The sequence below is a fragment of the Mycobacterium sp. IDUB_19 genome, from assembly GCF_055419445.1.
This window is the reverse complement of the sequence record NZ_JBVAXR010000004.1, coordinates 2608-208204: the sequence shown is the minus strand read 5'-3', so window position 1 is coordinate 208204 and position 205597 is coordinate 2608. Positions and strand designations below refer to the sequence as shown.

General features: G+C 66.9%; 189 protein-coding genes and 3 pseudogenes. 129 read left to right on the top strand and 63 right to left on the bottom strand.

The window, feature by feature from the left end:
* A partial coding sequence (locus tag ACZY0B_RS06020; RefSeq protein WP_463763113.1) for a glycosyltransferase family 4 protein occupies nucleotides 1-340 on the top strand: 340 nt, incomplete at its 5' end.
* Nucleotides 340-1368, top strand: a complete 1029-nt coding sequence (locus tag ACZY0B_RS06015) for an NUDIX hydrolase (protein ID WP_463763112.1) — start codon at nucleotides 340-342, stop codon at nucleotides 1366-1368. The genes ACZY0B_RS06020 and ACZY0B_RS06015, both read left to right, overlap by 1 nt.
* 1 nt (nucleotide 1369) lies before the next feature.
* Here ACZY0B_RS06015 and ACZY0B_RS06010 read toward each other — a convergent pair whose 3' ends face one another.
* Nucleotides 1370-2569 (bottom strand): PE-PPE domain-containing protein, encoded by a 1200-nt coding sequence (locus ACZY0B_RS06010; RefSeq protein WP_463763111.1) that lies wholly within the window; start codon nucleotides 2567-2569, stop codon nucleotides 1370-1372.
* A gap of 15 nt (nucleotides 2570-2584) precedes the next feature.
* A complete protein-coding gene (locus ACZY0B_RS06005; RefSeq protein ID WP_463763110.1) occupies nucleotides 2585-3712 on the bottom strand; it encodes a PPE family protein in 1128 nt (375 codons plus the stop codon).
* A 181-nt stretch (nucleotides 3713-3893) separates the two neighbouring features.
* On the opposite strand from ACZY0B_RS06005, the gene pdxS reads away from it, so the two are divergent.
* The 3 genes from pdxS to pdxT are packed head-to-tail and all read left to right on the top strand — an operon-like array spanning nucleotide 3894 to nucleotide 6244.
* On the top strand, nucleotides 3894-4805 hold the full coding sequence (pdxS, locus tag ACZY0B_RS06000; protein ID WP_463763109.1) for a pyridoxal 5'-phosphate synthase lyase subunit PdxS: 912 nt from the start codon (nucleotides 3894-3896) through the stop codon (nucleotides 4803-4805).
* Between the two features lie 9 nt (nucleotides 4806-4814).
* Entirely contained in the window at nucleotides 4815-5651 is an 837-nt protein-coding gene (gene tesB, locus ACZY0B_RS05995) for an acyl-CoA thioesterase II (protein ID WP_463763108.1), read from the top strand.
* Complete coding sequence (gene pdxT / locus ACZY0B_RS05990; protein WP_463763107.1) at nucleotides 5648-6244, top strand: pyridoxal 5'-phosphate synthase glutaminase subunit PdxT; 597 nt, start codon at nucleotides 5648-5650, stop codon at nucleotides 6242-6244. Before tesB ends, pdxT begins: the two co-directional genes overlap by 4 nt.
* Here pdxT and ACZY0B_RS05985 read toward each other — a convergent pair.
* The gene (locus tag ACZY0B_RS05985; RefSeq protein ID WP_463763106.1) at nucleotides 6241-6396 is read right to left on the bottom strand and encodes a hypothetical protein; all 156 of its coding nucleotides are present in this window, start codon (nucleotides 6394-6396) and stop codon (nucleotides 6241-6243) included. The genes pdxT and ACZY0B_RS05985 overlap by 4 nt on opposite strands.
* A gap of 277 nt (nucleotides 6397-6673) precedes the next feature.
* Here ACZY0B_RS05985 and ACZY0B_RS05980 point away from each other — a divergent pair, with 277 nt between their 5' ends.
* A complete protein-coding gene (locus ACZY0B_RS05980) occupies nucleotides 6674-7429 on the top strand; it encodes a YebC/PmpR family DNA-binding transcriptional regulator (protein ID WP_463763105.1) in 756 nt (251 codons plus the stop codon).
* A 5-nt stretch (nucleotides 7430-7434) separates the two neighbouring features.
* Here ACZY0B_RS05980 and ACZY0B_RS05975 read toward each other — a convergent pair whose 3' ends face one another.
* The 5 genes from ACZY0B_RS05975 to ACZY0B_RS05955 are packed head-to-tail and all read right to left on the bottom strand — an operon-like array spanning nucleotide 7435 to nucleotide 11031.
* Nucleotides 7435-9015 carry a polyamine aminopropyltransferase gene (locus ACZY0B_RS05975; protein ID WP_463763104.1) on the bottom strand — a complete coding sequence of 527 codons (1581 nt, stop codon included), beginning with the start codon at nucleotides 9013-9015 and terminating at the stop codon, nucleotides 7435-7437.
* On the bottom strand, nucleotides 9012-9467 hold the full coding sequence (locus tag ACZY0B_RS05970; RefSeq protein WP_463763103.1) for a DUF350 domain-containing protein: 456 nt from the start codon (nucleotides 9465-9467) through the stop codon (nucleotides 9012-9014). The genes ACZY0B_RS05975 and ACZY0B_RS05970 overlap by 4 nt, the downstream gene beginning before the upstream one ends.
* 14 nt (nucleotides 9468-9481) lie before the next feature.
* Nucleotides 9482-9913: a DUF4247 domain-containing protein gene (locus tag ACZY0B_RS05965; RefSeq protein ID WP_463763102.1), complete on the bottom strand. Its 432-nt coding sequence runs from the start codon at nucleotides 9911-9913 to the stop codon at nucleotides 9482-9484.
* A complete protein-coding gene (locus ACZY0B_RS05960; protein ID WP_463763101.1) occupies nucleotides 9910-10413 on the bottom strand; it encodes a DUF2617 family protein in 504 nt (167 codons plus the stop codon). Before ACZY0B_RS05960 ends, ACZY0B_RS05965 begins: the two co-directional genes overlap by 4 nt.
* 9 nt (nucleotides 10414-10422) lie before the next feature.
* Nucleotides 10423-11031, bottom strand: coding sequence for a DUF4178 domain-containing protein (locus ACZY0B_RS05955; RefSeq protein ID WP_463763100.1), 609 nt, complete (start codon nucleotides 11029-11031; stop codon nucleotides 10423-10425).
* 201 nt (nucleotides 11032-11232) lie between these two features.
* Between ACZY0B_RS05955 and ruvC the strand changes: the two genes are divergently transcribed.
* The 5 genes from ruvC to ACZY0B_RS05930 all read left to right on the top strand — a co-directional run bounded on the left by ruvC (nucleotide 11233) and on the right by ACZY0B_RS05930 (nucleotide 14756).
* Entirely contained in the window at nucleotides 11233-11814 is a 582-nt protein-coding gene (gene ruvC / locus ACZY0B_RS05950; RefSeq protein ID WP_463763099.1) for a crossover junction endodeoxyribonuclease RuvC, read from the top strand.
* The gene (ruvA, locus tag ACZY0B_RS05945) at nucleotides 11811-12425 is read left to right on the top strand and encodes a Holliday junction branch migration protein RuvA (RefSeq protein WP_463763098.1); all 615 of its coding nucleotides are present in this window, start codon (nucleotides 11811-11813) and stop codon (nucleotides 12423-12425) included. Before ruvC ends, ruvA begins: the two co-directional genes overlap by 4 nt.
* On the top strand, nucleotides 12422-13480 hold the full coding sequence (gene ruvB, locus ACZY0B_RS05940; RefSeq protein ID WP_463763097.1) for a Holliday junction branch migration DNA helicase RuvB: 1059 nt from the start codon (nucleotides 12422-12424) through the stop codon (nucleotides 13478-13480). Before ruvA ends, ruvB begins: the two co-directional genes overlap by 4 nt.
* 64 nt (nucleotides 13481-13544) lie before the next feature.
* On the top strand, nucleotides 13545-13931 hold the full coding sequence (locus tag ACZY0B_RS05935; protein WP_463763096.1) for a DUF1304 domain-containing protein: 387 nt from the start codon (nucleotides 13545-13547) through the stop codon (nucleotides 13929-13931).
* A 114-nt stretch (nucleotides 13932-14045) separates the two neighbouring features.
* A complete protein-coding gene (locus tag ACZY0B_RS05930; protein ID WP_463763095.1) occupies nucleotides 14046-14756 on the top strand; it encodes a hypothetical protein in 711 nt (236 codons plus the stop codon).
* 63 nt (nucleotides 14757-14819) lie between these two features.
* On the opposite strand, the gene car is transcribed toward ACZY0B_RS05930, so the two are convergent.
* Both car and gabT read right to left on the bottom strand, forming a co-directional pair.
* The gene (gene car, locus ACZY0B_RS05925; protein ID WP_463763094.1) at nucleotides 14820-18368 is read right to left on the bottom strand and encodes a carboxylic acid reductase; all 3549 of its coding nucleotides are present in this window, start codon (nucleotides 18366-18368) and stop codon (nucleotides 14820-14822) included.
* Nucleotides 18369-18520: 152 nt separating this feature from the next.
* On the bottom strand, nucleotides 18521-19861 hold the full coding sequence (gene gabT, locus ACZY0B_RS05920; protein WP_463763093.1) for a 4-aminobutyrate--2-oxoglutarate transaminase: 1341 nt from the start codon (nucleotides 19859-19861) through the stop codon (nucleotides 18521-18523).
* A gap of 254 nt (nucleotides 19862-20115) precedes the next feature.
* Between gabT and yajC the strand changes: the two genes are divergently transcribed.
* From yajC to ACZY0B_RS05890, 6 genes are all read left to right on the top strand, one after another.
* Complete coding sequence (yajC, locus tag ACZY0B_RS05915) at nucleotides 20116-20463, top strand: preprotein translocase subunit YajC (protein WP_463763092.1); 348 nt, start codon at nucleotides 20116-20118, stop codon at nucleotides 20461-20463.
* A gap of 87 nt (nucleotides 20464-20550) precedes the next feature.
* Nucleotides 20551-22365 carry a protein translocase subunit SecD gene (gene secD / locus ACZY0B_RS05910; protein WP_463763091.1) on the top strand — a complete coding sequence of 605 codons (1815 nt, stop codon included), beginning with the start codon at nucleotides 20551-20553 and terminating at the stop codon, nucleotides 22363-22365.
* 4 nt (nucleotides 22366-22369) lie between these two features.
* Nucleotides 22370-23674 carry a protein translocase subunit SecF gene (gene secF / locus ACZY0B_RS05905; protein WP_463763090.1) on the top strand — a complete coding sequence of 435 codons (1305 nt, stop codon included), beginning with the start codon at nucleotides 22370-22372 and terminating at the stop codon, nucleotides 23672-23674.
* Nucleotides 23675-23718: 44 nt separating this feature from the next.
* A complete protein-coding gene (locus ACZY0B_RS05900) occupies nucleotides 23719-25383 on the top strand; it encodes an ABC transporter substrate-binding protein (RefSeq protein ID WP_463763174.1) in 1665 nt (554 codons plus the stop codon).
* On the top strand, nucleotides 25365-25922 hold the full coding sequence (locus tag ACZY0B_RS05895; RefSeq protein ID WP_463763089.1) for an adenine phosphoribosyltransferase: 558 nt from the start codon (nucleotides 25365-25367) through the stop codon (nucleotides 25920-25922). Before ACZY0B_RS05900 ends, ACZY0B_RS05895 begins: the two co-directional genes overlap by 19 nt.
* A 119-nt stretch (nucleotides 25923-26041) precedes the next feature.
* A complete protein-coding gene (locus ACZY0B_RS05890) occupies nucleotides 26042-28408 on the top strand; it encodes a RelA/SpoT family protein (RefSeq protein WP_463763088.1) in 2367 nt (788 codons plus the stop codon).
* A gap of 9 nt (nucleotides 28409-28417) precedes the next feature.
* Here the strand turns inward: ACZY0B_RS05890 and ACZY0B_RS05885 are convergent, their stop codons facing one another.
* Both ACZY0B_RS05885 and ACZY0B_RS05880 read right to left on the bottom strand, forming a co-directional pair.
* Nucleotides 28418-30166, bottom strand: a complete 1749-nt coding sequence (locus ACZY0B_RS05885; protein WP_463763087.1) for a protein kinase domain-containing protein — start codon at nucleotides 30164-30166, stop codon at nucleotides 28418-28420.
* A gap of 77 nt (nucleotides 30167-30243) precedes the next feature.
* Nucleotides 30244-31140 (bottom strand): peptidylprolyl isomerase, encoded by an 897-nt coding sequence (locus ACZY0B_RS05880; RefSeq protein WP_463763086.1) that lies wholly within the window; start codon nucleotides 31138-31140, stop codon nucleotides 30244-30246.
* A gap of 104 nt (nucleotides 31141-31244) precedes the next feature.
* Here ACZY0B_RS05880 and ACZY0B_RS05875 point away from each other — a divergent pair, with 104 nt between their 5' ends.
* A complete protein-coding gene (locus tag ACZY0B_RS05875; protein ID WP_463763085.1) occupies nucleotides 31245-31919 on the top strand; it encodes an MBL fold metallo-hydrolase in 675 nt (224 codons plus the stop codon).
* Nucleotides 31916-33190 carry a histidine--tRNA ligase gene (gene hisS, locus ACZY0B_RS05870; protein ID WP_463763084.1) on the top strand — a complete coding sequence of 425 codons (1275 nt, stop codon included), beginning with the start codon at nucleotides 31916-31918 and terminating at the stop codon, nucleotides 33188-33190. Before ACZY0B_RS05875 ends, hisS begins: the two co-directional genes overlap by 4 nt.
* 55 nt (nucleotides 33191-33245) lie before the next feature.
* Here the strand turns inward: hisS and ACZY0B_RS05865 are convergent, their stop codons facing one another.
* The 3 genes from ACZY0B_RS05865 to ACZY0B_RS05855 are packed head-to-tail and all read right to left on the bottom strand — an operon-like array spanning nucleotide 33246 to nucleotide 35349.
* The gene (locus tag ACZY0B_RS05865; protein ID WP_463763083.1) at nucleotides 33246-34379 is read right to left on the bottom strand and encodes an NADH:flavin oxidoreductase; all 1134 of its coding nucleotides are present in this window, start codon (nucleotides 34377-34379) and stop codon (nucleotides 33246-33248) included.
* Nucleotides 34380-34414: 35 nt separating this feature from the next.
* Nucleotides 34415-34867, bottom strand: coding sequence for a hypothetical protein (locus ACZY0B_RS05860; RefSeq protein WP_463763082.1), 453 nt, complete (start codon nucleotides 34865-34867; stop codon nucleotides 34415-34417).
* On the bottom strand, nucleotides 34864-35349 hold the full coding sequence (locus tag ACZY0B_RS05855) for a peroxiredoxin family protein (protein ID WP_463763081.1): 486 nt from the start codon (nucleotides 35347-35349) through the stop codon (nucleotides 34864-34866). The genes ACZY0B_RS05860 and ACZY0B_RS05855 overlap by 4 nt, the downstream gene beginning before the upstream one ends.
* A gap of 93 nt (nucleotides 35350-35442) precedes the next feature.
* Between ACZY0B_RS05855 and ACZY0B_RS05850 the strand changes: the two genes are divergently transcribed.
* From ACZY0B_RS05850 to ACZY0B_RS05835, 4 genes are all read left to right on the top strand, one after another.
* Nucleotides 35443-36099: a TetR/AcrR family transcriptional regulator gene (locus ACZY0B_RS05850; protein WP_463763080.1), complete on the top strand. Its 657-nt coding sequence runs from the start codon at nucleotides 35443-35445 to the stop codon at nucleotides 36097-36099.
* 120 nt (nucleotides 36100-36219) lie between these two features.
* A complete protein-coding gene (locus tag ACZY0B_RS05845) occupies nucleotides 36220-36468 on the top strand; it encodes a hypothetical protein (RefSeq protein WP_463763079.1) in 249 nt (82 codons plus the stop codon).
* Nucleotides 36469-36542: 74 nt separating this feature from the next.
* Nucleotides 36543-37901: an HNH endonuclease signature motif containing protein gene (locus ACZY0B_RS05840; RefSeq protein WP_463763078.1), complete on the top strand. Its 1359-nt coding sequence runs from the start codon at nucleotides 36543-36545 to the stop codon at nucleotides 37899-37901.
* 520 nt (nucleotides 37902-38421) lie between these two features.
* Nucleotides 38422-38754, top strand: a complete 333-nt coding sequence (locus ACZY0B_RS05835) for a WhiB family transcriptional regulator (protein WP_463763173.1) — start codon at nucleotides 38422-38424, stop codon at nucleotides 38752-38754.
* A gap of 68 nt (nucleotides 38755-38822) precedes the next feature.
* On the opposite strand, the gene helR is transcribed toward ACZY0B_RS05835, so the two are convergent.
* Entirely contained in the window at nucleotides 38823-41018 is a 2196-nt protein-coding gene (gene helR / locus ACZY0B_RS05830) for an RNA polymerase recycling motor ATPase HelR (protein WP_463763077.1), read from the bottom strand.
* 75 nt (nucleotides 41019-41093) lie between these two features.
* On the opposite strand from helR, the gene ACZY0B_RS05825 reads away from it, so the two are divergent.
* The gene (locus tag ACZY0B_RS05825) at nucleotides 41094-42119 is read left to right on the top strand and encodes an Rv2578c family radical SAM protein (RefSeq protein ID WP_463763076.1); all 1026 of its coding nucleotides are present in this window, start codon (nucleotides 41094-41096) and stop codon (nucleotides 42117-42119) included.
* Between the two features lie 16 nt (nucleotides 42120-42135).
* Here the strand turns inward: ACZY0B_RS05825 and ACZY0B_RS05820 are convergent, their stop codons facing one another.
* The gene (locus ACZY0B_RS05820; protein ID WP_463763075.1) at nucleotides 42136-42981 is read right to left on the bottom strand and encodes a patatin-like phospholipase family protein; all 846 of its coding nucleotides are present in this window, start codon (nucleotides 42979-42981) and stop codon (nucleotides 42136-42138) included.
* A 63-nt stretch (nucleotides 42982-43044) separates the two neighbouring features.
* Between ACZY0B_RS05820 and ACZY0B_RS05815 the strand changes: the two genes are divergently transcribed.
* Nucleotides 43045-43485: a hypothetical protein gene (locus ACZY0B_RS05815; protein ID WP_463763074.1), complete on the top strand. Its 441-nt coding sequence runs from the start codon at nucleotides 43045-43047 to the stop codon at nucleotides 43483-43485.
* 24 nt (nucleotides 43486-43509) lie between these two features.
* Here ACZY0B_RS05815 and ypfJ read toward each other — a convergent pair whose 3' ends face one another.
* Genes ypfJ through ACZY0B_RS05800 form a run of 3 tightly spaced genes read right to left on the bottom strand, consistent with a single transcriptional unit; the run spans nucleotide 43510 to nucleotide 45812 of the window.
* Nucleotides 43510-44391, bottom strand: a complete 882-nt coding sequence (gene ypfJ, locus ACZY0B_RS05810; RefSeq protein WP_463763073.1) for a KPN_02809 family neutral zinc metallopeptidase — start codon at nucleotides 44389-44391, stop codon at nucleotides 43510-43512.
* Between the two features lie 19 nt (nucleotides 44392-44410).
* Nucleotides 44411-44914, bottom strand: a complete 504-nt coding sequence (locus ACZY0B_RS05805) for an SRPBCC family protein (RefSeq protein ID WP_463763072.1) — start codon at nucleotides 44912-44914, stop codon at nucleotides 44411-44413.
* A gap of 10 nt (nucleotides 44915-44924) precedes the next feature.
* Nucleotides 44925-45812: an oxidoreductase gene (locus tag ACZY0B_RS05800; protein ID WP_463763172.1), complete on the bottom strand. Its 888-nt coding sequence runs from the start codon at nucleotides 45810-45812 to the stop codon at nucleotides 44925-44927.
* Nucleotides 45813-45872: 60 nt separating this feature from the next.
* On the opposite strand from ACZY0B_RS05800, the gene aspS reads away from it, so the two are divergent.
* The 3 genes from aspS to ACZY0B_RS05785 are packed head-to-tail and all read left to right on the top strand — an operon-like array spanning nucleotide 45873 to nucleotide 49206.
* The gene (gene aspS / locus ACZY0B_RS05795; RefSeq protein WP_463763071.1) at nucleotides 45873-47648 is read left to right on the top strand and encodes an aspartate--tRNA ligase; all 1776 of its coding nucleotides are present in this window, start codon (nucleotides 45873-45875) and stop codon (nucleotides 47646-47648) included.
* Nucleotides 47645-48079, top strand: a complete 435-nt coding sequence (locus ACZY0B_RS05790; protein WP_463763070.1) for a nitroreductase family deazaflavin-dependent oxidoreductase — start codon at nucleotides 47645-47647, stop codon at nucleotides 48077-48079. Before aspS ends, ACZY0B_RS05790 begins: the two co-directional genes overlap by 4 nt.
* A 47-nt stretch (nucleotides 48080-48126) precedes the next feature.
* Entirely contained in the window at nucleotides 48127-49206 is a 1080-nt protein-coding gene (locus ACZY0B_RS05785; RefSeq protein WP_463763069.1) for an FUSC family protein, read from the top strand.
* A 5-nt stretch (nucleotides 49207-49211) separates the two neighbouring features.
* Here the strand turns inward: ACZY0B_RS05785 and ACZY0B_RS05780 are convergent, their stop codons facing one another.
* Complete coding sequence (locus ACZY0B_RS05780; protein WP_463763068.1) at nucleotides 49212-49601, bottom strand: MmcQ/YjbR family DNA-binding protein; 390 nt, start codon at nucleotides 49599-49601, stop codon at nucleotides 49212-49214.
* 72 nt (nucleotides 49602-49673) lie between these two features.
* Here ACZY0B_RS05780 and ACZY0B_RS05775 point away from each other — a divergent pair, with 72 nt between their 5' ends.
* Nucleotides 49674-50624, top strand: coding sequence for a transglutaminase family protein (locus ACZY0B_RS05775; protein WP_463763067.1), 951 nt, complete (start codon nucleotides 49674-49676; stop codon nucleotides 50622-50624).
* The gene (locus ACZY0B_RS05770) at nucleotides 50617-51675 is read left to right on the top strand and encodes a zinc-binding metallopeptidase family protein (protein WP_463763066.1); all 1059 of its coding nucleotides are present in this window, start codon (nucleotides 50617-50619) and stop codon (nucleotides 51673-51675) included. The genes ACZY0B_RS05775 and ACZY0B_RS05770 overlap by 8 nt, the downstream gene beginning before the upstream one ends.
* 1 nt (nucleotide 51676) lies before the next feature.
* Here the strand turns inward: ACZY0B_RS05770 and ACZY0B_RS05765 are convergent, their stop codons facing one another.
* From ACZY0B_RS05765 to ACZY0B_RS05750, 4 genes are all read right to left on the bottom strand, one after another.
* Nucleotides 51677-54322: a circularly permuted type 2 ATP-grasp protein gene (locus tag ACZY0B_RS05765; protein WP_463763065.1), complete on the bottom strand. Its 2646-nt coding sequence runs from the start codon at nucleotides 54320-54322 to the stop codon at nucleotides 51677-51679.
* Nucleotides 54323-54348: 26 nt separating this feature from the next.
* Nucleotides 54349-57669 carry a transglutaminase family protein gene (locus ACZY0B_RS05760; protein ID WP_463763064.1) on the bottom strand — a complete coding sequence of 1107 codons (3321 nt, stop codon included), beginning with the start codon at nucleotides 57667-57669 and terminating at the stop codon, nucleotides 54349-54351.
* A gap of 67 nt (nucleotides 57670-57736) precedes the next feature.
* Nucleotides 57737-58801, bottom strand: coding sequence for a hypothetical protein (locus tag ACZY0B_RS05755; protein WP_463763063.1), 1065 nt, complete (start codon nucleotides 58799-58801; stop codon nucleotides 57737-57739).
* A gap of 163 nt (nucleotides 58802-58964) precedes the next feature.
* A complete protein-coding gene (locus ACZY0B_RS05750; protein WP_463763062.1) occupies nucleotides 58965-60008 on the bottom strand; it encodes a DUF2189 domain-containing protein in 1044 nt (347 codons plus the stop codon).
* A 157-nt stretch (nucleotides 60009-60165) separates the two neighbouring features.
* On the opposite strand from ACZY0B_RS05750, the gene ACZY0B_RS05745 reads away from it, so the two are divergent.
* Nucleotides 60166-61521, top strand: coding sequence for a replication-associated recombination protein A (locus ACZY0B_RS05745; RefSeq protein WP_463763061.1), 1356 nt, complete (start codon nucleotides 60166-60168; stop codon nucleotides 61519-61521).
* A gap of 993 nt (nucleotides 61522-62514) precedes the next feature.
* Here the strand turns inward: ACZY0B_RS05745 and ACZY0B_RS05740 are convergent.
* Nucleotides 62515-63138, bottom strand: a complete 624-nt coding sequence (locus tag ACZY0B_RS05740; RefSeq protein WP_463763060.1) for a hypothetical protein — start codon at nucleotides 63136-63138, stop codon at nucleotides 62515-62517.
* 164 nt (nucleotides 63139-63302) lie between these two features.
* Here ACZY0B_RS05740 and ACZY0B_RS05735 point away from each other — a divergent pair, with 164 nt between their 5' ends.
* The 10 genes from ACZY0B_RS05735 (at nucleotide 63303) to aroQ (ending at nucleotide 73004) form a co-directional block, all read left to right on the top strand.
* The gene (locus tag ACZY0B_RS05735) at nucleotides 63303-63704 is read left to right on the top strand and encodes a secondary thiamine-phosphate synthase enzyme YjbQ (protein ID WP_463763059.1); all 402 of its coding nucleotides are present in this window, start codon (nucleotides 63303-63305) and stop codon (nucleotides 63702-63704) included.
* A 170-nt stretch (nucleotides 63705-63874) separates the two neighbouring features.
* A complete protein-coding gene (alaS, locus tag ACZY0B_RS05730; protein ID WP_463763058.1) occupies nucleotides 63875-66589 on the top strand; it encodes an alanine--tRNA ligase in 2715 nt (904 codons plus the stop codon).
* A complete protein-coding gene (gene ruvX, locus ACZY0B_RS05725) occupies nucleotides 66590-67135 on the top strand; it encodes a Holliday junction resolvase RuvX (protein WP_463763057.1) in 546 nt (181 codons plus the stop codon). It begins immediately after the preceding gene.
* Entirely contained in the window at nucleotides 67128-68375 is a 1248-nt protein-coding gene (gene mltG / locus ACZY0B_RS05720; protein WP_463763056.1) for an endolytic transglycosylase MltG, read from the top strand. Before ruvX ends, mltG begins: the two co-directional genes overlap by 8 nt.
* Nucleotides 68350-69180, top strand: coding sequence for a shikimate dehydrogenase (locus ACZY0B_RS05715; RefSeq protein WP_463763055.1), 831 nt, complete (start codon nucleotides 68350-68352; stop codon nucleotides 69178-69180). Before mltG ends, ACZY0B_RS05715 begins: the two co-directional genes overlap by 26 nt.
* Nucleotides 69181-69190: 10 nt before the next feature.
* Complete coding sequence (locus tag ACZY0B_RS05710; protein WP_463763054.1) at nucleotides 69191-69631, top strand: prepilin peptidase; 441 nt, start codon at nucleotides 69191-69193, stop codon at nucleotides 69629-69631.
* Between the two features lie 68 nt (nucleotides 69632-69699).
* Entirely contained in the window at nucleotides 69700-70911 is a 1212-nt protein-coding gene (aroC, locus tag ACZY0B_RS05705) for a chorismate synthase (RefSeq protein WP_463763053.1), read from the top strand.
* A gap of 7 nt (nucleotides 70912-70918) precedes the next feature.
* Nucleotides 70919-71482: a shikimate kinase gene (locus ACZY0B_RS05700; RefSeq protein WP_463763052.1), complete on the top strand. Its 564-nt coding sequence runs from the start codon at nucleotides 70919-70921 to the stop codon at nucleotides 71480-71482.
* Entirely contained in the window at nucleotides 71479-72567 is a 1089-nt protein-coding gene (gene aroB / locus ACZY0B_RS05695) for a 3-dehydroquinate synthase (protein ID WP_463763051.1), read from the top strand. Before ACZY0B_RS05700 ends, aroB begins: the two co-directional genes overlap by 4 nt.
* Nucleotides 72564-73004 (top strand): type II 3-dehydroquinate dehydratase, encoded by a 441-nt coding sequence (gene aroQ / locus ACZY0B_RS05690; protein ID WP_463763050.1) that lies wholly within the window; start codon nucleotides 72564-72566, stop codon nucleotides 73002-73004. Before aroB ends, aroQ begins: the two co-directional genes overlap by 4 nt.
* Before the next feature lie 3 nt (nucleotides 73005-73007).
* On the opposite strand, the gene ACZY0B_RS05685 is transcribed toward aroQ, so the two are convergent.
* Nucleotides 73008-73751, bottom strand: a complete 744-nt coding sequence (locus ACZY0B_RS05685) for a B-4DMT family transporter (RefSeq protein WP_463763049.1) — start codon at nucleotides 73749-73751, stop codon at nucleotides 73008-73010.
* 33 nt (nucleotides 73752-73784) lie between these two features.
* Between ACZY0B_RS05685 and ACZY0B_RS05680 the strand changes: the two genes are divergently transcribed.
* The 11 genes from ACZY0B_RS05680 (at nucleotide 73785) to ACZY0B_RS05630 (ending at nucleotide 86419) form a co-directional block, all read left to right on the top strand.
* On the top strand, nucleotides 73785-74903 hold the full coding sequence (locus tag ACZY0B_RS05680; protein ID WP_463763048.1) for a M24 family metallopeptidase: 1119 nt from the start codon (nucleotides 73785-73787) through the stop codon (nucleotides 74901-74903).
* Nucleotides 74904-75021: 118 nt separating this feature from the next.
* Nucleotides 75022-75585 carry an elongation factor P gene (efp, locus tag ACZY0B_RS05675; protein WP_463763047.1) on the top strand — a complete coding sequence of 188 codons (564 nt, stop codon included), beginning with the start codon at nucleotides 75022-75024 and terminating at the stop codon, nucleotides 75583-75585.
* A gap of 2 nt (nucleotides 75586-75587) precedes the next feature.
* The gene (nusB, locus tag ACZY0B_RS05670; protein ID WP_463763046.1) at nucleotides 75588-76112 is read left to right on the top strand and encodes a transcription antitermination factor NusB; all 525 of its coding nucleotides are present in this window, start codon (nucleotides 75588-75590) and stop codon (nucleotides 76110-76112) included.
* Nucleotides 76109-76495, top strand: coding sequence for an antitermination protein NusB (locus tag ACZY0B_RS05665; protein ID WP_463763045.1), 387 nt, complete (start codon nucleotides 76109-76111; stop codon nucleotides 76493-76495). The genes nusB and ACZY0B_RS05665 overlap by 4 nt, the downstream gene beginning before the upstream one ends.
* 139 nt (nucleotides 76496-76634) lie before the next feature.
* Nucleotides 76635-79481, top strand: coding sequence for an aminotransferase class I/II-fold pyridoxal phosphate-dependent enzyme (locus ACZY0B_RS05660; protein ID WP_463763044.1), 2847 nt, complete (start codon nucleotides 76635-76637; stop codon nucleotides 79479-79481).
* 239 nt (nucleotides 79482-79720) lie between these two features.
* Nucleotides 79721-80470 (top strand): GntR family transcriptional regulator, encoded by a 750-nt coding sequence (locus ACZY0B_RS05655; RefSeq protein ID WP_463763043.1) that lies wholly within the window; start codon nucleotides 79721-79723, stop codon nucleotides 80468-80470.
* Nucleotides 80467-80697, top strand: coding sequence for a 4Fe-4S dicluster domain-containing protein (locus tag ACZY0B_RS05650; protein WP_463763042.1), 231 nt, complete (start codon nucleotides 80467-80469; stop codon nucleotides 80695-80697). The genes ACZY0B_RS05655 and ACZY0B_RS05650 overlap by 4 nt, the downstream gene beginning before the upstream one ends.
* Before the next feature lie 25 nt (nucleotides 80698-80722).
* Nucleotides 80723-82111: an ABC transporter substrate-binding protein gene (locus tag ACZY0B_RS05645; protein WP_463763041.1), complete on the top strand. Its 1389-nt coding sequence runs from the start codon at nucleotides 80723-80725 to the stop codon at nucleotides 82109-82111.
* 62 nt (nucleotides 82112-82173) lie between these two features.
* Entirely contained in the window at nucleotides 82174-82980 is an 807-nt protein-coding gene (locus ACZY0B_RS05640; protein WP_463763171.1) for an ABC transporter permease, read from the top strand.
* Nucleotides 82977-83720: an ABC transporter ATP-binding protein gene (locus ACZY0B_RS05635; protein ID WP_463763040.1), complete on the top strand. Its 744-nt coding sequence runs from the start codon at nucleotides 82977-82979 to the stop codon at nucleotides 83718-83720. The genes ACZY0B_RS05640 and ACZY0B_RS05635 overlap by 4 nt, the downstream gene beginning before the upstream one ends.
* Nucleotides 83717-86419, top strand: coding sequence for a fumarate reductase/succinate dehydrogenase flavoprotein subunit (locus ACZY0B_RS05630; protein ID WP_463763039.1), 2703 nt, complete (start codon nucleotides 83717-83719; stop codon nucleotides 86417-86419). The genes ACZY0B_RS05635 and ACZY0B_RS05630 overlap by 4 nt, the downstream gene beginning before the upstream one ends.
* A gap of 109 nt (nucleotides 86420-86528) precedes the next feature.
* Here ACZY0B_RS05630 and ACZY0B_RS05625 read toward each other — a convergent pair whose 3' ends face one another.
* From ACZY0B_RS05625 to ACZY0B_RS05615, 3 genes are read right to left on the bottom strand one after another with little or no spacing between them, the layout of a single operon-like run.
* Complete coding sequence (locus ACZY0B_RS05625; protein WP_463763038.1) at nucleotides 86529-87080, bottom strand: GNAT family N-acetyltransferase; 552 nt, start codon at nucleotides 87078-87080, stop codon at nucleotides 86529-86531.
* A 4-nt stretch (nucleotides 87081-87084) separates the two neighbouring features.
* On the bottom strand, nucleotides 87085-88290 hold the full coding sequence (locus ACZY0B_RS05620) for a serine hydrolase domain-containing protein (protein ID WP_463763037.1): 1206 nt from the start codon (nucleotides 88288-88290) through the stop codon (nucleotides 87085-87087).
* A 57-nt stretch (nucleotides 88291-88347) separates the two neighbouring features.
* Nucleotides 88348-89142 carry a DUF6065 family protein gene (locus ACZY0B_RS05615; protein WP_463763036.1) on the bottom strand — a complete coding sequence of 265 codons (795 nt, stop codon included), beginning with the start codon at nucleotides 89140-89142 and terminating at the stop codon, nucleotides 88348-88350.
* Nucleotides 89143-89346: 204 nt separating this feature from the next.
* On the opposite strand from ACZY0B_RS05615, the gene ACZY0B_RS05610 reads away from it, so the two are divergent.
* From ACZY0B_RS05610 to metK, 13 genes are all read left to right on the top strand, one after another.
* Nucleotides 89347-89775: a cellulose-binding domain-containing protein gene (locus tag ACZY0B_RS05610; protein ID WP_463763035.1), complete on the top strand. Its 429-nt coding sequence runs from the start codon at nucleotides 89347-89349 to the stop codon at nucleotides 89773-89775.
* Nucleotides 89776-89957: 182 nt separating this feature from the next.
* Nucleotides 89958-90533, top strand: coding sequence for a bifunctional pyr operon transcriptional regulator/uracil phosphoribosyltransferase PyrR (gene pyrR / locus ACZY0B_RS05605; protein WP_463763034.1), 576 nt, complete (start codon nucleotides 89958-89960; stop codon nucleotides 90531-90533).
* Nucleotides 90534-90540: 7 nt separating this feature from the next.
* The gene (locus ACZY0B_RS05600; protein WP_463763033.1) at nucleotides 90541-91512 is read left to right on the top strand and encodes an aspartate carbamoyltransferase catalytic subunit; all 972 of its coding nucleotides are present in this window, start codon (nucleotides 90541-90543) and stop codon (nucleotides 91510-91512) included.
* The gene (locus tag ACZY0B_RS05595) at nucleotides 91509-92801 is read left to right on the top strand and encodes a dihydroorotase (RefSeq protein WP_463763032.1); all 1293 of its coding nucleotides are present in this window, start codon (nucleotides 91509-91511) and stop codon (nucleotides 92799-92801) included. The genes ACZY0B_RS05600 and ACZY0B_RS05595 overlap by 4 nt, the downstream gene beginning before the upstream one ends.
* On the top strand, nucleotides 92798-93295 hold the full coding sequence (locus tag ACZY0B_RS05590) for a PH-like domain-containing protein (RefSeq protein WP_463763031.1): 498 nt from the start codon (nucleotides 92798-92800) through the stop codon (nucleotides 93293-93295). The genes ACZY0B_RS05595 and ACZY0B_RS05590 overlap by 4 nt, the downstream gene beginning before the upstream one ends.
* Nucleotides 93292-94428: a glutamine-hydrolyzing carbamoyl-phosphate synthase small subunit gene (gene carA / locus ACZY0B_RS05585; protein WP_463763030.1), complete on the top strand. Its 1137-nt coding sequence runs from the start codon at nucleotides 93292-93294 to the stop codon at nucleotides 94426-94428. Before ACZY0B_RS05590 ends, carA begins: the two co-directional genes overlap by 4 nt.
* Complete coding sequence (carB, locus tag ACZY0B_RS05580) at nucleotides 94428-97793, top strand: carbamoyl-phosphate synthase large subunit (protein WP_463763029.1); 3366 nt, start codon at nucleotides 94428-94430, stop codon at nucleotides 97791-97793. Before carA ends, carB begins: the two co-directional genes overlap by 1 nt.
* Nucleotides 97790-98617 (top strand): orotidine-5'-phosphate decarboxylase, encoded by an 828-nt coding sequence (pyrF, locus tag ACZY0B_RS05575; RefSeq protein ID WP_463763028.1) that lies wholly within the window; start codon nucleotides 97790-97792, stop codon nucleotides 98615-98617. Before carB ends, pyrF begins: the two co-directional genes overlap by 4 nt.
* Nucleotides 98618-99070: 453 nt before the next feature.
* The gene (gene mihF, locus ACZY0B_RS05570; protein WP_463763027.1) at nucleotides 99071-99388 is read left to right on the top strand and encodes an integration host factor, actinobacterial type; all 318 of its coding nucleotides are present in this window, start codon (nucleotides 99071-99073) and stop codon (nucleotides 99386-99388) included.
* A gap of 58 nt (nucleotides 99389-99446) precedes the next feature.
* Complete coding sequence (gene gmk / locus ACZY0B_RS05565; protein ID WP_463763026.1) at nucleotides 99447-100073, top strand: guanylate kinase; 627 nt, start codon at nucleotides 99447-99449, stop codon at nucleotides 100071-100073.
* A gap of 77 nt (nucleotides 100074-100150) precedes the next feature.
* On the top strand, nucleotides 100151-100474 hold the full coding sequence (rpoZ, locus tag ACZY0B_RS05560; protein WP_463763025.1) for a DNA-directed RNA polymerase subunit omega: 324 nt from the start codon (nucleotides 100151-100153) through the stop codon (nucleotides 100472-100474).
* Nucleotides 100475-100526: 52 nt separating this feature from the next.
* Complete coding sequence (coaBC, locus tag ACZY0B_RS05555; protein WP_463763024.1) at nucleotides 100527-101777, top strand: bifunctional phosphopantothenoylcysteine decarboxylase/phosphopantothenate--cysteine ligase CoaBC; 1251 nt, start codon at nucleotides 100527-100529, stop codon at nucleotides 101775-101777.
* Between the two features lie 94 nt (nucleotides 101778-101871).
* On the top strand, nucleotides 101872-103083 hold the full coding sequence (gene metK, locus ACZY0B_RS05550) for a methionine adenosyltransferase (RefSeq protein WP_463763023.1): 1212 nt from the start codon (nucleotides 101872-101874) through the stop codon (nucleotides 103081-103083).
* Here metK and ACZY0B_RS05545 read toward each other — a convergent pair.
* From ACZY0B_RS05545 to ACZY0B_RS05530, 4 genes are read right to left on the bottom strand one after another with little or no spacing between them, the layout of a single operon-like run.
* Nucleotides 103067-103678, bottom strand: coding sequence for a pyridoxamine 5'-phosphate oxidase family protein (locus ACZY0B_RS05545; protein WP_463763022.1), 612 nt, complete (start codon nucleotides 103676-103678; stop codon nucleotides 103067-103069). The genes metK and ACZY0B_RS05545 overlap by 17 nt on opposite strands.
* A 9-nt stretch (nucleotides 103679-103687) precedes the next feature.
* Nucleotides 103688-105175: a flavin-containing monooxygenase gene (locus tag ACZY0B_RS05540; protein WP_463763170.1), complete on the bottom strand. Its 1488-nt coding sequence runs from the start codon at nucleotides 105173-105175 to the stop codon at nucleotides 103688-103690.
* A gap of 28 nt (nucleotides 105176-105203) precedes the next feature.
* Nucleotides 105204-106169, bottom strand: a complete 966-nt coding sequence (locus ACZY0B_RS05535; protein WP_463763021.1) for an alpha/beta hydrolase — start codon at nucleotides 106167-106169, stop codon at nucleotides 105204-105206.
* Nucleotides 106170-106191: 22 nt separating this feature from the next.
* Nucleotides 106192-107151: an alpha/beta hydrolase gene (locus ACZY0B_RS05530; RefSeq protein ID WP_463763020.1), complete on the bottom strand. Its 960-nt coding sequence runs from the start codon at nucleotides 107149-107151 to the stop codon at nucleotides 106192-106194.
* Here ACZY0B_RS05530 and ACZY0B_RS05525 point away from each other — a divergent pair.
* From ACZY0B_RS05525 to ACZY0B_RS05515, 3 genes are all read left to right on the top strand, one after another.
* On the top strand, nucleotides 107150-107893 hold the full coding sequence (locus ACZY0B_RS05525) for a lysoplasmalogenase (RefSeq protein WP_463763019.1): 744 nt from the start codon (nucleotides 107150-107152) through the stop codon (nucleotides 107891-107893). The two genes, ACZY0B_RS05530 and ACZY0B_RS05525, sit on opposite strands and share 2 nt — an antisense overlap.
* Before the next feature lie 143 nt (nucleotides 107894-108036).
* The gene (locus ACZY0B_RS05520; protein ID WP_463763169.1) at nucleotides 108037-109992 is read left to right on the top strand and encodes a primosomal protein N'; all 1956 of its coding nucleotides are present in this window, start codon (nucleotides 108037-108039) and stop codon (nucleotides 109990-109992) included.
* 171 nt (nucleotides 109993-110163) lie between these two features.
* Nucleotides 110164-110646 carry a MarR family winged helix-turn-helix transcriptional regulator gene (locus tag ACZY0B_RS05515; RefSeq protein ID WP_463763018.1) on the top strand — a complete coding sequence of 161 codons (483 nt, stop codon included), beginning with the start codon at nucleotides 110164-110166 and terminating at the stop codon, nucleotides 110644-110646.
* Between the two features lie 15 nt (nucleotides 110647-110661).
* Here ACZY0B_RS05515 and ACZY0B_RS05510 read toward each other — a convergent pair whose 3' ends face one another.
* Complete coding sequence (locus ACZY0B_RS05510; protein ID WP_463763168.1) at nucleotides 110662-111483, bottom strand: class I SAM-dependent methyltransferase; 822 nt, start codon at nucleotides 111481-111483, stop codon at nucleotides 110662-110664.
* 206 nt (nucleotides 111484-111689) lie between these two features.
* Between ACZY0B_RS05510 and fmt the strand changes: the two genes are divergently transcribed.
* The 4 genes from fmt to ribD are packed head-to-tail and all read left to right on the top strand — an operon-like array spanning nucleotide 111690 to nucleotide 115751.
* Nucleotides 111690-112622 carry a methionyl-tRNA formyltransferase gene (gene fmt, locus ACZY0B_RS05505; protein ID WP_463763017.1) on the top strand — a complete coding sequence of 311 codons (933 nt, stop codon included), beginning with the start codon at nucleotides 111690-111692 and terminating at the stop codon, nucleotides 112620-112622.
* Nucleotides 112619-114013, top strand: a complete 1395-nt coding sequence (locus tag ACZY0B_RS05500) for an RsmB/NOP family class I SAM-dependent RNA methyltransferase (protein ID WP_463763016.1) — start codon at nucleotides 112619-112621, stop codon at nucleotides 114011-114013. Before fmt ends, ACZY0B_RS05500 begins: the two co-directional genes overlap by 4 nt.
* Before the next feature lie 17 nt (nucleotides 114014-114030).
* Nucleotides 114031-114729 (top strand): ribulose-phosphate 3-epimerase, encoded by a 699-nt coding sequence (gene rpe, locus ACZY0B_RS05495; protein ID WP_463763167.1) that lies wholly within the window; start codon nucleotides 114031-114033, stop codon nucleotides 114727-114729.
* 32 nt (nucleotides 114730-114761) lie between these two features.
* Nucleotides 114762-115751, top strand: coding sequence for a bifunctional diaminohydroxyphosphoribosylaminopyrimidine deaminase/5-amino-6-(5-phosphoribosylamino)uracil reductase RibD (ribD, locus tag ACZY0B_RS05490; RefSeq protein WP_463763166.1), 990 nt, complete (start codon nucleotides 114762-114764; stop codon nucleotides 115749-115751).
* On the opposite strand, the gene ACZY0B_RS05485 is transcribed toward ribD, so the two are convergent.
* Nucleotides 115748-117295 (bottom strand): MFS transporter, encoded by a 1548-nt coding sequence (locus tag ACZY0B_RS05485; RefSeq protein WP_463763165.1) that lies wholly within the window; start codon nucleotides 117293-117295, stop codon nucleotides 115748-115750. The genes ribD and ACZY0B_RS05485 overlap by 4 nt on opposite strands.
* 5 nt (nucleotides 117296-117300) lie before the next feature.
* On the bottom strand, nucleotides 117301-118005 hold the full coding sequence (locus ACZY0B_RS05480) for an LppX_LprAFG lipoprotein (protein ID WP_463763015.1): 705 nt from the start codon (nucleotides 118003-118005) through the stop codon (nucleotides 117301-117303).
* Between the two features lie 131 nt (nucleotides 118006-118136).
* On the opposite strand from ACZY0B_RS05480, the gene ACZY0B_RS05475 reads away from it, so the two are divergent.
* The 7 genes from ACZY0B_RS05475 to ACZY0B_RS05445 all read left to right on the top strand — a co-directional run bounded on the left by ACZY0B_RS05475 (nucleotide 118137) and on the right by ACZY0B_RS05445 (nucleotide 123124).
* Nucleotides 118137-118745, top strand: a complete 609-nt coding sequence (locus ACZY0B_RS05475) for a riboflavin synthase (RefSeq protein ID WP_463763014.1) — start codon at nucleotides 118137-118139, stop codon at nucleotides 118743-118745.
* On the top strand, nucleotides 118742-119017 hold the full coding sequence (locus tag ACZY0B_RS05470) for a hypothetical protein (protein WP_463763013.1): 276 nt from the start codon (nucleotides 118742-118744) through the stop codon (nucleotides 119015-119017). Before ACZY0B_RS05475 ends, ACZY0B_RS05470 begins: the two co-directional genes overlap by 4 nt.
* A gap of 304 nt (nucleotides 119018-119321) precedes the next feature.
* Nucleotides 119322-119684: a hypothetical protein gene (locus tag ACZY0B_RS05465; protein WP_463763012.1), complete on the top strand. Its 363-nt coding sequence runs from the start codon at nucleotides 119322-119324 to the stop codon at nucleotides 119682-119684.
* Nucleotides 119685-120130: 446 nt separating this feature from the next.
* Entirely contained in the window at nucleotides 120131-121408 is a 1278-nt protein-coding gene (locus ACZY0B_RS05460; RefSeq protein ID WP_463763011.1) for a bifunctional 3,4-dihydroxy-2-butanone-4-phosphate synthase/GTP cyclohydrolase II, read from the top strand.
* Nucleotides 121409-121457: 49 nt separating this feature from the next.
* Nucleotides 121458-121937 carry a 6,7-dimethyl-8-ribityllumazine synthase gene (ribH, locus tag ACZY0B_RS05455; RefSeq protein ID WP_463763010.1) on the top strand — a complete coding sequence of 160 codons (480 nt, stop codon included), beginning with the start codon at nucleotides 121458-121460 and terminating at the stop codon, nucleotides 121935-121937.
* Between the two features lie 5 nt (nucleotides 121938-121942).
* Entirely contained in the window at nucleotides 121943-122404 is a 462-nt protein-coding gene (locus ACZY0B_RS05450) for a PH domain-containing protein (RefSeq protein ID WP_463763164.1), read from the top strand.
* Between the two features lie 36 nt (nucleotides 122405-122440).
* Nucleotides 122441-123124 carry a hypothetical protein gene (locus ACZY0B_RS05445; protein ID WP_463763009.1) on the top strand — a complete coding sequence of 228 codons (684 nt, stop codon included), beginning with the start codon at nucleotides 122441-122443 and terminating at the stop codon, nucleotides 123122-123124.
* 6 nt (nucleotides 123125-123130) lie between these two features.
* On the opposite strand, the gene ACZY0B_RS05440 is transcribed toward ACZY0B_RS05445, so the two are convergent.
* Nucleotides 123131-123469: a hemophore-related protein gene (locus tag ACZY0B_RS05440; protein ID WP_463763008.1), complete on the bottom strand. Its 339-nt coding sequence runs from the start codon at nucleotides 123467-123469 to the stop codon at nucleotides 123131-123133.
* Between the two features lie 501 nt (nucleotides 123470-123970).
* Here ACZY0B_RS05440 and uvrC point away from each other — a divergent pair.
* The 5 genes from uvrC to ACZY0B_RS05415 all read left to right on the top strand — a co-directional run bounded on the left by uvrC (nucleotide 123971) and on the right by ACZY0B_RS05415 (nucleotide 130417).
* The gene (uvrC, locus tag ACZY0B_RS05435; RefSeq protein WP_463763007.1) at nucleotides 123971-125926 is read left to right on the top strand and encodes an excinuclease ABC subunit UvrC; all 1956 of its coding nucleotides are present in this window, start codon (nucleotides 123971-123973) and stop codon (nucleotides 125924-125926) included.
* The gene (gene rapZ, locus ACZY0B_RS05430; protein WP_463763006.1) at nucleotides 125923-126867 is read left to right on the top strand and encodes an RNase adapter RapZ; all 945 of its coding nucleotides are present in this window, start codon (nucleotides 125923-125925) and stop codon (nucleotides 126865-126867) included. The genes uvrC and rapZ overlap by 4 nt, the downstream gene beginning before the upstream one ends.
* Entirely contained in the window at nucleotides 126864-127937 is a 1074-nt protein-coding gene (locus ACZY0B_RS05425) for a YvcK family protein (RefSeq protein WP_463763005.1), read from the top strand. The genes rapZ and ACZY0B_RS05425 overlap by 4 nt, the downstream gene beginning before the upstream one ends.
* Complete coding sequence (gene whiA / locus ACZY0B_RS05420) at nucleotides 127934-128911, top strand: DNA-binding protein WhiA (RefSeq protein ID WP_463763163.1); 978 nt, start codon at nucleotides 127934-127936, stop codon at nucleotides 128909-128911. The genes ACZY0B_RS05425 and whiA overlap by 4 nt, the downstream gene beginning before the upstream one ends.
* 117 nt (nucleotides 128912-129028) lie before the next feature.
* Complete coding sequence (locus ACZY0B_RS05415; protein ID WP_463763004.1) at nucleotides 129029-130417, top strand: WS/DGAT/MGAT family O-acyltransferase; 1389 nt, start codon at nucleotides 129029-129031, stop codon at nucleotides 130415-130417.
* A 4-nt stretch (nucleotides 130418-130421) separates the two neighbouring features.
* On the opposite strand, the gene ACZY0B_RS05410 is transcribed toward ACZY0B_RS05415, so the two are convergent.
* From ACZY0B_RS05410 to ACZY0B_RS05400, 3 genes are read right to left on the bottom strand one after another with little or no spacing between them, the layout of a single operon-like run.
* The gene (locus ACZY0B_RS05410) at nucleotides 130422-131687 is read right to left on the bottom strand and encodes an alpha/beta hydrolase fold domain-containing protein (protein ID WP_463763003.1); all 1266 of its coding nucleotides are present in this window, start codon (nucleotides 131685-131687) and stop codon (nucleotides 130422-130424) included.
* Entirely contained in the window at nucleotides 131684-133315 is a 1632-nt protein-coding gene (fadD12, locus tag ACZY0B_RS05405; RefSeq protein ID WP_463763002.1) for an acyl-CoA ligase FadD12, read from the bottom strand. The genes ACZY0B_RS05410 and fadD12 overlap by 4 nt, the downstream gene beginning before the upstream one ends.
* Before the next feature lie 3 nt (nucleotides 133316-133318).
* Complete coding sequence (locus ACZY0B_RS05400; RefSeq protein WP_463763162.1) at nucleotides 133319-134059, bottom strand: 1-acyl-sn-glycerol-3-phosphate acyltransferase; 741 nt, start codon at nucleotides 134057-134059, stop codon at nucleotides 133319-133321.
* 440 nt (nucleotides 134060-134499) lie between these two features.
* Between ACZY0B_RS05400 and ACZY0B_RS05395 the strand changes: the two genes are divergently transcribed.
* From ACZY0B_RS05395 to ppc, 6 genes are all read left to right on the top strand, one after another.
* On the top strand, nucleotides 134500-134997 hold the full coding sequence (locus ACZY0B_RS05395; protein ID WP_463763001.1) for a hypothetical protein: 498 nt from the start codon (nucleotides 134500-134502) through the stop codon (nucleotides 134995-134997).
* A 217-nt stretch (nucleotides 134998-135214) separates the two neighbouring features.
* Entirely contained in the window at nucleotides 135215-136234 is a 1020-nt protein-coding gene (gap, locus tag ACZY0B_RS05390) for a type I glyceraldehyde-3-phosphate dehydrogenase (protein ID WP_463763000.1), read from the top strand.
* 2 nt (nucleotides 136235-136236) lie between these two features.
* Complete coding sequence (locus tag ACZY0B_RS05385) at nucleotides 136237-137475, top strand: phosphoglycerate kinase (RefSeq protein ID WP_463762999.1); 1239 nt, start codon at nucleotides 136237-136239, stop codon at nucleotides 137473-137475.
* Nucleotides 137472-138257, top strand: a complete 786-nt coding sequence (gene tpiA, locus ACZY0B_RS05380; protein ID WP_463762998.1) for a triose-phosphate isomerase — start codon at nucleotides 137472-137474, stop codon at nucleotides 138255-138257. The genes ACZY0B_RS05385 and tpiA overlap by 4 nt, the downstream gene beginning before the upstream one ends.
* 53 nt (nucleotides 138258-138310) lie before the next feature.
* On the top strand, nucleotides 138311-138544 hold the full coding sequence (gene secG / locus ACZY0B_RS05375) for a preprotein translocase subunit SecG (protein WP_463762997.1): 234 nt from the start codon (nucleotides 138311-138313) through the stop codon (nucleotides 138542-138544).
* A gap of 73 nt (nucleotides 138545-138617) precedes the next feature.
* A complete protein-coding gene (ppc, locus tag ACZY0B_RS05370; protein ID WP_463762996.1) occupies nucleotides 138618-141425 on the top strand; it encodes a phosphoenolpyruvate carboxylase in 2808 nt (935 codons plus the stop codon).
* Here ppc and ACZY0B_RS05365 read toward each other — a convergent pair.
* The 7 genes from ACZY0B_RS05365 to tkt all read right to left on the bottom strand — a co-directional run bounded on the left by ACZY0B_RS05365 (nucleotide 141409) and on the right by tkt (nucleotide 149706).
* Complete coding sequence (locus ACZY0B_RS05365) at nucleotides 141409-142707, bottom strand: cytochrome P450 family protein (RefSeq protein ID WP_463762995.1); 1299 nt, start codon at nucleotides 142705-142707, stop codon at nucleotides 141409-141411. The two genes, ppc and ACZY0B_RS05365, sit on opposite strands and share 17 nt — an antisense overlap.
* Nucleotides 142708-142710: 3 nt before the next feature.
* Nucleotides 142711-143109 (bottom strand): ATPase, encoded by a 399-nt coding sequence (locus tag ACZY0B_RS05360; protein ID WP_463763161.1) that lies wholly within the window; start codon nucleotides 143107-143109, stop codon nucleotides 142711-142713.
* A 175-nt stretch (nucleotides 143110-143284) separates the two neighbouring features.
* Entirely contained in the window at nucleotides 143285-144034 is a 750-nt protein-coding gene (pgl, locus tag ACZY0B_RS05355) for a 6-phosphogluconolactonase (protein ID WP_463762994.1), read from the bottom strand.
* Entirely contained in the window at nucleotides 144031-144942 is a 912-nt protein-coding gene (gene opcA, locus ACZY0B_RS05350) for a glucose-6-phosphate dehydrogenase assembly protein OpcA (RefSeq protein WP_463762993.1), read from the bottom strand. Before opcA ends, pgl begins: the two co-directional genes overlap by 4 nt.
* Entirely contained in the window at nucleotides 144939-146483 is a 1545-nt protein-coding gene (gene zwf / locus ACZY0B_RS05345) for a glucose-6-phosphate dehydrogenase (RefSeq protein ID WP_463762992.1), read from the bottom strand. The genes opcA and zwf overlap by 4 nt, the downstream gene beginning before the upstream one ends.
* A complete protein-coding gene (gene tal, locus ACZY0B_RS05340; protein ID WP_463762991.1) occupies nucleotides 146480-147601 on the bottom strand; it encodes a transaldolase in 1122 nt (373 codons plus the stop codon). The genes zwf and tal overlap by 4 nt, the downstream gene beginning before the upstream one ends.
* 14 nt (nucleotides 147602-147615) lie before the next feature.
* Nucleotides 147616-149706 (bottom strand): transketolase, encoded by a 2091-nt coding sequence (tkt, locus tag ACZY0B_RS05335; RefSeq protein WP_463762990.1) that lies wholly within the window; start codon nucleotides 149704-149706, stop codon nucleotides 147616-147618.
* A 254-nt stretch (nucleotides 149707-149960) separates the two neighbouring features.
* Here tkt and ACZY0B_RS05330 point away from each other — a divergent pair, with 254 nt between their 5' ends.
* The gene (locus tag ACZY0B_RS05330) at nucleotides 149961-150875 is read left to right on the top strand and encodes a heme o synthase (RefSeq protein ID WP_463762989.1); all 915 of its coding nucleotides are present in this window, start codon (nucleotides 149961-149963) and stop codon (nucleotides 150873-150875) included.
* A 193-nt stretch (nucleotides 150876-151068) separates the two neighbouring features.
* On the top strand, nucleotides 151069-151470 hold the full coding sequence (locus tag ACZY0B_RS05325) for a hypothetical protein (RefSeq protein ID WP_463762988.1): 402 nt from the start codon (nucleotides 151069-151071) through the stop codon (nucleotides 151468-151470).
* A gap of 14 nt (nucleotides 151471-151484) precedes the next feature.
* On the opposite strand, the gene ACZY0B_RS05320 is transcribed toward ACZY0B_RS05325, so the two are convergent.
* The gene (locus tag ACZY0B_RS05320; protein ID WP_463762987.1) at nucleotides 151485-152462 is read right to left on the bottom strand and encodes a quinone oxidoreductase family protein; all 978 of its coding nucleotides are present in this window, start codon (nucleotides 152460-152462) and stop codon (nucleotides 151485-151487) included.
* Between the two features lie 19 nt (nucleotides 152463-152481).
* Between ACZY0B_RS05320 and ACZY0B_RS05315 the strand changes: the two genes are divergently transcribed.
* Nucleotides 152482-153309, top strand: coding sequence for a hypothetical protein (locus ACZY0B_RS05315; RefSeq protein ID WP_463762986.1), 828 nt, complete (start codon nucleotides 152482-152484; stop codon nucleotides 153307-153309).
* On the opposite strand, the gene ACZY0B_RS05310 is transcribed toward ACZY0B_RS05315, so the two are convergent.
* From ACZY0B_RS05310 to mptB, 4 genes are all read right to left on the bottom strand, one after another.
* Entirely contained in the window at nucleotides 153259-154212 is a 954-nt protein-coding gene (locus ACZY0B_RS05310) for a COX15/CtaA family protein (RefSeq protein WP_463762985.1), read from the bottom strand. The genes ACZY0B_RS05315 and ACZY0B_RS05310 overlap by 51 nt on opposite strands.
* 87 nt (nucleotides 154213-154299) lie before the next feature.
* Nucleotides 154300-155085 carry an ABC transporter permease gene (locus tag ACZY0B_RS05305; protein WP_463762984.1) on the bottom strand — a complete coding sequence of 262 codons (786 nt, stop codon included), beginning with the start codon at nucleotides 155083-155085 and terminating at the stop codon, nucleotides 154300-154302.
* Nucleotides 155082-156032, bottom strand: a complete 951-nt coding sequence (locus ACZY0B_RS05300) for an ABC transporter ATP-binding protein (RefSeq protein ID WP_463762983.1) — start codon at nucleotides 156030-156032, stop codon at nucleotides 155082-155084. The genes ACZY0B_RS05305 and ACZY0B_RS05300 overlap by 4 nt, the downstream gene beginning before the upstream one ends.
* On the bottom strand, nucleotides 156029-157729 hold the full coding sequence (mptB, locus tag ACZY0B_RS05295) for a polyprenol phosphomannose-dependent alpha 1,6 mannosyltransferase MptB (protein WP_463762982.1): 1701 nt from the start codon (nucleotides 157727-157729) through the stop codon (nucleotides 156029-156031). Before mptB ends, ACZY0B_RS05300 begins: the two co-directional genes overlap by 4 nt.
* A 27-nt stretch (nucleotides 157730-157756) precedes the next feature.
* Here mptB and ACZY0B_RS05290 point away from each other — a divergent pair, with 27 nt between their 5' ends.
* The 7 genes and pseudogenes from ACZY0B_RS05290 (at nucleotide 157757) to ACZY0B_RS05260 (ending at nucleotide 164106) form a co-directional block, all read left to right on the top strand.
* Nucleotides 157757-158578: a helix-turn-helix transcriptional regulator gene (locus ACZY0B_RS05290; protein WP_463762981.1), complete on the top strand. Its 822-nt coding sequence runs from the start codon at nucleotides 157757-157759 to the stop codon at nucleotides 158576-158578.
* Between the two features lie 56 nt (nucleotides 158579-158634).
* Nucleotides 158635-160089 (top strand): Fe-S cluster assembly protein SufB, encoded by a 1455-nt coding sequence (gene sufB, locus ACZY0B_RS05285; RefSeq protein WP_463762980.1) that lies wholly within the window; start codon nucleotides 158635-158637, stop codon nucleotides 160087-160089.
* On the top strand, nucleotides 160090-161268 hold the full coding sequence (sufD, locus tag ACZY0B_RS05280) for a Fe-S cluster assembly protein SufD (protein ID WP_463762979.1): 1179 nt from the start codon (nucleotides 160090-160092) through the stop codon (nucleotides 161266-161268). It abuts the gene before it with no gap.
* Nucleotides 161268-162041 (top strand): Fe-S cluster assembly ATPase SufC, encoded by a 774-nt coding sequence (gene sufC / locus ACZY0B_RS05275; protein WP_463762978.1) that lies wholly within the window; start codon nucleotides 161268-161270, stop codon nucleotides 162039-162041. Before sufD ends, sufC begins: the two co-directional genes overlap by 1 nt.
* A gap of 2 nt (nucleotides 162042-162043) precedes the next feature.
* Nucleotides 162044-163297 carry a cysteine desulfurase gene (locus tag ACZY0B_RS05270; protein WP_463762977.1) on the top strand — a complete coding sequence of 418 codons (1254 nt, stop codon included), beginning with the start codon at nucleotides 162044-162046 and terminating at the stop codon, nucleotides 163295-163297.
* Between the two features lie 18 nt (nucleotides 163298-163315).
* A pseudogene (gene sufU, locus ACZY0B_RS05265) lies at nucleotides 163316-163820 on the top strand (Fe-S cluster assembly sulfur transfer protein SufU).
* A complete protein-coding gene (locus ACZY0B_RS05260; protein WP_463762976.1) occupies nucleotides 163759-164106 on the top strand; it encodes a metal-sulfur cluster assembly factor in 348 nt (115 codons plus the stop codon). Before sufU ends, ACZY0B_RS05260 begins: the two are co-directional and overlap by 62 nt.
* 19 nt (nucleotides 164107-164125) lie before the next feature.
* On the opposite strand, the gene ACZY0B_RS05255 is transcribed toward ACZY0B_RS05260, so the two are convergent.
* Nucleotides 164126-164713: a DUF5666 domain-containing protein gene (locus ACZY0B_RS05255; protein WP_463762975.1), complete on the bottom strand. Its 588-nt coding sequence runs from the start codon at nucleotides 164711-164713 to the stop codon at nucleotides 164126-164128.
* Here ACZY0B_RS05255 and ACZY0B_RS05250 point away from each other — a divergent pair.
* Both ACZY0B_RS05250 and ACZY0B_RS05245 read left to right on the top strand, forming a co-directional pair.
* On the top strand, nucleotides 164688-164912 hold the full coding sequence (locus ACZY0B_RS05250) for a hypothetical protein (protein ID WP_463762974.1): 225 nt from the start codon (nucleotides 164688-164690) through the stop codon (nucleotides 164910-164912). The two genes, ACZY0B_RS05255 and ACZY0B_RS05250, sit on opposite strands and share 26 nt — an antisense overlap.
* A 184-nt stretch (nucleotides 164913-165096) precedes the next feature.
* A complete protein-coding gene (locus ACZY0B_RS05245) occupies nucleotides 165097-166068 on the top strand; it encodes a YihY/virulence factor BrkB family protein (protein ID WP_463762973.1) in 972 nt (323 codons plus the stop codon).
* 10 nt (nucleotides 166069-166078) lie between these two features.
* On the opposite strand, the gene ACZY0B_RS05240 is transcribed toward ACZY0B_RS05245, so the two are convergent.
* A complete protein-coding gene (locus ACZY0B_RS05240; protein WP_463762972.1) occupies nucleotides 166079-167908 on the bottom strand; it encodes an acyl-CoA dehydrogenase in 1830 nt (609 codons plus the stop codon).
* A gap of 278 nt (nucleotides 167909-168186) precedes the next feature.
* Between ACZY0B_RS05240 and trxA the strand changes: the two genes are divergently transcribed.
* The 4 genes from trxA to ACZY0B_RS05220 all read left to right on the top strand — a co-directional run bounded on the left by trxA (nucleotide 168187) and on the right by ACZY0B_RS05220 (nucleotide 171340).
* Nucleotides 168187-168537 (top strand): thioredoxin, encoded by a 351-nt coding sequence (trxA, locus tag ACZY0B_RS05235; protein ID WP_463762971.1) that lies wholly within the window; start codon nucleotides 168187-168189, stop codon nucleotides 168535-168537.
* A gap of 49 nt (nucleotides 168538-168586) precedes the next feature.
* Complete coding sequence (locus ACZY0B_RS05230) at nucleotides 168587-169396, top strand: enoyl-CoA hydratase (protein ID WP_463762970.1); 810 nt, start codon at nucleotides 168587-168589, stop codon at nucleotides 169394-169396.
* Nucleotides 169397-169417: 21 nt separating this feature from the next.
* A complete protein-coding gene (locus ACZY0B_RS05225) occupies nucleotides 169418-171046 on the top strand; it encodes an ABC-F family ATP-binding cassette domain-containing protein (protein ID WP_463762969.1) in 1629 nt (542 codons plus the stop codon).
* 102 nt (nucleotides 171047-171148) lie between these two features.
* On the top strand, nucleotides 171149-171340 hold the full coding sequence (locus ACZY0B_RS05220; RefSeq protein ID WP_463762968.1) for a helix-turn-helix domain-containing protein: 192 nt from the start codon (nucleotides 171149-171151) through the stop codon (nucleotides 171338-171340).
* A 53-nt stretch (nucleotides 171341-171393) separates the two neighbouring features.
* On the opposite strand, the gene ACZY0B_RS05215 is transcribed toward ACZY0B_RS05220, so the two are convergent.
* Together ACZY0B_RS05215 and ACZY0B_RS05210 are read right to left on the bottom strand one after the other, a co-directional pair.
* The gene (locus tag ACZY0B_RS05215) at nucleotides 171394-171981 is read right to left on the bottom strand and encodes a TetR/AcrR family transcriptional regulator (protein ID WP_463762967.1); all 588 of its coding nucleotides are present in this window, start codon (nucleotides 171979-171981) and stop codon (nucleotides 171394-171396) included.
* A gap of 67 nt (nucleotides 171982-172048) precedes the next feature.
* On the bottom strand, nucleotides 172049-174871 hold the full coding sequence (locus tag ACZY0B_RS05210; RefSeq protein ID WP_463762966.1) for an aconitate hydratase: 2823 nt from the start codon (nucleotides 174869-174871) through the stop codon (nucleotides 172049-172051).
* A 191-nt stretch (nucleotides 174872-175062) separates the two neighbouring features.
* Here ACZY0B_RS05210 and ACZY0B_RS05205 point away from each other — a divergent pair, with 191 nt between their 5' ends.
* The 6 genes from ACZY0B_RS05205 (at nucleotide 175063) to ACZY0B_RS05180 (ending at nucleotide 181367) form a co-directional block, all read left to right on the top strand.
* Nucleotides 175063-175647, top strand: coding sequence for an Rv1476 family membrane protein (locus ACZY0B_RS05205; RefSeq protein WP_463762965.1), 585 nt, complete (start codon nucleotides 175063-175065; stop codon nucleotides 175645-175647).
* Nucleotides 175648-175887: 240 nt separating this feature from the next.
* Complete coding sequence (gene ripA / locus ACZY0B_RS05200) at nucleotides 175888-177327, top strand: NlpC/P60 family peptidoglycan endopeptidase RipA (protein ID WP_463762964.1); 1440 nt, start codon at nucleotides 175888-175890, stop codon at nucleotides 177325-177327.
* Nucleotides 177328-177336: 9 nt separating this feature from the next.
* Nucleotides 177337-178062 carry an NlpC/P60 family peptidoglycan endopeptidase RipB gene (gene ripB, locus ACZY0B_RS05195; RefSeq protein WP_463762963.1) on the top strand — a complete coding sequence of 242 codons (726 nt, stop codon included), beginning with the start codon at nucleotides 177337-177339 and terminating at the stop codon, nucleotides 178060-178062.
* A 173-nt stretch (nucleotides 178063-178235) separates the two neighbouring features.
* On the top strand, nucleotides 178236-179363 hold the full coding sequence (gene moxR1 / locus ACZY0B_RS05190) for a chaperone MoxR1 (RefSeq protein ID WP_463762962.1): 1128 nt from the start codon (nucleotides 178236-178238) through the stop codon (nucleotides 179361-179363).
* The gene (locus ACZY0B_RS05185; protein WP_463762961.1) at nucleotides 179360-180313 is read left to right on the top strand and encodes a DUF58 domain-containing protein; all 954 of its coding nucleotides are present in this window, start codon (nucleotides 179360-179362) and stop codon (nucleotides 180311-180313) included. Before moxR1 ends, ACZY0B_RS05185 begins: the two co-directional genes overlap by 4 nt.
* A 46-nt stretch (nucleotides 180314-180359) precedes the next feature.
* Nucleotides 180360-181367 carry a VWA domain-containing protein gene (locus ACZY0B_RS05180; RefSeq protein ID WP_463762960.1) on the top strand — a complete coding sequence of 336 codons (1008 nt, stop codon included), beginning with the start codon at nucleotides 180360-180362 and terminating at the stop codon, nucleotides 181365-181367.
* 61 nt (nucleotides 181368-181428) lie between these two features.
* On the opposite strand, the gene ACZY0B_RS05175 is transcribed toward ACZY0B_RS05180, so the two are convergent.
* Nucleotides 181429-182268, bottom strand: a complete 840-nt coding sequence (locus tag ACZY0B_RS05175) for a hypothetical protein (RefSeq protein ID WP_463762959.1) — start codon at nucleotides 182266-182268, stop codon at nucleotides 181429-181431.
* A gap of 87 nt (nucleotides 182269-182355) precedes the next feature.
* Here ACZY0B_RS05175 and fabG1 point away from each other — a divergent pair, with 87 nt between their 5' ends.
* The 3 genes and pseudogenes from fabG1 (at nucleotide 182356) to ACZY0B_RS05160 (ending at nucleotide 185046) form a co-directional block, all read left to right on the top strand.
* The gene (gene fabG1, locus ACZY0B_RS05170) at nucleotides 182356-183111 is read left to right on the top strand and encodes a 3-oxoacyl-ACP reductase FabG1 (protein WP_463762958.1); all 756 of its coding nucleotides are present in this window, start codon (nucleotides 182356-182358) and stop codon (nucleotides 183109-183111) included.
* Between the two features lie 50 nt (nucleotides 183112-183161).
* Nucleotides 183162-183971, top strand: a complete 810-nt coding sequence (gene inhA, locus ACZY0B_RS05165; RefSeq protein ID WP_463762957.1) for an NADH-dependent enoyl-ACP reductase InhA — start codon at nucleotides 183162-183164, stop codon at nucleotides 183969-183971.
* A 6-nt stretch (nucleotides 183972-183977) separates the two neighbouring features.
* Nucleotides 183978-185046 (top strand): annotated as a pseudogene (locus tag ACZY0B_RS05160) (ferrochelatase).
* Here ACZY0B_RS05160 and ACZY0B_RS05155 read toward each other — a convergent pair.
* Complete coding sequence (locus ACZY0B_RS05155) at nucleotides 185012-185956, bottom strand: hypothetical protein (RefSeq protein WP_463762956.1); 945 nt, start codon at nucleotides 185954-185956, stop codon at nucleotides 185012-185014. The pseudogene ACZY0B_RS05160 and the gene ACZY0B_RS05155 overlap by 35 nt on opposite strands.
* Before the next feature lie 57 nt (nucleotides 185957-186013).
* Here ACZY0B_RS05155 and ACZY0B_RS05150 point away from each other — a divergent pair, with 57 nt between their 5' ends.
* From ACZY0B_RS05150 to ACZY0B_RS05140, 3 genes are read left to right on the top strand one after another with little or no spacing between them, the layout of a single operon-like run.
* The gene (locus ACZY0B_RS05150) at nucleotides 186014-186445 is read left to right on the top strand and encodes an NfeD family protein (protein ID WP_463762955.1); all 432 of its coding nucleotides are present in this window, start codon (nucleotides 186014-186016) and stop codon (nucleotides 186443-186445) included.
* A gap of 48 nt (nucleotides 186446-186493) precedes the next feature.
* A complete protein-coding gene (locus tag ACZY0B_RS05145; protein WP_463762954.1) occupies nucleotides 186494-187639 on the top strand; it encodes an SPFH domain-containing protein in 1146 nt (381 codons plus the stop codon).
* Between the two features lie 9 nt (nucleotides 187640-187648).
* A complete protein-coding gene (locus ACZY0B_RS05140) occupies nucleotides 187649-188005 on the top strand; it encodes a DoxX family protein (RefSeq protein WP_463762953.1) in 357 nt (118 codons plus the stop codon).
* Here ACZY0B_RS05140 and ACZY0B_RS05135 read toward each other — a convergent pair.
* The 4 genes from ACZY0B_RS05135 to ACZY0B_RS05120 are packed head-to-tail and all read right to left on the bottom strand — an operon-like array spanning nucleotide 188002 to nucleotide 190702.
* Complete coding sequence (locus tag ACZY0B_RS05135; RefSeq protein ID WP_463762952.1) at nucleotides 188002-188487, bottom strand: nitroreductase family deazaflavin-dependent oxidoreductase; 486 nt, start codon at nucleotides 188485-188487, stop codon at nucleotides 188002-188004. The two genes, ACZY0B_RS05140 and ACZY0B_RS05135, sit on opposite strands and share 4 nt — an antisense overlap.
* A gap of 23 nt (nucleotides 188488-188510) precedes the next feature.
* Complete coding sequence (locus ACZY0B_RS05130) at nucleotides 188511-188843, bottom strand: hypothetical protein (protein WP_463762951.1); 333 nt, start codon at nucleotides 188841-188843, stop codon at nucleotides 188511-188513.
* Nucleotides 188844-188892: 49 nt separating this feature from the next.
* A complete protein-coding gene (locus tag ACZY0B_RS05125; protein WP_463762950.1) occupies nucleotides 188893-189894 on the bottom strand; it encodes a S1 family peptidase in 1002 nt (333 codons plus the stop codon).
* A gap of 49 nt (nucleotides 189895-189943) precedes the next feature.
* Complete coding sequence (locus ACZY0B_RS05120; protein ID WP_463762949.1) at nucleotides 189944-190702, bottom strand: TVP38/TMEM64 family protein; 759 nt, start codon at nucleotides 190700-190702, stop codon at nucleotides 189944-189946.
* A gap of 192 nt (nucleotides 190703-190894) precedes the next feature.
* Between ACZY0B_RS05120 and mutA the strand changes: the two genes are divergently transcribed.
* The 11 genes and pseudogenes from mutA to ACZY0B_RS05065 form a co-directional block, all read left to right on the top strand.
* Nucleotides 190895-192766 carry a methylmalonyl-CoA mutase small subunit gene (gene mutA / locus ACZY0B_RS05115; RefSeq protein ID WP_463762948.1) on the top strand — a complete coding sequence of 624 codons (1872 nt, stop codon included), beginning with the start codon at nucleotides 190895-190897 and terminating at the stop codon, nucleotides 192764-192766.
* Nucleotides 192767-192770: 4 nt separating this feature from the next.
* Nucleotides 192771-195023 carry a methylmalonyl-CoA mutase gene (gene scpA / locus ACZY0B_RS05110; RefSeq protein ID WP_463762947.1) on the top strand — a complete coding sequence of 751 codons (2253 nt, stop codon included), beginning with the start codon at nucleotides 192771-192773 and terminating at the stop codon, nucleotides 195021-195023.
* A gap of 39 nt (nucleotides 195024-195062) precedes the next feature.
* Nucleotides 195063-196076, top strand: coding sequence for a methylmalonyl Co-A mutase-associated GTPase MeaB (meaB, locus tag ACZY0B_RS05105; protein WP_463763160.1), 1014 nt, complete (start codon nucleotides 195063-195065; stop codon nucleotides 196074-196076).
* A gap of 63 nt (nucleotides 196077-196139) precedes the next feature.
* Nucleotides 196140-197426 (top strand): esterase/beta-lactamase LipL, encoded by a 1287-nt coding sequence (gene lipL / locus ACZY0B_RS05100; RefSeq protein WP_463762946.1) that lies wholly within the window; start codon nucleotides 196140-196142, stop codon nucleotides 197424-197426.
* A gap of 286 nt (nucleotides 197427-197712) precedes the next feature.
* Nucleotides 197713-198681 (top strand): sulfotransferase family protein, encoded by a 969-nt coding sequence (locus ACZY0B_RS05095; protein ID WP_463762945.1) that lies wholly within the window; start codon nucleotides 197713-197715, stop codon nucleotides 198679-198681.
* Nucleotides 198682-198855: 174 nt separating this feature from the next.
* Nucleotides 198856-199977, top strand: a complete 1122-nt coding sequence (locus ACZY0B_RS05090) for an NAD-dependent epimerase/dehydratase family protein (protein WP_463762944.1) — start codon at nucleotides 198856-198858, stop codon at nucleotides 199975-199977.
* Nucleotides 199978-200136: 159 nt separating this feature from the next.
* Complete coding sequence (locus ACZY0B_RS05085; protein WP_463762943.1) at nucleotides 200137-201237, top strand: class I SAM-dependent methyltransferase; 1101 nt, start codon at nucleotides 200137-200139, stop codon at nucleotides 201235-201237.
* Nucleotides 201238-201519: 282 nt separating this feature from the next.
* Nucleotides 201520-202326, top strand: a complete 807-nt coding sequence (locus ACZY0B_RS05080; protein WP_463762942.1) for a TylF/MycF/NovP-related O-methyltransferase — start codon at nucleotides 201520-201522, stop codon at nucleotides 202324-202326.
* Nucleotides 202327-202357: 31 nt separating this feature from the next.
* A complete protein-coding gene (locus tag ACZY0B_RS05075) occupies nucleotides 202358-203626 on the top strand; it encodes a glycosyltransferase (RefSeq protein ID WP_463762941.1) in 1269 nt (422 codons plus the stop codon).
* Between the two features lie 323 nt (nucleotides 203627-203949).
* Nucleotides 203950-205227: a glycosyltransferase gene (locus tag ACZY0B_RS05070; protein ID WP_463762940.1), complete on the top strand. Its 1278-nt coding sequence runs from the start codon at nucleotides 203950-203952 to the stop codon at nucleotides 205225-205227.
* A 280-nt stretch (nucleotides 205228-205507) separates the two neighbouring features.
* A pseudogene (locus ACZY0B_RS05065) lies at nucleotides 205508-205597 on the top strand (macrocin O-methyltransferase); the annotation flags it as partial.

Sequence of the window (205597 nt, the reverse complement as noted above, 5' to 3'; positions counted from 1 at the left end):
TGCCGACGTCTACTGCGCGCCCAACATCGGCGGCGAGAGTTTCGGCATCGTCCTGGTCGAGGCAATGGCCGCCGGCACGCCGGTGGTGGCCAGCGACCTGGACGCCTTCCGTCGCGTGCTGTGCGACGGAGAGGCCGGGCGCCTGGTGCCGGTCGGCGATGCCGCCGGACTGGCCGATGGGCTGATCGAGATGCTGGAAAACGACGTACTGCGCGAACGGTACGTGGCTGTCGCGTCCGAAGCCGTTGCGCGCTACGACTGGTCGGTGGTGGCCAGTCAGATCATGCGGGTATACGAGACGGTCGCCGGCTCGGGCGCCAAGATTCAGGTGGCCAGCTGATGACCTGGCTGCTTGCGGTCCTCATAGTGCTGCTCATTGTGCTTGCGCTGACCGGTATTTGGGCGATCCGGACGGCCCATCGGCTGGACCGGCTCAACGTCCGTTACGACCTGTCCTGGCAGGCTCTCGACGGCGCGCTGGCGCGGCGCGCGGTGGTCGCACGCGCGGTCGCGATCGACGCCTACGGCCGCTCCGCCGAGGGCCGACGACTTTCTGCGTTGGCCGATGCCGCCGAGCGGGCGCCCCGCTCGGCGCGGGAGAACGCCGAAAACGAGTTGTCGGCCGCGCTGGCGATGGTCGACTCGGCGGCGCTGCCGGCCGGCCTCATCGCCGAGTTGGCCGACGCCGAGGCCCGGCTGATGCTGGCCCGCCGATTTCACAACGATGCGGTCCGCGACACCCTCGCGCTGGCCGAGCGGCGCCCGGTGCGTGCCCTTCGCCTCGGTGGAACAGCGTCGCTGCCAACCTATTTCGAGATCGTCGAGCGGCCGCACGCGCTGGCCTACACCGGCCACGGGGTGCCCAAACACCGCACCTCGGCGCGGGTGGTGTTGGTCGACGACAGCGGCGCGGTGCTGTTGCTGTGCGGCTCGGACCCGGCGGTCGCCGACGCGCCTCGGTGGTGGTTCACCGTGGGCGGTGAGGTGCGCCCGGGCGAACGGTTGGCCGAGGCCGCCGCGCGAGAGTTAGCCGAGGAGACCGGTTTACAGGTCGCGTCGGCCGACATGGTCGGACCGATCTGGCGGCGCGACGAGGTGTTCGAGTTCAACGGCGCGCTGATCGACAGCGAGGAGTTCTTCTTCGTGCGCCGCACGCAACGCTTCGAGCCGTCCTGCACCGGCCGGACCGAACTGGAACGCCGCTACATCCACTGCCACCGCTGGTGCGACGCCAACGCCATCGCCGAACTGGTGGCCGCGGGCCAGACCGTATACCCGCGTCAGCTGTCCGAACTGCTTGCCGACGCGATCGCGATGGCCGACAGCGATGCACCCGGCCGACTGCCCCAGCTGCAGTCCATCCGTTGAGCTAGAACCCGCTCGCGACGCCGTTGGAGACCAGCGGAGGCAATCCGGCGATCAGCGGAGACGTGATTCCGGCCGTGGCGCCCTGGCCGACGTAACCCGCAACGCTGAGCGGGTTGAGGCCGGGAAGCAGCCCGGGCGCATAGCCCAGGTCGACGATCGGCTTGAGGAACGGTTGGAGCAAGTCGGCCAACGGGTTCCCCAGGATGGGCAGCATCCGCAGCGGATCCAGCAGCGGCAATTGCGCGGTGGACATGAAATGGAAGGTCACGTTGCCTATTTGCTGTTGGATCGCGGCGGCTACTTGTGCGGCGGGAAGGTAGGGAACCGTGGAGTGCAGATCAAGGAAGCCGAAAAGGGCGTTGAGGTCCGACGGAAGCCACAACGGGTGCACCGGGAAGTCGGCGATGGCGTCGTATTGCAGCGTGAAAATGGAAGTCGCGTACTGCGTCACGAGCGGTGTTGCGAAGTGGAACGTACCGAAGCCCGGGATGAAGTGCGTCAGGATGCCGCCCATCGGATTGTTCGGATCGGCGAGCAACATGAAGTTCAGCAGGTCCTGACTCGGCCGTAGGGCCGCCGGCAGGGCTTGCAGATAGCGCATTTCCAGGCTGGCGATGGTGGCGCTTTGCGAATATCCCACGACGAGAACGTGATTGCCGGCGGCCGTTTGCGTCAGGATCGCGCTGTTCAGCGTCGCGAAGCCCTGGTAAACCGAGTTGCCGAAGAATTCACTGTTGACGCCGGTCACCGGCCAAAACTGTTCCGGCGTTTGCAGACTCACCAGGGTGTACCCGGAATAGTTCTGGGCGAGATACGCCTGCTCGATCGACGTCAGGTACTTGAGGTCCGGCGACGGGTCCCCGGTGCCGCCCATGATCAGCGCGATGTTGTTGGACGTCGAGGACTGCATGGCGGCGGCGTTGGTGGTCTCGGTTTCGGCATACGCGTTCTTCGCGGTGATCAGCGTCTGCACGAACTGGTTGTGAAACAGTTCCGCTTGCGCGCTGAGCGCCTGATACTGCTGGGCCTGCGCGTCCAGCAGGGCCGCCGCTCGCGCCGATACCGAATCCGTGGCCGGCGCTAGCACTCCCGTCGTCGGGGCCGCCGCGGCCGCGTTCGTCGCCTCTAAAGCCGAACCGATCCCTTGCAACTCGTCGGCGGCCGTCACCATCGCGTCGGGGTTGGTGATCACGAACGTCATCTGCGTTCCGCCTGGCTAGTCCGGCACCGGGCGGGGTATCACACCTTGGCGGGCTGCGGTGACGGCCGGGGTGAGGGCACCGATCAATCGCCCGGGCATGTTCATCGAGGGCAGGTACGGCGTTGTGGCCACCCCCGCCGAGACTGGGCTCACCCCGGCACTGAGCGCCCCGGCAATTGCCGGGGCTGGGACAGCCGCCGGGGCCGAACCTGCCCAGGTTGCCGGGACCGACAGCGCCCCGATCGACCCGGCCCGGCCCACACCCGCGGTGACCACGCTGCCGGCGAGTTGCGCCGTGCTCGCGCCACCGATGCCCGGGCTAACCGCCGATGCCAGCAGCGGATTGATCGCAGGGAGGCTGCCGGCGCCGCTCAGCAACGGATTGGCACCGGACATCAGCTGGCCCATCACCATGTTCATGGGCTCCATCGCGAATTGGGCGGGCGTCGAGAGCATCTGCAGCTGCGACATCGGGTTCATCAGCTCCCGGGTCAGCGACTGGGTCAGCGAGTTGAACAGCTGCTGGAAGATCGAGGTGAACGTCGGGGCGGGCAGGCTGGTCAGGGTCAGCGGCGGGTCGCTGAATGGTGTCGATGCGGCCTCGACCGCGGTGGTGCTGGCGTCGTAGCCCGTCATCGCCGCCACGTCCTGGGCCCACATCTCGGTGTACTGGGCCTCGGTCGCCGCGATCGCCGCGGTGTTTTGACCCAGGATGTTGGTCGCGATCAGCGTCATCAGCAGTGCCCGGTTGGCCGCAACGACCTCGGGGGGCACCGTCGCGGTGAACGCCGCCTCGAACGCACCCGCCGACAACCGGGCCTGGTTGGCCACCAGCTCTGCCTTCGCCGATGTCGCGGTCAACCACTGCACATACGGGGCGGCCGCCGTCGCCATCGTCATCGACGCCGGACCCTGCCATGCCCCGCCGGTCAGCGTCGACACCGTCGACTGGAAGGCACTTGCCGCCGATGCCAACTGGGCGGCCAACCCGTCCCAGGCCGCCGCCGCTGCCCACATCGTCCCCGAGCGCGGTCCGGCGTACATGCGCGCGGAATTGATCTCCGGTGGCAATAGCGCGAAATCCGGCAACATCCGGAACCTCTTCTCGGCCACCGCCACGGCGGGTGTGACCAGGGTTGCCACCCAAGGATTCGCACCTGAAGCAACGGTCTGCGCAAACAGCTGACGCAATATTAAGCACAATGCGACGGTCGTCGCACCCCCGTATTGGACAGACGTCGAACCGCCCCCCGAATCGGTCGGGAAACCCGTTTGTCCGCCCCACTAGAGTGGAAGCGCGATGGTTCAAGGAGAGAAGGGGCTAGTGGACAGCGGCGCACAGTCGGGCCAGGCCAACCAGACCGGAACGGCGCGCGTCAAGCGCGGCATGGCCGAGATGCTCAAGGGCGGCGTCATCATGGACGTGGTCACCCCCGAGCAGGCCCGGATCGCGGAGGGCGCCGGCGCCGTCGCGGTGATGGCGCTGGAGCGAGTGCCCGCCGACATCCGTGCTCAGGGCGGGGTGTCGCGGATGAGCGACCCCGACATGATCGAGGGCATCATCTCCGCGGTCACGATCCCGGTGATGGCCAAGGCGCGCATCGGGCACTTCGTCGAGGCGCAGATTCTGCAAAGCCTCGGTGTGGATTACGTCGACGAATCCGAGGTGCTCACCCCCGCCGACTACACCCACCACATCGACAAGTGGAAGTTCACCGTGCCGTTCGTGTGCGGGGCGACCAATCTCGGCGAGGCGCTGCGGCGCATCAGCGAGGGCGCGGCCATGATCCGCTCCAAGGGCGAAGCCGGCACGGGTGACGTGTCCAACGCGACCACACACATGCGGGCCATCGGCGGTGAGATCCGTCGCCTGACGTCGTTGGCGCAAGACGAATTGTTCGTTGCGGCAAAGGAATTGCAAGCGCCCTACGACCTCGTCGTGGAGGTGGCCCGGGCGGGCAAGCTGCCGGTCACGCTGTTCACCGCCGGCGGGATCGCGACACCCGCGGATGCGGCGATGATGATGCAGCTCGGTGCCGAGGGTGTGTTCGTGGGCTCGGGGATTTTCAAGTCCGGCGATCCCGCCCAGCGCGCCGCCGCGATCGTCAAGGCCACCACGTTCTACGACGATCCGGATGTGCTGGCCAAGGTTTCCCGTGGCCTGGGCGAGGCGATGGTGGGCATCAACGTCGAACAGCTCGCGGAGCCGCATCGGCTGGCCGAGCGCGGCTGGTAATAATCACTCGTGGCGATCGAAGAGATCCTTGATCTCGAGCAACTCGAGGTCAACATCTACCGCGGCAGCGTCTTCAGTCCGGAATCGGGATTTCTGCAGCGCACCTTCGGGGGCCATGTCGCCGGCCAGTCCCTGGTGTCGGCGGTACGCACCGTCGACCCGCGCTATCAGGTGCACTCGCTGCATGGGTACTTCCTGCGACCCGGGGATGCTTTAGCGCGCACGGTTTTCATCGTCGAGCGCACCCGCGACGGCGGTTCGTTTGCCACCCGACGGGTCAACGCCATCCAGCACGGGGAAATCATCTTCAGCATGGGGGCGTCCTTCCAGACCGATCAGGAAGGCATCCACCATCAGGACGCGATGCCGGCCGCGCCGCCACCCGACGGGCTACCCGGGCTGGACTCGATCAAGGTGTTCGACGATGCCGGGTTCAAGCAGTTCGAGGAGTGGGACGTCTGCATCGTGCCGCGTGAGCGCCTAAAGCTGTTGCCCGGCAAGGCCTCTCAGCAACAGGTGTGGTTCCGCCATCGGGATCCGCTGCCGGACGACCCGGTGCTGCACATCTGCGCGCTGGCCTACATGAGCGATCTCACCTTGCTGGGGTCGGCGCAGGTCACCCACCTCGACGTGCGTCAGCATCTACAGGTGTCCTCGCTGGACCACGCGATGTGGTTCATGCGGGCGTTCCGGGCCGACGAGTGGCTGCTCTACGACCAGTCCTCGCCGTCGGCCAGCGGCGGTCGCTCGCTGTGCCAAGGAAAGATCTTCACCCAGTCCGGCGAGATGGTCGCGGCGGTCATGCAGGAGGGGCTGACCCGCTTCAAGCGCGGATACCAGCCGTGAGCCGCCCGCGGATCGGCGTGCTGGCGCTGCAAGGCGACACCCGCGAGCACCTGGCGGCGCTGCGCGATGCCGGAGCCGAGTCGATGCCGGTGCGCCGCCGCAGCGAGCTCGAGGCGATCGACGGCCTGGTCATTCCGGGTGGGGAGTCGACCACGATGAGCCACCTGCTGGCAGACCTCGACCTGCTCGCGCCGCTACAGGCGCGGCTGGCCGACGGGCTTCCGGCCTACGGCGCCTGCGCCGGCATGATCATGCTGGCCAGTGAGATCCTCGATGCGGGCGCCAACGGACGCCAGGCGCTGCCGCTACGCGCGATCGATATGACGGTGCGGCGCAACGCTTTTGGACGCCAGGTCGATTCGTTCGAAGGCGACGTCGAGTTCGAGGGCCTGGACGGCCCGGTGCGGGCGGTGTTCATCCGGGCGCCGTGGGTCGAGCGAGTCGGCGACGGCGTGCAGGTGCTGGCCAGAGCCGCGGGACATGTCGTCGCGGTCCGGCAGGGGCCCAAGCTGGCGACGGCCTTTCACCCGGAGATGACCGGGGACCGGCGCATCCACCAGCTGTTCGTCGACATCGTCAAAGGCCGCGACTAGCGGGTGCTCTCATCCGGGACATCGCGGTGGGACTGGTGCAAACCCGGCGCGTCCGGATCGTCATCCTGGTGGTCGAGTTGTTCCTGCAGCCGGCGCTGCTCCTCCGTCGACTTCGTCGCGTCCTCGGGCTCTTTCGGTAGGTTCTGATCCACCCACTCAGGTTCTCCCAAATCGCGCGTGCCGAAACGCCCGAGTGTTGCGTTCGAGCGCGCGTCGAGGACGTTCAGTGTGCATCGTGGGCGGTGATTTCCCGGAATTCCCGCCGTGACCGCACACTCGAAGCCGTCAGTGCACACACAACCGTCACGCCCGGCATCGCCTGTGACGCCTGGGGGTCCTGATCCGGATGGGGAGTCGCCGGGTAACCGGCCCGAATCGTCCACGTAGAATCGTCTGGCCAAGAACCAAGAGGAATGAGGTAGGACGGCGATGAGCGGCCATTCCAAGTGGGCCACCACGAAGCACCAGAAGGCCGTCAAAGACGCGCGCCGTGGCAAGGAGTTTGCCCGGCTCATCAAGAACATCGAGGTCGCCGCCCGTACCGGCGGTGGCGACCCGGGGGGCAATCCGACACTGTACGACGCCATCCAGAAGGCGAAGAAGACCTCGGTGCCCAACGACAACATCGAGCGCGCCCGCAAGCGCGGCGCCGGCGAGGAAGCCGGCGGCGCCGACTGGCAGACGATCATGTACGAGGGCTACGCGCCTAACGGCGTGGCGGTGCTGATCGAGTGCCTCACCGACAACCGCAACCGCGCCGCCAGCGAGGTGCGGGTGGCGATGACGCGCAACGGCGGCACCATGGCCGATCCGGGTTCGGTCTCCTACCTGTTCACCCGCAAGGGCGTGGTGACGCTGGAGAAGAACGGCCTGAGCGAGGACGACGTCCTGGCGGCGGTGCTGGAGGCCGGCGCCGAGGATGTCAGCGATCTCGGTGACAGCTTCGAAGTCGTCTCCGAGCCAACCGATCTGGTCGGGGTGCGTACCGCCTTGCAGGAGGCCGGAATTGACTACGAATCGGCCGAGGCGAGTTTTCAGCCGTCGGTCAGCGTGCCGGTCGACGTCGAGGCCGCCCGCAAGGTGTTCAGGCTCGTCGACGCGCTGGACGACAGCGACGACGTGCAGAACGTCTGGACCAACGTCGACTTGTCGGATGAGGTGCTGGCCGCTCTCGACGAGGAGTGAGCCGGTTAGTCGTACCCGTGGCGCATGTCCTCGACGATGCGCGGGTTGTCCAGCGTTGACGGTTCGAGTGGACGCGGCGCGATGTCGTCGGAGAACACCGTCGCGGCTTGCAGCACCTGTGGGCTGAGGTAGCGCAGCGGCGGCGCGTCGGTGGGCATGGTGGGGATCGGTGCGACGTCGCCGGGACGGGCCAGCGCGAAACCCCAGTCACCGAAAGTCGGTACATGCACGTGATAGGGCGTGACCGCATACCCCGCGGAGTGCATGCTCGACACCGTGCGCCAGAACGCGGTCGGCGTGGAGAACGGGCTGCCCGCCTGGACTACGACCAGCCCATCGGGGGAAAGTGCATGTGCCACAAGGGTATAGAACTCGGTTGAATACAGCCGGCCGAGCACTGGTGTATCGGGGTCGGGCAGGTCGACGATGACCGCGTCGAAGCCGCCGGCGGGCCGCAGCTCGGGATGCGATGCCCGAAGCCAGCGCATGGCGTCGTCGATCACGACCGAGACCCGCGGGTTGTCCAGCGCGCCGGCATTGGCGTCGCGCAGGGTGGTGCGGGCGATCTCGATCACCGCGGGATCGAGCTCCACCTGCACGATCTTATCGATCCCTTTCTGGCGCAACAGTTCTCGTGCAGCCAGCCCGTCACCGCCGCCCAGTACCAGGACCGAGTGTGCACCCTTGCCGAGCGCGGGATAGACCAGGCTCTCGGTGTAGCGGTATTCGTCCCGGGTGGAGAACTGCAAACCGCCGTCCAGATACAGCCGGGTGTCGTTGTCGCGGCGAGTGACCACGATCTCCTGGTAGACGGTGTGCCGGTAGGCGATGATCGGGTCGGCGTAAAGCCTTTGGCGGCTCGTCGTTTCGATGTCGTGCGCATGCACCACCAGCACGACGAGCAACCCGAGCGCCGCGGCGAGCGCGCATAGCGCCGTCACCAGTTGCGCGGTGGAGATGACGCGCCGAAGCAAGAACATCGCCACAATGGCCGCCGCGACGAGGTTGATGACGCCGGTCACCGCCGCGCCGCGGATCATCCCCAGATGCGGCAGCAGGGCGAACGGCCAGACCAATCCGCCGACCAACGCCCCGAGGTAGTCGGCCGCGTTGAGGTTGGCCAGCGTGCGGCCGGTGTCGGTCGCACCGGACGTGCGGCCGCGCTGCAACAGCGTCATCAGCAACGGGACCTCGGCGCCGACCAGGCCACCGATCAGCGCGGTGCTCACCGCCAGCACCCACGTCGACCCGATCGAGCCGTCCAGGAAGGCGAACACCGCGTACAGCGTCGCCGCGGACAGCCCGCCGATGATGCCGAGCAGTGCCTCGACGGCGACGAAGATGATGCCCGCGTGCCTCAGCAGCGGTTTGACCAGTAGCGCGCCCATGCCCAGCGCCGCGATGTAGCCCGCGACGATCAGTGAGGTGGCGACGATGCCGCCGCCGTTGAGGCTCGCCGACAGCGTCAGCAGCGCCAGTTCGTAGATGATGCCGCACGCCGCGCACGCCGCGACGGCGGCGAGCAGCACGGCTCGCCAGCGTGTCGACGGTTGCGCGGTCTTCACCGCTTCCTGCGTGGTCGTCATGACACCGCGGCGGCCGCCACTCCTCCTACGGCCAGCAGCATCAGGGCCACCGCGAACGACCCCGGATGCAGCTCGGGGTCGTCGACGTGCTCGTGGAAGCCGCCCGGGATCACCAGGTGCAGTGTCAGCAGTGCGATGGCCAGCAGGACCACGCCCAGGAGCCCGTACACCCCCACGCCGACGAGGCCCTGAGCCAACTGGCTGTAGCTGTTGACGATGGCGCTGACGATGACCGTGGTGAGCGCGACATACATTGCGCTGGCGACCACGACCGCGTTGGGGCGGCGGTCGACGAACACCAGCTGGCGCAGCTTGCCCGGGGTCAGCACATCGACCATGTAGAACCCGATGACCAGGACGGCCATCCCGACGACGAAGTACAACAGCGTCGCGACGACGCCTTTCAGGACGGGGTCGAGGTCCACGTTTCCGATATCGAAGGCGAGGTACATGGTTGTCTCCTTTGTTATTTCGTTCCGCCCGGCCCGCCGGCTGAACCGCCGGCGCCGCTCGACGGGGACCCGGGACCGAACCCGGGGCCTAAGTAGACGAACGAGCCGTGGCTGTATCCGGCGTCGAGGCTTTCGACGCGAATGCTGCACGGGTGGTTGCCATCTGGGCCGACGATCACGATGTTGTTGCTATAGCGCAGGTACTCGTTGTCGTCGTTGTCCGCGCGCGCCTCGGGTTCCTGATAGTCGGCGATCGTGTCGGCCACCTGGTCGGGTGATCCGTTGCACAGGTATCGCGCTCCGTTGGCATCGCGGGAGTACTCGCGATAGTTACTCGCGATATACGACCCAATATCCTTCTGCAGCAACATTATTCCGATTATCAAGGACACCACGGACGCCGCGGCCAGGCCGCCGGCAAGCCAGAACAGGTGTTTGCGGCTCACGGACGCCACCGGCTCGCCGTGTGGACTACCGTCCCGCCGGACGCCGCCGGGTACAGGTGCCACGTCTGCCAGCGCCAGCCGGTGCCGTCGGGTTCGGCGGCCAACACGGTCAGTGCGGCGTCATCGCCGGGGAATGTGCCGCCAAGCCAACCGGTTTCGGCTCGGCACCGCTCGCGCAGGTCGCGGGCCAGTCGGCGAAACGCCGCCTCGTCGTGGGTGTCGGTGTGCGATTCCAGCGAGTAACCCGAGGCTTCGGCGTGCTCGGGCAGCATGCCGGTGTCGCTGCCCGCGGTGCAGGACACCCGCTCGGAGAACCTGCTGTCGGCGTGCTCGATCGTGACGAGATGTGAGGCGCCGAGCACCCCGAGCCGCAGCGCGCTGCCGTCGGGATGGCGGAGCAAATGGCTGGCCAGCAGCGGCGGCGCGGGCGCGTTGAGCGCGAGCCGCAGCCTGCTTCCGGACACGTCGGCCGGAGCTACGGCGAGTTGATACAGCGGCACCGCGCGGTCCTACGCGGACGCCGGCGGCGCCGGGTAGACGGTGAGCTCGCCCGGCAGCACCGGCTTGCCCGTCGAGATCTCCCAGGGCGTGCCGGGTGCCCAGCGCTCGAAGGAGAGCAACACGGATTCGTCGGCATTTGCGCAGTCGACGAACTCCATCTCGCCGCCGGCCGGCAGGCCCGTCGTGCCTTCGGTGGTGTACGAGGCCCGACCGCGCTCCGACTCGTGAAACGCCGTTCCGTCGACCACATACTGGTCGCCGGGCTGCAACGTGAGGTCCTTGCGAGTCACCCACATGACCAGCTCGAGGCGCCCGTCGTCCTCCTCGACGGCGAACCAGGTCGGCTGGTCGCCGCCTTCCAGCAGGTGCTCCCACCACACGAACGGTCCCTCGCGATACGTGACCGATCCGCGGACCACGTAGTCGACACCGCCATAGCTGACGATGGCGCCCGGGCCCAGTTGCCGCGGTCCGAACTGCGGCATCGCGTCCGAGGACAGCGGATCGGGCCGCCTGCCCGGCCTAGCCCCGGCCTTGGGGCGCCGCCAGGCCACGACAAGCACCACGATGGACGCGATGAACAGCACCGCGGCCAGCACCACCAGCACTGTTCCCACGCAAACCCTCCCGTCGCCGCAACGGTCGGAGCGAACGTTGGCTTAAGTTAACAGCTTTTGCCGGTCCGGAGCCCTAAAGTGCCCGACCAAAATCCGGCGGGGCGCCGCGTGTCCTGTCCGTAGCGGTCACGCCCGACCGCTACGCTATCGAACAGCTGTTCGGGCCACAGTATTTTCAAGAAGTGGAAGTTGGAGCATGCTATGCGCGTGATGGGCGTCGACCCCGGACTGACCCGATGTGGGCTTTCGGTGGTCGAAGGCGGACGCGGCCGAAACATCGTCGCGCTGGATGTCGATGTGGTCCGTACCCCGTCGGATGCCGCGCTGCCCAAACGACTGCTGGCCATCAGCGACGCCGTCGAGCACTGGCTGGACACCCATCATCCGGACGTGATCGCGATTGAACGGGTGTTCGCCCAGCACAATGTGTCGACCGTGATGGGCACCGCGCAGGCCGGTGGCGTGATCGCGCTGGCGGCGGCCAAACGGGATATCGACGTGCACTTCCACACTCCCAGCGAGGTCAAGGCCGCGGTCACCGGCAACGGCACCGCCGACAAGGCTCAGGTCACCGCGATGGTCACCAGAATTCTTGCGCTGCAAGCCAAACCGACCCCGGCTGACGCGGCCGACGCGCTGGCGCTGGCCATCTGCCATTGCTGGAGAGCGCCGATGCTGTCCCGGATGGCGGCGGCCGAGGCGATGGCTGCCCAGCAGCGTCAGGCCTATCGAGCCAAGTTGGCGGCCAAGGCCAAGGCCGCCAAAGCGGGAGCGGGCCGATGATCGCGTCGGTGCGCGGTGAGGTGCTCGAGGTGGCACTCGATCATGTAGTGATCGAAGCCGCCGGCGTCGGCTACCGGGTGAACGCGACCCCGTCGACGTTGGCGACGCTGCGGCAGGGGAGCGAGGCCCGCCTGATCACCGCGCTGATCGTCCGCGAGGATTCGCAGACCCTGTACGGGTTTGTCGATGGCGAGAACCGCGACCTGTTCCTGACGCTGCTGTCGGTGTCGGGCGTTGGGCCGCGGCTGGCGATGGCGACCCTGGCCGTGCACGACGCCGCGGCGCTGCGCCAAGCGCTGGCCGACGGCGACGTCGTCGCGCTGACCCGGGTGCCCGGCATCGGCAAGCGCGGCGCCGAGCGCATGGTGCTGGAGTTGCGCGACAAGATCTATCCGGCCGGTGCGCCCGCGACAGCGCCGGCGGGCCCGGGTGTCAATGGCCACGCGGTGCGGAGCCCGGTGGTCGAGGCACTGGTCGGGTTGGGCTTCGCGGCCAAGCAGGCCGAGGAGGCCACCGACAAGGTGCTGGCGGCCGGCCGCGAAAATGGCGAGCAGGCAACGACTTCCGGCGCACTGCGGGCCGCGCTGTCACTGCTGGGTAAGTCCAAATGAGTGACGAGTATTCCGAAGACTATCCGGATCGCGACCTGTCCCCGGCGCTGACCGTCGGGGAGGGCGACATCGATGTCAGCCTGCGGCCCCGCTCGCTGCGGGAGTTCATCGGCCAGGCCCGGGTCCGCGAACAGCTGCAGCTGGTTCTCGAGGGCGCCAAAAACCGTGGCGGCACACCGGATCACATCCTGCTGTCCGGTCCGCCGGGCCTGGGTAAGACGTCGCTGGCGATGATCATCGCCGCTGAACTCGGGTCCGCGCTGCGGGTGACCTCGGGGCCGGCGCTGGAGCGCGCGGGTGATCTGGCCGCGATGCTGTCCAACCTGGTCGAGCACGATGTGCTGTTCATCGACGAGATTCACCGCATCGCCCGTCCGGCCGAGGAGATGCTCTACCTCGCGATGGAAGACTTCCGGGTCGACGTCGTCGTGGGCAAAGGCCCTGGGGCAACATCGATTCCGTTGGAGGTAGCGCCGTTCACCCTGGTCGGTGCGACCACCCGGTCCGGTGCGTTGACCGGGCCACTGCGTGACCGCTTCGGGTTTACCGCGCACATGGATTTCTACGAGCCGGCCGACTTGGAGCGCGTGCTGGCTCGGTCGGCCGGGATCCTGGGCATCGAGCTGGGTACCGATGCCGGCGCGGAGATCGCCCGTCGCTCGCGCGGCACGCCCCGGATCGCCAACCGCCTACTGCGCCGGGTGCGGGACTTCGCCGAGGTGCGGGCCGACGGCGTGATCACCCGCGACGTCGCCAAGTCCGCGTTGGAGGTCTACGACGTCGACGAACTGGGGCTCGACCGGCTGGACCGGGCCGTGCTGTCGGCGCTGACCCGCAGCTTCGGCGGGGGCCCGGTCGGGGTTTCGACGCTCGCGGTGGCGGTCGGGGAGGAGGCGACCACCGTCGAGGAGGTGTGTGAGCCGTTCCTGGTTCGCGCCGGCATGGTCGCTAGGACGCCGCGGGGCCGGGTGGCCACCGCGCAGGCCTGGACTCATCTGGGTATGACACCGCCGGCCGGGGTCACCGGCTTGGCCCAACCGGGGTTGTTCGAGTAGTGGCGATCGCGAGCGCGGCGGAGCCGGGCGAAGCAGGTCGTCACCAACAGATATAGGAGGCGCCATGATCACCGCCGGACTGGTATTCGCCGCGCTCGCGGCGTTATTGCACGTCTACATCTTCACGATGGAGTCGTTGACCTGGACCTCACCTCGTACCCGCGCCACCTTCGGTACGTCGGCCGAGGAGGCCGATACGACCAAGCTGCTCGCCTTCAACCAGGGCTTTTACAACCTCTTCCTGGCGATTGTCGCCGGCGTTGGGATCGCTGAGGTCGCGATGGGACACCGTGCGGTGGGGGCCGCGCTCGTCTTCGCCGGGATCGGATCGATGGCCGCGGCCGCGGTCGTCCTGGTGGTGTCGGCATCGGACAAGGCCCGGGCCGCGGTGACGCAGGGCACATTCCCGTTGATCTCCATCGTGCTGCTGGTCCTCGGCCTCGCCTCGTAACAGCAGACACACCGGCAGCACTGGTCACGGCCTCGGGGCCGCCAGAGGTTACAACCGCGAACCGCAGGGTATCCACGCGGTGCTGAAGTAGCCCGGCGTCTATAGGGGGATGTAATGAACTACGAACAAGATGGCCACCCAGGCAGGTTGTGGATGCCACGCTCCCGCGGTGCGGTATGCGGGTTGGTCCTGGTCATCCTGGGTGCTTGGGGAGCATTGATACCGTTCGTCGGTCCGCATTTCAATTTCGCCTATACGCCCGACAAGGACTGGGCATGGAGCACCGCTCGGGGTTGGCTCGAGGTGTTGCCAGGCGGCGTCACCGCGCTGGGCGGTCTGCTGTTGATATTTTCCGGAAATCGGATCACCGCGATTGTGGGTGGCTGGCTGGCGGTCGTGGCCGGCGCCTGGTTCGTGATCGGTGGTGACGTCGCTCCACTGCTGGGAATCGGGTCTGCCGGGGACCCGATTGCGGTGACCGAGCGCAAGCGGGCCGCACTGGAGATCTCGTACTTCTCCGGTCTGGGGGCACTGATCGTCTTCGTCAGCGGCATTGCGCTCGCGCGCCTTGCGGTGCGACTGGCCAGCGATATCGAAGCCCTCGCGCGGGTGCGGTCGGCGACGCCGGTGGCCAGCGAGCCCGGCTACATGTCGGGGCTGGAAGAGCCGCACCGTGAGGTGGAGCCGGACGCCCTGACCACCCCGCGGGCAGACCACTACGAGTCGCCCGAGGAACCGAACACCGGCGGTTGGCGCAAGCACCGGGCAGACGCCGCTCCCGCAAAGGGCGCGTCATACCTGCGCTGGCCGCATCCTCAGCGCTAACGCAGCACGCTAAAGCCGATCGCCAGCCCGTATATCGAGCTGGCGATCGGCTTTGCGATGTCGTTAAAGCAGGCCGAGCAGCTGCAGGTCGCTGATGTACTTGTTGATGATCGGCGCGCTGATGTGCGGAATGTCCTTATCCGCGCCAACTTTGGCGTCCTGGACTGCCGCACGGAACAAATCGGTCGGTGCCATCGATCCGTGGATCGGGTGCTCCGGCTTCTGGTAATTGTGCAGCAGCGGCAAAAGCGATGCGTTGCGCTGCTTTTCGGGCAGCCCGCGCAGGCTGGTCTCGAACCGCTGCAGCCACTCGCCGTACTCGTCTACGCGGCGGATAGCGCAGCCGTCCTCGATCAGCCAGTCGACGAACTCGTCCATGCCGATGCCGTCGTCGTATGGGTTCATCACGTGGAAGGTGCGGAACCCGTCAGCGCTTTGCGCACCCAGCGTCGAGACCGCTTCGGCGATGAACTCCACCGGCAGCCCGTCGTAGTGCGCACGCTGGCGGTTGCCGTCGGCGTCGCACTCGTAGAACGAGGCGGGCGCGATGCCGGTGGCCACCAGGCTCAGCATCATCCGGGTGAACATGTCCGGCACGTTGAGCTGACCGGCGTAGGTGGTGTCGGCCAGGATCATGTCGCAGCGGAACACCGCGACCTGCAGACCACACAGGTCGTTGGCCTCGCGCAGCAGCACCTCACCGGCCCACTTGCTGTTGCCGTAACCGTTGGCATAGCTGTCGTTGATCTGCCGAGTGGCGCTGATCTCGCGGATGTCGGCGTCTTCGACGAACGCACCCGGCTTGATCTGGTCGCCCACCCCGATCGTGGACACGTAGGTGTACGGCTTCTTCTTTCCGGTCAGCGCGATGCGGATCAGCTCGGCGGTGCCCACGGCATTGGGACCGAACAGCTCGCTGTACGGCAGCACGTGGTTGACCAGGGCGGCGGGGTCGACGATCAAATCGACGGTGTCGGCCAGCCGCTGCCAGGTCTGCTCGTCCAGGCCCAGGTTGGCCTCGCCCTTGTCGCCTACGATGACCTCGAGGTGGTCGGCAGCCAGCTGCTGGTAGTGGGCCAGCAGCTTGGGGTCACCTTCAGGAGAGCCAACGCCGAAGGTCGCATCCAGCCGGGCCCGCGCGGCCGCGTCATCCTTGGCGCGGACCAGGGCGATCACCTTGCCGTCGACCAGGTCCATGCGCTCCAGCCACTCCAGGGCCAGGTAGCGGCCGAGGAAGCCGGTGGCGCCGGTCAGCAGGACCGTGCGCACCTCGGTGGCTGCGGAGGGCAGCCCCGGTGCCGCCGCCAACGTTGGCGCATCGATGAACTTGTCCAGCGTGAGGTCACTGGCGTGTACCTCGACGGCTTGCCCAGGTTCGAAGCGACCGTGCACGGCGGCGAAGGTGGGCCGCTTGGTGCCCTGGCGCTCACTTTCGATGTAGGCCGCGATGGCGGCCAGGTCATTGGCCGGGCTGACGATCACACCCACCGGCACGTCGATGTCGAAGATCTCGTGCAGTAGGTTGCCGAATGTCAACGCCGACAACGAGTCTCCACCAAGGTCGGTGAAGTGTGCGTCGGAGAGCAGGTCGGCTTCAACAGGGAGAGCACTGCCCAGCAGCGCGCCGGCGGCCCGGCCGACCGTTTGCAGCACCGGGGCCTGGGCCCCGCTGCGGCGCAGTTCGCTCAGCTCGTTGGACTGGTTGGCTGCCAGGTCGGCGTAGAGCTGTTCCAGCCGCTCGCCGTAGTGCTGCTTCAGCTTCGGCCAAGCCAGCTTGCGGATGCCGGTCAGCAGACCGTTCTCCAGCGTGAAAGGCGTTGTCTCGATGAGGAAGTCGCGCGGCACCTCGTAGGACTGCAGTCCGGCTTCCTTCGCGACATCCTGCAGGGAATCGGCGATCAACGGCTTCAGTGCATCAATGTCATTGTCGGCCAACGCTTCTTCGGTCGGCACCACGACGCCCAACAGGTAGGGGTGCGCGCTGTTGCCGTAAACGTAGATCTGCCGGATCAGCGGGCTGTTGCCGAACACCGCCTCCAGCTTGGCGACGGTGACGAACTCGCCCTGCGCCAGCTTGAGCACGTTGTTGCGGCGGTCGACGTAGACCAGCTTGCCGGGCGCCACCTCGGCGACGACGTCTCCGGTCCGGTAGTAGCCTTGCGCGTCGAACACGCCGGCAGTGACCTCGGGCCGCTTGTAGTAGCCGGGGAACATGTTCTCGGTCTTGAGTAGCAACTCACCGCGCGGGTGCGGCCGGTCGGTGGCGAAGTAGCCCAGATCCGGGACGTCGGCCAGCTTGTAGTCGACGACCGGCGGCTGCTGGATCTCGCCGTCGAACAGCACCATCCCGGCCTCGGTGGAGCCGTAGCCGTCGAGCAGGTGCATTTCGATCAGGGATTCGACCCAGGCCTTGAGCTCCGGGGAGGTCGGCGCCGAGCCCGTCATCGCGAAGATGAACCGGCCGCCCAGCAGGTGCTGGCGCTGCTCGTCGAGCACCTCGGTTTCGATGGCCGCACGGTCGGCGGAAGCGCCGGCGTCGGCGACACGACGATCGACCTGGCGCTGGTATTCGCCGTAGAGGGTCTCCCAGATACGCGGCACGAAGTTCATTTCGGTGGGCCGCACCAGCTCGAGGTCCTGCAGCAGGGTCGACAGGTCGCTCTTGGCGGCGAAGTAGGCCGTGCCGCCATTGCCCAGCGTGCCATACAGGATGCCGCGCCCCATGACGTGGCTCATCGGCATGAAGTTGAGCGTGATCGACGCCGCAGTCGGCCCGAACCAGTTGCGGGCCGAGCGGCGCCACATCTTGCCGACATTGCCGGCCAGATACATTGCGCCCTTGGGGGCGCCGGTGCTGCCGGAGGTGTAGATCAGCAGGGCCAGGGGGTTGTCGGTTCCGTCTGGCTCCGAAACCGGCAGCGCTGGAAGCGCTTTGCCGCGCTCGATGATCTCGGCGAGGGGCTCGACAACGACCGCGGTGTCCGCCAGCCGCTGACGGGCGGCTTCGACTGCCTCGCGCTGATCGTCGACCTCGGGGTGGTAGTCGAAGACCACCAGCTTGGCTGGGGTGTGGCCGGCCAGGATCAGCTCGACGGCGTCGGGCAGCTGGTTCACGCTCGCCGCGATCACGGCGGGCTCGGTTTCGGCCACGATCGGCTGCAGCTGCGTGAGCGCCGCGCTGGTCTGTAGCGGAACCGACACGGCGCCGATCTGAGCCAGCGCGACGTCGATCGTGGTGAAGTCGACGCTGTTGAAGCCCAGCACGGCGACGCGGTCGCCCGCTTGCATCGAATCGGCGGTCAGCGCGCGTGCCAGCGCGCCGACGCGCTCGCCCAGCTGACGGTAGGTGATGGTCTCGAATCGGGGGAGCAGCTCTGCTGAGGTGCGCCCGGTCTTCGGGTCTTTGACGAACTCCACGACGCGCTGGCCAAGGGCCGGGCGGTCGGCGTAACCATCGAGCACGGTCTGGATGATCTGCGGAAGACGCAGTCCAGGCTGCTCGAGGGCCTCGGCGACGGCCGGGTCGTGCTTGGCGGCGGCGAACTGTGGGTCGTTGGCGGTGAGTTCCTCCACGCGGCGTGTGAGCCGCTGGTCCTGAATGGGAGTCGACATGACACTTCTCCTTGAAACAACTGAGAAATATGAGGTGTGATCGCGCGACGCTGCGCTAACCCTTAGAACGTTAGCGAAACTAACGGTATTCCTCAACGGGCGATGCTTGGGAGTTTGCTGTGAATTGCGCCACCGGGGGTTATGGAGCAGATCTACAGGTCGGCCAGCAGCAGGCGCAGCACGTCGAGCCCTTCGGTGAGCAGCTCGTCGCTGATGGTCAGCGGAGGCAGCAGCCGGATGATGTTGCCGAACATGCCGCAGGTCAGCACGATGACTCCGGCGGCGTGGGCCGCCGTGGCCAGCTTGTCGGTCAGTTCGGGATCGGGGTCCGCGGTACCGGACTTCACCAGCTCGATGGCGATCATCGCGCCGCGTCCGCGCACGTCGCCGATCCGGTCGTCGCCGGCCTGCATCCGCAGCAGGATGTCCGTGGTCAGCCGTTCGATCTGTTGGGCCCGCTCGATCAGGCCGTCGCTCTCGATGGTCGCGATGCTGGCCAGCGCCGCCGCGCAGGCCACCGGGTTGCCGCCGAACGTACCGCCCAGGCCGCTGACATGCGGGGCGTCCATGATCTCGGCTCGCCCGGTCACCGCCGACAGCGGAAGTCCGCCGGCGATGCCCTTCGCGGTGCAGATCAGATCCGGCTCGATGCCTTCGTGCTCGCAGGCGAACATCGCTCCGGTGCGCGCGAAGCCGCTTTGCACCTCGTCGGCGATGAACACCACGTTGTTCGTGCGGCACCAATCCACCAGCGCGGGCAGGAATCCTTCGGCCGGGACGATGAATCCGCCTTCGCCGGCGATGGGCTCGATGATGACCGCGGCCAGGTTGTCGGCGCCGACCTGCTTCTCGAAGACGCTGATGGCGCGCTTGGCGGCCAGTTCACCGTCGGTGGCCAGCTCCTTGTCGAGCAGGCCGTCGCGGTACGGGTAGGACATCGGCGCCCGGTAGATCTCCGGCGCGAACGGGCCGAAGCCGCTCTTGTACGGCATCGACTTCGCCGTCAGCGCCATCGTCATGTTGGTGCGGCCGTGGTAGGCGTGGTCGAACGCCACGACGGCGGGCTTGCGGGTATAGGAGCGCGCGGCCTTGATGGCGTTCTCGACGGCCTCGGCGCCGGAGTTGAACAGCACCGAGCGCTTCTCGCCCGAGCCGGGAGTAATCCGGTTCAACTCCTCGGCGACGGCGACGTACTCCTCGTACGGGTTCACCATGAAGCAGGTGTGGGTGAAGTCGGCCACCTGCTCACGCACCGCGTCGACGACACGGGGCGCGGAGTTGCCGATCGTCGTCACGGCGATGCCGGAGCCCAGGTCGATCAGGCGGTTGCCGTCGACGTCCTCGACGATCCCGCCCGCCGCACGCGCGACGAACACCGGCATGGTGATGCCCACGCCCGCGGACACCGCGGCGGCCCGCCGCTTGTTCAGCTCCAGCGACACCGGACCAGGGATTTCGGTAACCAGCTGGCGGGTCTGCTCAAGGCTGGTCACTGCATCCTCCTCCCGGCGGCGCGCGGGTCACGTCGCGCTGAAAGCCTATCGGTTCCAGCGGTCTTGGCGCCCGCCGAGGAGTTCGCTCGAGCCTGCGTCGTGGCGGTCCACGCAGGTGCCGATCGGTTGCGACCTGACGCCTGCCAGACTGGACGGGCACACTGGACCCCGTTACGCGCTGCGTGACGTCCCGGTCGGCCGGCACCGACCGTTGGAAAACCCAGCAATACCGACACGAAAGACAGGCACGTCCGATGGAAAGTTTGGTTCTGTTCCTGCCGTTCCTGCTCATCATGGGCGGGTTCATGTACCTGGCGTCGCGGCGCCAGAAGAAGGCGATGCAAGCCACCATCGACCTGCACGAGTCCTTGCAGCCGGGCGACCGCGTGCACACGACTTCCGGCCTGCAGGCCACGGTCGTCGCCTTCAACGACGACACCGTCGACCTCGAGATCGCCCCCGGCATCGTGACCACCTGGATGAAGCTGGCCATCCGCGACCGGATCGTGGCCGAGGACGACTTCGACGAAGACGACGACCTGGAAGAATCCGAGGATCCCCATGGCCCTGCCGACGAGAGCCGACTGACCAAAGATCAATGACCGCCCCGGTCCGATGAGCGGTTTGCGCGACGCGGACACGTAGGCTCTGTCGAGGATAAAACCGATTTTCAAGGAGATGTAAGGAAAGTGGCATCGTCTTCGGCGCCGGTGCACCCTGCCCGCTACCTATCGGTTTTCTTGTTGCTGCTGGTTGGCGCCTATTTGATGGTATTCCTCACCGGTGACAAGCGGGCCGCCACGAAGCTCGGCATCGATCTGCAGGGTGGCACCCGCGTGACGTTGACCGCGCGTACCCCGGACGGCTCGCGCCCGAGCCGGGAAGCGCTGGCGCAGGCGCAGCAGATCATCAGTGCGCGCGTCAACGGCCTGGGCGTCTCCGGTTCGGAGGTCGTGGTCGACGGTGACAACCTGGTCATCACGGTGCCCGGCAACGACGGCAACGAGGCCCGCAACCTGGGACAAACCGCTCGGCTCTACATCCGGCCGGTGCTCAACTCGATGCCGTCCCAAGTTGCCGAAGCCAAACCCCCGGCCCAGCCGCCCGCCGGTAGCCTGCCCGGCGGTCCGGGCGCCCCCGGAGCTCCGGCGCCCGGCACCGAACCCGCGCCCGGCCAGCCGGCACCTCCGCCTGCCGGTCAGCCCGCGCCTGCACCGTCCGGACGGCCGGCGCCACAACCGCGTCCCTATCCACAGGACCCGCCGCCGACTCCCAGCCCCGCACCGAGCCCGGCGCCCGCGCCCGGCAACGCACCGGCACCCGGAGCGCCGGCCGCCGAGGCGCCGCCGCCTGAGGCACCAGCGCCGCCCGATCCGCGCAAGGATCTGGCCGAGCGTATCCAGGCGATGAAGGATTTTCGGCAGAGCGCCAACCCTTACATTCAGATGGTTGCCATGCGCTGGATTGCCGCCCACTGCGACAAAGAGGACATTCTCGCCGGCAACGACGACCCGACGCTGCCCCTGATCACCTGCTCCACCGACCACAAGACCGCTTACCAGCTGGGGCCGTCGATCATCAGTGGTGATCAGATCCAGGACGCCAGCTCGACCATGAACCAGCGCGGCATCGGCTACGTCGTCGACGTTCAGTTCAAGCCCGCGGCGGCGAACACCTGGGCTGACTTCACCGCCGCCCACGTCGGTACCCAGACCGCATTCACCCTGGACTCGCAGGTCGTCAGCGCCCCGATGATTCAGGAAGCGATCCCCGGCGGCCGGACTCAAATCACCGGTGGCGACCCACCATTCACTGCCTCGACCGCGGGCCAGCTGGCCAACGTCCTGAAATACGGCTCACTGCCGCTGTCCTTCGAATCCTCAGAAGCCCAAACCGTCTCGGCCACACTGGGATTGACCTCGCTGCGCGCGGGGCTGATCGCGGGTTCGATCGGCTTGGTGCTGGTGCTGCTGTATTCGCTGCTGTACTACCGGGTCCTGGGACTGTTGACGGCGCTATCTCTGACTGCTTCCGGTGCAATGATTTTCGCGATATTGGTGATCCTGGGCCGACAGATCAACTACACCCTGGACCTGGCCGGCATCGCGGGTCTGATCATCGGTATCGGCACCACCGCCGACTCGTTCGTGGTGTTCTTCGAACGCATCAAAGACGAGATCCGCGAAGGCCGTTCGTTCCGGTCGGCGGTGCCGCGAGGCTGGGCGCGGGCCCGCAAGACGATCGTCTCGGGTAACGCCGTCACCTTCCTGGCCGCCGCGGTGCTGTACGCCTTGGCGATCGGCCAGGTGCGCGGATTCGCCTTCACCCTGGGCCTGACCACAGTCCTCGACATCGTGGTGGTGTTCCTGGTGACCTGGCCGCTGGTCTACCTGGCCTCCAAATCTCCGACACTGGCAAAGCCCGCATACAACGGCCTGGGAGCTGTCCAGCAGGTCGCCCGCGAACGCCGGGCTTCGTCAAACGTGCAGACGGGACGGGGATAGCGCGATGACCTCCAAAGGCAAGGCCGGCTCCGAGGCGAAGGACGCGAAGGCAGACTCCGAAACCAAGAGTGGCGCGGCCGAAATCACCGAAGCCGGCGACGGCGCTACGGAGCTGACGTCGGACTCCAGCGCGCAGCTCCCGCGTCACAGCCTCATCGCTCGGCTCTACACCGGAACGGGCGCCTTCGAGGTGGTCGGGCGACGCCGGCTCTGGTACGGCATCAGCGGCGCGATCGTCGCCATCGCGATCCTGTCCATCGTCCTGCGGGGCTTTACTTTCGGGATCGATTTCAAGGGCGGCACCACGGTCTCGTTCCCGCGCGGCAACGTAACGACCTCGCAGGTGCAGGACGTGTTCAAGAAGACTCTGGGCCGCGATGCCGAATCGGTGGTCACCGTTGGCAACGGTGCTTCGGCGACGGTGCAGATCAGTTCCGAAACGCTGTCCAACGACCAGACCTCGAAGCTGCGCAACGCGCTGTTCGACGCGTTTGCGCCCAAGGGTCCCGACGGCAAGCCCACCAAGGCGGCCATCAGCGACTCGGCGGTATCGGAGACCTGGGGCGATCAGATCACCAACAAGGCGCTGATCGCGCTGGCCGTGTTCCTGGTGCTGGTCAGCCTCTACATCATGGTGCGCTACGAGCGTTACATGGCCATCTCCGCGCTGACGACCATGGTTTTCGACCTGACCGTCACCGCAGGCGTGTACTCGCTGGTGGGCTTCGAGGTCAGCCCCGCCACCGTCATCGGCCTGCTGACGATCCTCGGTTTCTCCCTCTACGACACCGTCATCGTGTTCGACAAGGTCGAGGAGAACACCCACGGCTTTCAGCACACCACTCGTCGAACCTTCGCCGAGCAAGCCAACCTGGCGATCAACCAGACCTTTATGCGCTCGATCAACACCAGCCTGATCTCGGTCCTGCCGATTCTGGCGCTGATGGTGGTAGCGGTGTGGCTGCTGGGCGTCGGCACCCTGAAGGACCTGGCGCTGGTGCAGCTGGTGGGAATCCTGGTCGGCACCTATTCGTCGATCTTCTTCGCCACCCCGCTGCTGGTCACGCTGCGGGAGCGAACGGAGCTGGTGCGATCGCACACCCGTCGCGTCGTCAGACGGCGTAAACCCGGCCCGCAGGCGCGGGCGGACAGCTCCGGCGAGGAAGAGTCTGACACCGCACAGGAGACCAAGAAGGCCGCGGCGGCGTCCACCGAGTCGGCGCCGAGCAAGCCGGCGCCGGGTGCTCGGCCCGTGCGGCCCACCGGTACCCGGCGGCCGAGCGGCAAGCGAAACGCCGGCCGGCGGTAGCCGACATGGCCACCTGGCGTCCGCGGACCGTGGGCGCCGTTGGCATGCGGACCAGGCGAGGCCTCACGAAGGCCGCGACCACTGCCCTGGCCGTGCCGCTCGCGTGCGCGTTCGCGCTGACCGGGTGCTCGGGTAGCGCCGCCTCGCAGATCGCCTACGTCGTCGACGGCCCGCTGAGCAGCTACAACGTCAACACCACCGTCGGTTTCGCGTCGGCCGGTGCGCAGGCGTTCGCCCGCACGCTGACCGGGTTCGGCTATCACGGCCCCGACGGACAGGTCGTCGCCGATCACGACTTCGGCACTGTCTCGGTGGTGGGCGGTTCGCCGTTGGTGCTCGACTACCAGATCGCCGACAACGCCGTCTACTCCGACGGCAAGCCGGTGACGTGTGACGACCTGGTGCTCGCCTGGGCGGCTCAGTCGGGCCGGTTCCCCGGCTTCGACGCCGCCACCCAGGCCGGCTATGTCGACATCGCCAACATCGAATGCATACCGGGGCAGAAGAAGGCGCGGGTGTCGTTCGTCCCGGACCGAGGCGTCGTCGACTTCATGCAGCTGTTCACCGCGACGACGATGCTGCCGTCGCACGTGATCGCCGACCAGCTCAACATCGACGTGACCGCGACGCTGCTCAGCAACAACGCGCCCTCGGTCGCAAGGATCGCGCAGCTGTGGAACACCACGTGGGACCTCAAGCCCGGTCTCAAACACGACGACATCGTTAAACGCTTCCCGTCGTCGGGGCCGTACAAGATCGAATCTGTGCTGGACGACGGCGCCGTGGTGCTGGTCGCCAACGACCGGTGGTGGGGCCCGAAGGCGATCACCAAGCGGATCACGGTGTCGCCGCAAGCGGCCGACATCCAGGACCGGGTCAACAACCGCAGCGTCGACGTGGTGGATGTCGCGGCCGGATCATCGGGAGCGCTGGCCACCCCGGACAACTACGAGCGCACCGATGCGGCGTCGGCGGGCATCGAGCAGCTGATCTTCGCGCCGCAGGGGCCGCTCGCGCAGACCAAGGGCCGCCGCGCGTTCGCGTTGTGCACGCCCCGTGACGTGATCGCGCACGACGCCGGGGTCCCGATCGCCAACTCGCGCCTGTCTCCGGTCGCCGAGGACGCCGTCGCGCAGGCCGACGGTGCCGCGGAGGCCGGCCCGTTCAACAAGGCGGATCCCGTCGCCGCCCGGGACGCGCTGGGTGGTGCGCCGCTGCCGGTGCGGATCGGTTACCAGGGCCCCAACGCCCGACTGGCGGTCACCGTCGGGACCATCACCAAATCGTGTGCGGCGGCCGGAATCGGCGTGTCCAACGTCACGCTGGACACGTCCGGACCCCAGGCGCTCAAGGACGGAAAGATCGACGTCCTGCTGGCCAGCACCGGCGGAGCCAGCGGCAGCGGATCCACCGGATCGTCGGCGATGGACGCCTACGACTTGCATAGCGGCAACGGCAACAACCTGTCGGGGTATGCGAATCCGCAGGTCGACGGCATAATCGGCGCGCTCGCGGTATCCGGCGACCCGGCCGAGCGCGTCCGGCTGCTTGCTGAGGGCGCGCCGGTACTCTGGGGAGATGTGCCGACATTGCCCCTCTACCGGCAGCAGCGCACCTTGCTGATGTCGAAGAAGATGTACGCAGTCAGTGCGAACCCAACTCGCTGGGGCGCGGGTTGGAACATGGACCGATGGGCTTTGATGCAGTGACGAGTATTCAAGAGGGTGCGGCGCTGGCCGACCTCATCGCGTCGTTGACCCGCGAGGTGGCCGACTTTCCGCAGCCCGGAGTCCAGTTCAAAGACCTCACCCCGCTGTTCGCCGACCGGACGGCGATGCGCGCGGTGATCGACGCGCTGGCCGGCATCGCCTCCGGCGTCGACCTGGTGGCCGGTATCGAGTCCCGAGGCTCGTTGGTGGCCGCGGCCGTCGCCGCCCGGCTCGGAACGGGCGTGCTGTCCATCCGCAAGGAGGGCAAGCTGCCGCCGCCGGTGCTTCGCGAGAAATACACCCGCGAGTACGGTCCCGCCGCGATAGAGATCCCCGCCGACGGTCTCGAGCTGCGCGGCACCCGCGTCATAGTCATCGACGACGTGCTGGCTACCGGGGGCACTCTCGGAGCGGCCAACCGCTTGCTGGAGCGTGCAGGAGCCGAGGTGACCGGTGCGGCCGTGATCGTGGAACTCACCGCGCTGGACGGGCGTGCGGCGATAGCACCTTTGTCGGTAGACAGCTTGAGCCGCGTTTAGCCCCCGCGACGATGCGGGCCGAATCGACCCGAGGTGGGGGTACCCCCAGCCGCGAATCGGCCCGAGGAGGAGTGGGGTAATCAGACTTAGGGATATCCTCGAGGTCGGAGGTGACCAACGTGGCGGATGAGCAAAGCACGGCGCAAGCCGTTGTGCCGCCCATAGAGTCGCCGGCATCGCTGACCGTTGACCCGCCGGAGCCACCGGCCGAAACCCTGAAGACGTCCAGCAGCGCGTCCCGTCGAGTACGGGCCCGGCTGGCCCGGCGGATGACGGCCCAGCGCAGCGCGGTCAATCCCGTGCTCGAGCCGCTGGTGGCGGTGCACCGGGAGATCTATCCCAAGGCGAACCTTTCGATGCTCAACCGGGCGTTCGAGGTCGCCGACCAACGCCACGCCAGTCAATTGCGCCATTCCGGTGATCCCTACATCACCCACCCGCTGGCCGTCGCCAACATTCTCGCCGAATTGGGGATGGACACAACGACTTTGGTGGCCGCGCTGCTGCACGACACCGTCGAGGACACCGGCTACACGCTCGAGGCATTGAGCGAGGAATTCGGTGAAGAGGTAGGCCATCTGGTCGACGGCGTGACCAAGCTGGACCGTGTCGAGCTGGGCAACGCCGCCGAAGGCGAGACCATCCGCAAGATGATCACCGCGATGGCGCGGGACCCGCGGGTGCTGGTGATCAAGGTGGCCGACCGGCTGCACAACATGCGGACGATGCGCTTCCTGCCGCCGGAAAAGCAGGCCCGCAAATCACGTGAGACGCTGGAAGTCATTGCGCCTCTGGCACATCGGCTGGGTATGGCCAGCGTCAAGTGGGAGCTCGAAGACCTGTCGTTCGCGATCCTGCACCCCAAGAAGTACGAGGAGATCGTTCGGCTGGTCGCTGGGCGGGCGCCGTCTCGGGACACCTACCTGGCCAAGGTCCGTGCCGAAATCATCGCCTCACTCAACGCGTCGAAAGTCAAAGCGACCGTGGAGGGTCGTCCCAAGCACTACTGGTCGATCTATCAGAAGATGATCGTCAAGGGGCGCGACTTCGACGACATTCACGATCTGGTTGGCATTCGCATCCTCTGCGACGAGATCCGGGATTGCTATGCCGCTGTGGGCGTGGTGCATTCACTGTGGCAGCCGATGGCGGGGCGATTCAAGGATTACATCGCCCAGCCCAGATACGGTGTCTACCAGTCGCTGCACACCACGGTGGTCGGGCCGGAGGGCAAGCCGCTGGAGGTGCAGATCCGCACCCGCGACATGCACCGCACCGCCGAATACGGGATCGCCGCGCACTGGCGCTACAAGGAAGCCAAGGGCCGCAATGGTGTTCCGCACCAGAACGCCGCCGCCGAGATCGACGACATGGCCTGGATGCGCCAGCTTCTCGACTGGCAACGTGAGGCCGCCGACCCGGGTGAGTTCCTGGAATCGTTGCGTTACGACCTTGCCGTGCAAGAGATTTTCGTGTTCACGCCCAAGGGCGACGTCATCACCCTGCCGAACGGGTCGACGCCGGTGGACTTCGCCTACGCGGTGCACACCGAGGTCGGGCACCGATGCATCGGCGCCCGGGTCAACGGGCGACTGGTCGCGCTGGAGCGCAAGCTGGAAAACGGTGAAGTCGTCGAGGTTTTCACCTCGAAAGCACCCAATGCCGGGCCGTCGCGGGACTGGCAGCAGTTCGTGGTGTCGCCGCGGGCCAAGGCGAAGATCCGGCAGTGGTTCGCCAAGGAGCGCCGCGAGGAGGCGCTGGAGGCCGGCAAAGAGGCGATGGCCCGCGAGGTACGCCGCGGAGGACTTCCGTTGCAGCGCTTGGTCAATGGCGAAACCCTGGGGGCGGTCGCCCGCGAACTGCACTACACCGACGTGTCGGCGTTGTACACCGCGATCGGTGAGGGCCACGTGTCGGCACGGCACGTCGTGCAACGGCTGCTGGCCGAGCTCGGCGGTATCGACCAAGCCGAAGACGACCTCTCCGAGCGGTCCACGCCGACAACGATGCTGCGCCGCCCGCGCAGCACCGACGACGTCGGCGTCTCGGTCCCCGGGGCCCCCGGCGTGCTGAGCAAGCTGGCCAAATGCTGCACACCGGTGCCCGGTGACCAGATCATGGGCTTCGTCACCCGCGGCGGCGGCGTCAGCGTGCACCGTACCGACTGCACCAACGCCGCGTCCCTGCAGCAGCAGGCCGAGCGCATCATCGAGGTGCTCTGGGCCCCGTCGCCGTCATCGGTGTTCCTGGTGGCGATTCAGGTCGAGGCGCTCGACCGGCACCGGCTGCTGTCGGATGTCACGCGGGTGCTGGCCGACGAAAAGGTGAACATCCTCTCGGCGTCGGTCACCACCTCAGGTGACCGGGTTGCCATCAGCCGCTTCACTTTTGAGATGGGTGACCCCAAGCATCTCGGACATCTACTCAATGTCGTGCGTAATGTCGAAGGCGTTTTCGACGTCTACCGCGTGACCTCCGCGGCCTAGCACTCGCGTTTAGTCGAGCCGTACCGAGGTGATCGTGATCGGGCTGGACGGCAGGCCGCTGTCGCCGTTGCCGAGAACACCCGCCTTGACGATCTTGTCGATCGTTGCCAGGCCCGCCTCGTCGACCGTGCCGAATATCGTCGACGACGGGTCCGACACGGTGTCCTTGTAATACATGTTGAATTGGCTGCCGTTCGGGTTGGGCCCGGAGAAGGGAGCCATGCCCAGGGTTCCGCGCGGATACAGCACGGGCTGTTTGAGCGCAGGATCATTCGGGCCGTATTGACTGGCGGGGTATTCGTCGGCGAACTCGTAGCCGGGGCCGCCACTTCCCTCGCTGTCCGGGCCGCCGCACTGCAGCAGGCCGAAATCGCTCTGGATGATCAGCTGGCCGCACTGGGTGCCGTTGAAGAATTGCTGCTTGACCAGGTTGATGAAACTGTTCACCGTGCACGGGGTCTTGGCGTTGTCCAGCTCGAGGCCGATGTCGCCGACGTTGGTGGAGATTCTCGCTCTGATCACGGGCGGATCGGTGGACGCCTTGCCATCGGCAGGCGGATTGACGGGCTTGGCTGACGGGTCCCGCGCTGCCGGGTACTGGCAGTTGGCGCCGAGGTCGGGTGGCGGATCGAAGGCCGGTAATGCCGGAACCGGCGCGCCCGGCCCGGCGCCCGGTCGGGGCACCTTGGTATGCACCGGGGACCGCATCGCCGTGCTGGTCGCGCTCGTCGACGATGCGCTGCTGCTGTGATTGATCAGGACAATCACCAGCGCTACCACCGCGGCCAGCGTCACGACCGATCCGCCGACGATGCCCATGATCAACCGCCGGGAATTCGCCGGCCTGGGCTGCTGCTGGTCTTGCGACGGGACGGGTCCGGGCCGGGCTGCCGGCGCTTGCGGTGCTGGCGCGGCGGGCGCGCTCCACGACGCGGTGTCGCTGGGGCTGGTCAGTGCCGCTCGGGCGGCCTGCGCCAGTTCGATCGCCGATTGGTAGCGCTGCTCGACGTCCTTCGCCATCCCCCGGGCGACCACGTCGTCGAGGGCCGGCGGTACGCCGGGCACGGTGAACGAGGCGCGTGGCGGTGGGGTGTTCAGATGCGCGTTGAGCTGTTCTTCAAAGGTGTCGCCGGGGTAAGGCAGGCGTCCGGTCAGGCATTCGTAGAGGACGCAGGCCAACGCGTAGACGTCGGCGCGGTGATCGGTCATTCCCCGGAAGCGCTCGGGCGCCATGTAGGCCATGGTGCCCATCGTGTGGCCGGTGTGAGTCAGGGCGGTGTCGGCGGCGGTGCGGGCGAGGCCGAAGTCGATCAGGTAGATGAAGTCGCGGTTGGACACCAAGATGTTGGACGGCTTGATGTCGCGGTGGATCAGTCCGACTTCGTGGGCTGTATCCAGTGCTGCCGCAACCTGTTCGACCACCGCGACGGCGCGCTCGGGGTCAAGGCGTCCACCGTTTTCGGCGATGTAGTGCATCAGGTCGCGGCCCTCGACCAGCCGCATGTCGACGTAGAGTCGGCCGTCGATCTCGCCGTAGCTGTGGATGGGCACCATATGCGGGTCGGTCAGGCTTGCGGCGATGCGTGCCTCGCGGCGGAAGCGTTGTTGAAATTCGGTGTCTTCGGCCAGATGCGCGGGCAACACCTTGAGCGCAACCAACCGGTCGGTGACGGTGTCGTGGGCACGGTAGACCTGCCCCATACCGCCGCGCCCCAACAGACCCTGCAGCTCGTAATGTCCGAATGACTCCGTCCCCACGCACCGACCTTAAGGTGTCGGCCATCCGGGCGCGGAATTCTGACGAATCCATGGCGATTCGCGTTGGGCCGCCGGGTTTAGTCGAGAAGTAGCGACTTGATCGTGACTTCGCTCGCCGGTGGTCCGTCTTCGCCGCCGCCGTTGACGCCGGCCTTGGCGATCTTGTCCAGCACCGCCAGCCCGTCGGGCTGAATCGTGCCGAAGACGGTGTACTGGGGCGGCAGCTGAGAGTCCTTGTAGACCAGGAAGAACTGGCTGCCGTTGGTGCCCGGTCCGGCGTTGGCCATGGCGAGGGTTCCGCGCGGATAGAGAACCGCTTCCCGCAGCTTCGGGTCGTTCGGCGGGTACTGATCGGTCGGATACTCGTTGCCGAATTGGTAGCCCGGGCCACCGGTGCCGTCGCCCTTGGGATCACCGCATTGCAGGACGCCCAGCGTCTCCGAGGTGGTCAACCGGTGGCACTTGGTGTTGTCGAAGTACTTCTGGCCGATCAGGCTCGCGAAACTGTTGACCGTGCAAGGTGATTCGTTGTTCGCCAGCATCAGGCCGATGTTGCCCTGGCTGGTCGCCATGCTGGCGCTCACTTGAGCCGGATCGGTCGGCACCTTGCCGGTCCGCGGCGGCTTGACCGGTTTGGCGGCCGGTTCCTGCGGTGTCGCGGGGTACTGGCAGTTGGCGCCGACGGTGTCCGACGGCTTGAACGCCGGCATCGGCGGAGCCGGCGGAACCTGCCCGGTCTGCGGAGCCGTCGTGCTCGCCGCGGCGGAGTCGCTGGGGCTCGCCGCCGAGTTGGTCTTGTGCTCGGCATTCCGGTGGATCACGGTGACCACCACCGCGGCGACGACGGCGACCACGGCGAGGGCGCCACCGGCGATGAGCAGGATGCGGCGCAGGCGGGCTTGCTTCGCGCGCCGCTCCAGCTGCCGCTCGAGTTTGCGCTTGGCGTTGGCACGTCGCTGTTCGTTGGTCGGCACGGCCGGTATGCCTCCATGGTTGTGAGCGGGGGCGGGGTAGCCAGCTCAGGCTAATGTGGACGCGGCCAGCGGTGTCAAGCGGCCCCCGTGGGAAACTGGGAAGCGTGTTGATCACCGGATTTCCCGCCGGCATGTTGCAGTGCAACTGTTACGTGCTGGCCGAGCGACCCGGAACGGACGCCGTCATCGTGGATCCGGGGCAGCGGGTGATGGGTCCGTTGCGGCGCATCCTCGACCAGAATCGGCTGACGCCCGCCGCGGTGCTGCTCACCCACGGGCACATCGACCACATGTGGTCTGCTCAGAAGGTGTCCGACACCTACGGCTGCCCGACCTACATTCATCCCGAAGACCGCTTCATGCTGAAAGACCCGATCTACGGCCTGGGCCCGCGGATGGCGCAGATGATGGCGGGTGCGTTCTTCCGCGAACCCAAGCAGGTGGTCGAGCTGGACCGCGACGGCGACAAGATCGACCTGGGCAGCGTGACCGTCAACGTCGATCACACACCCGGGCACACCCGCGGATCGGTGGTTTTCCGGGTTGCCCAAGCCTCCCGGGCCGATGCCGACGTGGTGTTCACCGGCGACACGCTGTTCGAGCGCTCGGTGGGTCGCACCGACCTGTTCGGTGGCAGCGGCCGGGATTTGCTGACCTCGATCATCGACAAGCTCTTGGTGCTCGACGACAACACCGTCGTGCTGCCCGGCCACGGCAACTCCACCACGATCGGAGCCGAGCGGCGATTCAACCCGTTCCTCGAAGGCCTGACCGAATGACGGAGTCATTTACTGCGTTTTCCGGGCCCAAGGGCGTGCCGGACTACGTTCCGCCGGACTCGGCAGCGTTCGTCGCGGTGCGTGACGGGTTGCTCAGCGCTGCCCGCCGGGCCGGTTACGGCGATATCGAAATACCCATCTTCGAGGACACCGGGCTGTTCGCCCGCGGCGTCGGTGAATCCACCGACGTGGTTTCCAAGGAGATGTACACCTTCGCCGACCGCGGTGACCGCTCGGTGACACTGCGGCCGGAGGGCACCGCCGGGGTGGTACGCGCGGTGATCGAACACGGCCTGGACCGTGGCGCGCTGCCGGTCAAATTGTGTTACGCCGGACCGTTTTTCCGCTACGAGCGACCGCAGGCCGGCCGCTATCGCCAGCTGCAGCAGGTCGGCGTGGAGGCGATCGGCGTCGACGATCCCGCGCTGGACGCCGAAGTGATCGCCATCGCCGACGGCGGGTTCCGGTCGCTGGGCCTGGACGGTTTCCGGCTGGAAATCACCTCGCTGGGTGACGACAGCTGCCGGCCGCAGTACCGGGAACTGTTGCAGGAGTACTTGTTCGGGCTTGACCTGGACGAGGAGACGCGCAGGCGCGCCGAGATCAACCCGCTGCGGGTGCTCGACGACAAACGGCCCGAGGTCAAGGCGATGACGGCCGACGCCCCGGTGCTGCTCGACCACCTTTCCGATGCGGCCAAGCAGCACTTCGACACGGTGCTGGCCCATCTGGACGCGCTGGGCGTGCCGTACGTCATCAACCCGCGGATGGTGCGTGGGCTGGACTACTACACCAAGACCACCTTCGAGTTCGTGCATGACGGTCTGGGCGCCCAGTCGGGCATCGGTGGCGGTGGCCGCTACGACGGGCTGATGCGCCGGCTCGGCGGACAAGACCTGTCCGGCATCGGATTTGGGCTCGGTGTGGATCGGACCCTGCTGGCGTTGCGGGCCGAGGGCCGCAGTGTGGGGGAGACCACGCGCTGCGAGGTCTTCGGTGTGCCGTTGAGCGAACCGGCCAAGCTGCGGTTGGCGGTGCTGGGCGGTCAATTGCGTGCTGCCGGTGTCCGGGTGGATCTGGCCTATGGCGACCGCGGGCTCAAGGGCGCGATGCGCGCCGCCGACCGGTCCGGTGCCCGCATCGCGCTGGTCGCCGGCGATCGCGACATCGACTCCGGCACGATCGGTGTGAAGGATCTCGCGACCGGTGAGCAGGTTTCGGTGCCGATTGATTCGGTTGTCACCGAGGTGCTTTCGCGTTTCGGACGGTGAGGCCAACGGGATCGGTCAGCTCGTAGTCTCCGAAAGTGGCTCCCGGAACGGGAGGTCATCTCACGCCGCGCACTCCTTCGTCGTCTACGCCGACGACTTCCCAGTCTTTGACGTTGGCGATGGGCCCGAATACATCCGTGGGCACGTCGGGCGATAACGGTTGGCCGGATCGCACTCGATGGGGCCAGTCCCGATTGGCCAGCGCTGGTTTGGCCAGGGCGACAACATCGGCGGCGCCGGAATCGATGATGGCGGCGGCGTCCCGGGGATCGTCCAGATGGCCGTTGGCGATTATCGACAGCCTGCTGTATTGCTTCGCGAGCTGCGCGAGTGATTTGCCGGTTTCGGCGAATGCTGGTGCCAGCGCCCGATATTCGGTGGTGTGGATGTAGTCGATGCCGGTGTCGGCCAGGGTGCCGAAGATGGTGGCCGCGTCGTCCTCTTTGCCGGCCCATCGATGGTGATTGTCGGAAACCTTCCCCTGCGAGATCCGGATACCGACGGCGATGTCGCCGCCGACGGCCGACGCGACGTCATGGCAGACCTCGGCCGCCAGGCGCACCCGATTGGCGATGCTGCCGCCGTACTCGTCGCTGCGGGTATTCAGGTAGTCAGTGAGAAATTCATCGAGCAGGTAGCCGTTTGCGCCGTGGATCTCGACGCCGTCGAACCCGGCGTCGCGCGCCTGCCGTGCCGCATTGACGAAGGCGCCGCGGACTTGGCTGATGTGCTCGGTGGTCATCGCTTGGGGAATTTGGAATGGGCCAGAACCGCCGTACATGGGCAGTTGCTCGCCTTTCGGGCGTATCGCGGCCGGGCCCCAGGTGGTCGTTGTGTGCGGGTTGGCTTGCGACTGGCTGCCGGCGTGCATGAGTTGGGCGAAGTATTTAGCCCCACAGTCGTGGACGCCGTCGACGATCCGCTGCCAGGCCGCCGCGTGAGCGGAGTTCGCGATGCCGGGTTGGAAGAGGTATCCCCGACTGGTCTGGTCGTCGATATAGAGCCCCTCGGTGATCAACAGAGCGAAGCCGCCCTTGGCGAATGCGCGGTAGTAAGAAGCCATCCGGTCGGTGGGCAGACCGTCGGCCGTCGCGCTCACTCGTGTCATCGGCGCAAGGGCGACGCGATTGGCGAGGCCGGCGTTGCCGATGGTCGCCGCGTTGAACAGGGTCTGATCGGGCGGGTGCATTTGGTTGATCATTCCTTTGCTGTCTCGGCCTGCCGTCAGGATTGCCGCTTGTTGTCGCGATGAAGTTGAAAGAGATTCACTGCGGCCAACAACATAAAGAACACCGGAATAAATGGAGCCTTTATTTTTAGGGGAAGGACATTTGCCGGCACGTCCGGGTGCAGGTGTACATAGGTGGCACCCGCCATGTTGGCAATCAGGCCTGCTGAGGCGGCGGACACGATCGGGCTAAAGAGATTCGAGGTTTTCCGGGTGCAGCAGGAAGCCGAAAGCAGACTGAGGCCGATAGATATTTCTCCGGCCATGCCGAGTGGGATGCTGAATCGCGGCAGGCGACTTTTGGTGATCTGTACCTCGAACCACGTACGAAATGGGTCGAAGAACTTCAAGAAGCCAAACAAGAATATCGTCGAACCCAGAAACATTGAATTATATTTCACGATCTTGTTATCAGCAGTCGGCTTCATGGACGTCTGGGCGTCGCTCACCGCGCGTCCGGGTGCTCGGTCAGATGGCGGATGAAGCCGATCACATCGTCGGGGACGAGCCGGCCGATGGCGCCGCTCGAGTACACGGCGAGCCGAACCGTCCCGTCCGGCGCCAAGATGAAGCCGGTCGATTGCAGGTAGTGCGGGTCGTCGTTGATGTAGGCGCCCGTCACCGCAGCGATCTTGTCGGCGTCCGCGCTGTGGCCGACCGGGAAGCGCAGCTTGCGCTTGGAGGCCAGTGCCGCAGAGGTCTCCGCATCATCGACAGACAAGGCGACGACCTTGACGCCCAGCTCCGTCAGCGTGTCGAAAGCGCGAGAGAACGCCGCCAGCTGAGCGTTGCAGTACGGGCACCAGGACCCGCGGTATATCAAGACGACGCCGTAGGAGCCGGCGAGATCGCCGGGCAGCGAGATCGTGCCGCCACCGACAGCGGGAACCTCGAGCGCCGGGAAATGCTGACCGTAGTTCAGGCGGGACATGTCATCCTCTCGGAGGGTTAGGCAGGCTACCTGGCCAAATTGTGCTGAACCCAAAGTGGACTATCAAGTCCAATTCGCTCTAGGCTTTCACACATGTCCTCAAATGAGCGCCCCGGTGCTACGCGGCTGACGACTCGTGGTGCGGTGACCAGAGCCCGCATCGTCGCTGCGGCGGCAGCACTCGTCCACCGGCAGGGGGTCGCCGGAACGAGTCTGGACGACGTGATGGCGGCGACCGGCACGAGCAAGTCGCAGCTGTATCACTACTTCGCCAACAAGGACGATCTCATCTGCGAGGTCGTGAAGACCCAACTCGGCCAAGTCATCGCGGCCCAGCAACCCAATCTGGGCGAGGTCTCTTCGTGGGAGGGCCTGCAGCGGTGGTGTGATCACGTCGTGGCCATGACCCGTGCGACGCAAGGTGTCGGGGGTTGTCCGCTGGGATCGCTAGTCGGCGAGCTTGCCGAACGCTCCGATTCGGCGCGCCGCGAGCTTGCGCAGAGCTTCGCCGAGTGGCAGTCGTACCTATCCACGGGCTTGTCGATCATGCGCGACAGTGGCGAACTCTCCGCAGATGCCGATCCCGCCGAGCTCGCAGTGGCCGTGATGAGTGCGCTGCAAGGCGGACTGCTGATGGCGCAGACCATGCGCAGCGCCCGGCCTGTCGAACTTGCCGTGAACATGGCGCTCGGGCACATCGCCGCCTACCGGCGCGGCCCGACCAAATTCAGCGAATCCCCGAATAGCTAACTGCTCTTATTGTACGGTTGTCCCGGATTGCTCGTGGTAGTTGGCGTCGCAGCCTCGAAGGCTGCCGGCGAGGGGAGCGTCGTGGAACATGTTGAACCGCAAGGCAGTACGATCCCTCCGGTGCTGAAATCGTTCCGCGACTTCTCCAGCGTCGACGTGGAGTGCACGACCCTGGGTGCCTCGGCCTCGCTGGGGTCGCTGTCGGTGCCGTCGGGCTGGCCCTCATCCACCGCGAAGGCCGCAGACACGCCGAGCGCCGCAGCCGATAAGCCGCCGGGACTCACTTACCAGGACGGCCTGATGGGCGTCGTGACGGGGCGGGGTCCCGTCCCCCCTCGACCCGAAACGCCGCTGGACGACGAAGCGTGAACCTCGCAGCGTAATCACTTGCGCCACATGCGTTTCAGCGATTTCCTGTCGGTGGGTAGCGGTACCATTCGAACATGAGTTCGAGAAGCAGTGAAGCGATTCAGGAAGTCTTCGACGCGCTCGACACCGACATGGTCCGCGCTTGCGAATTGTCGTTCGACGCGTTGACCAACCCCGAGCGCTTGGCACTGCTGGAAAGACTGGAAATTATTGCGCGACGACTACCGGTGCCGGGCCACGCGTTGATCAATCAGGTTGCCCGGGAGTCCACGCCGGATGAAATCGGCGGCAAGCTTCCTCGTGTGTTAGCCGACCGGCTGCACATCACCCGCGGAGAAGCGGCGCGGCGGTTCAGCGAGGCCGAGTCTCTGGGTGCGCGCCAAGCGATTACCGGAGAACCATTGCCGCCACGGTTGCCCGCCACCGCTGCCGCGCAGCGGGAGGGGGCTATCGGGACCGGGCACGTGACGGTGATTCGCCAGTTCTTCGAGCAACTACCCCAGTGGGTTGACGTGGAGACGCAGGATTGTGCCGAGCAACAGCTGGCGCAGCACGCCGTCGGGTTTCGCCCCGATCAGGTGCGCAAGCTGGCGGACCGGCTCGCGTGCTGCCTCAACCCGGATGGGAACTTCAGTGATATCGATCGCGCTCGGCGACGCGGATTGGCCCTGGGTCAGCAGGACATCAACGGCATGTCCCGGCTCAGCGGCTGGCTGACGCCGGAAGCGCGTGCCACCTTGGAGGCTGTACTGGCCAAACTGGCTGCCCCGGGCATGTGCAATCCCGACGATCAAATACCGACGATCGACGGTGCGCCACCGGAGGAGGCGGTGCAACGCGACAACCGTACGCCCAGCCAACGCAGCCACGACGGGCTCAACGCCGCTCTGCGCGCCGTATTGGCGTCGGGAAAGCTAGGGCAGCACAACGGCTTACCGGCATCGATCATCGTTACCACCACGCTCAAAGACCTCGAGGCCGCCGCGGGCAAGGGCCTCACGGGCGGTGGCACGCTGCTGCCAATGTCCGACGTGGTGCGCCTGGCCCGCCACGCGCACCACTACTTAGTGATCTTCGACAGGGGCACAGCCGTGGGGCTGTACCACACCAAACGCCTGGCCTCCCCGGGGCAGCGAATCGTGTTGTACGCCAACGATCGTGGATGTTCGGCGCCCGGCTGCGAGGTACCGGGCTACCTCTGCGAAGTGCACCACATCGTTGACTACGCGACATGTCAGACCACGAATGTCGACAACCTCACCTTTGCGTGCGGACCCCACCATCGGCTCATCAAGCCCGGCGGCTGGAGCACCCGAAAACGCCAAAACGGCGACGTGGAATGGATTCCGCCGCCGCGGCTGGACTACGGGCAGTCGCGAAGCAACAGCTTCCATCACCCCGAAGAGCTGCTGACCGGCGATTCAGACCCTTGAGATAGGCTGGCGAGCGTCCGCGGCAACGGGTCGCGGTTTAGGACGCCGAGGCGTTGCGTGGCGCGCGTGAGGGCGACGTAGAGTTCGGCCGCGCCGCGCGGGCCGTTCGTCCTCTCCGCCCTGGGTCGCTAGCCCGGTACGCGTTCGGCACGTCAAATCACCTGCACCACTTTGGTTTCTGTGCTTTTCTGACGCGATTCTTGTCGTGGGCCGCATATCATTCGAACACCGCTAGGCGCCGCAAGCCGGCGGCGGGGCTGCGCTGCCCGATCTCGCGCGGGGGCCAGCACAGATGGTTCAAAACCCTGTGACGCTTGTGACAATAGGCCCTAGTTTTACCTAAGGCCATTTCGTACTGTCGTACCGATCTGTCCTTCGCAGAAACGGGGCTTGGGCATCGGCTAACCCGGCGCACATGCGCGCGGGCCCGGCACTAACAGATGAGTTTTCACCACCCCGTTTTCGCCTCGCGCGGGCCGGAGCGAAAGGGGGGCAAGTGTCAGCTACTCAGACCGGCGCACTGCGCATCGCCACCAGCACTTCAGTCCACAGCTCTGTCGACGGTGCGCAGGCCGAGGTCGGCGCCGCGTGGGTGTCCAAAGCCCGCTGTCGCGCCACCGACCCAGACGAATTGTTCGTGCGCGGCGCCGCCCAGCAAAAAGTCGCGGTGATCTGCCGACACTGCCCGGTGATCCGCGAGTGCGCCGCCGATGCGCTCGACAACCACGTCGAATTCGGTGTCTGGGGCGGGATGACCGAACGCCAGCGACGTGCCCTCCTCAAGCAGCACCCCGAGGTGGTGTCTTGGGCCGACTTATTCGCCGCCCAGCGCAAGCACCGCAGCGCGGGTTAGTGCGGGCAGCCGAGAACCAACAGCGTCCATCGCGCCGAGGACCTGCTAACCGACGACGCGGATCCGTTCTAGACCTGAGCGCGTGTCTCGAATTCGGCCAGGCCGGCGAGCGCCTGCGGCAACGGGTCGCGGTGTAGGACGCCGAGGCGTTGCGTGGCGCGGGTGAGGGCGACGTAGAGTTCGGCCGCGCCGCGCGGGCCGTCGGCGAGGATCCGCTGGGGTTCGACGACCAGCACGGCGTCGAACTCCAAGCCCTTGGTCGCCGACACCGGCACCGTGCCCGGCACGCCGGGTGGGCCGATCACGACACTGGTGCCCTCACGACCGGCTTCGTCACGAATGAAATCCTCGATCGCACCGGCTAATTCGTCGTCGGTGACCCGTCTGGACCACGGCTGCACGCCGCAGGCGCGCACCGACTCCGGCGGCTGGACTCCGGGCGCGAACTCCTCGAGCAGCGCAGCTGCGACAGTCATGATCTCCTCCGGGGTGCGGTAGTTCACCGACAACTTCCGGTAGTCCCATCGGCCGGACACGTACGGCTGCAGCATCGTCCGCCACGATGTGGCTCCGGCCATCGACCGGCGTTGGGCGAGATCGCCGACCACCGTGAAGGATCGGCCGGGGCAGCGTCGCATCAACACCCGCCAGTCCATTTCGGACAGTTCCTGGGCCTCGTCGACGACGATGTGCCGGTAGGTCCAATCCCGGTCCGCGGCAGCACGTTCGGCGAGTTCGCGAGTGTCGCGCTCAACGAACCGCTCGGCCAGGTCCTCGGCGTAAATCATGTGCTGGGCCCGCAACTGCTCCTCGTCGTCCATCGAGTCCTCGCTGCGCATCTCGAGCAGGTCCAACACGCCGGCGGCGTACTCGGCCTCGTAATTGCGCTCCCGCTCGGCGCTGGCCTCGGCGGACTCGGCCGTCTTGTCGCGGCCCAGCAGATCGACCAGCTCGTCGAGCAGCGGCACGTCCGACACCGTCCAGGCCTCGCCGTCGACGCGCAACAGCGTCTGGGGAGCACCCACGGCATGCAACCACTCGGGGGACAGGTACAGCGCAGCCAACAGCTCCTGCGGTGTCAAGATCGGCCAGAGCCGGTCGAGCGCGGCGGAGAACTGTTCGTTGTCGGCGAGCTCGGAGAGCAGATTCGCGCGCAGCTGCTCCCACGCGTCGCGGTCCTTACGGGTCAGCCAGCCGCGGCCGATCCGGGCTATCGCCCGCTCGGTCAGCGCCCAGGTGAGGATGTCGGTGAACACCGCGCGGGCCTGGTTGTGCGGCAACCCGCTGCCGCGCGCTTCCTCCCGCGCCCACCCGGCGATCTCGGCGTCGATCCGCATCGTGACGTCGGCCAGCTCGATGTCCAGCGGGCGCTCGGGCAGCCGCTGCCGGTCGGCGATCGCGGCAGCCAGCACGTCGAGGATTTTCAGCGAGCCCTTGAATACCGCACATTCCGGGGTGTCCTCGGCGGTGATGTGCATCCCGGGCACCAGATCGCCCGGCGTCATGAACACCACGCTGGACTCGCCCAGCGATGGCAGTACGCGGTCGACGTGGTTGAGGAATGCCGAATTCGGTCCCACCACAAGGACTCCGTGGCGTTCGATGCGCTCACGCTGGGTGTACAGCAAGTACGCGACTCGGTGCAGCGCCACGACCGTCTTGCCCGTTCCGGGGCCACCCTCGATCACCAGCACGCCCGGGTGATCGAGCCGGATGATCTCGTCCTGCTCGGCCTGGATGGTCGCCACGATGTCGCGCATTCCGTCGCCGCGCGGCGCGTTGACCGCCGCCAGCAGAGCCGCGTCGCCTTGGGCATCGACACCGGGACGGCCGAACACCTCATCGGTGAAGTCGACGATGCGCCGCCCGCGGGTGTGGAACTGGCGACGCCGATGCATGTCCTCGGAGCTCGCGGCGGTGGCGACATAAAAGGCGCGCGCGGCCGGTGCCCGCCAGTCGAGCAACAGCGGTTGGTACTCGTTGTCGGCATCGAACAGGCCGATCCGGCCGATGTAGGACCGTTCGCCGGAAATGCCGTCCAAGCGCCCGAAGCACAGCCCGTAATCCGCCACGTCCAGCCGCTTGACCTCTCTGGCCGCCGCACGCACCTCGGCATCGCGATCCGACAGGCTCTCGCCATCACCCAGCAATGCCGTGCGGAATCGGTCCTTTGCCCGCGCTCGTTCGGCGTCCAGTCGCGTGTAGAGCCCGGTCACGTAGCCCTGCTCGGACTGCAATTCGTCTTCGTACCCTGGGTTCGACAAACGCCCCTCCGCCATTTCTGTTCTAGGCCATCGTAGGAGCTTGACATTGTATCGAACAATTGTTCGAATAGCGGTATGCGGTGGGCGAGCCAGGCCGTCGCTGTCAACGGCGAACCGGTTGACGACGGAGCACTACCAGGGCTGCAGCGGATTGGCCTGGTCCGCAGCGTGCGCGCCCCGCAGTTCGACGGGATCACCTTTCACGAGGTGTTGTGCAAATCGGCGCTCAACAAAATTCCGGACGCGGTCGCACTGCCGTTCCGCTACACCGTCAACGGCTACCGCGGCTGCTCCCATGCCTGCCGCTATTGTTTCGCGCGGCCCAGCCACGAATACCTGGACTTCGACAGCGGCACCGACTTCGACACCCAAGTCGTGGTCAAGACCAACGTCGCGGAGGTATTACGCCGCGAGCTGCACCGGGCGTCGTGGCGGCACGAAACCGTGGCGCTGGGCACCAACACCGATCCCTACCAGCGCGCCGAGGGGCGCTACGCCCTGATGCCGGGCATTGTCGGCGCGCTGACCGAATCCGGCACGCCGCTGTCCATCCTGACCAAGGGCACCCTGCTGCGACGGGATCTGCCGTTGATCGCCGCTGCGGCCCAACAGGTTCCGGTGTCGGTCGCGGTGTCGCTGGCGGTCGGGGATGCGGAGCTGCACCGGGACGTCGAGCCGGGCACGCCGACGCCCCAGGCGCGGCTGGGTCTGATCGCCGCGATCCGCGACGCCGGGCTGGACTGCCATGTGATGGTGGCGCCCGTGCTGCCGCATCTCACCGATTCCGCCGAGCACCTCGACGAGCTGCTCGGCCAGATCGCGGCCGCCGGAGCCAACAGCGTGACCGTTTTCGGCCTGCATCTGCGGCGTTCGACTCGCGGCTGGTTTATGTCCTGGCTGACCCGTTCGCATCCCGAACTCGTCGGCCGTTACCGCGAGTTGTACCGGCGCGGAGCGTATTTGCCGCCGGACTATCGCGAGATGCTGCGGGCACGGGCTGCCCCGTTGATTGCCAAACACCAGCTGACCGGTGACCAGCGGGCGTTCGCACAACCGCCCAGGGCGCTGGCCCCGGAGCCCGCCCAGCCCACGCTGTTCTGAGCTAAGCGAGTTTGTCCTAGTGGCTGTGCGGCTCGAGCAATGCGGCCTGGCCGGTGGACGGCGGATGCGCCGCCAGCCACTCGCGGGTGGCCGCGTGCGATCGCTCGATAAGCGCTGCGGCGTGCGAGAAGTCCGCTCCTGAGGTGGCGACCGGGCATAGCGGCCGGATGACGCGCAGGTCGACCGCCTGCTCGAAGCGCTCGATGTCGACGGCCAGACGCTGGTTGACGGCCAGAGTCATGGCGTGCAGTGCCATATTTACCGCGGTTTTCGGCGATGCCGGCAGATCGCACGAGTAGCCGGTCGGCAATACCCAGACCCGGTCGGCCCCGAGAGCGACGGCATGGGAAATCGGAGTGTTGTTCACGACGCCGCCGTCCATCAGATCGCGCCCGTTGATTCGCACTGGCGGGAATACGCCCGGGATGGCGGCACTGGCGGCGATCGCGTCGGCGGCGTTTCCGGACGACAGCAGAACGTCAATGCCCGAGATCACGTCGGTGGCCACCACATGCAGGGGAATCGGTGCATCCTCGAGCCGGGTGAACTCCAATTTTTCGGCCAGTATGCGTCGTAAACCGGTGTTGGGTACCAGGTGCGAGCGGCGGCCAAGCATGCCCAGCGCCCCGGCGACCGGGTGGGTGGGGAATACGTCCTTTCGCGCCAACGAAATCCACAGGTCGGCCAGTCCGCGAATTCCGGGGAGGCCGGGTCGTGACGCCATCCACCCGCCATTGACCGCACCGACCGACGTGCCGACGATCAGGTCGGGCCGTTCACCGATGTCGGCCAAGCCGAGCAGCATCCCCACATGGACCGCACCGAGGCTGGCGCCGCCGGACAACACGAATGCTGTGGGCACAGATGCATACTAAGGATTTTCGCCGAAAGTGCCATGGGTAACGAATCCGGTAGCGTTTTCGATATGACGAACGTGCAAAGAATGGCGAGCGCGGTCTCGGCGGTAATGCTGACAACAGCCGCAGGAGTGCTGCTCACGCCCGCGACCGGCTATGCGGACCCGGCCGGCCACCAGGTGACCTACACCGTGTCGAGTGCCAACAATCTGACCGCCACCGTCTCGTACGTGAGTGCGGATCCACCCAGCCAGGCCGCCTACAACGCGGACTCCTCGAAGTTCATGACCAACCTGCAGGCCCCGCTCAGCGCCGGGCAACCGGTCGTCTACACGGTCACGCTGGCCAACCCGAACCAGTGGGCGAGCGTCACCGCCAGCGGCATGCTGCACTGGCCGGATTCCGGCAATGGTCCCGCCTCGTTCCACTGCGAGATCGCGGTGGACGGCCAGGTCGTCGTGCACCAGGACGCCACCACCACCGTCACTTGCGCGGCCCGGCCCGGTTAATCGGCTCGGTCATCTAGCCGGGGCTTAGCCGAGATTCGTTGAGGCGAAGGTGTCGCACTGGTGCGGGTCGCCGGTCTGATAGCCGACGGTGAACCACTTCTGGCGTTGTTCGGCGGATCCGTGTGTCCACGACTCGGGGTTGACGCGTCCGGTCGTCTCTTTCTGGATCCGGTCGTCGCCGACGGATGCGGCGGCCGAAAGGGCGTCTTGAATGTCCTTGTCGCTCAACGGCTGTAGGTATGGCACCCCGGTGCTCTCCTGTTTGACCGTCGACGCGTAGTGCGCCCAGATGCCGGCGTAGCAGTCGGCCTGCAATTCGGTGCGCACGCCATTCCCGCCGGCGCCCTGTGCGCCTTGCTGAGAGCGGCCCAGGATGCCCTGCAATTGCTGGACGTGATGGCCGTATTCGTGGGCTACCACGTACTCCTGCGCGAAAGGCCCACCGCTGGAACCGAATTTATCGACCAGCTCCTGGAAGAATTCGGTGTCGAAATACGCGGTCTGATCCACCGGGCAGTAGAACGGTCCCACCGCTGTGGTGGCGGGGCCGCAGCCGGTGTCCACCGAACCGGTGAACAGGCGCACATGCGGGCGGGTGTAATTCGGCATCAACTGATGCCACACCGCGTCCACGGAGTTGCCGGTGGCGACCACGCGGCACTGCACGTACTTGTTGGCATCGGCTCCGGTCTTGCACTGGCTCAGGTCGAAACCGGGCGCCGAGTAGCCGCCCGTGTTCGGCTGCTGCTGGCTGATCACGCTGCTCGGATCGACGCCAAAGAACAACGCCGCGATCAGGATCAGCAACCCGACGCCGCCACCCCCGAAGGCCAACCCCATGCCGCCCCCGCCGCCGGATGACGACGCGGTGCTGGTGTCGATCTGCATACCCTCGTTGAAGGTCATGATTCAGCTTTGCACACACCTAACGCTGTTGCGTAGCAGCGAATCGGTTATCGGTGTAGCGGCGCAGGTTGCTCAGAAACCGGCGCAGCGCCAGGTTCAACAGCGGCCCGGTAAAGACCATCGCCAGTCGCGCGGGCCCCGCAGGTTTCTGCGCCATCGTCCAGGTCAGCCGGCAGCCACCGGGGATGACCTCGACGAGGTAGTCCTCGGCGAAGGCCGCGACGGCCTTGTTGGAGCACTCGTTGAACCGGAATGTCATGCGGGTGAACGGTTCCCAGACCAGGTACTCCTCGTCGCCGACGATGCCGCCGCGCATCTCGACGACGCGGGTGGTGCCGACACCGCGCGGCTCGGGACTGGTCCAGGTCACCTTGGTGATCACCGAGGCCCAGCGCGGCCAGGCTTCGGCGTCGGCAAGCACTTCGAAAACCTGCTCGGGCGTGATGGCCAGGTCGACACTGTTGCGGAACCGGAATGGCGCGTTGTCGATGAAGTCGAGGTCCACGCGCTCGCAGGGATGCATGTCGGTAAATCTAGCCGGGGCCGTCGCTGGCCGCGGCCAGCAGTGGCACCAGCACATCGCTGATCGGCGTCGCCAGGTTGTGCGCGCGTGCCTTGCGGATGATCACCCCGTTGCGGATGTCCCATTCCATCGGCCGGTGGTACTCCCGGTCGGCCAGGATCGAGGTCCCCATGTCTTCGGGTGCCTGACGGAACAGGTCGGCCAGCTCGTCGACCACACTGTCCGGCAGCTGGGCGCCCTCGGCCCGCGCAACCGCAAGGCATTCGGCGACATAGCGACGGGACAACGCGGCGACGTCGTCGCGGCGAAACATTCCAGACCGCCGTCCCGACAGCGCCATGAACCCGGCCAGCGCATTGGTGAGCAGCTTGCGCCACCCCGCGGTGATCAGGTCGGGGTCGCAGTCCACCCGGCAGCCGGCGCCGCGCAGCAGCTCGGCCACCGTGGCAGCCGAGGGCCCGCTGGGCAGCACCAGCGCTGCTTCACCCCGCAGCCGCACCCACCCTTGCGGCTGGGTTTCGGCGGAATACCAGACGATGCCCGGGACCACGGGCGACGACGGGCACAGCGGCTGGACCTGCTCGACCTGCTCGACGCCGTTCTGCAGCACCGTCACGATGGTGTGCTCGCCGCACAGCTTGGACAGCCAGCCCGCCGCGTCGTCGTTCTGGGTGGCCTTGACCGCCAGGATCACCAAGTCGACGGGGCCGGACACCTCGGCGGGATCGGTGTGCACCGGTCCGGGCACCACGATCGGGTCCCGGCCGTCGGGACGCAGTTCGATGGTGTCGCGCGCGCTGCGACCGCAGACCAGCACCGAATGCCCGGCCTGGTACAGCAGCGCGGCAACCGTCGTACCGACGGCGCCGGGACCGACGAGCGCGATGTTTGTGGCGATAAAGGCGAAGTTACACCGACCCTTAGACTGGTCAGTCGTCCAAGGTGAAGAGGAGTATTTGTGCTGCGCAGCCACAACGCTGGTTCGCTCCGGGATCGCGACGCCGGCCAGCAGGTGACGCTGGTCGGTTGGGTGGCCCGCCGCCGCGACCACGGCGGCGTCATCTTCATCGACCTGCGGGACGCCTCCGGCATCGCACAGGTGGTCTTCCGCGCCGCAGACGTGCTGGAGCAGGCGCATCGGTTGCGCGCCGAATTCTGCGTCGCGGTGCAAGGCGTCGTCGAGATCCGCCCGGAAGGCAACGCCAACGCCGAGATACCCACCGGCGATGTCGAGCTGAACGTCACGTCACTGACCGTGCTCGGCGAAAGTGCGCCCCTGCCATTCCAGCTGGACGAGCCGGCGGGGGAGGAGTTGCGGCTGAAGTACCGCTATCTCGACCTGCGCCGCGACGGTCCGGCTGCGGCAATTCGGTTGCGCTCCAAGGTGAATGCCGCCGCCCGTTCGGTGCTGTCGCGTCACGACTTCGTCGAGATCGAGACGCCGACGATCACCCGCTCGACGCCGGAGGGCGCGCGCGACTTTTTGGTGCCCTCCCGGCTGCACCCCGGGTCGTTCTACGCCCTGCCGCAGAGCCCGCAGCTGTTCAAACAGTTGCTGATGGTGGCCGGCATGGAGCGCTACTACCAGATCGCCCGCTGCTACCGCGACGAGGATTTCCGCGCCGACCGGCAACCGGAGTTCACCCAGCTCGACATGGAGATGAGCTTCGTCGACGTCGAGGACATCATCGCGATTTCCGAGGAGATCCTGACCGCGCTGTGGGCGCTGATCGGCTATCAGCTTCCGACGCCGATCCCGCGGATCAGTTATGCCGAGGCCATGCAGCGGTTCGGCTCCGACAAGCCCGACATGCGTTTCGGGCTGGAACTCGTAGAGTGCACAGAGTTCTTCTCCGACACCACATTCCGTGTCTTCCAGGCGCCGTATGTCGGCGCGGTGGTGATGCCCGGCGGTGCGGCACAGCCGCGGCGCACCCTGGACGGCTGGCAGGAGTGGGCCAAACAGCGCGGCCACCGCGGGCTGGCCTATGTGCTGGTCGCCGACGACGGCGAGCTGAGCGGTCCGGTGGCCAAGAACTTGAGCGACACCGAACGCGGCGGCCTGGCCGCCCACGTCGGGGCCAACCCCGGCGACTGCATCTTCTTCTCGGCTGGACCGGCGAAGTCGTCGCGCGCCCTGCTGGGCGCCGCCCGCGGCGAGATCGCCGACCGGCTGGGCCTGATCGACCCGGACGCCTGGGCATTCGTCTGGGTGGTCGACCCGCCGCTGTTCGAGCCCGCCGAAGACGCGACCGCCGCCGGTGACGTGGCCGTGGGCTCCGGCGCCTGGACCGCGGTGCATCACGCGTTCACCTCGCCCAAGCCGGAGTACGAGGGCGCCCTCGGCTCCGATCCCGGTCGCGTGCTGGCCGATGCCTACGACATCGTCTGCAACGGCAACGAGATCGGCGGCGGCTCGATCCGTATCCACCGCCGCGACGTCCAGGAACAGGTGTTCGCGGTGATGGGCCTGGACAAGGCCGAGGCCGAGGAGAAGTTCGGATTCCTGTTGGAGGCGTTCACGTTTGGCGCGCCGCCGCACGGCGGGATCGCGTTCGGCTGGGACCGGATCAACGCGCTGCTGTCCGGGGTGGACTCCATCCGCGAGGTGATCGCCTTCCCGAAGACCGGCGGCGGCGTCGACCCGCTGACCGATGCGCCCGCGCCGATCACCGCGCAGCAGCGCAAGGAATCCGGAATAGATGCCAAACCCAAGCAGGTTGACCAAGCATGACCGAAGCGTTCCCTGACACCGAAACCGTCAAGTCGTTCAACACCGCCATCGCCGACGAGTTCCGCGCCAACGGCGGCAAGGTCGGCGGCCAGTTCGAAGGTGCCGATCTGTTGCTGCTCACCACGACGGGCGCCAAATCCGGACAGCAGCGGGTATCGCCGTTGGCGTATTTCAACATCGACGGCAAGCTGATCATCATCGGCTCGTACGCCGGCGCGCCCAAGGACCCGGCCTGGGTGCACAATCTGCGGGCCAACCCGCAGGCGCACATCGAGGTCGGCACCGACGCCTTCGATGTCACGGCACACGAACTGCCGGTTGCGGAGCGCGACCAGCTGTTCGACAAAGTGACCGCCGCGGCGCCGGGCTTCGCCGAATATCAGTCGAAGACCAGCCGGGTCATTCCGCTGTTCGAGTTGCAGCGCGCCTAACCCCTCTCGCATTGCCGCGGCCGCTGGAGCTGCGGTAGATAAGCGGGATGAGCACTTCGCTGCTGACGCGGCCGTTCGCGAGTAAAGCCGCCGTCGTCGGGGGTTTCAAACGGGTCCGTGGCGTGTGGTTCTACCTCGTGCAGACCTCGGTCGCGGCGGGGCTGTCCTGGTACATCGCCCACGACCTGCTCGCGCACCCGCAACCGTTCTTCGCCCCGATCGCCGCGGCGGTGTCGCTGTCGACCAGCAACGTGCTGCGCGCGCAACGCGCCATCCAGATGATGATCGGGGTGACCCTGGGCATCGGGACGGGAACCCTGGTGCAGGGGTTGCTCGGGCCCGGGGCCGGCTCCATCGCGATCGCCGCGCTGATCGCGCTGTTGGCCGCGGTTTTCATCGGTCAGGGCTATATCGGCCAGGGGATGATGTTCGCCAACCAGACCGCGGTCTCGTCGATTCTGGTACTCGCCCTCTATCGCAGCGGTGTCGGTTGGGAACGCATCGACGACGCGCTGATCGGTGGCGTGCTGGCGATCGTCGTTGCTGTGCTGCTATTCCCGGCCAACCCGCTCGACGTGCTGCGCAGTGCGCGCATCGAGGTGCTGCGGACCCTGCACTCGGTGCTGGTCCGCACCGGCGAACTCGCCCGCGGCCGTGAAGTTCCCGACCGCGACTGGCCGTTGCCGGCCGTCGACAGGGTGCACGAACAGCTGGGCGGACTGATCCAGGCGCGGACCACGGCGCGTCAGGTGGTGCGAGTTGCGCCGCGCCGGTGGGGACTTCGCGCGGCCGTTCTGGGCGCGGATCACCAGGCCGTGCATCTGGCCCTGCTCGCCGGCTCCGTGCTGCAGCTCGCCCGCGCCGTCGTGCCCGCCTCCCTTTCTGGCCCGGACGGCTGCGGCGATCGGCTTCCGCAATCGGCCGAGACGGTGCTGGCCGACCTCGTGGCGGCGACGGCACTCGCCGACTCGGATCCCACGACCGCGACCGCCCATGTCGACGCCGCCCGCCGGCACGCGGCGACGCTGTTGTCGAACGCCCGCGAACGAACCGAAGTGGTGCTGGCCGACGTCTTCCAGGGATGTGTGGACGACCTGCAGCGGGTGATCGACTTGCACCAGCGGTAAGCGGCTCAGAACGAGCCGGTCAGGAACTCCTGCACCAGCTTCTTGGGCGCCTGCGTCAGCCAGGCCTCGGTGATCAGCTCCTCGAGACCGCGCACGTCGATCTCGGCCAGCTTGACCAGCACCGCCGGATAGCCGTTGAAGTGCGCGGTGGTGAAGTAGATCCTCGGCTCGTCGGCGACCAACGCGAACTTGACGCCCTCGTCGGACACCCGGACGCCGAGGATGTCGCCCTCGGGCGCCTCCGACCCACTCGCTGCCAGCGCTTCCCGGTCCGATAGGCGCAGCGGTCGCTCCCACGCCAGCAGCTTCTTGCCGACCCGCCAGTCATGCGGTGACTGCTCGGAGGTGAGTGGCAGCTCACCTACGATCCGGGCGACGTCGTCCCAGGTGGCCACAGATCGATTGTGCTCCCGCTATGGTGCGGTTGGTGCCGTATTGGCCAGCGGTTGCCCAACACCCATCCGGAGATGTCAGGAGGTCACTCGGTGTCTTCTGCATCCGAGGTCCCCGCCACCCGCCGCCATCGCGTCACCCATCGCACCGAGTACCGCTACTCGGACACCGTGACCAGCTCCTATGGCCGCGGTTTTCTCACGCCGCGGGACTCGCAGCGGCAGCAATGCGTCGCGCACCGGCTGACGATCGACCCGGCCCCCGCCGACAGCTCCACCAGCACCGACAGCTACGGCAACATCAGCTCCTATTTCCACGTCACCGAACCGCATCGCATCCTGACGGTCACCAGCGACTCGATCGTCGACGTGTATCCGGCGCCCCCCGAGCGCTACACCACCGGGCCGGCGATCGGACCGTGGGAGGCGGCCCGCCCGGCCGGGCGCAGGGGAGCATTGGCGACGGAGTTCGCCCTGGACTTGAATCCGCCGGAGATCACCGACGAAGTCCGCCACTATGCGGCGCCCAGCTTCGTACCGGGGCGTCCGCTGATCGAGGTACTACGCGACCTCGCGTCGCGGATTTTCGCCGACTTCACCTACCGCTCGGGATCGACAACGATTTCCACCGGGGTCAATGAGGTTCTGGCGGCCCAGGAAGGGGTATGTCAAGACTTCGCCAGGCTGGCGATTGCCTGCCTGCGCGCCAATGGGTTGGCGGCCAGCTACGTGTCCGGTTATCTGGCCACCGACCCGCCACCCGGAAAGGAACGGATGATCGGCATCGACGCCACCCACGCCTGGGCCGCGGTATGGACTCCGCAGGAGCCAGGCCAATTCGAGTGGCTGGGGCTGGATCCCACCAACGACCAGATGGTCGACCAGCGTTACATCATCGTGGGGCGGGGCCGTGACTACGCGGACGTGCCGCCGTTGCGCGGCATCATCTACACCGACTCGAAGCGCAGCGTGATCGATGTCGCCGTCGACGTCGTGCCGTTCGAAGGTGACGAACTGGATGCGTGATTTCAATTGTCCCAAGTGCGGCCAGCGGCTGGTGTTCGAGAACTCCACCTGCCTGAATTGCGGAAGCGCGCTGGGGTTTTCACTCGATCAGATGGCCCTGTTGGTGATCGCCGCCGAGGGTGATTCAACAGATCACGCCGGCTTCGTGGACGCCGCCGAGTACCAACTGTGCGCCAATCTGCGAGTCGCCGAATGCAATTGGCTGGTACCCGTCAACAATCCCCGGCTGCTCTGCACGTCGTGCGCGCTGACCACCGAACGGCCCAACGACGCCGACACCGCCGGCTTGGCGGAGTTCGCCCGGGCCGAGGCGGCCCAGCGGCGGCTGATCGTCGAGCTGCACGAGCTGAAGCTGCCGATCATCGGGCGCGTTACCGATCCCGATTACGGGCTGGCGTTCCGGCTGCTGTCCAGCGCGCGTGAGCAGGTGCTGACCGGTCACGAGAACGGGGTCATCACATTGGATTTGGCCGAGGGCGACGATGTCCATCGTGAGCAACTCCGGGTGGAGATGGACGAGCCGTACCGGACCCTGCTCGGGCATTTCCGGCACGAGATCGGGCACTACTACTTCTACCGGTTGATCGCTCCGTCGCAGGACTACGTCAAGCGGTTCAACGAGCTGTTCGGTGATCCCGACGCCGACTACCAGGAGGCGCTGGATCGGCACTACAGCCAGGGCGCTCCGGAGGGCTGGCAGGAAAAATATGTGTCGTCGTATGCCACCATGCACCCGGCCGAGGATTGGGCCGAGACGTTCGCCCACTACCTGCACATCCGCGACACCCTGGACACCTCGGCCTGGTGTGGTTTCGCATCCGCCTCGGCGACCTTCGACCGACCGCCGTTGGGTCCCAGCGCTTTTCCAAACATCATCGATATCTGGATACCGCTGTCGTGGTCGTTGAACATGGTGAACCGGTCGATGGGCCACGACGACCTGTATCCGTTCGTGCTGCCGGTCGCGGTGCTGGAGAAGATGCAGTTCATCCACGACGTCATCGACGAGGTGGTGTCGGCGGCGCAGGGGCCCGCCGCCGTCGCCGGCTGAGCTAGGCCGGCATCACCCGTCGTTCGTCGGGGCCCCACAGCGGCTGCATGCCGCCGGGCAGGGTCAACTGCGTCTCGGTGATGACCTTGGCCAAATCGCGCAGCTCGGTGTGGATCGCGGCGAGTAGCTCGGCCAGCTCGGTGCGGCGCCCGTCGGCGTTCGCCCCCTGCAGCTCGGCTGGATGCGAGCGGCGCAACAGGGTGCCGATCTCTTCGACCATCCGTTCCGGACGTGACGATCCCGACGCGCTGGGCAGGTCCTTGAGGTTGGCCCGCAGCCGCTCCAGCTGATAGAGCAACGACCGCGGGTTGTTCGCGTCGAACAGCATCAGCTCGGTCACCGCGGCGACACTGATTTGGCCGACGGTGCGCCGCCGGTAGATGACCGACGATTCGCAAGCCACCAGTGCCGACTCGATGACGGCCTGCTCGGCCGTCGCGTCGCGGACTTTCGTGAGGGTGGCTTTCAGCAGCGCGGTCAGCCACAGGCCGCGTTCGATGCGTTTGCCGATGTCCATCATCGACCAGCCCACGTCGCGCACCATCGACTCGCTGGCCACCCCCGCAAGGGTCAGCATCGCGGCCAAGGTGCGCGCGTGCGCCGACGCGAGCAGCGTGTCGGCCTCACCCAGTGATTGCGGCGGTTCGGAGCGGTGCGCAAGCGCGCGCTCCACGTTGGCCAGTACCACCCAGGTGTCGTTGGACATCTGGTCGCGCACCGCCCTGGCCGCCAGGGCGAGGCCTTCCACCGCCTGGAAGAGGGATCCCGCCCGGCCCGGGTCGAAAGTCAGTGCCCACAGCGTCGACGGGACGATTGCGATCATCTCGGCGGGGTCGTTGTCGGCTCCGGTGTCGCTCCCGGTGATGCTGCCCAGCGCGGCCATCAGCACCGGCACGACCGCGCTTTCCTCGGTGTCCTGCTGATGCCGGTAGATGTGGAAACGGTCGCGGGCGGCCATCAGCAGCCGGGCCGTACTTTCCGCACGCTCGCCGTAGCGGCCGATCCAGAACAGGTCGGACAGCACACGCGGCGAGCTGACGCCCCAGGTGCCCGCGGCGGTCTTCACCGGCGTCACCTCGGTCGGCGGGGTAATGGTCTCGGCCCGCGCACGCTCCGTCGGGCGCACCCAAACATCTTTCGCGGCAACAGTTTTCAGCGAATACGCCGCAGCACCCGGTGCCAGGACGTAGCCGACACCGCCGATCATCGGGGCGTACCCGCTGCGTTGGGCAACGGTGAACAACCGCATGCCGACACCGGCCGAGGACAGCACACCGGCGTGGTCGGTCGGCGCCGAGGAGAACTGCGGCAGCTCCTGACCGGCCCACTGCCACGGCATGTGCTCGATCCGTGCGGCCAGTTCGGCCAGCCGGGCCGACGAAAGTGTCGGTCCGACAAGGGTTTCCCCGCCGACTGTGGACTTGATCAACAGCGACGAGAGGTTGGCCAGCAGATGCGAGCGTTCCTTGGCGATACCGCCCCAGTACACCGGCGCGGTGTTGAGCACCGGGGCTTCGCCGAGCAGTCGCTCGGCCAACTCGGGTAGAAAGCGCAGCAGCCCAGGGCTTTCCAAGATCCCGCTGCCGAGCGTGTTGACGACGGTCACCGTCCCGCGGCGCTGCGCCTCCACCAAACCGACCACCCCGAGCCGGGAGTCGGCGCGCAGATCCAGCGGGTCGGTGTAGAGCGCGTCGACGCGGCGAAGAACGACGTCGACACGTTTCAGGGTCCCCAGCGAGCGCATCCACACCTTGCCGTCGCGAACCACCAGGTCGGCGCTTTCCACCAACGGAAAACCCAGCAGCGTAGCCAGATACGCCTGATCGAACGCGGTCTCCGAGAAGATGCCGGGGCTGAGAATCACCACGACCGGGTCCTGCGCGTCGTCGGGTGCGGCGTCGATCAGCGCCAGCCGCAGCGCCTGCGCGAACGGCGTGTTGGGCCGCGGTGCGATCCGCTCGTAGAGATCGGGCACCGCGTGCGCGACAACGCGTCGGTCGGCCAGCGCGTACCCGGCGCCCGAGGGCGCCTGCGTCCAGTCCGCGTTGACCTCGAAGCCGCCGTTCGGCAACCGGCTGAGATCGCACGCGTGCATGAAAAGCTGGTGATGGCCCGGCACTTCGATGCCGCTGGCCGCGCGCACGTAACCGGGATGAGCGAACACCAGTTCCGGTGGCAGCATGCCGTCGGTGAGCAAGCTGCGCGGCCCGTACAGGTCGGCGAGCACGGCATCGAGCAGGCGCGAGCGCTGCACCAGCCCGGCTTCCAGTAGCTCCCAGTCGGCCGCAGACAGCACGATCGGCAGGGTGTCCAGGCTCCACGGCCGGGGTTCCAGGGCACGCCCGCTGGCGGGGTCGACCTCGGTGTAGGTGATCCCGTCGTTGTCGATCAGGGTGTGCACCACCGAGCGCAGCTGATTCAGCCCCGTTCGGCCGCGCTCGGCCACCGTGTCGGCCAGCTCGGTCCAGGCCGGCCGCACCGCGCCGTGTTCGTCGAGGAATTCGTCGTAGCCGGCCCCGAGTGGACCGCTGGGGCGCAGATCGAACAGTGCTTCCTGGGTGCGCGCGGTCCGGTAACCGGCCAGCAGTCGATCGGCGTCGTAGCGGTCGCCGGAGGTCCCAGTAACCGCCGAGTGATCGAGTGCCATTGCGATGCCAGTTCTAGACGACGCCATTACCGCTGCACGGTACGCACGCGCCGCAGGTCGAGAATGCCCGGCGCGCCGATATCGGTGAAGATCCTGGCCTGTTTCTCCCGGATGTCGGCCAAGTCGAGTGGGCCCGGTGTGAATCCGGTTGCCTCAAATCGGCGAGCGCGGCGTGCCTCGGCGGTTACCGCGTTGACGGGTGGCTCCTCGTAGGCCATCCCGCCGGGATGAGCGACGTGGTAGGTGCACCCGCCGCGCGAGGTACCCGAGGTGAGATCGATCAGCTCGAACTGCAACGGGACGTCGGTGGTGATCGTCGGATGCAGCGCGCTGGGCGGCTTCCAGGCCTTGTACCGCACTCCGCCGACATGGATGTCGGGATTGTCGGTGGCCAGCAACGGCACCGGATAGCCGTTGCAGGTCACGACGTAGCGGTGCCGGTCGGCACCGATGATGCGGATCTGGATCCGCTCGACCGACGAGTCGACGTAGCGGGCGGTGCCCGTCGCGGTGGATTCCTCGCCGAGGGTGTTCCATGGCTCGATCGCTCCGCGCAGCTCGATCTCCACACCGTCGAAGACGGCGGTGCCGATGCGCGGGAAGCGGAACTCGGTGAACGGATCCAGCCAGCTGGTCTCGAACGCGATGCCGTGCGCGCGCAGATCCGCGGCCACGTCGGCAATGTCGTGAATCAAGAAGTGCGGCAACAGGTATCGTCCGTGCAAGTTGGCGCCGTGCCGGATCAGCGGGGCCCGCAGCGGTTCGTCCCAGAACCAGGCCACCAGCGAGCGCACCAGCAGCGACTGCACCATCGCCATGCGCAGGTGTGGCGGCATCTCGAAGCCGCGCAACTCCAGCAGGCCGAGCCTGCCGCGCGGGCTGTCCGGGCTGTAGAGCTTGTCGATACAGAACTCGGCGCGATGGGTGTTTCCGGTGATGTCGGTGAGCAGATGCCGCAGTGCGCGGTCGGCGATCCACGGTTTGGGGGCGCGAGCCGCTCCCAGCCGGGCGATTTCGGCGAACGCGATCTCGAGTTCGTACAGCGCCTCGGCGCGACCCTCGTCAACCCGTGGCGCCTGCGACGTGGTGCCGACGAATCGTCCGGCGAAAAGATAAGACAGCGACGGGTGGCGCTGCCAGTAGGTCAGCAGCGAGACCAACAGATCCGGGCGGCGCAGCAGCGGCGAGTCCGCCGGCGTCACCCCGCCCAGCGTGATGTGGTTGCCGCCGCCGGTGCCGCCGTGGGTGCCGTCGACGTCGAATGACTCCGTCGACAGCCGAGCCAGCCGGGCCTGCGCGTACAGGGTTTCGAGCTGTTGTCGTTGTTCGTCGAAACTGGCGGTGGGTGCGATGTTGACTTCAATGACGCCGGGGTCGGGGGTGATTGTCGTGGACTGCAGCCGCGGGTCCGGCGGTGGTCCGTAGCCCTCGATCACCACCGCGCTGCCGGTTTTGGCGGCCGCGGCCTCGATGCGGGCGATCAGGTCGACGAAGTGTTCCAGCGCCTCGGTGGGCGGGAGGAAGAGGTACAGCAGCCCGTCGCGGACCTCGGCGACCATCGCGGTCACCGGCGCCGACTCGGAGTCGACGGTCTCCGCGCTGGTCGACTCCGTCGACAGCGCGTCACCGACGGTGAGGGGGTCGACGTCAAATGATGGCCGCGGCGCCTCCCAGCTGATCGAATCCAGCGGCAGCCGCAGCCCCGCGGGTGAATCTCCCTCGAGCAGTACGACGCGGCCACGGCGCAGTTGCCAGTTCGCGCTGGCCCAGCCGAGTTCGTCGTCGCGGCGGTGCAGCGGCACCACGAATGCCGCTGGGGCCTCGGTGGTTTCGTCGAGGCGGCTCAGCAACGCGGCGCGGGCGGCGGCGTCGTCGGCGGCGAGGTCGTCGGTGGGTTCGACCGCGTCGCCTTTGGGCATGCGGACTTTGGCGGCAAGCCGGGCCAACGGGTCGTCGTAGGCCGGGCGCACCTGGGACAGCGGCAATCCCAGGCCTTCAGCGATTCCCGCGAGCACCTCGTAGGCGGTGTCGTTGTCCGCCGTCGCACTCATCGGCTCGGGCGTCCACGGGTCGGCCAGCAGCGCGTCGTCGGTCCACAGCGGTTGTCCATCGGTGCGCCAGTAGAGCGCAATCTGCCAGCGCGGCAACGGCTCTCCCGGATACCAGCGGCCCTGTCCGCGATGGATGAGACCCTGCGGGGCCCACGCCGATTTCAGCCGGGCGGCCAGATCGGATGCGCGCTGCCGTTTGTGCGGCCCGTCGGCGGCAGTGGTCCACTCCTCGTCGACCTGGTTGTCCACCGACACGAATGTGGGTTCACCGCCGACCGTCAGCCGGACGTCGCCGGTGGCCAGGCGTTCGTCGACGCGGCGGCCGAGAGTGCAGATCGTGGTCCAGGCCGCGTCCGTGTAGGGCAGCGTGACGCGCGGGTCCTCGTGGATGCGGGTGACGGTGTTGGAGAACTCCAGGGTGGTCGTACACGGCCCGGTGTGGCCGCTGATGGGTGCCGCGCTGGAGGGATGTGGCGTGGCTGACAGCGGGATGTGGCCCTCGCCGGCAAACAGTCCGGATGTCGGATCGAGCCCGATCCAGCCCGCGCCGGGGACGTACACCTCGGTCCACGCGTGCAGGTCGGTGAAATCGGCGGCGGGCCCCGACGGCCCGTCGAGCGCCTCGACGTCGGAGGCCAACTGCACGAGATATCCGGACACGAAGCGGGCGGCCAGGCCGAACTGGCGCAGGATCGACACCAGCAGCCACGCCGAATCACGGCACGAGCCGACGCCGGTCCGCAGCGTGAAATCCGGTGTCTGGACGCCGGGTTCCATGCGCAGGCTGTAGGCCACGTCGGCGTTGACCGCATGGTTGAGCGCGACCAGGAAGTCGATGGTGCGGGTGCCGTCGGGAACCGAGAAGTTATGCACCCACGCCCGCGTGAGCTGGCCGGGGCCCGAGCCTTCGGCTTCTTCGTCGACCGGGCGCAGATAGGGCTTGAGATCCTCGGCGAGCGCCTTGGGGTAGATGAACCCCGAAGCGGCAGGCCATGTTTCGGCCCAGTCCTCGATGAAAAAGTCGAACGGGTTGATCACCTTGAGGTCGGCGATGAGCCCGACGGTGATGGTTAACTGGCGCATCGGGTTCGGAAACACAAGCCGGGCAAGGAAATTGCCGAACGCGTCTTGCTGCCAGTTGATGAAGTGGTCGGCGGGCTCGATGCGCAGCGAGTAGGCCTCGATGGGTGTGCGCGAGTGGGGCGCCGGGCGCAGCCGCACCACGTGCGGGAAAACCTGGACCCCCCGGTCAAAGGTGTAGCTGGTGCGATGCTCCAGCGCAACTTTGATGCTCATAACCGCTGATCTCATCACACGGGCAGCGGCGCCGCAGCGCGCCGCTAGTCAGCGGGAGCCGGGCGGGCTACGTGGGCAGCGGCCCCGGTGGCGGTCCGGCCGGCGGTCCCGGCTGGTAACCGGGCTGTGCCAGCGGCACAACCTGACCGCCCGAAAGCTTGCGGTAGGCGTAGGTCAGGATGAGCGCCACGAGGGGGACCGCGACCAACAGGCCGACGCCGCACACCAGCGCCCCGACGAAGACCGTCGCCATCGATACGAGCCACACCAGCAGCGCATTGGCGAAATTCGACCCGACCAGCGAGAAGCCCGACGAGAACCCCTTGATGGCGGACTGTGAGCGATCGATCACGAACAGGATGATGAACTGGGTGAAGATCCCCACGATGATGCCAGGAACGAAGCACGCGGCATAGCCGATCGAGGTGAGAATGCTGATCAAGAATGCGGCAAGAAACGCCATGCCGAGGTTGCGTGGCTTGAAGAAGGAACCGATGCTCACCGGCCGGCCGTCCGCAATATCCAGGCATCCCGACAGGAACCCGGCTTGGGCGTATGCGGTCACAACGAAGGAGACGAGGTAGCCGAGCCCCACGACGGCCATTCCGGCGGGACTGAGATTCATGGAGAAGCCGTAGTCGTAGCCCTCGAAGCTTGACGTGGTCGTGCCCATGTTTTGGCCCACGATGTTCACGGCGGAGGCCGCGGCGAACAGCAGACCGTAGACAAGCGTGGGAATGACCAACGTGACGGCGTTCTTGGTGAATGTGTTCCAGGCCCAGCTGAATGCGTCAGCCACGCTGAATTGCGGCGCCGGCGGGCCGCCGTAGCCCGGCTGCGGTGGGTACCCCGGCTGCGGTGGGTACCCCGGCGGTGGGCCATAGCCCGGCGGTGCGCCATAGCCAGGTGGCGGAGGAGGGGCTGCGCCGTAACCCGGAGGCGGTGCGCTCCCCGGGGGCGGTGCGCCGTAACCCGGAGGCGGTGCGCTCCCAGGCGGTGGGCCGTAACCCGGAGGGGGTGCGCCGTAACCCGGGGGGCCTTGAGGCGGCGGTGGCGGCGGGTAGCCCGCAGGGTTCTGGTTGCCGGCGTTGGGGTCGGCCGGTTCGCCTGGGTGTTCTGGGGGCTGGCTCATTTGCCGTCCTAATTTGCCGTCGGAGTAGCTTGCCGGGCACGCGCGCAGAACTTGGCAATCCGGAACTTAGCAAATAAGCCGCCGCGGGGCGAGGCTCGACCTTCGCGTGCCGCGCGATCGACGCTCCCAGGGCGTGCGCCGTTAGGCCCGGGGAGCCGGCTGACTAGGCGAACTGCTGTCCGGGCGGGGGCCCGACGGGAGGAGGTCCCGGCTGGTAACCGGGCAGCTCCAGTGGAACGACCTGACCACCGGAAAGCTTGCGGTAGGCGTAGACGTGGATGAGCAGGGAGACCGGGAGGCCCACGACGATACCTACCCCGCACGCGAACTCGCCGACCACAATCGCCGCGTACTGCACCAGCCACGCCAGCAGTGCCGGGCCAATGTTGGCTCTGGTGGTCGCGATGCTGGCCTTGATGGCGTCGACGGGTGAAAGCGATCGGTCGATGACGAATGGCAGGGCAAACAGGGTGAGGAAGCCGAAGATGATGCCTGGGATGATGCACAGGATCGATCCGATGACGGCGCCGAGTGCGACCAACAACGCGGTGATGAACACCGCGCCGAGATTGCGCGCCTTGAAGAACGTGCCGATGCTCACCGGTTTTCCGTCGGCGATGTCGAGAATTCCGGACAACAGCCCGGCGTTCATGTAGATCGCGGTGATGAATATCAGCAGGTAGCCGACGACCATGATCGCGATCGATGCCGGGCCGTAGGAGATGTCGAAGGCAGTGCTGGTTTCGCCATAGCTGTTGGTGTACGTGCTGCTCGTGCTCTCGCCGAAGACCGCGGGCAAGACCCCGGCGATAACCGCGAAAACGGCGAGCACCAAGCCGTAGACCAAGGTGGGAACGATCAGGGCGACGGCGTTCTGGGTGAATTTGCCCCACGCCCACTTCGCCGCCTCACCGACGTCAAACCGCGGCGTGCTCGGGTCACCCGCGGGGCCGCCGAAGCCGGGCTGCGGCGGGTAGCCGGCCGGGGGTGCGCCGTAGCCGGCGGGAGCTGGCGGAGGAGCTCCGTAGCCGGGCGGAGGTCCGGGCGGGCTGTAGCCACCGGGCGGCGGGCCATAGCCGGGGGGCGGCGGTGGCGGCGCGCCATATCCGGGCGCGGCGTGCCGTGGCGGCGCCGAGTAGTCCGGAGGATTCTGGTTGCCGGCGTTGGGGTCGGCCGGTTCGCCTGGGTGTTCTGGGGGCTGGCTCATTTGCCGTCCTAATTTGCTGTCGGAATAGCTTTGCTGGCACACGCGCTGAACTAGGCAATGCGGAACTTAGCAAATATGCGGCGACGGGGCGAGGATTGGCCTTTGCTTGTTTACGGGTCGTCGCAGCCAATGCGCGTACCTGTCCGGTCTGCGTGGTATGCCTGAAACCGTGTCCGACGGTCTGTTTGACCTGCCCGGCGAATCGCGGACGGCCAACGACGCCCTGGGCGCCTCGGCCGGCGCACCACTGGCGGTCCGGATGCGGCCGGCATCGCTGGACGAAGTCGTCGGACAGGACCACTTGCTGGCCGCCGGATCGCCGCTGCGCCGCCTCGTCGAGGGCTCGGGGGTGGCCTCGGCCATCCTGTACGGCCCGCCGGGAAGCGGTAAGACCACGTTGGCCGCGCTGGTCTCGCAAGCGACCGGCCGCCGGTTCGAAGCCCTGTCGGCGTTGTCGGCCGGTGTCAAAGACGTCCGGGCGGTTATAGATAGCGCGCGCAGGGCGCTGCTTTCCGGCGAGCAGACGGTGCTGTTCATCGATGAGGTGCACCGGTTCTCCAAAACCCAGCAGGACGCGTTGCTCTCCGCGGTGGAGAACCGGGTGGTGCTGCTGGTCGCGGCGACCACCGAGAATCCGTCGTTTTCGGTCGTGGCGCCGCTGCTGTCACGATCGCTGATCCTGCAGCTGCGCCCGCTGACGGCCGACGACATCCGCGCCGTGGTGCAGCGCGCCATCGACGATCCGCGGGGCCTGGGCGGTCAGATCGGCGTCCAGCCCGAGGCTATCGACCTGATGGTGCAATTGGCCGCGGGCGACGCCCGCCGCGCGCTGACCGCGCTGGAGGTCGCCGCCGAAGCCGTCGAGGCGGGTGGCGAGCTGACCGTGGCGGCCGTCGAGCAATCGCTGGACAGAGCCGCCGTGCGCTACGACCGCGACGGCGATCAGCACTACGACGTCATCAGCGCGTTCATCAAATCGGTGCGTGGCTCCGACGCCGACGCGGCGCTGCACTATCTGGCCCGCATGCTCGTCGCAGGGGAGGATCCGCGGTTCATCGCGCGCCGGCTGATGATCCTGGCCAGCGAGGACATCGGCATGGCCGACCCGACGGCGTTGCAGATAGCGGTGGCCGCCGCGCAGACGGTGGCGCTGATCGGCTTGCCCGAGGCGCAGTTGACGTTGGCGCACGCCACCATTCACCTGGCCACCGCGCCGAAGTCGAACGCGGTGACCACCGCGCTGGCGGCGGCGATGAACGACATCAAGGCGGGCAAGGCGGGTCTGGTGCCGGCCCATCTGCGTGACGGCCACTACTCGGGCGCCGCGGCACTGGGCCACGCGCAGGGCTACAAATACGCCCACGACCACCCGGATGGCGTTGTCGCGCAACAATATCCGCCGGACGAGCTGGTGGACGTCGACTACTACCGGCCCACCGGGCGCGGCGCCGAACGCGAGATCGCCGGGCGGCTGGACCGGCTGCGCGCGATCATCCGCCGCAAGCGCGGCTGATGCGGGCCCGCACGGATCGGCAAATTCGCCATCGCCCACAGCGGTAGCTGATAAGCAATCCGGCTTGGTTTCTCCTTCTTACGCCAAGCCGGGGCCCGGGCCGGATTCCGGCGATGTACAAGATAGAAGCAATGGACCGGCAGTCTTTCCCGAATATTTAGATCAGCCTACAATTGAAGGTTGTCTTGCAGCATTAGTAAATGCAATCTATCCAACATGGGAAGGAGTTTAACGAATAAAATGCCTGGTCTGAAATGATCACTTAGCAGAAGAGGTGGTGGAGTAGTCGATGAATAAAATCTGGCTCGTTCCGATAATGGTACCCGGCGCGATCTTGATTTTCCCGCCAGCGAGGGCCAATGCCGGTTTGTGCGATTATCCAGCAGTCCTCACCGGAGCAAACGTTTTCGTCACCCAGGGGGCTTACTGTGATTGGCCTACTGAAATCAATGGATCACATTTGCACTGTGAGGCAGGCGGCGTGGGTGTTGACGTTGGCGCGGCTATTGCCGGGGGTTCCACTCTCGGCCTTGGCGGCTTGGGCGCCGGCGGTGTCAGTTGCACATGGCGGTGCCCCGACAACAGCATGGCACCGGCACCAAATCCCCCTGGCGCGTGGAAATGGTATATGGTCCCTGTTCCGAATGCGTGCAAAGATCATATGGAACCGGCTGGATTTGCGAGTGCACCCGTTCTTCCCGGTGAAGGTGTGCCAGTTCCGGCACCACCTCCCGCAGCGGTAGGAGGACCGGTATCACCGCCATTAGGACCGGAAACAGAGCTTCCTTAATCCATAGGAAAGAAGCTGGACAATGCCGCGGCGTCCTCGGAGGCCAGGCCCTCGAATCGCTCGCCCGCAAGGGTGAGACGATGACCACGCCAGCCATCGCGACGTATGCGTAACGGCCAAATCGACAAGGCCCGAACAGAACTCGGGCACCCGCTGTAGATCGACTAATTCCGTCCGCCCACTCGGCGATAGCGCGGGAGGGCTCAGACCAACTCGGGAACCCGCAGCCGTGCGATCGCCAGCTCGAACTCGGCTACGTCGACGATCTCGGCACCCAAGTCGCGCGCCCGCCGGCTGCGCAACTCGCTGGCCTCCTCGCTGTTCCGGGCCATCGCCTCCTGGCTGTCGAACGTCGAGCACGACACCGCTCGCCGGCCGGCCGGGTGGTCGATCATCAGGCTGGAGCTGGAGAACCCCTCGAGTCTCTCCATTTCCGGAAGTACCGCCGTCCGATAGAAGTCCAGGGATCGCTCGAGCTGGTCGGGCACCACCTTGAGCCAGGTGGCTCGCACAAACGCACCCTCGGGCGACCGGTGCCGGCGGTGCAGCGACGCGATGTGCCACTCTTCGACGCTGGCGCTGCCGTCGAACATCAACGCGATGTGGTCACGGATGATGGCCACCCGCTCGGCGCTGGAGCGCATCGACGCGATGGATTCCCAGGCGCTGGTGGCGATGCAGCGGCCGGATTGCCGGTCGACCAACAGCGACATGCCGACATATCCGTCAATCTCGCGCATTTCTGACATGACGACATCGCGAACATGCGCGATTCCGATGTCGACCGACAAGGGTTGCCCCTCGATGGTGAAAGAGCGTGCGTACACGACGGCTCCCAACTTGTTCGGGGCAGCGCCCCCGGTGGCGCCACCGGTCCCACCAAATACCTTCCTCCTCCCGATTACCGGTGGCAATGGGTTCATGGCGCCGCGTGTGGCCGCGCTCACAAACGATTGGCTGGTCAGCGCGGCTGCCCCGTACTCTTGAGCGGATGCATACCGACGTACTCGACGTGGACACCACCAGTCGTCGCATCGTGGATCTGACCGACGCGGTGCGCAGGTTCTGCTTCTCCTGCGGGGATGGCCTGTGCAACGTGTTCGTCCCGCATGCGACGGCCGGGGTCGCGATCATCGAGACCGGTGCCGGTTCCGACGGCGACCTGGTCGACACGCTGGAACGGTTGTTGCCGCGCGACGACCGCTACCGGCACGCGCACGGTTCGGCCGGCCACGGCGCCGACCACGTGTTGCCGGCGATCGTCGCGCCGTCGGTGACCGTGCCGGTCGCGGCCGGCGAGCCGCAGCTGGGCACCTGGCAAAGCGTCGTTTTGGTCGACCTCAACCGGGACAACCCGCGGCGGTCGGTGCGGCTGAGCTTTTTGGCGGGTTAGCTGCCAGGTAACCGACGGCGCCGGGGCCGGTACTGTGAGCGGTCGAAACGCGTCGTTGGACAGCCTCTCGATACCCCGGCGAATAGGCTGGAATTCGACCTCAACGCAAGACGCGCGGTATCCCGGAAAGTCCAGGAGAACGCAAGGCATATAGGAAGAAGCGGAAAAGAGTGCAGACACACGAGATCAGGAAGCGATTTCTTGATCACTTCGTGAAGGCGGGTCACACCGAGGTGCCGAGCGCATCGGTGATCCTCGACGACCCCAACCTACTGTTCGTCAACGCCGGCATGGTCCAGTTCGTGCCGTTCTTCCTGGGCGCGCGCACGCCGCCGTACCCGACGGCCACCAGCATCCAGAAGTGCATCCGTACGCCTGATATCGACGAGGTGGGCATCACCACCCGGCACAACACCTTCTTCCAGATGGCCGGCAACTTTTCGTTCGGCGACTACTTCAAGCGCGAGGCCATCGAGCTGGCCTGGTCCTTGCTGACCGATTCGATCGCCGACGGCGGCTACGGCATGGACCCCGAAAAGATTTGGACGACGGTCTTTTTCGACGACGACGAGGCCGTGGCGCTGTGGCAGGAAATCGCCGGGCTGCCGGCCGAGCGGATCCAGCGCCGCGGCATGGCCGACAACTATTGGTCGATGGGCATCCCCGGGCCGTGCGGCCCGTCTTCGGAGATCTACTACGACCGTGGACCGGAATTCGGCGTCGAGGGCGGCCCGATCGCCAACGAGGACCGCTACATCGAGATCTGGAACCTCGTGTTCATGCAGAACGAGCGCGGCGAGGGAACCAGCAAGGAAGACTTCGAGATCCTCGGGCCGTTGCCGCGCAAGAACATTGACACCGGCATGGGTGTGGAGCGGGTCGCGTTCATCCTGCAGGGCGTTCACAACGTGTACGAAACCGACCTGATGCGGCCGGTCATCGACGTGGTGGCCGCGCGCGCACCGCGCGGCTATGACGCCGGGAACCACGACGACGATGTCCGCTACCGCGTCATCGCCGACCACAGCCGCACCGCCGCGATCCTGATCGGCGACGGGGTGAGCCCGGGCAACGACGGCCGCGGTTACGTGCTGCGCCGACTGCTGCGCCGGGTGATCCGCTCGGCCAAGCTGCTGGGCATCGAAGGCCCGATCGTTGGCGACCTGATGGCCACCGTGCGCGACGCGATGGGCCCCTCGTACCCCGAACTCGTCGCCGATTTCGACCGGATCCGCCGCATTGCCGTCGCCGAGGAAACCGCGTTCAACCGCACGCTGGCGTCGGGCTCGAAGTTGTTCGACGAGGTGGCCGGAACCACCAAAGCGGCTGGCGCCAAAGCAGTTTCCGGCTCGGACGCCTTCACCCTGCACGACACCTACGGCTTTCCGATCGAGCTCACGCTCGAGATGGCCTCCGAGGCCGGCCTGCAGGTCGACGAACTCGGCTTCCGGGAACTCATGGCCGAACAACGCCGGCGAGCCAAGGCCGACGCGGCCGCGCGCAAACACGCGCACGCCGACTTGACCGCTTACCGCGAGTTGGTCGATGCCGGCCCCACCGAGTTCACCGGCTTCGACGAGTTGAGCTCCGAAGCAAGAATTCTGGGCATCTTCGTCGACGGCAAGCGGGTTCCGGTGGTCGCACACGGCTTGCACGGGGACGCAATCGCGGCGGATCGCGTCGAACTCATTCTGGACCGCACACCGCTGTACGCCGAGTCGGGTGGCCAGATCGCCGACGAGGGCACCATCAGCGGAACGGGTGCCGGCGAGAGCGCGCGGGCCGCCGTCACCGACGTGCAGAAGATCGGCAAAACCCTTTGGGTGCATCGGGTTAACGTCGAGTCCGGCGAGTTCGTCGAGGGCGACACCGTGATCGCGGCGGTGGATGCCGACTGGCGCAAGGGGGCCACCCAGGGCCACTCGGGTACCCACATGGTGCACGCCGCACTGCGACAAGTGCTGGGCCCCAACGCTGTTCAAGCCGGATCGCTGAACCGCCCCGGCTACCTGCGCTTCGACTTCAACTGGCAGGGTGCGCTGAGTGACGACCAGCGCAGCCAGATCGAAGAGGTGACTAACGAGGCCGTACAGGCCGACTTCGAGGTGCACACCTTCAACGAGACGCTGGATAAGGCCAAGGCGATGGGCGCGATGGCGCTCTTCGGCGAGGCCTATCCCGACGAAGTGCGCGTGGTGGAGATCGGCGGGCCGTTTTCGCTGGAGCTGTGCGGTGGAACCCACGTGCACAACTCGGCGCAGATCGGTCCGGTGACCATTCTCGGCGAATCGTCGATCGGTTCCGGGGTGCGCCGGGTGGAGGCCTACGTCGGGCTGGAGTCGTTCCGCCACCTGGCCAAGGAACGGGCGCTGATGGCCGGGCTGGCGTCGTCGCTGAAGGTGCCGTCGGAAGAGGTGCCCGCCCGGGTGGCCAATCTCGTCGAACGGCTCAAGGCCGCCGAGAAGGAACTCGAGCGCGCCCGGCTGGCCGGTGCGCGGGCCGCGGCGGTGAATGCGGCAGCAGGCGCGGAGCGGATCGGTAACGTCCGTGTGGTGGCGCAGCGGATGTCTGGCGGGATGACGGCGGGCGATCTGCGTTCCCTGGTCGGCGACATTCGCGGCAAGCTGGGCAGCGATCCCGCGGTGGTCGCGCTGATAGCGGAGGGTGAGAGCGAGACGGTGCCGTACGCCGTCGCCGCCAATCCGGCCGCGCAAGATCTCGGGCTGCGCGCCAACGACCTGGTTAAACAGCTCGCCATGGCCGTTGACGGCCGCGGCGGCGGCAAGCCCGACCTGGCGCAGGGCTCGGGAAAGAACCCGACCGGCATCGACGCGGCGCTTGAGGCGGTGCGCTCCCAGATCGCCGCGATAGCGCGGGTCGGTTGAGTGGAATTGGCACAGCATCGCTTGCCCGACCGGCCCGGCGACCCTAACCAGGGCAATCCGGGTCGGGGCCGCAGGCCAGGGAGAAGCCTCGGTGTCGACGTGGGCAGTGTGCGCATCGGCGTGGCTGCCAGCGATCCCGACGGCATCCTGGCCACCCCGGTGGAAACGGTGCGACGGGACCGCTCCGGCAAGCACGTGCGCCGGCTGGCCGAGCTCGTCACCGAACTGGAAGCCGTCGAGGTGATCGTCGGATTGCCCCGGACGCTGGCCGACCGCACCGGCCCGTCGGCGCTCGACGCGATCGAGGTGGCCGAGGCGCTGGCCCAGCGGGTGGCGCCCACGCCGGTGCGGCTCGCCGACGAACGACTGACCACCGTCAGCGCGCAGCGTGCACTGCGTGCGGCGGGAGTGCGGGCCAAGGAGCAGCGGGCCGTGATCGACCAGGCGGCGGCCGTGGCGATCCTGCAGAGCTGGCTCGATCAGCGCCGGGCCACTGTGGCTGAGTCCGGGGCCCAGACTGCGGCGGGGGATGTCATCGATGGTTGATAGCGCACGGGGCGAACGGGCCGAGCCGGCCGCGGTCGGTCCACCCCGGCATGGGATGAGCCGGATGGCCCGGATCCGGGCCGAGCGTGGGCGCCGGCGGCGCCGTTTCACCGGTCGCATCGCGTTGGGCGTACTCGTCGTGATCGTGGTGGCCGCGGTCTTCGTCGGCTCCAAAATGTGGCACACGATGTTCGGCACCGGCGACGACTACAGCGGAGACGGCAAGCGCGACATCGTCATTCAGATTCAAGCCGGCGACTCGACCACCATGGTCGGCCAGACATTGCAGAACCAGGGCGTGATCGCCACCGTCCGGGCATTCGTCAACGCCGCGCACGGCAACACCGCGATCAACTCGATCCAGCCGGGCTTCTACCGGGTGCGCACCGAAATCCCGGCGGCTTCTGCGGTCGCGCGATTGGTCGATCCCGGTAACCGGGTGGGCAAACTGGTCATCCCCGAAGGACGTCAGCTCGACGACACCACCGACATGAAGACCAACGTGGTGACACCGGGAATCCTGACGCTGATCTCCCGCGCCACCTGTGTGGATCTCGACGGTAACCGGCGCTGTGTGTCGGCCGACGACCTGCGCGCCGCTGCGAGCAACACCCCGCCCAACGTGTTGTCCGTGCCGGCCTGGGCCGTTCAGCCCGTCACCGAGCTGGGCAGTGATCATCGCCGGCTCGAGGGCCTGATCGCGCCGGGGACCTTCAACGTCGATCCCTCGGCCCCGGCCCAGGACATTCTGGCGAACCTGATCAGCGCCGGATCCGTGGTGTACACGCAGTCCGCGCTGATGGAGACCGCCCAGGCCATGAAGCTGTCGCCCTACGACATCCTGGTGGTGGCCTCGCTGGTGCAGCAGGAATCCAACTCGCAGGACTTCGCGAAGGTGGCGCAGGTCATCTACAACCGCCTGAACGCACACCACACGCTGGAGTTCGACTCGACGGTGAACTATCCGCTGGACCGGCGCGAGGTGGCCACCAGCGACGCCGACCGGGCCTTGAAGACGCCGTGGAACACTTACGTCTCCCAGGGCCTGCCCGCCACGGCGATCTGCTCGCCCGGCATCGACGCGCTGCATGCCGCCGAGCATCCCGAGCCGGGTGACTGGTTGTACTTCGTCACCATCGACGCCCAGGGAACCACGCTGTTCACCAGGGATTACAAGCAGCATTTGGCGAATATCGAGCTGGCTAAGCACAACGGTGTCCTCGACAGCACGCCCCGCTAGCGCGGGCCGCAGAAAGGCGGCCGTCCTCGGCTCGCCGATCGCTCATTCCAAGTCCCCGCAACTGCACTTGGCCGCCTACCGAGCGCTGGGTCTGGACGGCTGGACGTATGAGCGCATCGAGTGCGGCGCGGAGGAGCTGCCGGGCGTGGTCGGCGGGTTCGGGCCGGAATGGGTGGGCGTGTCGGTGACGGCGCCGGGCAAGTTCGCCGCGCTGCGGTTCGCCGACGAGCGCACCGAACGCGCGGAACAGGTGGGATCGGCCAACACGCTGGTGCGCACGCCCGGCGGCTGGCGGGCCGACAACACCGACATCGACGGCGTCAGCGGCGCGGTCGGCGCGGCCTCGGGATGGGCGCTGGTGTGTGGATCGGGTGGCACCGCGCCCGCGGCCGTCGCGGGCTTGGCCCAACTCGGGGTCAGCGGCATCACCGTCGTGGCGCGTAACCCGGAGAAGGCGGCCCGGCTGGTGGAGCTGGGCACCCGAATCGGCGTGCCGACGCGGTTCTGCGGCCTGGACGGCGGCGAGCTGGGCGACGAGGTGGCGGCGGCCGAGGTGCTGGTCAGCACCATCCCGGCCGATGTGGCGTCGCAATACACCGACGTTTTCGCGACGATTCCGGTGCTGCTGGACGCCGTCTACGATCCTTGGCCCACACCGCTGGCCGCCGCGGTGGCCGCGGCGGGCGGGCGCGTGATCAACGGAGTGCAGATGCTGCTGCACCAGGCCTGCGCGCAGGTCGAGCAGTTCACCGGGCTGCCCGCGCCGCGCGAGGCGATGACTTGCGCTCTGGCCGCCCTGGACTAGCGTCCCCGGCGTGCGGGCAACGGCGGCGGCTGTGGTGGTCGTCTGGTTGGCGGCGCTGAGCTGCTACGACATCCTGCAACGGCGGCTGCCCAACCTGCTGACGCTGCCCGGGGCCGCGGCGATCCTGGTGGCCGCCTGGTGCGTCGGGCGCGGCTTGCCGGCGTTGGCCGGGGCAGCCGCGTTGACGGGTCTGTATCTGCTGGTACATCTGGTGGCGCCGGCCGGAATGGGAGCCGGTGATGTGAAGCTGGCCATCGGCCTCGGCGCTCTGACCGGCTGCTTCGGCGTCGCGGTGTGGTTTACCGCGGCTTTGGCCGCGCCGCTGCTGACCGCGCTGGCGGGTATGGCCACCCGGCTCTTCCGTGGCGCCGGTGCCGGTGCCACGGTGCCGCACGGTCCCTCGATGTGTCTGGCCACCGCGGGCGTGGCCGGTTTGGCCCTGCTGCCGTGAGCGGGCGTCGATTTCGAGGCAGCGCTCGGATTTAAGTCCGCGCACGCCCCCATGGGAGAATGGGACCCGTGTTGCGTTGGATCACCGCCGGGGAGTCCCATGGCCGCGCGCTGGTAGCCGTGGTCGAAGGCATGGTCGCCGGGGTGGAGGTCACCTCCACCGAAATCGGCGACCAATTGGCCCGTCGCCGCCTGGGCTACGGCCGCGGCGCCCGCATGCAGTTCGAACGTGACGCGGTGACCGTGCTGGCCGGGGTGCGCCACGGCGTGACCCTGGGCGGCCCCATCGCGATCGAGATCGGCAACACGGAGTGGCCGAAATGGGAAACCGTGATGGCCACCGACCCCGTCGACCCCGCCGAACTGGCCGACATCGCCCGCAACGCGCCGCTCACCCGGCCGCGTCCCGGGCACGCCGACTACGCCGGCATGCTCAAGTACGGCTTCGACGACGCCCGCCCGGTGCTGGAGCGCGCCAGCGCCCGAGAGACCGCCGCCCGCGTCGCGGCGGGGACCGTCGCGCGCGCGTTTCTGCGTCAGGCACTCGGTGTCGAGGTGATCTCCCACGTCATCGCGATCGGTCCCTCGGAGCCCTACGACGGTCCGCCGCCGGGGCCCGACGACCTGACCGCGATCGACGCCAGCCCGGTGCGGGCCTTCGACAAGGACGCCGAGCAGGCGATGATCACCGAGATCGAGGCCGCCAAGAAGGACGGCGACACCCTGGGCGGCGTGGTGGAAGTCGTGGCGCTGGGCCTGCCGATCGGGCTGGGTTCGTTCACCAGCGGTGACAACCGCCTGGACAGCCAGCTGGCCGCCGCCGTCATGGGCATCCAGGCGATCAAGGGCGTGGAGATCGGCGACGGCTTCCAGACCGCCCGCCGCCGCGGCAGCCAGGCCCACGACGAGATGTACCCCGGCGCCGACGGCGTGGTCCGCTCCACCAACCGGGCCGGCGGCCTGGAAGGCGGCATGACCAACGGCCAGGCGCTGCGGGTGCGGGCGGCGATGAAGCCGATCTCGACCGTGCCACGGGCACTGGCCACCGTCGACATGGCCACCGGCGACGAGGCCGTCGCCATCCACCAACGCTCCGACGTGTGCGCGGTGCCGGCCGCCGGTGTTGTGGTCGAGACCATGGTGGCCCTGGTGCTGGCCCGGGCCGCGCTGGACAAGTTCGGCGGCGATTCGCTGACCGAAACCCGGCGCAACATCGAGGCCTACCGGCGCGCGGTCGCCGAGCACGAAACGCCGGCCGCCCGCGCCAAGGCATCGGGGTAGGCGCACCGTGACACCCAGAGCGGTACTCGTCGGATTGCCCGGCTCGGGCAAGTCGACCGTCGGGCGCCGGCTGTCCAAGGCGATGGGCGTCGGCTACGTCGACACCGACGTGCTGATCGAGCAGCAGACCGGGCGCAGCATCGCCGACATCTTCGCCACCGACGGGGAGCAGGAATTCCGCCGCATCGAAGAAGAAGTGGTGCGCGCCGCGCTGGCCGACCAGAACGGTGTCGTGTCGCTCGGCGGCGGCGCGGTCACCAGCCCGGGGGTGTGCGATGCGCTCGCCGGCCACACCGTCATCTACTTGGAGATCGGCGCCCGAGAGGGCGTGCGGCGCACCGGCGGCACCTCCGTACGACCCCTGCTGGCCGGTGGAAACCGTGCCGAGAAATACCGGGCCCTGATAACGCAACGAGTTCCGCTGTACCGGCGCGTCGCGACGCTGCGGGTCGACACGAACCGTCGAAACCCCGGGGCAGTGGTGCGCTACATCATGTCCCGGCTGCCCCTGCAAAACACCCAACAGCCGGTCACTCCCGGCGCTCCCGGTTCCAGCAAGGCCACCACATGACAGAACCCACCCCACCGGTCACCGTGCAGGTGGCCGTCGACCCGCCGTACCCGGTAGTGATCGGCACCGGGCTGCTGGCCGAGCTGGGCGAGCTGCTCGGCGGCCGGCACCGGGTCGCGATCCTGCACCAACCGGTACTGGCGCAGACCGCCGAGGCGATTCGCAGCCACCTGGCCGACCAAGGCGTCGACGCGCACCGCATCGAGATCCCGGACGCCGAGGCAGGAAAAGACCTGCCGGTCGTCGGATTCATCTGGGAAGTGTTGGGCCGCATCGGAATTGGCCGCAAGGACGCCCTGGTCAGCCTCGGCGGCGGAGCGGCGACGGATGTCGCGGGTTTCGCGGCGGCCACCTGGTTGCGCGGCGTGTCGATCGTGCATGTGCCGACGACGTTGCTGGGCATGGTCGACGCCGCGGTGGGCGGCAAAACCGGCATCAATACCGACGCCGGCAAGAACCTGGTCGGCGCCTTTCATCAGCCGCTGGCCGTACTGGTCGACCTGACCACCCTGGAAACGTTGCCGCACAACGAAATCGTGGCCGGCATGGCCGAAGTGGTAAAAGCCGGGTTCATCGCCGACCCGGTGATCCTGGACCTGATCGAGGCCGACCCGCAGGCCGCGTTGGACCCGAAGGGTGACGTGCTGCCGGAGCTGATCCGTCGCGCGATCGCCGTCAAGGCCGAGGTGGTCGCCGCCGACGAAAAGGAATCCGAGCTGCGCGAAATCCTGAACTACGGCCACACTTTGGCGCACGCCATCGAACGCCGGGAGCGCTACCAGTGGCGGCACGGCGCCGCGGTATCGGTGGGGCTGGTGTTCGCGGCCGAGCTCGCCCGGCTTACCGGACGGCTCGACGACGACACCGCCGCGCGGCATCGCGCCATCCTGACCTCGCTGGGCCTGCCGGTCAGCTACGACCCTGATGCATTGCCGCAGCTGCTGGAATTCATGGCCGGCGACAAGAAAACCCGCGCCGGTGTGCTGCGGTTCGTGGTTCTCGACGGGCTGGCCAAGCCGGGCCGGCTGGTGGGACCGGACCCGGGTCTGCTGGTGACGGCCTACGCGGGAGTCTGTGCACCATGAGCATCACGGTCAACGTCATCAACGGCCCCAACCTGGGCCGCCTGGGCCAGCGCGAGCCCGACGTCTACGGGGACACCACGCACGATCAGCTGGCCGCGCTCATCGAACGTGAGGCCGCCGGACTCGGACTCAAAGCCGTTGTGCGGCAAAGTGATAGCGAAGCCGAATTGCTGGACTGGATCCATCTGGCCGCCGATGCGGGGGAGCCGGTGATCCTCAATGCCGGTGGCCTGACCCATACCTCGGTGGCCCTGCGCGATGCGTGCGCCGAACTGCGCGCACCGCTGATCGAGGTGCACATCTCCAATGTGCATGCCCGTGAGGAGTTTCGGCGTCACTCATATCTCAGCCCGGTGGCGACCGGAGTGATCGTCGGGCTGGGCGTCCAGGGCTACCTGCTCGCGCTGCGCTACCTGGCCGAAGCGTCGAAGGACTAGCGGCTAGTCCTTCTTCCCCCACTGCGAAGTCGGCCATTCCGATTCCGGCTCGGCGTGCTTGGGGTTGGTGTCGGTGCGAATCACCTCGGTCTTGGTGTCATCGGCACCGGTGGCGATCGTTTCGGTGGCCGAGTCCCGCTGCCCCGTAGGGATCGTTTCGGTGGGTGCCTCGCGTTCGGCGGTGGCCACCGCGGACGTCGGCGCCTCCGCCTGCGCGCCGGGATGCGGCACGGCCACCTCGCCGGTCGGCGCCTCGTCGGCACTGGCGGCGGTGAACACGTCGGTGTCAGCCCGTTCCTCGTCCGGTCCGGCTGCACGGTCGGCCGGGGGATTGCGGTCCACCCGCCAGCGGCCGACGGCCACCCCGATGATCCCGGGCAGGAAGACGCAGAGCGCGGTGAAGGCCGCGAATGTCGTCACCTCGTTGATCAGGCCCCCGGTGTAGAGGCCCTTGTAGAACAGCGAGATGAGCCAGGAGACGGCTCCGCTCAGGACGCCGGCGAACAGACCGGCCAGCAGCCAGGTCATCGCCAGGTCCTGTCGGCGATCGGGATCCGCGTTGGCTCTAGCGTCGGCTCGTCCGTCCATCACCCCCCAGACGACTACGCCGATGATGAACAGCAGCAGCAGTACCACGCTTACCAGCCCGGCCTGCGTCTGCCATGCGTTGATGATCGCCCCCTGAAACAACCGGACGACAACCATCACCGCAGCGAACGACAACCCGCGCAGCATCCAGTTACTCATGGGCAAACAGCGTAGCGAGTACCGTCGTGAGGCGTGACACATTCCCAGCGTCGAGAAAATCTAAAAAGCCAGATCGGTGCCGGCGGTTTGGACGCGATGCTGGTCACGGACCTGATTAACGTGCGCTACCTGTCAGGTTTCTCCGGATCCAACGGCGCGTTGCTGGTCTTCGCCGACGATCGCGAAGCGATTTTGGCCACCGATGGCCGTTACCGCACCCAGGCCGCGGCGCAGGCGCCTGATCTCGAGGTGGCCATCGAGCGGGCCGTCGGGCGCTACCTGGCGGGGCAGGCGGCCGACGCCGGCGTGTCCAAGCTGGGCTTTGAAAGCAATGTGGTCACGGTCGACGGCTTCGACGCGCTGACGAATGAGGTGGGCGAGCGCGGGGGGAACACCGAGCTGGTGCGGGCCGCCGGAATCGTCGAAGCGCTGCGCGAGATCAAGGACGCCGGGGAGGTGGCGCTGCTGCGGCTGGCCTGCGAGGCCGCCGACGCCGCGCTGAAGGACCTGGTGGCGCGTGGCGGTTTGCGGCCCGGCCGCACCGAACGTGAGGTCAGCCGCGAGCTCGAGGCCCTGATGCTCGACCACGGCGCCGACGCGATCTCATTCGAGACGATCGTGGCCGCCGGGCCGAATTCGGCGATCCCACACCACCGGCCGACCGACGCGGTGCTCGCCGACGGCGATTTCGTCAAGATCGACTTCGGTGCGCTGGTCGCCGGCTATCACTCGGACATGACCCGCACGTTCGTGCTGGGCAAGGCGGCGGACTGGCAGCTGGAGATCTACCAGTTGGTCTCCGAGTCACAGCGGGCCGGCCGGGAGGCGCTGCGGGCCGGCGCGGACCTTCGCGAGGTGGACGGCGCCGCGCGTCAGCTGATCGTCGACGCGGGGTACGGCGAGCAATTCAGCCACGGCCTGGGACATGGGGTGGGTCTGCAGATCCATGAGGCACCGGGTATCGGCGCCACCTCGGCCGGGACGTTGCTTGCCGGTTCCGTGGTGACGGTGGAGCCCGGCGTCTACCTGCCGGGCCGGGGCGGTGTCCGCATCGAGGACACGTTGGTCGTTGCCGACGATGGCTCGGAAACCGGCGGCCAGACCGCGGAGCTGCTGACTCGGTTCCCCAAAGAGCTGGCCATTCTGACGTAGCCAGTGCGGGTAAGCTGCATCCGGTGCCGTTCTGCGCGCACCGTATGCGGCGGAAGCCGCCACCGGGCAAAAGCTCGGCCCTGGAAAAACTGGCCATCCTGTAGGAGATAGACCGACCGTGGCATCAACTGCCGACTTCAAGAACGGACTGGTGCTGGTGATCGACGGCCAGCTGTGGACAATAACCGAGTTTCAGCACGTCAAACCCGGTAAAGGGCCGGCCTTCGTGCGTACCAAGCTGAAGAACGTGCTCTCGGGCAAGGTCGTCGACAAGACGTACAACGCCGGCGTGAAGGTGGATACCGCCACGGTCGACCGCCGCGACGCCACGTATCTGTACCGCGACGGCTCGGACTTCGTGTTCATGGACAGCCAGGACTACGAACAGCACCCGCTGCCGGAATCGCTGGTCGGGGACGCGGCCCGGTTCCTGCTGGAGGGCCTGCCGGTGCAGGTGGCCTTCCACGACGGCGCACCTCTGTACCTCGAGCTCCCGGTGTCGATCGAGCTCGTCGTCACCCATACCGAGCCGGGTCTGCAGGGCGACCGGTCCAGCGCCGGCACCAAGCCCGCGACCGTCGAGACCGGTGCGGAGCTCCAGGTGCCGCTGTTCATCAACACCGGCGACAAGCTGAAGGTGGATTCCCGCGACGGCAGCTATCTGGGCCGGGTCAACTCCTGAACATGCCGGACGGTAAATCGCCGAGGCCCGCCAAAGGACGCCATCATGCCCGCAAGCGCGCCGTGGATCTGCTGTTCGAAGCCGAGGCTCGCGGCCTGAGCCCGGTCGAGCTGGCCGACGTGCGCACCGCGCTGTCGCAAACCAACCCCGATGTCAAGGTGCTGCACCCATACAGCGTGGCGGTGGCACACGGCGTCGGCGCCGAGATCGACCACATCGACGACCTGATCAGCACCCACCTGCAGGGCTGGACGCTGGAGCGGCTGCCCGCAGTCGACCGCGCGATCCTGCGAGTCGCGGTGTGGGAGCTGCTTTACGCCGACGACGTGCCGGAGCCGGTCGCGGTCGACGAGGCCGTGCAGCTGGCCAAGGAGCTGTCCACCGACGACTCACCGGGCTTCATCAACGGAGTACTGGGACAGGTCATGCTGGTGACGCCGCAGATCCGGGCGGCCGCCGAGGCCGTCCGCGCAGCCACGCGACCAGCCGCGGCCACGACGCCGGAGCACCCCGAACCGACGTCATGAGCCGATTGGAGCTCCGCGCCTTCCTCGCCGCCTTCCTGGCTGCGACAGTGGTGCTGGGCGCCGTGATCTGCGCGGCCTACGGCCTGACCATCGTCGCGTCGGCCCTCTCGATCTACGCGCTGGGCGTCGGCGCCTGGCTGTACCACTCGATCGAGCGGCTGATCGTGGCCCGCCGCATCAGCACCGTGCGGTCGGCCGCCAAGCCGCTGCAGCCGCTACTACCGGTGATGGCCGCGATCATGGGCCTCACCCAGGCTGTGGTGAGGTCGCTCAGCGACGTCACCGACCTGCCGGCCCGCGGGCGGGAGCTCCCCATGCTGCGGTGGATGGACGGCACCCGCGGTGGCCGGCGGGTCATCGACAGCGACGAAACCGAGCGCTGACCGATCCAGTTGAATCCTGAGCGAAAACATCGCGGACGCAGGCCAGACGGGATAACAATGGTGGCGGACTTGTCGAGCGATAACCGCGAACTACGGAAGCGGCAGCATGACTCGGGCCGCGCCAGAAACAGGTGACGACATGAATCCCTACAGTGCCTACACGCGACGCCTGCGCGTCTCCGCGCTGGCCGCGGTGGCCAATCCGTCGTACACGCGCATCGACACCTGGAACCTGCTTGACGACGCGTGCCGTCACCTCGCCGAGGTCGACCTGGCCGGGCTGGACAAAACGCACGAGGTGGCGAAGGTCAGGCGGCTGATGGACCGCCTCGGTGCTTACGAGCGGTACTGGCTGTACCCCGGGCGAGAGAACCTGGCGACCTACCGCGCTCATCTTGACGGCCTGTCGACGGTGCGGCTCGCCGAGGAGGTGTCGCTGGCGGTGCGTCTGCTCAGCGAATATGGCGACCGCACAGCACTTTTCGATACTTCCGCGCCGTTGGCAGACCAGGAGTTGGTGGCCCGGGCCAAACAGCAGCAGTTCTACACCGTGCTGCTCGCCGACGACTCGCCCACGATGGGACCCGACTGCCTGGCCGAAAGCCTGCGGGAGCTGAGCGGCGCGTCTGATGACGTGCAGTTCGAGCTGCTGGTGGTGTCGAGCGTCGAGGATGCCATCACCGCGGTGGCCCTGAACGGCGAGATTCAGGCCGCGATCATCCGTCACGACGTGCCGTTGCGCTCGCGTGACCGGGTCCCGCTGATGAACACACTGCTGGGCGTCACCGACGATCCGGTCAGCCGCGACTGCGGCACCGACTGCATCGAATGCGGCGAATGGATCCGTGAGCTGCGCCCGCACATCGACCTCTACCTGCTCACCGACGAGTCGATCGCGGCCGGCAGTGACGAAGAAAACGACGTTTACGATCGGACGTTCTACCGGCTCAACGACGTCACCGATCTGTACAGCACGGTGCTTGCTGGACTCCGAAACCGTTTCGCCACACCGTTTTTCGATGCCTTGCGCGCTTACGCGGACTCGCCGGTCGGCCAATTCCACGCGCTACCCATCGCGCGGGGCGCCAGCATCTTCAACTCAAAGTCATTGCAGGACATGGGCGAGTTCTACGGCCGCAACATCTTCATGGCCGAGACCTCGACCACCTCGGGCGGCCTGGACTCGCTACTGGACCCGCACGGCAACATCAAGAAAGCGATGGACAAGGCCGCGCGAACCTGGAACGCCAACCAGACGTATTTCGTCACCAATGGGACGTCGACGGCCAATAAGATTGTCGTGCAGTCGCTGACCCGGCCGGGCGACATCGTGCTGATCGACCGCAACTGCCACAAGTCGCACCACTACGGTCTGGTGTTGGCCGGCGCCTACCCGCTGTACCTGGACGCCTATCCGCTGCCGCAGTTCGCGATCTACGGGGCGGTGTCGCTGGAGACGATCAAACAGAAGCTGCTGGACCTCGAGGCAGCCGGCCAACTCGACAAGGTGCGCATGCTGTTGCTCACCAACTGCATCTTCGACGGCGTCGTCTACAACCCGCAGCGGGTGATGGAAGAGATACTGGCGATCAAGCCGGACATCTGCTTCCTGTGGGACGAGGCGTGGTACGCCTTCGCCACCGCCGTTCCCTGGGCCCGGCAACGGACCGCCATGGTGTCCGCGGATCGTCTCGAGCAGATGCTGGCGTCACCGGAATACGCTGCGGAATACCGTAATTGGGCCGCGTCGATGGAGGGGGTTCCAAGGTCGGAGTGGGTGAACCATCGGCTGCTGCCCGACCCCGGTAAGGCGCGGGTGCGGGTCTATGCGACGCACTCCACCCACAAGTCGCTGTCGGCGTTCCGGCAGGCGTCGATGATCCACGTGCGCGACCGGGACTTCAATTCACGCGCCCGCGATGCGTTCGGTGAGGCGTTCTTGACCCACACCTCGACATCGCCGAACCAGCAACTGCTCGCCTCGCTGGACCTGGCGCGCCGGCAGGTCGACATCGAGGGCTTCCAATTGGTCCGGCAGGTCTACGACATGGCGCTGGTTTTCCGGCACCGCGTCCGCAAGGACCGGCTGATCAGCAAATGGTTCCGCATTCTCGACGAAGCCGACCTGGTGCCCGAAGAGTTCCGGGCATCCGCAGTCAGCTCATACCGCGAGGTCCGGCAGGGCGCGCTGGCGGAGTGGAACGAAGCCTGGCGGTCCGATCAGTTCGTGCTGGATCCGACGCGAGTCACCCTGTTCCTCGGCAACACCGGAATGAACGGGTACGACTTCCGCGAGAAGATCCTGATGGAGCGCTTCGGCATTCAGATCAACAAGACGTCGATCAACAGCGTGCTGCTGATCTTCACCATCGGTGTCACCTGGTCGAGCGTGCATCACCTACTCGACGTGCTGCGCCGGGTGGCCACCGACCTGGATCGGGAGAAGGAACTGGCCAGTGCGGCCGACTGGACGCTGCATCAGCGCCGCGTCGAGGAGATCACCCAGGATCTACCGCACCTTCCCGACTTCAGCGAATTCGACATCGCCTTCCGTCCCGTGGAGGCCTGCGCATTCGGTGACATGCGCTCGGCGTTCTACGCCGGATACGAAGAGTCCGACCGCGAGTACGTGCAGATCGGCACCGCCGGCCGGCGGATCGCCGAGGGCCGGAAATTCGTATCCACCACGTTCGTGGTGCCCTACCCGCCGGGCTTCCCCGTGCTCGTCCCGGGTCAGGTCGTCTCCAAGGAGATCCTGTATTTCCTGGCTCAGCTCGACGTCAAGGAAATCCATGGATACAACCCGGAACTCGGCTTGTCGGTGTTTACGGCGGAGGCGCTGGCCCGCCTGGAAGCCCAACGAAGCGCCGCGGCCGCCGCGGTGGGTTCTGCGTTCCCGGCGTTCGAGCTGCCCGCGGACACATCGGTTTTGAACGGGGCCCGCAACGGTGACCGCGTCCAGCGGGCGGTCACCGAAGACGTCTGACGGTAACTGCTGGGCGCGGCGCGCTCGGAGGCGGGCAAAACGTGGTGTCCTGCGCGGCGCGACTTTCTGCTCACCGGGATCGCAAAGGCGGCGAGTTTCCCCAGGTGGCGCAATAGCCACCGGGGCCCTGGTTTCTGCTGGTCGACAGCGAAGTGCACCCGGCGCAATACGTCTACCTGCCGTCACGGGCGCCGATTGCCCACCCGAAATATGCCCCTGAGCTGCGTTAGCGTGGCGGCGTGGCTGAGGCGATACCCATTCGCGGACCCCGGGCCGACCGTGCCCGCCGGGTCGCCGATGTGCTGCGCCAGCAGATCCACGCCGCGGCTTATCCGGACGGGCTGCCGGCCGAGAGCGACTTGGCAGCCGAATTCGCGGTGTCCCGCAACACCGTTCGCGAGGCCCTGGGCATCCTCAAACATGAGGGTCTGATCGACCGCGGGCCCAAGGTCGGCACCCACGTCGCGCAGCGCAAGTACGACCACCGGATCGACTCACTGCTGGGGCTGAAAGAGACCTTCAAACACATCGGCGAAGTCCGGAACGAGGTGCGTGCCGCCATGCTCGTGGTCGCTCCGCCGGCGGTGGCCGGCCGGCTGCAACTGGCGCCCGGTGCGCAGGCGGTGTTCATCGAGCGGTTGCGCTACCTCGGCGACCTGCCGCTGAGCCTCGACCTGACCTACCTCACCCCGGACGTCGGGACCCGGATCCTGGATCACCCGCTGGAACACCCCTTGGAAGAGCAAGACCTGTTCGCGCTGATCGAGCAGGTGACCGGGCAGCGGCTGGGCTCAGCGTCGCTGGCGCTCGAGGCCATCCCCGCCGATGCGCATTCGGCGGCCACATTGCACGTGCCCGACGGGTCGGCGCTGCTCATGCTGGAGCGCCTCACCAGCCTCGACGACGGCAGGCCCGTCGACCTGGAGTACATCCGAATGCGGGGCGATCGAATCACCATGCGCGGCAACCTAATAAGGAGTAAGCCATGACGCTGGTCAACAACAACCGAGTCGACGTCCCGGTCACGATCGACGAGTCGCTGTGTATCGACGGCTGTACGCTCTGCGTCGAGATCTGTCCGCTGGACGCGCTGGCCATCAACCCCGATACCGGCAAGGCGTTCATGCATGTCGACGAATGCTGGTACTGCGGCCCCTGCGCCGCCCGCTGCCCGACCGGTGCTGTCACGGTCAACATGCCATATCTCATTCGCTGAAACACACTACAGCCCAGGATGTTTCATGAAACGACACGCCATTCGGCTGGTGTCGGTCGCCGTCGTGATCATCGCGGCTGTGTCCGGTTGCTCGCTGGAATCACTCTCGGCGTCCTCCGGTGTGGTCAACGTCGTCATCGGCTACCAGTCCAAGACCATCAACACCGTGACCGCCGGGACGCTGCTGCGCGCGCAGGGCTACCTCGAGCACCGGCTCGCCGACATCACCACCCGCACCGGCACCAAATACGCGGTCCGGTGGCAGGATTACGACACCGGCGCCCCGATCACCGCGCAGATGCTGGCCGAGAAGATCGACATCGGCTCGATGGGGGATTACCCCATGCTGATCAACGGCTCCAAGACGCAGGCCAACCCGCTGGCGAAAACCGAAATCGTCTCGATCACCGGCTACAACCCCAAGGGCGCGCTCAACATGGTGGTGGTGGCGCCCGGTTCGTCGGCCACCGGTTTGAACGACCTGGCCGGTTCCAAGGTCTCGGCCAGCGTCGGCTCGGCCGGCCACGGCACGTTGGTGCGGGCACTGGATAGGGCCGGGATCAAAGGCGTGGAGGTGCTCAACCAGCAGCCGCAGGTGGGCGCCTCCGCTCTGGAATCGGGTCAGGTGCAGGGCCTTTCGCAGTTCGTAGCCTGGCCTGGGCTGCTCGTGTTCCAGGGCAAGGCCAAACTGCTGTACGACGGCGCCGAACTGAACCTGCCCACCCTGCACGGCGTGGTGGTGCGGCGCTCGTATGCGAGCTATCACCCAGAGGTGCTGGCCGCCTTCCTGCAGGCACAACTCGACGCCACCGACTTCCTGAACCAAAGGCCGCTGGAGGCGGCCCGCATCGTCGCCCAGGCGAGCGGTCTGCCGCAGGAAGTGGTGTACCTCTACAACGGTCCCGGCGGCACGTCATTCGATGCCACGCTCAAACCATCACTGGTCGATGCGCTGAAAAACGATGTGCCGTACCTGAAGTCGATCGGCGACTTCGCCGACCTCGACGTCGCCGGCTTCGTTCAGGACGCGCCGCTGCGCGCCGTCTTCGGCGCGCGTGGCCGCAACTACGACGCCACCCGGGCCGCCACCGCCAACCCGTCCATGCCCGGCGGGGATCCCGCCCTGGCAAGCGAACTGTGGCTGGACGGCTCCGATTCGACCCAGACGGTTGCCAACCCGACCGCTCTGCTTCGGGCGGTGCGGGACGCGACCGCCCACGGCGCCAAAGTCCGTGCCGCCTATGTTCCCGACGCCGAGCTGGGCACCCGATGGTTCGCCGACAAGGCGGTCTGGGTGCAAGACGGCCAGAACTACCTGCCGTTCGGAACCACGGCCGGCGCGCATCGCTATCTGGCCGCTCACCCTGGCGGCGCCATCGTGAATTACCAACAGGCCCTTGGAGGTTCGGTGTGACTGCTTTCCTGACCGGCGACCCGGCAGCCCCGGTCACCGGCCCCGTCGTCGACGCGGTTCCCGTGACCGGCACCCGGCGGCGTGCCGCGTCGCCATGGCGGTGGCGGCTGCTGCGGCTCGCCTCGGTTGCCGCCGCGATCGGGCTGTGGCAGGTGCTCACCGCGGACAAGGTGCGGCTGCTGCTGCGATTCGACACGTTGCCGACCGTCACCGAGATCGTTCACGCGCTGGCGCGCCGGCTCGGTACCTATGAGTACTGGCTTGACCTGGCGCAGTCCTTGATCCGTATTCTGACCGGTTTTGGACTGGCCGCCGTGATCGGCGTCGCGACGGGTGTACTGCTGGGCCGCTCCCGGTTGTTCGCCAACACCTTCGGCCCGCTGGCCGAGCTGGCCAGGCCCATCCCGGCGATCGCGATGGTTCCGGTGGCGATCCTGCTGTTCCCGACCGACGAGGCCGGCATCGTGTTCATCACCTTCCTGGCGGCCTACTTCCCGATCATGGTCAGCACCCGGCATGCGGTTCGGGCGCTGCCCACGCTGTGGGAAGACTCGGTGCGCACTCTCGGCGGCAACCGTGCCGACGTGCTGAAACAGGTGGTGTTGCCCGGCATCCTGCCGGGAGTGTGCGGCGGCCTGTCCGTCGGCATGGGGGTCGCGTGGATCTGCGTGATCTCCGCGGAGATGATCTCGGGCCGCCTCGGGATCGGCTACCGCACCTGGCAGGACTACACCGTGCTGGCCTACCCCCAGGTGTTCGTCGGCATCATCACCATCGGCGTGTTGGGATTCGCGACAGCAGCTGCCGTCGAAGTCGTCGGCCGCCGGGTGACCAGCTGGCTGCCGCGCGCCCAGGAGGAGCAGCGATGACTGTCGGAATGAGTCTCGAAGTGGATCGAGTTCGCTTGTCTTACATCGGGGATCCAGTGATCGACGGGCTGAGCCTGGCCGTGCGTCCGGGGGAGATCCTGGTGCTCACCGGCCCCTCGGGCTGTGGCAAGTCGACCGTGCTGCGTGCCCTGGCGGGACTGCTGCGGCCCGACGACGGCCGGATTCTGGCCGACGGCGCCGACGTGACCACCACCTCGGGCGACCGGGGCATGGTGTTCCAGGACAACGCGCTGCTGCCCTGGCGCACCGTGCGATCCAACATCGAGTTGGCGTTGCGGTTGCGTGGCGTGCCGCGTGCCGGCCGGCGCGCGGAGGCCGACCGCTGGATAGCCGAGCTCGGTCTCACCGGCTTCGGCGACTACCTGCCCAAGAGCCTCTCCGGCGGCATGCGTCAGCGTGTCCAGCTGGCCCGCGGGCTGGCCGGGACGCCGCGCGCGGTGATGATGGATGAGCCGTTCGGTGCGCTGGACACCCAAACCCGTACGGCCATGCAGCGGTTGCTGATCGAGACCTGGAGCGCTCATCCGACGACGATCGTCTTCGTCACGCACGATGTCGATGAGGCGCTGCTGCTGGGTGACCGAATCGCGGTACTGGGCAAGGCCGGTCAGCCGTTGCGTGCCCTGATCGACGTGCCGGAGCCGCGAATCGATCGGCAGCGCACCGCGCTTCGCGCCGAAGTGATTGCCGCACTGGACCATTCGGCGGTGGCGGCATGATGCAGACACCTGATCCGGCCACGCCGGTGCGCTTGGACTGTGATGTGCTGGTCATCGGCGGTGGCACCGCGGGAACCATGGCGGCGCTGTCGGCCGCCGAGAACGGCGCGCAGGTGCTGTTGCTGGAGAAGGCCCATGTGCGGCACTCCGGCGCGCTGGCGATGGGCATGGACGGGGTGAACAACGCCGTCATTCCGGGCAAGGCCGAGCCGGAGGACTACGTCGCGGAGATCACCCGCGCCAACGACGGAATCGTCAACCAGCGCACCGTCTACCAGACCGCCAGCCGCGGGTTCGCGATGGTGCAGCGACTGGAGCGCTACGGGGTGAAGTTCGAGAAGGACGAGCACGGCGAGTACGCGGTGCGCCGGGTACACCGCTCGGGTTCCTACGTGTTGCCCATGCCGGAAGGCAAGGACGTCAAGAAGGCGCTGTACCGCGTGCTGCGGCAACGGTCGATGCGGGAGAAGATCCAGATCGAGAACCGCCTGATGCCGGTGCGGGTGCTGGTGGACGACAGTTCTGGCGAGCGTCGGGCCGTCGGCGCCGCGGCATTGAACACGCGCACCGGCGAATTCGTCGCCATCGGCGCCAAGGCGGTGATCCTGTCGACGGGGGCGTGCGGCCGGCTCGGGCTGCCCGCGTCGGGCTACCTGTACGGCACCTACGAGAACCCGACCAACGCCGGCGACGGGTACGCGATGGCCTACCACGCGGGTGCCGAGCTGTCCGGAATCGAGTGCTTCCAGGTCAATCCGTTGATCAAGGACTACAACGGTCCGGCCTGTGCGTACGTGGCGAACCCGTTCGGCGGCTACCAGGTCAATTCGGAAGGCGAGCGGTTCGTCGACTCCGACTACTGGTCGGGGCAGATGATGGCCGAGGTCAAAAGCGAGATCGACTCCGCGCGCGGACCGATCTACCTGAAGGTCTCGCACCTGGCCGATGAGACGCTCACGACGCTGGAGAACATCCTGCACACCACCGAACGGCCCACCCGGGGTACCTTCCACGCCAACCGTGGCCATGACTACCGGACTCATGACATTGAGATGCACATCTCCGAAATCGGGCTGTGCAGTGGTCATTCCGCGTCCGGCGTCTGGGTCGACGAGCACGCCCGGACCACGGTGCCCGGGCTGTACGCCGCGGGCGATCTGGCCTGTGTCCCGCACAACTACATGATCGGGGCATTCGTGTTCGGCGACCTGGCCGGCACTCACGCCGCCTCGGTACGCACGGAAGTGACTGCGCCGGAGCGACTCCCGGACGATCAACTGCGTGCGGCGCACGAGCTGATCTACCGGCCGCTGCAGCATCCGGACGGGCCGCCGCAGCCGCAGGTGGAATACAAGCTACGACGGTTCGTCAACGACTACGTGGCGCCACCGAAGACGGCCGCCAAGCTGTCGATCGCGGTGCGCACCTTCGACCGGATGCAAGACGAGATCGCCGGGATGGGCGCCCGCAACCCGCACGAGCTGATGCGGGCTGTGGAGGTGTCGTTCATCCGGGACTGCGCCGAGATGGCCGCGCGATCCTCACTCACCCGCACCGAATCCCGTTGGGGCCTTTACCACGAACGCGCGGACCTGCCGGTCCGCGACGACAGCGAGTGGGGCTATCACCTGAACCTGCGCAAGGGATCCGACGGCGAGATGGTATTCTTCAAGCGCCCGGTAGCCCCGTACCTGGTATCGGTCCCGGAGCTGGACGGCCTGCCGCCGGTGGACCAGACCGTGCACGAGGTGCAGCAGCCAGCACTGGTCGGCGGCAAAGCCCCGGCCACCGCCGGCTCGCGAATCGCCTCGGCCGCAACCACGTTCGAGCCGCCGTCGCCGCGCATCGCCGAGGTCCTCGCGCTCGAAGAGCCGACGATCGCCGAGCTGCAGCCGTATCTGGCCGACGCCGATCCCGGGGTGCGCCGCACCGCGGTGGCAACGCTGACCGAGCACATTCCCGACGGCTATGCGCCCGCCCTGTTCGCCGCGCTCGACGACGCCGACGCCGGGGTGCGCCGCACCAGCGCCGAGGGAATCCGCGAACTGGTCGAAGTGCTGCCCGACCCGGCCGGGGCCGAGCCCTATCTGCTGTCCGGTGACACGGTGGTGCGTGCGGCCGCGGTCTACCTGCTGGCCGCGCGCCGGGCCGGTGCGGCCGGCCAGTACCGCCGCGCGCTCGACGATCCCGACCACCGGGTGCGGATCGAGGCGGTGCGGGCGCTGGTCTCGGTCGACGACGTCGCCGGGGTGGAAGTGGCCACCCGCGACGCGAGCCGGGAGGTCCGCATCACGGCGGCCGCCGGTCTGGCCACGCTGCGCTCCGGCGTGGGCGCCGTCAGTGCACTGGTCGCCGACCCTGACCCGTTGGTGCGCGCGGCCGCGCTGGCGGCGCTCGGTGAATTAGGCTGCAGTCGAGACGATTTCGTTGCGGTCGAACGCGCGTTGCAGGCGCCGGCGTGGCAGATACGCGAGGGCGCGGCCCGCGCGCTGGCCGGTGCCACGACCGAGCTTGCGGTGCCACGGCTGGCCGACGCGCTGTCCGACGCACACCTCGACGTGCGCAAGGCGGCCGTGCTCAGCCTGACCCGTTGGGCCGGTGAGGCCGCGGCCCGCGATGCACTCGGCATCGCGCTGAAGGACAGCGACGCCGACGTACGGGCCTACGCGCGCCGGGCCTTGGAAGTCCACAACGCGTAGCCGGGCAGGTCGAATTGAGTGTGCATTCAGGACATCGAGTGTGCACCTAGGGCCCAATTTATCGGCGTTTCTTCGCCCTGGCCGCACACTCGAAGCCGTCACCGCACACTCAAAGCCCGAGCGAGCGTCGGGTCCTGGCGTAGAGCAAGCTGTCGCGCGGTTCGGGTCCGATGGTGGGGTAGACGGCGTGGCGTGCCAGCCGGCCCTCTAACACGAACCCGGCCCGCTCCAGCAGTCGCGCCGACCGCACGTTGTCGACACTGCAGGTGGCCCAGATGCGAGACACCTGCCGGTCGGCCTCGAGGGCGGTCAACAGCAAGTCCAGCACCTCGGACATCAAACCTTTGCCCCACCACCTGCGGCCGAGGCAGTAGCCGATTTCGACCGATTCGGGCGCCGAGCGCCGGCAGCTGGTCAGCCCGATGACTTCGCCGCTGTGCCGCAATTCGATGGCCCAGGTTCGCTCTTCGTCGGTGGCGTTGAGTTTCTCGGCGATCACGCGTCGCGTGGTCGCCACGTCGGGATGCGGCGCCCAGAGCAGATACTTCGTGACCGCGCGATCGCGGGCGACCCGTTGGAAGAGCGCGCCGGCGTCCGCGAGCGTGGGCAGCCGCAGCAGCAGCCGCGGCCCGACGATGCGGTCAGGGGGGTAATCGACCACGGCGCTAGAGGTCGAGCGCCTGATAGGTGCGCCGGACGAACTTCGGTTGCGCCGTTTGAAGTTTCGCCAACGTGGTGTTGCCGGCTATGGCCGCGGCGACGTCCACGGACATATCGGGCAAATTCTGGACGAGATAGAGCAGGACCAGATCGGCGCTCGGGTCGGCCTGCCACCACGTCCCGTAGGCGCCCGGCCAGCTGAAGGTCCCGAGCCCGCCCGGCCCGAACAGCGACGCGGATTTGGCCGGATCGGTCACCACCGACAGGTTCAGCCCGAAGCCGCGGCCGACCCAGTATGGCGCCCCGAGGAAGTTGTGCCGCTTGTGTGCGTCGGTGAGCCGGTCGGTGCGCATCAGGCGGGCCGACTCGGGGGAGAGCACCCGCACGCCGTCGACCGTTCCGTCGCCGAGCAGCATTCGCACGAACCGCAGGTAGTCGTCGGCCGTCGACCACAATCCGCCGCCGGCGTTGGAGAAGGAGGGCGGCTTGATATGCGGCGGCCCCATCACGTCGTGGTGCAGTTGGCCCCGCTCGTCGAGCCGGTACATGGTCGCGGCGCGGCGGCGCGCCTCGGGGGTGACGAAGAACCCGGTGTCGGGCATGCGCACCGGACCCAGCACCCGTTCGTCGAGCACCTGGTGGAATGGCTTGTCTTCGATGCGGGATGCGATGACGCCCAGCAGGTCGATGGAATGGCTGTAGGTGAGGCGGTCACCCGGCTGATGCACCAGCGGCAACTTGGCTAGTTCGGCCAGCCACGCATCCGGGCCTTGATTGAACGGCAGCCGCACGTAGGCCTTGGCGATCGGCCCGGACACCGAGAAGCCGTAGGCCAGGCCGCTGGTGTGGGTCAACAGATCCTCGATCAGGATCGCCCGGTTTAGCGGGTGGGTGCGATCCAGCGGGCCGCGCGGGTCGTCGAGCACCTGCAGGTTCGCCAGCTCCGGGGCCCAGTGCGTGATCGGGTCTTTCAGCGTCAGCTTGCCCTCGTCGACCATGCTCATGATCGCCGCCACAGTGACCGGCTTGGTCATCGACGCGATGCGAAACAGCGTGTCTCGTTGCATGGGCAGGCCGGCGTCGACATCCCGGTGGCCGATCTCGTTGACCTGCAGCACTTCTCCGTGCTGCCATACCATCGTCACCGCGCCGGCGAGCAGGCCCGCGTCGCAGACCTCGCGGATAGAGGTCTGATTGCCCTCGAGATTCACCCGGTCAGGGTAGCCCGCAACCACTCAGCGCCGTTGCGCGCGTAGGTACCAGGGCGTCTACTGCCGCTTCTCATCTGGTGGCTGGGCAAAGTCACGAAGGTAACGGCGAGTCTGGTGATCCGGTGCTCCGGCCTCGCCGTCTCTGTGTCTGCCTCGCGTGTAGTCGCCTTGCCACTCCACTCGGTCTCCGGCGGCGACCCTCGCTATCTGCTCGGCGTGTTTGCCCGTGTCACGTTCACGAAGAAACAACTGATGCTTGCGTTGCAGATCTTCGTCAGACTCGAGGCGCCTGAGTTCGGGGGCGAATTCTTCCAGCTCGGCCCGGCGCTGCGGGACGATCATGCAGATCGGCTCACCGACCTCGAAGCGCACCGGCAAAAGTTTGCGGGTGAGTTTCCAGCTCATGCTGAAACTCGCACTTGCCCAGTCGGTTTCGACTATGCCCTCCAGCGGGCATACACCGTCCTTCGGATAGTTTGCCGGTCCACGGGCCAGCAGGTTGTAGCCCTGCGGAGTGCGAAATAAGATCGGCAGACGCCAGGTCAGGATGCCGTTGCCGAAATGGCTCAGGGGCAGCAGCTGATTGGCGAGGTACTCGTCGGGTTCGATCAGTACATCCATGCCATCGGCTTGGGCTATCCAGGTAGCGGTGAACGCACACGGATTACGCAGCTCCCAGCCGCTTTGGTTGGCAATGAGCATGGGCAAACACCGACTGGGCCAGCCTTTACCCGCCTCCGACTGCTTTGTCATCCACTCCCGGCTCGCGGGCGCCGGGGCAATCTGCGGCGCGTTATCGCCGGTGATGAAGCCGATCAGCGGGCGGGCTGGCCCGGTGGATTTGTCACTCACGCGAGCCAGATTAGCTGGGAACTCCTGGCCATGCCCCCGCGAGTCAGCGCCGTTGCGCGCGCACCGACCAGAACGCCATTTCGGGCCGCGACCGGCCTGGTAGCGCGGCCAAAATTTCATGATGGTTTCGGTTGAGCAAAGGTACGGCAGCTTACCCGCGATGCGCGGGCCGATATCGCCTGTTTGGCTTTAGTGTTGGCTGCCATGGCCGCACTGAACAACTACGTGAAGCGCTGGCGGACAGCGCTTCACGTAACCGTGTCGGCATTGATGGTTGCCATCCTCGGTCTCGGCACCACCCCCGTGGCTCATGCGGCTGCGGCCACGGCGACATTGTCGGTGGAACATACCTGGCAGACCGGTTTCATCGCCAACTTCACCATCACCAACGCGAGCATGACGCAGCTCTCCGATTGGAGGCTCGAATTCGACCTACCGGCCGGAGAAGGTATCTCGCACACGTGGAACAGCTCCTTTGCGCAATCTGGTACTCACTTTGTGATCACCCCCGCGAATTGGAATCGCAGCATTGAGCCTGGTGGTTCAGCCACCGGTGGTATGAGGGGTGTGCTGACCGGTTCCTACTCGCCACCGTCGAATTGTCTGCTCAACGGGCAATATCCTTGCACCTAGAGGCGACTGCGCGCTGAGGCTCGACGGCTCCGGCAGTGCGGCCAACGCCATCGAAGCCGGGCCTGGATGCGGACCCGGCGTGGCCGGCATCGTCGTGCGAGCCGCGGAATGCTACGCTGCCCGACAGTCGACATCCTTTAACGATCCGTCCGGAGAGGCGGAGAAGGAGGTCAGGGTTTCGCATGAGTGCCGCGGGTGATTCCGCATCCGGCCGCGAATTGATGTCGGCGGCCGACGTCGGCCGAACCATTTCCCGTATCGCGCACCAGATCATCGAAAAGACCGCGCTCGATAGTCCTGACGCGCCGCGGGTGGTGCTGTTGGGGATCCCGACCCGCGGGGTGATTCTGGCCGCGCGCCTGGCCGCCAACATCGGTGAATTCTGCGGCGTCGATGTCGGTCATGGCGCGCTCGACATCACTTTGTACCGTGACGATTTGATGACCAAGCCGCCCCGGCCACTGGAGGTCACGTCGATTCCGGCCGGTGGCATCGACGACGCGCTGGTGATTCTCGTCGACGACGTTCTGTATTCCGGTCGCTCGGTGCGCTCCGCCCTGGATGCGCTGCGCGACGTGGGCCGGCCGCGAGCCGTGCAATTGGCGGTGCTGGTCGACCGCGGCCATCGCGAGCTGCCGGTGCGCGCCGACTACGTGGGTAAGAACGTGCCGACCGCACGCAACGAGAGCGTGCACGTGCAGCTTCGCGAGCACGACGATCGCGACGGCGTCGTCATCATGAGGGACCTTGAAGGATGACAGCCGCATGACCAGACACCTGCTGACCGCCGGGGATCTCACGCGTGACGACGCCACCGCCATCCTCGACGACGCCGACCGGTTCGCGCAGGCCCTGGTCGGGCGCGAGGTCAAGAAACTGCCGACGCTGCGCGGGCGCACCGTGGTCACGATGTTCTACGAGAACTCGACGCGCACCCGCGTGTCGTTCGAGGTGGCCGGGAAGTGGATGAGCGCCGACGTGATCAACGTCAGCTCGTCCGGATCGTCGGTGAGCAAGGGGGAGTCGCTGCGCGACACCGCGTTGACGCTGCACGCGGCCGGCGCCGACGCGCTGATCATCCGGCACCCGGCCTCCGGTGCCGCGCATCTGCTGGCCGACTGGACTTCTCCCGCCGACGGCGAAGGTGGCCCGTCGGTGATCAATGCCGGCGACGGCACGCATGAACACCCGACGCAGGCGCTGCTGGACGCACTGACCATCCGCCAGCGCCTCGGCGGCATCGAAGGCCGGCGCGTCGTGATCGTCGGCGACATCCTGCACAGCCGGGTCGCGCGCTCCAACGTGACGCTGCTGGCCACGTTGGGCGCCGAGGTGGTGCTGGTGGCGCCACCGACCCTGTTGCCGGTCGGGGTTGACGGCTGGCCGGCCACCGTCTCCTATGACTTCGACGCCGAGCTCCCCGCCGCCGACGCCGTGCTGATGCTGCGGGTGCAGGCCGAGCGGATGAACGGCGGGTTCTTCCCGTCGGTGCGCGAATACTCGGTGCGCTACGGGCTTTCCGACCGGCGCCAGGCGCTGCTGCCGGGCCATGCCGTGGTGCTGCACCCCGGCCCGATGGTGCGCGGCATGGAGATCGCATCTTCGGTGGCCGATTCATCGCAATCCGCTGTGCTGCAACAGGTTTCCAACGGCGTGCACGTGCGGATGGCCGTGCTGTTCCATGTGCTGGTCGGCACCGAGGCCGCGGACAAGACGGGTAGTGAGGGTGTAGCGTGACTGTGCTGCTTCGCGGAGTCCGGTTGTACGGCGAGGGCGAACGGGTCGACGTTCGGGTCGATGACGGCCAGATCGCCGAAATCGGTGCCGGACTTCCGATCCCCGAATTCGCCGACGTCATCGACGCCACGGGGCATGTGCTGCTGCCCGGATTCGTCGACCTGCACACCCACCTGCGCGAGCCTGGCCGCGAATACGCCGAAGACATCGAAACCGGCTCGGCGGCCGCCGCTTTGGGCGGATACACGGCGGTGTTCGCGATGGCGAACACCAAACCGGTCGCGGACAGCCCGGTGGTCACCGATCACGTCTGGCACCGCGGCCAGCAGGTCGGCCTGGTGGATGTGTACCCCGTCGGCGCGGTCACCGTCGGGCTGGCCGGAACCGAGCTCACCGAGATGGGCATGATGGCCGCCGGCGCCGCGCAGGTGCGGATGTTCTCCGACGACGGCGTCTGCGTGCACGACCCACTGATCATGCGCCGCGCCCTGGAATACGCCACCGGGTTGGGCGTGCTGATCGCCCAGCACGCCGAGGAGCCGCGGCTGACCGTCGGCGCGGTGGCGCACGAGGGCCCCACGGCCGCCCGGCTCGGGCTCTCGGGGTGGCCCCGGGCCGCCGAGGAATCGATCGTCGCCCGCGATGCGCTACTGGCCCGCGACGCCGACGCCCGCGTGCACGTCTGTCACGCCTCTACGGCGGGAACAGTCGAGATTCTGAAATGGGCTAAGGGCCAAGGCATTTCAATCACCGCCGAGGTGACGCCGCATCATCTGCTGCTGGATGACAGCAGGCTGTCCAGCTACGACGGGGTGAACCGCGTCAACCCGCCGCTGCGTGGAGCCGCCGACGCGATCGCCTTGCGTCAAGCGTTGGCCGACGGGGTAATCGACTGCGTGGCCACCGACCATGCCCCGCATGCCGAGCACGAAAAATGCGTCGAGTTCTCCGCGGCCCGGCCCGGCATGCTGGGACTGCAGACGGCGCTGTCGGTGGTGGTGCAGACCATGGTGGCGCCCGGACTGTTGACCTGGCGCGATGTCGCCCGGGTGATGAGCGAAAATCCGGCGCGCATAGTCGGATTGCCCGATCACGGCCGGCCGCTGGAGGTGGGGGAGCCGGCGAACCTGACCGTGGTGGACCCGGATGCGACCTGGACGGTCACCGGTCCAGACCTGGCCAGTCGCTCGGCCAATACGCCTTACGAGTCGATGACCTTGCCCGCCACCGTGACGGCCACGCTGCTGCGCGGAAAGATCACCGCTCGGGACGGGAAGAGTCCGGCATGAATTCTTCAACGCTGGTGGCGTCGCTGATCTTCGCGGCCGTGCTGGTGGTGGTGATCGCGGTAGTCATCCAGCTGATGATGCTGGGCTGGCGCCGGCGTGCGCAGCGCCAGGACGAGCTGATCGGCAACCTGCCCGAGGTGCCCGACGCGGTGGGCCCGGCTACCACCACGCTTCGGGGCGTCTATGTCGGTAGCACGCTGGCGACCGAGTGGAATGAGCGGGTCACGGCGGGCGATTTCGGGTTTCGCAGCAGGGCGGTGCTGAGCCGCTATCCCGAGGGCATTCTGCTGGAACGCAGCCGCGCCAACCCGATTTGGATTCCTCAGGACTCGATTACCGAAGTACGTACCGAGCGCGTGATGGGCGGAAAGGTCGCGGCTCGCAATGGGATATTGGCGATCCGGTGGCGGCTGCCATCGGGCGTCGAGATCGACACCGGGTTCCGGGCAGGCAATCGCGATGACTACGACGGCTGGCTCGAGGAGGCTGCGTGACCACCAAGGCGCAACTGGTACTTGAGGATGGCCGCATCTTCACCGGGACACCGTTCGGCAAGATCGGCCAAGCCCTTGGCGAAGCCGTCTTCTCCACCGGCATGTCGGGCTATCAGGAGACGCTGACCGACCCCAGCTATCACCGCCAGATCGTGGTGGCCACCGCGCCGCAGATCGGCAACACGGGCTGGAACGGCGAGGACGCCGAAAGCCGGGGCGACAAGATCTGGGTCGCGGGCTACGCGGTCCGCGACCCGTCGCCGCGCGCCTCCAACTGGCGTGCCACCGGGACACTGGAGAACGAGCTGATCCGCCAGCACATCGTCGGGATCGCCGGTATCGACACCCGCGCGGTGGTGCGCCATCTGCGCAGCCGCGGCTCGATGAAGGCCGGGGTGTTCTCCGGTACTGCGCTCGCCGAGCCGGACGAGTTGTTGGACCGAGTGCGCGACCAGCAGTCGATGCTCGGTGCCGATCTCGCCGGTGAGGTCAGCACGCCGGGCGCCTATGTCGTGGAACCCGAAGGGCCACAGCGATTTACGGTCGCCGCCCTGGACCTGGGGATCAAGACCAACACGCCGCGTAACTTCTCCCGGCGCGGAATCCGCAGTCACGTGCTGCCGGCGTCGGCCACTTTCGAGCAGATCGCCGACATCAAGCCGGACGGCGTGTTCCTGTCCAACGGGCCCGGCGACCCCGCCACCGCGGACCACATCGTGGCGCTCACTCGCGAGGTGCTGAACGCCGGAATCCCGTTGTTCGGCATCTGCTTCGGCAATCAGATCCTGGGCCGGGCGCTCGGCCTGTCCACCTACAAGATGGTGTTCGGCCATCGCGGAATCAACATCCCGGTCATGGACCACGCCACCGGGCGGGTCGCGGTGACCGCGCAGAACCACGGCTTCGCGCTGGAAGGGGAGGCCGGCCAGCGGTTCGATACGCCGTTCGGCCAGGCGATCGTCAGCCACACCTGCGCCAACGACGGGGTAGTGGAGGGTGTCAAACTGCTTGATGGACGGGCATTTTCGGTGCAATATCACCCGGAGGCCGCCGCCGGCCCGCACGATGCGGAGTACCTGTTCGATCAATTCGCCGATCTGATGGCCTCGCACAACAGGGAAGGGGCACGCTAGTGCCGCGTCGCGCCGACCTGCGTCACGTCCTGGTGATCGGCTCCGGGCCGATCGTCATCGGTCAAGCCTGCGAATTCGACTACTCCGGCACCCAGGCGTGCCGGGTGCTGCGCGCCGAGGGTCTGCAAGTCAGCCTGGTCAACTCCAACCCGGCGACCATCATGACCGACCCCGAGTACGCCGACCACACCTACGTCGAGCCCATCACCCCGGCATTCGTCGAGAAGGTGATCGTCCAGCAGGCCGAGCGCGGCAACAAGATCGACGCGCTGCTCGCGACGCTGGGCGGGCAGACCGCACTGAACACTGCGGTCGCGCTCTACGAGAACGGCGCGCTGGAGCGCCACGACGTCGAGCTCATCGGTGCCGACTTCGAGGCCATCCAGCGCGGCGAGGACCGGCAGCGGTTCAAGGACATCGTCGCCAAGGTCGGCGGTGAATCCGCCCGCAGCCGAGTGTGTTTCACGATGGAAGAGGTCCGGGAGACGGTCGAAGAGGTCGGTCTGCCGGTGGTCGTGCGGCCCAGCTTCACGATGGGCGGGCTGGGTTCGGGCATGGCGCGCTCCGTCGAGGAGGTCGACCGGATGGCCGGCGCCGGTCTGGCTGCCAGCCCCAGCGCCAACGTGCTGATCGAGGAATCGATCTACGGCTGGAAGGAATTCGAGCTCGAGCTGATGCGCGACGGCAACGACAACGTCGTGGTGGTGTGCTCGATCGAGAACCTCGACCCGATGGGCGTGCATACCGGAGACTCGGTCACCGTCGCGCCGGCTATGACGCTGACCGACCGGGAATACCAGCGGATGCGCGATCTGGGCATCGCGATCCTGCGTGAGGTCGGCGTCGACACCGGCGGCTGCAACATCCAGTTCGCGATCGACCCGACCGACGGCCGGCTGATCGTCATCGAGATGAACCCGCGGGTATCCCGTTCCAGCGCACTGGCTTCGAAGGCCACCGGCTTCCCGATCGCCAAGATCGCCGCCAAGCTGGCCATCGGCTACACGCTCGACGAGATCGTCAACGACATCACCAAAGAGACACCGGCCTGCTTCGAGCCCACCCTGGACTACGTCGTGGTCAAGGCGCCGCGGTTCGCGTTCGAGAAATTCCCCGGTGCCGACCCGACCCTAACCACCACGATGAAATCCGTCGGTGAGGCAATGTCGCTGGGCCGCAACTTCGTCGAGGCGCTCGGCAAGGTGATGCGCTCGCTGGAAACCAGCCGGGCCGGTTTCTGGACGGGACCCGAGCCCGACGGTGATGTCGAGGAGGTGCTGACCCGGCTGCAGACGCCGACCGAAGGCCGGCTCTATGACATCGAGCTGGCGTTGCGGCAGGGTGCTTCGGTGGAGCGGGTCGCGCAGGCCAGCGGGGTGGACCCGTGGTTCGTCGCGCAGATCGGCGAGCTGGTGGCGCTGCGCGCCGAGATCGCCGCGGCCCCGGTGCTCGACTCCGACCTGCTGCGCCACGGTAAGCACAACGGGTTGTCCGATCGCCAGATCGCCGCGCTGCGACCCGAATTGGCCGGTGAGGACGGCGTCCGCTCGTTGCGTGAGCGCCTCGGCATCCACCCGGTGTACAAAACGGTGGACACCTGCGCGGCCGAGTTCGAGGCCAAGACGCCCTACCACTACAGCAGCTACGAACTTGACCCCGCCGCCGAGACCGAGGTCGCGCCGCAGATCGAGAAGCCCAAGGTGCTGATCCTGGGGTCCGGCCCGAACCGGATCGGCCAGGGGATCGAATTCGACTACAGCTGTGTGCACGCGGCAACCACATTGAGCCAGGCCGGTTTTGAAACGGTGATGGTCAACTGCAACCCCGAGACGGTGTCCACCGACTACGACACCGCCGACCGGCTGTACTTCGAGCCGCTGACCTTCGAGGACGTCCTCGAGGTGTACCGCGCCGAAGCGGAGTCGGCGAGCGGTGGCCCCGGAGTGGTCGGCGTCATCGTGCAGCTCGGCGGCCAGACCCCGCTCGGACTGGCCCAGCGGCTCGCCGACGCCGGGGTTCCGATCGTGGGCACCCCGCCGGAGGCCATCGACCTGGCCGAGGACCGCGGCGCCTTCGGCGACCTGCTCGGTGCGGCAGGCCTGCCGGCGCCGAAATACGGCATGGCAACGACTTTCGCGCAGGCTCGCCGGATCGCCGACGAGATCGGCTACCCGGTACTGGTGCGGCCGTCGTATGTGCTGGGCGGGCGCGGCATGGAGATCGTCTATGACGAGGAGACGCTGAAGAGCTACATCACCCGCGCCACGCAGCTGTCTCCCGAGCACCCGGTGCTCGTCGACCGTTTCCTCGAGGACGCCGTCGAAATCGATGTCGACGCATTGTGTGACGGCACGGAGGTCTACATCGGCGGGATCATGGAGCACATCGAGGAGGCCGGCATTCACTCCGGCGACTCGGCCTGCGCGCTGCCCCCGGTGACGCTGGGCCGCAGCGACGTGGAGAAGGTGCGACGGGCGACGGAGGCCATCGCGCACGGCATCGGTGTGGTGGGTCTGCTCAACGTGCAGTACGCGCTGAAAGACGATGTGCTCTATGTCCTGGAGGCCAACCCGCGGGCCAGCCGTACCGTGCCATTCGTCTCCAAGGCCACCGCGATCCCGCTCGCCAAAGCGTGTGCGCGGATCATGTTGGGCACCACCATTTCCCAGCTCCGCGAAGAGGGAATGCTGGTGGCGACCGGGGACGGGGCCAACGCGGCCCAGGATGCCCCGATCGCGGTCAAGGAGGCGGTGTTGCCCTTCCACCGGTTCCGTCGCGCCGACGGATCGGCCATCGATTCCTTACTCGGCCCGGAGATGAAATCGACCGGCGAGGTGATGGGCATCGACCGCGACTTCGGCACCGCCTTCGCCAAGAGCCAGACCGCGGCCTACGGTTCGTTGCCGGCCGAGGGCACCGTGTTCGTGTCGGTCGCGAACCGCGACAAGCGATCGCTGGTGTTCCCGGTCAAGCGGCTGGCCGACCTGGGCTTCCGCGTGCTTGCCACCGAAGGCACCGCGGAGATGTTGCGACGCAACGGAATTCCGTGTGACGAGGTGCGCAAGCACTTCGAGCCCCCGGGGCCCGGGCGTCCAGAGGTTTCGGCGGTCGAGGCGATCAAGGCGGGTGACGTCGACATGGTGATCAACACGCCCTACGGCAACTCCGGCCCGCGCATCGACGGCTACGAAATCCGTTCCGTCGCAGTGTCGGCGAACATCCCCTGCGTGACGACCGTGCAGGGCGCGTCGGCCGCCGTGCAGGGCATCGAGGCCGGTATCCGCGGTGATATCGGGGTGCGGTCGCTGCAGGAGCTGCACAGCGTGATCGGGCGCGGAAGCGCCGCCGAAAAGGACTCCCGATGACCGGGTTCGGCGTCCGGCTGGCCGAGGCGAAGTCGAGTCGCGGGCCGTTGTGCCTGGGCATCGACCCGCACCCCGAGCTGCTGCGGGCATGGGACCTGCCGACCACCGCCGACGGCCTGGCCAAGTTCTGCGATATCTGTGTGGACGCGTTTTCGGGTTTCGCCGTCGTCAAACCCCAGGTGGCGTTCTTCGAGTCCTACGGTTCGGCCGGCTATGCGGTGCTGGAACGCACGATCGCCGCGCTGCGCTCGGTCGGCGTGCTGGTCCTGGCGGACGCCAAGCGCGGGGACATCGGGTCGACGATGGCGGCGTACGCGGCGGCCTGGGCCGGCGAGTCGCCGCTCGCCGCCGACGCCGTGACCGCCTCGCCGTATCTGGGGTTCGGCTCGCTGCGCCCGCTGTTGGAAGCCGCCGCGGCGCACGACCGGGGAGTCTTCGTGCTGGCGGCAACGTCCAACCCGGAGGGCGGGACCGTGCAGCGTGCCACCTTCGACGGCCGCACTGTGGCCCAGCTGGTCGTCGACCAGGCGGCGGTGGTCAACCGGTCCGCGACCCCGACCGGACCGGGCTACGTCGGTGTGGTGCTGGGTGCGACGGTCTTCGAGGCGCCCGATGTGAGCGCGCTGGGGGGGCCGGTGCTGGTTCCCGGGGTTGGCGTGCAGGGCGGCCGCCCGCAGGCGCTTGGCGGCCTCGGTGGGGCCGTGCCGGGCCAGCTGCTGCCCGCGGTGGCCCGCGAGGTGCTGCGGGCCGGACCGAACGTGTCGGATCTGCGGGCGGCGGGCGAACAAATGCTCGACTCGGTCGCCTATCTCCGTGTGCAATAGCGGCCACATCAAGGGCCCGGTTAACAGCATCGGAATCTTTTCCCGCCGACTTCCACCCGACGACCTGGTGTTTGTCGGCGCCGCGACACGCCGGACACGCCACGGCAAATCGTGATAACCGGCACGGGGCCCCGCGGCTATCAGCCGGCGCCCTCCGCGACGGTCCTTCACCGGGCCTCCGGCACCGCGGCGCACAGAGCTAAAACTGCAGGTGGATGGCCTGATTTGAGTCCGTGCTGCGAGAACGTGGTGAGCGCCCATGCGCCGGATCGGATCGCTGCCAGCGATGCCGAGACATGCCGCTGACGGCGTGTGTGGGCGCCGCACAAGCTGGGCATTTAACCTCTTAACCAGGGGGTCGGGTTAGATTTCGTCAGGAAGCGTGAGTACGGTCGTCTCCGCTGGGCCAAGCACCCAGCAGAGACACGAGAATGATCGAGATACGGAGGAATCGTGGCCCTTCCCCAGTTGACCGACGAGCAGCGCGCGGCCGCGTTGGAGAAGGCGGCTGCCGCACGTCGAGCACGAGCAGAGCTGAAAGACCGTCTCAAGCGCGGTGGCACCAACCTGACCCAGGTGCTCAAGGACGCCGAGAGCAATGAAGTCCTGGGCAAGATGAAGGTGTCTGCCCTGCTCGAGGCGTTGCCGAAGGTGGGCAAGGTCAAGGCGCAGGAAATCATGACCGAGCTGGAGATCGCTCCTACTCGCCGCCTGCGTGGCCTTGGCGACCGCCAGCGCAAGGCCCTGCTGGAAAAGTTCGGCACCGCCTAACCCGACCTGCGACGATGCAGGCCGAATGGCCTGTGGGCGCACCGACCCAGGGGCGCCAGTGAGCGTCGACGAGGGACCGGACACCGGGCACCGCGCACGTCCTGAGCCGTCAGGCAAGGGACGCGTGGTGGTGCTGTCCGGTCCCTCAGCGGTCGGTAAGTCAACAGTGGTCCGGTGTCTGCGAGAGCGGGTACCGGACCTGCATTTCAGTGTCTCGGCCACGACGCGGGCGCCGCGGCCGGGGGAAGTCGACGGTGTCGACTACCACTTCGTCAGTCCCGCCCGCTTTCAGCAACTCATCGACGAGGGCGCCCTGCTGGAGTGGGCCGAGATCCACGGTGGACTGCAGCGATCGGGCACCTTGGCCGAGCCGGTGCGGTCCGCGACCGGCTCGGGATTTCCGGTGCTCATCGAGGTGGACCTGGCCGGAGCCAGGGCGATCAAGCAGGCGATGCCGGAGGCCATCACGGTGTTTCTGGCCCCGCCCAGCTGGGCGGACCTGCAGGCCAGGCTGGTCGGGCGTGGCACTGAATCGCCGGAGGCCATGGCGCGCCGACTGGAGACCGCGCGGGTGGAACTGGCAGCCCAGGACGACTTCGACCAGGTAGTGGTCAACAGTCAATTGGAGTCTGCGTGCGCCGAATTGGTATCCTTGCTGGTGGGAAACGCGCCTGGCACGGCATGAGCCGACTCGCCAGACGCGACTGAGAATCAAAGTCGCTAACTGTTTCAACCGCTCTAAGCGCCAGGAGAAAGTCTTACGTGAGTAATCCGCAGTCCGACGCGTCGCTGACCGCCGTGGATCAATTCGATCCTTCGGCGGGTGGACAGCGCACCTACGACACCCCACTGGGTATCACCAACCCGCCCATCGACGAGTTGCTCGACCGCGTTTCGAGCAAGTACGCGCTGGTCATCTACGCGGCCAAGCGAGCTCGGCAAATCAACGATTACTACAACCAGCTCGGCGAGGGCATCCTCGAGTACGTTGGCCCGCTGGTCGAGCCGGGGCTGCAGGAAAAGCCACTCTCGATCGCGATGCGTGAAATCCACGGCGACCTGCTCGAGCACACCGAGGGCGAGTAGCAGGACGGGGCCAGCCGTGGAGAGCCGCTTCAACGAAGAAGGGCCGGCGTAGGTGGACCGCAAGCGGATCGTCGTCGGTGTCTCCGGGGGCATCGCCGCGTACAAGGCGTGCACCGTCGTCCGGCAGCTCGCCGAGGCGGGCCATGAGGTCCGCGTCATCCCCACCGAAGCCGCGTTGCGCTTTGTCGGAGCCGCCACGTTCGAAGCGCTCTCCGGTCAGCCGGTGCACACCGGCGTGTTCTCCGACGTTCCCGAGGTGCCGCACGTCCGGTTCGGCCAGCAGGCCGACCTGGTCGTGGTGGCGCCGGCCACCGCCGACCTGTTGGCCCGCGCGGTGCACGGCCGCGCCGACGATCTGCTGACCGCGACCTTGCTCACGGCGCGATGTCCGGTGCTGTTCGCGCCCGCGATGCACACCGAGATGTGGTTACACCCCGCCACCGTCGACAATGTGGCGACTTTGCGCCGTCGGGGCGCTGTTGTGCTGGAACCGGCATTCGGACGGCTCACCGGCACGGACAGCGGCAAAGGACGGCTTCCCGAGGCCGAAGAGATCACCACCCTGGCCTACCTGCTGCTGGAGCGCTCTGACGCGCTGCCCTACGACCTGGCCGGCCGCAAGCTCCTGGTGACCGCGGGCGGAACCCGTGAGCCGATCGACCCGGTCCGCTTCATCGGCAACCGCAGCTCCGGCAAGCAGGGCTACGCCGTGGCGCGGGTCGCCGCCCAGCGCGGTGCCGAGGTCACGCTGATCGCCGGCCACACGGTCGGGCTCATCGATCCGGCCGGCGTCGAAGTCGTGCACATCAGTTCGGCCCAACAACTCGCCGACGCGGTCTCCAAGCACGCGCCCGATGCCGATGTGCTGGTGATGGCCGCAGCGGTGGCCGACTTCCGGCCCGCGCAGGTTGCCGCCGCGAAGATCAAAAAAGGCCCGAACGATCAAGACCGGCCGCCGACCATCGAGTTGGTGCGCAACGACGACGTGCTGGCCGGCGCCGTCCGCGCGCGATCCCACGGGGAGCTCCCCAACATGCGGGCCATCGTGGGTTTTGCCGCCGAGACCGGCGACGCCAACGGCGATGTGCTGTTCCACGCCCGGGCAAAGTTGCGCCGCAAGGGATGTGACCTGTTGGTGGTCAACGCCGTTGGCGACGGCAGGGCATTCGAGGTGGACAGCAACGACGGCTGGCTGCTGGCGTCGGACGGGACCGAGGCCGCGCTCCAGCACGGCTCGAAGACGCTGATGGCGAGTCGAATCGTCGATGCGATCGTCACGTTCCTGCACAGCGACGGCGGATAGCACCAGGTTGCAATCGCCCGCCTGAGCCGGTTGAGTTGAAGGCGCCTAAAATAATTTGCCTAACTAACATTAGTCAGTACGGAAGGATGACGCAGTGAGCGAAAAGGGTCGGCTGTTTACCAGTGAGTCGGTGACCGAGGGGCACCCCGACAAGATCTGCGACGCGATCAGCGACTCGGTTCTCGACGCGCTTCTGGCGCAGGATCCGCGCTCGCGTGTCGCGGTCGAGACGCTGGTGACCACCGGGCAGGTGCACGTGGTCGGCGAGGTCACGACGACCGCCAAGGAGGCGTTCGCCGACATCACCAACACCGTGCGCGCCCGCATCCTCGACATCGGCTACGACTCCTCGGACAAGGGCTTCGACGGCGCGTCCTGCGGCGTGAACATCGGCATCGGCGCCCAGTCGCCCGACATCGCCCAGGGCGTCGACACCGCCCACGAGGCGCGCGTCGAGGGCGCCGCGGACCCGCTGGACGCCCAGGGCGCCGGCGACCAGGGCCTGATGTTCGGCTACGCGATCAACGACACCCCCGAGCTGATGCCGCTGCCCATCGCGCTGGCCCACCGGCTGTCGCGGAAGCTGACCGAGGTCCGCAAGGACGGGACGCTGGCCTACCTGCGGCCGGACGGCAAGACGCAGGTCACCATCGAATACGAGGACGACGTCCCGGTGCGGCTGGACACCGTGGTCGTTTCCACCCAGCACGCCGACGGCATCGACCTGGTGAAGACGCTGGATCCCGACATCCGGGAGCACGTGCTCAAGACCGTGCTCGCGGAGTTGGCGCACGACACCCTGGACTCGTCGTCGACCCGGGTGCTGGTCAACCCGACCGGCAAGTTCGTTCTCGGCGGACCGATGGGCGACGCGGGCCTGACCGGCCGCAAGATCATCGTCGACACTTACGGCGGCTGGGCCCGTCACGGCGGCGGCGCGTTCTCCGGTAAGGATCCGTCCAAGGTGGACCGGTCGGCGGCGTACGCGATGCGCTGGGTGGCCAAAAACATCGTCGCGGCCGGGCTGGCGGAGCGAGTCGAGGTGCAGGTGGCCTACGCCATCGGCAAGGCCGCACCGGTCGGGCTGTTCATCGAGACGTTCGGTACCGCCACGGTCGACCCGGTCAAGATCGAGAAGATCGTGCCCGAGGTGTTCGACCTGCGGCCCGGCGCGATCATCCGCGACCTGGACCTGCTGCGCCCGATCTACGCGCAGACCGCGGCCTACGGGCACTTCGGCCGTACCGACATCGAGCTGCCGTGGGAGCAGCTGAACAAGGTCGACGACCTCAAGCGCGCCATCTAGGCGCGTTCGGGCGCGCCGCTGCGCGGTCGATGCTGGACGGCAACGGGTGATCGTCGTCCAGCGCAGGCAGTCCGTCGATGCTGTGCTGATTGCGCTTTACGGCGCGCACGTATGAGTCGTCGTTCGCTTTGGCCTGATAGGTGTCGAGCACCGGGCGTTCGTCGACGAGCTCGTAGTACGGCACCGCGTATCCGCAGGCGTCGGCGATGCGCTCGACATCGATGACGATCGCGGCCCGGATGCCGGCGTGCTCGCCGCCGAAATGAGCTAGCAGACTGGGGAATTCGGCGTCGTCCGGGCGGACCGCGCGCCCGGTGCCGAAGAGCCGCAGGATCCGCGAGTTTCGGGTGAACGAGCAGAACATCAGGGTGATCCGGCCGTTGTCGCGCAGGTGTGCGATCGTTTCCGCGCCGCTGCCGAACAGATCGAGGTAGCCGACGGTGTGCTCGTCGAGCACCGCGAAGGTGTCACGATATCCCTTGGGGGAGAGGTTGATTCGACCGCCTTCGGATGGTGCGGTGGCGACGAAGAACATGGCCTGGCTGTCGATGAATTCTCGCAGTGACTCGTCGAGACGCGAAAACTCCTTTGCCATGCGTCGAGCCTAGCGTCTGCTGAATCGGTAGTCGTCGAGGTCGAAACGACGACTGCGCCATAGCGCCTCCAGCGTGGTAGACGGACGTAGCGGCACGTCACCGTTCTTGTCGAAGTAATAGCTGTTGGCCAGCCGGCAACTGTCCTGCCAGAAGATCTGACGGTGCCGCTTGCGCATCATCTCGTCGAAATAGCGGGTGTTGGCCTGTTCGGTCACCTCGACGCGCGCCGCGCCGTTGCGCCGGGCCTGCTTCAGGCACCGCACGATGTGGTGCGTCTGCGTCTCGATCAGGGCGAAATACGAAGAGCCGACGTAACCGTAGGGGCCCATGATGCTGAACATGTTCGGGAATCCCGGAACACTGACGCCCTCATATGCCTGCAGTCGGTGCTTGTCCCAGAACTCGGTCAGCGTGGTGCCGCCACTGCCGGTGATCGCAAAGGTCGGCATGCTGTCGGCGTCCATCACCTTGAAACCGGTCGCCAGCACCAGCACATCGATCTCGTGGATCTCGCCGTCGGTGGTGGCCACCGCTTCGGGCGTGATCTTGTCGATCGGCTCGGTGACCAGCCGCACGTTGTGGCGGTTGAACGTGGCCAGGTATCCGTTGTGGAAGCCGGGCCGTTTGCATCCCACCGCGTACCGGGGAGTGAGTTGCTCGCGCACCTCCGGGTCGTCGACCTGCTGGCGCAGATAGCGACGACCGGTGGCCCCCATCCGCTTGGCCAGCGGAACCACCGTGAAGTACTGCGCGGCGATGGTGAAGGTCAACTCGACGAACGCCTGGCTGAGCAGCCGCTGGAGCACTTTTCCGCCGGGAATCCGCATCGCCGAGCGCAGCGCCCCGGGCAGCGGGACGTCGAATTTGGGGAAGCACCAAATCGGCGTGCGCTGAAATACGGTGAGCTGGGCGACAATTGGCGCGATCTCCGGTATCACCTGCACGGCCGAGGCGCCGGTGCCGATGATCGCGACGCGTTTGCCGGTCAAGTCCTGGGTGTGATCCCAGCGCGCGGTGTGCATGGTGATGCCGTCGAAGGAGTCCACGCCGTCGATGTCGGGCAGGTTCGGCACGGTGAGCACGCCACTGGCGCTGATCAGGAATCTGGCGGTGACCTCTCCGCCCGGATCCGTCTGGACACGCCACAGCGAGTGCTCGTCGTCGAACTCGGCGGAAAGCACCTTGGTGTTCAACCGGATCCGCGATCGGATGCCGTATTTGTCGACGCAGTGTTCGGCGTAGGCTTTCAATTCCCGGCCCGGCGCGTAGGTGCGTGACCAGTGCCGGCTCTGCTCGAAGGAGAACTGATAGGAGAACGACGGAATATCCACGGCGATACCGGGATAGGTGTTCCAGTGCCACGTACCGCCGACTCCATCGCCGGCCTCGATCACGAGATAATCGGTGAGCCCGGCCTTGTCGAGCTTGATGGCGGCGCCGATGCCGGAGAATCCGGCGCCGACGATCAGGGTCTGGTAGTCGGGGTTCTCGGTCATCTGCGCGCTCATTGGCGTTCCGTCTTTCCTAGTAGTGCAGCGCCTTCCGCAGCGCCGTCAGCCCGCGTTCGGTGGCCGCGGCGGCCGCCGGTATCACCGGCGCGAAGCTGGCGTAGCCGTGTACCAGGGTCGGCTCGTTGCTGAGCTCGGCGGGAACGCCCGCGGCGTTGAGCATTTCGGCGTAGCGTGCCCCGTCGTCGCGCAGCGGGTCGTGCTCCGCGGTCCCGACAAAGGCCGGCGGCAGACCCGAGAGGTCGTCGGCGTTGGCCGGGGCCAGCGTGATGGGCAACACGGTGGGGTCGGTGATGTCGACGTCAGCCGGCAGGTACCAGGTCAGGAAGGCTTCGATCACCTCGCGGTCCAGGATCGGGGCGAAGGCGTTCTCGGTGTGCGACGGCAGCGAAAGATCCGCGGTCACCACCGGATACCAGAGCAGCTGGAATTTCAGCTCCGGACCGCTGTTGTCGCGGGCCAGCACCGCCATGACCGCGGCGAGATTGCCGCCCGCGGAATCCCCGGCCACGGCGATCCGGGCCGGGTCACCGCCCAGTTCGCCGGCATGCTCGCCGACCCACTGCACGGCGGCCCAGCTGTCGTTGACCCCGGCGGGGTACGGATGCTCCGGAGCGAGCCGGTAGTCGACGGACACCACGATGGCCTCGGCGCCGACGGCGTGCGCACGGGCGACGTGGTCGTGGGTGTCCAGGTCGCCCAGGCAGAAGCCGCCGCCGTGGAAGAAGACGACGACGGGGGAGACCTCGGCCGGGGTGGGCGGCCAATAAATCCGCACCGGAATGTCGGTGAGCCCGCCGTGGCTGATCGTCCGATCTTCGATCCGCAGATCCGGCAACATCTCCGGCGGCACCTTGAGCAGCTTGAGCCGCTCGCGTGCGAGCTCGACGCCGTCGTCCGCGTTGAACGTCATCGGGAAGGCGTCGAGCAGCGCTTTGAACGTCGGATCGATGCCAGGCGAGGCGAGGGGAGGGTCAATCATTCGTCCACGGTACGCCGGGCGTTCACCTGTACAGCGCATCCCGCAACGCCGCGAGCCCGCGGTCCGATCCGGCCGTGGCGGCGGGCACCACGCCGGCGTAGCCGAGGTAACCGTGCACCATCGTCTCGGCGTTGTGCACCTCGGCGGACACGCCCGCGTCGGCCAGCAGCTTGCCGTAGCTGATGCCGTCGTCGCGCAGCGGGTCATAACCGGCGACGCCGATGTAGGCCGGCGGCAGGTCGGCCAGGTTCGTCGCCCGCCCCGGCGCCATTCGCACGGGCGGGTTGTGCAAGTCGGCATCGCCTGCGTACCAACGGGAAAACTGCGCGATGGCCCGGGTGTCGAGAATCGGCGCGGTGGCGTTTTCGGCGAACGACGGCAGCGACTGGTCCCACAGCACGGACGGATACCACAACAGCTGGAAGACGATCGGCGGTCCGCCCTCGTCGCGGCTCTGCTGGGCGACCGCCGCGGCGATGTTGCCGCCCGCCGAATCCCCGGCGACGGCCATCCGGGCGGTGTCCGCACCCAGCTCGGCGGCGTGCTCGGCGACCCACAGCGTTGCGGCCCAAGCGTCTTCGACGGCGGCGGGATACGGATGCTCGGGTGCCAACCGGTAATCGACGGACACCACGATCGCGTCGGCGCCCACCGCATGCTGGCGAGCGGTGCCGTCGTGGGTGTCGAGATCGCCGATCACGAACCCGCCGCCGTGGAAGTAGGCCACGACGGGCAGCGCGCTACCGTTGGAATCCGTTGACGGCCAATAGATCCGGATGTCGATAGCACCGGCCGGCCCCTCGATGGTGCGGTCCTCGACGCGCAGTTCGGGATGTACCGGCCGGCGCGGCAGGTCGCGGAACCGCTGGCGCGCAGCATCGATGCCATCGTCGGTGGATAGCCGGAACGGAACCGCGTCGAGTACCTTCAGCAGGATGGGGTCGATAGGAGGTTTCTCGTCGGCTTTGTCAAAGCTGGGCATGGAGGTACCGTACGCACCCCGCGTGATGGCAGGCGGCTGGGTGGCAGCCGGCTGGGCGGCCATCGCCTATGGCGTCTACTTGACCGTGATCGCGCTGCATTCCGCGCCGGGAACCGGGCTCACCGGACACTGGATTCTGCAGCCGCCGTTCAAGGCGTTGATGGCCTTGCTGCTGACCGTCGCCGCGTTCGCGCATCCCATCGTCAGCGAGCGGCGCTGGCTGATGTCCGCGCTACTGCTGTCGGCCACCGGCGACTGGCTGCTGGCCATCCCGTGGTGGACCATGTCATTTGTCTTGGGGCTGGCGGCATTTCTGTGTGCGCACCTGTGCTTCATCGGCGCGCTGGCCCCATTGGTGGTCAAAGAGGCGCTGTCGCGCGTCCGCATTGCCGTCATGGTGGCGCTGGGCGTGGCCGCGATCGCGTTGCTGGTGTGGTTCTGGCCTCACCTCGGGCCTGACAATTTGACGCTCCCGGTGACGGTTTACGTCTTTGTGCTGACCGCGATGGCGTGCACCGCGTTGGCGGCGCGGCTGCCGACGATCTGGGTGCCGGTGGGAGCGGTGTGCTTCATGGCATCGGACACGATGATCGCGATCGGCCGGTTCATCCTGGGCCACGATGCGCTGGCGGTACCGATCTGGTGGCTGTACGCCGCCGCGATGATCCTGATCACGGCGGGGTTCTTCTTCGGTCGTGACGTTGCCGGCCCCGGCAATGACCCCGAGCCTGCCGAAGGATAACTGTCGGTGGTTGCCGCTACGGTGTGGGCACGGACGGTAACAGTATTGGCTGGCAACGTATTTCGTGGCTCGAGGGTGCTGTGAGCGCGACCAGTGCACCGCGCACGCCCGTCGAGGTGGAGCCGATCGCCCGAGTGCTGCCGATGTTGTCGGTGCCACACCTGGACCGCGAGTTCGACTACCTGGTGTCCGCCGAGCAATCCGACGACGCGCAGCCGGGGGTGCGGGTGCGGGTCCGGTTCCACGGCCGGCTGGTCGACGCGTTTGTGCTGGAGCGCCGCAACGACACCGACCACGTCGGCAAGCTGGGCTGGCTCGATCGCGTCGTGTCCGCCGAGCCGGTGCTCACCCCGGAGATCCGCCGGCTGGTCGATGCCGTGGCCGCGCGCTACGCCGGGACGCGCCCGGACGTGTTGCGGCTGGCGGTCCCGGCCCGGCACGCCAGGGTGGAGCGGGAATCGACGGAGATCCCGCCGCCGCCGACGATTGAGCCCGTCGATCCGTCCGGCTGGCAGGTCTACGGCAGCGGCGAGCAATTCCTGACCGCCCTGGCCGAGTCGCGTGCCGCTCGTGCCGTGTGGCAGACGTTGCCGGGCGAGCAGTGGGCGGACCGGTTCGCCGAGGCCGCCGCGCAAACCGTGCGCGCCGGGCGAGCGGCCCTGGCGATCGTGCCCGATCAGCGTGACCTGGACGCGCTGTGGCTGTCCGCGACCGCCCGGATCGACGAGGACAGCGTGGTGGCGCTGTCGGCGGGGCTGGGGCCGGCCGCACGCTACCGGCGCTGGCTGGCGGCGCTGCGGGGCAAGGCGCGACTGGTGATCGGCACCCGCAGCGCGGTTTTCGCGCCGCTGAACGACCTGGGGCTGGTCATGGTCTGGTCCGATGCCGACGACAGCCTGTCCGAGCCGCGAGCGCCCTACCCGCATGCCCGCGAAGTGGCGATGCTGCGCGCGCATCAGGCGCGCTGCGCGGCGCTGATCGGCGGCTACGCCCGCACCGCCGAGGCCCACGCCTTGGTGCAAAGCGGGTGGGCCCATGACATCGTCGCGACCCGGCTCGTCGTGCGGGCCCGCACGCCGCGGGTGGTCGCCCTCGACGACACCGGCTACGCCGACGAGCGCGACCCGGCGGCCCGCTCCGCGCGGATTCCGTCCATCGCACTGCGCGCCGCCCGCTCGTCGCTGGAGGCCGGGGCGCCGGTGCTGGTTCAGGTGCCGCGCCGGGGCTATGTGCCGTCACTGGCCTGTGGACGCTGTCGCGCGATCGCCCGCTGCCGGCACTGCACCGGGCCGATGTCGCTGCACGAGCGCGGACCCGGGGCGGTGTGCCGCTGGTGCGGACGTGCGGAGCCGGCGCTGCGCTGCGCGCGGTGCGGATCGGATGCGGTACGCGCGGTGGTCGTCGGGGCCCGGCGCACCGCCGAAGAGCTGGGTCGCGCCTTCGCCGGGACGCCGGTCATCACGTCGGCGGGCGACGCGATCGTGGCCGAGGTCGCCGCTCACCCCGCGCTGGTGGTCGCCACGCCGGGGGCCGAACCCCGTGCCGACGGCGGGTATGGGGCGGCGCTGCTGCTGGACACCTGGGCGCTGCTGGGCCGCCAAGATCTGCGCGCCGCCGAGGATGCGCTGTGGCGCTGGATGAGCGCGGCGGCGCTGGTGCGTGCCCGCGGCGACGGCGGCCTGGTGACGGTGATCGCCGAATCGGCCATCCCGACCGTGCAATCGCTGATCCGGTGGGATCCGGTGGGCCACGCCGCGGCCGATCTGCTGGCTCGCGGCGAGGTCGGCCTGCCGCCCGCTGTGCATATGGCGGCCATCGACGGCAGCGCAGACGCGGTGCGCGCCTTGCTTGACGAGGCCCGGCTGCCCGACCTCGAAACTATTCAAGCCGATCTGCTCGGCCCGGTCGATCTGCCGCCGGGGGTGCGTCGGCCGCCTGGCACGCCGGCGGGCGTGCCGGTGATCAGGATGCTGGTGCGGGTCCGCCGCGAGCGGGGCCTGGAGCTTGCGGCGAGCCTGCGCCGCGGTGTCGGCGTGTTGAGCGCCCGGCAAACTCATGAGCCGGTGCGGGTGCAGATCGACCCCCTGCATATCGGGTAGTCGGTGCGGTCGGGCCGGCCGCGCAGCAATTTCTCTGTTGCCCTCGCAGACCGCCTCCTGCAGCGATAGTATTCATGAGAAACTGTCCCTGCCTCCGACATTCGTAGGTTGTTACACTTTCAACTCTTTAGCCCGCGGCGGCCCGTAACGGGCCCGGGAAAGGTGGCCTGGATGGCAACGGAGAACGCGATGGAAGCCAGCGAGTCGCTGGATGTCATCACCGATGCGTTGCTCACCGCGTCGCGGTTGCTGGTCGGCATTTCGGCCCGGTCAATCGCCCAGGTCGACGAGAGCATCACCATCGCGCAGTTCCGCACCCTGGTGATCCTGTCCAACCGGGGACCGGTCAACCTGGCCACGCTGGCCAGCCTGCTCGGTGTGCAACCGTCGGCGACCGGACGCATGGTCGACCGGCTCGTGGCGGCCGAGCTGATCGACCGTCTGCCGCACCCGACCTCCCGGCGTGAGCTGATCGCCGCCTTGACCAAGCGGGGCCGCGAGGTGGTGCGGCGCGTCACCGCCTACCGGCGCGCGGAAATCGCCGCCATCGTCGAGAAGATGCCGGTGGCCGAGCGCCACGGGCTGGTACGGGCCCTGACCGCATTCACCGCGGCCGGCGGCGAGCCCGACGCGACGATGGACATCGATCTGTAGGAGCCCCGGTCGGCCTCATCGCTTTTGCGCGGTGAGTAATAGGTATTCCCACTGCATGGTGCCGTTGGCCAGGTAATGCTCTGCGAGTTCGATGAGTTGAGCGTCGAGTTCGGCTGCCAGCACCCGGTTGTGGCCGATATTCGCGTACGCCTCGATCGTGGGGCCGTAGTGGTTCTTGAAGTAGTGGTGGACGTCCTCGGCGCTCAGGAACCGGTTCACCCCCAAATTGCCCCGCAGCGTTGTGACGCGGCCAACTTGGTCGCCCAGCAGCCCGGCGACGTAGCCTTCGCGTCCCCACATCGCTGCCGGCGGTACCGCCGGCGACAGGCTCGGCCGGTATGGCCGGATCGTGGCCAGCATCCGGCCGAAGAATCCTTCCGCGGTCCAGCTGATCATGCCGATCGTCCCGCCTGGCCGGCAGACCCGGACCAGCTCGCTGGCCGCGCGCGGATGATCCGGCGCGAACTGCACGCCGATCGCCGATATCACGATGTCGAACTCACCGTCACCGAACGGCAGCGCCTGCGCGTTGGCTTCCCGGTAGTCCAGCGTCAGCCCCTGCGTGGCGGCCCTCGCCTGGGACCGCTGCAGCAGCTCCGGTGTCAGGTCGGTGGAAACGACCATGGCGCCCGTGGTGGCAGCGGGAAGCGAGATGTTGCCCGAACCGGCGGCGACGTCGAGTACTCGAACGCCAGGTCCGATGCCCGTGGCGGCGACCAGGACGGGGCCCAGCGGGGCCATCACTTCCTCTGCCATCAGGGCGTAGTCACCCAGCGCCCACAGCGCCCGATGGGTGGCGGCCTGTGTGTGGTCGCGGATGGTGGTGTCGAGTGTCATCAAAACCTCCTGGGGAGCGCGGAAGGGTGGGTACTCGACCTCGTCGTCGATGGTCTCGTCGCGAAGCGATTCAACCATGCCCGTTAGAAATAATATGTACCGACAACAATATACGTCTGCTAGATTGGCGTCGGCTGAACGCTGGTTGATAGCCAGCTGGGAGCACAGACGGCGAGGCAACAGTGACCGCTTCCTAGACTGTCCGAGTGCGTCTCGTCTTCGCCGGCACCCCCGAACCTGCGCTCCCCGCGTTGCGCCGCCTCATCGACTCACCCCGTCACGAGGTGGTCGCGGTGCTGACCCGGCCCGATGCCGCCGCCGGGCGGCGCGGCAAGCCGGAGCCGTCACCGGTGGCCCGCGAGGCACTCGACCGCGGCATCCCGCTGTTGCGCCCGGCGCGGCCGAACTCGGCGGAGTTCGTCGCCGAACTGTCCGAGTTCGCTCCCGAATGCTGCCCGGTGGTGGCCTACGGCGCACTGCTGCGCGAAGGCCTGCTCGCGGTGCCCCCGCGTGGCTGGGTCAACCTGCACTTCTCACTGCTGCCGGCCTGGCGCGGGGCCGCGCCCGTACAGGCCGCCATCGCCGCGGGCGACGCCATCACCGGCGCGACGACGTTTCAGATCGAACCCAGCCTCGACTCCGGACCGGTCTACGGCGTCGTGACCGAGACGATCCAGCCGACCGATACGTCGGGTGATCTGCTTGATCGACTGGCGATTTCGGGCGGGGCACTGCTGTCGGCCACGCTGGACGGCATTGCCGACGGGGCGCTGACACCCCAGCCGCAACCAGCCGACGGCGTCAGCATTGCGCCGAAGATCACCGTCGAAGAGGCCCGGGTCCGTTGGGACCTGCCGGCGCCGGTGCTGGAGCGCCGTATTCGCGCCGTCACACCAAACCCGGGAGCCTGGACGATGATCGACGACCTGCGGGTCAAACTGGGGCCGGTGCAGATCGACGTTGATTCCCCAGAGTCGTTGCCGCCCGGTGTAATTCACGTGGACCGCAAAACCGTGCGGATCGGCACCGGGTCGGAACCGGTGCGGCTCGGCCAGATTCAGCCTCCCGGTAAGAAGCTCATGAACGCCGTCGACTGGGCGCGCGGCGCCCGGCTCGCCGCCGCCGCGCGGGCGTCATGAGCCCGGCTCCCAACCGGCGCCGGTCTGCCCCGCCCAAACGGCGCAAGCCGCTGGATCCGGCCCGGGCCGCCACCCTTGAGGTGCTGCGGGCGGTCAGCGAGCGCGATGCCTATGCGAACCTTGCCTTGCCCGCGCTGCTGCGCGACCGCGGCATCACCGGGCGCGACGCGGCGTTCGCCACCGAGCTGACCTACGGCACCTGCCGCACCCGGGGCCTGCTCGACGCGGTCATCGGTGCGGCCGCCGGGCGCCCGCCGGAGGCGATCGACCCAGTGCTGCTCGATCTGCTGCGGATGGGCACCTATCAACTGCTGCGGACCCGCGTCGACGCACATGCCGCGGTGTCGACCACCGTCGAACAGGCCGGGATCGAATTCGATTCGGCGCGAGCCGGTTTCGTCAATGGCGTGCTGCGGACCATCTCCGTGCGGGACGAGAAATCCTGGATGGACGAACTCGCTCCCGACCCGTCGCGGGATCCGATCGGGCATGCCGCTTTCGTGCACGCGCACCCACGCTGGATCGCCCAGGCTTTCGCCGACGCACTGGGCGCGGATGCCGGCGAACTCGACGCGGTGCTGGCCAGTGACGACGAACGCCCGCAGGTGCACCTGGCCGCTCGCCCGGGCGTGCTGAGCGCGCAGGAGCTGGCCGAGGCCGTCGGTGGCACCGTGGGCCGCTACTCGCCGTACGCGGTGTACCTGCCCGGTGGCGACCCCGGACAGCTGGCGGCGGTGCGCGACGCCCGTGCCCTGGTGCAGGACGAGGGCAGCCAGTTGGTGGCGCGCGCGCTGACGCTGGCGCCGGTCGACGGCGACACCGGACGCTGGCTCGACCTGTGCGCAGGGCCGGGCGGTAAGACGGCGCTGCTGGCCGCCCTGGCCGTCGAGCGTGGTGCCCGGGTCACCGCGGTCGAGCCATCGCCGGGCCGCGCCGAGCTGGTCGCCCAGAACACCCGCGGGCTCGACGTCGACGTGCTGCGGGTGGACGGGCGACAGACCGATCTCGATCCGGGTTTCGACCGGGTGCTCGTCGACGTGCCCTGCACCGGCCTGGGTGCCCTGCGGCGTCGGCCGGAGGCCCGTTGGCGCCGTCAGCCGTCCGATGTGCCGGCGCTGGCCAAGCTGCAACGCGAACTGCTGGCCGCCGCGATCGCGCTGACCCGGCCCGGCGGCGTGGTGCTTTATGCGACCTGCTCGCCGCATATCGCCGAAACGGTGGGGGTGGTCGCCGACGCCCTGCGTCGTCACCCGGTGCAGGCGTTGGATGCCCGGCCGCTGTTCGAGCCCGCGGAGCTGGGCCCATCTGCACAAGGGCCCTACGTGCAGCTCTGGCCGCACCGGCACGGCACCGACGCGATGTTCGCGGCGGCGCTGCGCGTGAGCGATTGACTGCCGGGCTAAGTACGCTGTCGCACATGGCTGGCAGCACCGGTGGACCCCTGATAGCGCCGTCGATCCTGGCCGCTGATTTCGCCCGGCTCGCCGACGAGGCGGCCGCCGTGGCCGGCGCCGATTGGCTGCACGTCGACGTGATGGACGGCCACTTCGTGCCCAACCTGACGATCGGTCTGCCGGTGGTGGAGGCCCTGCTGGCGGCCACGCCCATTCCGATGGACTGCCATTTGATGATCGACAACCCGGACCGGTGGGCGCCGCCGTACGCCGAGGCGGGCGCCTACAACGTCACCTTTCACGCCGAGGCCACCGAGAATCCGATCGGGGTGGCCCGCGATATCCGGGCCGCCGGCGCCAAGGCCGGGATCAGCGTCAAGCCGGGGACCCCGCTGGAGCCGTACCTGGAAATCCTGCCGCAGTTCGACACCCTGCTCATCATGTCGGTCGAGCCGGGCTTCGGCGGCCAGAGCTTCATCCCCGAGGTGCTGAGCAAGGTCCGGACCGTGCGGAAGCTGGTCGACGCGGGGGAGCTGACGATCCTGATCGAGATCGACGGCGGCATCAGCGCGGACACGATCGAGGCGGCCGCCGAGGCCGGGGTCGACTGCTTCGTCGCCGGCTCCGCGGTCTATGGCGCCCGGGACCCCGAGGCCGCGGTCGAGGCATTACGACGCCAGGCCGGCGCCGCGTCACCGCATCTACGACGGTGAGCGGTCAGCCTGTCGAGAGCCTCGACGCCGCGATGCGCCTGGCCATCGAACAGTCCAATCTGGTCAAGGGCAACACCTATCCGAATCCGCCTGTCGGAGCGGTGATTCTGGGCGTCGACGGCCAGGTGGTCGGCGTCGGCGGCACCGAGCCGGCCGGCGGCGACCACGCCGAGGTGCTGGCGCTGCGCCGGGCCGGCAGCCTGGCGGCCGGTGGCACCGCGGTGGTCACGCTGGAGCCGTGCAACCACTACGGCAAGACCCCGCCGTGTGTGAACGCGCTGATCGACGCCGGCGTGCGCACGGTCGCCTACGCCGTCACCGACCCGAACGAGCTCGCGGCGGGCGGCGCGGCCCGGCTGTCGGCAGCGGGCGTGGAGGTGCAGGCCGGCGTGCTGGCCGACGAAGTCGCCGGCGGGCCGTTGCGTGAGTGGCTGCACAAGCAACGGACCGGGTTGCCGCACGTGACATGGAAATACGCCAGCAGCGTCGACGGCCGCAGCGCCGCCGCCGACGGCACCAGCCGGTGGATCTCCAGCGAGGCGGCACGCTTGGACCTGCATCGCCGCCGCGCCGCGGCCGACGCGATCATCGTCGGGACCGGCACCGTACTGGCCGACGATCCGGCGTTGACCGCACGGCTGCCGGACGGTTCGCCGGCGGACAAACAACCGCTGCGCGTCGTGGTCGGTATGCGCGAAATACCTTCCGAGGCAAAGGTTCTCAACGACGATTCGCGCACCATGGTGATTCGCACCCGCGACCCCATGGAGGTGCTCAAGGCGCTCTCGGACCGTACCGATGTCCTACTGGAGGGAGGTCCGACCCTCGCCAGTGCCTTCCTGCGTGAAGCGGCGATCGACCGCATCCTGACCTACGTCGCGCCGATCCTGCTCGGTGGACCCGTCACCGCGGTCGACGACGTCGGCGTGCCCACCATCACCCGGGCGTTGCGGTGGCGTTTCGACGGCGTCGATCGGGTCGGCCCGGATCTGCTGCTCAGCCTGGTGCCGCAGCGCGGCTAGCGCTCACCCGCCGCGACGGTCTCCTGCTCGGCGACTTCCGGTTCCTCGGCGTGTTCCTTGCGGCCGCCGAGAAGCAGGCCCAGCAGCGCACCCACCACACAGATCACGACGGTGGCCGCGAAGATGTCGCCGTACATGAGGGCGAACGCCTTGAGGTACAGGGTGGCCTGGGCGGCGACTCGCTCCAGCAGCGTCGCATCGGGCGAGATCTTCGCCGACAGCCCGTCGATGATCTGGTTGAACCGGTACAACCCCCAGGCGCTCAGCGCCGCAACGCCGATCAGCATGCCCGTCATCCGGGCCACCACCACCGCCGCCGAGGCGATGCCGTGTTGGGCCGACGGAACAACCCGCAGCGCCGCCGAGGTCAGCGGTCCGATCACCAGGCCAAGGCCCAGACCGGCCACCAGCAGGTCGGTGTGCACCAGCGGCAGGCTCACGCCGAAGATGTCGTGGTGCTGGGTCATCACGTCCATCCGCCAGTAATGAATCAGCCAGTAACCGTATGCCGCGATCAGCAGCCCGATGAAGGTCATCGCACGGTCGCCGATCCGGGTCGCGATGAAACCGCCCAGCACCGCCCCGATCGGCAGCGCGATCAGGAACCACAGCAGCAGCCCGGCGGCTTGCGCCTGGTCCATCTGCAGTACGCCCTGGCCGAACAGCTCGACGTTGACCAGGGTCACCATCAGCGCCGCGCCCGCGGCCACCGATGCGCCCAGCGCGGCCAGGAACGGCCGGAAGTGCACTCCGGCGGGTTCGATGAGCCGGGTGCGGGAGAAGCGCTCCCAGAGGACGAACAGCACCGCGACCACAACCGCCCCGATCACCAGCGGCAATCCGTAGCTGGGCAGGATCTGTTTGCCGTCGGGCGTCGGGTTGTACAGCCCGATGACCGCCAGGCCGAGCGCGATGGCCAGCAGCACACCACCGACGACGTCGACCTTTTCGGGCTCGTCGACGCGTTGGTGCGACGGCAGGCTGAACTGGATCATCACCATCGCGATCAAGGTCAGCGGCACATTGATCCAGAACACGTAGCGCCAGTCATGGAACATCCAGACGATGAAGATCCCGTACAGCGGGCCGAGCACGCTGCCGAGCTCCTGCGCGGCACCGATGCCGCCCAGCACGCTGGCGCGGTTGCGTTGCGCCCACAAGTCGGCGCCCAGCGCCAGCGTGACCGGCAACAGCGCGCCACTGGCCACACCCTGAACGGTGCGGCCGGCGATGAGCATGTGGAAGTCGCCCCAATGCCCGGCCAGCGCGGTGACCACCGAGCCGACGATGAACAGCGCCAGGCTGACTTGCAGCACCAGCTTGCGGCCGAAGCGATCGGAAGCCCGCCCCAGCAGCGGCATCGCGGCGATGTAGCCCAGCAGGTACATCGTGATGATCCAGGTGATGCGCTGCAATTGGTTGATCGGGATATGAACGTCGCTCATGATGTCGCGCATGATCGTGACGACGACATAGGCGTCCAGGGCGCCCAGCAGCACGGCGAGACTGCCGGCGCTGATCGCGATTCCGCGTCCAGCTCGCATGCTCATCAGCTCACCGGAGGCTTGGTGACGGTGACCGGCTTGCCCCAGTCCGACAACGTCACCTGGACGGAATTGCCCTGGCTCTTCTGCAGGTTGGCCTGGACCAGCTGGTGATCGCCGCTCTCCTGAATCCACACGGTGGACGGCAACGGCTGCGTCGCGTTCATGCTCGGGATGATTTTGTTCACCGCGTCCGCGGTAGCGTTTCCGCTGATCTTGATCGTGGTCTGGCCGTTGATCGTTTCGCGGCCCTCGGCCTTGGCGTTGGAGAAGTTCGCCAGCATGTTGCCCAGGCCGGCGTCCGGGCTCAGCAGCACCGAGACGTCGTAGACGTCGGAGGCCTTACCGAAATCGCTCCACTTGTTCGGGGTGAGCGTGGCGTACAGCACCGAGTCGTAGACGACGAAGTTCGCGTCGATGTCGGAGCCCGCCATCGTCAGCTGCGCGTTGCCGGATGCGGCGGTGCTCGGCGTGGTGGTCAGGTCGCCGGTCAGCTTCTTGATCGGCAGTCCGGGAATCTTGCCCTCGGTCGACAGCACCAGGTGCACGCTCTTGACGGTCTTGGTGACGTCGGCGGATTGCTTGACCAGTGTCGTGGCGTCGGGCAATGGGCCGCCGCTCTGCTTCGAACCCGACGAGCAGCCCGAGATCAGGGCGGTGGCGATGGTCAGGGAAGCGAGGACGGCCGTGAGTCGGCGGCGTTTCTGCATACCGTGCATCGTAGAGGGTCTCGATGACCGGGCTTCGGAACGCGGGGTCCCCTCGGCCGCGCGACGAGCGTGTTTCGCGTGTCGGTCGTGGCCGCTCACCAGGCAAAGCGCCGGCGAATTAGCCTGATGGAATGTTCACCGGAATTGTCGAGGAACTCGGAGAGGTCACCGGCCGGGACGTGCTGGCCGACGCGGCCCGCCTGACCATCCGCGGGCCCGTCGTCACCGCCGACGCCGGCCATGGAGATTCGATCTCCGTCAACGGCGTGTGCCTGACGGTCGTCGAGCTGCTCGCCGATGGTCAGTTCACCGCCGACGTGATGGCCGAAACCCTGGACCGGTCCAACCTGGGCGGGTTGGAGGTCGGCAAGCGGGTCAATCTCGAGCGGGCCGCGGCGGTCAACAGCCGACTCGGCGGGCACATCGTGCAGGGGCACGTCGACGGCACCGGCCAGGTGGTGAACCGCACGCCGTCGGAACACTGGGAAGTGGTGCGCATCGAGATCCCCGCGGCGGTCGCTCGCTATGTCGTGGAGAAGGGGTCGATCACCGTCGACGGGATTTCGCTGACGGTCTCGGGCCTTGGTGCCGAACCACAGGACTGGTTCGAGGTCTCGCTGATTCCGACCACCCGGGAATTGACCACCTTGGGTCAAGCTCCGGTCGGCACCCAGGTGAACCTGGAAGTCGATGTGATTGCGAAATATGTCGAGCGGCTGATGACCGCAAGAAACCAATGAGGGTCGTTGCCGCGATCGCCGCCGGCGCCCTGATTTGGATGGCGTCGCTATTCGGCTGCGTAACCGCCCACGCCGACGCGAACCAGGAAAAAGAGGCGTGTCAACTGATGGACGATCCAGAAGGGCATGATTCGGGCTATCAGCCCGCCGAATACGCCTTCATGGTGTTGCGCGGCAAGATGACGGCGGAGGATGCGCGAAACGCGATCTCGCTGGGCGCACAGGACTTCTGCCCCAATCACATTATCGACTTACCGGCCAGCTGGCGATAAGAGCAGTAATTGCCGAAATGCCCTCTCTAGCAAGCAGATTGGCGCGACCGCCGTGAGCCTGGGAAGGTGTGCGGGCGGCCAGGAAAGAGCAATTGAGGGCGCGGTGGCTCGTTCGCCCATGCCATTTACGGGTGATTCCCGCACCGGGCATGGCCGCTGCCCAAAGATTGCATTTTGGTAACAATAGTCACGATCGCACTACACCATGGCGACACGCCTGTTCTAAATCCCCACGCAGCCGTTCGCGGGTACATACTCGATCGCATAGGCCGGCCCGCCCTAACCACGCGAAGGAGCTGCAGAAATGTCCGTCGAAAGGTTGGCCGAGGCCGTCTACGAAGACCTCGCATTTGAAGCGGTAGCGACGTTGGCCGGCCGCAAGGCCGAGCCTCAATCGCGACCGGTGTGGAGCAAAGAAGTCAACGACACTACGTTGACGATCGTCGAGCACCGGGTGCGCGACTTCACGAGTTACGAGTTGGTCGGCGTCGATGAGCGCGACGTGTCGCTGGGACGGTTTTCCGATTTCCCGGCCGCGACCGCTGCGGTCAGCAAGTGGACGCACTTCATCGAGGTCGGTGGTTCGGTCGGCCGGTGGCTGGCCCACTACGCGACCGATTGCGGTGGCGGACAGGTGATTCAGATGCCGACCAGGCGCAGCGTGTAGCGACAGCCGGCAAGGCGGGAGGCCGGTCACCCGGCCCCGCTTACCGCGAGATCCACATTCCGTTCTTCTGATCCCAGTCATTGCCCCAACCAGGGTTCCGCCGGCACGACTTCCGAAGCCGGTCTCGCAGCGGACACGGCCACCGCGCCGGCCGCCAGCATTCGCCGTAAGAATCGGCACAGAATTCCCGGCTTTCTGCGCTGGCGCAGCGCGGTCACCGCTGGTCAGAGTGCGTGATGACGGGCGGAACTGCGCTGCCCGCCGGGGCAATGCCCCACGTGGCGATCGACGTACGTCGAGGCCCCCATCAACGCCCCGCGAATCCGCGACGTCACCGTCAAAGTGGTGCCGATAACACTGGCAATAACGCGACGCCCGGCGTGGTTCATACTTGAGGCAATACGCGGGCTTCGCGTGTTGCTCGGTACCACAGCAAGGCAGCGCAGATGACGAGGTTGGACTCCGTCGAGAGAGCTGTTGCCGACATTGCGGCCGGGAAGGCCGTCGTCGTCATTGATGACGAGGAACGCGAGAACGAGGGTGACCTGATCTTCGCCGCCGAGAAGGCGACGCCGGAGATGGTGGCCTTCATGGTGCGCTACACCTCGGGCTACCTGTGCGTCCCGCTGGACGGCGCCATCTGCGACAAGCTGGGCCTGCTGCCGATGTACGCGGTCAACCAGGACAAGCACGGGACCGCCTACACGGTCACCGTCGATGCAAGACGCGGTGTCGGCACCGGGATTTCGGCGTCCGACCGGGCTACCACGATGCGGTTGTTGGCCAATCCGACCAGCATCGCCGACGACTTCACCCGCCCCGGTCACGTGGTCCCGTTGCGCGCCAAAGACGGCGGCGTGCTGCGGCGGCCCGGCCACACCGAGGCCGCCGTCGACTTGGCCCGGATGGCGGGACTACAACCCGCGGGAGCCATCTGCGAGATCGTCAGCCAGAAGGACGAGGGCTCAATGGCCCAGACCGACGAGCTGCGGGTCTTCGCCGACGAACACGACCTCGCGCTGATCACGATCGCCGACATCATCGAATGGCGGCGCAAGCACGAGAAGCACATCGAGCGGATCGCCGAGGCGCGCATCCCGACCCGGCACGGCGAGTTTCGGGCCATCGGCTACGCCAGCATTTACGAGGAAGTCGAACACGTGGCGTTGGTCCGCGGCGACATCGCCGGGCCCAGCGGTGAGGGCGACGACGTGTTGGTGCGGGTGCACTCCGAATGCCTGACCGGTGACGTGTTCGGCTCGCGCCGGTGCGACTGCGGCCCCCAGCTCGACGCCGCGATGGCCATGGTCGCGCGGGAGGGACGCGGCGTGGTGCTCTACATGCGCGGTCACGAGGGGCGCGGTATCGGCCTGATGCACAAGCTGCAGGCCTATCAGCTGCAAGACGCCGGCGAAGACACCGTGGATGCCAACCTCAAGCTCGGATTGCCGGCCGACGCAAGGGATTACGGAATCGGTGCGCAGATCCTCTCGGACCTCGGGGTCCGCTCGATGCGGCTGCTGACCAACAACCCGGCCAAACGGGTTGGGCTGGACGGGTACGGGCTGCACATCATCGAGCGGGTTTCTCTCCCGGTGCGAGCCAACGCGGAGAACATCCGCTACCTGATGACCAAACGGGACAAGATGGGACACGATTTGGCCGGGCTGGACGACTTCCACGAATCCGTCCATCTGCCAGGCGAATTCGGCGGTGCTTTGTGAGCCGCGCCGGCGACGATGCAGAACGAAGTGATGAGGAGAAGCGGCGCAAATGAGCGGAGCCGGCATTCCGGAGGTGGGGGAGTTCGATGCGTCCGGCGTGCGGCTCGGTATCGTCGCCAGCACCTGGCACAGCACGATCTGTGATGCGCTGCTGGCCGGCGCCCAGAAGGTGGCCAAGGAATCCGGGATCGACAGCCCGACCGTGGTGCGGGTGCACGGCGCGATCGAGATTCCGGTGGTGGCCCAGGAGCTGGCCCGCAACCACGACGCCGTCATCGCCCTCGGTGTGGTAATCCGCGGTGCAACACCGCATTTCGAGTACGTATGCGATGCGGTAACCCAAGGTCTTACGCGGGTTTCCCTCGACTCGTCGACGCCGGTTGCCAATGGCATTTTGACGACCAACACCGAGGAGCAGGCGCTGGACCGGGCCGGGCTTCCGTCGTCCACGGAGGACAAGGGAGCCCAGGCGGCCGGGGCCGCGCTGACCGCCGCGCTGACGTTGCGTGACCTTCGCACTCGGTCGTGACTCGGCTGTCGTCGCGCGAGCAGTGGGATGCCGAACTGCGTCCGCACTGGACGCCGCTATTTGCTTACGGCGCAGCATTTCTGATCGCCGTGGCGCATATTGCCGTCGGCTTGCTGCTGAAGATGAGTTCCAGCGGCGTGATCTTCCAAACCGCCGACCAGGTGGCAATGGCCGCTCTGGGTCTGGTCATTGCGGGCGTCGTGCTGTTGTTCGCCCGGCCCCGGCTGCGAGTAGGGGCTTCGGGGCTTTCGGTGCGAAACCTGTTGGGAGACCGGCTCGTTCCATGGCCGGAGGTGGTCGGCGTGTCGTTTCCGGCCGGCAGTCGCTGGGCGCATATCGACCTGCCCGATGACGAATACATCCCGGTGATGGCGATCCAGGCCGTGGACAAAGACCGGGCCGTGGATGCCATGGATACCGTGCGGTCGCTGTTGGCTCGCTATCGGCCTGACCTGCTGGCGCGCTGAACACCGCGAGCGTCGAGATTGTCGTAGGATCGGCCGATGACAGGTCAATTGCGTTCGGCCGCAGCATCGGTTCTGGTCGCATTGACGCTGTGTGCGTGCACCACATCGGTCGGCGGCCGGGCGATCCGAGCCCCCGAACAGTCGCCGTCCGGCCCTGCGACGTCCACCTCACCAGCGCAAGGGCGGATTCCGGCGCGCGACTTGCTGCTGCAGGACGGCGACACCACTCCGCTCGGTGTGGCGACAGCGATTCCGGTGGGTGACAGCTACTTCACCAGCGTGCAACCGGCCGAATGCGCTGCGGCACTGCTGTTCAAGGATTCACCGGTGCGGCCGGCGCGCGCGTCGGACCACGCCGAATCGGGATACCGGGTCAACGGACCGGCGCTCTACGCCGAATCGGTTGACGTCTACGACAAGAAGTTGGATCCGCATGAGGTGGTGTGGAAGGGCTTCGGCGCCGTGTCGAAATGTCACGGGGACGCCGTCGGTCACGCCCCCCTCGGGGACGCTCGGCCGATGCGGCTCAGTTCTTTCGGCACACCGTCGAGCGGTGTCTTGGTGTGGACCATGACCCGTCCGGATTGGAACTGCGATTACGGACTGGTCGTGGTCCCGCGGACGACCCTGCTGCTATCGGCCTGCGATTTCAAACCCGGCTTTCCGATGGCGGACTGGGCGGCGAAGCGAAGAGCCCAGTTGGACAGCCGGCCGATCTGACGCTTCTCAGTAGTTCTTGCAGTCGGTCATCATCTGCTTGAAGATCGGGAACGCCTGGTCAGCTCCCGGGTTGTTCTGGATAGCCTTCAGCAGGTTCACCCGCTGGTCCGGCGACGAAGCCATGAATGTCTGCAGAAATTGCAGGTTGGGCGGCGACTGGTCCAGGTACTGGGCGGCCATCGGGTTTTCCGCGTGCACTGCCCGCATCGCCTGGTCATACGTGCAGGTGGTGTTGACCATCGGGCTGATATCGGGAGTCGCTGATGCGACCCCCGCCCCCGCGCTCAACGACACTGCCAGACAGCCAATCCCTACGGCCAGTCCGGTCAACGGTCGTTTGCTCATGTGAAGCTCCCTCCAACTGTTGCACCCACTCTAGCGCCACAGCTAACACGGTGCTTATCCCGAACCGAGGCCTCCCAAACCGTCGGCCTCGCCCGCGCCGGCCTCCGCGGCGGTTCGCCGGCGCGCTGATCTGCGGTTCAGCGGTGGGGTGAGCTGCACTTCAGCTGCCGGGATTCTCGGTGCTCGGGGACCTGCTGCGCGGCATTATCGGCATGCTCGGGCCGTCGCTCGAGCAATCGTCGGCGAGTGTAGTCGGCCTTGCCGCCGGTTGGGCGCACTTGCTGGCGAACATGACCAGGGCTTGGCCCGCCCGGTATGGAGCCTCGGTGACAAGTACGGGATCGCTCGGCAACGGCGAAATTGCCCCGTCCCGGCCGGTAACCCGCCGCCAACAATGCGTTGAGTTCCGCGGCCGCCGAAGTGCGTCAGGCGGCACAGTTCAGCGGCGCGGCAGCCCGCAGCCGTCCACGGCATGACGGAAGGGGCTACTAGCCTGGATGCGTGCCAGATCCCGCCACGTATCGTCCCGCTCCCGGATCCATTCCGGTCGAGCCGGGCGTCTACCGGTTCCGGGACACGCACGGTCGCGTGATCTACGTCGGGAAAGCCAAGAGCCTGCGCAGCCGGCTGACGTCGTACTTCGCCGACATCGCTAATCTGCATCCGCGCACCCGGCAGATGGTGACCACCGCGGCCAAGGTCGAGTGGACGGTGGTGAACACCGAAGTCGAGGCGTTGCAGCTGGAATACAACTGGATCAAGGAATTCGATCCACGTTTCAATGTCCGCTACCGCGACGACAAGTCCTACCCGGTGCTGGCCGTGACCCTCAATGAGGACTTTCCACGGCTGATGGTCTATCGCGGCCCGCGGCGTAAGGGGGTGCGCTATTTCGGCCCCTACTCGCACGCGTGGGCGATCCGGGAGACGCTGGATCTGCTCACCCGGGTGTTTCCCGCGCGAACCTGTTCGGGCGGAGTATTCAAGCGGCACAAGCAGATCGACCGTCCGTGTCTGCTCGGTTACATCGACAAATGTTCGGCGCCCTGCATCGGCAGGGTCAGCGCCGAGCAGCATCGCCAAATCGTCAACGACTTCTGCGACTTCCTGTCCGGCAAGACCGACCGGTTTGCCCGCGAGCTGGAGCAGCAGATGCAGGTGGCTTCGGACGAACTCGATTTCGAGCGGGCGGCACGGCTTCGTGATGACATCGGCGCGCTGAAGCGGGCGATGGAGAAACAGGCCGTGGTGTTCGGCGACGGTACCGACGCCGACGTCGTGTCGTTCGCCGACGACGAGCTTGAGGCGGCAGTGCAAGTGTTTCACGTCCGCGGTGGCCGGGTCCGCGGTCAGCGCGGGTGGATTGTCGAAAAGTCTGCTGACCCAGGTGATTCGGGCGAAGAGCAGTTGGTCGAGCAGTTCCTCACGCAGTTCTACGGCGACCAGGCGGAGCTGGGCGGTGCTGCCGACGAAGCCGCCAATCCGGTTCCGCGCGAGGTGCTGGTGCCGTGTCTGCCGTCCAACGCCGACGAGTTGGCGAGCTGGCTGTCCGGGCTGCGCGGATCTCGGGTTGCGCTGCGGGTGCCGCGCCGCGGCGACAAGCGGGCGCTGGCCGAAACCGTGCAGCGCAACGCGAAAGAGGCACTGCAGCAACACAAGCTGAAGCGAGCCGGCGACTTCAACGCCAGATCGGCTGCACTGCAGAACATTCAGGACGCGCTGGGGTTGGCCGATGCGCCGTTGCGGATCGAGTGTGTCGACGTCAGCCACGTGCAGGGCACCGACGTGGTGGGCTCGCTGGTGGTATTCGAGGACGGCCTGCCACGTAAGTCCGACTACCGGCACTTCGGGATCCGGGAAGCCGCAGGTCTCGGCCGCTCCGATGACGTCGCCTCCATCGCCGAGGTGACCCGCCGTCGCTTCCTGCGCCACCTGCACGACCAGGGTGACCCGAATATGCTTTCCGCGGAGGGCAAATCACGCCGGTTCGCCTACCCGCCCAACCTCTACGTCGTCGACGGCGGCGCACCCCAGGTAAACGCGGCCAGCGCCGTTCTCGAGGAGCTCGGCGTCACCGACGTCGCGGTGATCGGCCTGGCCAAGCGACTGGAAGAGGTGTGGGTGCCGTCGGAGCCGGATCCCATCATCCTGCCGCGCAACAGCGAGGGACTTTATTTGCTGCAGCGCGTCCGTGACGAGGCGCACCGGTTCGCGATCACCTACCATCGCAGCAAGCGATCCAAGCGAATGACCGCGTCGGCGCTGGATTCGGTGCCAGGATTGGGAGAACATCGCCGCAAGGCGCTGGTCACTCACTTCGGATCGATAGCCCGCCTCAAGGAGGCCACCGTCGACCAGATCACTGCCGTCCCGGGTATCGGCGTGGCAACGGCCGCGGCCGTCCTGCAGGCGCTGCGAGAACCCGAGCAAGCCGGCCAACCGGGAGCCTCGGCATGACGGGCCACTTCGGGGACGGCGAGCAGCGGCCCGGTGCCGTGCACGCGGAGCTGGCCGACGGCCGCGCGGGTGACGCCGCGGGGATCGACGTCGTTCTGGTCACCGGCTTGTCGGGGGCCGGGCGGGGGACGGCGGCGAAAGTGCTCGAGGACCTCGGCTGGTACGTCGCCGACAACCTGCCACCCCAGCTGATCACCCGGATGGTGGATTTCGGGCTGGCAGCCGGATCGCGGATCACCCAGCTCGCCGTGGTGATGGACGTCCGGTCGCGCGGATTCACCGGCGACCTCGACGAGGTACGCAACGAATTGGCCACCCGCAACATCAACCCGCGCGTGGTGTTCATGGAGGCCTCCGACGACATGCTGGTGCGTCGCTACGAACAGAATCGGCGCAGCCACCCGCTGCAGGGCCAGCAGACGCTGGCCGAGGGCATCGCGGCCGAGCGCCGGATGCTGGCACCGGTGCGCGCCACCGCGGACCTGATCATCGACACCTCGACGCTGTCGGTGCGGGGCCTGCGGGAAAGCATCGAGCGGGCGTTCGGTGGCGAGGCGAGCGCGACGACGAGCGTCACGGTCGAGTCGTTCGGCTTCAAGTACGGCCTGCCGATGGACGCCGACATGGTGATGGATGTGCGCTTTCTGCCGAACCCGCACTGGGTCGACGAGTTGCGGCCACTCACCGGGCAACATCCGGCGGTGCGCGATTACGTGGTGGGCCAGCCCGGCGCGGCGGAGTTTCTCGACGCTTACCATCGGTTGCTATCTCTGGTTGTCGACGGCTACCGCCGGGAGGGCAAGCGCTACATGACGGTCGCGATCGGCTGCACCGGCGGCAAGCACCGCAGCGTCGCGATCGCGGAGGCATTGATGCAGTTGCTGCGGACCGATCAACAACTGTCGGTGCGGGTGCTGCACCGGGACCTGGGCCGCGAATGAGCCCGCCACAAAGCGAGGGCATCGTCGCGATGGGCGGCGGACACGGCCTGTATGCGACGCTGTCCGCGGCGCGCCGGCTGACCCCCTACGTCACCGCCGTGGTGACCGTCGCCGACGACGGCGGCTCCTCGGGCCGGCTGCGCAGCGAATTGGACGTGGTGCCGCCGGGAGATCTGCGAATGGCGTTGGCGGCGTTGGCATCTGACAGCCCGCACGGGCGACTGTGGGCGACCATCCTGCAGCACCGGTTCGGCGGCACTGGGGCGCTGGCCGGACATCCGATCGGCAACCTGCTGCTGGCCGGCCTGTCCGAGGTGCTGGCCGATCCGGTCGCCGCCCTCGACGAGCTGGGGCGCATCCTCGGCGTCAAGGGCCGGGTGCTGCCGATGTGCCCGATCGCGCTGCAGATCGAGGCCGACGTGTCCGGCCTGGAGGCCGACCCCCGGATGTTCCGGCTGATCCGCGGTCAGGTCGCGATCGCGACCACACCGGGCAAGGTGCGGCGGGTGCGCCTTCTACCGCCGGACCCGCCGGCGACCCGGCAGGCTGTCGACGCGATCATGGCCGCAGACCTGGTGGTGCTGGGGCCCGGATCGTGGTTCACCAGCGTGCTGCCGCACGTGCTGGTCCCGGAGCTGGCCGCGGCGCTGCAGGCCACCTCGGCCCGTCGTGCCCTGGTGCTCAACTTGGTCGCCGAACCTGGAGAGACTGCCGGTTTCTCGGTGGAGCGTCATCTGCATGTATTGGCCCAGCACGCGCCCGGATTCACTGTCAACGACATCATCATCGATGCCGATCGAGTGCCCAGTGAGCGCGAACGCGAGCAACTGCGCCGCACCGCGACCCTGCTAAAGGCCGAGGTCCACTTCGCCGATGTGTCCCGACCTGGTACACCTTTACATGATCCGGGCAAGCTTGCGGCGGCCCTGGACGGGGTCCGAACGGGCCGCACGGGTCCGGCAGCGCCTTCGGCGAAGGCCACCGCAGAGATTCGGGTTGACGGTGAAAGTTCAACGACGGGCGTGAACGGACCGGCTGGCGGACCAAGGGGTGACGACGCGTGGCGATGACGACCGAAGTCAAGGACGAGCTGAGCCGCTTGGTAGTGAAATCGGTCAGCGCGCGTCGAGCCGAGGTCACCTCCCTGCTGCGCTTCGCCGGTGGGTTGCACATCGTGGGTGGCCGCGTGGTCGTCGAGGCCGAGGTGGACCTGGGCAACATCGCACGCCGGCTGCGCAAGGACATCTTCGACCTCTACGGCTACAACGCGGTGGTGCATGTGTTGTCGGCCAGCGGGATTCGCAAGAGCACCCGGTACGTGCTGCGGGTCGCCAACGACGGTGAGGCGCTGGCCCGCCAGACCGGGCTGCTCGACATGCGGGGCCGCCCGGTGCGCGGTCTGCCGGCGCAGGTCGTCGGCGGCAGCACCGGGGACGCCGAAGCCGCGTGGCGGGGTGCCTTTTTGGCGCACGGGTCCCTGACCGAGCCCGGACGTTCGTCGGCGCTGGAGGTCAGCTGCCCCGGCCCGGAGGCGGCGCTGGCGTTGGTGGGTGCGGCGCGGAGGCTCGGGGTCAGTGCCAAGGCCCGGGAGGTGCGCGGTGCCGATCGCGTGGTGGTGCGCGACGGCGAGGCGATCGGCGCGTTGCTGACCCGGATGGGCGCCCAGGACACCCGGCTGATCTGGGAGGAACGCCGGATGCGTCGCGAGGTCCGGGCGACGGCCAACCGGCTGGCCAATTTCGACGACGCCAACCTGCGCCGCTCGGCACGGGCCGCGGTCGCGGCGGCGGCCCGGGTGGAGCGGGCGCTGGAGATCCTCGGCGACACCGTTCCCGATCATCTGGCCACGGCCGGCAAACTGCGCGTCGAGCACCGGCAGGCTTCGCTGGAGGAGCTGGGTCGGCTTGCCGACCCCCCGATGACGAAAGATGCTGTGGCAGGCCGTATTCGGCGTTTGCTGTCGATGGCCGACCGCAAGGCGAAGGTGGAAGGCATCCCCGACACCGAGTCGGCAGTGACGCCTGACCTGTTGGAGGACGCTTGACGACCGTGGGGGTACCGCCCAGCCGCTGAGCGGCGAGGGGGATGGATATGGGGGGCGCGGGGTGGGATTGTTGCGGATAGCGCGACGCGATTTGCTGGCGAGGACTACGGTCGTCGCATGAAGCGGCTTTCGAGCGTTGATGCGGCGTTTTGGTCTGCGGAAACTGCGGGCTGGCACATGCATGTGGGTGCGTTGGCGATCTGTGATCCCAAAGATGCGCCCGACTACAGCTTTGAGCGACTCCGGGAGCTGATCATCGAACGGCTGCCGGAACTGCCGCAGCTGCGCTGGAGGGTCAGCGGTGCGCCGCTGGGCCTGGACCGCCCGTGGTTCGTCGAAGACGACGACCTCGACATCGACTTCCACATCCGCCGCATCGGCGTGCCCGCGCCCGGCGGGCGCCGCGAGCTCGAAGAGTTGGTCGGCCGGTTGATGTCCTACAAGCTGGACCGGTCCCGACCGCTGTGGGAGATGTGGGTGATCGAGGGCGTCGAGGGCGGCCGGATCGCATCACTGACGAAGATGCACCACGCCATCGTCGACGGGGTCTCCGGTGCCGGGCTGGGCGAAATCCTGTTGGATGTGACGCCGGAACCGCGTGCGCCGCAACAGGAAACGGTGGGATCGCTGGTCGGAAGTCAAATTCCCGGCCTGGAGCGGCGCGCGGTGGGCGCACTGATCAACCTCGGCGTCAAGACGCCGTTCCGGATCGCCCGACTCGTGGAGCAGACAGTGCGCCAGCAGGTCGCCGCACTGGGCCTGTCCAGCAGGCCGCCGGGCTACTTCGAAGCGCCGAAAACCCGGTTCAACGCATCCGTCTCGCCGCACCGCCGGATCACCGGCAGCCGGGTCGAGCTGGCCCGGGTCAAGGCCGTCAAGACCGCGTACGGTGTCAAGCTCAACGACGTGGTACTGGCACTGGTGGCCGGCGCCGCCCGCGAGTACTTGCAGAAACGTGGCGAACTGCCCGCCAAACCGCTCATTGCGCAGATCCCCGTGTCCACCCGCACCGACGACGACAAAAGCGATGTCGGCAACAAGGTGAGCTCGATGACGGTATCGCTTGCCACCAATATTGAGAACCCCGCCGAGCGGCTGCGCGCCATCCACGAAAGCACGCAAAGCGCCAAGGAAATGGCCAAGGCGCTGTCGGCGCATCAGATCATGGGGCTCACCGAGACCACGCCACCGGGGCTGCTGCATCTGGCCGCACGCGCGTACACGGCCAGCGGGTTGTCGCGAAACTTGGCACCCATCAACCTGGTTGTGTCCAACGTGCCCGGCCCGCAGTTCCCGCTGTACATGGCGGGCGCGAAACTGGACATGCTGGCGCCGCTCGGACCGCCGGTCATGGATGTCGCCCTGAACATCACGTGCTTCTCCTACCAGGACTCGCTGGACTTCGGCTTCGTGACGACGCCGGAGATCGCCAATGACATCGACGACATGGCCGACGCGATCGAACCGGCGCTGACCGAACTTGAGAAAGCGATAGAGTCGGGCTAGGCGGTCAGTCGCGGGGCGGATACGTCGTCGCGTACACCCAGGACAAGAACCGCGCCACGGCCTCGGCCGATTGATTCGCACGCGGGGAGCCGAAGATGTCGAAAGCGTGCTGGGCGCTGGGCAATTCGGCGTATGCGACGGGCGACTTCGACACCGACCGCAGTTCCTGGACGAACTCGCGCGATTCGGTCACCGGGATGAGTGAGTCGTCGGTTCCGTGCAACACGAAAAACGGTGGTGCGTCGGCCCGTACATACCGGATCGGTGAGGCATCCATATAGATGTGCGGGTGGGTGCTGAGTTTCCGTTTGACCACTAATCTTTCGAGCACCTCGACGAATTGGGCGCGTCCCGGCTCATCGGTGGAATACCAGTCGTAGCGGCCGTAAAACGGCACGGCCGCCACCACCGAGGTGTCGGACCCTTCGAAGCCCGGCTGGAATTTGGGGTCGTTGGGGGTCAGGGCCGCCAGCGCCGACAGGTGGCCACCGGCCGAACCGCCGCTGATCGCAACGAAATTCGGGTCGCCGCCATAGGCCGCAATGTTCTCCTTGACCCAGGCCAGCGCCCGCTTGACGTCGACGATGTGGTCGGGCCAGGTGTGCTGCGGAGCGACGCGATAGTTCATCGACACGCAGACCCAGCCGCGCGAAACCAGGTGGCTCATCAAGGGATACGCCTGCGGGCGGCGCCAGCCGATCATCCACGCTCCGCCGGGTACCTGCAGCAGCACCGGCGCCTTGCCGTCGCGGGGTAGGTCGCGGCGGCGCCAGACGTCGGCCAAATTGGACCGCCCATGCGGTCCGTAGCTCACGATGTTCTCTTTCTCGACGAAGCGACGCCGGGCCGCGGTGGTGCGCAGCGGCGGGTTGCGTCGGCCCCTGCGCGTCGGCTCGGCAGGCAGGGCTTTCAGCTCCTCGGCGTAGTCGGGGCCGAGCTGTTCGGTCAGGCCGGATTCCAGCACCGGGCCCGCGGTGGTCGCACCGCGGTAGCCGATTACCCCGAGGATCGCCCAGGACACGGCCGTCAGCGCCAGCGCCGCTTTGCCTTTCGGCCCGGCGAAGTCGCCGCGGCGGGCGCGCCGCGCGGCATCCAGGATGGAGGCACCCGCGTACAGTCCCGGCACCTCCGAGGTCGGCCAGCCAAACCAGAACACCGCGATCGAGGCGTAGGGATTGCGGCTGACCGGATGTAATCCGTTGGTGGCGTTGAGTAATTCGACTGCTGCGCGCAGTAGCGGCCGAGGGCGGCGGCTTCGCCGGATCTTCATGTGCCTCCCACCCGTGATTGCAATTCGGTGCGCACGATCTTGCCGGTGCTGCTGCGGGGCAGCTCCTCGAGAACCGAAATCTCGCGCGGCACCTTGTAATTGGCCAGGCTGTCGCGGACGTGTTGTTTGAGCGTGTCGGGCGTCGCGGTCGAGCCGGGCCCGAGCACCACGAACGCGGCCAGTCGCTGGCCGTACTGCTCGTCGTCCACGCCGATCACCGCGGCCTCGGCCACCTCCGGATGCGCGGCAAGGGTTTTCTCCACCTCGATCGGGTAGACGTTCTCGCCGCCGGAGACGATCATCTCGTCGTCGCGGCCCACGACGAACAGCCGTCCGTCCTCATCGAGATAACCGACGTCGCCCGACGACATGAACCCGGCGTGGAAATCCTTGCTCTTGCCGGAGGTGTAGCCGTCGAATTGGGTGTCGTTGCGGACGTAGATGGTGCCGACCTCACCGGTGGGCATTTCGTTGAATTCCGGGTCCAGGATTCGGATTTCGGTTCCTCCAGCCGGCCGGCCGGCGGTGTCGGGCGCGGCACGCAGGTCCGCCGGCGTGGCCGTGGCGATCATGCCCGCCTCGGTCGCGTTGTAGTTGTTGTAGATCACGTCGCCGAACTGATCCATGAACGCGGTCACCACGTCGGGCCGCATCCGCGAACCCGACGCCGCGGCGAATCGAAGGGAGCGCCCGCTGTAGCGGTTTCGGACGTCGTCGGGCAGGTCCATGATGCGGTCGAACATCACCGGGACCACGGCCAGGCCTGTCGCCCGGTGGCGGTCGACGAGATCCAGCGTGGCCTCCGGGTCGAACTTGCGCCGGGTGACGATCGTGCACGCCATCGATGCGGCGAAGATCAACTGTGAGAAACCCCACGCGTGGAACATCGGGGCGACGATCACGATCGTCTCCTCCGCACGCCACGGCGTGCGGTCCAGGATCGCCTTGAGGGTGCCGATCCCGGCGCCGCCGCCGGACTGCTTGGCGCCCTTGGGACTTCCGGTCGTCCCTGAGGTCAGCAGGATCATCTTGCCCTTGCGGCCGGTGCGCTGCGGCTGCTGCCCGAGGTGGTCGGTGATGAGTTTCTCGACGGTCTCCTGCTGCGGCCGGTCGGTCCAGGCCACGATGCGGGTGGCGTCCGGTTTGTCGGCCAGCGCGCGGTCCACCGTCGCGGTGAACTCTTCGTCGTAGATCGCGGCGTCCACGCCTTCGCGGTTGACCACTTCGGCCATCGCCGGCCCGGCGAACGAGGTGTTCAGCAACACGACGTCGGAGCCGATCCGATTGGCGGCCACCACCGCCTCGACGAAGCCGCGGTGATTGCGGCACATGATCCCGATGACCTTCGGCTGGCCGGACGCCAAGCCCTGCAGTGCGGCCGCCAGGGCGTTGATCCGCTCGTCGAGCTGCCGCCAGGTCAGCGTTCCGAGTTCGTCGATCAGGGCCGGACGGTCCGGGCAGCGCTGTGCGGCGCCGGCGAAACCCACCGTCATGCCCATGCCTTCGCGACGCATCGCCGCGGCCATCTTCAGGTAGCGGTCGGGTCGCATCGGCGCGATCATCCCGGCGCGTTGCAGCGTCGCCACGACGCCCAAGACGCCGCGAGCCTGGTCGAGGGGAGATGGCATGCGTCAGCCCAGAATCGGGAAGCGACGCTTGGCGGCGAGGTCTTTGAGGGCTTGCTGCATCACCGAGCGCACGTGCTCGTCGACCGCGTCGATGTCGGGGTCCTCGCCGAATTGCGCGGTGATGTCGATCGGTTCCAGCACCTGAGTGATGATCTTGGTGGGCAGCGGGACATTCGGTGGGACGACCGCGCTGAACCCGAATGGGAAGCCGAACGAAACCGGCAGGATGGCGCTGCGCAGCAGGCGCTTGATGCCCAGGCGCTCGGCCAGCCAGGTGCCGCGGGTCAGGTACAGCTGGGTCTCCTGGCCGCCGATGGACACCGCCGGAACGATCGGTACGCCGGCCTCGATCGCCGTGCTGACATATCCCTTGCGGCCGTTGAAGTCGATGACGTTCTCCGCCGCCGTCGGCCGGTAGGCGTCGTAGTCACCGCCGGGAAAGACGACCACCACGCCGCCGGAGCGCAACGCTTTGGCGGCGTTCTCCCGGTTGGCCCGGATGTAGCCGGTCCGCCGGAACAGCCCGCCCGTCACGCCCATGAACAAGATGTCGTGGCTCAGCGTGTAGACCGGCCGCTCGTAGCCGAACTTGTCGTAGAAGTCGACGCTGAAGATCGGGACATCCATCGGGAACATTCCGCCGGAGTGGTTGCCGACCACCAGAGCGCCGCCGGGCGGGAAGGAGTCCAGGCCGTGCACCTCGGAGCGGAAATACCGCTTCAGCACCGGGCGCAACACACCCATCAGGCGCTGGGTCAGCCCCGGGTCGAATTGGCCGATCTCGGGGTCGTCACCATGGGTATCGCCCACTTCGCTCACCGATGCCCCCTTGTGGCTTCCTGCGAGAGTTCCCGCGTTGAGTCCCTAGATGGTAGCTAGGGCGTTGGATTGGACGGCTAACAGGCAAACACTCTCAGCTTGGCGCCGGGTCGGTGGCGTCGACGACCGGGCTTGGCGCCGCGGTCGAGCCGGACGGAAAGCCGTGGTCGCTTCGCGCAGTGTGACGCAGGCCATGGACCGACGCCGGCCTGTGGTCAAGGCCTCTGAGTGCCGGAAGTAATCACCCACTGCGAGTGACCGACCTGTCGCTTATTCTGTGCTAGCAAAAGCGACCTAGATGTCGCGCCGAAGCATATGGCGCAGGCCACATTCCGGGAGTTATTGTTACCGCTCAGAATACCGAAATGCCAGTTGAGAGAGAAACGATGGACTTCGCTGGTTTGTCCGAGGAGCCGGAGGCACTCCCGGTGGCGCCGCACCGGTCGAGTGGTGCCCGTGACCGACGCGGGCGTACGGCTCACGGCGCCGCGGTCCGTCCCGTCCCGGGGCATGTTCATCAAGCAGGATCGCTGACCGCGAACCGGCCTGCCGCGGCTGTTGATCGCGCCGCACATGCCGCTGATAACGCGGATCAGCGCCAGGCCGACTATTTTCTGCGTCTGCTCACCCAGAACCGCCGGCTGATCGACCAGCGGATCGGCGGCTACCACAAGGCGATCGCCGTCGCGGAGGCCAAAGGCGACGCCGAAAGCGCGTGCGTCTTCCGTCGCACGGCGCGCCTCGAAGAGCAGGACCGCAAAGCTCTCGACCGCCTGATCGAAAACCTGCAGCGCCGATTTGTGGTGCAGCCCACAGCCGAGGATCAGCCGCTCCAGCGAGGGTCGCGGCTGGTGATCCGGTAGGTCCACAACAACCTGACTCTTTGCGCTCGGCCTGACCTGGTCGGCGTCATCTAGCTCGGCGTTTGCCCCGACGGCCCGCAGCTTGAATTCAAAAGCACCCGGGCACAGCGTCCTCGACGGTCCGGGACTCTTACCGGCCCCGCAACGTTGCTACTACTGATCTAGGCTGACGGCCAGGGGTTCACCACCAGACTCAGGAAAGACGAGGGAGACACAAGTGACAGTCCGAGTAGGCATCAACGGCTTCGGTCGAATCGGACGCAATTTCTACCGTGCGTTGCTGGCCCAGCAGGAGCAGGGCGGAGCTGACATCGAGGTGGTGGCGGTCAACGACATCACCGACAACAGCACGCTGGCGCACCTGCTGAAATTCGACTCCATCCTGGGCCGGCTGCCCCACGACGTCAGCCTCGAGGGCGAGGACACCATCGTGGTGGGCCCGGCGAAAATCAAGGCGCTCGAGGTCCGCGAGGGCCCGGCGGCGCTGCCCTGGGGTGACCTGGGCGTCGACGTCGTCGTCGAATCCACCGGTCTGTTCACCAGCGCGGCGAAGGCCAAGGGCCACCTGGACGCCGGCGCCAAGAAGGTCATCATCTCGGCGCCCGCCACCGACGAAGACATCACCATCGTGCTGGGCGTCAACGACGACAAGTACGACGGCAGCCAGAACATCATCTCCAACGCGTCGTGCACCACGAACTGCCTCGGGCCGCTGGCCAAGGTTCTCAACGACGAGTTCGGCATCGTCAAGGGCCTGATGACCACCATCCACGCCTACACCCAGGACCAGAACCTGCAGGACGGGCCGCACAAGGATCTGCGCCGTGCCCGGGCCGCCGGGCTGAACATCGTGCCCACCTCCACCGGTGCGGCCAAGGCCATCGGCCTGGTGCTGCCGGAACTGAAGGGCAAGCTCGACGGGTACGCGCTGCGGGTGCCGATTCCCACCGGGTCGGTCACCGACCTGACCGCCGAGCTGCGCAAGTCCGCCAGCGCCGACGAGATCAACGCCGCGATGAAGGCGGCGGCCGAGGGCCCGATGAAAGGCATCCTCAAGTACTACGACGCGCCCATCGTCTCCAGTGACATCGTCACCGACCCGCACAGCTCGATCTTCGACTCCGGCTTGACCAAGGTGATCGACAACCAGGCGAAGGTGGTCTCCTGGTACGACAACGAGTGGGGTTACTCCAACCGTCTCGTTGACCTGGTCGCGCTGGTCGGCAAGTCGCTCTAACCGTGGGCGTTCCAAACCTCGAAGACCTTCTGTCCGAAGGCATTTCGGGTCGTGCGGTGCTGGTGCGCTCCGATCTGAACGTGCCGCTCGACGACGCCGGTGCGATCACCGATCCGGGCCGGATCACCGCGTCGGTCCCGACGCTGAAGGCGCTGCTGGACGCCGGCGCCAAGGTGGTGGTGACCGCGCACCTGGGCCGCCCCAAGGACGGTCCCGACCCGAAGCTGTCGCTGGCGCCGGTCGCGGCCGCGCTGAGTGAGCAGCTGGGCCGGCACGTGCAGCTGGCCGGCGACGTGGTCGGTGCGGATGCTTTGGCGCGTGCCGAGGGTCTGACCGACGGCGACATCCTGCTGCTGGAGAACATCCGTTTCGACCCGCGCGAGACCAGCAAGGACGACGACGAGCGGCTGGCCCTGGCCAAGCAACTGGCCGAATTGGTGTCGCCGGGAGGGGCTTTCGTCTCCGACGGCTTCGGGGTGGTGCACCGCAAGCAGGCCTCGGTATACGACATCGCCACGCTGCTGCCGCATTACGCCGGAACCCTGGTGGCCGAGGAGATCGAGGTGCTCGAGAAGCTGTGCAGCTCGACCACCCGCCCCTACGCCGTCGTGCTCGGCGGGTCGAAGGTGTCCGACAAGCTCGGCGTCATCGAATCGCTGGCGACGAAAGCCGACAGCATCGTGATCGGCGGCGGGATGTGCTTCACTTTCCTTGCCGCGCAGGGATATTCGGTAGGGAAATCGCTGCTGGAAGAAGGCATGGTCGAGACCTGCCGCCGGCTGCTGGACACCTACGCCGACGTGCTGCGCTTGCCAGGCGACATCGTGGTGACCGAGCAGTTCAGTGCCGATTCGCCACCACAGTTCGTGGCCGCCAACGCGATTCCGGACGATCTGATGGGTCTGGATATCGGTCCGGGTTCGGTCAAGAGGTTCGCCACGTTGCTGTCCAACGCCCGGACGGTGTTCTGGAACGGTCCGATGGGCGTCTTCGAATTCCCGGCGTACGCGGCGGGCACCAAGGGCGTCGCCGAGGCGATCGTCGCGGCGACGGGCAAGGGCGCGTTCAGCGTGGTGGGCGGCGGTGATTCCGCGGCCGCGGTGCGTGCGCTCGGGATCCCCGAGGACGATTTCTCGCACATATCCACCGGCGGTGGCGCATCGCTGGAATACCTGGAGGGTAAGACGCTACCCGGCATCGAGGTGTTGGGTCGCCCGCAGCCGAGCGGAGGACAGTCGTGAGCCGCAAGCCATTGATCGCCGGCAACTGGAAGATGAACCTCAACCACTTCGAGGCCATCGCGCTGGTGCAGAAGATCGCATTCGCGTTGCCGGACAAGTACTTCGACAAGGTGGACGTCACGGTGCTGCCGCCGTTCACCAACCTGCGCAGCGTGCAGACCCTGGTCGACGGGGACAAGCTGCGGTTGACCTACGGCGCCCAGGACCTGTCGCAGCACGACTCCGGCGCCTACACCGGAGACATCAGCGGCACCTTTCTGGCCAAGCTGGGCTGCAGCTACGTCGTCGTCGGCCACTCCGAGCGGCGCACCTACCACAACGAGGACGACGCGCTGGTCGCCGCCAAGGCCGCCGCCGCGCTCAAGAACGGCCTGACCCCGATCGTGTGCGTCGGCGAGCATCTCGATGTGCGGGAGGCCGGCGAGCACGTAAGCCACTGCGAGAAGCAGGTGCGTGAGTCACTGGCCGGACTGTCGGCCGAGCAGATCGGCCAGGTCGTCATCGCCTACGAACCGGTCTGGGCGATCGGGACCGGGCGGGTGGCCAGCGCCGGGGATGCCCAGGAGGTCTGTGGGGCGATCCGCCGGCAGCTGGGGGCGCTTTCGTCACCCAAGGTCGCCGAGACCGTGCGGGTGCTCTATGGCGGCTCGGTGAACGCCAAGAATGTCGGCGAGATCGTCGCGCAGGAAGACGTCGATGGCGGCTTGGTCGGGGGAGCGTCGCTGGAAGGTGAGCAATTCGCGACCCTGGCGGCCATCGCCGCCGGCGGGCCCCTTCCGTAGCAGCTCCGAGCGTCGGTTACGGCTGCTCGAACCGCACCAGGTAGGGTGGCCGCATGCAATTGGGCCTGCAAATCACCCTGGTGGTCACCAGCGTTCTGGTGGTCCTGCTGGTGCTGCTGCACCGCGCCAAGGGGGGCGGCCTGTCGACGCTGTTCGGCGGTGGCGTGCAGTCCAGCTTGTCCGGGTCGACCGTGGTGGAGAAGAACCTGGACCGGCTGACGGTGTTCGTCGTCGGCATCTGGCTGGTGTGCATCGTCGGCATGGCGTTGCAGATCAAATACAAGTGACATTGCTCAAGTAGCGCTGACCCACTGACCTCTCGGCGGGCGCACCACACGATCCGCACTGATACTGGGACGCATGGTTGAGGTTTCTGACGCCGCGCTGGCGCCTATCGGTGCAGTGCAGCGGACCCGGGTCGGGCGCGAGGCGACCGAGCCGATGCGCGCCGACATCAGGTTGCTCGGCACCATCCTCGGCGACACCGTGCGCGAACAGAACGGTGACGAGGTATTCGACTTGGTCGAACGTGCCCGCGTCGAGTCCTTCCGGGTGCGTCGCTCGGAGATCGATCGGGACGAGATCTCGCACATGTTCGACGGCATCGACATCCACCAAGCCATCCCGATCATCCGGGCGTTCAGTCATTTCGCGCTGCTGGCCAACGTCGCCGAAGACATCCACCGCGAGCGCCGGCGTCATGTTCACGTCGACGCCGGCGAACCACCGCAAGACAGCAGCCTGGCCGCCACCTACGCGAAACTGGATTCCGCAGAGCTGGATTCGGCCACCGTGGCCGCGGCCCTGCGGGGCGCGCTGGTTTCTCCGGTAATCACCGCCCACCCCACCGAGACCCGCCGGCGCACCGTCTTCGTCACTCAGCACCGGATCACCGAGCTGATGCGACTGCACGCCGAGGGCCTTCGCGAGACCAGCGACGGCCGCAGCGTCGAGCGCGAGTTGCGCCGCCAGGTCCTCACGCTCTGGCAGACCGCGCTGATCCGGCTCTCCCGGCTGCAGATCACCGACGAAATCGACGTCGGCCTGCGCTATTACCAGGCCGCGTTGTTCGAGGTGATCCCACAGGTCAACGCCGGGGTTCGCGACGCGTTGCGCGCCCGATGGCCCGACGCCGAACTGCTCTGTGGCCCCATCCTGCAGCCGGGCTCGTGGATCGGCGGGGACCGCGACGGCAACCCGAACGTGACCGCCGCCATCGTGCGGCGGGCCACCGGCAGCGCCGCGTTCACCGCGCTGGCGCATTACCTGTCCGAGCTCACCGAGCTCGAGCAGGAACTCTCGATGTCGGCGCGATTGATCACCGTCACAACCGAATTGACGGAGCTGGAGCGCAGTTGCCCGGAACAGGCCAGGACCGACGAGCCGTATCGGCGGGCCGTGCGGGTGATTCGCGGCCGGCTCAGCGCGATCGCCGCCCAGATCCTGGATTCCGAACCGCTGCACTTGCTCGACCTGGGTCTGCAGGCGTACGCCACACCGGACGAACTGCGGGCCGATCTCGACGTCATCGACGCTTCATTGCGGACCCACGGCGGCGCGCTGCTGGCCGAGGATCGGCTGGGCCTGCTGCGAGAAGGCGTGCACGTCTTCGGGTTTCATCTGAGCGGCCTGGATATGCGGCAAAACTCCGACGTGCACGAAGAAGTGGTCGGCGAGCTGCTGGCCTGGGCCGGCGTGCACGCCGACTATCGTTCGCTGCGCGAAGACGAGCGAGTCGAGCTGTTGGTCGGCGAGTTGAGTACCAGGCGCCCGCTGCTGAGCGACCGCGCCCGGCTGTCCGAGCTGGCCCACCAGGAATTGAGTGTGGTCGAGGCCGCCACGCACGCCGTCAAGCGTTACGGTCCGGCGGCGGTGCCCAACTACATCATTTCGATGTGCCAGTCCGTGTCGGACGTGTTGGAGGCCGCGATTCTGCTCAAAGAAGCGGGGCTGCTGGATGTCTCCGGGCCGGAACCCTATTGCCCGATCGGCATTTCCCCGCTGTTCGAGACGATCGACGATCTGCACAACGGTGCCGAGATCCTGCACGCGATGCTTGAGCTCCCGCTGTATCGGGCGTTGGTGGCGGCCCGGGATGACAGCCAGGAAGTGATGCTCGGCTACTCCGACTCCAACAAGGACGGCGGATATCTGACCGCGATCTGGGCGGTCTACCGAGCCGAGCTGGCGCTGGTCGAAGTGGCCCGCAAAACCGGAATTCGATTGCGGCTCTTCCATGGCCGCGGCGGCACCGTCGGGCGCGGCGGCGGACCCAGCTACCAGGCCATCCTCGCGCAGCCGCCCGGGGCGGTGAAGGGTTCGCTGCGGCTGACCGAGCAGGGTGAGGTGATCGCCGCCAAGTACGCCGAACCGCTTTCGGCGCAACGGAATCTGGAGAGCCTGGTGGCGGCGACTTTGGAGTCGACGCTGCTGGATGTGGAGGGCCTCGGCGACGACGCCGAGCCCGCCTACGCGGTGCTCGACGAGATCGCCGCGCTGGCACGACACGCGTATTCCGAATTAGTCCACAAGACACCGGGTTTCGTGGAGTATTTCAAAGCCTCCACACCGGTCAGTGAGATCGGGTCGTTGAATATCGGCAGCCGTCCGACGTCACGCAAGCCCACCGAGTCGATCGCGGACCTGCGCGCCATTCCGTGGGTGCTGGCGTGGAGCCAGTCGAGGGTCATGCTGCCCGGCTGGTACGGCACGGGGTCGGCATTCGAGCAGTGGATCGCGGCAGGACCCGAAAGCCAAAGCGAGCGGGTCGAAGTCCTGCACGACTTGTATCACCGTTGGCCGTTCTTCCGCAGCGTGTTGTCGAACATGGCGCAGGTGCTGGCCAAAAGCGACCTGGGGCTGGCGGCGCGTTACGCGGAATTGGTGGCCGATGAGTCGTTGCGGCGCAGGGTGTTCGACAAGATCGTCGACGAGCACCAGCGGACGATCGCGATGCACAAGCTGATCACCGGTCACGACGACCTGCTGGCCGACAATCCGGCGCTGGCCCGTTCGGTGTTCAACCGCTTTCCGTATCTCGAGCCGCTGAATCACCTGCAGGTCGAGTTGCTTCGGCGCTACCGCTCGGGCGACGACGACGAATTGGTGCAGCGCGGCATTCTGCTGACGATGAACGGGCTGGCCAGCGCGCTCAGGAACAGCGGCTGACGTAGTCGACCCGGCACGGGCCCGCCGCTCGCGCCACGCCACCGATCTGGGCCGCGACGGGTCGGGGATGTGCCGTCCAGTGCGGCGTCATCAGGTACTTGCCCAGCAGGTGAGTCATGGCCGCCGTCATGGCCGACAGCGAGAACGGTTGGGCGGGGCACGAGTGCTTGCCGTGCCCGAACGCCGTCACCAGCATGGGCGAAGGCAGAGCATCCTTTTCGGTCAGGTGGTGCCGCGTCCACCGATCGGGATCCCACCGCGCCAGGCCCGGCGCCGCCGAGGTGTTGAGCAACGGCAGCAACGTGGCGATGGTCCAGCCCGGCGGCACTTGGTAGGTGATCTCGCCGGTGTCGAGCGAGACTTCAGACAGCACGCTGCGGCTCATGATCGAGCGTTGCGCCATGCGAATCGACTCCAGTGCGCAGCTCTGCGCAAAAGCATTGTCGCCCAACAGGACTCGTTCTAGTTGACTCGGGTGCTCGAGCAGGTCGACCAAAGCCCAGCCCAGCGCGGCGGCCAGGTTCGACATGGACGCGATGTGGACCAGGGCGACATCGAGCGCGATTCCGTGCAGTCGGGAGTGCTGCGATTCCGACGCCCAGGCCGCGACGATCCTGCCGAAGAGGTCGTGGTCCTGGCTGTCGCCGTCGTCGAATCTGCGCACCGCGCCGGCGATGGCGTCGGCGATCTCGTCGAGCGCCGCGCGCTCGGCACGCTTGTCCGTTGCCGCCACCGCCGCCATCCGATCGGGGTGCACGAACGCGTCGGAGCCGTCCAGGGTGTCGAAGGCGCGCACCAGACGCTCGAAGGCCGCACCGTCGGCCGATCCGGGTCCCGCCCACGAGGCCAGCCCCATCCGATGGCCGAGCCGTCGCATCAGATCGAAGACATCGACCGAACCCGCAGCTCCCAGCTCGGTCGTGGTCTGCTCGAGCGCGCGATCCAGGTTGGTCAGATAGCCGGCCACGTCGTCGCGGCGGAACAGCATGTTCGGCAGCGTGCGACGGCCGGCGAAGATGTCGTCGGGCAGCTTGCGCCGCAGCATCAGGTAGTCCGCGACGCCTTTGCTGGCGGTCTCCTCGGTCAGCGCGTAGAACGATTCGACGCCGGTGGGCGAGAAGGTGAACAGATAGCGGTCGCCGCCGCTTGTCACGGCGAAGGTGTCGCCATGTTCTGCGCGGGCCGCGGCGATCACCGCGACCGCGTCGGTGACGGGGACGTCCCACGGCAGACCGGTGCCGTCGGCGTAGGGCGGTGCGGGCACCGGGTGGGCGCCGGTCACGATCTACTGCGTCGTCCGGTTCCGCAGCCGGTCCACCACACCGCGCACCGCGTGCTCGGTCAGCGATAGCGGCGACATGACCGTCTCGCCCACGCTCACGATGTAGTCGATGCGCTTGACGATCGCCTCCACCGGCTCGACCACCGCGATGAGTCGTTTGGCGAGCTCGTCGAGGTTTTCCAGCGTTCCTTCCAGATGGTCCAGGCCGCCCTCCAATCGCTCGACCGTGCCGTTCAACCGGGTCAGGGAACTGCTCAGCTCGTTCATGGTCCTGCCGAGGCCGTCGAGAACGTCCTCGACCTGCTCGACCGTCTTGTCGGCGTTCAGAGCCGCCTGAGTGAGGGTTTTGATCCGATTTCGCTCAGGTCCATTGCGCGCCGTTCGGTCTGCCATGACGGTAATTATGACCGGGACGGAACCGGGGAAAACCTCGAAGCATCGAATTGGATGTGCAGAGGCGACAGTGTGACGGTGGCGGGCGGGACCGATTGACCCGGGGCTGCGGGTGTGAGGTCACCCGGCGACTGGGCGATTACGCGGCCGGCTATGCCGACCGCAAGGCCGAGCGGTCGGGGTCCTAGTCCGACGCGGGAAGCTTGGCGGCGGCGTCCTCGTCGAGCAGCCACAGCGTCGTCTCGAGCCCAACGGCGCCCGCGGCCGGTATCGCAACCGGCGGGGCACCGCCGATGGCGGCGGCCGCCGCATCGCCCTTGGCGGCCCCGGACACCATCAGCCATACCTCGCGGGAACGCCGGATCGCCGGCAGTGTCAGGGTGATTCGCTGCGGCGGCGGTTTGGGGGAGTCGTCGACGGACACCACCATGCGGATGGTCTCAAGCACCGCCGCGGTGTCGGGGAACAGTGAGTTGATGTGACCCTCGGGGCCCATGCCCAGCAGGTGGACATCGAAACTCGGAACCTGCTCGCCGGGTTCGGCATTGGCCGCCAACAGCTGTTCGTAGGCCAGCGCCGCGGCGGCGAGATCGCTGCCGAATTCGCCATCACTGGCGGCCATCGGGTGAACGTTACTCGACGGGATGTCGATGTGATCGAGCAATGCCTCCCGCGCCTGCTTCTCGTTGCGCTCGTCGTCGTCCTCGGGAACGTAGCGCTCGTCGCCCCAGAACAGGTGAACCTTCGACCAGTCGATCTGCTCGCCTTGGGTGCGCAGATATTTCAACAACCCGATCCCGTTGCCGCCGCCGGTCAGGACGATCTGGGCGCGCCCGCGTGCCGTCACGGCGGCCAGGATGGTGTCGACCAGCCGGCCGCCCGCGGCCTCGACCAAGATTTCGCTGTCCGGGAAGATCTCTACGACGTTGCTCATGCGTACTGCACCTTATCGATTCCTTGGAGCGCGGCGAAGTAGATGGCATCGGCATCCAACCGCCGCATGTCTTCGGCCAGGCAGTCGCGGGTTTCCCTGCGCGCCAATGGAACTAACGCATCCGGGCGCCCGGTCCGGCTCAGCGTGGCCGTCGTGCCCTCCTGCGGCCGGCTCAGCGTGATGGTCTCGGATTTGCGTTCCAGCTCGACCTTGAGCTCGCCGACGACCCGGCGCACGGGCCCGTCGATGCAGCTGGCCAGCCAGCCCGCCAGCACGTCCAGGGCGGGTTCGTCTCTCAACCCGGAAACCAGCGCCGATTGGATCGGCTCGTGCGGCTTCTGGTCCACCGCGGAGACGAGCAGCGCTCGCCAGTAGGTGATACGGGCCCAGGACAGATCCGTGTCACCGGCGGTGTATCCGGAAAGCCGCCCCTTGATCGCCGCCAGTGGGTCCTCGCCGTTGGTCGCATCGGTGATGCGCCGAATTGCCAGCTTGCCCACCGGGTCTTGCGCGGGCACGGCCGGGGCCGCGCACGGCCACCACGCCAGCACCGGGATGTCGGCAAGCAGGAAGGGAGTGACAACGCTTTCCGCATGATCGGCCAGCGGCCCGGAGAGCCGTAGCACCACCACCTCCCCGCCGCCGGCGTCGCTGCCGAGCCGGACCTGGGCATCCAGCCGGGACTCTGTGGCGTCGGCGTTCCCGGATGCCACCACGATGACCCGGCTCGGGTGTTCGTGCGTGGCGGCGTTGGCGGCCTCGATGGATTCTTCGAGCAGGGTGTCGTGGTCAGTCTTGATGATCAGCGTCCCCACCCGGCCCATCGTGACGACACCGGCATCTTCGCGCAGTTCGTCGAGCTTCTTGTTGACCGCGGTGGTGGTGGTCTCCAGCAACTCGACAATCATGGCCGCCGCCATTCCCGGCCGGTCCGGTGCAACATCGCGAAGGCCGATGCGGGCCCCCAGGTGCCCGACTCATACGGGTCGGGCTTGCCGTGAGTCGCCCAGTGATCGAGGACGGGATCGAGTATCTGCCAAGCCAATTCAACCTCCGCGTTCACCGGGAACAGGGATGGCTCGCCCAGCAGCACGTCCAGGATCAGCCGTTCATAGGCCTCCGGCGAATCCTCGACGAACGCCGAGCCGTACGAGAAGTCCATGTTGACATCGCGGACTTCCATCGCACTGTCCGGGACCTTGGAGCCGAACCGCAGGGTGATTCCTTCGTCGGGTTGGACCCGGATGACCAGGGCGTTGCTGCCGAGTTCGTCGGTCATGGTGGCATCGAACGGCAGATGGGGCGCGCGCTTGAAGACCAGCGCGATCTCGGTCACCCTGCGGCCCAGTCGTTTTCCGGTGCGCAGATAGAACGGCACCCCGGCCCAGCGGCGGGTATCCACCTCCAGGCTGATGGCGGCGAACGTCTCGGTCACGGAGTCCTTGGCGAAGCCCTCCTCGTCGAGCAGGCCGACGACCTCTTCGCCGCCCTGCCAGCCGGCCGCGTATTGGCCGCGACTGCTGGTCTCGTCGAGCGGCTCCGCCAGTCGGGTGGCCGAGAGGACTTTGATCTTCTCGGCCTGCAACGCCAACGGATTGAAGCTGACCGGCTCCTCCATCGCGGTCAGCGCCAGCAACTGCATCAAGTGATTCTGGATCACATCCCGGGCCGCGCCGATGCCGTCGTAGTAACCGGCCCGCCCGCCCAGGCCGATGTCTTCGGCCATGGTGATCTGGACGTGGTCGACATAGTGCGCGTTCCAGATCGGATCCCATAGTTGGTTGGCGAACCGCAGGGCCAGGATGTTCTGCACCGTCTCCTTGCCGAGATAGTGGTCGATGCGGAACACCGACTCCTCGGGGAAGACGGAGTTCACCACATGGTTGAGCTCGCGGGCGCTGTCCAGGTCGTGGCCGAACGGCTTCTCGATGACGACCCGGCTCCACCTGTCCTCTTGCGGGCGGGCCAATCCGGACTTGTGCAGTTGTTCGCACACCACCGGGAACGACTTGGGCGGGATCGCCAGGTAGAAGGCATGATTGCCGCCGATACCGCGCTCGGCGTCCAGCTTTTCCAGCGTCTCGGCCAGCCGTGTGTACGCGTCGTCGTCGTCGAATTCGCCTCGGACGAAACGCAATCCATCGGCCAGCCGTTCCCATACCGCTTGGCGAAACGGAGTACGGCAGTGTCCCTTGACGTCGTCGTGTATTACCTGGGCGAAGGCGTCGTGATCCCAGTCGCGACGGGCGAAACCCACTAGCGAGAAGTTGGGCGCCAGCAATCCGCGGTTGGCCAGGTCGTAGATGGCCGGTACCACTTTTTTGTGCGCCAGGTCGCCGGTGACACCGAACAGCACCAACGCGCTCGGGCCCGCGATTCGGGGGAGTCGCTTATCGTCCTTGTCCCGCAATGGGTTACGCCATTGCGCGCCATCAGCGCTCGGCGTCATTTGGCAGTGGAGCTCAGCTGCTTTTGTGTCTCGTCCAGCAGCTCGGTCCAGGATTCGACGAACTTCTCCACGCCTTCGTTCTCCAGGACCAGGAACACGTCGGTGAGGTCGATCCCGACCGCCGAGAGCTTGTCGAACACGCCCTGAGCCTCGGCGGCAGTGCCGCGGATCGTGTCACCCGAGATGACACCGTGGTCGGCGACGGCGTCAATCGTCTTCTCCGGCATGGTGTTCACGGTGTTGGCGGCGACCAGCTCGGTGACGTAGAGGGTGTCGGAGTAGTCCGGGTTCTTGACACCCGTCGACGCCCACAGCGGGCGCTGCACCCGGGCCCCGTCGGCCTTGAGCGCCTGGTAGCGCTCGCCGCCCTCGAAGACCTCCTGATACGCCGCGTACGCCAGCCGGGCGTTGGCGACACCGGCCAGGCCGCGCAGATCCAGCGCCTCGGAGGAACCGATCTTTTCCAGTCGCTTGTCGATTTCGGTGTCCACGCGGGATACGAAGAACGAAGCCACCGAATGGATCTTCGAGAGGTCGTGTCCCGCCTCGCGCGCCTTCTCCAGGCCGGCCAGGTAGGCGTCCATCACCTCGCGGTGCCGTTCGACGGAGAAGATGAGCGTGACGTTGACCGAAATCCCTTCCGCCAGAGTGGCGGTGATGGCCGGTATGCCGGCCTTGGTGGCGGGGATCTTGATGAACAGGTTCGGCCGGTCGACGATCTTCCACAGCTCGACGGCCTGTGCGGCGGTCTTGTCGGTCTCGCCGGCCAGCCGTGGGTCGACCTCGATGGACACTCGTCCGTCGATCCCGTCGGAGGCTTCCCACTCGCGCTTGAGCACGTCGCAGCCGTTGCGGACATCGTCGGTGGTGACGGTGCGAATGGTCGCGTCGACGTCGGCGCCGCGTTCGGCCAACTCCGCGATCTGGCCGTCGTAGGCGTCGCCTTCGGCGAGCGCTTTCTGGAAGATGGACGGGTTGGTGGTCACGCCGACCACACTCTTGGTGTCGATCAGCTCCTGCAGGTTGCCGGACTGCAACCGCTGGCGCGACAAGTCATCCAGCCAAACGGATACTCCCGCGGCGGACAGCGCCGCCAGGTTGGGGTTCTGAGTGCTCATGTAATCGCCCTTTCTCAGTTGTCGACTACTTCTTCCGCGGCGGCAGCGACGGCCTCCGCGGTGAAGCCGAACTCGCGGAACAATGTCTCGGCGTCGGCGGATTCGCCGTAATGCTCGATCGAGACGATCTTCCCGGTGTCGCCGACCAATTTGTGCCACGGTTGCGCGATGCCCGCCTCGACGGCCACCCGGGCCGACACCGACGGCGGCAGCACGCTGTCGCGGTACTCGGCCGGCTGCGACTCGAACCATTCCACACACGGCATTGACACGACCCGGGCAATAATGTCCTTGTCCGCCAACAGCTTTGCGGCTTCCACCGCTAGCTGGACCTCGGACCCGGTGGCGATCAGGACGACGTCGGGATCTTCGTCGCCTTCATCGCCAAGCACGTAGCCACCGCGGGCGACGCCTTCGACATTGGTGCCTTCGAGCACCGGCACACCCTGGCGGGTCAGGATCAACCCGACCGGACCGCTGCCGTTGCCCCGCGCCAAGATCGTGCGCCAGGCGTAGGCGGTTTCATTGGCATCGGCCGGGCGCACCACCGACAGCTTCGGGATGGCACGCAGTGCCGCCAGGTGCTCGATCGGTTGGTGCGTCGGGCCGTCCTCGCCCAAACCGATGGAATCGTGTGTCCACACGTAGATGGTGTCGATGTCCATCAGCGACGCCAGCCGCACCGCCGGGCGCATGTAATCGGAGAACTGCAAGAAGGTACCGCCGTAGGCGCGGGTGGGCCCGTGCAGCACGATGCCGGACAGGATGGCGCCCATCGCGTGCTCGCGAATGCCGAAGTGCAGGGTGCGACCGTACCAGTCGGCGGTGTAGTCCTTGGTTGTAATCGACGGCGGCCCAAACGATTTGACGCCGTCCATGGTGGTGTTGTTGCTGCCTGCCAGGTCGGCCGAGCCGCCCCACAGCTCGGGCAGTTTCGGTCCCAGCGCGGACAGCACCTTGCCGGACGCCGCCCGGGTGGCCAGCGCCTTGGATCCGGGTTCCCAGTACGGGATGTCGGCATCCCAGCCGTCTGGCAATCGCTGCGCGGTCAGCCGGTCCAGCAGCGCCTTGCGCTCGGGTTCGCGCTGTGCCCACGCATCGAACTCGGCCTGCCACTTCTCGTGCGCTTCCTTGCCCCGATCCACCAGCTTGCGGGTGTGGGCGATGACGTCGTCGCGGACCTCGAAGGTCTTGTCGGGATCGAATCCCAGAATCTTCTTGGTGGCGGCCACCTCTTCGTCGCCGAGGGCCGAGCCGTGCGCCTTACCGGTGTTCATCAACTTCGGCGCGGGGTAGCCGATAATGGTGCGCAGCGAGATGAACGACGGCCGGTCGGTGACGGCCTTCGCGTTGGCGATGGCCTCCTCGATGCCGACGACGTTCTCGCCGCCCTCCACCTCTTGCACATGCCAGCCGTAGGCGCGGTAGCGCGCGGCGGTGTCCTCGCACAGAGCGATGTCGGTGTCGTCCTCGATCGAGATCTGGTTGTGGTCGTAGAACACGATCAGGTTGCCCAGCTGCTGCACGGCCGCCAGCGAGGACGCCTCGGAGGTCACGCCCTCCTCGATGTCTCCGTCGGAGGCGATGGAGTAGATGAAGTGGTCGAACGGGCTTTCTCCCGGGGCCGCGTCCGGGTCGAACAGGCCGCGCTCGTAGCGCGCCGCCATCGCCATCCCGACCGCTGACGCCAGGCCCTGCCCGAGCGGGCCGGTGGTTATCTCAACCGCCTTGGTGTGCCGGAACTCCGGATGCCCCGGAGTCTTGGAGCCCCAGGTGCGCAGCGCCTCGATGTCGGACAGCTCGAGGCCGAACCCGCCCAGGTAGAGCTGCAGGTACAGGGTCAGGCTGCTGTGGCCGCAGGACAGCACGAACCGGTCGCGGCCCAACCAGTGCGGGTCGCTGGGGTCGTGGGTCATGGCGCGCTGGAACAAGGTGTAAGCCAGCGGGGCCAGGCTCATCGCGGTCCCGGGGTGGCCATTGCCGACCTTTTGGACGGCATCGGCGGCCAGCACCCGCACCGTGTCGACGGCGGCCGAGTCGGTCTCGGTCCAGTCGTCGGGGTGGTGCGGCCGGGTTAGCGTAGAGATCTCTTCGAGAGTGGTCACAGACTCATCCTTGGGTCATCGAGCAGATCAATCCTCACCCTAGTGCGGGAAGGCCAGCGTTTGCAGCGCGGGATTGCGGGTATTCGTGGCCGCCGCCGCGGACATTGACATCCGGACGTCGCAGAGCTTGCGATCGGTGCCGCCGTCGGGAAATTCTGTGTGAATAGACCCTGGAGGCGGGCTGCGGCCCCAACCCGGTCTACCATCGTGCGTAGTAGATGCTGCGCCCTGCTGCGACCCCAAGGAGTTATTGCGTGAGCGTTCGCGGGCGCGTCGCGCCGAGCCGAATACGTGGCTCGGTGCTGGCTTACCTGGCGCTGACGAAGCCGCGGGTCATTGAACTGCTGCTGGTGACGGCGATACCCGCGATGCTGCTGGCCAACCGCGGCCAGGTGGAGCCGCTGCTGATCCTCAACACGTTGATCGGCGGGATGCTGGCGGCCGGCGGGGCCAACACGCTCAACTGCGTGGCCGACGCCGACATCGACAAGCTGATGAAACGGACCGCGCGCCGGCCGTTGGCCCGGGCCGCGGTGCCGACGCGAAACGCCCTGGTGCTGGGGCTGGTACTCACCGTGGGCTCGTTCTTCTGGCTCTGGTGGACGACGAACCTGCTGTCGGGGCTGCTCGCCATCGCCACCATCGCGTTCTACGTGTTCGTCTACACGCTGCTGCTCAAACGCCGCACCTCGCAAAACGTCGTGTGGGGCGGCGCGGCCGGCTGCATGCCGGTGATGATCGGCTGGTCGGCCGTCACCGGCACCATCGGCTGGCCGGCGTTGGCGATGTTCGCGATCATCTTCTTCTGGACGCCCCCGCACACCTGGGCGCTGGCGATGCGATACAAGGACGACTACAAGGCGGCCGGCGTGCCCATGCTGCCCGCCGTGGCGACCGAACGTCAGGTCACCAAGCAGATCCTGATCTACACCTGGCTGACCGTGCTGGCGACCATGGTGCTGGCGCTGGCCGCGGGCTGGCTGTACACCGCGGTCGCCGTGCTGGCCGGGGTCTGGTTCCTGGCGATGGCCCACCAGCTGTACGCCGGGGTGCGGGCGGGCGAGCCGGTCAAGCCGCTGCGGCTGTTCCTGCAATCGAACAACTACCTTGCGGTGGTGTTCTGCGCGCTGGCGGTCGACTCGGTGATCGCGTTACCGACGCTGCTCTGATCCGCCTTCCGGCGTGAAATCCCATCCGCCACTTCAGCACCGCCGAACTCGTCGGCATGTGGTTTCCAAAAGCGATAGCGCATCCGATATCGCTTTCTAAAACAGTCGGGTCCTTCTCCGTGTGCGGCAACTGTGGTGGCTGGGCGGCGCCTGTTGGGATCGGTAGCCAGTGCAAAGGGGCCACACTAAGGCCATGGCACCCAGGCGCATCGTCAAGAAGTTGATCGCCGCGGCACTGCTCTCGGGCGGTCTGGCGTTGTCCGATTTCGGCCTGACCGCGGCCATCGCCCAGGCTCAACGCGGGCCCGTACCGCTGGATGCATGGCCCGGCTGTCCCAACGACCACCCCCAGGGGCCATGTCACTGGTGCCCGGGGCAGCCCTTGCCGCCGACCGGCAACCACGTCACCAACCCGGTCGTTTGGGATAACAACATTTGCCACACCTACTTTTACGTCTACTTCGGGCAAGGCAATGTGGCCCAAAACATTTGGGATGGCGACAATCCACCGCCACCGCCGCCACCGGCGCCGCCGGGCCTGATCAACAGAGACAACTGCCAGCAGATCCTCGGAATTTTCTGTCCGAAGGCGTGACAGGGCTTGAATCGCTACGGCAGCAACACAATCGAGCCGGCGGTCTTGCGGCCCTGCAGATCCTGGTGCGCGCGGGTCGCTTCGGCCAGCGGATAGCGCCCCCCGACTTCGATGTTGATCGCCCCGCCGGCAACCGCCTCGAACAATTCGTCGGCGCGCCAGCTGAACTCCTGGCCGGTGCGCATGAAGTGGACCAGCGCCGGGCGGGTCAGGAACACCGAGCCCGCGGCATTGAGCCGCTGCGGATCCACCGGCGGCACGGGTCCGCTGGCGGCGCCGAACAGTGCGAGGGTCCCGCGGACGGCCAGGCTGGCCAGGCTGGCGTCGAACGTGCTGGCGCCGACGCCGTCGTACACCGCCGCCACCCCGATACCGCCGGTGAGCTCGCGAATCTGCCGACCGAACTGCGCGGCATCGTCGGGGTAGGAGAGCACCTCGTCGGCGCCGGCCTTCTTGGACAGCTTGGCCTTCTCGGGAGTCGAGACGGTGGTGATGACCCGGGCGCCGAGCACGTGTGCCCACTGGGTCAGGATCAGCCCGACGCCGCCGGCGCCGGCGTGCACCAGCACCGCGTCGCCGACCTGCACCGGGTACACCGACTTCAGCAAGTAGTGCGCGGTCAGGCCCTTCAGTAGCACCGAGGCAGCCACCTCGGAGCTGACACCGTCCGGCACCTTTGCGGTCAAATATGCCGGTGCAGTGGCGAATTCGGCGTAAGCGCCGGACGCCGCGGCCGACACCACGCGGTCGCCGACGCTGAATTCTTCGTCGGCCGTCTCGCCCAGGGCCGCGACGGTGCCGCACACCTCGGAGCCCAGGACGAATGGCACCTCGCGCGGATATTGCCCGGAACGGAAATAGGTGTCAATGAAGTTGACGCCGACGGCCTCGGTCTTGATCAGCAGCTCGCCTCGGCCCGGAGTGGGTTGTGGGGTGTCGACGTAGCGCAGGACCTCGGGGCCGCCGGTTTCACTGACTTCGATTGCATGCATGTCGCTATCATGCCCGGGCATGAAGCTTGCCCGACCGGACGTCTTCCATCCCCGCATCGTGCTGGCCGGATGTCCGGCGCACCCGGCCGGCGACGGCGACGACGCGGGTCTGGCCGCGGCGCTGCGGCAGCGCGGTCTGCACGCGCGCTGGTTGTCCTGGGATAACCCCGATACGTGCGACGCGGATCTGGTGATCCTGCGCGCCACGCACGACTACGCCGGGCGGCTGGGGGAGTTCCTGGCCTGGACCACACGCGTCAAGAAACTGCTGAATACAGCGAACGTTGTCACCTGGAATGTCGACCGGCGTTATCTGCGCGATCTGGCGGCTCGCGGGGTGCCGACGGTGCCGGGGGAGATTTTCGCGCCGGACGAACGGGTTCGGTTGCCGGGTCCCGGTCGGGTGTTCATCGGTCCGGCCATCGGCACCGGGACTCGCCGGTGCGCCGACCGGCCCGCGGCCGTGACCTGTGCCGCCGAATTGCACGCCGCCGGCCACGGTGTGCTGGTGCAGCCCGTGTCGGGTGCCGACACGGAGCTGGTCTTTCTTGCGGGCAAGCCCTCGCACGCGTTTCCCCCCGAGCCAGATTTCGAACTCTGGGACATCGGCGCCGCGGCGCTGGCCGCAGCGGCTGACGAACTGAGCATCGGGGCAAGCGAATTGCTTTACGCGCGAGTGCATTTGAGTGGCTCGGAGTTGCTGGAGCTACAGCTGGTCGACCCGTCGCTGGGCTGGCGGCGGCTGGACGGCGGCGCTCGCGGCTTGGCTCAGCGCGAGTTCGCGCTGGCCGTGGAGTCAGCCTGCGAGCGGCTCGGGCTTGGCCCGTTCTCGCATCGACGCCCATAGCGCAGCGGTCGCGGCCGTGCAGGCCGCGGCCCCGGCGACGTGCACGGCGACCAGGGCCGCGGGAACGCCGGTGAAGTACTGCGTGGTGCCGACCGCGGCTTGCGCGCACACCAGGACCAGCAGCACGCCCAGCCGCAGCATGATCGCCCGCGTCGCGCCGACGGCCAGCAGCCCGAAGCCCAGCCCGACCAGCAGCGCGAGATAGGCGACCAGCAGCGACGAATGCATGTGCACCAGCGTGGTGATCTCTACCTGCAGCCGCGGCACCGTGCGACTCGGGCTGCGGTCGCCCGCGTGCGGGCCGGCGGCGGTCACCAGCGTGCCGGCGACCAGCACCAGGGCCAGGTTCATTCCGGTCAGCGCGGTGAGCAACCGCAGCGGCTTGGCCACCCGCTGGTGAACCACTCCGTCATCCGGCTCGCCGACCTTGACGTACAGCAGCACCGACAGCCACACCATCGTCATCGACACCAGCAGGTGAATCGCGACCGTCCACCACAGCAGCCCGGTGCGCACCGTGATGCCACCGATCACCGCCTGTACCACCGTCGACACCGGCATCAGCCACGCGTAGGTCAGCACCTCGGCCCGCCGGCGGGCCCGGTAGACCGCCAGCACCGCCAGCGCGGCGGTGACCACCACCGCGAGGCTGAACATCCGGTTGCCGAACTCGACGGCCTGATGAACCCGCGGCACTTCGGCGACGGCGACCGGGACGAAACTGCCCGGGAAACACTGCGGCCAGGTGGGGCAACCCAGACCCGACGCGGTGACGCGCACGATCGAGCCGGTGACGGCGATACCGCCCTGGGACACAATCACGGTCGCGGCGATGATCCGCTGGACACGCAGGCTGGGGTCGGGGAGCAGGTCCACCAACCGCAACAGCACTCGTCTTACCACCGCAGCACTCGTCTTACCACCGCAGCACTCGTCTTACCACCGCCCGATCGTAGGCCAACGAAAACTACGGCCTGTAGTACGGGACCGTCAGGTGAAGCGGAACCAGCGCAGCGCGGCCAGCGCGGCCACCGCGCCCCACACCGCGAGCACGACGACGCCGAACCAGTCGACCGACAGCGTCATCGCCTGCGACAGCGCCTCGGTGAGCGCGCCGGACGGGGTGAGCCGGGCCGCCCACTTGACCGCCGTCGGGATCATGTTCGTCTCGACCGTCAGCGCGCCCAGCCCCGCGAAGACGAACCACATCAGGTTGGCGACGGCGAGCACGATCTCGGCGCGCAGCGTGCCGCCGAGGAGCAGGCCGAGCGCCGTGAAGCCGGCGGTGCCCAGCGCGATGACCGCCGCGCCCAGCACAAGGGCCGCCGGAGCAGGTCGCCAGCCCAGCGCAAAACCTATGCTGCCCAAGATGATTGCCTGCAAGAACACCACGGTGATCACGGCCAGCGACTTGCCGGCGATGATCCCCCAGACCGGAAGCGGTGTGGCCCCAAGCCGTTTGAGCGCGCCGTAGCGCCGGTCGAACGCGATCGCGATCGCCTGCCCGGTGAACGCCGTCGAGATCACCGCCAGCGCCATGATGACCGGGACGAACGTCGCGGCGCGGTTGCTCCCGAACGAGCCGAACGGCAACAGCGTGAGCCCGACCAGCAGTGTGATCGGGATGAACATGGTCAGCAGCAATTGTTCGCCGTTGCGCAGCAACAGCTTCAACTCCAAGCCGAACTGCGCGGCAAGCATTTTCGGCACGGCGTTGGGACGTGGGTCCGGGGCGAAGGTGCCCGCCGGAAACAGCGGGGTGTTGGTGTCGGTCACGGTCGCAACTTCCTGCCGGTGAGATCCAGGAACACATCCTCGAGACTGCGTTGCTCGACCCGCATATCGGTAGCCAGCACGTCGATCTGGGCGCACCACGCCGTCACGGTCGCCAGCACCTGCGGGTCGACCGGCCCCTCGACCAGGTACTCGCCCGGGATCACCTCGGTGGCCTTGTAGTCCTCCGGCAGCGCGGCGGCCAAGAGCGACAAGTCAAGTCGCGGCGGCGCGGTGAACCGCAGCTGGTCTTTCGCGCCGGAACGCATCAGTTCGCTCGGCGTGCCCGACGCCACCATCGCGCCGTGGTCGATGATGACGAGCCGGTCCGCGAGTTCCTCGGCCTCCTTGAGCTGGTGGGTGGTGAGCACCACCGTCACACCGTCGCGGCGCAGCGCGTCGATCAGCTCCCACACCAGCAGCCGGGCATGCGCATCCATGCCGGCCGTCGGCTCGTCGAGGAACACCAATTCGGGCCGCCCGACCAGCGCGCAGGCCAGCGCCAGCCGTTGCTGCTGCCCGCCGGAAAGCCGACGGTAGGTGGTGCGGGCGGCATCGGTCAGGCCCAAGGTGGCCAGCAGCCATTGCGGGTCCAGCGGGTCGGCGGCGTAGGCGGCGACCAATTCGAGCATCTCGCCGGCGCGGGCGGCGGGATAGCCGCCGCCGCCCTGCAACATCACCCCGATGCGCGCGCGCAGCCGGGCGTTGTCGGTGACCGGGTCCAGCCCCAGCACCTCGATCGTCCCGGCGTCCGGGCGCACGAAGCCCTCGCACATCTCGACCGTCGTCGTCTTGCCCGCGCCGTTGGGGCCCAACAGGGCCAGCACCTCGGCGGCATGCACTTCCAGATCGAGATTGCTGACAGCCGTCGTTGACCCGTATCGCTTGCTCACCCCGCGCAGCCGCACCACTGTTTCGGGGGCTTGGGGGTTTAGGGGGCCCGAACTCACGTCGAGTCAGCGTAGGCGTCGGGTGCCGACGTCGGCCGTCGGGTCTCCGCGGTCGCGGGCGCCGCGTCGGTGGCCGCGGCGCCGTTCGCCTCGCCGTTCGTGGACTGCAGCGGTCGCCAGGGCAGCCGGGTGTAGGTCAGCGCGACCAGCACGGCCATCACGGCGGCGCTGGCCAGGGTGGCATCCAGGATCTGGAACAACGCAAAGCGGTCGCCGTTGGCCGTTGGACCGAAGATGCCGACGACGAGCGTGATCACGATGACCGTTTCGCGGAAGCCGGTGCGGGTTGCCCAGCAGGCCAGCGGAATGATCGCCCACAGCAGATACCACGGCTGCACGACGGGAAACAGCAGCACGCAGATGCCCAGCGCGACGCCGAGACCTCCGATCGGGTGCAGCCGGCCGCGGAACACGGCGAACAGCAGCCAGGTGACCAGCACCATGATGATCAGCACGCCGATGAAACGGGTCAGCGCCAGCACGGCGGTGGTGTGGTCGCCCAGGCCCAGCAGAATCCCCACCTGCCCGGTGGCCAGGGCCAACAGCGTCGGCGGCGACATCCAGCTGCGCACGACGTTGGCGGTGCCGAGGGTGAATACCCAGCCGAATCCGAGCCCGCTGATCCAGCCCACCACCGCCATGACCGCCAGCGAGAGCGTCCCCATGCCGCCACCGGCCAGCAGCAGCGCCCGCAGGTTGCCGCCGCAGCGATAGGCCAGCGCCATCGTGACGAATCCCAGCGCCAACAGTGAAGGCAGCTTCACCTGCGAGGACAGCGTGATCAACACGGAGCCGGCCAACAGCATCCCCAGCGGCTCCCAGTCGGGGCCGATGCGGCGCCACGACGTGGGCCACAGCTGCGGCGAGTCGATACCCCGCAGCGCGAACTCGGCACCGATCAGCATCAAGCCGAGCATCAGCGCCTCGTTGTGGATGCCCGCGACCAGATGCATGAGCAGCAGCGGGTTCGCGGCGCCCAGCCACAGCGCACTGACCTCGGCGACACCACAGCGCCGGGCCAGCCGCGGGGTGGCCCACACGATCATCGCCACGCCCGCCAGCACCACCAAGCGGTGGCAGAGCACCGCGGCGACGATGTTCTCGCCGGTCACGGCCGAGATGCCGCGCCCGATCCACAAGAACAACGGACCGTAGGGGGCCGGCGTCTCGCGCCACACGCTGGGGACCGACAGGGTGAACACATGACCGAGGCCCAGTCCGGACGCCGGACCGACCTTGTAGGGGTCGAGGCCTTCGACCGAAATCTGGCTCTGCGCCAGGTAGGAGTAGACGTCCTTGCTGTACATCGGCGGCGCGATCAGCAGCGGCAGCATCCACAGCATCAGGGTGCGATCCAGGTCGCCGCGCGACATCTGCCGCTTGCCCATCGCGAATCGGCCCAGCATCAACCAGGCGAGCGCCATCATGACCGCCCCGACGGTGGTCATGGTCAACGACACCGTCTGGATCCGGGACGGCAGGTTCAACAGCCGGACGCCGAACGTGGGGTCTTGGACGACGGGCCGGGCCCCGGCGCCCAGTGCGCCGATCCCCATCAGGACGGTGCCGGTGGCGCCGAACAGGCGGGTACGCCGAAGTGCGGTGAGTTCCGTCTCATTCAGCGGTGAGCCAACGGGCTTCTCGTCGCCGTGCAGGGCGGCGATCGACGAGCTCAGCGTGTGGTGGCGCACTGCCATCAGTGCAGCGTAGCGACATGCCGAGAAGTGACGGGCCGGTGCTCGCCGCGCAATCGGCACGACCCCCGACTCAGGGCACCCTTGCTAGACCGATTTCCGGAATTGCGTCACACTGGTGTTGTGAAAATCCAGACCGCTGAGGAAGCTGTTTCCGCGCCTGAAATCGGTGCGGCGGCCCCTACTGTCGTGCCGGATGGTCACACCCGCCGCGCCATCGTGCGGCTGCTACTGGAATCCGGGTCGATCACCGTCAGTGAGATCTGTGACCGGCTCGGCCTGGCGGCCGCTGGCGTGCGGCGTCACCTCGACGCGCTGATCGAAGCGGGCGACGCGGAGTCCGCGGCGGCCGCGGCATGGCAGCAGGCCGGACGCGGGCGCCCGGCGAAGCGCTTCCGGTTGACGGCTGCCGGCCGGGCCAAGCTCGACCACGCTTACGACGACCTGGCGGCGGCGGCCATGCGCCAACTGCGCGAAATCGGCGGACAGGGCGCGGTGCAGGCGTTCGCCCGGCGCCGCATCGACACGATCCTGGCCGATGTCGAGCCCGCCGACAGTGCCGACGACGCCGATGTCGAGGCAGCCGCCGACCGGGTGGCCGGCGCGCTGACCAAGGCCGGCTACGTCGCCACCACCACCCGGGTGGGCCTGCCATTGCATGGCGTGCAGATCTGCCAGCACCACTGCCCGGTATCGCATGTCGCCGAGGAATTCCCGGAGCTGTGCGAGGCCGAGCGGGAGGCGATGGCCGAGGTACTCGGCACCCACGTGCAGCGGCTGGCGACCATCGTCAACGGCGACTGCGCCTGTACCACCCATGTGCCGCTCACCCCGGCGGCAGCCAAGACCTAGCATCAAGCGGCGCCCAGCCCGCGCCAGCACCGTACGAGCACCAAAGGAGCGTCCGCATGACACTCACACCAGAGGCCACCAAGGGTTCTGTGACTGCTGCGCCGTTGACCCAGGAGCAGACGATCGCATCGCTGGGCAAGTACGGCTATGGCTGGTCTGACACTGACGTGGCCGGTGCCAGCGCGCAGCGCGGGCTGTCGGAGGCGGTGGTCCGCGACATCTCGGCGAAGAAGAGCGAGCCGGAGTGGATGCTGGAGACCCGACTGAAGGCGCTGCGCATCTTCGACAAGAAGCCGATGCCGAGCTGGGGCTCCAACCTCGAGGGCATCCACTTCGACAACATCAAGTACTTCGTGCGCTCCAGCGAGAAGCAGGCAGCGACCTGGGACGATCTGCCCGCGGATATCAAGAACACCTACGACAAGCTGGGCATCCCGGAGGCGGAGAAGCAGCGGCTGGTCTCCGGTGTCGCCGCGCAGTACGAGTCCGAGGTCGTTTACCACTCCATCCGTGAGGACCTGGAGAAGCAGGGCGTCATCTTCCTGGACACCGATACGGCGCTGCGCGAGCACCCCGAGATCTTCCGGCAGTACTTCGGCACCGTGATTCCGGCCGGGGACAACAAGTTCTCCGCGCTGAACACCGCTGTGTGGTCAGGCGGTTCGTTCATCTACGTCCCGCCGGGCGTGCACGTCGATATTCCGCTGCAGGCCTACTTCCGGATCAACACCGAAAACATGGGGCAGTTCGAGCGGACGCTGATCATCGTGGACGAGGGCGCCTACGTGCACTACGTCGAGGGCTGTACCGCGCCGATCTACAAGAGCGACTCGCTGCACTCCGCGGTGGTCGAGATCATCGTGAAGCCCGGTGGCCGTTGCCGTTACACGACGATCCAGAACTGGTCGAACAACGTCTACAACCTCGTCACCAAGCGTGCCCGCGCCGAAGCCGGCGCCACCATGGAGTGGGTCGACGGCAACATCGGGTCGAAGGTGACGATGAAGTATCCGGCGGTCTGGATGACCGGCGAGTACGCCAAGGGCGAGGTGCTGTCGGTGGCGTTCGCCGGCGAGGGCCAGCACCAGGACACCGGCGCCAAGATGCTGCACCTGGCGCCCAACACGTCGAGCAACATCGTTTCCAAGTCGGTGGCACGCGGCGGCGGCCGCGCGTCCTACCGCGGCCTGGTGCAGATCAACAAGGGTGCCCACGGTTCGCGGTCCAGCGTGAAATGCGATGCGCTGCTGGTCGATACGATCAGCCGCAGCGACACCTACCCGTACGTCGACATCCGCGAGGACGACGTCACGATGGGCCACGAGGCCACCGTGTCCAAGGTCAGCGAGGACCAGCTGTTCTACCTGATGAGCCGCGGCATGACCGAGGACGAGGCGATGGCGATGGTCGTGCGCGGCTTCGTCGAGCCGATCGCCAAGGAACTGCCGATGGAGTACGCGCTGGAGCTCAACCGGCTGATCGAGCTGCAGATGGAAGGCGCGGTCGGTTAAGTGACTCAGGATTTAACAGGGGCCGTCGAGGGGATCGTCAAGAACAAGGGGGAGCTGTTCGCGTCCTTCGACGTGGACGCCTTCGAGGTGCCCAGCGGCCGCGACGAGATCTGGCGGTTCACCCCGCTGCGACGGTTGCGTGGCCTGCACGACGGCTCGGCGGTCGCCAACGGCAAGGCGACGATCAGTGTCGGAGAACAGCCCGGTGTGCACGCCGAAACCGTGCGCCGCGGCGACGAGCGACTGGGCCAAGGCGGTACACCCACTGATCGTGTTGCGGCCCAGGCATTCTCGTCGTTCAACTCCGCGACGGTGGTGACCGTGGCGCGCGACACCGAGGTTGCCAAGCCCATCGAGATCGTCGTCACCGGGCCGGGCGAGGGCGCGGTCGCCTACGGCCATCTGCAGATCCGCGTCGAGGAACTCGCCCGGGCCATCGTCGTCGTCGACCTGCGTGGCAGCGGGACGTACGCCGACAACGTCGAGATCATCGTCGGCGACTCGGCAGCCCTCGGGGTGATCTGGATCGCCGACTGGGCCGACGACATGGTTCACGTCAGTGCGCATCACGCACGGCTGGGCAAGGATTCGGTGCTCGGCCATGTCAACGTGACGCTCGGCGGCGACCTGGTCCGCACGTCGACGACGGTGCGGTTCACCGCTCCCGGCGGCGACGCTCAACTGCTCGGCACCTACTTCGCCGACGACGGCCAGCACTTCGAATCCCGGTTGCTGGTGGACCACGCGCACCCCAACTGCCGCTCGGATGTGCTGTACAAGGGTGCGCTGCAAGCCGATCCGGAATCCAGCCGCCCCGACGCGCACACCGTGTGGGTGGGCGACGTGCTGATCCGCGCGGAGGCCACCGGCACGGACACTTTCGAGACCAACCGCAACCTGTTGCTCACCGACGGGGCTCGCGCCGATTCGGTGCCCAACCTCGAGATCGAAACGGGTGAGATCGTCGGTGCCGGACACGCAAGTGCCACGGGAAGATTCGATGACGAGCAGGTGTTCTACCTGCGGGCTCGCGGTATCCCGGAAGACCAGGCCCGCAGGCTGATCGTGCGGGGCTTTTTCGCCGAGATCATCCAGAAGATCGCCGTGCCTTCCGTGCGTGACCGGCTGACCGAGGCGATCGAACACGAACTTGAGCTAACCGAAGGAATCAAGAACTGATGACCACGCTCGAAATCAAGGATCTGCACGTCAGCGTCTCGCCCGCCAATGACGCCGAGGCCATCCCGATCCTCAAGGGTGTCGATCTCACGGTGAAGTCGGGGGAGACGCATGCGCTGATGGGCCCGAACGGGTCCGGCAAGTCCACCCTGTCGTATGCGATCGCCGGGCACCCGAAATACGAGGTGACGTCCGGCTCGATCACGCTGGACGGCCAGGACGTGCTGGCGATGAGCGTCGACGAACGGGCGCGGGCCGGCTTGTTCCTCGCCATGCAGTACCCGATCGAGGTGCCCGGGGTGTCGATGTCGAACTTCCTGCGCACCGCGGCTACGGCAGTGCGTGGTGAGGCGCCGAAGCTTCGGCACTGGGTCAAGGAAGTCAAGGGCGCGTTGGACGATCTCGGGATCGATCCGGCGTTCTCCGAACGCAGTGTGAACGAAGGCTTTTCGGGCGGTGAGAAGAAGCGCCACGAGATCCTGCAGCTGTCGCTGCTCAAACCCAAGATCGCGATCCTCGACGAGACCGACTCCGGGCTGGACGTCGACGCGCTGCGGGTGGTCAGCGAGGGAGTGAACCGCTACGCGGAAGCCGAGCACGGCGGTGTCCTGCTGATCACGCACTACACCCGGATCCTGCGCTACATCCGGCCGCAGTTCGTGCACGTGTTCGTCGGCGGGCGCATCGTCGAGGCCGGCGGTCCCGAACTGGCCGACGCACTCGAAGAGCATGGGTACGAGCGCTTTACACAATCGGCCGCCGCGGGGGCGTAACGATGTCGGCCTCCGTGACTCCACTGGATCTCGCGGCGATCCGTGCTGACTTCCCGATCCTGAAGCGCATCATGCGCAGTGGAAACCAGTTGGCGTACCTGGATTCCGGCGCGACATCGCAACGCCCGTTGCAGGTGCTCGATGCCGAACGGGAATTCCTGTTGACGTCCAACGGCGCCGTGCACCGCGGTGCGCACCAGCTGATGGAAGAAGCCACCGATGCCTACGAGCAGGGCAGGGCCGACATCGCGGCGTTCGTCGGCGCCGACACCGACGAGCTGATTTTCACCAAGAACGCGACCGAATCGCTGAACCTGGTGTCATATGTGCTGGGCGACAAGCGCTTCGACCGGGCGGTCGGTGCAGGCGACGTCATCGTCACCACCGAGCTCGAACACCATGCCAACCTGGTGCCGTGGCAGGAACTGGCCCGCCGCACCGGGGCGACGCTGCGCTGGTACGGCGTCACCGACGACGGACATATCGACCTGGACTCGCTGCAACTCGACGAACGCGTCAAGGTCGTCGCGTTCAGCCATCATTCCAACGTCACCGGCGCGGTCGCGCCGGTGAGTGAGCTGGTCGCCCGGGCCAAGGCCGTGGGCGCGCTGACCGTGCTGGACGCCTGCCAGTCGGTACCGCATCAGCCCGTCGACTTCCACGCCCTCGACGTCGACTTCGGCGCCTTCTCCGGTCATAAGATGCTGGGCCCCAACGGAATCGGCGTGCTCTACGGTCGCCGGAAGTTGCTCGAGGCATTGCCGCCGTTCCTCACCGGTGGATCGATGATCGAGACGGTCACCATGGAGGCCACGACGTATGCCGCGCCCCCGCAGCGATTCGAGGCAGGTACCCCGATGACCTCCCAGGTCGTCGGCTTGGCCGCGGCCGCACGCTATCTCGGCGCCATCGGCATGGATGCCGTGCAGGCCCACGAACACGAGCTGGTGGCCACGGCGCTGGCGGGCCTGTCGGGTATCGACGCCGTGCGCATCGTCGGGCCGACATCGATGGAGAATCGCGGCTCACCGGTCGCATTCGTCGTCGACGGCGTACACGCGCACGACGTCGGGCAAGTGCTCGACGACGAGGGTGTCGCGGTGCGGGTCGGGCATCATTGCGCGTTGCCGCTGCACCGCCGATTCCGTGTGGCCGCCACGGCGCGGGCGTCGTTCGCGGTGTACAACACCGCCGACGAGGTGGACCGGCTGGTGGCCGGCGTGCGCCGGTCCGTGGACTTCTTCGGCGGAGCGTGAGCCGTGCGCCTGGAGCAGATGTATCAAGACGTGATCCTCGATCACTACAAGCACCCGCAGCACCGCGGTCTGCGCGAGCCGTTCGGCGCGCAGGTGTACCACGTAAACCCGATCTGCGGCGACGAGATCACGCTGCGGGTGACGCTGTCCGACGACGGTGAGACCGTCACCGACGTTTCCTATGACGGACAAGGCTGTTCGATCAGCCAGGCGGCCACCTCGGTGCTCACCCAGCAGGTGATCGGCCAGAGCGTGGGGGAGGCGCTGAAGACCATCACCGCGTTCACCGAAATGGTGTCGTCGCGGGGAACGGTCGAGGGCGACGAGGATGTCCTGGGCGACGGCATCGCCTTCGCCGGAGTAGCCAAGTACCCGGCACGGGTGAAATGTGCTCTGCTGGGGTGGATGGCATTCAAAGACGCAGTGGCCCAAGCCAGCCACGCTTTCGAGGAGGACCAACGATGAGCGAAACCACCGCACCCGACGAGGAATTCGTCGCCGACCTCGAAGAGGCGATGCGTGACGTCGTCGACCCCGAACTCGGGATCAACGTGGTCGATCTGGGGTTGGTCTACGGCCTCAACGTCGAAGAGGGCGACGAAGGAAAGGTCGCGACCATCGACATGACGTTGACATCGGCGGCCTGCCCGCTCACCGATGTGATCGAAGACCAGTCGCGCAGCGCGTTGATCGGCAGCGGTCTGGTCAACGACATTCGGATCAACTGGGTGTGGAACCCGCCGTGGGGCCCGGACAAGATCACCGAGGACGGGCGCGAGCAGCTACGCGCTCTCGGCTTCACCGTCTAACCGGGACGCCGCCGCACGCTTACCCGCCGTGCCCGCGATGGCCCGTCGGCTTTTTGCCCACACATTTGCCGTCATGAGCCGGTCGCAGATCGATGTTCGTGGCCTCTAGCGTGCCGCTGCTGTCTTGAGTTCCTTGTGCCGTAAGGCATTTGCCTTGCGCAATGGCTTGGGTGTTGGCGCCGGACTGCTTGGTGTACCGGGTCTTGTCGGTGACCGTCACCGGCGTCTGCGAGGTCGCGCCGTTGGCGTCGGTGCTCGTGACGGTGATCGTGTTACCGGCGACGGACGCGACGGCACCCCGCACCGGCGCGCGCGTTACCGGTGCCGTGGTGGGCGCGCCCGGCGGGGCGGGCGTGGTGGAACCGCCCGGTGCCGCTTCCTTGCCCGGCGGGCATTTGCCGTCGACGGCGGGGCTCACCCGCACGGATGCCGCGGTGAGCGGCTGGCCGGGCTGAGAATCCTGGCGAGCGGGCCGCACGGTGACGCAACTGCCCGCGGTGACGTCAGTCAGCGCGGCCGCAGTGACCTCGGTGACCTTGGTCGACGGCGTGAAAGCCACGGCGGCATTGCCCTTTTCCTGCGTGACCGCAGCGGTGTCTCCCGACACGGATGCGATCAGTCCACTGACCCGGGCCTGGCCGGTGGCCGGTGGCGACGTGGACGTCGTGGCCGGTGTCGGCGCGGAACTCGTGGTGCTCGGTGACGAGGAGGGGCTCGACGTGTTCGACGAACCACACGCCGCGACGGATACCGCGGTGACTCCGGTGACCGCAAGCAACGCGAATCGGGTAAGCCGAGACGTGTGAGAGCTGGCAGACATCAACGTTTCTCCAATCGTGGGACGGTCCCAACGACGGTCTACCGGATCCAGCTGTGCCTGACCTATGAGTCGCCCAGCCTCGGCAGCGCGGTTGGCGGCCGTCGAATCGGGGTATGCCCCGCTCATCCCGTTGGTTTGGGTGTCGGTTTCGGGGGGATGAGTGATCGGCAATGGTCGGCTGGCTGGACAGTTTGCAACGACGGAACCGCGCCGTGAGTGTGTCCGTCGCCGTCATCTACAAGTACCTCGATGACCAGGGCGGCTATCTGGCCGCGCTGATCACCTACTACGGCTTTGTGTCGCTGTTCCCGATGCTGCTGCTGTTGACTACCGGGCTGGGTGTGGTGCTCGCAGGCCGCCCCGATCTGCAACAGCAGGTGCTGCACAGCGCCCTGAGCCAGTTCCCGGTGATCGGCAGCCAGCTGCATCAGCCGGGGGGCCTCAGCGGGGGAACGGTCGCCGTGGTCGTCGGAATCCTCGGTGCGCTCTATGGCGGGCTGGGCGTCGGCCAGGCCGTGCAGAACGCGATGGACTCGGTGTGGGCCGTCCCGAAGAACAAGCGTCCCAATCCGATTCGGTCACGCGTGCGCAGCTTGCTGCTGCTGTTGGTGCTCGGTTCGGCGGTCATCGGGGCCACTGTCTTGTCCGGGATTGCTCAGACGACGCAGACCCTGGGTGTCTTCGGAAAGATCGGCGTGACGCTGGCCGCCGTGGCGATCAACGCGCTGATCTGTCTGGTGGCTTTTCGCCTGACCACCGCGCGCGAACTGACGTATCGGCAGGTCCTGCCGGGAGCTGTTGTGGCGGCATTCATTTGGCAGATTTTGCAGTGGTTCGGGGCCGGCTACATCCAGCACACGGTCAAGTCGGCCAGCGCCACCAACAGTATTTTCGCGTTGGTGCTGGGTTTGCTTGCTTTCCTGTATCTCGTGTCGACGACGTTGGTGCTGTGTGCCGAGATGAACGTCGTCCTGGTGGAGAGGCTGTATCCGCGGGCATTGCTCAGCGCATTCAGCGACGACGCCGAGCTCACGCCGGCCGATCGCCGGATCTACACCAAACGCGCCAAAGCCGAACGCGTCAAACGGCTCGAGCGCGTGATCGTCCGGTTCAACGACGTCAACAGACCCGTGACGCCGTAACGCCGGCAAGTCAGAACGCGTCTTCGGAAATGCGCATGACATCGTCGTCGATGGACTCGAGGACGTGGCGCAGCGCGGTCAGTCTCGGCAGCATGTTCTTGGCGAAGAACGCCGACGTCGCGATCTTGCCCCGATAGAACGCCGCGTCTTTCTCGGCGGGACTGTCGGTCAGTGCCGCGCGCGCAATCCCGGCGTGCACCAGCAATTGCCAGCCGATGAGCAAGTCGCCGACCGCGAGCAGATACCGCACCGACCCGAGCCCCACCTTGTAGATCTCCGTGGGGTGCTGGGGGGCCGACATCAGGTAGCCGGTCAGCGCGCCCGTCATCGCCGTGACCTCGTCGAGCGCGGTTTGCACCGCCAGCGCTTGCGATTTCAGTGCCTCGTCGCAGTTGTCGATGGTCTGGCTGATCTGAGCCGTCACAAACTGCAGCGCCTGGCCGTGGTCGCGGACGATCTTGCGGAAGAAGAAGTCCAGGGCCTGGATCGCGGTGGTGCCCTCGTATAGGGAGTCGATCTTGGAATCGCGAATGTACTGCTCCAGCGGGTAGTCCTGCAGGAAGCCCGAACCGCCCAGCGTCTGCAACGACTCGGTCAGGACCTCGTACGCCCGCTCCGAGCTCACCCCTTTGACGATGGGCAGCAGTAGATCGTCGACGCGGTGCGCCATCTCGTGGTCCGCACCCGAAACATGTTGCGCAAGAACATCATCCTGATGCGCCGCGGCATACATGTAGAGCGCCCGCAACCCCTCGGCGTAAGCCTTCTGGGTCATCAGGCTGCGGCGCACATCGGGGTGGTGCATGATCGTCACCCGGGGTGCGGTCTTATCGGTCATCTGGGTCAGGTCGGCACCCTGCACCCGCTCCTTGGCGTAGGCCAGTGCGTTGAGGTAGCCGGTGGAAAGGGTGCCGGCGGCCTTGACGCCGATCGTCATTCGGGCGTGCTCGATCACGGTGAACATCTGCGCGATCCCGTTGTGCACACCGCCGACCAGATAGCCCACCGCGGGCACATCGGTGGCGCCGAACGTCAGCTCGCAGGTAGGGGACGACTTGATACCCATCTTGTGTTCCAGCCCCGTGACGAAAACCCCGTTGCGCGGACCGAGTTCGAACGTGTCGGGGTCGAAGAGGTAGTTGGGCACGTAGAACAGGCTCAGCCCCTTGGTGCCCGGTCCGGCGCCCTCGGGGCGGGCCAGCACGAGGTGCCAGACGTTGTCGGCGGTGTCGCCTACGTCACCTCCGGAGATGAACCGCTTGACGCCCTCGATGTGCCAGGTGCCGTCCGGTTGCGCGATGGCCTTGCTGCGGCCGGCGCCGACGTCGGAACCCGCATCGGGCTCGGTAAGCACCATGGTGGCCGCCCAGCCGCGCTCGACGCCCTCTGCCGCCCACTGCTTCTGCTGCTCATCACCCTCGGCGTAAAGCGCTTGCGCCATAAAAGGACCCAGGCAGAAGAAGCTCGCCGACGGATTGGCGCAAAAGATCATTTCGTTGACCGCCCACGCCAGCGGCGGCGGTGCGGGCATGCCACCGATGTCTTCGGCCAGGCCGAGGCGCCACCACTCGGCGTCCTTGATCGCTTGGACCGTCTTGGCCAACTCGGGCGCCACGCTGATGGTGTGCGCGTCGGGATCGAAGACCGGCGGGTTGCGATCGGCAAACGCAAAGGTTTCGGCGACCGGGCCTTCTGCCAGGCGGGCCGCCTCGGACAAGATGGTCCGCACGGTGTCAGCATCGAGTTCGCTGTACTGCCCGGTGCCGAGAACAGTGCCCACATCAAGAACTTCGAAGATGTTGAACTCGAGATCACGGACGTTAGCGATGTAGTGGCCCAAGACATCTCCCTCGGCTGAGTCCGTCCGGCGACGGATCATCAGGCCTAAGTCTGTCCGAGCGGGGAAAACCTCCGCAACCGTAACCTCGGGGCGGTGGCCTTTGTGGTCCGCAAACGAAAACCCAACTGTTCATTGGGAAGATCGACCCGCGTTACTCGGTCGCCGTGGCGGCGCAGCTTCGCGCTGGCCAATCGATGCTGGCGGTAGCAGTATGGGGTTGCGCCAATGGTCGACATTCGCGCGGGAACATCGGAGCGATACGCGGCGTTAGGCAAAATGTGACAACACAGGATCTCACTGCGGAGCAGTTCAACACGACCATCGAAAACAATGACATCGTGCTGGTCGACTTCTGGGCTTCCTGGTGCGGGCCATGCCGCCAGTTCGGGCCGACTTTTCAGGCGTCGTCGGAGAAACACCCCGATATCGTGCACGCCAAGGTCGACACCGAGGCCGAACAACAGCTGGCCACCGCCGCCCAGATTCGGTCCATTCCGACGCTGATGGCCTTCAAGAAGGGCAAGCTGCTGTTCAACCAGCCCGGGGCACTGCCGCCGGCGGCTCTCGAGGATCTGGTGCAGCAAATCAGGGACTTCGATGTCGAGGCGGCTCAAGCAGATCAGGCCTGAGCCGCGCCGCCGAATAGGTCTCTAGCAACGTCCGCGATACCGTTCACGGGTGAGTTTGGTACTCGTTGAACATCCGCGGCCCGGCGTCGCGCTGATAACCCTCAATCGGCCCGAGCGGATGAATTCCATGGCGTTCGACGTCATGGTGCCGCTGAAGGAGGCCCTGGAAGAGGTCACCTACGACAACTCTGTGCGAGTCGTCGTGCTGACCGGGGCGGGTCGAGGGTTTTCTTCGGGCGCCGATCATAAGTCCGCGGGCGCGGTGCCGGATGTGGACGGGCTGACCCGGCCGACGTACGCGCTGCGCTCCATGCAGGTGCTCGATGACGTGATCCTGCTGCTGCGCCGCCTGCATCAGCCGGTCATCGCCGCCGTCAACGGCGCCGCCATCGGCGGGGGACTGTGCCTGGCGCTGGCCGCCGACATCCGGGTGGCCTCCACCAACGCCTATTTCCGGGCCGCGGGCATCAACAACGGGTTGACCGCGAGCGAACTGGGCCTGTCCTACCTACTCCCCAGGGCCATCGGAGCGTCGCGGGCCTTCGAGATCATGCTGACCGGTCGCGACGTCACCGCCGAGGAAGCCGAGCGCATCGGGCTGGTGTCCTGTCAGGTGCCCGAGGGCCAGCTCCTGGACACCTGCTACGCGATCGCCGCTCGGATAGCGGCGTTCTCCCGGCCCGGAGTCGAGTTGACCAAGCGCACACTCTGGAGTGGACTGGACGCCAGTAGCCTGGAAGGGCATATGCAAGCCGAGGGCTTGGGACAGCTATTCGTCCGTCTGCTCACCGCCAACTTCGAAGAAGCGGTTGCCGCGCGCGCAGAACGGCGGCCCGCGGTGTTCACCGACGACAAATAACGTGCATGGAGGGCAGCGATCGTGATCACGGCTACGGACCTTGAGGTCCGCGCTGGTGCGCGCATCCTGCTCTCACCCGACGGTCCCGATCTCCGGATTCAGCCCGGTGATCGCATCGGGTTGGTGGGCCGTAACGGCGCGGGCAAGACCACGACCCTGCGCATCTTGGCGGGGGAGAGCGAGCCGTATGCCGGAACGGTCACCCGTATCGGCGAAATCGGTTACCTGCCACAGGATCCCAAAGAAGGCGATCTCGACGTGCTGGCCCGCGACCGGGTGTTGTCGGCCCGCGGATTGGACGCTTTGCTCACCGATCTGGAGAAGCAGCAGGCGTTGATGGCCGAGGTCGCCGACGACGATGCGCGCGACCGCGCCATCCGTCGTTACGGCCAGCTGGAGGAGCGGTTCGTCGCGTTGGGTGGCTACGGGGCCGAGAGCGAAGCCGGGCGGATCTGCGCGAGTCTCGGCCTGCCGGAACGGGTCATGACCCAGCAACTGCGCACCCTGTCCGGCGGTCAGCGCCGCCGGGTGGAGCTGTCGCGAATCCTGTTCGCCGCCTCCGATACCGGTGCGGGTTCGTCGACCACGCTATTGCTCGACGAACCGACCAACCACCTGGACGCGGATTCGCTTGGCTGGCTGCGGGATTTCCTGCGGTCCCACAATGGCGGCCTGGTGGTCATCAGCCACAACGTCGAGCTGCTCGCCGACGTCGTCAACCGGGTGTGGTTCTTGGACGCCGTGCGCGGCGAGGTCGACGTCTACAACATGACGTGGCAGAAGTATCTCGACGCCCGGGCCACCGACGAACAGCGCCGCCGCCGGGAACGTGCGAACGCCGAACGCAAGGCCACCGCGCTGCGTTCACAAGCCGCCAAGCTGGGTGCGAAGGCCACCAAAGCCGTTGCGGCGCAGAATATGTTGCGGCGTGCCGATCGGATGATGGCGGCCCTGGACGAGGAACGGGGCGCCGACAAGGTGGCTCGGATCAAGTTCCCCACCCCGGCCGCATGCGGGCGCACCCCGCTGGTGGCCAAGGGGCTGAGCAAGTCCTACGGGTCGCTGGAAGTGTTCACCGGTGTCGACCTGGCGATCGACCGGGGCTCCCGGGTGGTGGTGCTGGGGCTCAACGGCGCCGGCAAGACGACGCTGCTACGCCTGCTGGCCGGCACCGAGACGCCCGACACCGGAGGCCTCGAGCCCGGACACGGTTTGCGGATGGGCTATTTCGCGCAGGAACACGACACCATCGACAACGACGCGACGGTGTGGGAGAACATCCGGCACGCCGCGCCTTCCTCGGGCGAGCAGGACTTGCGTGGTCTGCTGGGAGCGTTCATGTTCAGCGGCGCGCAGCTCGACCAACCGGCAGGCACCCTGTCCGGAGGCGAGAAGACGCGGCTGGCGCTGGCCGGCCTGGTGGCATCCACCGCGAACGTGTTGCTGCTCGACGAGCCGACCAACAACCTCGATCCGGCGTCGCGGGAACAGGTGCTCGACGCGTTGCGCAGTTATCAAGGCGCGGTGGTGTTGGTAACGCACGACCCTGGAGCGGCCGAGGCGCTGGACCCGCAGCGCGTGGTGCTGTTGCCCGACGGCACCGAGGATTATTGGTCCGAGGAATACCGGGATCTTATCGAGCTCGCCTGAGCCCCATAAGTCATCGCACGCGAATTCGGCGAAATCAACCCGCGTATGAGAGCAAGTTCTTACTCTGAGTGCTTGGGTTGTGTTTCAAGCGTGGAGGGGACAGTGCCAAAGTCGAAAGAGATGCGCGCCGAGTTGTTGCATGAGCTGCGCAATGCCTACGAGAGGGGAGCGAGCATTCGCAAGCTCGTCGCCAACACCGGCAGGTCGTACGGGTCGATTCACAGCATGCTGCGCGAGTCGGGTACCACGATGCGCAGCCGCGGCGGACCCAACCATACGTCTCGGCCCCACTAGGCCCCTTGGGCCCGCGCCCACGAACGGCACTGCGAGCCTTTTCGCGGTGCCGTTTACTTGGCCTCCTGCGGCCCAGAATCCTTGCGGCGCACCGAGTTCTCCACTAGATCGAGGACCGCGAACAGCCGCTGCGGATCTTCCCCGGAGGCCAGCCGAGCCACCAAGCCGTCCAGGACCAGTTCCAGGTAGCACTGCAACACGTCACCGGGTACGTCGTCGCGCACCCGGTGTGCTTCCTTCTGCCGTTGCAGCCGAGCATGTGTCGCCGCTGCCAGTTCCGCGGAGCGCTCCGACCATCCGCGGCTGAACGCGGGGTCGTTGCGCAGCTTCCGCGCGATCTCCAACCTCGTTGCCAACCAGTCGAACTGCTCAGGCGCGGCGAGCATGTCGCGCATCACCTGGATGAGGCCCTCGCGGGACGCGACGTCGGCCATCCGCTCGGCGTCCTCGTGCGCGAGCGCGAAAAACAGGGCGTCCTTGTCCCGGAAGTGGTGGAAAATCGCACCACGTGACATCCCGATCGACTGCTCCAGCCGCCGAACCGTGGCTCGGTCATAGCCGTGTTCGGCGAAGCATCGACGAGCACCGTCAAGGATCTGGCGGCGGCGAGCCGCCAGATGGTCCTCGCTGACTTTGGGCACGGGAGGCCGACTCAGGTCTTCGGGTGTCGACCCGCTGCGCCCGGCCGCGCCGGGCTTGCGATCGCCACTAGCCGGACTTGAGCATGTTGCGCAGCACGTACTGCAGGATGCCGCCGTTGCGGTAGTAGTCGGCTTCACCGGGGGTGTCGATGCGCACCACCGCGTCGAACTCGATGTCGTCTCCGCCCTCTTTGCTTGCCTTGACGTGCACCGTCTTCGGCGTCTTGCCGTCGTTGAGCGCATCGATACCGGTGATGTCGAACACCTCGGTGCCGTCGAGTCCCAACTCTTGGGCCGTCTTGCCTTCGGGGAATTGCAACGGAATCACGCCCATGCCGATCAGGTTGGAGCGGTGGATGCGCTCGAACGACTCGGCGATCACGGCCCGCACGCCCAGCAACCGGGTTCCCTTGGCGGCCCAGTCTCGTGAAGATCCCGACCCGTACTCCTTACCGCCCAGCACTACCAGCGGGATGTTGGATGCCGCATAGTTTTGCGCCGCGTCGTAGATGAAGGCCTGCGGAGCGCCGTCCTGGGTGAAGTCGCGCGTGTACCCACCGGAGACGTCGTCCAGCAACATGTTGCGCAGCCGGATGTTGGCGAAGGTGCCGCGGATCATCACCTCGTGGTTGCCGCGTCGCGACCCAAAGGAGTTGTAGTCCTTGCGGTCCACGCCGTGCTCGTCGAGGTACTGGGCGGCCGGGGTGCCCGGCTTGATGCTGCTGGCCGGGGAGATGTGGTCGGTGGTCACCGAGTCACCCAGCAGCGCCAGCACCCGGGCGCCGGTGATGTCGGCGACCGGCTCGGGTTCGGCGGGCATGCCCTCGAAGTACGGGGGCTTGCGTACATACGTTGAATCCGAGGCCCACTCAAAGGTATTGCCGCTCGGGGTGGGCAGGTTGCGCCACCGTTCGTCGCCCTTGAACACATCGCCGTAGTTCTTGGTGAACATCTCGGAGTTGATTGCCGAGGCGATGGTGTCGGAGACGTCTTTCTGCGACGGCCAGATGTCTTTGAGGAAGACGTCGTTGCCGTCCTTGTCCTTGCCCAGTGGCTGCGACTCGAAGTCGAAGTCCATGGTCCCGGCCAGCGCGTAGGCCACGACGAGCGGCGGTGAAGCCAGGTAGTTCATCTTCACATCCGGGTTGATGCGGCCCTCGAAGTTTCGGTTGCCGGACAGCACGGAGGTCACCGAAAGGTCGTTGTCGTTGATGGCCTTCGAAATCTCTTCCGGCAGCGGGCCGGAGTTGCCGATGCAGGTGGTGCAGCCGTAGCCGACCAGATAGAAGCCGAGCTTCTCCAGGTACGGCCAGAGGCCGGCCTTGTTGTAGTAGTCGTTGACGACCTGCGAGCCGGGCGCCATCGTGGTCTTGACCCACGGCTTGGACGTCAAGCCCTTCTCTACGGCGTTGCGGGCCAACAGCGCTGCGCCCAGCATCACCTCGGGGTTGGAGGTGTTGGTGCACGACGTAACCGCGGCGATCACCACCGCGCCGTGGTCGAGCACGAACTCGCCACGCTCGTCGGAGCGCACCGTCACCGGGCTGCTGGGGCGGCCCTTGGCATGTGCGGCCGCCGAATGTACCTGGGGAACGTCGTCGGCATGTCCGTTCGTCACAGCGCCCGGATCGCTGGCCGGGAAAGTCTCGTCGACTGCCTCGTCCAGTTTCGAGTAGCCCTGTTGGCCGTCCGCGTCGCCATCGACGTAGCTGAGAATTTGCTCACGGAACGTGGACTTGGCGTCCGACAAAGCGATTCGGTCCTGCGGACGCTTCGGTCCGGCGATCGACGGCACCACGGTGGACAGGTCGAGCTCGAGGTACTCGGAGAACGCCGGCTCGTGCTCGGGGTCGTGCCACATGCCCTGTTCTTTGGCGTACACCTCGACAAGTGCCAGCTGCTCGTCCGTGCGGCCGGTGAACTTCAGGTAGGAGATGGTCTCCTCGTCGATCGGGAAAATGGCTGCGGTGGAACCGAATTCGGGGCTCATGTTGCCCAGCGTGGCGCGGTTGGCCAACGGCACCTCCGACACACCCTCGCCGTAGAACTCGACGAACTTGCCGACCACGCCGTGCTTACGCAGCATCTCGGTGACGGTCAGCACCACATCGGTGGCGGTGACGCCGGGCTTGATCTCGCCGCTCAGCTTGAAGCCGACGACGCGTGGGATCAGCATCGACACCGGCTGGCCCAGCATCGCGGCCTCCGCCTCGATGCCACCCACGCCCCAGCCGAGCACGCCGAGGCCGTTGACCATGGTGGTGTGGGAGTCGGTGCCCACGCACGTGTCGGGGTAGGCCACCCCGTCGCGCTCCATCACCACGCTCGCCAGGTATTCGATGTTGACCTGATGCACGATGCCGGTGCCGGGCGGCACCACCTTGAAGTCGTCGAAGGCGCCTTGTCCCCAGCGCAGGAACTGGTAGCGCTCACCGTTGCGCTGATACTCGATCTCGACGTTGCGCTCGAAGGCGTCGGCGGTGCCGAACAGGTCGGCGATCACCGAGTGGTCGATCACCAGATCGGCCGGCGCCAGCGGGTTGACCTTCTCCGCCTTGCCGCCGAGGTCGCCGATCGCCTCGCGCATGGTGGCCAGGTCGACGATGCACGGCACACCGGTGAAGTCCTGCATCACGACCCGGGCGGGTGTGTACTGGATCTCAATGCTGGGTTCCGCCTTGGGATCCCAGTTCGCGATCGCCTCGATGTGGTCCTTGGTGATGTTGGCGCCGTCTTCGTTGCGCAGCAAGTTCTCGGCGAGCACCTTGAGGCTGTAGGGGAGTTTCTCGGTATTGGGTACGGCGTCGAGGCGGTAGATCTGGTAACTCTTGTCGCCGACCTTCAGGGTGTCGCGGGCTCCGAACGAGTTCACAGAATCTTTGTTGGTCACATCAACTCCCTGGGATTAAATTCTTCCGCCGACGGGCCGTGTCGGCGGTGCATTGCCAACTTTAACAGTACGCTTGTCCTATATTACAGCGGCACTCCAATTTCCAGTCTTGTCGGGTCGAGGCCGGGTTGAAACCCCTTTTTCCGACTGTTCGCGTACGGTGCCTGTAGCACCGAGGGAGGAGGCACACAGTGACCGGGCAAGGATCGTTCGTCCGACTACCCGAGACCACCTTCTTCTCGCACCCGGTCCTGCCCGCCTACATTCCGCAAGACGTCGACATGTCGGCGGTCAAGGCCCAGGTCGCCGCCTCCGGCGTCAGTGCGCCGCCGGACGCCCTGCCGGCCCTGCTCGATGTGGTCAACCATGCTCATGCCGCAGGCATCAATCTCAAAATTGTGTTGCTCGACCACAATCCGCCGAACGACACGCCGTTGCGCGATATCTCCACCGTGGTGGGCGCCGACTACCCGGATGCCACGGTCCTGACGCTCAGCCCGAGCTACGTCGGCAGCTACAGCACGCATTTCCCCCGCGTCACCCTCGAGGCCGGCGAAGACATCGCCAAGACGGGCAATCCGGCGGTCTCGGCGCAGCATTTTTTGCACGAGCTGGAAAGCCCCGAGTTCCCTTGGACCGGGTTGACTATTTTCCTGCTTGTCGGCGTGCTCGCGGCGGCCGTCGGCGCCCGGTTCCTGCAGCTGCGCAGCAGGCGGTCAGCAACCTCGGCGGATGCCAACGAGGCTGACCTAGCAGAGCCCGCCAAGGGCGTCTAACCACGCACGTCCGCCTCGGCCGGTCCGGCCGGGGCGAACTGACGACCTTCTTCGGCAAATCGCGTAGGTCACCGTTCGGTCACATTAAACGCACGTAGAGGGTTGCGATTTGTGACGAGCATTTCCCCGGCGACCGGTGTGACGTACGGTGCAAATGATGCTCGTGTTGTCTTTGGCGCTTATAGAGATAAATGTGTCTGGCGCCGCCGTCCGTGTTGAGCCCAAGGGGAGCTAAGTCGAATGAGACGCACACGCCGGGGCTCTGCTGCGCGACCGGCCGCCAGGCTGGCTCGTTCAGTCATTCCAGCGGTCCTGAGCGTGGCCCTGCTCGTCACCACACCGGGTCTGGCGCAAGGTGATCCGAACCCCGACACCCTCGGCGCGCTGATCGCGAACGTCGCCAAGGCCAACCAGCGACTGGACGACCTGAGCGCCGAAATCCAGACGGAGCAAGAGGCCGTCAACAAGGCCCTGGTCGATGTGGAGACCGCACGGGACAATGTGACCAGCGCCGAGCACGACCTCGAGGTCAGCCGGCAGTCGGTCAAGGATGCCAACGCGGCAATCGCTGCGGCCCAAGGTCGTTTCAACACTTTCGCGGCGGCCACCTACATGAATGGTCCGTCGGGCAGCTACCTGACCGCGACCAGCCCCGAGGACATCATCGCTACCGAGTCCGCCTCGAGGACCCTGGCGGCCAGTTCCCAGGCCGTGATGGACAACCTGCAGCGGGCCCGCACCGAGCAGGTGAATAAGGAGTCCGCGGCTCGGCTGGCCAAGCAGAAGGCCGAAAAGGCCGCTGCCGACGCGAAATCCAGCCAGGATGCCGCGGTCGCCGCGCTCACCAACTCGAAGGGCAAGTTCGACGAACAGCGTGAGCAGATCACTCGCCTGGCCGTCGAGCGCGACGAGGCCCAGGCCAAACTTCAGCAGGCCCAACTCGCCTCCGCGCATTGGTCGACCGGCACAGGGGCGCCCGGTGCGCCGGCGTCGGGCGACCGGTGGGATCCGGGCGCGCCGGCCGCGACGCCGCCGTCCGGGGGCCGGCACTGGGACGGTTGGGATCCCACGCTGCCCATGGTGCCGAGCGCGAACGTGCCGGGTGACCCGGTCGCGGTGATCAACCAGGTGCTGGGCATCTCGGCGACCTCGACACAGGTCACCGCCGGTCTGGGCAAGGGCTTCCTGCAGCAACTCGGCATTCTCAAGCCCGACGACACCGGGATCACCAACGCCGCACCCGGTGGGGTCGGCGGACGTATTCCGCGGGTTTACGGTCGGCAGGCCTCCGAATATGTGATCCGCCGCGGCATGTCGCAGATCGGCGTGCCCTACTCCTGGGGCGGTGGCAACGCGGCCGGCCCAAGTAAAGGAATCGACTCCGGCGCCGGGATCACCGGCTTCGACTGCTCGGGCCTGGTCCTGTACTCGTTCGCCGGGGTGGGCATCAAGCTGCCGCACTACTCGGGTTCGCAGTACGGCCTGGGCCGCAAGATCCCGACCTCTCAGATGCGCCGCGGTGACGTCATCTTCTACGGCCCGGGCGGCAGCCAGCACGTGACGATCTACCTCGGTCAAGGCCAGATGCTCGAAGCCCCCGACATCGGTCTGAAGGTGCGCATTGCGCCGGTGCGCACCAGCGGCATGACCCCCTACGTGATCCGCTACATCGAATACTAACGAGGAGCTATGCGGCACAAGCGTTTTCGCATGATCAACCTGGCCTGGATCACCACACTGGTGACCGGGCTGATGTTGTCTGTCGCCGCTCCGGCCAACGCCGACCCCGGCGGCTGGGATCCGACGCTGCCCGCACAGATCAGTGCCGGCGCTCCCGGTGACCCGCTGGCCGTGGCCAACGCGTCGCTACAGGCCACCGCGCAGGCCACCCAGACCACGATGGACCTGGGCAAGCAATTTCTGAGCGGACTCGGGATCAACCTCGGTGGCGATGCGCCCGCCGCCGCTGCCACGCCCAGTAATCCGGGCGCCAAGATTCCGCGAGCGAACGGCCGTCAGGCCATCGAGTACGTGATCCGCCGAATGGGTTCCCAGATGGGTGTGCCGTATTCGTGGGGTGGTGGCTCACTGGACGGGCCCAGCAAGGGTGTCGGCGACGGCGCCAACATCAACGGCTTCGACTGCTCGGGCCTGATGCGGTACGGGTTCGCCGGCGTTGGCGTGCTGATCCCACGGTTCTCCGGTGACCAGTACAACGCCGGGCGCCACATTCCTCCCAACGAGGCCAGGCGCGGCGACCTGATCTTCTACGGCCCGGGCGGCGGCCAGCACGTCACCATGTATCTGGGCAACGGCCAGATGCTGGAGGCCTCCGGAAGTGCGGCGAAGGTGACCGTGAGTCCGGTTCGCAAGCCCGGTATGACGCCGTACCTGACTAGGATCATCGAGTACTGACCCGGTGTGCCGTCGGGATCGAGACCGGACCTGGCGGGTCTGATTTGCTCGTCAGCGCAGCGCGGCGTCGACGGAATCCCAGGGGCCTGGAATAGTTGGACCAGGGCACGTCGCTGCCCCGCGACATTTGTCGTGACGGCAGTTGTGTCCGATTGAGCTGTGGAGGGTTGTTAATGACAGCAGCAGGTGGGCCGCCCCCGGGCGCCAGCGGTTACTCGGGTCCGAGCGGGCAGCCTGGCCCCGGAGCCCATGCGGCGCCAGGTGGCGCCGACGGATTGGCTGCCGAAGTGCACACCCTGGAACGGGCGATCTTCGAGGTCAAGCGGATCATCGTCGGCCAGGACCAGCTCGTGGAGCGGATGCTGGTCGGCCTGCTGTCCAAGGGCCATGTGCTGCTCGAAGGTGTCCCCGGCGTGGCCAAGACGCTCGCCGTCGAGACGTTCGCCAAGGTGGTCGGCGGCACGTTCGCGCGTATCCAGTTCACGCCCGACCTGGTGCCCACCGACATCATCGGTACCCGCATCTACCGGCAGGGCAAGGAGGAGTTCGACACCGAACTCGGCCCGGTGGTGGTCAACTTCCTGCTCGCCGACGAGATCAACCGCGCGCCCGCCAAGGTGCAGTCGGCGCTGCTGGAGGTCATGGCCGAGCGTCAGGTGTCGATCGGTGGCAAGAGATTCCCGCTGCCCAACCCGTTCCTGGTGATGGCGACGCAGAACCCGATCGAGCACGAGGGCGTCTACCAGCTGCCCGAGGCGCAGCGCGACCGCTTCCTGTTCAAGATCAACGTCGGCTACCCCACGCCCGAGGAAGAACGCGAGATCATCTACCGGATGGGCGTCAAGCCGCCGCAGCCCAAGCAGATCCTGGACACCGGCGACCTGCTGCGGTTGCAGGACCTCGCGGCCAACAACTTCGTTCACCACGCCCTGGTCGACTATGTGGTGCGCGTCGTCTTCGCTACCCGCGCACCCGAGCAGCTCGGGATGAACGACGTCAAGAGCTGGATCGCGTTCGGCGCATCCCCGCGCGCCTCGCTCGGCATCATTGCCGCCGCGCGTTCGCTGGCGTTGGTGCGGGGTCGCGACTATGTGGTCCCGCAAGACGTCGTCGAGGTCATTCCCGACGTGTTGCGCCACCGTTTGGTGCTGACCTACGACGCGCTCGCCGACGAGATCTCGCCCGAGATCGTCATCAACCGAGTCCTGCAGACGGTTGCCCTTCCTCAGGTGAATGCCGTTCCGCAACAAGGTCATTCGGTGCCCCCGGTGATGCAGGCCGCAGCGGCCAGCGGTCGGTGACCGATTCCAAAACGCCGGCGGTCGTCCATCCGCCGTCGATGCTCCGTGGCGAGATCGATGACCCGAAGTTGTCGGCAGCGCTGCGCACGCTCGAGCTCACCGTCAAACGCAAGCTGGACGGTGTCCTGCACGGCGACCACCTCGGCCTGATTCCCGGGCCGGGTTCGGAGCCGGGGGAGTCGCGCGAGTATCAGCCCGGCGACGACGTCCGCCGGATGGACTGGGCAGTCACCGCGCGGACTACCCACCCGCATGTCCGGCAGATGATCGCCGACCGCGAACTGGAGACCTGGTTGGTGGTCGACGTGTCGGCCAGCCTGGACTTCGGCACCGCCTTCTGTGAGAAGCGGGACCTGGCGGTTGCCGCCGCGGCGGCTATCACCTACCTCAACAGCGGTGGCGGCAACCGGCTCGGTGCCCTGGTTGCGAACGGCGCCACGATGACCCGAGTGCCGGCGCGCTCCGGACGTCAGCACCAACAGACGCTGTTGCGCACGATCGCAACCATGCCTAAGGCGCCGGTCGGAGTGCGCGGTGACCTGGCGGTTGCCATCGACGCGTTGCGCCGGCCGGAACGCCGTCGCGGAATGGCCGTGATCATCAGTGACTTCCTGGGCCCGATCAACTGGATGCGCCCGCTGCGCGCGATCGCGGCCCGCCACGAGGTGTTGGCCATCGAGGTGCTCGATCCGCGCGATGTCGAGCTGCCCGATATCGGTGATGTCGTCCTGCAGGACGCCGAAACCGGCGTGACCCGCGAATTCACCGTCGACGCGCAACTGCGAGACGACTTCGCCAAGGCGGCGGCGGCGCATCGTGCCGACGTGGCCCGAACGATTCGTGGTTGTGGCGCACCGGTTTTGACGCTACGCACCGACCGGGACTGGATCGCCGACATCGTTCGTTTCGTGGAGTCCCGCCGGCGCGGGGCTATGGCGGGGCGCCAGTGACTGGCGCTTTTCCGAAGGCGGTCATGCACAGCAAGACGGGTCTGTTATGACAATGCCTTTGCTCGGCGCGATGTCGCTGTCCGGGTTCGCACACGCGTGGTTCTTCCTTTTCCTGCTCGTCGTTGTCGGGTTGGCCGTGCTGTACGTGGTGATGCAGTTGGCCCGCGAGCGACGCATGCTGCGGTTCGCCAACATGGAGCTGCTGGAAAGCGTGGCCCCCAAACGGCCCGCCAAATGGCGGCATGTACCGGCGATCCTGCTGGTGGCATCGCTGGTGTTGTTCACCGTCGCGATGGCCGGGCCGACGAACGACGTCCGGATTCCGCGTAACCGCGCGGTGGTGATGCTGGTGATCGACGTCTCGCAGTCGATGCGTGCCACCGACGTCGAACCCAACCGGATGGCCGCCGCGCAGGAGGCGGCCAAGCAGTTCGCCAACGAGCTCACCCCGGGAATCAACCTCGGGCTGATCGCCTACGCGGGCACCGCGACGGTGCTGGTGTCGCCAACGACCAACCGCGACGCGACCAAGATCGCGCTGGACAAGCTTCAGTTCGCCGACCGCACCGCCACCGGGGAGGGGATCTTCACCGCACTGCAGGCCATCGCCACGGTCGGCGCGGTCATCGGTGGCGGCGACACGCCGCCCCCGGCTCGCATCGTGCTGTTCTCCGACGGTAAGGAGACGATGCCGACCAACCCGGACAACCCCAAGGGCGCCTTCACCGCCGCGCGCACCGCCAAGGACCAGGGCGTGCCGATCTCCACGATCTCGTTCGGCACCCCGTACGGCTTCGTGGAGATCAACGACCAGCGCCAGCCGGTGCCGGTCGACGACGAGACGCTCCGGAAAGTCGCCCAGCTCTCCGGCGGAAACTCGTTCAACGCCTCGACACTGCAGGAGCTCAAGGCCGTCTACTCGTCGTTGCAGCAGCAGATCGGCTACGAGACGATCAAGGGCGACGCCAGCGTGGGCTGGCTGCGGCTGGGTGCGCTGGTGTTGGCGCTGGCAGCGCTGGCGGCCCTGCTGATCAACCGCCGGCTGCCGACCTAGCCTCCCTTTTCTCGCGAATCTAACCTGGCTGCGATTTTCGGCCCGGATTTTCGCACTGCGGTTAGGCTCGCGACGCGCGTGCCTCGCCTACGCGCCGGATGATGTCGTCAGGGTGATCCTCGGCAATGACGCGGATGATGATCCACCCCATGCGCTCCAACGTTCCCAAGCGGCGTATGTCCTTGACGTATTGCCGCCGGTCCGACCGATGCTGATCACCGTCATACTCGACGGCCACCTTGATGTCTTCCCAGCCCATGTCCAAATACGCTTCACGCCAACCCCATTCGTTGCGGACGACGATCTGCGTCTGTGGCCGGGGAAGTCCCGCCCGGATCAATAGCACGCGCAGCCAGGTTTCCTTGGGCGATTGCGCACCGCCGTCGACGAGGCCGAGAGCGGCTCGGGCGGCTTTGATGCCACGGCGACCCCGATAGCGCTCGACTAATTGGTCGACGTCGGCCAGTTTCAATTCCGTTGCCTGGATGAGGGCATCGACCGCGGCGACTGCGGGGTCCAGCGGGAAACGACTGGCCAGATCGAGTGCCGTTCGCTCCGGTGTCGTCACGCACATGCCGTCGACGACACAGACTTCGTCGGACTCGATGCGATCTTCCCAGATTTGTATTCGCGGCTCACGGCGGGCGTTTGTGTCGATGATCGCAGCCGGTAAGGCCGGGTCGATCCACCTTGCGCCATGCAACGCGGATGCGGAAAAGCCGGCGAGGATGCCGCGGCGACGCGAGCGTAGCCACAGCGCTGTGGCTCGCAACGCTGCGGTCAGCTCTATATCGCGCGACACGTACACATCTTTGTGTAGCGCGACATGCCGGCTGCGCAGCTCGTAGGGAGTCAACAACCCTGCGGCCAGGGCTTCGCTGCCCAGAAAAGGCTCCGCCATGGCGGAAGTGTGCCGACAACCACCGACAGTCGGCCGACATGCCAGGGGCATTGCAGCCCCGCCGCACCGAGGCGATAAGTTGGCCGGGTGACTGACGTAGCCACCGAGCTCGCCGCCGCCGGCGGCAAACCCGCATTCGTATCCCGTTCGGTCCTGGTGACGGGCGGAAACCGGGGGATCGGTCTGGCGATCGCGCAGCGGCTGGCGGCCGACGGCCACAAGGTCGCCGTGACGCACCGCGGTTCGGGTGCGCCCGAGGGGCTGTTCGGCGTCGTGTGCGATGTCACAGACAACGACGCCGTCGACCGCGCCTTCAAAGAGGTCGAGGAGCACCAGGGTCCGGTCGAGGTGCTGGTGTCCAATGCCGGCATCTCCGCGGACGCATTCCTCATCCGGATGACCGAGGAGCGGTTCGAGAAGGTCATCGACGCCAACCTCACCGGTGCGTTCCGGGTGGCCCAGCGCGCATCGCGCAGTATGCAGCGGAAGCGATTCGGCCGGATCATCTTCATCGGGTCGGTGTCCGGCAGCTGGGGTATCGGCAACCAGGCCAACTACGCGGCCGCCAAGGCCGGTCTGATCGGCATGGCCCGCTCGATCTCCCGGGAGCTGTCCAAAGCCGGTGTCACCGCGAACGTCGTCGCCCCCGGCTACATCGACACCGAGATGACCCGCGCGCTCGATGAGCGGATCCAAGAGGGCGCCCTGGACTTCATCCCGGCCAAGCGGGTCGGCACTGCGGAGGAGGTCGCCGGGGCGGTCAGCTTCCTGGCGTCCGAGGATGCGAGCTACATCGCCGGTGCGGTGATCCCGGTCGACGGTGGTATGGGTATGGGTCACTGACCCAAAAACTTTGGCTTATCAGCACTTTCCCTGAATAAGGAGTCAGCACAATGGCAGGCATTCTCGAGGGCAAGCGGATCCTGGTCACCGGGATCATCACCGACTCCTCGATCGCGTTTCACATCGCCAAGGTGGCCCAGGAAGCGGGGGCTCAGTTGGTGCTGACCGGATTCGATCGGTTACGGCTGATTCAGCGCATCGCCGATCGGCTGCCGGAGAAGGCCCCGCTGATCGAACTCGATGTGCAGAACGAGGAGCACCTGGCGTCCCTGGCGGACCGCATCAGCGCCGAGATCGGCGAGGGCAACAAGCTCGACGGCGTGGTGCACTCGATCGGTTTCATGCCGCAGACCGGAATGGGCATCAACCCGTTCTTCGAAGCGCCCTACGAAGACGTGTCCAAGGGCATCCACATCTCGGCGTACTCGTATGCTTCGCTGGCCAAAGCGGTGCTGCCGATTATGAATTCCGGCGGCTCCATCGTCGGGATGGATTTCGACCCGACCCGCGCCATGCCGGCCTACAACTGGATGACGGTTGCCAAGAGCGCGCTGGAGTCGGTCAACCGGTTCGTGGCGCGCGAGGCGGGTAAGTCCGGGGTGCGCTCGAATCTCGTTGCCGCCGGACCGATCCGGACGCTCGCGATGAGCGCGATTGTCGGTGGCGCGCTCGGCGAGGAAGCCGGCGCTCAGATGCAGCTACTGGAGGAGGGCTGGGACCAGCGCGCCCCGATCGGCTGGAACATGAAGGACCCGACGCCGGTCGCCAAGACCGTGTGCGCGCTGCTTTCGGAATGGCTGCCCGCGACCACTGGCTCCATCATCTACGCCGACGGCGGCGCCAGCACCCAATTGCTTTGACCAGCAATGGATTTTGACGCCGTCCTGCTGCTGTCCTTCGGTGGACCAGAGGGCCCGGAGCAGGTGCGACCGTTCCTCGAGAACGTCACCCGCGGCCGCAATGTGCCACCGGAACGGCTAGACGACGTCGCCGAGCACTACTTGCATTTCGGCGGTGTCTCGCCGATCAACGCCATCAATCGGGCGCTGATCGCGCAGCTGGAAGCCGAATTAGGCGACCGCGGTTTGGATCTGCCGGTGTACTTCGGCAATCGCAACTGGGCCCCCTACGTCGAAGACACGGTTACGGCCATGCGTGACGACGGTGTTCGTCGCGCCGCGGTGTTCACCACGTCAGCCTGGAGCGGCTATTCCAGCTGCACGCAGTATGTCGAAGACATTGCTCGCGGCCGTCGGACCGCCGGGCCGGATGCGCCCGAATTGGTCAAGCTGCGGCCCTATTTCGATCACCCGCGGTTCGTGCAGATCTTCGCCGACGCCATCGGTGCGGCCTCCGGCGCCCTCACCGCCGAGCAACAGGCCGGCGCCCGTTTGGTGTTCACCGCGCATTCGATTCCGGTGGCCGCCGACGAGCGGGTGGGGCCACGGCTGTACAGCCGTCAAGTCGCCTATGCCGCAAGCCTTGTGGCAGCTGCCGCCGGCTACACCGAGTACGACCTGGGCTGGCAGTCGCGGTCGGGCCCGCCGCAGGTGCCGTGGCTGGAACCCGATGTTGCGGACCAGCTGACGGCACTGGCGGAGGCCGGCACCAAGGCCGTCATCGTCTGTCCCATCGGATTCGTCGCAGACCACATCGAAGTGGTCTGGGATCTCGACGAAGAATTGAGATCACAAGCGCAGGCGGCCGGCGTCGCGCTGGTGCGAGCGTCGACGCCCAACGCCCACCCGCGTTTTGCGCAACTGGCCGCGGACCTGATCGACGAACTGCGGTACGGCCGCGCGCCCGAGCGGGTGAGTGGCCCTGACTCCGTACCCGGTTGCCTTGCCAGCACTAACGGCGCAGCGTGCGGTCCGCCGCATTGCGTTGCGCGAGAAAGCAGTTAGTCGGTCCAGGCCGAGTGCAGGATCGCGTTGACCGCGGCCATCCGCGCCGAACGCACCACGGTGGTCAGCGGTCGCAGCGCATCGCTGGCGATGCGAGCCTCCGACGTGGATTGCGTTCCGAGCGGTTCCAGGCCGGCGGCGATGTGGGCAGTGGAACGGTCGGGCGAGTCGGCCCGGCTGAGCCCGGCGCTGACCGCGACGATCGCGTCGACGTGCGCGGCGTTCTCCAGCACCCGCACTGCACGCGACGGCGCGTGGTCGGGAATCCGGTGTTGCCGTGCGGATTCCAGCAACTGCTCGACAAGTCCTCGCGGATCGTCGATGTCGCTTGCCGATCCCAGTCCGATGGCGCCGAGCGCATCGGCGGCCGAACGCACGGCCGACCGCAGCGAGTATTCGGCATCGCCCAGCTCGTGGTGTTCGAACACCGGCGCGCCGGGCAGGGAATAGACCGTCCACGCCAGTGCACACAATTCCGGTTCCGCCGGGTCGTCGCCGCCGGCCTCCTCGAGATCGGCGTACGAGAACTCGGGGACCAGGCCGACAGCGGCGGTGGGATCGTCGGGGTGGGTGATGATCACCGCCTCACCGACGGCCAGCGCGTCGCGCTCGAACTGTGTCCCGGGGGCCAGCCCGCGCACGTCACCGGGTACCGGCAGCACCACGTTGATCGTCCCCGGCAACGGGCCCGGGGTACCCGCAGCCCCCGGCAGCGCCACCCGGCCAACCGCGGCGCGCAGCGTCTGCAACAGCGAGACGGTCCCGGCGTCGTGAACGTCGGGCCACGGCAGCCCGGTGTGGCCGGCGGCGACGGCATCATACGCCGTGACCGATTGCTTTGGCGCCCAAAGAGATAGCGCGTCCAACACGTCGTCGGGCGCAGCCTTGCCCGCGAGCCAGGCGTTAGCCCACACGGACAGCGAAACACTGGGACACCACATGATCTCGCAGTGTAGTTGTTTGGTCCGGCAAAGGCGGATCACGCGTATTCTGACGGCATGGCGATCGCGCTGAGCTGGCTAATCTTCGCACTGGCTCTTGCCGGTGCGGAGGCACTGACGGGCGATATGTTCCTGTTGATGCTGGGCGGCGGTGCGTTGGCCGCCTCGGCCACCGCATGGCTCACGGATTGGCCGATCCTGGCCGACGGGGCGGTGTTCCTGATTGTTTCGGTCTTGATGGTCATCCTGGTGCGGCCCGCGCTGCGGCGCCGGCTGACGCCCACCCACGAGCTGCCCACGGGCATCAAGGCCCTCGAGGGCAAAAGCGCGTTGGTGCTTGATCGGGTCACCCGCGACGTGGGCCAGGTGAAGCTTGACGGCCAGGTGTGGACGGCACGCCCGTTTAACGACGGCGATGTCTACGAACCCGGCGAATCGGTCACTGTCGTGCACATCGACGGCGCGACGGCGGTGGTGGTCAAACAGTAGCCCGTCGACACAGGCGCTGCGAAAGCGCAGCGAGAGAAAGGAACTCCGGTGCAAGGTGCGGTTGCTGGTTTGGTGTTGCTGGCTGTCCTGGTGATCTTTGCGATCATCGTGGTGGCCAAATCGGTCGCGTTGATCCCGCAGGCCGAGGCCGCGGTGATCGAGCGGCTGGGTCGGTACAGCCGCACGGTCAGCGGGCAGCTGACGTTGCTCATCCCGTTCATCGACCGGGTGCGTGCCCGCATCGACCTGCGCGAGCGGGTGGTGTCGTTCCCGCCCCAGCCGGTGATCACCGAGGACAACCTGACCCTCAACATCGACACCGTGGTCTACTTCCAGGTCACCGTTCCGCAGGCCGCCGTTTACGAGATCAGCAACTACATCGTCGGCGTCGAGCAGCTCACCACGACCACCCTGCGCAACGTGGTCGGCGGCATGACGCTGGAGCAGACCCTGACCTCCCGGGATCAGATCAACACCAAGTTGCGCGGCGTGCTCGACGAGGCGACCGGCCGGTGGGGCCTGCGGGTGGCCCGGGTGGAGTTGCGCAGCATCGACCCGCCGCCGTCGATTCAGGCCTCGATGGAAAAGCAGATGAAGGCCGACCGGGAGAAGCGGGCGATGATCCTGACGGCCGAAGGTAGCCGGCAGGCCGCGGTCACCCAGGCCGAAGGCGCCAAGACGGCCCAGATTCTGGCCGCCGAGGGCGCCAAGCAGGCGGCGATCCTGGCCGCCGAGGCCGACCGGCAGTCCCGGATGCTGCGCGCGCAGGGTGAACGCGCCGCGGCCTACCTGCGGGCACAGGGGCAGGCCAAGGCGATCGAGAAGACGTTCGCCGCGATCAAGGCCGGCCGGCCCACTCCGGAGATGCTGGCCTACCAGTACCTGCAGACGCTGCCGGAGATGGCGCGCGGTGACGCCAACAAGGTGTGGGTGGTCCCCAGCGACTTCAGTGCGGCGTTGCAGGGTTTCACCAAGCTGCTGGGCACTCCGGGTGAGGATGGGGTCTTCCGGTTCGAGCCGTCTCCGGTCGACGACGTACCCAAGCACGCGGTCGACGCGGACGACCCCGAGGTCGCCGACTGGTTCTCCACCGAGACCGATCCTACGATCGCCCAGGCGGTGGCCAAGGCCGAGGCCATAGCCCGCCAGCCGGTGGACGGCCGCCCGGGGGCACCACCGGAATTGACGCAATAGGATTGCGACATGAGTGTTTTGACTTCACCGAAGACCTACGCGGGGCTTGCCGCGTTCCACGCCGTCGACGCGGTCCTGTGCGGCGTCCAGGTGGCTCCCATCAAGAAAACTCTGGACACCGTGGGGGTCCCGGAGGATATCCGCCCGGTGATACCGGTGGTGAAGGCGGCCGCAGCGGTCGGGCTGGCCTCCGTCACCCGATTCCCTGCTCTGGCGAGGCTGACGACAGCGATGCTGACGCTGTACTTCGTGTTGGCGGTGGGCGCGCATGTCCGGGTTCGTGACAAGGTCGTCAACGGTCTTCCGGCCGCGGTGTTTTTGGCCATCTTCGCCGCGATGACGGTGAAGGGACCGGACCAGACCTAGTCGAGGCGCAACTCGACCAGCGGCAGCGGGGTATCGGTGTCGGTGATCGGAACGCCGAGCGTCTCCTCGAGCACCGGTCTGAACTGCTCCCACGTTCGCCGGTGGCGGTCGCGGTAGTCGGCCAGAGTGCGATCGGCCTCCCGCTGGTCCAGGACACGTGCGGTGGCGGGCGCGGGTGGGCGGCTGCCGACGTAGATTCGCACCGGCGGATGGGCTTGGATGTTGCGGAACCACTGCGCTTTTCGGCCGAAGCCGGACGCGACGACGTACGTGTCCGCGGCGGGATGGTCGACCACTTCCAACACCGCGTAGCGCCGGATTCGCGACTTGCGGCCCAGATGTTCGAGCATCAGGATGCGCGAGCCGAACAGCGCGCCCCCGCGAGCCCTATAGATCCAGATTGGGGCGCGGACGAGGGGCCTGGACCGCAACAGCCGCCCGGCCGCCCTGGTGACGAGGGATCGCGAATGTGCTTGTGCCACTTAGGCCATCCCGCGGGTGCTGCTCACGATTGCGGCGAGGCCGGCTCGAGCGGGAGTGACGGCGGCAGCGCGTGCGGGCCCGGCGGCAACGGTGGCATGGGCACGGCACTCGGTGCCGGCGCCGGTGTGATGCCCGCCGGAGGGGCAGACGGCGCGGGATACCCCGACGGCGGTGTCGACGAGAACGGCGGCGGATAGGGCGGCGGCGGCAGCTGGACCCGGACGGTGAAGACCAGGCCGGTGACCGCGAAGGCGGCGATCGCGCCGAGGATCAGGCCAACCAGCCCGGCACCGACCAACGCCGCGGTGGAAAACCGCCGTCCGGGTGCGCCGGTGTGGGTGGTGTCGGACGTCATGTGGCTCCCCACGTTGCTCGTCGGATCGGGACCGTGGTGTGACCGGTCACTAGCGCGGACCGGGTAGTTGCGCGGTCATGGCGGTCAGATGCCATTTGTCCAGCCACGGCTGCACCAGCTCGGCAACCGAGTATTTGGCCGGGGCCAGGCAGCCCGCCCTGGGACTGGCCGGATTACTGCCGCGAATGTCGATGCCGACCGCGGTGGCGGTGCCGTCGTTTTGGACCAGATAGACCGGGCCGCCGGAATCGCCGCATTGACCGCCCGCCGAGAAGGAGACCTTGCTCTCGGTGACGTCGAACACCGGCCCACATTCGGCCTCACCGCTGCTCATGCCGAATTTGCACAGCTCCTGCCCGATCGACAGATCGGTGGTGACCCCCGTGATCGGCAGCCTGGCGGCGACGGCCGGGCTCTGCGGGATGTTGTCGCCGTCGAGCACGATCAGGCCGATGTCGTGTTGCTCGTCGTGCACGCCCTCGTTGACCGTCCGGGCGAACGTGCCCAGCTTTGCGTACGGGAGGATGCCGCCGAGGTTCATCACCACCTTGCTTGGTTCGCCGGGCCGATTACAGTGACCCGCGGTGAGAAGACCGGCCTCACCCGTGCCGGTACGCACCAAAAACCCAGCCGTGCAACCCATTCCGCCGGAGCCGTCGGCGTATTCGACATAGATGCCCGCACCCGGGCCGGCGGCGGCCGACGCTGGCAATGCGATCGGGGTCAGTTCGGGCGCGAGCGCGGGCTCTTGGGTGTGCTGGAGATGCTTGGGTGCCAGCCAGATGGCCGTCATGCACACAGCGGCGGCGAATGCCGCGGCGATCGTCAGCCACGAGGCGCGTGTTCGCTCCCGTGCGGCATGCGGGTAAGAGACGGCCGGTGTCGCGACTACACCACCGGCCGGTACGCGATGCGGCTTGATCCGATCCAGCAGGAAGGACAAGAGCGCGACGCCCACCGACGCGAGGGCGCCGAGCAGGAGCACGAGCAGGCCGGCCCGCGACGGCTGCAAGCCGAAACTCGCAAGCTGCTGCGCGTACACCCGCTCCATTGAGTAGATCTTTCAGGCAACTGGCGGCGCACTCAACAGTGCGGCTCGGTTAGCTGATGATGACCGGCTCGGACGCGGGCTCGTCGGGGTGCGCCGTGCGGTGGTGCCGACGGTAGTGACGGACTTCGAGGAACAACCCGGTGAGCCCCAACGCGCTGGTGACCAGCGACACCAGGAACAGCAGCGGGCTGGGGTGACCGGCCAGCGCGTCGCCGAGAAAAACCACCGCGGCGGTGCCGGGCAGCAGACCGGCCAGCGTGGCCAGCGTGTACGGCAGGATGCCCACGGCGGACGCGGCGGCGGCGTAGTTGACCGCCGAAAACGGCAGGACGGGAATCAGCCGCAGCGACAGGACCGACACCCAGCCCCGCTCGCGCAGCCGCTGGTCGGCCCGGTGCAGCGCCCGGTAGCGGACCAGCCGGTCGAACCGCCAGCCGGCCGCGCGAACCAGCACCAGCGCCAGCACCGCGCTCGCGGTGCTGGCGACCACCGCGATCAGCACGCCCAGGGCCGGACCGAACAGCAACCCTGCGGCCAGGGTGAACGCCGTGCGGGGGATCGGCACCACCGTGACGACGATGTGCGCGATCAGAAATGCCAGGGGAAACCACGGGCCCAGCGATTGAGCCCAGTCGCGCAGCTGCACCGCGCTGGGCAGCGGAACGCACAGCGCCACCGCGACCAGGACTGTGATACCGACCACTGCCCCGATGGCGCGCGGCCGGGACACCTGGCGCACAGTCATAACCAGCGCGCGCCAGAGACTGCGCAGCGTGCTGGTGGTTTTGGAAGTGGCGGGGCCCGTCACGTCACTAAACGTTACGGGCCAGAAATGAATAACCTGTATCCCGGGCCTGGCGTTTCGCTCTTGCCCTGGGCCGATCGATTTCACCGCGCGGTTTTCGGGCGGCGGGGGCAATCAATTAGCCTGATTAGCGAGTCGCGTGTCCTCCGCAACCTCAAGCAACGTTGCCAATAGCTGCGAAAACAGGAGCAGTCGGTGTCCATTGATGTACCCGAGCTCGCCGACCTAGAACAGGTTCGCGAGCGCTGGCGCACCGCGGTTGCCGGTGTGCTTGCCAAGAGCGCCCGCAAGGAACCCGCCGAGTTGGGGGAACAGCCCGAGCATCTGCTGGACACCCAGACATATGACGGGTTCGCCATCCGCCCGCTCTACACCGCGTTCGACGAGCTGCCCGAACCGCCGCTGCCCGGCGAGTGGCCCTACCTGCGTGGCGGGGACCCGTTCCGTGACGTGAAATCCGGCTGGAAGGTCGCTGAGGCCTTTCCCGCCGCCGGTGCTATCGCCGCCGAAGCCAACGCGGCCGTGCTGGGCGCACTTGGCGACGGAGTCAGCGCGCTGCTGATCCGAGTCGGGCAGGACGGTGCGGCTGTCCAGGAGCTCGAGGCGCTGCTCGCGGGCGTCTACCTGAGCATGGCGCCGATCATCATCGAGGCCGGCCCCGACTACCGGGCGGCGGCCGACGCGATGCTCACCTTGGTGGCCGACGTCGAAGCCGACCAGCGCGCCACCTTGTCGATAGACCTGGGCGCCGACCCCCTGACCGCGGCACTGAGCGGGCGTCCCGCGCCGGTGATCGACGACGTGATCGCGGTGGCTTCGCGCTTGACCGACGAGCGCGGCGTGCGGGCAATCGCCGTCGACGGACCCGCCTTCCACAACCTCGGCGCCAACGCGACCTGGGAACTGGGCGCCTGCATCGCGGCCGCGGTGGCCTATCTGCGGGTGCTCACCGAGTCGGGGATGCCGGTCGGTAAGGCGCTGGGCCAGATCAGTTTCCGGCTGGCCGCCGATGACGACCAGTTCATGACGATCGCCAAGATGCGCGCCGCGCGTCAACTGTGGGCGCGGGTCGCGGAGGTCGTCGGCGAACCCCAAGCCGGCGGGGCGATCGTGCACGCTCAGACGTCGCTGCCGATGATGACCCAGCGCGATCCGTGGGTGAACATGCTGCGTTGCACTCTCGCTGCCTTCGGCGCCGGTGTCGGCGGCGCAGACACCGTGCTGGTGTTCCCGTTCGACATTGCGATCCCGGGCGGATTTCCCGGCACGGCAAGAAGTTTCGCGCGGCGTATCGCGCGAAACACCCAGCTGCTGCTGCTGGAGGAGTCGCACGTCGGGCGGGTGCTGGATCCCGCCGGTGGATCGTGGTTCGTCGAAGATCTCACCAAACAGCTTGCCGAGGGGGCATGGGAGCAATTCCAGGGGATCGAGGGCCGCGGCGGATTCGTCGACGCTCGTGACTACATCGCCGAACAGATCGCTGATATCGCCGGACGGCGCGCTGACGACATCGCGCATCGTCGCACGGCGATCACCGGCGTGAACGAATTTCCGAACCTGGCCGAACCCGCACTGCCGCAAAGTGATTCGATCGGCCAGCCGGATGTCGGCAACTTGCAGCGCTATGCCGCCGCATTCGAGGGGCTACGCGATCGCTCGGATGCGTTCCTGGCGCGCACCGGTGCCCGCCCGCAGGCGCTCTTGCTTCCGTTGGGTCCGCTGGCCGAACACAACATCCGCACCACGTTCGCTTCGAACCTGTTGGCCTCGGGCGGCATCGAGGCGGTCAACCCGGGAACGCTGGACGCCGATGGCGTCGCCGCGGCGGTGTCCGCTGCGGGATCGTCCGCCGTAGCGGTGCTCTGCGGCACTGACAAGCGCTACGGCACCGAGGCGGCCGGGGTCGTCGACGCGGCGCGTAACGCGGGAGTGTCGCGGGTCTACCTGGCCGGACCGGAAAAGGCGGTCGCCGACATCGACCCGGAGCACCGGCCCGACGAATACCTGACAGCCAAAATCAATGCGATCGAAGCCCTTTCGGATCTGCTTACTCGGTTGGGGGCGTAATACGATGACGACTTCTACTCCTGTGATCGGCAGCTTCGCCGAGATCCCACTGCACGGCGATCGCGCCGGCCAGCAGCCGACGGAAGCCGCTGTGGACAAGTACGTCGCCGCGGCCGCCGCCGCGCACTGGTATTCGCCCGATCAGCTGGTGTGGCATACGCCAGAGGACATTGACGTCAAGCCGGTGTACATCGCCGCCGATCGTGCCGCCGTCGAGGCCGACGGCTACCCGTTGAACAGCTTTCCCGGCGAACCGCCGTTCGTGCGCGGCCCGTACCCGACGATGTATGTCAACCAGCCGTGGACAATCCGGCAGTACGCCGGCTTCTCGACCGCCGCGGAGTCCAACGCGTTCTACCGCCGCAACCTGGCCGCCGGCCAGAAGGGCCTGTCGGTGGCCTTCGACCTGGCCACCCACCGCGGATACGACTCCGACCATCCCCGCGTTCAGGGTGATGTCGGAATGGCTGGTGTGGCAATCGATTCCATCCTGGACATGCGGCAGCTGTTCGATGGGATCGACCTGTCCACGGTGTCGGTGTCGATGACGATGAACGGCGCCGTGCTGCCGATCCTGGCGCTGTACGTGGTGGCCGCCGAGGAGCAGGGGGTGCCGCCGGAGAAGCTGGCCGGCACCATCCAGAACGACATCCTCAAAGAGTTCATGGTGCGCAACACCTATATCTATCCGCCCAAGCCGTCGATGCGCATCATCTCCGACATCTTCGGCTACACCAGCGCCAAGATGCCGAAGTTCAACTCCATCTCGATCTCGGGATACCACATCCAAGAGGCCGGTGCCACAGCGGATTTGGAGCTGGCGTATACGCTGGCCGACGGTGTCGACTACATCAAGGCGGGCCTGGACGCCGACCTGGACATCGACAAGTTCGCGCCCCGGCTGTCCTTCTTCTGGGGCATCGGGATGAACTTCTTCATGGAAGTCGCCAAACTGCGGGCCGGCCGGTTGTTGTGGAGCGAACTGGTCAGCCAGTTCGACCCGAAGAGCGCGAAATCGCTTTCACTGCGCACACATTCGCAGACCTCTGGCTGGTCGCTGACCGCGCAGGACGCGTTCAACAATGTTGCCCGCACCTGCATCGAGGCGATGGCCGCAACCCAGGGCCACACCCAGTCGCTGCACACCAACGCGCTGGACGAGGCGCTGGCGCTGCCCACCGACTTCTCCGCCCGGATCGCTCGTAACACCCAGCTGGTGCTGCAGCAGGAGTCGGGTACCACGCGGCCGATCGACCCGTGGGGCGGCTCGTATTACGTGGAATGGCTGACGCATCAGCTCGCGCAGCGGGCGCGTGCCCACATCGCCGAAGTCGCCGAGCACGGCGGGATGGCGCAGGCCATCGACGACGGGATTCCCAAGCTGCGCATCGAGGAGGCCGCCGCGCGCACCCAGGCCCGGATCGACTCTGGGATCCAGCCGGTGGTCGGGATCAACAAGTATCAGGTCGAAGAGGACCAGGAGGTCGAGGTCCTTAAGGTCGAAAACAGCCGGGTACGCGCCGAGCAGCTGGCCAAACTGAAAGACCTGCGGGCAAGCCGCGATTCGCAGGCAGTCGACGCCGCCCTGGCCGAGTTGTCCCGGGCAGCCGCCGCGCACGGCCGCGCAGGTGAGGATGGGCTGGGCAATAACCTGCTGGCGCTGGCCATCAACGCCGCGCGGGCCAAGGCCACGGTTGGGGAGATCTCGGATGCGCTGGAGAAGGTGTACGGCCGCCACCAGGCGGAGATCCGCACCATTGCCGGCGTCTATCGCGACGAAGCCGGAAAGGCTCCGAACATGGCAAGCGCCACCGAACTAGTCGAGAAGTTCGCCGAGGCCGACGGCCGCCGGCCCAGGATCCTGGTCGCCAAGATGGGCCAGGACGGCCACGACCGGGGTCAGAAGGTCATCGCGACGGCATTCGCCGACATCGGCTTCGACGTGGACGTCGGATCGCTGTTCTCCACGCCCGAGGAGGTGGCGCGTCAGGCCGCCGACAACGACGTGCATGTGGTCGGCGTGTCCTCGCTGGCCGCCGGACATCTGACCCTGGTGCCGGCACTCCGCGACGCGCTGGCCGAGGTCGGCCGGCCCGACATCATGATCGTGGTCGGTGGCGTCATTCCGCCGGGCGACTTCGACGAGCTCTACGCGGCGGGGGCCGCCGCCATCTTCCCGCCCGGGACGGTGATCGCCGACGCCGCGATCGGCTTGCTGCACAAGCTGGCCGAGCGGTTGGGTTACGACCTCAGCTAGATGGCGACCGATGCCGGCAAGGCCGACCGCCCGACGACGATGAGCGCCGCGGAGCGGCGCGAGGAGGAGGCGGGCAACCTGGAAGCCGTCGAAGGGTTAGCCGAGGCCATTCGCGGCGGCGATCGGGCGGCGCTGCCACGGGCCATCACGCTGTTGGAGTCCACCCGTGCCGACCATCGCGAGCGGGCGCAGCAATTGCTGCTGGACTTGCTGCCCGACTCCGGCAATGCCCATCGGGTAGGCATCACCGGAGTCCCCGGGGTGGGCAAGTCCACCGCCATCGAGTCGCTGGGCATGCAGCTGATCGATAGCGGCCACCGGGTGGCGGTGCTGGCCGTGGACCCCTCCTCGACGCGCACCGGCGGCTCGATTCTCGGCGACAAGACCCGGATGTCCCGGCTGGCGGCGCACCCCGACGCCTACATCCGGCCATCGCCGACGTCGGGAACTCTGGGTGGCGTAGCAAAGGCCACCCGGGAGACGGTCGTCCTGCTGGAGGCCGCCGGTTTCGACGTGATCCTGATCGAAACCGTAGGCGTCGGCCAGTCCGAGGTGGCCGTGGCCAACATGGTCGACACCTTCGTGCTGCTGACCCTGGCCCGCGCCGGCGACCAGCTGCAGGGCATCAAAAAGGGCGTGCTGGAGCTGGCCGACATCGTGGTGGTGAACAAGGCCGACGGCGAGCACCTGGCCGAGGCTCGCAAGGCCGCGCGGGAGCTCTCGTCGGCGATCAGATTGATCTATCCACGCGAAACCCTATGGCGGCCACCGGTTCTCACGATGAGTGCAATGGAGGGGACTGGCCTGACCGAGATGTGGGAGACCGTCGAGCGCCATCGCCAGGTGCTCACCGAGGCCGGGGAGTTCGAAACCCGGCGGCGAGCACAGCAGGTCGACTGGACCTGGCAGATGGTCCGTGACACGGTTCTGGATCGGGTGTTGTCCAACCCCGCGGTGCGCAAGATGCGCGCCGAGATGGAGCGGCAAGTCAAGGCCGGTGAGCTGACCCCCGCGATGGCGGCCCAGCAAATACTAGACGCGGCGTCGCGCTAACGGAAAGGTAAATTAATCCGCGTTTTTTCCTCTGACAGGCCGATCCGAAGTAAATTCAAAATCGTGACGATAGACAACGGGGTCGATCATCGCGCGGATCCCTCTCACGATGGCCTTGACGCAGGTCATCGTGTGTTCGGCGCGGCGGACCCAAACTTTTCTTGCGTCGTTCGTGGCTTTTCCAGCCTGTTTCCCGGTCGCCGGTTCGGCGGCGGCGCGCTGGCGGTCTATCTCGACGGGCAACCCGTCGTCGACGTGTGGACAGGCTGGTCGGATCGGGCGGGCCGGGTGCCCTGGACGGCCGACCGGGCGCCGATGGTTTTCTCCGCCACCAAGGGCATGGCCGCGACGGTCATTCATCGGCTGGCCGATCGTGGGCTGATCGATTACGAAGCCCCGGTCGCCGAATACTGGCCGGAGTTCGCGGCCAACGGCAAAGGGGCGCTCACCGTTCGCGAGGTGATGAGGCACCGGGGTGGCCTGTCGGGCTTGCGCGGCGCCACCCAGGAGCACTTGCTGGACCACCTCGTCATGGAAGCGCGGCTGGCCGCGGCGCAGCCCGGACGCTTGCTGGGCAAACCGGCCTACCACGCACTGACCTTCGGCTGGCTGATGTCCGGCTTGGCCCGGGCCGTGACCGGCAAGGGCATGCGTGCGCTGATTCGCGAGGAGCTGGCCGAGCCGTTGGGCACCGACGGCATGCACCTGGGCCGGCCACCCGCCGGCTCCCCGACGCGGGTCGCCGAAATCATCATGCCGCAGAACATCATCGGCAATCCCGTGCTCGCCTACGCGGCACGCAAGGTCGCCACGGAGCTGTCCGGCGGATTCCGATCGATGTACTTCCGCGGCGTAATGGCCGCCGTGCAAGGCGATATTCCACTACTGGACGCCGAGATGCCGGCAGCGAACGGGGTGGTGACTGCTCGCGGCTTGGCGCGGATGTACGGTGCCATCGCCAACGGCGGTGAGATCGACGGCACCCGGTTCTTGTCGCCGGAGATCGTCGCCGGGCTGACCGGGCGGCGCAGCCTGAAAAGGGACCGAAACATCATGGTGCCCTTGTCATTCCACCTCGGGTATCACAGCGTGCCGTTCGGCAACGTGATGCCGGGCTTCGGGCACGTCGGGATGGGCGGTTCCTTCGGCTGGGCCGACCCCGCGTCCGGGCTGGCATTCGCATTCGTGCACAACCGGCTGTTGTCGCCGTTGCTGGCGCTGGATCACTCCGGGGTGGCCACGTTGGGCAATTTGCTCCGGGTCGGCGTCGGAAAGGCGCGCAGGCGCGGTTTCCGGCCGGTGACCGAATTCGGGGCGCCGTTCGGCGAGCCTGACGCAGCTACCGGCTGACCTGCTTATCCCCTGCGGAATTGCGGCGCCGACGATAAGATCGGCAAACCCTCGATGGTGAACATCCGGTGCCGGCCAAACAACCACGAGGCAGGGGCCGAGTGAAAGGTGTTTCGTTGCGCACCACCCACCGAGCAACCGACTCGCCCACAGCCACTTTCTTGCAGTACCGTCAATTACATCGGTCAGTGATTAAAATCCGATGTTGCGTCGCGACGGACAGGGGAGGGGTCTGTTGCTTCTGTCTCGCGGACTCGCGCGCCGTATCCGGAATGCGACTGCGCCCATGACTGCGACCGATGGTCAGGCCAAGAACGCCCGTCGCAGGGTCGTCCTCTTCGTGCTGGGACCGCAAAGGTCGGGAACATCGGCAATTACGCGCGTTCTTTCCCTGTGCGGTGTTGCACTGCCTGCCGGGATGTTGGGCGCCGACGCGGGAAATCCGCGCGGCTATTGGGAACCGCGCAAAGCCATCGCCATCAACGAAGGCATCCTGTATCGCCACCAGAGCGCCTGGTTCGACCCGTCGCTGCGGTCGATGGACGATGCGCTCGATGCCAAGGAGATGGCCGCCTGCATCGATCAGATCCAGAGCTATCTCACCCGGCTGCCAGACGCGCCGCTGCTGGTGATCAAGGAACCCCGGATTACGACGCTGTCTCACCTTTGGTTCGCAGCGGCGCGACGGGCCGGGTTCGAGGTTGCTGTCGTGATCACGGTGCGGCACCCGATGGAGGTGATCTCGTCCGTCGCTGCGACCTGGCAAGTCTCGCGCGAGCTCTCGGGTGCTTTGTGGTTGAAGTACAGCCTCCTGGCAGAGCGGAACACGCGCGGTCTGCCGCGCGTGTTCGTTGACTACGCCGACTTCCTCGACGACTGGCCACGGGAAATAAAGCGGATCGCCACGACCCTCGACGTCGATCTGAACACGCAGCAAGAGGCTGCAATCGAGGAGTTTCTCACTCCTGATCTCCGGCGCCAGCGACACTCCGGATCCGTGCAGGGACTCATCGGCGCGGACTGGATTTCCGGGGTCTACACAACGCTCTGCGAGGCCGCGCACGACGAGCCCACGAACCAGGCCGCACTCGATTGCATTTTCGAGTCGTACAGCGCGAGCGAACACGAGTTGCGGGCGGCGTTCCAGGATTTCCGCAGCAAGAAAGTGCTCTTCCGGTTCCTGCGGCCATCGATCGCGATGCCGATGATGGAGCTTGTCGCGTTGGCACACCGGCGCCGGGGGACCTGGGCCTAGCGATTCTGCCGAGCCAACGCGGGTTGATTGGCTCCCGAATAGTGGCTAGCCGGCCTATATCGGAATTGCTGCTAGCGCGCGGGCGGTCCTCGATATGATCGGCTGAACCCATTCTCGGCAACGCATGTGTTCGTACTACCAACGAACGGGAGACGTCGGCCCTTGTCAAAATCCGTGCTTATCACTGGTGGAGCTGGATTCATCGGGTCGGCGCTGTCGCGCCGCCTCGTCAACGCCGGTTATGACGTCGCCGTGATGGATGTGCTGCACCCACAGGTGCACGCCGCAGGTCAAGCGATCGACTTGCCGACGTCCGTGCGGCTACTCACCGGCGACGTCACCCATGCGCCCGACTGGGACGCTGTACTTCGATTGTTTCGTCCGTCCCAGATCGTCCATTTGGCAGCCGAGACGGGAACGGCACAGTCGCTCTCGGAGGCGACCCGCCATGGCTCCGTCAACGTGGTGGGCACCACCCAGCTTCTTGACGCCCTGAGCCGCTCGGGACTGGTGCCCGACCAGCTGGTGCTGGCGTCGTCAAGGGCTATCTACGGCGAGGGCGCATGGCAATGCGGCGCGCAAACCTTCTATCCGCGGCCTCGCAGCCATGCACAGCTGGCGGCCGGCATCTGGGATCCGCAAGGGCCAACCGGTGAACGTGCGGTGCCACTTCCGAGCTGCGCAGGCAGGACGGAGCCTCGGCCAACCAACGTGTACGCGGCGACCAAGCTCGCCCAGGAGCACACGTTGGCCGCTTGGACCGCCGCACATGACACGAACGTCAGCGTGCTGCGACTACAGAACGTTTATGGGCCGGGCCAGTCGCTGACCAATTCATATACGGGGATAGTTGCTCTCTTCGCACGGTTGGCCCGCGAGCAACACTCGCTGGAGGTCTACGAAGACGGTCGGATCGTGCGCGATTTCGTGTACATCGACGACGTGGTCGACGCGCTTTTCGCTTCGGTCCAGCAACCCGCGGCCGAGCAACGCTGCCTGGACATCGGGTCTGGCGCCCCGACAACGATCCATGAGCTCGCGCAAACGATCAGCGCCGTCTGCGGCGCCCCCGAACCGGTCGTCGTATCGAAATTCCGCGACGGAGATGTGCGTGCCGCGAGCTGCGACATCGAGCCCGCGAAACAAGTGCTGGATTGGCGTCCTAAGTGGACGCTCGACGACGGTTTGCGCGAACTGCTGAAATGGATCGCACAGCAGCACGAATCCCCTTCCACGGCAACCGATCACACACTCGAATCAAACCACTCGGTAGCAGAACATGCCGGGCGGAATTGACGACGCGCGCACTTCGAACAGGACAAGCACGCCGGTCGAACCGGGACGCGGTGAAGCGGAGTTCGCTGGGGGCTCGGGATGACTTACAGGCAATCGTGTGATTCATTCAATAATTGATGTGACCCGCTATTAGTCTGGCCAGAACAGGGAGGTGAACCGGTGGGCGTTGGGGACGGCAAGCGGGCAGTGGAGCGGACGGCAGTTCATCATCTGTGGAAAGCGGTCCTCGTTGGCACTGCGCTCGCCGTGGCCACGGCATGTTTCTTCGTGCCGGCTCTCCTCATCCCGATCGGCGTAGTCCTGGCGTTGCTGGTAGGTGCACGCATTGTTTATCCGGGGCGGGATCGCTACATTCCCAATTTGTATGCCCGCGACACCAGGATTTATGACGACGCCTATGGCGATTTTGTTCGCCACACCATGTCGGATCTGCGCCGACGCCGGATTCGAGGCCACACATTGTTGTCCGAAGCCTCGAACTTGGCGGGGCCGTCACTGGGCGGGTCCGACGAACTGATCCTGGATCTCGGCGTCTGGATCGGGTGGTCGACAAGGCTGATATCCGATGCCAGCGACCGGATGGTTTACGGTTTCGATAGCTTCGAGGGTCTCGTTGAGGACTGGAAACTTGAGGACCACGTCGTCAAGCGTGGAACGTTTTCATTGACAGATCCATTCGCACAACGCTTTATGCACGACACTGGTGTGACTTTCCACGAGGGCCTGCCTGACGCCCTCGGTCGTAAAGTCCAGTTCATCAAGGGAAGCACCTACGATACGCTGGCCCCATTTCTGGCAGACCGGCCAAACGCGCCAATCAGGCTCTTCCACATGGATTTGGACACCTATGAGAGTTGCCTGCATGCGTTAGAGACGTGCAAGGAGCACTTCGTTCCGGGATCGATCCTCGTCTTCGATGAGTACCTCGTCACCAATGGCGAAATGCGGGCGTTCTTCGAGTTTCAGAATCGCTACGAGCTGGAATGGCAATACCGGGCCTGGGGACTCGAGATGATGGAGATGAATCTCGAGATGGTTTCCCACCGATGGAAACGCATATGTTATCGCTTGGTCGCGCTTCCGGTTTATTGGTTGATCGGGGAGGGCAGCTTCACCGTGAAGTGCTTCCGAAAGCCGTTTTGGCGATTTTGGTTAGGCGCTCCGATAAGCGACATGATTTTCCTGCTCGGTGCCGCTGGGTCGCGGAAGTCGGTGAGTCTAGAGATTACCGGTCTGGGCAAGCTTGAGCGCATGCGCTAGCGTGACGTAGCTTGACCGGCGATTGGCGGTAGACTGCCCCACGCTATGGGGTCCTGGAAGTTCGATTGGTTCGGCTCCTGCGCGAGCAAAGCTCAAGCCGCCTTCGAAGGCTCTGGAAGGCACAGATCCTTTGAGGTCAGGCGGTATGTGTGATGACCGGTTGCGCCGGAGGCTTGAGGGGAAAACCGCGAAACGCGTTGGCGGGGTCAGTGGCCGTCTAGGCTGAACAACCGGCTGACACATGGGAAGTAGAAGTAGAGGCATGGGAAGTAAGGGGCAGTTTTGACCGCGACTGAATGCGACTCGCGATCTGCGTATCTCGACCTACTCCGTCGTGAGCTCACCAGATACGGTCACGATCAGCTGGTGCCCGTCGGGTGGTATCGCCTGGGGCGGCCTGTTTTCAATACCCGCAATTTTATGCTGGTCCGTAAATATAAGTTTGACGAGCATGCCCGGAACTTGGGCCTGGATTGGCCGACGGATGCTCTGACGATGATTGGGATGCAGCGGCTGACCAGTCTTCAGCATTGCGTGGAGGCGGTGCTTGCCGACGGCGTTCCGGGTGATCTGGTCGAGTGTGGCGTGTGGCGTGGCGGCGCGTCGATTTTGATGCGTGCTGTCCTTGCGGCTTATGGGGATCAGACGCGACGTGTCTGGCTGGCTGACTCTTTCGCCGGCGTGCCACCCCCGGATCCCGCGAATTACAAAGCCGACAAAGGGATTAAGCTGCACCGCCACGCGAAAATACTGGGAGTCCCGGAGGCGGAAGTCAGGGCGAACTTCCAGCGTTATGGTTTGCTCGACGAACAGGTTGAATTCATCCCCGGCTGGTTCAAGGACACGTTGGCTGACGCTCCGATTGAGCAGATTGCCGTGTTGAGGCTCGACGGTGATCTGTATGAATCGACGATTCAGGCTCTCGATGCGCTGTACCCGCGCTTGTCGTCCGGCGGTTATTGCATTATCGATGATTACCACGCGCTGAAAGCGTGTGAGCAGGCCGTGGCCGATTACCGCGAGAAGCACGGAATCTCTGCCGAGATCGTGGAAATCGACGGTACAGGTGTGTTGTGGCGCAAGCCGTGACCGCCAGACAACCGTAAGCGTTGGATCCGCAATGAAATTCGTGCTGGCAAATTATGGAACTCGAGGCGATGTCGAGCCTTCCCTCGTTGTCGCACGCGAACTTCAGCGCAGGGGCCACGATGTGCGGATGGCCGTCGCGCCCGACCTGATGGAATTCGTTGAGGCGGCCGGGCTTCCGGCGGTCTCCTACGGACTCGATACGCGGACCTGGCTGGACGTGTACCGCAACTTCTGGACTTCCTTCTTCAGCAGGTTCTGGCGGGTCCGGCAGTTGCGAAGGCTGTGGCACGAGATGTGGGAGCTCAGCGACCAGTGCTGGACCCAGATGAACACAACGCTGGTGTCGCTGGCTAAGGATGCCGACCTGCTGTTCGCCGGGCTGAGTTACCAGGAACCTGCCGCCAATGTTGCGGAGTACTACGACATTCCGCTGGCCACGCTGCATCACGTTCCGATGCGGCCCAACGGTCAGGTCGTTTCCGTCCTGCCTCCACCGGTGGCCCGCTACGCAATGACGGCGTTCGACTGGTTCTGTTGGCGCCTGAACAAGAAGGTCGAGGACACGCAGCGCCGCGAACTCGGCCTGCCGAAGGCAACCGGACCCTCGCCGGGACGGATCGCCGAACGCCAATCGCTGGAAATCCAGGGTTACGACGAGGCGTGCTTTCCGGGGTTGGCAACCGAGTGGGCGAAATGGAACGGCCACCGTCCCTTCGTCGGCACGCTGACGATGGAGTTGACGACTGATGTCGACGACGAGGTCGCGTCGTGGATCGCCGCGGGCACACCGCCGATTTGCTTTGGTTTTGGCAGCATGCCGGTGGAATCGCCGGCCGACACGATCGAGATGATCAGTGGGGCCTGCGCAGAGTTGGGAGAACGGGCATTGGTGTGTGCCGGCTGGAGCGACTTCAGCGGCGTCTCGCATTCCGACCAAGTCAAGGTGGTGGGCGCGGTCAACTACGCGAAGGTCTTTCCGGCCTGCCGCGCCGTCGTGCACCATGGCGGCTCTGGAACGACGGCCGCAAGCATGCGCGCCGGAGTTCCCACGCTGATTCTCTCGATGGACCCCAACCAGACGATCTGGGGATCGCAGCTCAAGAAACTGAAAGTGGGTACCACTCGCCGCTTTTCGAGCACCACCCGCGAATCGATGGTTGCGGACCTGCGCCGGATCCTCGATCCGGAATACGCGACGAGAGCTCGCGCGCTCGCTGCTCGGATGACCAAGCCCGCCGAGAGCGTCAGCACCGCTGCCGATCTGGTCGAAGACTTCGCTCGCGCGAAGCATTACGCCTAACCGGCTCGCCGACAATTACACGGGTGATATAGCCCGATCCCGCTGACCTGATTCGGTGCCCCTGGCGTACTCTTCATTCGTCCGGGTGCCGCCATGTACTCAAAACTTTGCCGAACTGTTGCCGTTATTGAATATTAAATCCGCAGAACGCCTTTGGTCTTCCCATCACCTCTTCTGATAGCAGGCATACGCCCGCTACGATGTAGCCGTGGCAACGGCAAATTTGGGGGAACCTGAACCATGGAAGACCGGTCTGAACAAGGGATAAACACGCTAGCCTGGGCTTGCTTACAACGATCCGAAGTGATAGGTCTAGCCTCGCGATGAAATTTGCTCTGGCATGTTATGGAACTCGTGGGGATGTCGAGCCTTCGCTCGCCGCGGGACGCGAACTGCTGCGTAGGGGGCACGAAGTTCGCATAGCCATCCCGCCCAACCTGCTTGGCCTGGCCGAGACGGCAGGGCTTGACGCGGTTGCTTACGGGCCGGATATGCAGTCGTTCTGGGACGACGAGTTCCTGCGCGATTTCTGGTCGAGGTTCCGCCGCACGTTCTGGACTGTCAAGGGTCCGATCGAGTTGGTGCGCGAAGCCTGGGAGCCTGTTCTGCGGTCCTGGACGGACATGAGCGAGACCCTGACGGCGCTGACCGCCGGGGCCGACGTGCTCTTCACCGGCCAGCTGTTCCAGGACCTAGCCACGAACGTCGCCGAGTACTACGACATCCCCCTGGCCGTGCTGCATTACATCCCGATGCGGCCCAACGGCCAGCTGATTCCGAACCTGCCGTCGCCGCTGGTCCGCACTGGTATGGCGGCGTACGACTGGATGGTCTGGCGGATGAACAAGAAGGCCGAGGACACGCAGCGCCGTAAGCTCGGCCTACCGAAAACCGATTGTGCCTCTCCGCAGCGGATCGCTCGACGCGGGTCGCTGGAACTACAGGCCTACGACGCGGTGTGCTTCCCCGGGCTGGCGAAAGAATGGGCGAAATGGGGTGAGCGGCGGCCGTTTGTCGGCGCGCTGACGATGGGGTTGACGACGGATATCGACGACGATGTCGCGGCGTGGGCGAACGCCGGAACACCGCCGATCTGCTTTGGCTTCGGCAGCATGCCGGTCAGCGAAACCCCGAGCGACACGGTCGAGATGATCGCCGCGGCCTGCGAGCAGTTGGGCGAGCGGGCGTTGATCTGCGCCGGTTGGGCAGACTTCAACGAGGTGCCGCATTTCGATCACGTCAGGGTGGTCGGTGCGGTGAATTACGCGAAAGTCTTCCCGGACTGCCGCGCGGTGGTGCACCACGGCGGCTCGGGCACTACGGCCGCGGGCCTACGTGCCGGACTCCCCACGCTGATCCTCTGGACGGCGGGCGACCAGCCGTTCTGGGGCGGTCACCTCAAACGTCTGAAAGTGGGTGCTGCCCGGAAGTTTTCGGCCACCACCAAAGACACGCTGATCGAGGATCTGCGGGAGATCCTTACCCCGGAATGCGCCACCCGGGCGCGTGCAGTCGCCACCCAGATGACTTCGGCCGAGGACAGTGTCACTCGCGCCGCTGATCTCCTGGAAAGTTTCGCTCGTAACGGACGTTTTGCGTGATCGGCGCTAGCTTCGGGACCATCTTTGCGTTGCGCGCAGAGAGGTGGGGGGCGTCCGGGTAAGCGGCGCGGCCGCGGGATTCGGAGGCCAGCTGCCCGGTACTCAGCTAACATGCTTGGGGGTTGGTATGGACGGCATCTCGAGCCCTTGGTCTTGCGGGATCGGATGGCTGGTCGAGCGGGGGAGTTGACGGAAGATCGTGGAACGCGTTGGTGAGGTCGAGGGGCGTCTGGGCTCCATGGCTGGGAGTAGTGGCATCCGAGGAGAGGCAGCATTGACCGTGACTGATTGCGACTCGCGGTCTGCGTACCTCGATCTGCTCCGTCGTGACCTCACTCGATACGGCCAGGACGAGCTGGTGCCGGTCGGG

Excerpts from the sequence above, each read along its gene's own strand:
- ACZY0B_RS06015 (WP_463763112.1), top strand. The coding sequence starts at position 340 with ATGACCTGGCTGCTTGCGGTCCTCATAGTGCTGCTCATTGTGCTTGCG.
- ACZY0B_RS06010 (WP_463763111.1), bottom strand. The coding sequence starts at position 2,569 with ATGACGTTCGTGATCACCAACCCCGACGCGATGGTGACGGCCGCCGAC.
- ACZY0B_RS05980 (WP_463763105.1), top strand. The coding sequence starts at position 6,674 with ATGAGCGGCCATTCCAAGTGGGCCACCACGAAGCACCAGAAGGCCGTC.
- ACZY0B_RS05975 (WP_463763104.1), bottom strand. The coding sequence starts at position 9,015 with ATGACGACCACGCAGGAAGCGGTGAAGACCGCGCAACCGTCGACACGC.
- ACZY0B_RS05970 (WP_463763103.1), bottom strand. The coding sequence starts at position 9,467 with ATGTACCTCGCCTTCGATATCGGAAACGTGGACCTCGACCCCGTCCTG.
- ruvC (WP_463763099.1), top strand. The coding sequence starts at position 11,233 with ATGCGCGTGATGGGCGTCGACCCCGGACTGACCCGATGTGGGCTTTCG.
- ruvA (WP_463763098.1), top strand. The coding sequence starts at position 11,811 with ATGATCGCGTCGGTGCGCGGTGAGGTGCTCGAGGTGGCACTCGATCAT.
- ruvB (WP_463763097.1), top strand. The coding sequence starts at position 12,422 with ATGAGTGACGAGTATTCCGAAGACTATCCGGATCGCGACCTGTCCCCG.
- ACZY0B_RS05935 (WP_463763096.1), top strand. The coding sequence starts at position 13,545 with ATGATCACCGCCGGACTGGTATTCGCCGCGCTCGCGGCGTTATTGCAC.
- ACZY0B_RS05930 (WP_463763095.1), top strand. The coding sequence starts at position 14,046 with ATGAACTACGAACAAGATGGCCACCCAGGCAGGTTGTGGATGCCACGC.
- car (WP_463763094.1), bottom strand. The coding sequence starts at position 18,368 with ATGTCGACTCCCATTCAGGACCAGCGGCTCACACGCCGCGTGGAGGAA.
- yajC (WP_463763092.1), top strand. The coding sequence starts at position 20,116 with ATGGAAAGTTTGGTTCTGTTCCTGCCGTTCCTGCTCATCATGGGCGGG.
- secF (WP_463763090.1), top strand. The coding sequence starts at position 22,370 with ATGACCTCCAAAGGCAAGGCCGGCTCCGAGGCGAAGGACGCGAAGGCA.
- ACZY0B_RS05900 (WP_463763174.1), top strand. The coding sequence starts at position 23,719 with ATGCGGACCAGGCGAGGCCTCACGAAGGCCGCGACCACTGCCCTGGCC.
- ACZY0B_RS05895 (WP_463763089.1), top strand. The coding sequence starts at position 25,365 with ATGGGCTTTGATGCAGTGACGAGTATTCAAGAGGGTGCGGCGCTGGCC.
- hisS (WP_463763084.1), top strand. The coding sequence starts at position 31,916 with ATGACGGAGTCATTTACTGCGTTTTCCGGGCCCAAGGGCGTGCCGGAC.
- ACZY0B_RS05865 (WP_463763083.1), bottom strand. The coding sequence starts at position 34,379 with ATGCACCCGCCCGATCAGACCCTGTTCAACGCGGCGACCATCGGCAAC.
- ACZY0B_RS05855 (WP_463763081.1), bottom strand. The coding sequence starts at position 35,349 with ATGTCCCGCCTGAACTACGGTCAGCATTTCCCGGCGCTCGAGGTTCCC.
- ACZY0B_RS05850 (WP_463763080.1), top strand. The coding sequence starts at position 35,443 with ATGTCCTCAAATGAGCGCCCCGGTGCTACGCGGCTGACGACTCGTGGT.
- ACZY0B_RS05840 (WP_463763078.1), top strand. The coding sequence starts at position 36,543 with ATGAGTTCGAGAAGCAGTGAAGCGATTCAGGAAGTCTTCGACGCGCTC.
- ACZY0B_RS05825 (WP_463763076.1), top strand. The coding sequence starts at position 41,094 with ATGCGGTGGGCGAGCCAGGCCGTCGCTGTCAACGGCGAACCGGTTGAC.
- ACZY0B_RS05815 (WP_463763074.1), top strand. The coding sequence starts at position 43,045 with ATGACGAACGTGCAAAGAATGGCGAGCGCGGTCTCGGCGGTAATGCTG.
- ypfJ (WP_463763073.1), bottom strand. The coding sequence starts at position 44,391 with ATGACCTTCAACGAGGGTATGCAGATCGACACCAGCACCGCGTCGTCA.
- ACZY0B_RS05805 (WP_463763072.1), bottom strand. The coding sequence starts at position 44,914 with ATGCATCCCTGCGAGCGCGTGGACCTCGACTTCATCGACAACGCGCCA.
- ACZY0B_RS05790 (WP_463763070.1), top strand. The coding sequence starts at position 47,645 with ATGACCGAAGCGTTCCCTGACACCGAAACCGTCAAGTCGTTCAACACC.
- ACZY0B_RS05785 (WP_463763069.1), top strand. The coding sequence starts at position 48,127 with ATGAGCACTTCGCTGCTGACGCGGCCGTTCGCGAGTAAAGCCGCCGTC.
- ACZY0B_RS05775 (WP_463763067.1), top strand. The coding sequence starts at position 49,674 with ATGTCAGGAGGTCACTCGGTGTCTTCTGCATCCGAGGTCCCCGCCACC.
- ACZY0B_RS05770 (WP_463763066.1), top strand. The coding sequence starts at position 50,617 with ATGCGTGATTTCAATTGTCCCAAGTGCGGCCAGCGGCTGGTGTTCGAG.
- ACZY0B_RS05765 (WP_463763065.1), bottom strand. The coding sequence starts at position 54,322 with ATGGCACTCGATCACTCGGCGGTTACTGGGACCTCCGGCGACCGCTAC.
- ACZY0B_RS05760 (WP_463763064.1), bottom strand. The coding sequence starts at position 57,669 with ATGAGCATCAAAGTTGCGCTGGAGCATCGCACCAGCTACACCTTTGAC.
- ACZY0B_RS05755 (WP_463763063.1), bottom strand. The coding sequence starts at position 58,801 with ATGAGCCAGCCCCCAGAACACCCAGGCGAACCGGCCGACCCCAACGCC.
- ACZY0B_RS05750 (WP_463763062.1), bottom strand. The coding sequence starts at position 60,008 with ATGAGCCAGCCCCCAGAACACCCAGGCGAACCGGCCGACCCCAACGCC.
- ACZY0B_RS05745 (WP_463763061.1), top strand. The coding sequence starts at position 60,166 with ATGCCTGAAACCGTGTCCGACGGTCTGTTTGACCTGCCCGGCGAATCG.
- ACZY0B_RS05735 (WP_463763059.1), top strand. The coding sequence starts at position 63,303 with ATGCATACCGACGTACTCGACGTGGACACCACCAGTCGTCGCATCGTG.
- mltG (WP_463763056.1), top strand. The coding sequence starts at position 67,128 with ATGGTTGATAGCGCACGGGGCGAACGGGCCGAGCCGGCCGCGGTCGGT.
- aroB (WP_463763051.1), top strand. The coding sequence starts at position 71,479 with ATGACAGAACCCACCCCACCGGTCACCGTGCAGGTGGCCGTCGACCCG.
- aroQ (WP_463763050.1), top strand. The coding sequence starts at position 72,564 with ATGAGCATCACGGTCAACGTCATCAACGGCCCCAACCTGGGCCGCCTG.
- ACZY0B_RS05685 (WP_463763049.1), bottom strand. The coding sequence starts at position 73,751 with ATGAGTAACTGGATGCTGCGCGGGTTGTCGTTCGCTGCGGTGATGGTT.
- nusB (WP_463763046.1), top strand. The coding sequence starts at position 75,588 with ATGCCGGACGGTAAATCGCCGAGGCCCGCCAAAGGACGCCATCATGCC.
- ACZY0B_RS05665 (WP_463763045.1), top strand. The coding sequence starts at position 76,109 with ATGAGCCGATTGGAGCTCCGCGCCTTCCTCGCCGCCTTCCTGGCTGCG.
- ACZY0B_RS05660 (WP_463763044.1), top strand. The coding sequence starts at position 76,635 with ATGAATCCCTACAGTGCCTACACGCGACGCCTGCGCGTCTCCGCGCTG.
- ACZY0B_RS05650 (WP_463763042.1), top strand. The coding sequence starts at position 80,467 with ATGACGCTGGTCAACAACAACCGAGTCGACGTCCCGGTCACGATCGAC.
- ACZY0B_RS05645 (WP_463763041.1), top strand. The coding sequence starts at position 80,723 with ATGAAACGACACGCCATTCGGCTGGTGTCGGTCGCCGTCGTGATCATC.
- ACZY0B_RS05635 (WP_463763040.1), top strand. The coding sequence starts at position 82,977 with ATGACTGTCGGAATGAGTCTCGAAGTGGATCGAGTTCGCTTGTCTTAC.
- ACZY0B_RS05630 (WP_463763039.1), top strand. The coding sequence starts at position 83,717 with ATGATGCAGACACCTGATCCGGCCACGCCGGTGCGCTTGGACTGTGAT.
- ACZY0B_RS05610 (WP_463763035.1), top strand. The coding sequence starts at position 89,347 with ATGGCCGCACTGAACAACTACGTGAAGCGCTGGCGGACAGCGCTTCAC.
- pyrR (WP_463763034.1), top strand. The coding sequence starts at position 89,958 with ATGAGTGCCGCGGGTGATTCCGCATCCGGCCGCGAATTGATGTCGGCG.
- ACZY0B_RS05600 (WP_463763033.1), top strand. The coding sequence starts at position 90,541 with ATGACCAGACACCTGCTGACCGCCGGGGATCTCACGCGTGACGACGCC.
- ACZY0B_RS05590 (WP_463763031.1), top strand. The coding sequence starts at position 92,798 with ATGAATTCTTCAACGCTGGTGGCGTCGCTGATCTTCGCGGCCGTGCTG.
- pyrF (WP_463763028.1), top strand. The coding sequence starts at position 97,790 with ATGACCGGGTTCGGCGTCCGGCTGGCCGAGGCGAAGTCGAGTCGCGGG.
- ACZY0B_RS05545 (WP_463763022.1), bottom strand. The coding sequence starts at position 103,678 with ATGGCAAAGGAGTTTTCGCGTCTCGACGAGTCACTGCGAGAATTCATC.
- ACZY0B_RS05540 (WP_463763170.1), bottom strand. The coding sequence starts at position 105,175 with ATGACCGAGAACCCCGACTACCAGACCCTGATCGTCGGCGCCGGATTC.
- ACZY0B_RS05535 (WP_463763021.1), bottom strand. The coding sequence starts at position 106,169 with ATGATTGACCCTCCCCTCGCCTCGCCTGGCATCGATCCGACGTTCAAA.
- ACZY0B_RS05525 (WP_463763019.1), top strand. The coding sequence starts at position 107,150 with ATGGAGGTACCGTACGCACCCCGCGTGATGGCAGGCGGCTGGGTGGCA.
- ACZY0B_RS05530 (WP_463763020.1), bottom strand. The coding sequence starts at position 107,151 with ATGCCCAGCTTTGACAAAGCCGACGAGAAACCTCCTATCGACCCCATC.
- ACZY0B_RS05520 (WP_463763169.1), top strand. The coding sequence starts at position 108,037 with ATGTTGTCGGTGCCACACCTGGACCGCGAGTTCGACTACCTGGTGTCC.
- ACZY0B_RS05515 (WP_463763018.1), top strand. The coding sequence starts at position 110,164 with ATGGCAACGGAGAACGCGATGGAAGCCAGCGAGTCGCTGGATGTCATC.
- ACZY0B_RS05510 (WP_463763168.1), bottom strand. The coding sequence starts at position 111,483 with ATGACACTCGACACCACCATCCGCGACCACACACAGGCCGCCACCCAT.
- ACZY0B_RS05500 (WP_463763016.1), top strand. The coding sequence starts at position 112,619 with ATGAGCCCGGCTCCCAACCGGCGCCGGTCTGCCCCGCCCAAACGGCGC.
- ribD (WP_463763166.1), top strand. The coding sequence starts at position 114,762 with ATGCGCCTGGCCATCGAACAGTCCAATCTGGTCAAGGGCAACACCTAT.
- ACZY0B_RS05485 (WP_463763165.1), bottom strand. The coding sequence starts at position 117,295 with ATGCGAGCTGGACGCGGAATCGCGATCAGCGCCGGCAGTCTCGCCGTG.
- ACZY0B_RS05480 (WP_463763015.1), bottom strand. The coding sequence starts at position 118,005 with ATGCAGAAACGCCGCCGACTCACGGCCGTCCTCGCTTCCCTGACCATC.
- ACZY0B_RS05475 (WP_463763014.1), top strand. The coding sequence starts at position 118,137 with ATGTTCACCGGAATTGTCGAGGAACTCGGAGAGGTCACCGGCCGGGAC.
- ACZY0B_RS05470 (WP_463763013.1), top strand. The coding sequence starts at position 118,742 with ATGAGGGTCGTTGCCGCGATCGCCGCCGGCGCCCTGATTTGGATGGCG.
- ACZY0B_RS05465 (WP_463763012.1), top strand. The coding sequence starts at position 119,322 with ATGTCCGTCGAAAGGTTGGCCGAGGCCGTCTACGAAGACCTCGCATTT.
- ACZY0B_RS05460 (WP_463763011.1), top strand. The coding sequence starts at position 120,131 with ATGACGAGGTTGGACTCCGTCGAGAGAGCTGTTGCCGACATTGCGGCC.
- ribH (WP_463763010.1), top strand. The coding sequence starts at position 121,458 with ATGAGCGGAGCCGGCATTCCGGAGGTGGGGGAGTTCGATGCGTCCGGC.
- ACZY0B_RS05445 (WP_463763009.1), top strand. The coding sequence starts at position 122,441 with ATGACAGGTCAATTGCGTTCGGCCGCAGCATCGGTTCTGGTCGCATTG.
- ACZY0B_RS05440 (WP_463763008.1), bottom strand. The coding sequence starts at position 123,469 with ATGAGCAAACGACCGTTGACCGGACTGGCCGTAGGGATTGGCTGTCTG.
- rapZ (WP_463763006.1), top strand. The coding sequence starts at position 125,923 with ATGACGGGCCACTTCGGGGACGGCGAGCAGCGGCCCGGTGCCGTGCAC.
- ACZY0B_RS05425 (WP_463763005.1), top strand. The coding sequence starts at position 126,864 with ATGAGCCCGCCACAAAGCGAGGGCATCGTCGCGATGGGCGGCGGACAC.
- whiA (WP_463763163.1), top strand. The coding sequence starts at position 127,934 with ATGACGACCGAAGTCAAGGACGAGCTGAGCCGCTTGGTAGTGAAATCG.
- ACZY0B_RS05415 (WP_463763004.1), top strand. The coding sequence starts at position 129,029 with ATGAAGCGGCTTTCGAGCGTTGATGCGGCGTTTTGGTCTGCGGAAACT.
- ACZY0B_RS05410 (WP_463763003.1), bottom strand. The coding sequence starts at position 131,687 with ATGAAGATCCGGCGAAGCCGCCGCCCTCGGCCGCTACTGCGCGCAGCA.
- fadD12 (WP_463763002.1), bottom strand. The coding sequence starts at position 133,315 with ATGCCATCTCCCCTCGACCAGGCTCGCGGCGTCTTGGGCGTCGTGGCG.
- ACZY0B_RS05400 (WP_463763162.1), bottom strand. The coding sequence starts at position 134,059 with ATGGGTGTGTTGCGCCCGGTGCTGAAGCGGTATTTCCGCTCCGAGGTG.
- ACZY0B_RS05395 (WP_463763001.1), top strand. The coding sequence starts at position 134,500 with ATGCCAGTTGAGAGAGAAACGATGGACTTCGCTGGTTTGTCCGAGGAG.
- secG (WP_463762997.1), top strand. The coding sequence starts at position 138,311 with ATGCAATTGGGCCTGCAAATCACCCTGGTGGTCACCAGCGTTCTGGTG.
- ppc (WP_463762996.1), top strand. The coding sequence starts at position 138,618 with ATGGTTGAGGTTTCTGACGCCGCGCTGGCGCCTATCGGTGCAGTGCAG.
- pgl (WP_463762994.1), bottom strand. The coding sequence starts at position 144,034 with ATGAGCAACGTCGTAGAGATCTTCCCGGACAGCGAAATCTTGGTCGAG.
- opcA (WP_463762993.1), bottom strand. The coding sequence starts at position 144,942 with ATGATTGTCGAGTTGCTGGAGACCACCACCACCGCGGTCAACAAGAAG.
- zwf (WP_463762992.1), bottom strand. The coding sequence starts at position 146,483 with ATGACGCCGAGCGCTGATGGCGCGCAATGGCGTAACCCATTGCGGGAC.
- tal (WP_463762991.1), bottom strand. The coding sequence starts at position 147,601 with ATGAGCACTCAGAACCCCAACCTGGCGGCGCTGTCCGCCGCGGGAGTA.
- ACZY0B_RS05325 (WP_463762988.1), top strand. The coding sequence starts at position 151,069 with ATGGCACCCAGGCGCATCGTCAAGAAGTTGATCGCCGCGGCACTGCTC.
- ACZY0B_RS05320 (WP_463762987.1), bottom strand. The coding sequence starts at position 152,462 with ATGCATGCAATCGAAGTCAGTGAAACCGGCGGCCCCGAGGTCCTGCGC.
- ACZY0B_RS05315 (WP_463762986.1), top strand. The coding sequence starts at position 152,482 with ATGAAGCTTGCCCGACCGGACGTCTTCCATCCCCGCATCGTGCTGGCC.
- mptB (WP_463762982.1), bottom strand. The coding sequence starts at position 157,729 with ATGGCAGTGCGCCACCACACGCTGAGCTCGTCGATCGCCGCCCTGCAC.
- sufB (WP_463762980.1), top strand. The coding sequence starts at position 158,635 with ATGACACTCACACCAGAGGCCACCAAGGGTTCTGTGACTGCTGCGCCG.
- sufC (WP_463762978.1), top strand. The coding sequence starts at position 161,268 with ATGACCACGCTCGAAATCAAGGATCTGCACGTCAGCGTCTCGCCCGCC.
- ACZY0B_RS05270 (WP_463762977.1), top strand. The coding sequence starts at position 162,044 with ATGTCGGCCTCCGTGACTCCACTGGATCTCGCGGCGATCCGTGCTGAC.
- ACZY0B_RS05260 (WP_463762976.1), top strand. The coding sequence starts at position 163,759 with ATGAGCGAAACCACCGCACCCGACGAGGAATTCGTCGCCGACCTCGAA.
- ACZY0B_RS05245 (WP_463762973.1), top strand. The coding sequence starts at position 165,097 with ATGGTCGGCTGGCTGGACAGTTTGCAACGACGGAACCGCGCCGTGAGT.
- ripA (WP_463762964.1), top strand. The coding sequence starts at position 175,888 with ATGAGACGCACACGCCGGGGCTCTGCTGCGCGACCGGCCGCCAGGCTG.
- ripB (WP_463762963.1), top strand. The coding sequence starts at position 177,337 with ATGCGGCACAAGCGTTTTCGCATGATCAACCTGGCCTGGATCACCACA.
- moxR1 (WP_463762962.1), top strand. The coding sequence starts at position 178,236 with ATGACAGCAGCAGGTGGGCCGCCCCCGGGCGCCAGCGGTTACTCGGGT.
- ACZY0B_RS05180 (WP_463762960.1), top strand. The coding sequence starts at position 180,360 with ATGACAATGCCTTTGCTCGGCGCGATGTCGCTGTCCGGGTTCGCACAC.
- ACZY0B_RS05175 (WP_463762959.1), bottom strand. The coding sequence starts at position 182,268 with ATGGCGGAGCCTTTTCTGGGCAGCGAAGCCCTGGCCGCAGGGTTGTTG.
- inhA (WP_463762957.1), top strand. The coding sequence starts at position 183,162 with ATGGCAGGCATTCTCGAGGGCAAGCGGATCCTGGTCACCGGGATCATC.
- ACZY0B_RS05155 (WP_463762956.1), bottom strand. The coding sequence starts at position 185,956 with ATGTGGTGTCCCAGTGTTTCGCTGTCCGTGTGGGCTAACGCCTGGCTC.
- ACZY0B_RS05150 (WP_463762955.1), top strand. The coding sequence starts at position 186,014 with ATGGCGATCGCGCTGAGCTGGCTAATCTTCGCACTGGCTCTTGCCGGT.
- ACZY0B_RS05140 (WP_463762953.1), top strand. The coding sequence starts at position 187,649 with ATGAGTGTTTTGACTTCACCGAAGACCTACGCGGGGCTTGCCGCGTTC.
- ACZY0B_RS05130 (WP_463762951.1), bottom strand. The coding sequence starts at position 188,843 with ATGACGTCCGACACCACCCACACCGGCGCACCCGGACGGCGGTTTTCC.
- ACZY0B_RS05125 (WP_463762950.1), bottom strand. The coding sequence starts at position 189,894 with ATGGAGCGGGTGTACGCGCAGCAGCTTGCGAGTTTCGGCTTGCAGCCG.
- scpA (WP_463762947.1), top strand. The coding sequence starts at position 192,771 with ATGACGACTTCTACTCCTGTGATCGGCAGCTTCGCCGAGATCCCACTG.
- meaB (WP_463763160.1), top strand. The coding sequence starts at position 195,063 with ATGAGCGCCGCGGAGCGGCGCGAGGAGGAGGCGGGCAACCTGGAAGCC.
- ACZY0B_RS05095 (WP_463762945.1), top strand. The coding sequence starts at position 197,713 with ATGACTGCGACCGATGGTCAGGCCAAGAACGCCCGTCGCAGGGTCGTC.
- ACZY0B_RS05075 (WP_463762941.1), top strand. The coding sequence starts at position 202,358 with ATGAAATTCGTGCTGGCAAATTATGGAACTCGAGGCGATGTCGAGCCT.
- ACZY0B_RS05070 (WP_463762940.1), top strand. The coding sequence starts at position 203,950 with ATGAAATTTGCTCTGGCATGTTATGGAACTCGTGGGGATGTCGAGCCT.